Annotated in this window: 149 protein-coding genes and 5 tRNA genes (1 of these 154 only partly in view); 63 read left to right on the forward strand and 91 right to left on the reverse strand. The window is 67.8% G+C overall.

Features of this window, described 5'->3' with window-relative positions; all coding sequences use genetic code 11:
• The 15 genes from nuoL to tpiA all read right to left on the reverse strand — a co-directional run.
• A protein-coding gene (nuoL, locus tag AC04MD_RS16775) for an NADH-quinone oxidoreductase subunit L (protein WP_475498409.1) crosses the window boundary here: on the reverse strand, positions 1–1649 show its 5' portion. Its footprint begins 577 nt before the window's first position; only the first 1649 of its 2226 coding nucleotides appear in the window; it begins with the start codon at positions 1647–1649; its stop codon lies beyond the left edge, outside the window.
• 16 nt (positions 1650–1665) lie between these two features.
• Positions 1666–1971 carry an NADH-quinone oxidoreductase subunit NuoK gene (nuoK, locus tag AC04MD_RS16780; RefSeq protein WP_056881218.1) on the reverse strand — a complete coding sequence of 102 codons (306 nt, stop codon included), beginning with the start codon at positions 1969–1971 and terminating at the stop codon, positions 1666–1668.
• Positions 1968–2621: an NADH-quinone oxidoreductase subunit J gene (locus AC04MD_RS16785; protein ID WP_475498410.1), complete on the reverse strand. Its 654-nt coding sequence runs from the start codon at positions 2619–2621 to the stop codon at positions 1968–1970. Before AC04MD_RS16785 ends, nuoK begins: the two co-directional genes overlap by 4 nt.
• Before the next feature lie 10 nt (positions 2622–2631).
• Entirely contained in the window at positions 2632–3120 is a 489-nt protein-coding gene (gene nuoI, locus AC04MD_RS16790) for an NADH-quinone oxidoreductase subunit NuoI (RefSeq protein WP_162108528.1), read from the reverse strand.
• Between the two features lie 3 nt (positions 3121–3123).
• A complete protein-coding gene (gene nuoH, locus AC04MD_RS16795; RefSeq protein ID WP_475498411.1) occupies positions 3124–4215 on the reverse strand; it encodes an NADH-quinone oxidoreductase subunit NuoH in 1092 nt (363 codons plus the stop codon).
• Entirely contained in the window at positions 4212–6446 is a 2235-nt protein-coding gene (gene nuoG / locus AC04MD_RS16800) for an NADH-quinone oxidoreductase subunit NuoG (protein ID WP_475498412.1), read from the reverse strand. The genes nuoH and nuoG overlap by 4 nt, the downstream gene beginning before the upstream one ends.
• Positions 6443–7813, reverse strand: coding sequence for an NADH-quinone oxidoreductase subunit NuoF (gene nuoF / locus AC04MD_RS16805; protein WP_475498413.1), 1371 nt, complete (start codon positions 7811–7813; stop codon positions 6443–6445). Before nuoF ends, nuoG begins: the two co-directional genes overlap by 4 nt.
• Positions 7814–7817: 4 nt before the next feature.
• The gene (gene nuoE / locus AC04MD_RS16810; protein ID WP_475498414.1) at positions 7818–8345 is read right to left on the reverse strand and encodes an NADH-quinone oxidoreductase subunit NuoE; all 528 of its coding nucleotides are present in this window, start codon (positions 8343–8345) and stop codon (positions 7818–7820) included.
• The gene (locus AC04MD_RS16815; RefSeq protein ID WP_475498415.1) at positions 8342–9646 is read right to left on the reverse strand and encodes an NADH-quinone oxidoreductase subunit D; all 1305 of its coding nucleotides are present in this window, start codon (positions 9644–9646) and stop codon (positions 8342–8344) included. Before AC04MD_RS16815 ends, nuoE begins: the two co-directional genes overlap by 4 nt.
• Complete coding sequence (locus tag AC04MD_RS16820; protein ID WP_475498416.1) at positions 9643–10368, reverse strand: NADH-quinone oxidoreductase subunit C; 726 nt, start codon at positions 10366–10368, stop codon at positions 9643–9645. The genes AC04MD_RS16815 and AC04MD_RS16820 overlap by 4 nt, the downstream gene beginning before the upstream one ends.
• Before the next feature lie 42 nt (positions 10369–10410).
• On the reverse strand, positions 10411–10965 hold the full coding sequence (locus AC04MD_RS16825; RefSeq protein WP_055943825.1) for a NuoB/complex I 20 kDa subunit family protein: 555 nt from the start codon (positions 10963–10965) through the stop codon (positions 10411–10413).
• On the reverse strand, positions 10956–11312 hold the full coding sequence (locus AC04MD_RS16830; RefSeq protein WP_055943822.1) for an NADH-quinone oxidoreductase subunit A: 357 nt from the start codon (positions 11310–11312) through the stop codon (positions 10956–10958). Before AC04MD_RS16830 ends, AC04MD_RS16825 begins: the two co-directional genes overlap by 10 nt.
• Positions 11313–11614: 302 nt before the next feature.
• Positions 11615–11699, reverse strand: a tRNA-Leu gene (locus tag AC04MD_RS16835).
• Between the two features lie 47 nt (positions 11700–11746).
• Positions 11747–12184 (reverse strand): preprotein translocase subunit SecG, encoded by a 438-nt coding sequence (gene secG / locus AC04MD_RS16840; RefSeq protein WP_475498417.1) that lies wholly within the window; start codon positions 12182–12184, stop codon positions 11747–11749.
• A 57-nt stretch (positions 12185–12241) separates the two neighbouring features.
• Positions 12242–13000, reverse strand: a complete 759-nt coding sequence (gene tpiA / locus AC04MD_RS16845; RefSeq protein ID WP_475498418.1) for a triose-phosphate isomerase — start codon at positions 12998–13000, stop codon at positions 12242–12244.
• Between the two features lie 108 nt (positions 13001–13108).
• Between tpiA and AC04MD_RS16850 the strand changes: the two genes are divergently transcribed.
• Positions 13109–13921 carry an SDR family NAD(P)-dependent oxidoreductase gene (locus tag AC04MD_RS16850; protein ID WP_475498419.1) on the forward strand — a complete coding sequence of 271 codons (813 nt, stop codon included), beginning with the start codon at positions 13109–13111 and terminating at the stop codon, positions 13919–13921.
• A gap of 136 nt (positions 13922–14057) precedes the next feature.
• On the opposite strand, the gene AC04MD_RS16855 is transcribed toward AC04MD_RS16850, so the two are convergent.
• From AC04MD_RS16855 to trpB, 5 genes are all read right to left on the reverse strand, one after another.
• Positions 14058–14996: an isopenicillin N synthase family dioxygenase gene (locus AC04MD_RS16855; protein ID WP_475498420.1), complete on the reverse strand. Its 939-nt coding sequence runs from the start codon at positions 14994–14996 to the stop codon at positions 14058–14060.
• Positions 14997–15070: 74 nt separating this feature from the next.
• On the reverse strand, positions 15071–16420 hold the full coding sequence (gene glmM / locus AC04MD_RS16860) for a phosphoglucosamine mutase (RefSeq protein WP_475498421.1): 1350 nt from the start codon (positions 16418–16420) through the stop codon (positions 15071–15073).
• Positions 16417–17310, reverse strand: a complete 894-nt coding sequence (gene accD / locus AC04MD_RS16865) for an acetyl-CoA carboxylase, carboxyltransferase subunit beta (protein ID WP_475498422.1) — start codon at positions 17308–17310, stop codon at positions 16417–16419. Before accD ends, glmM begins: the two co-directional genes overlap by 4 nt.
• 87 nt (positions 17311–17397) lie before the next feature.
• Complete coding sequence (gene trpA, locus AC04MD_RS16870; protein WP_475498423.1) at positions 17398–18192, reverse strand: tryptophan synthase subunit alpha; 795 nt, start codon at positions 18190–18192, stop codon at positions 17398–17400.
• Positions 18193–18340: 148 nt separating this feature from the next.
• Entirely contained in the window at positions 18341–19552 is a 1212-nt protein-coding gene (gene trpB / locus AC04MD_RS16875; protein ID WP_475498424.1) for a tryptophan synthase subunit beta, read from the reverse strand.
• A gap of 98 nt (positions 19553–19650) precedes the next feature.
• Here trpB and AC04MD_RS16880 point away from each other — a divergent pair, with 98 nt between their 5' ends.
• Entirely contained in the window at positions 19651–20535 is an 885-nt protein-coding gene (locus tag AC04MD_RS16880; RefSeq protein WP_475498425.1) for a LysR family transcriptional regulator, read from the forward strand.
• Between the two features lie 2 nt (positions 20536–20537).
• On the opposite strand, the gene AC04MD_RS16885 is transcribed toward AC04MD_RS16880, so the two are convergent.
• The 7 genes from AC04MD_RS16885 to prmB all read right to left on the reverse strand — a co-directional run bounded on the left by AC04MD_RS16885 (position 20538) and on the right by prmB (position 28282).
• Positions 20538–21170, reverse strand: a complete 633-nt coding sequence (locus AC04MD_RS16885; protein ID WP_475498426.1) for a phosphoribosylanthranilate isomerase — start codon at positions 21168–21170, stop codon at positions 20538–20540.
• Between the two features lie 164 nt (positions 21171–21334).
• A complete protein-coding gene (gene truA, locus AC04MD_RS16890; RefSeq protein ID WP_475498427.1) occupies positions 21335–22156 on the reverse strand; it encodes a tRNA pseudouridine(38-40) synthase TruA in 822 nt (273 codons plus the stop codon).
• 18 nt (positions 22157–22174) lie between these two features.
• Complete coding sequence (locus AC04MD_RS16895) at positions 22175–23887, reverse strand: type IV pilus assembly protein FimV (RefSeq protein WP_475498551.1); 1713 nt, start codon at positions 23885–23887, stop codon at positions 22175–22177.
• A gap of 86 nt (positions 23888–23973) precedes the next feature.
• The gene (locus AC04MD_RS16900; protein ID WP_475498428.1) at positions 23974–24999 is read right to left on the reverse strand and encodes an aspartate-semialdehyde dehydrogenase; all 1026 of its coding nucleotides are present in this window, start codon (positions 24997–24999) and stop codon (positions 23974–23976) included.
• A gap of 77 nt (positions 25000–25076) precedes the next feature.
• Entirely contained in the window at positions 25077–26117 is a 1041-nt protein-coding gene (locus tag AC04MD_RS16905; protein ID WP_475498429.1) for a 2-hydroxyacid dehydrogenase, read from the reverse strand.
• Positions 26110–27213 (reverse strand): chorismate synthase, encoded by a 1104-nt coding sequence (aroC, locus tag AC04MD_RS16910; protein WP_475498430.1) that lies wholly within the window; start codon positions 27211–27213, stop codon positions 26110–26112. The genes AC04MD_RS16905 and aroC overlap by 8 nt, the downstream gene beginning before the upstream one ends.
• Positions 27214–27352: 139 nt before the next feature.
• Positions 27353–28282, reverse strand: a complete 930-nt coding sequence (prmB, locus tag AC04MD_RS16915) for a 50S ribosomal protein L3 N(5)-glutamine methyltransferase (RefSeq protein ID WP_475498431.1) — start codon at positions 28280–28282, stop codon at positions 27353–27355.
• Positions 28283–28420: 138 nt separating this feature from the next.
• On the opposite strand from prmB, the gene AC04MD_RS16920 reads away from it, so the two are divergent.
• From AC04MD_RS16920 to AC04MD_RS16930, 3 genes are all read left to right on the forward strand, one after another.
• Positions 28421–29074, forward strand: coding sequence for an SCO family protein (locus AC04MD_RS16920; RefSeq protein WP_475498432.1), 654 nt, complete (start codon positions 28421–28423; stop codon positions 29072–29074).
• Complete coding sequence (asd, locus tag AC04MD_RS16925) at positions 29071–29913, forward strand: archaetidylserine decarboxylase (protein WP_475498433.1); 843 nt, start codon at positions 29071–29073, stop codon at positions 29911–29913. Before AC04MD_RS16920 ends, asd begins: the two co-directional genes overlap by 4 nt.
• 257 nt (positions 29914–30170) lie before the next feature.
• On the forward strand, positions 30171–30710 hold the full coding sequence (locus tag AC04MD_RS16930) for an REP-associated tyrosine transposase (RefSeq protein ID WP_475498434.1): 540 nt from the start codon (positions 30171–30173) through the stop codon (positions 30708–30710).
• A gap of 229 nt (positions 30711–30939) precedes the next feature.
• Here AC04MD_RS16930 and AC04MD_RS16935 read toward each other — a convergent pair whose 3' ends face one another.
• A complete protein-coding gene (locus AC04MD_RS16935) occupies positions 30940–32520 on the reverse strand; it encodes a transglycosylase SLT domain-containing protein (RefSeq protein WP_475498435.1) in 1581 nt (526 codons plus the stop codon).
• Between the two features lie 135 nt (positions 32521–32655).
• Here AC04MD_RS16935 and AC04MD_RS16940 point away from each other — a divergent pair, with 135 nt between their 5' ends.
• Genes AC04MD_RS16940 through greB form a run of 3 tightly spaced genes read left to right on the forward strand, consistent with a single transcriptional unit; the run spans position 32656 to position 35074 of the window.
• Complete coding sequence (locus AC04MD_RS16940; protein ID WP_394696813.1) at positions 32656–34158, forward strand: helicase HerA-like domain-containing protein; 1503 nt, start codon at positions 32656–32658, stop codon at positions 34156–34158.
• Positions 34159–34166: 8 nt separating this feature from the next.
• Positions 34167–34571, forward strand: a complete 405-nt coding sequence (locus AC04MD_RS16945) for a hypothetical protein (protein ID WP_475498436.1) — start codon at positions 34167–34169, stop codon at positions 34569–34571.
• Complete coding sequence (greB, locus tag AC04MD_RS16950) at positions 34571–35074, forward strand: transcription elongation factor GreB (protein ID WP_475498437.1); 504 nt, start codon at positions 34571–34573, stop codon at positions 35072–35074. The genes AC04MD_RS16945 and greB overlap by 1 nt, the downstream gene beginning before the upstream one ends.
• Positions 35075–35077: 3 nt before the next feature.
• On the opposite strand, the gene AC04MD_RS16955 is transcribed toward greB, so the two are convergent.
• Together AC04MD_RS16955 and rimO are read right to left on the reverse strand one after the other, a co-directional pair.
• Positions 35078–35905, reverse strand: a complete 828-nt coding sequence (locus AC04MD_RS16955; protein WP_475498438.1) for a DUF3025 domain-containing protein — start codon at positions 35903–35905, stop codon at positions 35078–35080.
• Positions 35902–37263, reverse strand: coding sequence for a 30S ribosomal protein S12 methylthiotransferase RimO (gene rimO / locus AC04MD_RS16960; protein WP_475498439.1), 1362 nt, complete (start codon positions 37261–37263; stop codon positions 35902–35904). The genes AC04MD_RS16955 and rimO overlap by 4 nt, the downstream gene beginning before the upstream one ends.
• 268 nt (positions 37264–37531) lie before the next feature.
• Between rimO and AC04MD_RS16965 the strand changes: the two genes are divergently transcribed.
• The 8 genes from AC04MD_RS16965 to pcp are packed head-to-tail and all read left to right on the forward strand — an operon-like array spanning position 37532 to position 43331.
• A complete protein-coding gene (locus AC04MD_RS16965; protein WP_475498440.1) occupies positions 37532–38191 on the forward strand; it encodes a dienelactone hydrolase family protein in 660 nt (219 codons plus the stop codon).
• Positions 38188–38595, forward strand: coding sequence for an HIT family protein (locus AC04MD_RS16970; RefSeq protein ID WP_475498441.1), 408 nt, complete (start codon positions 38188–38190; stop codon positions 38593–38595). The genes AC04MD_RS16965 and AC04MD_RS16970 overlap by 4 nt, the downstream gene beginning before the upstream one ends.
• Complete coding sequence (pxpB, locus tag AC04MD_RS16975) at positions 38592–39290, forward strand: 5-oxoprolinase subunit PxpB (RefSeq protein WP_475498442.1); 699 nt, start codon at positions 38592–38594, stop codon at positions 39288–39290. Before AC04MD_RS16970 ends, pxpB begins: the two co-directional genes overlap by 4 nt.
• Complete coding sequence (locus tag AC04MD_RS16980) at positions 39287–40240, forward strand: 5-oxoprolinase subunit C family protein (protein ID WP_475498443.1); 954 nt, start codon at positions 39287–39289, stop codon at positions 40238–40240. Before pxpB ends, AC04MD_RS16980 begins: the two co-directional genes overlap by 4 nt.
• 15 nt (positions 40241–40255) lie before the next feature.
• On the forward strand, positions 40256–41008 hold the full coding sequence (locus AC04MD_RS16985; RefSeq protein ID WP_475498444.1) for a 5-oxoprolinase subunit PxpA: 753 nt from the start codon (positions 40256–40258) through the stop codon (positions 41006–41008).
• A complete protein-coding gene (locus tag AC04MD_RS16990; protein ID WP_475498445.1) occupies positions 41005–41706 on the forward strand; it encodes a DUF969 domain-containing protein in 702 nt (233 codons plus the stop codon). The genes AC04MD_RS16985 and AC04MD_RS16990 overlap by 4 nt, the downstream gene beginning before the upstream one ends.
• Entirely contained in the window at positions 41693–42658 is a 966-nt protein-coding gene (locus AC04MD_RS16995; RefSeq protein WP_475498446.1) for a DUF979 domain-containing protein, read from the forward strand. Before AC04MD_RS16990 ends, AC04MD_RS16995 begins: the two co-directional genes overlap by 14 nt.
• 19 nt (positions 42659–42677) lie before the next feature.
• On the forward strand, positions 42678–43331 hold the full coding sequence (pcp, locus tag AC04MD_RS17000; RefSeq protein ID WP_475498447.1) for a pyroglutamyl-peptidase I: 654 nt from the start codon (positions 42678–42680) through the stop codon (positions 43329–43331).
• Positions 43332–43355: 24 nt separating this feature from the next.
• On the opposite strand, the gene AC04MD_RS17005 is transcribed toward pcp, so the two are convergent.
• The 3 genes from AC04MD_RS17005 to apbC all read right to left on the reverse strand — a co-directional run bounded on the left by AC04MD_RS17005 (position 43356) and on the right by apbC (position 46834).
• Positions 43356–45101 carry a tetratricopeptide repeat-containing sulfotransferase family protein gene (locus AC04MD_RS17005; protein ID WP_475498448.1) on the reverse strand — a complete coding sequence of 582 codons (1746 nt, stop codon included), beginning with the start codon at positions 45099–45101 and terminating at the stop codon, positions 43356–43358.
• A gap of 51 nt (positions 45102–45152) precedes the next feature.
• A complete protein-coding gene (gene dcd / locus AC04MD_RS17010) occupies positions 45153–45725 on the reverse strand; it encodes a dCTP deaminase (RefSeq protein WP_187573005.1) in 573 nt (190 codons plus the stop codon).
• 95 nt (positions 45726–45820) lie between these two features.
• Positions 45821–46834, reverse strand: a complete 1014-nt coding sequence (apbC, locus tag AC04MD_RS17015) for an iron-sulfur cluster carrier protein ApbC (protein WP_475498449.1) — start codon at positions 46832–46834, stop codon at positions 45821–45823.
• A gap of 229 nt (positions 46835–47063) precedes the next feature.
• Between apbC and AC04MD_RS17020 the strand changes: the two genes are divergently transcribed.
• A complete protein-coding gene (locus AC04MD_RS17020; protein WP_475498450.1) occupies positions 47064–49910 on the forward strand; it encodes a TonB-dependent receptor plug domain-containing protein in 2847 nt (948 codons plus the stop codon).
• A 296-nt stretch (positions 49911–50206) separates the two neighbouring features.
• Positions 50207–53041, forward strand: coding sequence for a TonB-dependent receptor plug domain-containing protein (locus tag AC04MD_RS17025; RefSeq protein ID WP_475498451.1), 2835 nt, complete (start codon positions 50207–50209; stop codon positions 53039–53041).
• A 55-nt stretch (positions 53042–53096) separates the two neighbouring features.
• On the opposite strand, the gene AC04MD_RS17030 is transcribed toward AC04MD_RS17025, so the two are convergent.
• Positions 53097–54710, reverse strand: a complete 1614-nt coding sequence (locus AC04MD_RS17030; protein WP_475498452.1) for a tetratricopeptide repeat-containing sulfotransferase family protein — start codon at positions 54708–54710, stop codon at positions 53097–53099.
• Positions 54711–54991: 281 nt separating this feature from the next.
• Here AC04MD_RS17030 and AC04MD_RS17035 point away from each other — a divergent pair, with 281 nt between their 5' ends.
• From AC04MD_RS17035 to rnfB, 5 genes are all read left to right on the forward strand, one after another.
• A complete protein-coding gene (locus AC04MD_RS17035; protein ID WP_475498453.1) occupies positions 54992–56992 on the forward strand; it encodes an alpha/beta hydrolase family protein in 2001 nt (666 codons plus the stop codon).
• 58 nt (positions 56993–57050) lie between these two features.
• Positions 57051–57947: a hypothetical protein gene (locus AC04MD_RS17040; RefSeq protein WP_475498454.1), complete on the forward strand. Its 897-nt coding sequence runs from the start codon at positions 57051–57053 to the stop codon at positions 57945–57947.
• Between the two features lie 89 nt (positions 57948–58036).
• Positions 58037–58477, forward strand: coding sequence for a DUF2147 domain-containing protein (locus tag AC04MD_RS17045; protein ID WP_475498455.1), 441 nt, complete (start codon positions 58037–58039; stop codon positions 58475–58477).
• Positions 58478–58595: 118 nt separating this feature from the next.
• Positions 58596–60659 (forward strand): methionine--tRNA ligase, encoded by a 2064-nt coding sequence (gene metG / locus AC04MD_RS17050; RefSeq protein WP_475498456.1) that lies wholly within the window; start codon positions 58596–58598, stop codon positions 60657–60659.
• A complete protein-coding gene (gene rnfB, locus AC04MD_RS17055) occupies positions 60625–61089 on the forward strand; it encodes an Rnf electron transport complex subunit RnfB (protein WP_475498457.1) in 465 nt (154 codons plus the stop codon). Before metG ends, rnfB begins: the two co-directional genes overlap by 35 nt.
• A gap of 42 nt (positions 61090–61131) precedes the next feature.
• Here the strand turns inward: rnfB and AC04MD_RS17060 are convergent, their stop codons facing one another.
• From AC04MD_RS17060 to AC04MD_RS17085, 6 genes are all read right to left on the reverse strand, one after another.
• On the reverse strand, positions 61132–62070 hold the full coding sequence (locus AC04MD_RS17060) for a TraB/GumN family protein (RefSeq protein ID WP_475498458.1): 939 nt from the start codon (positions 62068–62070) through the stop codon (positions 61132–61134).
• Between the two features lie 13 nt (positions 62071–62083).
• Positions 62084–63019: a DUF1684 domain-containing protein gene (locus AC04MD_RS17065; RefSeq protein ID WP_475498459.1), complete on the reverse strand. Its 936-nt coding sequence runs from the start codon at positions 63017–63019 to the stop codon at positions 62084–62086.
• Position 63020: 1 nt separating this feature from the next.
• Entirely contained in the window at positions 63021–64823 is a 1803-nt protein-coding gene (mutL, locus tag AC04MD_RS17070; protein WP_475498460.1) for a DNA mismatch repair endonuclease MutL, read from the reverse strand.
• A 65-nt stretch (positions 64824–64888) separates the two neighbouring features.
• Positions 64889–66421, reverse strand: coding sequence for an N-acetylmuramoyl-L-alanine amidase (locus AC04MD_RS17075; protein WP_475498461.1), 1533 nt, complete (start codon positions 66419–66421; stop codon positions 64889–64891).
• An 87-nt stretch (positions 66422–66508) separates the two neighbouring features.
• Entirely contained in the window at positions 66509–66991 is a 483-nt protein-coding gene (gene tsaE / locus AC04MD_RS17080) for a tRNA (adenosine(37)-N6)-threonylcarbamoyltransferase complex ATPase subunit type 1 TsaE (protein ID WP_475498462.1), read from the reverse strand.
• A gap of 50 nt (positions 66992–67041) precedes the next feature.
• Entirely contained in the window at positions 67042–68514 is a 1473-nt protein-coding gene (locus tag AC04MD_RS17085; RefSeq protein ID WP_475498463.1) for an NAD(P)H-hydrate dehydratase, read from the reverse strand.
• 67 nt (positions 68515–68581) lie between these two features.
• On the opposite strand from AC04MD_RS17085, the gene queG reads away from it, so the two are divergent.
• Entirely contained in the window at positions 68582–69673 is a 1092-nt protein-coding gene (gene queG / locus AC04MD_RS17090) for a tRNA epoxyqueuosine(34) reductase QueG (RefSeq protein ID WP_475498464.1), read from the forward strand.
• 80 nt (positions 69674–69753) lie between these two features.
• Here queG and pgi read toward each other — a convergent pair whose 3' ends face one another.
• The 6 genes from pgi to pcnB form a co-directional block, all read right to left on the reverse strand.
• Positions 69754–71265: a glucose-6-phosphate isomerase gene (gene pgi / locus AC04MD_RS17095; protein WP_475498465.1), complete on the reverse strand. Its 1512-nt coding sequence runs from the start codon at positions 71263–71265 to the stop codon at positions 69754–69756.
• Between the two features lies 1 nt (position 71266).
• A complete protein-coding gene (gene panD, locus AC04MD_RS17100; protein ID WP_192311656.1) occupies positions 71267–71647 on the reverse strand; it encodes an aspartate 1-decarboxylase in 381 nt (126 codons plus the stop codon).
• A 79-nt stretch (positions 71648–71726) separates the two neighbouring features.
• On the reverse strand, positions 71727–72569 hold the full coding sequence (panC, locus tag AC04MD_RS17105) for a pantoate--beta-alanine ligase (protein ID WP_475498466.1): 843 nt from the start codon (positions 72567–72569) through the stop codon (positions 71727–71729).
• A gap of 35 nt (positions 72570–72604) precedes the next feature.
• The gene (gene panB / locus AC04MD_RS17110; protein ID WP_475498467.1) at positions 72605–73417 is read right to left on the reverse strand and encodes a 3-methyl-2-oxobutanoate hydroxymethyltransferase; all 813 of its coding nucleotides are present in this window, start codon (positions 73415–73417) and stop codon (positions 72605–72607) included.
• A 17-nt stretch (positions 73418–73434) separates the two neighbouring features.
• Complete coding sequence (folK, locus tag AC04MD_RS17115; RefSeq protein WP_475498552.1) at positions 73435–73923, reverse strand: 2-amino-4-hydroxy-6-hydroxymethyldihydropteridine diphosphokinase; 489 nt, start codon at positions 73921–73923, stop codon at positions 73435–73437.
• Positions 73923–75266, reverse strand: coding sequence for a polynucleotide adenylyltransferase PcnB (pcnB, locus tag AC04MD_RS17120; RefSeq protein ID WP_475498553.1), 1344 nt, complete (start codon positions 75264–75266; stop codon positions 73923–73925). Before pcnB ends, folK begins: the two co-directional genes overlap by 1 nt.
• Before the next feature lie 83 nt (positions 75267–75349).
• On the opposite strand from pcnB, the gene AC04MD_RS17125 reads away from it, so the two are divergent.
• The 3 genes from AC04MD_RS17125 to AC04MD_RS17135 all read left to right on the forward strand — a co-directional run bounded on the left by AC04MD_RS17125 (position 75350) and on the right by AC04MD_RS17135 (position 77616).
• Positions 75350–75424 (forward strand) — tRNA-Glu (locus tag AC04MD_RS17125).
• Positions 75425–75580: 156 nt separating this feature from the next.
• On the forward strand, positions 75581–76246 hold the full coding sequence (locus tag AC04MD_RS17130; RefSeq protein WP_475498468.1) for a response regulator transcription factor: 666 nt from the start codon (positions 75581–75583) through the stop codon (positions 76244–76246).
• A complete protein-coding gene (locus tag AC04MD_RS17135) occupies positions 76243–77616 on the forward strand; it encodes an ATP-binding protein (protein WP_475498469.1) in 1374 nt (457 codons plus the stop codon). Before AC04MD_RS17130 ends, AC04MD_RS17135 begins: the two co-directional genes overlap by 4 nt.
• A 14-nt stretch (positions 77617–77630) precedes the next feature.
• Here AC04MD_RS17135 and AC04MD_RS17140 read toward each other — a convergent pair whose 3' ends face one another.
• The 5 genes from AC04MD_RS17140 to AC04MD_RS17160 form a co-directional block, all read right to left on the reverse strand.
• Entirely contained in the window at positions 77631–78701 is a 1071-nt protein-coding gene (locus AC04MD_RS17140) for an MBL fold metallo-hydrolase (protein WP_475498554.1), read from the reverse strand.
• Between the two features lie 34 nt (positions 78702–78735).
• Positions 78736–78942, reverse strand: coding sequence for a hypothetical protein (locus tag AC04MD_RS17145; protein WP_475498470.1), 207 nt, complete (start codon positions 78940–78942; stop codon positions 78736–78738).
• 21 nt (positions 78943–78963) lie between these two features.
• On the reverse strand, positions 78964–79317 hold the full coding sequence (locus AC04MD_RS17150) for a hypothetical protein (RefSeq protein ID WP_475498471.1): 354 nt from the start codon (positions 79315–79317) through the stop codon (positions 78964–78966).
• Between the two features lie 36 nt (positions 79318–79353).
• Entirely contained in the window at positions 79354–80160 is an 807-nt protein-coding gene (locus tag AC04MD_RS17155; protein ID WP_475498472.1) for a MipA/OmpV family protein, read from the reverse strand.
• 102 nt (positions 80161–80262) lie between these two features.
• Positions 80263–80970 carry a pirin family protein gene (locus tag AC04MD_RS17160; protein ID WP_475498473.1) on the reverse strand — a complete coding sequence of 236 codons (708 nt, stop codon included), beginning with the start codon at positions 80968–80970 and terminating at the stop codon, positions 80263–80265.
• 294 nt (positions 80971–81264) lie between these two features.
• Between AC04MD_RS17160 and fdxA the strand changes: the two genes are divergently transcribed.
• The gene (gene fdxA / locus AC04MD_RS17165) at positions 81265–81588 is read left to right on the forward strand and encodes a ferredoxin FdxA (protein WP_056881145.1); all 324 of its coding nucleotides are present in this window, start codon (positions 81265–81267) and stop codon (positions 81586–81588) included.
• A gap of 79 nt (positions 81589–81667) precedes the next feature.
• Here fdxA and AC04MD_RS17170 read toward each other — a convergent pair whose 3' ends face one another.
• Together AC04MD_RS17170 and dapA are read right to left on the reverse strand one after the other, a co-directional pair.
• A complete protein-coding gene (locus tag AC04MD_RS17170) occupies positions 81668–82156 on the reverse strand; it encodes a hypothetical protein (protein WP_475498474.1) in 489 nt (162 codons plus the stop codon).
• A gap of 15 nt (positions 82157–82171) precedes the next feature.
• Entirely contained in the window at positions 82172–83080 is a 909-nt protein-coding gene (gene dapA / locus AC04MD_RS17175) for a 4-hydroxy-tetrahydrodipicolinate synthase (protein ID WP_475498475.1), read from the reverse strand.
• Between the two features lie 180 nt (positions 83081–83260).
• On the opposite strand from dapA, the gene AC04MD_RS17180 reads away from it, so the two are divergent.
• The 5 genes from AC04MD_RS17180 to AC04MD_RS17200 all read left to right on the forward strand — a co-directional run bounded on the left by AC04MD_RS17180 (position 83261) and on the right by AC04MD_RS17200 (position 87229).
• On the forward strand, positions 83261–83821 hold the full coding sequence (locus tag AC04MD_RS17180; RefSeq protein WP_055943639.1) for a glycine cleavage system transcriptional repressor: 561 nt from the start codon (positions 83261–83263) through the stop codon (positions 83819–83821).
• 2 nt (positions 83822–83823) lie between these two features.
• Positions 83824–84309, forward strand: a complete 486-nt coding sequence (locus AC04MD_RS17185; protein WP_475498476.1) for a peroxiredoxin — start codon at positions 83824–83826, stop codon at positions 84307–84309.
• Positions 84310–84424: 115 nt separating this feature from the next.
• A complete protein-coding gene (locus tag AC04MD_RS17190) occupies positions 84425–85822 on the forward strand; it encodes a PhoH family protein (protein WP_475498477.1) in 1398 nt (465 codons plus the stop codon).
• A gap of 29 nt (positions 85823–85851) precedes the next feature.
• A complete protein-coding gene (locus tag AC04MD_RS17195; protein ID WP_475498478.1) occupies positions 85852–86460 on the forward strand; it encodes a TonB family protein in 609 nt (202 codons plus the stop codon).
• A 61-nt stretch (positions 86461–86521) separates the two neighbouring features.
• Complete coding sequence (locus AC04MD_RS17200; RefSeq protein ID WP_475498479.1) at positions 86522–87229, forward strand: YoaK family protein; 708 nt, start codon at positions 86522–86524, stop codon at positions 87227–87229.
• An 18-nt stretch (positions 87230–87247) separates the two neighbouring features.
• Here AC04MD_RS17200 and AC04MD_RS17205 read toward each other — a convergent pair whose 3' ends face one another.
• Positions 87248–88303: an acyltransferase family protein gene (locus AC04MD_RS17205; RefSeq protein ID WP_475498480.1), complete on the reverse strand. Its 1056-nt coding sequence runs from the start codon at positions 88301–88303 to the stop codon at positions 87248–87250.
• A gap of 70 nt (positions 88304–88373) precedes the next feature.
• Here AC04MD_RS17205 and thiD point away from each other — a divergent pair, with 70 nt between their 5' ends.
• The gene (thiD, locus tag AC04MD_RS17210; protein ID WP_475498481.1) at positions 88374–89183 is read left to right on the forward strand and encodes a bifunctional hydroxymethylpyrimidine kinase/phosphomethylpyrimidine kinase; all 810 of its coding nucleotides are present in this window, start codon (positions 88374–88376) and stop codon (positions 89181–89183) included.
• 5 nt (positions 89184–89188) lie between these two features.
• Positions 89189–90031, forward strand: a complete 843-nt coding sequence (locus tag AC04MD_RS17215) for an alpha/beta hydrolase family protein (RefSeq protein WP_475498482.1) — start codon at positions 89189–89191, stop codon at positions 90029–90031.
• 4 nt (positions 90032–90035) lie between these two features.
• Here AC04MD_RS17215 and AC04MD_RS17220 read toward each other — a convergent pair whose 3' ends face one another.
• A complete protein-coding gene (locus tag AC04MD_RS17220) occupies positions 90036–91091 on the reverse strand; it encodes a diguanylate cyclase (RefSeq protein WP_475498483.1) in 1056 nt (351 codons plus the stop codon).
• Between the two features lie 110 nt (positions 91092–91201).
• Positions 91202–92218 (reverse strand): UDP-glucose 4-epimerase GalE, encoded by a 1017-nt coding sequence (galE, locus tag AC04MD_RS17225; protein WP_475498484.1) that lies wholly within the window; start codon positions 92216–92218, stop codon positions 91202–91204.
• A gap of 215 nt (positions 92219–92433) precedes the next feature.
• On the opposite strand from galE, the gene tviB reads away from it, so the two are divergent.
• The 8 genes from tviB to AC04MD_RS17265 all read left to right on the forward strand — a co-directional run bounded on the left by tviB (position 92434) and on the right by AC04MD_RS17265 (position 103315).
• Positions 92434–93723 (forward strand): Vi polysaccharide biosynthesis UDP-N-acetylglucosamine C-6 dehydrogenase TviB, encoded by a 1290-nt coding sequence (gene tviB / locus AC04MD_RS17230; RefSeq protein ID WP_475498485.1) that lies wholly within the window; start codon positions 92434–92436, stop codon positions 93721–93723.
• A gap of 25 nt (positions 93724–93748) precedes the next feature.
• Positions 93749–94756 carry an NAD-dependent epimerase gene (locus AC04MD_RS17235; RefSeq protein WP_475498486.1) on the forward strand — a complete coding sequence of 336 codons (1008 nt, stop codon included), beginning with the start codon at positions 93749–93751 and terminating at the stop codon, positions 94754–94756.
• Between the two features lie 95 nt (positions 94757–94851).
• Positions 94852–95472 (forward strand): XrtA/PEP-CTERM system exopolysaccharide export protein, encoded by a 621-nt coding sequence (locus AC04MD_RS17240; RefSeq protein ID WP_475498487.1) that lies wholly within the window; start codon positions 94852–94854, stop codon positions 95470–95472.
• Positions 95472–97061, forward strand: a complete 1590-nt coding sequence (locus AC04MD_RS17245) for an XrtA system polysaccharide chain length determinant (RefSeq protein ID WP_475498488.1) — start codon at positions 95472–95474, stop codon at positions 97059–97061. Before AC04MD_RS17240 ends, AC04MD_RS17245 begins: the two co-directional genes overlap by 1 nt.
• A gap of 10 nt (positions 97062–97071) precedes the next feature.
• Positions 97072–97839, forward strand: a complete 768-nt coding sequence (locus AC04MD_RS17250; protein WP_475498489.1) for a P-loop NTPase family protein — start codon at positions 97072–97074, stop codon at positions 97837–97839.
• Between the two features lie 19 nt (positions 97840–97858).
• The gene (locus AC04MD_RS17255; RefSeq protein ID WP_475498490.1) at positions 97859–99160 is read left to right on the forward strand and encodes a hypothetical protein; all 1302 of its coding nucleotides are present in this window, start codon (positions 97859–97861) and stop codon (positions 99158–99160) included.
• A 9-nt stretch (positions 99161–99169) separates the two neighbouring features.
• Positions 99170–101020, forward strand: a complete 1851-nt coding sequence (locus AC04MD_RS17260) for a heparinase II/III family protein (RefSeq protein WP_475498491.1) — start codon at positions 99170–99172, stop codon at positions 101018–101020.
• Between the two features lie 270 nt (positions 101021–101290).
• A complete protein-coding gene (locus tag AC04MD_RS17265) occupies positions 101291–103315 on the forward strand; it encodes a heparinase II/III family protein (RefSeq protein ID WP_475498492.1) in 2025 nt (674 codons plus the stop codon).
• Positions 103316–103325: 10 nt separating this feature from the next.
• Here AC04MD_RS17265 and AC04MD_RS17270 read toward each other — a convergent pair whose 3' ends face one another.
• From AC04MD_RS17270 to AC04MD_RS17310, 9 genes are all read right to left on the reverse strand, one after another.
• Entirely contained in the window at positions 103326–104249 is a 924-nt protein-coding gene (locus AC04MD_RS17270) for a glycosyltransferase family 2 protein (protein WP_475498493.1), read from the reverse strand.
• Positions 104250–104251: 2 nt separating this feature from the next.
• On the reverse strand, positions 104252–105046 hold the full coding sequence (locus AC04MD_RS17275; RefSeq protein WP_475498494.1) for a glycosyltransferase family 2 protein: 795 nt from the start codon (positions 105044–105046) through the stop codon (positions 104252–104254).
• The gene (locus tag AC04MD_RS17280; protein ID WP_475498495.1) at positions 105043–106242 is read right to left on the reverse strand and encodes a hypothetical protein; all 1200 of its coding nucleotides are present in this window, start codon (positions 106240–106242) and stop codon (positions 105043–105045) included. The genes AC04MD_RS17275 and AC04MD_RS17280 overlap by 4 nt, the downstream gene beginning before the upstream one ends.
• A 92-nt stretch (positions 106243–106334) precedes the next feature.
• Complete coding sequence (locus AC04MD_RS17285; protein ID WP_475498496.1) at positions 106335–106976, reverse strand: polysaccharide deacetylase family protein; 642 nt, start codon at positions 106974–106976, stop codon at positions 106335–106337.
• A 31-nt stretch (positions 106977–107007) separates the two neighbouring features.
• Positions 107008–108159: a GT4 family glycosyltransferase PelF gene (pelF, locus tag AC04MD_RS17290; protein ID WP_475498497.1), complete on the reverse strand. Its 1152-nt coding sequence runs from the start codon at positions 108157–108159 to the stop codon at positions 107008–107010.
• A complete protein-coding gene (locus tag AC04MD_RS17295; protein ID WP_475498498.1) occupies positions 108159–109517 on the reverse strand; it encodes a phenylacetate--CoA ligase family protein in 1359 nt (452 codons plus the stop codon). Before AC04MD_RS17295 ends, pelF begins: the two co-directional genes overlap by 1 nt.
• On the reverse strand, positions 109514–111067 hold the full coding sequence (locus tag AC04MD_RS17300) for an oligosaccharide flippase family protein (RefSeq protein ID WP_475498499.1): 1554 nt from the start codon (positions 111065–111067) through the stop codon (positions 109514–109516). The genes AC04MD_RS17295 and AC04MD_RS17300 overlap by 4 nt, the downstream gene beginning before the upstream one ends.
• A complete protein-coding gene (locus AC04MD_RS17305) occupies positions 111064–112359 on the reverse strand; it encodes an O-antigen ligase family protein (RefSeq protein WP_475498500.1) in 1296 nt (431 codons plus the stop codon). The genes AC04MD_RS17300 and AC04MD_RS17305 overlap by 4 nt, the downstream gene beginning before the upstream one ends.
• A gap of 21 nt (positions 112360–112380) precedes the next feature.
• The gene (locus AC04MD_RS17310; RefSeq protein WP_475498501.1) at positions 112381–113448 is read right to left on the reverse strand and encodes a polysaccharide deacetylase family protein; all 1068 of its coding nucleotides are present in this window, start codon (positions 113446–113448) and stop codon (positions 112381–112383) included.
• A gap of 186 nt (positions 113449–113634) precedes the next feature.
• On the opposite strand from AC04MD_RS17310, the gene AC04MD_RS17315 reads away from it, so the two are divergent.
• The 6 genes from AC04MD_RS17315 to AC04MD_RS17340 are packed head-to-tail and all read left to right on the forward strand — an operon-like array spanning position 113635 to position 120425.
• Positions 113635–114315 carry a hypothetical protein gene (locus AC04MD_RS17315; RefSeq protein WP_475498502.1) on the forward strand — a complete coding sequence of 227 codons (681 nt, stop codon included), beginning with the start codon at positions 113635–113637 and terminating at the stop codon, positions 114313–114315.
• A 25-nt stretch (positions 114316–114340) separates the two neighbouring features.
• Entirely contained in the window at positions 114341–114952 is a 612-nt protein-coding gene (locus tag AC04MD_RS17320; RefSeq protein WP_475498503.1) for a class I SAM-dependent methyltransferase, read from the forward strand.
• Entirely contained in the window at positions 114945–116120 is a 1176-nt protein-coding gene (locus AC04MD_RS17325) for a glycosyltransferase (RefSeq protein WP_475498504.1), read from the forward strand. The genes AC04MD_RS17320 and AC04MD_RS17325 overlap by 8 nt, the downstream gene beginning before the upstream one ends.
• A 27-nt stretch (positions 116121–116147) precedes the next feature.
• Complete coding sequence (locus AC04MD_RS17330) at positions 116148–118208, forward strand: NAD-dependent epimerase/dehydratase family protein (protein ID WP_475498505.1); 2061 nt, start codon at positions 116148–116150, stop codon at positions 118206–118208.
• Positions 118192–119331 carry a GNAT family N-acetyltransferase gene (locus AC04MD_RS17335; RefSeq protein WP_475498506.1) on the forward strand — a complete coding sequence of 380 codons (1140 nt, stop codon included), beginning with the start codon at positions 118192–118194 and terminating at the stop codon, positions 119329–119331. Before AC04MD_RS17330 ends, AC04MD_RS17335 begins: the two co-directional genes overlap by 17 nt.
• Positions 119328–120425, forward strand: a complete 1098-nt coding sequence (locus AC04MD_RS17340; RefSeq protein ID WP_475498507.1) for a GNAT family N-acetyltransferase — start codon at positions 119328–119330, stop codon at positions 120423–120425. Before AC04MD_RS17335 ends, AC04MD_RS17340 begins: the two co-directional genes overlap by 4 nt.
• Positions 120426–120440: 15 nt before the next feature.
• On the opposite strand, the gene AC04MD_RS17345 is transcribed toward AC04MD_RS17340, so the two are convergent.
• From AC04MD_RS17345 to AC04MD_RS17355, 3 genes are read right to left on the reverse strand one after another with little or no spacing between them, the layout of a single operon-like run.
• Complete coding sequence (locus tag AC04MD_RS17345) at positions 120441–121070, reverse strand: hypothetical protein (RefSeq protein WP_475498508.1); 630 nt, start codon at positions 121068–121070, stop codon at positions 120441–120443.
• Positions 121067–122554 (reverse strand): oligosaccharide flippase family protein, encoded by a 1488-nt coding sequence (locus AC04MD_RS17350; protein ID WP_475498509.1) that lies wholly within the window; start codon positions 122552–122554, stop codon positions 121067–121069. The genes AC04MD_RS17345 and AC04MD_RS17350 overlap by 4 nt, the downstream gene beginning before the upstream one ends.
• 46 nt (positions 122555–122600) lie before the next feature.
• Positions 122601–123632: an acyltransferase family protein gene (locus AC04MD_RS17355; protein ID WP_475498510.1), complete on the reverse strand. Its 1032-nt coding sequence runs from the start codon at positions 123630–123632 to the stop codon at positions 122601–122603.
• A 95-nt stretch (positions 123633–123727) separates the two neighbouring features.
• On the opposite strand from AC04MD_RS17355, the gene AC04MD_RS17360 reads away from it, so the two are divergent.
• From AC04MD_RS17360 to AC04MD_RS17370, 3 genes are read left to right on the forward strand one after another with little or no spacing between them, the layout of a single operon-like run.
• A complete protein-coding gene (locus AC04MD_RS17360; protein ID WP_475498511.1) occupies positions 123728–124915 on the forward strand; it encodes a glycosyltransferase in 1188 nt (395 codons plus the stop codon).
• 28 nt (positions 124916–124943) lie between these two features.
• Positions 124944–126926 (forward strand): asparagine synthase (glutamine-hydrolyzing), encoded by a 1983-nt coding sequence (gene asnB, locus AC04MD_RS17365; RefSeq protein WP_475498512.1) that lies wholly within the window; start codon positions 124944–124946, stop codon positions 126924–126926.
• Positions 126927–126960: 34 nt separating this feature from the next.
• A complete protein-coding gene (locus AC04MD_RS17370) occupies positions 126961–127899 on the forward strand; it encodes a methyltransferase domain-containing protein (protein WP_475498513.1) in 939 nt (312 codons plus the stop codon).
• Positions 127900–127908: 9 nt separating this feature from the next.
• On the opposite strand, the gene AC04MD_RS17375 is transcribed toward AC04MD_RS17370, so the two are convergent.
• Positions 127909–129108 carry a PQQ-dependent sugar dehydrogenase gene (locus AC04MD_RS17375; protein WP_475498514.1) on the reverse strand — a complete coding sequence of 400 codons (1200 nt, stop codon included), beginning with the start codon at positions 129106–129108 and terminating at the stop codon, positions 127909–127911.
• A 141-nt stretch (positions 129109–129249) separates the two neighbouring features.
• Here AC04MD_RS17375 and AC04MD_RS17380 point away from each other — a divergent pair, with 141 nt between their 5' ends.
• From AC04MD_RS17380 to AC04MD_RS17395, 4 genes are read left to right on the forward strand one after another with little or no spacing between them, the layout of a single operon-like run.
• Entirely contained in the window at positions 129250–129498 is a 249-nt protein-coding gene (locus AC04MD_RS17380; protein WP_475498515.1) for an acyl carrier protein, read from the forward strand.
• A 20-nt stretch (positions 129499–129518) separates the two neighbouring features.
• Positions 129519–131024 carry a class I adenylate-forming enzyme family protein gene (locus AC04MD_RS17385; protein WP_475498516.1) on the forward strand — a complete coding sequence of 502 codons (1506 nt, stop codon included), beginning with the start codon at positions 129519–129521 and terminating at the stop codon, positions 131022–131024.
• The gene (gene nadE, locus AC04MD_RS17390) at positions 131021–132001 is read left to right on the forward strand and encodes an NAD(+) synthase (protein WP_475498517.1); all 981 of its coding nucleotides are present in this window, start codon (positions 131021–131023) and stop codon (positions 131999–132001) included. Before AC04MD_RS17385 ends, nadE begins: the two co-directional genes overlap by 4 nt.
• Before the next feature lie 3 nt (positions 132002–132004).
• Positions 132005–133060 carry a GNAT family N-acetyltransferase gene (locus AC04MD_RS17395; RefSeq protein WP_475498518.1) on the forward strand — a complete coding sequence of 352 codons (1056 nt, stop codon included), beginning with the start codon at positions 132005–132007 and terminating at the stop codon, positions 133058–133060.
• 11 nt (positions 133061–133071) lie between these two features.
• On the opposite strand, the gene AC04MD_RS17400 is transcribed toward AC04MD_RS17395, so the two are convergent.
• Positions 133072–134091, reverse strand: coding sequence for a polysaccharide deacetylase family protein (locus AC04MD_RS17400; RefSeq protein WP_475498519.1), 1020 nt, complete (start codon positions 134089–134091; stop codon positions 133072–133074).
• Between the two features lie 22 nt (positions 134092–134113).
• On the opposite strand from AC04MD_RS17400, the gene AC04MD_RS17405 reads away from it, so the two are divergent.
• Positions 134114–135004 (forward strand): glycosyltransferase, encoded by an 891-nt coding sequence (locus AC04MD_RS17405; protein ID WP_475498520.1) that lies wholly within the window; start codon positions 134114–134116, stop codon positions 135002–135004.
• Between the two features lie 28 nt (positions 135005–135032).
• On the opposite strand, the gene AC04MD_RS17410 is transcribed toward AC04MD_RS17405, so the two are convergent.
• Complete coding sequence (locus AC04MD_RS17410; RefSeq protein WP_475498521.1) at positions 135033–136430, reverse strand: TIGR03013 family XrtA/PEP-CTERM system glycosyltransferase; 1398 nt, start codon at positions 136428–136430, stop codon at positions 135033–135035.
• Between the two features lie 225 nt (positions 136431–136655).
• Positions 136656–138227: a right-handed parallel beta-helix repeat-containing protein gene (locus tag AC04MD_RS17415; RefSeq protein ID WP_475498522.1), complete on the reverse strand. Its 1572-nt coding sequence runs from the start codon at positions 138225–138227 to the stop codon at positions 136656–136658.
• 262 nt (positions 138228–138489) lie between these two features.
• Between AC04MD_RS17415 and AC04MD_RS17420 the strand changes: the two genes are divergently transcribed.
• Positions 138490–138566: transfer RNA gene (locus tag AC04MD_RS17420), tRNA-Arg, on the forward strand.
• A gap of 129 nt (positions 138567–138695) precedes the next feature.
• Here the strand turns inward: AC04MD_RS17420 and AC04MD_RS17425 are convergent.
• The 9 genes from AC04MD_RS17425 to AC04MD_RS17465 form a co-directional block, all read right to left on the reverse strand.
• Positions 138696–138788, reverse strand: a tRNA-Ser gene (locus tag AC04MD_RS17425).
• Positions 138789–138862: 74 nt separating this feature from the next.
• Positions 138863–139072 carry a carbon storage regulator CsrA gene (gene csrA, locus AC04MD_RS17430; protein ID WP_475498523.1) on the reverse strand — a complete coding sequence of 70 codons (210 nt, stop codon included), beginning with the start codon at positions 139070–139072 and terminating at the stop codon, positions 138863–138865.
• A 151-nt stretch (positions 139073–139223) separates the two neighbouring features.
• Positions 139224–141875, reverse strand: a complete 2652-nt coding sequence (gene alaS / locus AC04MD_RS17435) for an alanine--tRNA ligase (protein WP_475498555.1) — start codon at positions 141873–141875, stop codon at positions 139224–139226.
• A 93-nt stretch (positions 141876–141968) separates the two neighbouring features.
• A complete protein-coding gene (gene recX, locus AC04MD_RS17440; RefSeq protein WP_475498524.1) occupies positions 141969–142484 on the reverse strand; it encodes a recombination regulator RecX in 516 nt (171 codons plus the stop codon).
• A 20-nt stretch (positions 142485–142504) separates the two neighbouring features.
• Positions 142505–143542 carry a recombinase RecA gene (gene recA, locus AC04MD_RS17445; protein WP_475498525.1) on the reverse strand — a complete coding sequence of 346 codons (1038 nt, stop codon included), beginning with the start codon at positions 143540–143542 and terminating at the stop codon, positions 142505–142507.
• Positions 143543–143720: 178 nt separating this feature from the next.
• On the reverse strand, positions 143721–144362 hold the full coding sequence (lexA, locus tag AC04MD_RS17450) for a transcriptional repressor LexA (RefSeq protein ID WP_475498526.1): 642 nt from the start codon (positions 144360–144362) through the stop codon (positions 143721–143723).
• 17 nt (positions 144363–144379) lie between these two features.
• On the reverse strand, positions 144380–145321 hold the full coding sequence (locus tag AC04MD_RS17455; RefSeq protein WP_475498527.1) for a hypothetical protein: 942 nt from the start codon (positions 145319–145321) through the stop codon (positions 144380–144382).
• Between the two features lie 92 nt (positions 145322–145413).
• Positions 145414–145905, reverse strand: a complete 492-nt coding sequence (locus tag AC04MD_RS17460; RefSeq protein ID WP_475498528.1) for a CinA family protein — start codon at positions 145903–145905, stop codon at positions 145414–145416.
• A 126-nt stretch (positions 145906–146031) separates the two neighbouring features.
• Entirely contained in the window at positions 146032–148689 is a 2658-nt protein-coding gene (locus AC04MD_RS17465) for a TonB-dependent receptor (RefSeq protein ID WP_475498529.1), read from the reverse strand.
• 393 nt (positions 148690–149082) lie between these two features.
• On the opposite strand from AC04MD_RS17465, the gene mutS reads away from it, so the two are divergent.
• From mutS to AC04MD_RS17480, 3 genes are all read left to right on the forward strand, one after another.
• On the forward strand, positions 149083–151626 hold the full coding sequence (gene mutS, locus AC04MD_RS17470; protein ID WP_475498556.1) for a DNA mismatch repair protein MutS: 2544 nt from the start codon (positions 149083–149085) through the stop codon (positions 151624–151626).
• A gap of 404 nt (positions 151627–152030) precedes the next feature.
• Complete coding sequence (gene katG / locus AC04MD_RS17475; protein WP_475498530.1) at positions 152031–154277, forward strand: catalase/peroxidase HPI; 2247 nt, start codon at positions 152031–152033, stop codon at positions 154275–154277.
• 152 nt (positions 154278–154429) lie between these two features.
• Entirely contained in the window at positions 154430–155044 is a 615-nt protein-coding gene (locus tag AC04MD_RS17480; RefSeq protein WP_475498531.1) for a DUF937 domain-containing protein, read from the forward strand.
• A gap of 69 nt (positions 155045–155113) precedes the next feature.
• On the opposite strand, the gene AC04MD_RS17485 is transcribed toward AC04MD_RS17480, so the two are convergent.
• The 8 genes from AC04MD_RS17485 to ffh form a co-directional block, all read right to left on the reverse strand.
• Positions 155114–155515 carry an RNA-binding S4 domain-containing protein gene (locus AC04MD_RS17485; RefSeq protein WP_475498532.1) on the reverse strand — a complete coding sequence of 134 codons (402 nt, stop codon included), beginning with the start codon at positions 155513–155515 and terminating at the stop codon, positions 155114–155116.
• 22 nt (positions 155516–155537) lie between these two features.
• On the reverse strand, positions 155538–155807 hold the full coding sequence (locus AC04MD_RS17490) for a hypothetical protein (RefSeq protein WP_475498533.1): 270 nt from the start codon (positions 155805–155807) through the stop codon (positions 155538–155540).
• Between the two features lie 104 nt (positions 155808–155911).
• Positions 155912–156313 (reverse strand): 50S ribosomal protein L19, encoded by a 402-nt coding sequence (gene rplS / locus AC04MD_RS17495; RefSeq protein WP_162339055.1) that lies wholly within the window; start codon positions 156311–156313, stop codon positions 155912–155914.
• Between the two features lie 148 nt (positions 156314–156461).
• Complete coding sequence (gene trmD / locus AC04MD_RS17500; protein ID WP_475498534.1) at positions 156462–157220, reverse strand: tRNA (guanosine(37)-N1)-methyltransferase TrmD; 759 nt, start codon at positions 157218–157220, stop codon at positions 156462–156464.
• 63 nt (positions 157221–157283) lie between these two features.
• On the reverse strand, positions 157284–157811 hold the full coding sequence (gene rimM / locus AC04MD_RS17505) for a ribosome maturation factor RimM (RefSeq protein WP_475498535.1): 528 nt from the start codon (positions 157809–157811) through the stop codon (positions 157284–157286).
• Positions 157812–157849: 38 nt separating this feature from the next.
• Positions 157850–158104 (reverse strand): 30S ribosomal protein S16, encoded by a 255-nt coding sequence (rpsP, locus tag AC04MD_RS17510; protein ID WP_062353216.1) that lies wholly within the window; start codon positions 158102–158104, stop codon positions 157850–157852.
• Between the two features lie 93 nt (positions 158105–158197).
• A complete protein-coding gene (locus AC04MD_RS17515) occupies positions 158198–158998 on the reverse strand; it encodes an aminotransferase class IV family protein (protein ID WP_475498536.1) in 801 nt (266 codons plus the stop codon).
• A 154-nt stretch (positions 158999–159152) separates the two neighbouring features.
• The gene (ffh, locus tag AC04MD_RS17520) at positions 159153–160523 is read right to left on the reverse strand and encodes a signal recognition particle protein (protein ID WP_475498537.1); all 1371 of its coding nucleotides are present in this window, start codon (positions 160521–160523) and stop codon (positions 159153–159155) included.
• A gap of 96 nt (positions 160524–160619) precedes the next feature.
• Here ffh and AC04MD_RS17525 point away from each other — a divergent pair, with 96 nt between their 5' ends.
• Positions 160620–161411: a cytochrome C assembly family protein gene (locus AC04MD_RS17525; protein ID WP_475498538.1), complete on the forward strand. Its 792-nt coding sequence runs from the start codon at positions 160620–160622 to the stop codon at positions 161409–161411.
• 126 nt (positions 161412–161537) lie between these two features.
• Here AC04MD_RS17525 and radA read toward each other — a convergent pair whose 3' ends face one another.
• Positions 161538–162926, reverse strand: coding sequence for a DNA repair protein RadA (radA, locus tag AC04MD_RS17530; RefSeq protein WP_475498539.1), 1389 nt, complete (start codon positions 162924–162926; stop codon positions 161538–161540).
• A 103-nt stretch (positions 162927–163029) separates the two neighbouring features.
• Positions 163030–163105: transfer RNA gene (locus AC04MD_RS17535), tRNA-Thr, on the reverse strand.
• A 196-nt stretch (positions 163106–163301) separates the two neighbouring features.
• On the opposite strand from AC04MD_RS17535, the gene AC04MD_RS17540 reads away from it, so the two are divergent.
• On the forward strand, positions 163302–163487 hold a 186-nt coding region (locus AC04MD_RS17540), incomplete at its 3' end, for a transposase (RefSeq protein ID WP_475498540.1).

Consider the following 163487-nt stretch of genomic DNA (forward strand, 5'->3'; position numbering starts at 1 on the left):
ACCGACGGGATCGCCAACAGCACCAGCGGCACCGTCACCACCCAGGGTGACTCGTGCGGTTCATGAGCGCCGTGGTGACCATGATCGTCATGCGCGGCGTCATGGTGTGCGTCGTGGCCATGCCCATGGTCGGCATGCGCATCACGGAAGCGCTCCTTCCCGTGGAAGGTCAGGTAGAGCAGGCGGAAGCTGTAGAAGCTGGTCACAAACACGCCGAGGAGCACGGCCCAGTAGCCGTAAGTCGCAATCCAGGCGCTCGGATCGTTGGACACGCCCTGCTGCACCGCCATCATGCCCATCTCGGCTGCACCATGCGCCGCTTCGCGCGCGACCTCCTGATGGTGGTGCGCCGCCTCGATAATGATGTCCTTCGAGAAGAAACCCGAGAAGAACGGCGTACCGACCAGCGCCAGCGTGCCGATCAGGCTGGTGATCCAGGTGATGGGCATGTACTTGCGCAGGCCACCCATCTTCCGCATGTCCTGCTCGTGGTGCATGCCGATGATGACCGAGCCCGCCGCCAGGAACAGCAGCGCCTTGAAGAACGCGTGCGTCATCAGGTGGAATACCGCCGCCGAGTACGCGGACACACCCAGCGCCACCGTCATGTAGCCCAGCTGCGACAGCGTGGAGTACGCGACCACGCGCTTGATGTCGTTCTGCACGATGCCGATCAGGCCGGTGAACAGCGCCGTCGTCGCACCGATGAACAGCACGAAGTCCAGTGCCGTCTGCGACAGCTCGAACAGCGGCGACATGCGCGCCACCATGAAGATGCCGGCGGTCACCATCGTCGCCGCATGGATCAGCGCCGAGATCGGGGTCGGGCCTTCCATCGAGTCCGGCAGCCACACGTGCAGCGGCACCTGCGCCGACTTGCCCATGGCGCCGATGAACAGGCAGATGCAGGTCAGCGTGGCCATCGACCAGATGACGGGCGCGTCCAGCAGCTGGAACGTATTGCCGAACACGGTTACTGCGCCCGACCAGACCGGGATCGCCTTGCCGGCCAGCAGCGAGGCGTTGGCGAACACCGTGGCGTAGTCCAGCGTGCCGAACATCAGCAGCACGCAGCCGATGCCCAGCAGGAAGCCGAAGTCTCCGACGCGGTTCACCAGGAACGCCTTCATGTTGGCAAAGATCGCCGTGGGGCGCTTGAACCAGAAGCCGATCAGCAGGTACGACACCAGGCCCACCGCTTCCCAGCCGAAGAACAGCTGCAGGAAATTGTTGCTCATCACCAGCATCAGCATGCTGAAGGTGAACAGCGAGATGTAGCTGAAGAAGCGCTGGTAGCCGGGGTCCTCGGCCATGTAGCCGATCGTGTAGAGGTGCACCAGCAGCGACACGAAGGTCACCACGACCATCATCATCGCGGTCAGCTTGTCGATCATGAAACCGACGTGGCCGGCGTAGTTGCCGACCTCGAAGAACGTATACAGATTCTCGTTGAACGGAGACGCGCCCAGCGACACCAGCTGGTACAGGACCCAGCACGACAGCGCGCAGCTGGTGGCCACGCCCAGGATCGTCGCGGTGTGGGCGCCCGCGCGGCCGACGATGCGTCCGAACAGGCCGGCGATGATGCTGCCCAGCAGCGGCGCCAGCACGATGGCCAGCAGCACGTTCTTGGAGAGGAGGACTTCCATACCGGTCATCGGTGCATCAGCCTTTGAGCGTATCGACTTCGGCCACGTTGATCGTGCGCCGGGTGCGGAACAGGGTGACCAGGATCGCCAGGCCGATGGCGGCCTCGGCCGCGGCCACGGTCAGGATGAAGAAGACGAAGATCTGGCCGGCCGCATCGCCCAGTTCGCGCGAGAACGCGACGAAGTTGATGTTCACCGACAGCAGCATCAGTTCGATCGACATCAGCAGCACGATGACGTTCTTCCGGTTGAGGAAGATGCCGGCCAGGCTGATGCAGAACAGCACGGCGCCGAGCGCCAGCAGGTGGCCTACGGAAATCATGCCTTGCCCTCCCCTTCCGCCGGCTCGCTGGCCGGCACGTCGCGCACCGGCTTCTCGGCCGGCATCGACACCATGCGGATACGGTCGCGCGCCTTGACCCGCGACTGCTCGCCCGGGTCCTGCGTCTTGATGCCGGTGCGCTTGCGCAGCGTCAGCATCACGGCGGCCACCACGGCCACGGTGAGGATGACGGCGGCGAACTCGAACGGCAGCAGGAACTCGGTGAACAGCGTGCGCGCCAGCCAGGCGGTGTTCGACACGTCGGCGGCGGCCGAGGCTGCGTTGTCCGGGAACGGCACCGCGCTGCGCGCCTTGATACCGATCAGCACCAGCATCTGCGCCAGCATGACCACCGCGACCAGCAGGCCGACCGGCAGGAACTTCACCCAGCCCTCGCGCAACGCATCGACATCGATGTCGAGCATCATCACCACGAACAGGAACAGCACCATCACCGCGCCGACGTAGACGAGGATCAGCGCCACGCCGAGGAACTCCGCGCCCACCAGCAGCCAGATGCAGGCCACCGAGAAGAACGTCAGGATGAGGCACAGCACGGCATGCACCGGGTTGCGCACGCTGATCACCGCGCCGGCGGCGATGACCGCGACGGCAGCGAACGCGTAGAAACTGGTCAGGACCCAATCCATTCTTCGGACCTCAGCGGAAGGCGGCGTCGGCGGCGCGGCGCTCGGCGATCTCGGCTTCCAGCCGGTCGCCGATCGCCAGCAGCTGCGGCTTGGTGACGATGTTCTGCCCGCGCTTGTCGAAGTGGTACTCCAGCACGTGCGTTTCCACGATCGAGTCCACCGGGCAGCTCTCTTCGCAGAAGCCGCAGTAGATGCACTTGAACAGGTCGATGTCGTAGCGCGTGGTGCGGCGGGTGCCGTCCTCGCGGGGGGCCGAGTCGATGGTGATCGCCAGCGCCGGGCACACGGCCTCGCACAGCTTGCAGGCGATGCAACGCTCTTCGCCATTCGGATAGCGGCGCAGCGCGTGCAGGCCGCGGAAGCGCGGCGACTGCGGGAACTTCTCCATCGGGTACATCAACGTGTACTTCGGCTTGAAGGTGTACTTCAGCGTCAGCCACAGGCCCTGGAGCAGCTCCAGCAGCATCAGGCTCTTGAAGTAGTGCACAACCTTGCTCATGTCTTACACACCCTTCTCGAACACGCCGAAGAACACCAGCAACGCCGTCACCGCGATCCAGAAGATCGTGAGCGGGATGAACACCTTCCAGCCCAGGCGCATGATCTGGTCGTAGCGGTAACGCGGGAAGCTGGCGCGGAACCAGATGTAGGCGCTGGCGAAGAACAGCACCTTCAGCAGCAGCCATGGCCAGCCGCCGGTCCAGATCCAGTTGATCCACGGCGACACGTCGGCGGTGATCCAGCCCTGCAGCGGGCTCAGCCAGCCGCCGAGGAAGAACAGCGACACCAGGAAGCTGACCAGGATCATGTTGGCGTATTCGGCCAGGAAGAACAGCGCGAACGCCGCACCCGAATACTCGACCATGTGGCCGGCGACGATTTCCGATTCGCCTTCCACCACGTCGAACGGCGAGCGGTTGGTCTCGGCGACGCCGGACACCCAGTACACGATGAACAGCGGGAACAGCGGCAGCCAGAACCACTCGAAGAAGCCCGAGTCGCCCGCCTGCGCCATCACGATGTCGGTCAGGTTGAGGCTGCCGGCGGCGATCAGCACGCCGACCAGCGCGAAGCCCATCGCGATCTCGTAGCTGACCACCTGCGCGGCGGAACGCATCGCGCCGAGGAAGGCGTACTTCGAGTTCGACGCCCAGCCGGCGATGATGATGCCGTACACGCCCAGCGAGGTCATCGCCAGCAGGTACAGCAGGCCGGCATTGGCGTTCGACAGCACCAGTTGATAGTCGAACGGCACCACCGCCCAGGCGGCGAACGCCGGCGCCAGCGTGATCAGCGGCGCCAGGATGTACATCGTCTTCTGCGCGCTGCTGGGCTGGATGATCTCCTTGAACAGCAGCTTGAAGACGTCGGCGAAGGCCTGGAAGATGCCCATGCCCACGTACATGGGCCCGTGGCGCACATGCATCCAGCCGATCAGCTTGCGCTCCCACACCACGTAGAACGCGACCGAGATGATCACCGGCATGGCGATGGCCAGGATCTTCAGCACGATCCACAGGATCATGCCGATGTCGCCCAATCCGAAGAACCACTCGCGCAGCGGGCCGACCGCGTTGATCAGCAATTCGTTCATGCGCTCACCACCGTGACACGTCCGGCGCCCAGCGGTGCCGTGGCTCCGTAGCCGCTCTCGATCCAGGCGACGCCTGCGGCGACGCGGGCATCCACCACCACCGGCAATGCGGCCGTGCCGATGCCGTTGCCGACCTTGGCCACCTGCCCTTCGGCCACGCCGGCGGCCTGCGCGTCGGCGGGATTCAGCACGATGCGGTCGCCCACGTTCAGCGGATGCGCCTGCAGCGCCTCCGCGCGGCGGACGGTACCGTCGGTGCGGTAGATCGCCGCGGTGACGGCCAGCTCCAGGCCTTCGGAGGTGGCGACCGGCGCGGCGGACTTCGTCACAGCGACCGTCCTGGCGTCGGCGATGGCCGCACGCGCACCGGCGATATCGGTGAACTCGAAACCGGCCAGCTGCAATTCGCCACCGAGGGCACGCAGCACCTTCCAGCCCTCGCGCGCCTCGCCCGGCAGCTTGCCGGCGGCCTGCGTGCGCTGATCCTTGCCATCCAGGTTGGTCAGCGTGGCGTCGATTTCCGGCAACAGGCCGATCGGCAGGATCACGTCGGCCACATCGCGCGTGGACTTGCAGGCGAAGTGGCTGAACGCCACCACCTTGGCCGAAGCCAGCGCGCGCGACGCGGCCGGCGTGTCGGCGAAGTCCAGGCCCGGCTCGATGCCGTAGATCACATAGGCGCTGCGCGGCTCGGCGAACATGCCGGCCACGTCGCGACCGGTCGGCAGCACGCCGCGGCGGGCCAGGCCAACCGCGTTCGCACCCTGCGGAATGCGGCACAGCGAGGCATCGGTCGCGCCTGCGAAATCCGCAGCAGCGGCGCGCAGCGCGGCGGCCTGCGGATGGTTCTCCACGATGCCACCGACGATCACGACGGCGCGATTCGCGGCCTTGGCGACGTCGCGCAGCGCAGCGTCGTTCAAGGCATCACCGAGCTTGGACGGCGCGACGATGTGCTTGCCCGCGATGCCGAAGGCAAAGTCGAAGTCGACCGGATTGACCACGTGCACCTTGGCGCCTTTGCGGACGGCCTTGCGGATGCGCTGGTGCAGCAGCGGCAGCTCGTGGCGCAGGTTGGTGCCGAACAGCACGATGACATCGGCCTGCTCGATCTCCGCCAGCGGCAGTGCGAAAGGCTCCGCGACGGCGCCGTCGGAGAAGTCGCGGCTGTTGATGCGGTGGTCCAGGTTGCCGGTACCGAGGCCGCCGGCCAGCTTCGCCAGCAGGCCGCCCTCCTCGTTCGACACCGCCGGGTGCACCAGCACGCCGAGGCTGTCGCCGCGGCTGGCGCGCAGGATCTCGGCGGCAGCGACCAGGCCTTCGGCCCAGGACACTTCGCGCCACTCACCGCCGACCTTCTGCAGCGGCTTCACCGCGCGGTCGTCGGCGTACAGGCCCTGGTGCGAATAGCGGTCGCGATCCGACAGCCAGCACTCGTTGACCGCCTCGTTCTCGCGCGGCACGGTGCGCAGCACCTGGCCACGGCGCGAGTGGTAGAACACGTTCGAGCCCATCGCGTCGTGGAAACCGACGGACTCGCGCGCGATCAGTTCCCACGGACGCGCGCGGAACTGGAACACCTTGTTGGTCAGCGCACCGACCGGGCACACGTCGATGACGTTGCCGGAGATCTCGGTGGTCAGCGGCTTGCCGTCGTAGGTGCCGATCTGCAGGTTCTCGCCGCGGTACATGCCGCCCAGCTCGTAGGTGCCGGCGACGTCCGCGGTGAAGCGCACGCAGCGCGTGCACTGGATGCAGCGGGTCATCTCGGTGGCGACCAGCGGACCGATGTCCTCGTCCGGCACCACGCGCTTGCGTTCCTGGAAACGGCTGACCGAACGGCCATAACCCAGCGACAGGTCCTGCAGCTCGCACTCGCCGCCCTGGTCGCAGATCGGGCAGTCCAGCGGATGGTTGATCAGCAGGAATTCCATCACGTTGCGCTGCGACTTCAATGCCTTGTCGCTGCGCGTGGCGATCTTCATGCCGTCCATCACCGGCGTGGCGCAGGCCGGCGCCGGCTTCGGCATCTTCTCGACTTCGACCAGGCACATGCGGCAGTTGGCCGCGATCGGCAGCTTCTCGTGGTAGCAGAAGCGCGGGATCGGGATGCCGGCCTTGTCGGCGGCCTGGATGATCATCGAACCCTTGGGCGCGGCCAACTCCTGCCCGTCGATGAAGACGGTGACGTGGTCCGGCGGAAGGTTGGGATTCACGGGCTGCGCACTCACGCGGCCACCTCCAGGTTGGAACGGACCACCGTGCCGTCGCGCTCGTCGTCGACGAGGAAGCGCTTGTTGACGATCGCGTATTCGAATTCGTGCCAGAAGTGGCGCAGCATGCCCTGCACCGGCCACGCGGCGGCTTCGCCGAACGCGCAGATGGTGTGGCCCTCGATCTGGCCGGCGGCGGCGCGCAGCGTCTGCAGGTCTTCGATCGTGGCCTTGTGCTCGGCGACGCGGGTCAGCATGCGGTACATCCAGCCCGTGCCTTCGCGGCATGGCGTGCACTGGCCGCAGCTTTCCTTGTAGTAGAAGCGCGCGATGCGCTGGCAGGCACGCACCATGCAGGTGGTGTCGTCCATGACGACGACGGCGCCCGAGCCCAGGCCGGAGCCGGCCTTCTGGATGCTGTCGTAGTCCATGGTCAGGCCCATCATCACCTCGCCCGGCAGCACCGGCATCGAGGAGCCGCCCGGGATCACGGCCTTGAGCGTGCGGCCTTCGCGCATGCCGCCGCACAGCGCGAGCAGGTCGGCGAACGACGTGCCCAGGCGGATCTCGTGGTTGCCCGGATTCGCGACGTGGCCGGAGACCGAGAAGATCTTGCAGCCGCCGTTGTTGGGCTTGCCGAGGTTCATGAACCACTCGGCGCCGTTGCGCACGATCGCCGGCACCGACGCGTAGGTTTCGGTGTTGTTGATCGTGGTCGGCTTGCCGTACAGGCCGAAGTTGGCCGGGAACGGCGGCTTGAAGCGCGGTTGGCCCTTCTTGCCCTCCAGCGACTCCATCAGCGCGGTTTCTTCGCCGCAGATGTAGGCGCCCGCGCCCAGCGCGTTGTACAGGTCGATGTCCACGCCGGAGCCGAGGATGTTCTTGCCCAGCCAGCCGTGCTTGTAGGCCTCGGCGGTGGCTTCTTCCAGGTGCTCGAACGGTTCGTGGTGGAACTCGCCGCGCAGGTAGTTGTAGCCCACGGTCGAACCGGTGGCGTAGCAGGCGATCGCCATGCCCTCGATCACCGCATGCGGGTTGTAGCGCAGGATGTCGCGGTCCTTGGCGGTGCCGGGCTCGGATTCGTCCGAGTTGCAGAGGATGTACTTCTGCATGTCGCCCTTGGGCATGAAGCTCCACTTCAGGCCGGTGGGGAAGCCCGCGCCGCCGCGGCCGCGCAGGCCGGACTGCTTGACCATCTCGACGACGTCGGCCGGCGGGATATTCTCTTCGATGATCCGGCGCAGCGCGGCGTAACCGCCGGTCTTCAGGTAGTTCTCATACGACCACGGCTTGTCGAAATGCAGCGTGGTGTAGACGGCCTGGTGCTCCTTGGGAGCGGGGCCGACCGGGCCGTAGCCCTCTGAGTAGTGTGAGTGGCCTGCCATGCGCTTACTCCAGCCCGTCCAGCAGCTCGTCGACCTTCGCCGGCGTCAGCTTCTCGTGGTAGTGGCCGTTGATGACCACGACCGGCGCGCCGCAGCAGGCGGCCACGCATTCTTCTTCGCGCTTCAGGTACACGCGGCCGTCGGCGGTGGATTCGCCCAGCTTGCAGCCGAGCTTCTTCTCGGCGTGCGCGACCAAGCCTTCGGCGCCGTTGAGCCAGCAGCTGATGTTGGTGCAGAAGGCGACGTTGTTGCGGCCGACCTTCTCGGTCTCGAACATCGAGTAGAAGCTGGCGACTTCGTACGCCCACACCGGCGGCAGGTCGAGGTACTTGGCGACGGCAGCGATCAGTTCGTCGGTCAGCCAACCCTCGTTCTGCTCCTGCGCGGCGTGCAGGCCCTGCAGCACCGCGGAACGCTTGCGGTCCGGCGGGAACTTGGTCAGCCAATGATCGATGTGCGCGCGCGTCCTGTCGCTCAACGCCACCAGCGGATCGACGTTCTGCGCCGCTTCGAAATTACCCGTGGCCCTCATCGGTCCACCTCACCAAATACCAAGTCATAAGTACCGATCATCGCGACGACGTCGGGGAGCATGTGGCCGCGCACGATCTCGTCCATCGAGGACAGGTGCGCGAAGCCCGGCGCGCGCAGCTTCACGCGGAACGGCTTGTTGGCGCCGTCGGACACCAGGTAGCAGCCGAACTCGCCCTTCGGCGCCTCGACCGCGGCGTAGGTCTCGCCGGCCGGCACGCAATAGCCTTCGCTGAAGAGCTTGAAGTGGTGGATCAGCGCTTCCATGTCGTCCTTCATCTCCTCGCGGGAGGGCGGCGCGACCTTGAAGTTCTGCACCATGACCGGGCCGGGGTTGGCCTTTAGCCAGGTCACGCACTGCTGGATGATGCGGTTGGACTGGCGCATCTCGGCGACGCGGACCAGGTAACGGTCGTAGCAGTCGCCGTTGACGCCGACGGGAATGTCGAAGTCGACCACGTCGTACTTCGCATACGGCTGCTTCTTGCGCAGGTCCCAGGCGATGCCCGAGCCGCGCAGCATGGCGCCGGTCATGCCCCAGGCGCGCGCCTGCTCCGGCGCGACCACGCCGATGCCGACGGTGCGCTGCTTCCAGATGCGGTTGTCGGTCAGCAGCGTCTCGTACTCGTCGACGCGCTTCGGGAATTCGTTGGTGAAGTCTTCCAGGAAATCCAGCAGCGAGCCTTCGCGCGCCTGGTTGAACTGCTTCAGCGCCTTCCCCTTGCGCCAGGGCGATTCCTTGTACTTCGGCATACGGTCCGGCAGGTCGCGGTAGACGCCACCCGGCCGGTAGTAGGCCGCGTGCATGCGCGCGCCGCTGACCGCTTCGTAGCAGTCCATCAGCTCTTCGCGCTCACGGAAGGCGTACAGCATCACCGCCATCGCGCCGAGGTCGAGCGCATTGGAGCCGATCCACATCAGGTGGTTCAGGATGCGGGTGATCTCGTCGTACATCGTGCGGATGTACTGCGCGCGCTCCGGCGCCTCGATGCCCATTAGGGTTTCGATGGCGCGCACGTAGGCGTGCTCGTTGCACATCATCGACACGTAGTCGAGGCGGTCCATGTAGCCGATCGACTGGTTGAACGGCTTGGACTCGGCCAGCTTCTCGGTACCCCGGTGCAGCAGGCCGACGTGCGGATCGGCGCGCACGATGGTCTCGCCGTCCATTTCCAGGATCAGGCGCAGCACGCCGTGCGCAGCCGGATGCTGGGGGCCGAAGTTCAGCGTGTAGTTGCGGATTTCCTGCCTGGCTTCGGCAGGATTGCTGGCGAACGCGGTGCCGGATTGCGGATTGCTCATGCCTTGCCCTCGCGCACGGCCTGCTCGCCGGCGGCGGTCTGGTAGCGGGCGTCGTCGCGGATCACGCGCGGCACGCCGACACGCGGCTCGACCGAGGTGACCGGCTCGTACACCACGCGCTTCTTCTCTTCGTCGTAGCGGACTTCGACGTTGCCGATCAGCGGGAAGTCCTTGCGGAACGGATGGCCGACGAAACCATAGTCGGTCAGGATGCGACGCAGGTCCGGATGGCCTTCGAAGATGATGCCGTACAGGTCGAACGCCTCGCGCTCGAACCAGTTCAGGCCCGGCCACACATCGCACAGCGACGCCACGACCGGCAGACCGTCGTCCGGCGCGAAGCAGCGCACGCGCACGCGGCGGTTGTACTGGTAAGACAGCAGGTGCAGGACCACGGCGAAGCGGTTCGGGCGGGCGGCGTCGCGCGGCCGCTGGTCCCAATTGAAGCGGCCGGGCCCGAAGCCCTCGACGCCGCGACTGAAGCCCTCGGACGACACGTCGGCGGTATCCCACTCGGCACTGCCATAGCCCAGGTAGTCCACGCCGCTGACGTCGACGGCCTGCTCGAAAGCGAACTCGTCGCGCAGCGCCAGGCAGACCGCATGCCACGAGGCGGACGGCACTTCCAGGGTGATTTCGCCGCGCGGCTCGGCCACGCTGACCGTGGCGTCCGCGAAGCGGGCGCGCAGCTGGTCGGTGAAGTTTGCAGCTTGCTCAGCCATGGGGCGTGGCGTGCTCTAGAAAGGATTCGGGGGAAAGGAGGATCAGCGCGCGATGGTCTGCGTGCGCCAGATCTTCTTCTGCAATTGCAGGATGCCGTACACCAGCGCCTCGGCCGTGGGCGGGCAACCCGGCACGTACACGTCCACCGGCACCACGCGGTCGCAACCGCGCACCACCGAGTACGAGTAGTGGTAGTAGCCGCCACCGTTGGCGCAGCTGCCCATCGAGATGACCCACTTCGGCTCGGGCATCTGGTCGTAGACCTTGCGCAGCGCCGGGGCCATCTTGTTGACCAGCGTGCCGGCCACGATCATCACGTCGGACTGGCGCGGCGACGGGCGGAACACCACGCCGTAGCGGTCCAGGTCGAGGCGCGAGGTGCCGGCGTGCATCATTTCGACGGCGCAGCAGGCCAGGCCGAACGTCATCGGCCACATCGAGCCGGTGCGCGCCCAGTTCATCAGCGCGTCGACGCTGGTGGTGACGTAGCCCTTTTCCAGCAGCGGGTTGTCGCCCTCGGGGCGCAGGATGTCGTCCACCCGCCCTTCCGGGATCGGGTTGTTCATCAGACGGTCGACGGTCTGGATCACTCCCATTCGAGCGCTCCCTTCTTCCAAACGTAAATGAAGCCGAGGAACAGCATGCCCACGAACAGGCCCATCGTGACCAGCGCACGCGGACCCAGTTCCTGGAACACCAGCGTCCACGGAACAATGAAGATGATTTCCAGATCGAACACGATGAACTGGATGGCGATCAGGTAGTAGCGCACGTCGAACTTCATGCGCGCGTCTTCGAAGGCCTCGAAGCCGCATTCGTACGGGGACAGCTTCTGGGCGTCGGGCCGACGCGGACCGAGGAAGCGACCCGCCACCATCAGCGCGATGCCGATGCCGGTGGCGACGATCAGGAACAACAGGGTGGGCAGGTAATTGGCCAGCACTCGCTTGTCTCTTCTTGTCCTATCCGCCGGCGCGCACGACGCGGCACGGCATGAATGGGGCTCGCATCGCCCGCGCCCGGCTACGCCGTGCACGACCCGTGGCGCGACCGCCGGGCCCATCTTCGACGGGAGCCCTTCCGCAACACGTACCGGGCGCCCGATGAATCGGCGGGATTGTAACGGTTTGTGAACTCGCTAGTAAACGATTACCGGCGCTTATCACCGCACTCGGCAAAAGAAAAAACCCGCCGGAAGGCGGGTTTTTTCGATGCGGGAGCGACGTTGCCGCCGACCCGCCGTGTTGGTGCCCAAGAGGGGACTCGAACCCCTACGACTTTCGCCGCTACCACCTCAAGGTAGTGCGTCTACCAATTCCGCCACCTGGGCTTTGAAACCTGCGCGGCGCACCGCGCGCGCCGCCATTGTATCCGCGATCAGCCGCCCTGCGGCGGCGTCACCGGCGGCGTTTCCGTGGCCGGCGGCGTTTCCTGCGGTGCAGCCGGCACGCTGTCGGCGGGCGCCTGCTGGATCGGCGTGCTCGGCACGGTCGACGGCTTGGGCAGTTCGCCCGCCGGCGCGGCCGGTGCCGCCGGCAGTTCGGACATCACGCCGAGGTTCTGCTGCGTGGTCGGACGCGCGCTATGTGTCGCGTACCAGGCCATGAACAGGCTGATGCCGAAGAACGCGATGGCCAGCCACTTGGTGCTCTTGGACAGGAAGTTGGACGCGCCGCGCGCACCGAACACCGTACCGGACGCACCGCCGCCGAAGCCGGAGCCCGCCTGGGCGCCGGAACCGCGCTGCATCAGCACCAGCGCGATGATGGCGATGGCCACCAGCACGTACACCACATTCAGGATCAACATCCACATCGGAATCAGTCTCAACCGGTTGAGTCGCCCGGCCCCGATGGACCGGTCGTGCCGGGGTCACCCCCGACCGGCCGCCGCCTGCGCGATGGCCAGAAAATCCCGGGCGACCAGGGAAGCACCGCCCACCAGCCCTCCATCGACATCGGGCTGCGAGAACAGTTCCGCGGCGTTGTCGGGCTTCACGCTGCCGCCATACAGGAGGGGCAGCGAGCCGGCGATTCTAGCATCGCGCGCGGCGACTTCGCCACGGATGAACGCGTGGACGGCCTGGGCCTGGGCCGGCGTGGCCGTCAGGCCGGTGCCGATGGCCCAAACCGGCTCGTAGGCGACCACGGCGCCATCGAAGGCCTGCGGGCCCGCCAGGTCGAACACGGCGTCCAGTTGCTTCTGGATGCGGAACTCGGTCTGCCCATCCTTGCGCTGCTGCTCGGTCTCGCCCACGCACAGCACCGGAATCAGCCCGGCGTTCTTCGCGGCCACGAACTTCCTGGCCACCAGTTCGCTGCTTTCGTTGTGGTACTGGCGGCGCTCGGAATGCCCGACCAGGCCGTAGCGCGCGCCCACGTCCACCAGCATCGCCGCGCAGACTTCACCGGTGTAGGCGCCTTTCTCATTGCTGCTGACATCCTGCGAGCCGAAGGCCACGCCGCGGTCGGCGTAGTCCTCGATCAGCTCGCCCAGGTAGGGCAGCGGCGGCAGGATCAGCAGGTCGACACCGTCCAACGGCAGGCCTGCGACCAGTTCGTCCATCAGTGCGGTCGCGAAACCGCGGGTGCCATGGAGCTTCCAGTTGCCGGCCACGAGCTTGCGACGCATAAGACCAATTCCTGTCCAGTTCGGGGCGCGCAGTCTAGCCGATGTCGGCCGGCGCACCTACCGGCCGCGCTATCGTGCCGGCATTCCATTACCCGCTCAGGATCCGCCATGCCCGACGCCTCCCCCGCTCCCTCCGACGGCTATGCCCTCGTCACCGGCGCGTCCAGCGGCATCGGCGAGCAGATCGCGCGGGAGTATGCGAAGCGCGGTGTTCCACTGGTACTGACGGCCCGCCGCGCGGACCGCCTGCAGGCATTGGCGACGGAACTGCAGGCCTTGGTCCCGGTGGAGATCGTGGCGGCGGACCTGGCCGATCCCGCCGCGCCTGCGGCGCTGGTCGCCGAACTGGAACGTCGTGGCGTGACGGTCCGCATCCTCGTCAACAACGCCGGCTATGGTCTGCCGGGCCGCTACCGCAGCAGCGATTGGGCCGACCATGCGGCCTTCCTGCAGGTGATGGTGACCAGCGTCTGCGACCTGACCTGGCGGCTGCTGCCATCGATCCGGGCATCGGGCCAGGGTCGCATCCTCAATGTCGCCTCGTTCGCGGCGCTGATGCCGGCGGCCGATGGGCAGACGCTGTACGCGCCCGCCAAGAGCTTCCTGCTGAAGTTCAGCGAAGCCCTGTCGCTGGAGAATGCGGATCGCGGCGTGCACGCCACCGCGCTGTGCCCGGGCTTCACCTATTCGGAATTCCACGACGTCACCGGCACCCGCGCACGGATGCGGGTGTCGCCGACGATGTGGCTGCAGGCCGCGGATGTGGCGCGCGCCGGCATCGACGGCAGCGAACGCGGCGAGGTACTGGTGGTGCCCGGCTGGCGCTACCGGCTCATGCACGCCATCGTGAAACTGCTGCCGCACCGCGTGGCGCTGGGGATGATGGCGCGCAACTCGCGCAAGGTGCGGCCGCTGGATTGAAGAAGGAAAGCATCGCGGGCATGGCCCGCTCCTACAAACAACCTGGATTCTGTAGGAGCGCCACTTGGGCGCGATGCTTCTCCCTTGATCCCGCCGTAAATCTCGTCGTGCCCGTGTCTACAGACAGAGGCAGCGGTTATTTCAGCTTGATCTCGCGCAGACGCTCTTCCAGGTAGCCCTGCGCGGTGATCGGTTCGGGGTAGCGCTTAGGATTATCCGCCGTGATCGTGGAGGGCAGCACGTCGATCAGGAAGTCCGGGTTCGGGTGCAGGAAGAACGGCACCGAATAGCGCGGCTGGCGTGCCTGTTCGCCCGGCGGGTTGGTCACCCGGTGCGTGGTCGACGGATACACGTGGTTGGTCAGGCGCTGCAGCATGTCGCCGATGTTGACCACGATGGTGTCGGCGTCCGAGGTGAATGGCACCCACTCGCCCTGCTTCGACCGCACTTCCAGGCCGGCGGCGCTGGCGCCCACCAGCAGCGTGATCAGGTTGATGTCCTCGTGCGCGCCGGCGCGCACGTTCGGGATGTCGTCGGCGGTGATCGGCGGGTAGTGGATCGGCCGCAGGATCGAGTTGCCGGAATCGGTCTTGTCGGCGAAATAGGTCTCCGGCAGGCCGATGTGCAGCGCCAGCGCCGACAGCACGCGCGAGCCCAACTGGTCCAGTGCCTCGTAAAGGCCGTAGCCATGCTCGCGAAAACCGGGCACCTCGTCCGGCCACAGGTTCGGCGGCATCACGTCGCGGTACTTGGAATCGTCCGGGATCTCGCGGCCGATATGCCAGAACTCCTTGAGGTCGAAATGCTTGGAGTCCTTCGCGGTTTCGACACCGAACGCGGTATAGCCGCGCGCGCCGCCACTGCCGGGCACGTGATAGCGCTTCTTGGCGTCGTCTGGCAGCGCGAAGAAACGCTTGAACACGTCGTAGGCGGCATCGATCTGCGCCTGCGGGATGCCGTGGTTGCGGATGCCGGCGAAGCCCCATTCGCGGTACGCCGCGCCCAATTCGGCGACGAACGCCTCGCGGTCGGTATCGAAACGGGTGATGTCCAGCGTGGGGATACGGGCACTCATGCAGTCTGCTCCAACATGGAAAAGGCGCGGCAGGCCATCAGACCAGCGCCGCGCCGGAGGTTCATTGATCCGGCTCAAGCCACGGCGGCGGCGCGCACGGCCTCGGCCAGTGTTTCCAGCGTGCTCCTGACCAGGGCGTCGTCGTCGGCTTCCACGGTGACACGTACCACCGGCTCGGTGCCGGAGGGACGCAGGAACGCGCGCCCACGGCCGGACACCGCGGCCTGCGCCTGCGCCAGGGCCGCCTGTACGCTGGCGGCCTCGGTCGGCCGGGCGCCATTGGACAGCTTCACGTTGATGGTCTTCTGCGGCAGCATCGACAGGCCGTCCAGCGCGTCGCGCAGCGTCACCTTGCGGCGTTTCAACGCTTCCAGCACCTGCAGCGCGGCAATGATCGCGTCGCCGGTGGTCGTGCGGTCCAGGCACAGCAGGTGGCCCGAGGCTTCGCCGCCGAGCACCGCATTGCCCTCGACCAGCGCCTGATGCACGTAGCGGTCGCCGACCTTGGTGCGGACGAACGGGATCTCGAGCTTGCCCAGCGCGCGCTCCAGGCCGTAGTTGGTCATCAGCGTGCCCACCACCGGGCCACGCAGCCGCCCGCTCGCCTGCCAGTCGCGGGCCAGCAGGTAGATCAACTGGTCGCCGTCCACCGGCGTGCCCTGCCCGTCCGCCATCAGCACGCGGTCGCCGTCGCCGTCGAAGGCGATGCCCAGGTGCGCGCCGGTCTCGCGGACTTTCGCGGCCAGGCTGTCGATGTGCATGGACCCCACACCGTCGTTGATGTTGATGCCGTTCGGCTCCACGCCGATGGTGATCACGTCCGCACCCAGTTCGCGGAACAGCAGCGGCGCGATGTGGTACGTCGCGCCATGCGCGCAGTCCAGCACCAGCTTCAATCCCTTCAGGTCGAAGCGGCGCGGCACGCTGGCCTTGCAGAATTCCATGTAGCGGCCGACCGCGTCGCGCGTGCGGATCGCCTTGCCGAGCTTCTCCGATTCCACGGTGACGAAATCGCCATCCAGCGCAGCCTCGATGGCCGCTTCGGTGGCGTCGTCTAGTTTTTCGCCTTCGGCGGAGAAGAACTTGATGCCGTTGTCGTAATGCGGGTTGTGCGACGCGCTGATCACGATGCCGGCATCGGCGCCGAGCGTGCGGGTCAGGAACGCGACGGCGGGCGTGGGCATCGGACCCATCAGCTGCACGTCGGCGCCGGCGGCGACCAGGCCCGCTTCCAGCGCGGCCTCGAACATGTAGCCGGAGATGCGCGTGTCCTTGCCGATCACCACCACCGGGCGGGCACCGCTGCCGTTCTCGCACAGCACGCGACCCAGCGCATTGCCGAGACGGAGCACGAAATCGGCGGAAATCGGGCTGGTGCCGACGCGGCCACGGATGCCATCGGTACCGAAATACGTGCGGCTCATGCGGTCACCAGTTCGCTGTCCTCGGGCTTGGACTGTCGCATCATCAACGCCAGCAGGTCGGCCAGCCGGTCACGCATCTCGCGGCGGTCGCAGATCTGGTCGACCGCGCCGTGCGCCAGCAGGAACTCCGAGCGCTGGAAACCTTCCGGCAGCGTCTCGCGCACGGTCTGTTCGATCACGCGCGGGCCAGCGAAGCCGATCAGCGCTTCCGGCTCGGCCAGGTTGATGTCGCCCAGCATGGCGAAGCTGGCCGACACGCCGCCGGTGGTCGGGTGCGTCATCACCGAGATGTACGGCAGGCCGGCTTCGCGCAGGCGACCCAGGGCCGCCGAAGTCTTGGCCATCTGCATCAGCGAGAACAGGCTTTCCTGCATGCGCGCGCCGCCGCTGGCGGAGAAGCATACGAAGGGGGAACCGATCTCCAGCGCCTTCTCCGCACCCAGCGAGAAGCGTTCGCCGACCACCGAGCCCATCGAGCCGCCCATGTAGGCGAAGTCGAAGGAACTGGCGACCAGGTCGCGGCCCTTCAGCGTGCCCTGCAGCGTGATCAGCGCGTCGCGCTCGCCGGTGCTCTTCTGCGCGGCCTTGATGCGGTCGGCGTACTTCTTCTGGTCCTTGAACTTCAGCACGTCGGTCGGGCCCAGCGCGGCGCCGATCTCGCGGGTACTGCCCGGGTCGAACAGCGCCGCCAGGCGCGCGCGGGCGCGGATCGGCATGTGGAAGCTGCACTTCGGGCAGACCTCCAGGTTTTCCTCCAGCTCCGGCCGGTACAGCACCGCGCCGCAGCGGTCGCATTTTTCCCACAGCCCCTCGGGGACGCTGCGTTTGCTCTTGCCCGCGTTGCCCTCGGTGCGGATGCCCGACGGCATCAGTTTGCTGAGCCAGCTCATGCGTGGTCTTGCTGCCTGCCCCGGGAGGGGCCTTATGGTTGAGCGCGGCAGTTTAGCTCAGTCGTCCGTGCACAGCCGTACGGTGGTTCATCCGTCCAGCGCCGCCCGCAGCGGCGCCAGGAAGGCCGCCGCCGTGGCTGGCGCATCGACGGCCTCGGCGAGCGCCGCCACCAGCGCGCTGCCCACCACGACGCCATCGGCGTCGGTCGCCATCGCGCGGGCGCTGTCGGCGTCCCGGATGCCGAAACCCGCCACGACGGGCGCCCGCGAGCCCGCCCGCAATTGCTTCAGCCGTTCGCCCGCCGCGTTGGTGTCCAGCCGGTCGGAGGCACCGGTCACGCCGGCGAAGCTGACGTAGTACAGGTAGCCCTGCGCGGTCTCGCACAGCATCCGCAGCCGCTCGGGCGACGTCGTCGGCGAGGCCAGCGCGATCAGGGCCAGCCCTTCCCGGCTGAAAACCGCGCGCGTCTCTTCGGCCTCTTCGGGCGGCAAATCGACCAGCAGCACGCCATCGACGCCGGCCGCGACCGCTTCACGGGCAAACCGCTCCGGGCCGTGGATCTCCACCGGGTTCAGGTAGCCCATCAGCACGATCGGCGTGCCGTCGTCCTGCTGGCGGAACACCTCGACTGCCTCCAGCAAATAGCGCAGGCCGGCACCGCGCGCCAGCGCGCGTTCCGAACTGCGCTGGATCACCGGACCGTCCGCCATCGGGTCGGAGAACGGCACGCCCAGTTCGATGACGTCCGCGCCGGCGGCGACCAGCGCGTGCATTACCGGTACGGTGGATTCCAGCGAGGGATCGCCGGCGGTGATGAACGGCACCAGCGCCTTGCGACCGGTGGATTTCAGTTCGGCAAATTTCTGTTCGAAACGGCTCATCGGAAACGTCCAGGAGATCTAGCTTCAGAGCCCTCTCCTTCAAGGGGAGGGTTGGGTGGGAATGGTGTGGTAGGAATGATCAGCACGCTCGGGAAAACACACACCATCCCCTCCCCGGCCCTCCCCTTGAAGGAGAGGGAGAAAGGCGTCAGAGCGAAATGCCCTCACGCGCCGCGATCGTATGCACATCCTTGTCGCCACGACCGGACAGGTTGCACAGCACCAGCTGATCCTTGGGCAGTTCGCGCGCCAGCTTGATGGCCTGGGCGACCGCGTGGCTGGATTCCAGCGCCGGCAGGATGCCCTCGGTGCGGGTCAGGCGATGGAAGGCGGCGAGCGCTTCGTCGTCGGTGACGCCGACATACTCCGCGCGCCCGCTGTCCTTCAGGAACGCATGCTCCGGCCCGACGCCCGGGTAATCCAGGCCGGCAGAGATGGAATGCGTTTCGATGATCTGCCCGTCGTCGTCGCAGATCACGTAGGTGCGGTTGCCGTGCAGCACGCCGATGCGGCCCGCCGACAGCGACGAGGCGTGGCGCCCGGTTTCGATGCCGTCGCCCGCCGCTTCCGCGCCGACGATGCGCACGCCGGGATCGTTGAGAAAGGCATGGAACAGGCCGATCGCATTGCTGCCGCCGCCGACACAGGCGGTGATCGCATCCGGCAGGCGGCCGTAGTCGGCCAGCATCTGCGCGCGCGCCTCGCGGCCGACCACGGCGTTGAAGTCGCGCACCATGCGCGGATACGGATCGGGACCGGCGACGGTGCCGATGATGTAGAACGTGTCGTGCACGTGGGTCACCCAGTCGCGCATCGCCTCGTTCAGCGCGTCCTTCAGCGTGGCCGAACCGCTGGTCACCGGCACCACTGTCGCGCCGAGCAGCTTCATGCGGTAGACGTTGATCTTCTGCCGCTCGATGTCGGTGGCGCCCATGTAGACCACGCATTCCAGCCCCAGCCGGGTGGCGACGGTGGCGCTGGCGACGCCGTGCTGGCCAGCGCCGGTCTCGGCGATGATCCGCTTCTTGCCCATCCGGCTGGCCAGCAGCGCCTGCCCGATGGTGTTGTTGATCTTGTGCGCGCCGGTGTGGTTCAGGTCTTCGCGCTTGAGCAGGATCTGCGCGCCGCCGACGTCGCGACTCAGGCGTTCGGCGTGGTAGATCGGGCTGGGCCGGCCGACGTAGTGCTTCAGGTCCTTGTCGAAGGCGGCGATGAAGGCCGGATCGACCCGCGCGGTGTCGTAGGCGGCCGACAGCTCCTGCAGCGGCCCGATCAGGGTCTCGGCGACGAAACGGCCGCCATGCCGGCCGAAGTGGCCGCGGGCGTCGGGATAGGCGTGGTAATCGGCGGGGGCAGCCATGGCAGGTCGTACGGGAGCGGATGAGCCGTCACTCTAGCGCACAGGTTCCGCCCATGAAATCGATGAAATATCACCAACCCGTGACTTAAACTCACACCATGTCGCGCCCTCTGCCCCCGCTCAATGCCCTCCGCGCCTTCGAGGCGGCCGCCCGGTTGGGCAGCGTCAGCAGGGCCGCCGCCGAACTGCATGTCACACACGGCGCCGTCAGTCGCCATATCCGCACGCTGGAAACCGCGCTGGGCCGACCGCTGTTCGTCCGCGACGGGCGTGGCCTGGCGCTGACCGCCGACGGCCAGCGCCTGCGCGACCTGGCGGGCGATGCCCTTTCGACACTGCAGACCGGCTGGGCCGCGCTGCAGCGCGACCGGCGTCCTGCCGCCTTGGTACTGGGGTGTCCCGGCAGCCTGCTGGCGCGCTGGGTGATCCCGCGGCTGGAACCGCTGGCCACCGATCTGCCCGATCTGAAGCTGCATCTCTCGGCCCAGGAGAGCGGCTTCGATACGGCGTTGAGTGGGCTGGATGCGGCCTTGCTGCTGGGCGAAGCGCCCTGGCCGGCCGGCTGGGACGTGCACCCGCTGGCCCCCGAACGGATCGGCCCCGTCGTCAGTCCGCGCCACGCCCGCTTCGCGGAATTGAAGGGCGCATCGGCCAGCGCGCTGAGCGACGAAGCCGTGCTGCATACCGCGTCACGCCCGCAAGCGTGGCCGCGCTGGTTCGACGCCAATGGGCTGGATGCCGCCACCCTTCGGCTCGGTGCCGGCTTCGACCACCTGACTTACCTGCTGGAAGCGGCCGTCGCCGGCCTGGGCGTCGCGATCGCGCCGCGCGAACTGGTCCAGGCGGATCTGGACAGCGGGCGGTTGGTCGCGCCATGGGGGTTCGTCGACACGGGCGGCACGTGGGCGCTCTGCGCGGTGCGTGGCAACGACGATCCGCGTATCGCGGCACTGGCCGGCTGGCTACGCGCCACGCTGGCCTGACGTCAGCCGCGGATGTCGGCCTCGCGCACGGCGTCGACGAAGCGGCGCATCCGGTCCGCATCCTTGACGCCGGGCGCACTCTCGATGCCGCTGGACACGTCAACGCCCCATGGCCGCGCCGTGCGCAGGGCCAGGGCGACGTTCTCCGGCGACAGCCCGCCCGCCAGCAGGAACGGCCTGTCGGTGGAGGTCGGCATGCGTCGCCAGTCGAAGCGCTGCCCGCTGCCCCCCTGCTCGCCCGCCGCATGGCCGTCGAACAGGAACCCGTGCGCACCGGGATAGTCCGAGAGGCTGGCGAAGACGCTCTCGTCCTGCCCGCCCATCGCGATCGCCTTCCAGTACGGGCGACCGAACGAGGTCGCGAAAGCATCGTCTTCGCCGCCATGGAACTGCAGCAGGTCCGGTTGCAGCGATTCGACGATGTGCTCGACATCGCTGCGCGTGTTGTCCATCACCAGCGCGACCACCGTGATCTCCTCCGGTACCAGGTCGCGCAGCATGCGCGCCTGGCCGAGCAGCAGCCGGCGCGGGCTGTGCGGCGCGAACACCAGGCCCACGTAGTCCACGCCCAGCTCCACCGCCAGGCGGACGTCCTCGGCGCGGGTCAGCCCGCAGAACTTGATGCGCGTATGCATGGCGGGAAGGACCTGTCGGGCGTCGCGGAAGCGTAGCCGGTTTCGGAAGATCGCGAGGGATCGGGCGATGCCCTCCACTTCTGGTGCTGTAGGAGCGGGCCATGCCCGCGATGCTTTTCCGCAGGGCTGGGGTGGATAAAAAGCATCGCGGGCATGGCCCGCTCCTACAGTGAGGGCGTGGCGGCTGGGATTGGCGTGTCCTGCAAGGTCACTTCGATCGGCAATGCCCACTCCGCCGGATACAGCGGACTGACGAAGACCAGGCCGTCGGGCGGCGCGGTCGGTCCGGCCACGGTGCGATCGCGGCCGGCCAGCAGTTCGCCGATCCAGCCCTCGGGCCGTTCGCCGCGTCCCACGACCAGCAGCGAGCCGACGATGTTGCGGACCATGTGGTGCAGGAAGGCGTTGGCCTGCACCTCGACGATCACGCGCTCGCCCTGCCGGGTCACCGTGATCGCATGCAGGTTGCGCATCGCGTGCGGCGCCTGGCAGTGGACGGTGCGGAAGGCGCTGAAGTCGTTCTCGCCCAGCAGCCCCTGTGCGGCGCGGTGCATGGCATCGGCATCCAGCGGGATCCGCTCCCAGCTCAGGTAGTGCCGCTCCAGTGCCGGGCGCGCCAGCCGGTTCACCAGCGTGTAGCGATAACGGCGCGCGCGCGCGGAGAAACGCGCATGGAAATCCTCGGCGACCGGTTGGCACCAGCGCACGCAGACCGCCGGCGGCAGGCGCGCGGTTGCGCCGAGCAGCCAGCTGCGCGGCGTACGCGCGACGTCGCTGTCGAAATGCACCACCTGGCACTGCGCGTGCACGCCGGCATCGGTGCGCCCGGCGCAGATCGTGTCCACCTGCGCATCGGCGACCGAGGACAGCGCGCCTTCCAGCGCCGCCTGCACGGTGGTGTCGTCCGGCATGCCGGACTTGGTCAGTCGTTGCCAGCCCTGGAATCCGCTGCCGTCGTACTCGACGCCCAGCGCGTAGCGCGTCACTGCATCGCTCCCTGCCTGTCAGCCGATATCGCGCAGCAGCTGCAGGGCTTCATCGCGTGCGATCGCATCGTTGCCGGCCGCGACTTCGTTCAACAGGTCGCGCGCGGTCGCCACGTCGCCGAGATCGAGGTAGGCCACCGCCAGTTCCAGGCGATCGCGACCGGCGGGGGCCTGCGGCGACGCGACCGGAGCGGCCGGTGTGGCGCTGCCGCCCGCATGCCAGGTGGGTCCCGGCGCCGGTGCGGGTGCGGCCTTCGGCGCGGGCTTGGGTGCTGCCACGGGCGGCACGACGACGGCCGGTTCCAGTACGGGACTCGGCGTGCGCACCGGCTCGGGTTCGGGCTCGGGCGTCGCCTGCGGCATCGCGGCGGCGAGCTCCGCGGCACGACTGTCCGCCGGCGCCTTGTCGAAAACCGGATTGCGCGGCACCGGTGCCGGCGACACGCGCTGGCGGCGCTGGGCGAACCCCCAGGCCAGCGCGCCCACGAACAGCAGGCCGAAGCCCGCCCACGCCCAGACCGGCACGCCACCATCGCTGCCATTGCTCTGCGCCAGCCGCTGCTGCGCGGCGGCCAGGTCGCTGTCCTTCATGGCCAGCAGCTTCTCCTGCTGCGCCTTCAGCTTCTCCAGGTCCGCGACCTGCGAGCGCAGTTCCTGCACCTCGGCTTCGCGCGCGGCCAGGTCTTCCTTCGACTGCTGCAACTGTTCGTTCGCCAACATCTCGCCCTCACCGCCGGCGCTGACGCCGGACTGCGTTCCAGAACCCGACGTGCTCGTGGCCGCGGGTGCGATTTCCAGCCGCGCGTCCGCCACTGCCGGCGCGCGCGACGGCGCGGCTGGCGTGGGGGTGGCCGCCGGCTCGACCACAGCCGCCGGCTGCGGAATCGGCGCGCGCGCGCTGCGCCACTCGGCGATCTGGCTGCGCACCAGCGCGGCGGCTTCGCTTTCGAGGATGGTCTGCGCTTCCGCCGCCTCCGGCACGCGCAACACCGCGCCCTGCTTCAGCAGATTGAGGTTGCCGTTGATGAAAGCCTCGGGATTGGCCCGCAGCAGCGCGACCATCGCCTGGTCCAGCGTATAGCCCTGTTCGCGCGCCAGCGGCGCGGCGATCTGCGACAGCGACTGGCCACGGCGCACCGGCGCCAGCGTGCCGTCGGGCGCGACGGGAGGCGTCGGTGCTGCCGCCACCACGGGTGCCGGTGCAGGCGTGGGGCGCGCTGGCGGCTCCGGTGCGGGTCGCGGTGTCGACGCAGGTTCGGGCAGCTGGGTGACCACGGGTTCGACCGGCCGCCTGATGGTGTCCGTCGGCGCGGCGGCCGGCGCATCGATCACCGGCTGCTCGGCAGCCGCCAGGGTGCCAGGCGCACTGACCAGCGCGGAATACTCGCGCACCAGCCGGCCCTGCCCCCAATCCACCTCGATCAGGAAATTCACGGCGGGAACGTCCACCGGCGTGCGGCTGGTGACGCGCACGACCGGGCGTCCGGCGTCGTCGAGCGCGACCGCGAAATCCAGCTCGTTCACCAGGCCCTGCGGTCGCGGCAGGCCGACGCGTTCGAACGTCACCGGCGACGCGAGGCGCGCGCGCAGCTGCTCAAGCTCGCCCGGCTCGCTGGAAATGACCGGAATCTCGGCCAGCAGCGGCTGGCCGGGTTGCGATTTGACCTTGATCTCCCCCAGGCCGAGCGCGAGGGCGGCGTTGCTCAGCAACGCCAGCCCCAGCCCGATCATGCCGGCCAGGTGGAGTCTTGCCGCCCGAGGTCTGTGCTTCGGTTTCACGGCCTTCCCCAAGTTTTCCCGGCCACGACTATAGCGGCTCAGCCGTTTTTCGCCACCAGCTCGGCCACCTGCACGGCATTCAGGGCCGCGCCCTTGCGGATGTTGTCGGACACGATCCACAGGTTCAGGCCACGCGGGTGCGAGAGGTCCTCGCGGATGCGGCCGACGTACACGGCGTCGGTACCGGAGGCATGGGTGACCGGCGTGGGGTAGCCGCCCGGCGCGCGGTCGTCCACCACCTCGATGCCCGGCGCGGCTTCCAGCAGCGTGCGCGCGTCGGCGGCGGTGATCTTCTCGCGCGTCTCGATGGCGACGGCTTCGGAATGGCCGTAGAACACCGGCACGCGCACCGCGGTGGGATTCACCTGGATGCGGTCGTCGCCGAGGATCTTGCGGGTCTCCCACACCAGCTTCATCTCTTCCTTGGTGAAGCCGTTGTCGAGGAACTCGTCGATGTGCGGGATCAGGTTGAAGGCAATCTGCACCGGAAAGCGCTGCGGATCCGGGTCCTGGAAGTTCAGCAGCGCGCCGGTCTGGCGGCCGAGTTCCTCCAATGCCGAGCGACCCGCACCCGAGACCGACTGGTAGGTCGCCACGTTGATGCGTTCGATGCCGACCTTGCGGTGGATCGGCGCCAGCGCCACCAGCATCTGCATGGTCGAGCAGTTCGGGTTGGCGATGATGCCGCGCGGGCGGTTCTGCACCTGCTCCGGGTTCACCTCGCTGACCACCAGCGGGATGTCGGCGTCGTAGCGGAAGGCCGAGGAGTTGTCGATGACCACGGCGCCCGCGGCCGCGAACTTCGGCGCGAACTCCTTGGAGATGCCGCCACCGGCGGAGAACAGCGCGATGTCGATGCCGGCCGGGTCGAACGTGGCCAGGTCCTGCACGGTGATCTTCTCACCGTTGAATTCGACGCTGCTGCCGGCGGAGCGTTCGGAGGCCAGCGCGACGAGCGTGCCGATCGGGAAATTGCGCTCGGCGAGGATGGACAGCATGGTTTCGCCGACGGCGCCGGTGGCGCCCACGACGGCGACATTGAAGGTACGGTTCTGGTTGCTCATGGAAGATGGTGTTCGCGAGAAAGGAGTGAAGACAGCAGACAGGAGAAGGCTGTGTTCGGGGAACCTGCGGCCGTGCCTCAGGCTCCCTGTCGTTTGGCGGTGGTGGTTTTGATGGTGCCAGCGATGGCCAGCGCGTCCGGATTGACCGGCGTCGGCGGATGGCCCGCATCCGGACCTTCGCCGAGCGCGGCGATCAGGTTGTCCACCGCCAGCGAGACCATCGCACGGCGCGTGGCCAGGCTGGCACTGGCGATATGCGGGGTCAGCACCACGTTGTGCAGCGCGAGCAGTTCGGGACGCACGGCGGGTTCGCCTTCGTACACGTCCAGGCCGGCCGCGGCCAGGCGGCCGTTCGCCAGCGCGTCGGCCAGCGCGACCTCGTCGACGATGCCGCCGCGGGCGATGTTCACCAGCGTGGCGGTGGGCTTCATCTTCGCCAGCGCCGCGGCATCGACCAGATGGTGCACCTGCGGCGAGTACGGCAGCACCAGCACCACGTGGTCGGCCTGCGCGAACACGTCGTCGAAGCTGGCGTGCTCCGCACCACACTCCTGCTCGACGGCCTCGGGCAGGCGGCTGCGGTTGTGGTACAGCACCCGCATGTCGAACCCGCGCGCGCGGCGGGCGATGCCCTGCCCGATCCGGCCCATGCCGACGATGCCCAGCGTGCTGCCGTGCAGGTCGGCGCCGAGCAGCGTGCCGAACGACCACTGTTGCCAGTGCCCGTCGCGCAGCCAGCGCTCGGCCTCGGTGATGCGGCGCGCGGTCGCCATCAGCAGCGCGAAGCCGAAGTCCGCCGTCGTCTCGGTCAGCACGTCCGGCGTATTGGTGGCGACGATGCCGGCCTGCGTCAGCGCGGCAACGTCAAGATTGTTGTAGCCCACGCCGACGTTGGCGATGGCGCGCAGCTGCGAGGCGGCGGCGATTTCCTGCGCGCCGATGCGCTCGTTCAGGGTCACCAGCGCACCCGCACTGTCGCGCAGCGCGTCGGCGATGGCCTGCGGCGTGTACTCGGTGACCTCGGTCGTCGACTGCACGTCGAAGTGCGCCGCCAGCCGTCCGACGATGTCGTCGAACAGTGGCTGCGACACCCAGACGCGCGGCCTCGGCTCAGCCATCGACTCGACCGGGAACCTGCGGCGGCACGTCGCCGACGTCGCCGCACTGCGCGCGATGGCGCAGCGCCTGGTCCATCAGCACCAGCGCCATCATCGCCTCGGCGATCGGCGTGGCGCGGATGCCGACGCAGGGATCGTGGCGGCCGGTGGTGATGACGTCCACGGTGTTGCCGTCGACGTCTACCGTCGCGCCCGGCAGGCGCAGGCTGGAGGTGGGCTTCAGCACGATGGACGCGGTGACCTGCTGCCCGGTGGAAATGCCGCCGAGGATGCCGCCGGCATGGTTGGATAGGAAGCCGTCCGGCGTCATCAGGTCGCGATGCTCGGTGCCCTTCTGGGTCACCGCCGCGAAGCCGTCGCCGATCTCCACGCCCTTCACCGCATTGATGCTCATCAGCGCGGCGGCGAGGTCGCCGTCGAGCTTGCCGTAGATCGGTTCGCCCCAGCCGGCGGGCACGCCGTCGGCGACGACATTGACGCGCGCGCCGATGGAATCGCCCGACTTGCGCAGCGCGTCCATGTAGGTTTCCAGCGCCGGCACCTGCGCCGCATGCGGCCAGAAGAACGGGTTGTCTTCCACCGCACCCCAGGCGAAGCCCTCAGGCGTGATCGGCCCCAGCTGCGACAGGTAGCCGCGCACGGTCACGCCATAGCGCTGCAACAGCCACTTCTTGGCGATCACGCCGGCCGCGACGCGCATCGTGGTCTCGCGCGCGGACGAGCGTCCGCCACCGCGCGGGTCGCGGATGCCGTACTTCTGCCAGTAGGTGTAATCGGCATGGCCGGGACGGAACTGCCGCGCGATGTCGGCGTAGTCCTTGCTGCGCTGGTCGGTATTGCGGATCAGCAGCGCGATCGGCGTGCCGGTGGTGCGGCCTTCGTACACGCCGCTGAGGATCTCGACCTCGTCGGCCTCGCGGCGCGCGGACGTGTGCCGCGACTTGCCGGTGGCACGGCGCTCCAGGTCGTGGCGGAACTCCTCGGGCGCGATCTCCAGGCCCGGCGGACAGCCGTCGATCACGCAGCCGATCGCCGGCCCGTGCGATTCGCCGAACGTGGTGACCGTGAGGAGTTTTCCGAAACTGTTGCTGCTCAAGCGCCGCTCCGCGGGTGGAACCACCGGTGCCGGGCGTTGAAGCATCGCATACCGGCCGCCCTATTGTGCAGTGCGCCAACGCCGGCCGCGACGGTTGCGTTCGCAACCGCTGCGGGTGCCGTGCGACGCGCGTGCGGCCTTATTTTCGGGCGGCGGCGAGTTCGGTGATGTGCGCGTTGTGGCGGATCAGCTCGGCGCACTCGACGGCGAAGATGCCCATCTGCCCGACCTTGAACTCGATCCAGGCGAATTCGACGTCCGGCAGCAGCTTGACCAGCGCGCGCTCGGACTCGCCGACCTCGCAGATCAGCAGGCCGTCCTGGCTCAGGTGCAACGGTGCGTCGCGCAGGATCTTCAGCACCAGGTCCAGGCCGTCGTCGCCGGCTCGCAGGCCGAGTTCGGGTTCGAAGGAGTATTCCTTCGGCAGCGCGTCGGTCTCGTCGTTGGTGACGTAGGGCGGATTGGTGACGATCAGGTCGTAGTGACGGCCGGTCAGGCCGGCGAACAGGTCCGACTTGATGAACTGCACGTTGTCGGCCAGCAGGCGCGCCTTGTTCTCGGCCGACAGCGCCAGTGCGTCGTCGCTGATGTCGACGCCGTCGACCTGCCAGTCCGGGTTGTAGTGGCCCATCGCGATGGCGATGCAGCCGGAGCCGGTGCACAGGTCCAGCGCGTGGTTGACCTCGCGGCCGCCCAGCCAGGGCTCGAAGCCGGCTTCGATCAGCTCGGCGATCGGCGAGCGCGGCACCAGGGCGCGCGCATCGCTCTTGAAGCTCAGGCCGGCGAACCAGGCCTCGCCGGTCAGGTAGGCGACCGGGATGCGCTCGTTGACGCGGCGCTCGAACAGCGCCAGCACCTGCGCCTTCTCCGCGCCGGTGACGCGTGCCTGGCCGTAGGCCGGACCCAGGTCCGGCGGCAGGTGCAGCGTGTGCAGCACCAGGTGCGACGATTCGTCCAGCGCGTTGTCGTAGCTGTGGCCGAAGGTCAGTCCGGCAGCGTTGAACCGGCTGGCGCCGTAGCGGATCAGGTCGATGATGGTGTGCAGTTCGGCGGCGACGTCGGCGGTCATGGCAAGGCTTGTGAAGACGCCGGAACGGCGAAGGCCGCCGATTATAGGGGCTGCCCCGGTATCATGGCCGCCTTCGTGCCGCGCCCATGCGGCCCCGGCCCACCGGCCGCGCCCCTCGTTCGTGGGAATCCCAAGCGCATGTTCAACAAGAAGATCGGCCTCATCCTCGTCCTGGCGCTGGCCGCCGGCCTGGGCCTGCTGGCCGCGCAGACGTTCTTCGGCCCGGTCACGCCCGCCACCGTGTGGCCGCCCACGCAGACCGTCACCCTGTTCCCGCAGGCGCGCCCGCTGCCGCCGTTCTCGCTGCGCCAGTCCGACGGCACCCAGCTCGCCGATGGCGAACTGAAAGGCCACTGGACGCTGGTCTTCCTCGGCTTCACCTTCTGCCCGGACGTCTGCCCGACCACGCTGGCCGAACTGGCGCAGGCCCAGGCGCAGTGGAAGGACCTGCCCGACTCCACCCGCCCGCGCGTGCTGTTCGTGTCGGTCGATCCCGAGCGCGACACGCCGACCCGCATCGGCGAGTACGCCCACGCTTTCCATCCCGACACGATGGCGGCCACAGCCGACGTGCCGACGCTGGAGAACTTCGCCAAGTCGCTGGGCTTCGTCTTCATGAAGGTGCCGGGCGACGGCTTCGATCAGAATCCGAACGACTACAGCATGGACCACTCCTCGGCGATCGGCGTGCTGGACCCGCAGGGCCGCCTGGCCGGCCTGATCCGCCCGCCCTTCCAGCCCAAGGCGATCGCCGCCGACATGCGCGCGCTGACCGAGGCGTCGACGAAATGAGCCTGCTGACCTCGCTGACCTACGTCCTGCCGCACCGTTTCCTGTCGTCGCTGGCGCGCCGGCTGGCGTATTCCACCTCGCCGGGCACCAGCCGCTGGCTGATCGATACGGTGACGAAGAAATTCAACGTCGACCTCGGCGAGGCCGCGAATCCCGATCCGCGTTCCTACCCCAGCTTCAATGCCTTCTTCACCCGCGCGCTGAAGCCGGGCGCGCGCGTCGCCGACGCGGATCCGCGCGCGCTGCTGATGCCGGCCGACGGCCATATCAGCCAGTGCGGCCCGATCGAGGACGGCCGCATCTTCCAGGCCAAGGGCCAGTCGTTCACCGCGGCCGAGCTGCTGGGCGATGCGGCGGCGGCGGAGCCGTTCCGCAACGGCCTGTTCGCCACCGTCTACCTGTCGCCGCGCGACTACCACCGCGTGCACATGCCGTGGACCGGTACGCTGCGCGAAACCGTGCACGTGCCCGGCCGTCTCTTCAGCGTGGGCACCGACGCCGTGGCGAACGTGCCGCGCCTGTTCGCCCGCAACGAGCGCCTGGTCTGCCACTTCGACACCGATTTCGGCCCGATGGTGTCGGTGATGGTCGGTGCGCTGCTCGTGTCCGGCGTGGAAACCGTGTGGAGCGGCGAAGAGATTCCCGCCTACGGCACCGCGATCACCCGCAAGGACTACCGCGGCAAGGGCATCACGCTGGAGCGATTCGCGGAGATGGCCCGCTTCAATTACGGATCGACGGTCATCGTGCTGCTGCCGCCGGGCGTGGCAGAGATGGCGCCGGAGTTGAAGGCGGAATCTCCGGTCCGGCTGGGACAGGCGCTCGCCCGGCTACGATAACGGGTAGCGTGCGCCATGCGCACGACCGCACGATGCATCACACGTGCACGAGCCCTCCAGGCATCCCATAGTCGTGCGCGCAGCGCACGCTACGTGGGGCGTTCCGTCACGATCGTAGCGTGCTCCGTGCGCACGACTGCACGATGCATCTCCGCCAATCGCTTTGTCCCACCCGCGATCCCGAGCGCATTGTTAATGGCACCGATGCTCGATGGACCGCATCATGACCACCTGTTCTCTCCGACAGGCAGCCAAGGATGGCGAGTTTCCGACGCGTATTCACGCCAGGCGCAACCTGGTTCTTCACGGTCGTCGCCGCACGACGGCGTCCCCTGCTGACAGACCCGCGCGTGATCTCGGCCTTCGGCACGGCGATGCGGGAGGTCAGGCAAGCACTGCCGTTCTCGATGCCGGCCTGGGTCCTGCTGCCGGACCACCTTCATGTGCTCTGGACGCTTCCGGAAGGCGATACCGACTATCCACGACGCTGGTCGATCATCAAGCGCAGGACATCCCAACTGGCCGGGCTTCCGCCGATGGCACGCACCTGCGCGATGGTCGCGCGTCGCGAAAGCGGGTTATGGCAGCGACGCTACTGGGAACATCTGATCCGCGACCCCGATGACCTGCGCCGGCATATGGACTACATCCACTTCAATCCGGTCAAGCATGGCCATGCGGACGCACCCGCGTCGTGGCCCTATTCGAGTATCGACCGGCACGTCCGCACGGGCACCTATCCTCCGGACTGGCGAGCCACCCAAGACATGGAAGCCCTCGATTCAGGCGAACCGTAGCGTGCGCTGTGCGCACGACCTCAAGCAGGCCGACATCGCGCGGTCGTGCGCATGGCGCACGCTACGGCCGACGGCTCCTCATTACCGGTCCCGCGCGACATCCCATGGACAGGCACGAACGGAACCGCCACGCCATCTGCCACATCGACACGCTGGACACCCGCGAACGTAGCGTGCGCCGCGCGCACGACCTCAAGCAGGCCGACATCAGTCGTGCGCATGGCGCACGCTACTTCCTGCAGCTCTCCAGCTTCAGTTCCTGGCCCGGCCGCACCGAGTACGCAGGCGCCTTCAGCTTGTTGGCCTGCGCCAACTTCTTCAGGTCGCACTGGAACCGCTGCGAGATGCGGCCCAGCGTGTCGCCCTTCGCCACCCGGTAATCACGTGCCTGCTTGGCTTTCGGTTCCGCGGGCTGGGGTTCGCCGGAGGCGACCGTGGTCGGCACGCCGGCGACCGGCGTCACGTCGCCCACGGCGACGCTGCCCGAGCGCGAAGCACGCCGGATGGCGGCGGCGGGATCGGCGCTCACCAGCGTGCGCGCCAGTTCCGCACGCGGTCCATTCACGCAGTGGCGCGTGTACAAGCCGGCGATGCGCGCATTGGCCTTGAGCGTGGTGCCGGCCGGGATCCAGGCTTCCGGCTGGTAGCGCGGATTGAGGTTGCGCAGCGTGCGCATGTAGCCCTCGCGCGTGCCGCCATTGCCCAGGCAGATGGTCAGCTCGTAGATCGACGCGTCGCGCGCCAGCTTGAGCGACGCCGGCTGCGCGTTGACCTTGGGGAACTCCAGCCCGTACTGGCGCGGGTGCAGGAACAACCAGGCCGCCGCGATCACCATCGGCACGTAGTCGCGCGTCTCGCCGGGGAACTGGCTGTAGACCACGTCGTCCCAGAAACCGAGGCCGCTGTTCTCGCGGTACACGCGTGCGGCGCGGCCTTCGCCGCCGTTGTAGGCGGCCAGTGCCAGCTCGATGTTGTTGTTGAGGCCGCGCATGCGCTCGTTCATGTACTCGGCGCTCGCCTGGCCCGAGGCGTACGGGTCGTAGCGCGTGTCGAAGCCGCTCGCATCGCGTCCCAGGCCGAAGCGGACGCCGGTGTGGAACATGAACTGCATCGGTCCCGCCGCGCCGGCGCGCGAAGTGGAATGCACGCGTCCGTTGGATTCCTTCGCCATGATGCCGAACAGCAAGGCTTCCGGCAGACCGCTGCGCTCCCAGGCCGGATACAGCTCGGATCGCATGTTCTGGTAGTTCTCGTAGCTGTCGATCAGCGCCGGGCGCATGTCGGTCAGCCAGCGACGGATGCCGGCCTGGATCGCCGGGTTGTACTCCACCATGCGGTCGAAGGCGTGCCGCTGGTCGTTCAGCAGCGCGGCAGTGCGCGCCGTCTCCGGGATCGCAGCGCTGCCGGGGACCGCATGATCGGTCCCGTCGTCAAGGGCATCGATGGTCTCGCCCTCGCCTTCGTCGTCTTCGCCCTGCGCATCGGCATTACCCTTCAGCAGGCGCTTGTACGTTGCCAGCAAGGTGGGCACCTGGCAGCCGCGCTGCTGCACGCAGGCGGCCAGCACGTCTTCCATGTCTTCCAGCGCCGCATCGCTTTCGGTCGCGCCACGCGGATCGCTGTTGGCGACCAGCACCAGGCCATCGCGGTAACGCTTCTCGGCGGCGGCCATGCGCTGTTCCAGCGCTTCTGCGGCCGCGCGATCGCGTGCGGACACGCGTTGGGCCAGCGACACCGGCGATACCAACAGCAGGGACAGGGCGACCACGACGGGCCAGTGGCGCAGACAGGCAGGAACCGCAAACGACATCAGGTATGCATCCAGAGTGTGAGCCGGGAGGGTAGCCCTGCCCGCGCGCCCCGGGCAAGGCCGGACGTCCCGGGTCTTTATCCCGGAGGCGGTTTCCAGCGGCTAGAATCCCGCCATCACCACGCGAGGTTGCACATGGATCCGATCCTGCTGGGCAAGGGCATCACGGACGATATCCCGGTCACGCTGCTGCCGAAGTTCGGCAACCGTCATGGCCTGGTGGCCGGCGCTACCGGCACCGGCAAGACGGTGACGCTGATGACCCTGGCCGAAGGCTTCTCGCGCATGGGCGTGCCCGTGTTCATGGCCGACGTGAAGGGTGACGTGGCCGGCCTGGCCGCAGCCGGCGACGGCAGCGAGCGCGTCATGCAGCGGGCGAAGGACATCGGCATCGCCGACTACGCGCCGATCGCCAGCCCGGTGGTGTTCTGGGACCTGTACGGCAAGCTCGGCCATCCGGTCCGCACCACTGTCAGCGAGATGGGCCCTACCCTGCTCTCGCGCATCCTGGAATTGAACGACACCCAGAGCGGCGTGCTGGACATCGTGTTCAAGCTCGCCGACGACCGCGGCCTGCTGCTGCTCGACCTGGAAGACCTGCGCGCGCTGCTGGGCCTGGTCGCCGCCGAGCGCAAGGACATTTCCACCAGCTACGGCCTGGTCAGCACGCAGTCGGTGGGCGCCATCCAGCGCGCGTTGCTGCGGCTGGAGCAGGAAGGCGGCGAGATGTTCTTCGGCGAACCGGCGCTGGAACTGACCGACCTGATGCGCACGAACACCGATGGCCGCGGCGTCATCGGCATCCTGGCGGCCGACCAGTTGATCCTGAAGCCACGCCTGTACTCCAGCTTCCTGCTGTGGCTGTTGTCGGAACTGTTCGAGACGCTGCCGGAAGTCGGCGACCTGGACAAGCCCAAGCTGGTGTTCGTGTTCGACGAGGCGCACCTGCTGTTCGACGACGCGCCACCCGCCCTGCAGCAGCGTATCGAACAGGTGGTGCGCCTGATCCGCTCCAAGGGCGTCGGTGTGTACTTCTGCTCGCAGTTCCCAGATGACGTGCCCGACAACATCCTCGGCCAGCTGGGCAACCGCGTGCAGCACGCGCTGCGCGCGTTCACTCCGCGCGACCAGAAGGCGGTGAAGACCGCCGCGCAGACCTTCGTACCGAACCCGAAACTGGACGTGGCGCAGGCCATTTCCACGCTGGGTACCGGCGAGGCGCTGGTGTCGACGCTGCAGGACAAGGGCATTCCCTCGCCGGTGCAGCAGACGCTGGTGTCGCCGCCGCGCTGCCGGATGGGCGCGATCAACGAGGCCGAGCGGCAGCAGGTGCGCAACAACAGCCCGGTGGGCGGCAAGTACGACACGGCGGTGAACCGCGAATCGGCGGCGGAGATGCTGGCCAAGCGCGCCGAGACGGCCGTGCAGGCTGCCAACGCGCCGGCCGCGAAGACGGAAAAGGATGATCCCGATGCCGGCGGCTTCGGCCAGGCGGTGAAGGACGCGGTGTTCGGTACCAAGCGCCGCCAGGGCATGATCGAGACGATGGCCAAGCAGACCACGCGCACGGTCGGCACCAAGCTGGGCAACCAGATCGTGCGCGGCATCCTGGGCAGCATCTTCGGCGGACGCCGTTGATCACACGGATGAAGTGGCTGTCCGCTCTCTCGGTCTGCTCGATGCCGCTTGCCGCCGCTGCCGCCAATCCGACGCCCGCGACCTTCGCTGGCCAGTTCTTCGGCACCGTAACGGACCGCGTCTGCGCATCCCAGGATGCGCTGCTGTCCCTGAGTGCTGACGGACACTATGCGCTGCAGCTGCATTGTCAGGACGACCTGCAGGCGACACCCGTGCGCCACGGACGCTGGTCCGTGACCTGGAATGGCACCTGCGTACAGCTCACGCCCGACGACGTACCGGCGCAACCGCTGGAGTTCGCGATCCACGACGACGACCTGCTGGTGCTGACCATCGGCAGCTGCATCGAGCCGGTCGAGGACCCTCGCGGCCGCACGCTGCGTCGCGCACTCGACGACACCGGAAACGACTGATGTCCCGTTGGCGCCCGCCCGGCGAGAAAAGCACCGCCCTGATCACCCGCGAAGGCCACGACCGTCTGAAGGCGGAACTGGACGACCTGTGGCGCGTACGCCGTCCCGAGGTGGTGAAGGCACTGGCCGCCGCCGCGGCCGAAGGCGACCGCTCAGAGAACGCGGAGTACACCTACCGCAAGAAGCAACTCGGCGAGATCGACCGCCGCGTGCGCTATCTGAGCAAGCGGCTGGAAGTGCTGCGCGTGGTCGATACCGCACCCAGCGATCCGGACGCGGTGTTCTTCGGCGCCACGGTCGAACTGGAGAATGTCGCCAGCGGCGAAACCTCGCGTTACCGCATCGTCGGCCCCGACGAGACCGACGCGGCGCGCGGCTGGATCAGCATCGACTCGCCCATGGCCCGCGCGTTGCTGAAGAAGCGCATCGACGATGAGTTCGCCGTGGAGCTGCCCGGCGGCCTCACGCAGTTCGTACTGGTGGATGTCGGCTACGCCGGCTGATCCTCACAGCGGCTGCGGGTAAACGCGACCCTCGCGCAGCGGCCGGAAGTAGTCCGCCTCCGCGTAAAACGCCTCACCCTGTTCCGCATGCCACCCGGGAATGCCGGACAGTGGCAACGGACGCAGTTCCGTCGGCGTGACGAGACTCGTCCCTGCCACGATCGACTCGACCGCGCGTGCGACGCTGTCGACCGGGTCGCCCAGCACCACCAGGCACTTGCCGACCAACCGTCGCCCCGGCACCAGCATCTGCTCCATCAGCGCATGCCCGACCACGGCCGCGACGCTGATGCCGCCATCGCGCCAGCGACCGGCGTTCGCATAGAACAGTGCCGTCCAGTCATGCCGGTCCCACAGGTCCAGCAGCGCCCTGTCGCGCACCTGCACGATGACGCCGCTTTCGTCGAACTGCGTCAGCGCCTGCTGCGCAGGACTGCGCTCACGCGTGCCCATCCGTTCGATCTGCCGGCACTGCTGTTTATTGAGGGCGTGCTTGAGGTCTGGGTGACGCATCCAGACCATCGCGTTGAACAGGTCGTGCCAGTTCTCGGTTCGCGTGGCGATGTGGCCCTGCGCAATACGCGCTTCGTAGTGCAGGCCGTCGGCGAGCAGGGTCGCAGCCTGCGGTACGAATCGGGGGCCGGACGCCTGCATCCGGGCATTCAGGGATTCGATCTCCGGCCACCGTTCGGCCGTCACCAGATCCAGATACTCGCCGTATCCATCAAACAGCGGATGCCGGAAACACACGGCACCCACCTGCCCGCGTAGTGGCGCGACGAAACGACGCCGGTCATTACCGGCGCTGAGCGCATCCGGCGACGCGGTCACAGCACCTTGATGTCGAGCGGCATGCCATCCCTTGCCACGATGGCATCGCCGATCAGGTCGTGCTCGTCGCTTTCGGTGATCTCCACGTCGACGAACTGGCCGACGCGCAGGCCCAGTTCACCGCCGTTCTGGATGTGCACCAGGCCGTCGATCTCCGGCGCATCCGCCTTGGAACGCGCTACGGCGATATCGTCCTCGATCAGGTCGACCAGGCACTGCTGCACCGTGCCGATCTTCGCTTCCAGCCGCGCGGCGGAAATCTCCGCCTGCTTCTCCATGAAGCGCGCCAGGCGTTCCTGCTTGACCGCTTCCGGCACGGAGTTGGGCAGCAGGTTGGCCTCGGCACCTTCGACCGGCGAATAGGCGAACGCGCCGACGCGGTCGAGCTGCGCTTCGTCGAGGAACTGCAGCAGTTCTTCGAACTCCTGGTCGGTCTCACCGGGGAAACCCACGATGAAGGTCGAGCGAAGGGTGATGTCGGGACAGATCGAACGCCAGCGCTTCACGCGCTCCAGTGTCTTGTCGACCGCACCCGGCCGCTTCATCAGCTTCAGGATCCGCGGGCTGGCGTGCTGGAACGGGATGTCGAGATACGGCAGCACCTTGTTCTCCGCCATCAGCGGCACGATGTCGTCGACATGCGGATACGGATAGACGTAGTGCAGGCGCACCCAGGCATCGAGTTCGCCCAGTCCTTCGCACAGCGCCTTCATACGGGTCTGGTAGGCCTTGCCGCGCCATTCGCGTTCGGCGTACTTCACGTCCACGCCGTAGGCCGACGTGTCCTGCGAGACCACCAGCAGTTCCTTCACGCCGCCGCGCACCAGCCGCTCGGCCTCGCGCAGCACGTCATCGACCGGACGCGAGACCAGGTCGCCGCGCATCGACGGAATGATGCAGAAGCTGCAGCGGTGGTTGCAGCCTTCGGAAATCTTCAGATAGGCGTAGTGGCGCGGGGTCAGCTTGATGCCGTAGTCCGGCACCAGGTCGACGAAGGGATCGTGCTTCGGCGGCAGCGCTTCGTGCAGCGCTTCCATCACGCTCTGGTAGTCCTGCGGGCCGCTGATCGCCAGCACGTCGGGGTACTGCTCGCGGATCTGTTCCGGGCGCTTGCCCAGGCAGCCGGTGACGATGACCTTGCCGTTCGCGTTCATCGCCTCGCCGATGGCGTCCAGCGATTCGGCCACGGCCGAATCGATGAAGCCGCAGGTGTTCACCACCACCACGTCGGCCGCATCGTAGGTCGGCACGATGTCGTACCCCTCCACGCGCAGCTGGGTGAGGATGCGCTCGGAATCGACCAGGGCCTTCGGGCAGCCGAGGCTGACGAAGCCGACTTTGGGGTTCTGCAGGGACATGGAGACGGTACGGCGGCGGCGTGTACGGGGCGCGGATTATAGCCGCCCGGCTCCATCGGGCCCGGCCGGACCGTTCAGCCTCCGATGCCCGGCTGCTCCTCCGCGGAGGGTGTCTGCTCCATGTAGACCGGCCGCGTGGGCAGCTTCGTCCGTGTTTCCACCGGCGCTCCATAGCCGCCGTCGCCATCGGATCCGGCGCTGCGGCGGCTCCGCAGCCCGGTGAGCCGGTTGCGCCTACACTTCATGCCATTCCGCCTGAGGATCCCGTATGGGCCAGTGGACCCACCTCGACACGCCGCACGGGCGAATCGCCGCCTGGCGCGCGGACCCGTCCCGGACGCCGCGCGGCGCGCTGGTCCTCGTGCAGGAGATCTTCGGCGTCAACGCGCATATCCGCAGCGTAGCGGAGAGCTTCGCACTCGAGGGCTATGCCGTCCTGGCGCCGTCCTACTTCGATGTGATCGAACCCGGCGTGGAACTGGGCTACGACGCCGAGGGCGTCGAACGCGGGCGCGCCTTGAGAGACGCCGTGGGCCTGGAGCGCGCCACCGACATCACCCGCGCGGCGGCCGATGCGCTGGCGGCGCATCGCCCGGTGGGTACGGTCGGCTACTGCTGGGGCGGCACCGTCGCCCTGCTCGCGGCACTGCGGCTGGGACTGCCCTCGGCGAGCTACTACGGCGCGCGCAACCTGCCGTTCCTGGATGAAGCGCCGCGGGCGCCGGTGATGTTCCATTTCGGCGAACAGGACGCATCGATCCCGCCGGACATGGTGCAGGCGCATCGCGACAGGCTCCCGCAGATGGACCTGTTCACCTATCCTGCCGGGCACGGCTTCAACTGCGACCTGCGCGCGGACTACGAACCTTCGAGCGCGCGGCTGGCGCGTGAACGTACGCTGGATTTCTTCACCCGGAACCTCGCATGACCGATTTCCTGCTCGACCCGCGCCTCGCCACCGACAGCGCCTTCATCGCCGATGGCCCGCTGTCGCAGGTGCGGCTGATGGACGACACGCGCTATCCCTGGCTGGTGCTGGTGCCTCGCGTGAACGCCGTCAGCGAATGGCTGGACCTGGATGGCGGGCAGCAACGCCTGCTGCTGGCCGAGATCAACCAGGCCGGCCAGCTGATCCGTGCGCAGCCCGGCGTGGAGAAGCTCAACATCGGCGCGCTCGGCAACATCGTGCGCCAGTTGCATGTCCATCTGGTCGGGCGCCACGGCGGCGACGCGGCGTGGCCGGGCCCGGTGTGGGGCAATGGCAGCGCGGTCCGGCATGCGCCGGACCAACTGGCGACCGAAATCGAACGCTGGCGCCAGCGCCTGGCATGAGCACACCGCGGTTCGAACCGCTCGCCGACGATGGCCTGCTGGTGCGCCTGGGCGAGCGCATCGATGTGGAGCTCAACGCCGAGGTGCACTGGTTGGCGGCACGGCTGCGCGACGGCTCGCCTCCCTGGCTGCGCGATCTGGTGCCGGCTTACGCCAGCCTCGCGGTGTTCTTCGATGTCGACCGCGTCGCCGGCGACGATCCCCACGCCGTGGTCGCCGACCTCGTAGCCGCCCTGCTTTCGGACCGATCATCGCGCTCCACTGACGACGGCAGCCTGCACGAGATTCCCGTGTGCTACGGCGGCGAGTACGGCGAGGACCTCGTCGATGCGGCGCAGGAGCTCGGCATGGACGCCGACGCACTGGTCGCGCGCCACAGCGCAACGGTCTACACGGTCGCGATGATCGGCTTCGCCCCCGGCTTCCCCTATCTGCTCGGACTGGATCCTGTGCTGGCGCTGCCACGCCTGGCCACGCCGCGCACACGGGTGCCGGCGGGTTCGGTCGCGGTCGGCGGCGCGCAGACGGGCATCTATCCACGTGAAAGCCCGGGGGGATGGCGATTGCTGGGGCGTACACCGCATGTGCTGTTCGATGCCGCGCGCGCGCAACCCGCGCTGCTGCAGCCCGGCGATCGCGTGCGCTTCGTGCCGATCGATGAGGCCACCTTCCGTCGCATGGCGGCCTCGCCGTGAGCGTCTGGCAGGTGCTGTCGCCAGGCGTGCAGACGACCGTACAGGATCAAGGTCGTCATGGCATGCGGCATCTGGGCGTGGCGCGCGCGGGCGCGATGGATCCGGCCGCGCTGGCGATGGCGAACCGGCTGGTCGGCAATGATGAGGGCGATGCCGGACTGGAGATCGCGCTGCAGGGACCGCGACTGCGACTGTCGCGCGCTTGCCGCATCGCGCTGACCGGTGCCGCGCTGACCGCATGGTGGAACGACGTTCCGTTGCCGATGGGTCGACCGCTGGACCTGCCCGCGGGAGAGCTGAAACTGGGTGCCGTGCGCGGCGGATTGCGTGCCTGGCTCTCCGTGGCCGGCGGCATCGACACCTCCCTGGTCCTGGGCAGCCGCAGCACGGATCTGCGCGGCGGCTTCGGCGGCGAGGATGGTCGTACGCTCAGCGCTGGCGACCGGCTGCCGATCGGCGATGGCGGCAGCATACGTTTACGCGCGCAAGCACCCGCGTTTCCCGCGTGGTGGATCGATGTGGACGATCCGTGGATGGCGGACCGCCATGTCCTGCGCTATGTGCCGTCCTCCGATCCCGTCGCATCCGCGTTGTCGGCGCAAGGCTGGCGGACGCATGCCGACAGCAACCGGCAGGGCCTGCGGCTGACCGGGGCCGTCCTCGTCGCGGGCGCTGGCCATGGCGTCTCCGAGCCGGTCGCCGTCGGCACGCTGCAACTGCCCCCCGACGGGCAGCCGATCCTGCTGCTGGCCGACGCGCAGACCGTCGGCGGCTATCCGCGACTGGGCCACGTGATCGCCTGCGACCTGGGACGGGCCGCACAACTGCGCCCCGGCGAACCGGTGCATTTCGAGCCGGTCACGCGCGAACAGGCGCGTTCGCTGGCCCGCGAACATGCGCATCGCCTTGCACGCTTGCGCATCGCCATTGCGCAGCGCCTGCAGGCCTGAGGTAGGCTCGCGGCCATGCGCACCATCGACTTCAATTGCGATCTGGGCGAAGACTGCGGCGACGACGCCGCGATCGTTCCCTCCATCAGTTCGGCCAGCATCGCCTGCGGCTTCCACGCCGGGTCGCCGGCGACCATGCAGCGCAGCGTCGCGCTGTGCCTCGCGCACGGCGTGGCCATCGGCGCGCACCCGTCGCATGCGGACCGCGAGAATTTCGGTCGCACCGCACATGCCATCACGCCCGATGAAGCCTATGCACTGACGCTGTACCAGGTCGCCGCACTGGATGGCTTTGTCCGTGCCGCCGGTGGCCGTCTCCACCACGTCAAACCGCATGGCGCCCTCTACAACCAGGCGGCGCGCGATCCCGCCCTCGCCGAGGCCATCGCGCGTGCCGTGCACAACCACGACGCGGGCCTGGTGCTGTACGGCCTGTCGGGCAGCGCATTGACCGCGGCCGGGGAGCGACTCGGCCTGCGGGTCGCCCACGAAGCCTTCGCCGAGCGTCGCTACGAAGGCGACGGTACGCTGACACCGCGTACGCACAGCGACGCCAGCATCGCGGACCTGGCCATCGCCGCCGCGCAGGTCGCGCGGATGCTGGAGGATGGCACGGTGGTCGCGCGCACGGGCGAAGCGGTGCCGCTGCGCGCGGACAGCATCTGCCTGCACGGCGACCGGCCCGGCGCCGCCGCGTTCGCACGCGGACTCCGGCAGACCATCGAATCCAACGGCTTCGCCATCCGCACCATGGAGCGACACGCATGAGTTACTGGCCCCTGCTGGGCATCGTGGTGGTGGTGGCGGGTTTCGTCCTGCGCTTCAACCCGGTCATCGTGGTGGTCACGGCGGGCTTGGTCAGCGGGCTGGCGGCAGGCAAGTCGATTCCCGACCTGCTCGCGCTGCTGGGCGAAAGTTTCGTATCCAACCGCGCCCTGCTGATGTTCGCGCTGACGTTGCCCACCATCGGCCTGCTGGAGCGCGCCGGCCTGCGCGAGCATGCGCTGCGCTGGATCGCGCGGCTGCGCGGGTTGACGCTGTCGCGCCTGCTATCGGGTTACCTGCTGGTGCGGCAGGGCCTGAGCATGGTGGGCCTGATCGACATCGCCGGGCATGCGCAGACCGTGCGTCCGCTGCTCGCACCCATGGCCGAATCCGCCGCGGGCAAGACGCGAAGCCCCTTGTCGCGCGAAGAAACGCAACGCGTGCATGCGATGTCGGCCGCGACCGACAACATCGGGCGCTTCTTCGGCGAGGACGTGTTCCTCGCCTTCGGCGCGGTGCTGCTGATCCAGGGCTTCTACGCGCAGCACGGCATCCAGCTGGAACCGCTGCAGATCGCGCTGTGGGCGTTGCCGACGGCCATCGCCGCCTTCGTCATCCACGCCGTGCGCATCGTGCTGTTCCAGCGCAGGCTGGATCGCGCGACGCCGGCGGCAGAGGAGCGGCCCGATGCTGTCGATTGAGCATTTCTACTGGGTACTGGCGGCCTTCCTCGCCTATGCCGGGTGGCGCAACCTGCGCCAGCGGCGCTATGCGCACGCCGCGTTCTGGAGCCTGATCGCCGCCCTGTTCGCGGGCGGCGACCTCGTGCTGCGCGCCAGCAAGGCCGGCGATGCCTTGCCGGCGCAGCTCGCCGGCGCCGCCGTCCTCGTGCTCGCCCTGCTCGCCACGCGCATGCGGCGCGAGCCATTGGATGAAGCGCCGGAGTCGGAGCGGCTGGCGTCCGCGCTGCGGCTCGGCCACCGGCTGTTCCTGCCGGCGCTGCTGATCCCCGCGTTGACGATCACCGTCGTGCTCGCCGGCCCGCACTTGGCCATCGGCGGCACGCCGCTGTTCGCGCCGACCGGCATGACGCTGGTCGGCCTGGCGCTGGCGTGCGTGATCGCGACCGGCGCGGCGATCGTGGTGACGCGGCAACCGCCGCTGCGGGCAGCCGATGAAGGTCGCCGCCTGCTCGACACAATGGGTTGGGCGGCGCTGCTGCCGCTGGTGCTGGCGACGCTGGGCGGCGTGTTCGCGGCCAGCGGCGTGGGCGAAGCGGTGGCGTCGCTGGTGTCGACGGTGATTCCTGCCGACAACCGCATGGCCTGCCTGCTGGCATTCGCACTAGGCATGGTGGTCTTCACCATCATCATGGGCAATGCATTTGCTGCGTTCCCGGTGATGATGGCCGGCATCGGCCTGCCGCTGCTGGTGCAACGCCACGGCGCCGATCCCGCCGTCCTCGGCGCCATCGGCATGCTGACCGGTTACTGCGGCACGCTGCTCACGCCGATGGCCGCGAACTTCAACATCGTCCCTGCCGTGCTGCTGGAACTGGACGACCAGTACGGCGTGATCCGCGCGCAGGCCGCGACCGGCCTGTGGCTGATGGGCACCAACGTGCTGCTGATGGCATGGCTCTGCTTCCGTTGACCCCGTTCAGAGAAATCCGATGACGACGACGCGTACCGTCCTGCTGACCGGCTTCCAGCCCTTCGGCGGCGAGCAGGTCAATCCCAGCTGGCAGGCGGTCTCCGCGCTGCAGGGTGCGCGCATCGCCGGACATCGCGTGGTGGCGCGCGAGCTGCCCGTGGCCTTCGGCACGTCGCTGAAGGCGCTGCGTGCGGCCCTGAAGGAGACGCAGCCTTCCCTCGTGATCTGCGTCGGCCAGGCCGGCGGCCGGGCGCAGCTGTCGCTGGAGCGGGTGGCGATCAACGTCGACGACGCGCGCATTCCCGACAACGCCGGTGCGCAGCCGGTCGACCTGCCCGTCGTCGACGGCGGTCCTGCCGCCTACTTTTCGACCCTGCCTATCAAGGCCATGCGTGAAGCACTGCGCGCCGCAGGCTTTCCCGCGGAGGTCTCGCAGACCGCCGGCACCTATGTCTGCAATCACGTGTTCTATGGCCTGATGCATGCGGTCCGGGCGCGCCGCGCCCTGCGTGCGGGCTTCATCCATATTCCCTACTCGCCCGCGCAGGCAGCCGTACACCCGGGTGCACCCAGCCTGGCGGTGGATACCGTGGCGGAGGCGCTGCGACTGGCGGTGCAGGTGGCAGTGAAGACACCCCACGATGCCCGCGTCGCGGCGGGCGCGGAGCACTGACCCGACGGGTTGTCGAACCCGGCCCTACACCGCCTGGTCGTCAGGATCGAACCACCTCGGGTATCGCTGCCACCGCCCTACCGAGCGGGAATGGATCGGTCGGCGGACCTGCCAACGGCTGAGCGTCTGCACCTGTCGTACGGTGTCGTGGAAATCCAGGCAGCCGGCATGCCAGGGCAGGCCCGCGAACGCCAGCAGTCGCCGGACCTGCGCCTCGGTATTGGCCACCAGCGACTCGTACCGCACTTCCAGGATCGGCAGCGGCGAGACGGCCTGCCAATGGCGCATCAGGCGCTCCTGGCCTTCCATGAAACAGCGGATATCGTCGAGGTCGGTCGCATGGAGCGACGACGGGGCGAAGCTCTCGCCGAATATCGACAGGGCGACGTCCCGCGGATCGCGCCGGCACCAGACGATGCGCGCATCGGCAAACAGCATCGACAACAGTCCCACATGCGGAACGTTGTAGGGCTGCTTGTCCACCAGCCTCGTCGCCGTGGATGGCGCACCTGCCGCAGCCTCGTCCAGGTAGCGCGCCGCCCTGTCGCGCAACCACGTTTCCTCCACGCCGGCGATGTCCTGCGGCCGCGTCGGGTCGAACCGGGACGCTAGCGCCTGCGCAATGGACGCGATGCCGGTGAGTTCGCCACAACCATGCGCCATCGGGTGCGAGGCCAGTATCTGTTCGACCAGCGTGGTCCCGCTGCGCGGCATCCCCAGCACGAACAGCGGCCTGGTGTCGTGCAATGCCTTGCCCGCACATGCCTGCAGCGCGTCGTGGTCGAATGCGGCCATCGTCTGCTCCAATTGGCGCGCGTAGGCGGCTCGGTCGAACGCACCGTCGATGCGTCGCCGCAGGGCATTCGCCCTCGTCCAGTGGTTGGCTGCAGCGTCGTACGCACCGCGCGCGTCGTCACGCTTGCCGAGCACGTAGTGCAGGTACGCCTGCTCCGGCTCGGGCAGGCTGTTATCGGCCAGCAGTGTTTCCGCTGCCCGCACCACCGGCTCGGGCGTACGCTCGCGCTGAAGCGCCAGCAGGCAGGCCAGCGGATCGCCCCAACCGGGACGCAGCGCATGGGCGCGCTCGTAGGCGGCCGTTGCCCGCGCTGCGTCGCCCAGGTCCTCGTGGATCCAGCCGAGTTCCAGCCACAGCGTCGGCTCGTCGGGAAAATCCGCCACGCCCGCGTCCGCAACCACCAGTGCCTGCGCGGCCGCGCCCGTACGGCGCAAGCACTGTGCGCGGCGCAGGCAGAGCATGCTGTCGGCAGATCGCACATCAGCCGCCACGCGCGCGTACAACGCCAGGGCCTCGGCATGCTGCTCCAGGGCGTAGTGCGTCTCCGCCAGGGCGCGCATCAGCATCGGCTGGTCGGGTGACAGCGCATGGGCCTGCATGAAAGCGGGAAGCGCCTCCGCGTCGCGCCGCGCCTCATAGAGGCTCATGCCCAGCAGATACCAGGGCTCTGCCGCGTCCGGTCGCAGGCGAGTGGCCTGCGTGAAGGCGAAGACCGCTTCGTCTTCGCACCGGTTCATGGCCAACAGCTGTCCCAACTCCATCTGAAGAGCGAAGGTATCGGGCGCCAGTCGGCCGGCCAAGCGCATGGCATCCAGTGCCTCGTCCTCGCGGCCGGCGTGTTGCGCCAGCAAGGCGCGCGCGCGATGCAGCGCGGCATCCTGCGGCGCCCTGTCCAGCAGGACGCCCAGTAAGGACCGCGCTTCGTCCGCGCGCCCGCCACGCAGGTGATCGTAGACGGCCGCCAGATCAGTCATCAGGCAGCCGCCTGAGGTGTTCGACAGACCTGCCGCCGGTCGCACAGCATCTCAGGTGCGCGGCAGCGTCACGCCGGTCTGGCCCTGGTACTTGCCGCCGCGGTCCTTGTAGCTGGTCTCGCAGACGTCGTCCGCATCGGACTGGAAGAACAGCATCTGCGCGACGCCCTCGTTGGCGTAGATGCGCGCCGGCAGCGGCGTGGTGTTGCTGAACTCCAGCGTCACATGGCCTTCCCACTCCGGCTCCAGCGGCGTCACGTTGACGATGATGCCGCAGCGCGCGTACGTGCTCTTGCCCAGGCAGACCACCAGCGTGTCGCGCGGGATGCGGAAGAACTCCACCGTGCGCGCCAGCGCGAAACTGTTCGGCGGGATGATGCATTCGTCCGCTTCGATGTCCACGAAGCTCTTCGGGTCGAAGTGCTTCGGGTCGACGATGGTGGAGTTGATGTTGGTGAACACCTTGAACTCGCGCGAGCAGCGCACGTCGTAGCCGTAGCTGGACGTGCCGTAGCTGACGATGCGCTGGCCGTTGGCCTGCTTGACCTGTCCCGGTTCGAACGGCTCGATCATGCCCTGCTGCTCGGCCATGCGGCGGATCCAACGGTCGCTCTTGATGCTCATGCAAATCCTGGTGTGGTGGGCGAAGGCCGCGCGGACGATGCGCGGCGGACGGGGAATTGTAGGGCGGGCCTCGGCCCGCCGTCTGCGCCGGCCGGCTAGACCAGCGAGGACACGATGGACAAGGGCGCACGCGGGCGCTGGGCCAGCGTCGCGGCCATGACCCGAGCGGTCTGACGGTAGGCCTGCGCCACTCGCGAGTCGGGCGCGGCGACCACAACCGGCCGGCCGGCATCGCCCTGCTCGCGGATCGCGATGTCCAGCGGCAGCGAGCCCAGCAGCGGCACGCCGTACTGCGCCGCCATCCGTTCGCCCCCGCCCTGGCCGAACAGGTGTTCGACATGGCCGCAGCTGGAACAGGTGTGGACCGCCATGTTCTCGACGATGCCCAGCACCGGCACCTCGACCTTCTCGAACATCTTCAACGCCTTCTTGGCGTCCAGCGTGGCGATGTCCTGCGGCGTGGTGACGATGACCGCGCCGGCGACCGGGATCTTCTGCGCCAGGGTCAGCTGGATGTCGCCCGTGCCCGGCGGCAGATCCACCAGCAGGTAGTCCAGGTCGCCCCAGACAGTGTCGGTGAACAGCTGCATCAACGCCGAGGTGGCCATCGGGCCGCGCCAGATCATCGGGGTATCTTGGTCGACCAGCAGGCCGATCGACATGGCTTCCACCCCGAACGCCCGCATCGGCTCGATGGACTTGTTGTCGAGACTCTCCGGACGCCCCGACAGGCCCAGCATGGCCGGCACGCTGGGTCCGTAGACGTCCGCGTCCAGCACGCCGACCCGGGCGCCTTCGGCCGCCAGCGCCAGCGCCAGGTTCACCGAAGTGGTCGACTTCCCCACCCCGCCCTTGCCGGAGCCGACCGCGATGACGTTGCGGACACGGGGGTGCGGCGACAGAGTCCCCTGGACGGCGTGGGAGGCGATGCGGGAGACGAGCGAGAGCGAGGCCAATCGCTCCCCGCGCGCTTCCAGGACATCGGCGACCAGCGATTCGGTGCCTTGCTTGAAGCTGCCCAGCGGAAAGCCGGCCTGTAAGGAAACCTCGACTCCCGACGGACCTCGCGAAGCGTTCCAAAGCAGCCCCTTGTTCAGCTTTTCGGGCAAGTCCGGCAATGTGATTTGAGACAGATATTCCAATTCCGAGTCCACTCAAGATAATTTTTGTGACCTACTTCACATTTCACGCGGTAACGGATGTAACATCTTTTTGTGCTATGGGCGCAGACGTTAATCCCATGTTAACGTCGAGTCACGAGGACGTTTACGTGCGGCCGGGGCTGATGGATCAGCCAATTGGGGGTCGCATCCATTGACAGTTTAGGGGATTCATCACATGTCAGTTCGCAATACGAATGCGCTCAAGCGCAGCCGCCTGAGCGCGGCTCTGATCGCCACCCTCGTTGTGCCGTTCTCCGGCGCTGCTTTGGCGCAGGACGGCAACCAAGAGGCTCAGACCACTGCACCTTCGTCGGGATCTACCGCAACGCTGGACAAGGTCACCGTGACCGGCTCGCGCATCAAGCGCACCGAAATCGAAGGCCCCTCGCCGGTGACCGTCATCACCTCGGCCCAGATCGAGCGTGAAGGCTTCAACACCGTCTACGACGCGTTGAATACCCTCACCCAGGCTGGCGGTGCGGCTCAGAACGAAATCTTCCAGGGCGGTTTCACGCCGAATGCCAGCGTTATCAACCTTCGTGGCCTCGGCCCCGGCCGCACCCTGCTGCTGATCAACGGCCGCCGCGCAGCCGACTATCCGCTGCCTTATAACGGACAGAGCAACTTCGCGAACTTCGGCAACATCCCCGCCGCGGCGGTGGACCGCATCGAATTGCTTGCCGGTGGCGCTTCCGCCATCTACGGCTCTGACGCGGTCGCAGGCGTGATCAACGTAATCCTGAAGACGAACTTCGAAGGCGACATCTTGAAGGTCCGTGGCAGCACGACCACTCGCGGCGGCGGCGACGTCGGCGATGTCCAGTGGATCGGCGGGAAGACCGGCGAGAACTGGAGCGTCACCTACGCAGCCGAGTACTACAACAGCGAGCCGCTGTACGCCTTCCAGCGTGAGTTCATGGATTCCTCGCTCGATAACCCGTTGCCGCCGGATTTCGTCGGCATCCAGCCGACCGGCACCATGCGTGTGCGTCGCCGCACCGGTTCGACGGCTGGCTCGTATTTCGCGCCGCCGGCAGGTGCGTGTGAGCAACTCGGTGACGAGTGGGTGCGCTGGAACTACCGCTCTGCCACTGCTACGGGTGTCATCACCAATCTCGGCCAAGCTTGCGGCTCGTTCAAGGACGTGGCCTACCAGACCATCCGGAACGGCAACAGCGATCTGTCCGGTTACATCTTCGGCACGTACGACTTCGAGAACGACATGCAAGCTTGGGGCAGCTTGCAGGCCTGGACCTCCAAGGCCAAGTACGGTGCCGGCACCCAGTTCTGGGGTGGCCGGACCGTCGGTGCTCTGTGGTTCGACGAGGGATTCAATGCGCTGGTCGATGCGCAGCGCGTCTTCACCCCGCAAGAAGCCGGCGGCGTGGAAAACCTGCTGGCCAAGAATGACGAGAAGTCCTATGACCTCGCTTTCGGCCTGCGCGGCACCATCGCCGATCGCTTTGACTGGGACGTGACTCTGTCGCGCGCAGAGTATCGGGTGAAGGTGGACCGTCCGCGTCTGCTGTCCACCGCCGTGAACGACTGGTTCCTCGGTCCGCAGCTCCGTACGCAGGTCGTCGGAGGCGTGACATACCCCGTCTATCGCCTCAACCAATCGCGCTACTACTCGGCGCTGACCCCGGAACAGTTCGCCGCGCTCAATACCGTGGTCAAGACCGACGCAGAATCTTTCGTTAACCAAGGTTCGTTCACCATCGCCGGTGACCTGTTCGAACTGCCAGCTGGACCGCTGGCTTTCGCAGCGGTGCTGGAAGCATCGCAGCAGGAGTACACGCTTACCGCCGATCCGCGCATCCTGCCCGACTACACCGGCACGGACCGTCCGTACAACCTGACCGGCACCGGCGGCGGCGGCGACCGCGATCGCTACGCGCTCGGCGTGGAGTTCTCGATCCCGATCTTCTCGATGCTCAAGGCGAGTGTCGCCGGCCGCTACGACAAGTACGACGACATCACTTCGGTCGATGATGCCAAGACCTGGAACGCCGGCCTCGAGTTCCGTCCGCTGGACAGCCTGCTGTTCCGTGCCTCGTACTCCACCAGCTTCCGTGCGCCGGACATGCACTATGTGTTCGCCGAGCGCAGTGGCTCGTTCAGCGCCGTGTTCGACACCCGGCGGTGCCTCGAAAGCGGCCGTACTGCGGCGCAGTGCCCGACCAGCGACACCACCATCAACTACACGTCGTTCGGTGTCCGCCAGGGCACGACCGACCTGACCGAAGAGACGGGCAAGTCCTGGACCGCCGGTGTGGTGTGGGACATCATGGACGGCCTGTCCGTCAGCGCGGACTACTACCACATCGAACTGGAAGATGCGGTCGCCGACATCACCACGGCGTACATCCTCGACGGTGAAGCCGGCTGCGTCACGGGTTTGACCCGGAATCGCCAGCCCTTCACGCTCGGCGCACCTGGCTCCGCGTTCTGCAACGACATGCTGTCGCGTGTCAGCCGCTTGAGCGCTCCGGGCACGCCGAACGATGGCCAGATCACCGAAATCCGCCGCGGCCCGATCAACCGCGCGTTCCTCGGAACCAAGGGCATCGACGCCACGCTGGACTATCGTCTGGACACCGATCGCCTCGGCGACTTCCGTCTGCAGTTGGGCTACTCGCACACGCTGGAACAGACCACCTCGCAGTTCAAGGGTGATCCGATCCTGGACTACCGCGACGACCTGACCAACTTCGACTTCCGCAGCCGCGTCCGTGCGACGGCGACCTGGCAGAAGAACGACTGGCAGGCCGCAGTGTTCGCCCTGCGTTACGGTAGCCTGCCGAACTGGCAGGAAACCGGCCGCATCGCTCCGTACATCGTCTACAACATGAGCGTGGGCAAGCAGGTCACCGAAAAGCTCGGCGTGAACTTCTACGTCAACAACGTCTTCGACAAGGTCCATCCGCGTGACGACGGGTACAACACTTACCCGTACTTCTGGCGTGCCTTCAGCCCGATCGGGCGCGAAGTGGCGCTTGAGCTGGAATACAAGTTCAACTGATAGTGAGCTGATAAGCGTTAAAAAAGCCCGGCCTCGCGCCGGGCTTTTTTTGCGTCGAATTTTGTTGCAATTGCAACAAAATTTCGGTCGGAAACTCGCCAAAGCGACTTGAATGAGCGGAAATTGTGATACTTGTCACTCTTTGTGCAGTAATCTGGGTAACGCATCCATCTGTTACGACCACCACTGTTAATCGCATGTTAGTTTTCGAGTGACAGGACGTTTATGTGCGGTAAGGGCAAAGGACACGTTCGCTGGGGACCGCATCACCTATCGACATTTTGGGGATTCACTACATGTCAGTTCGCAATCCGAGTGCGCTCAAGCGCAGCCGCCTGAGCGCGGCATTGATCACCGCCTTGGTGGTGCCATTCGCAGGAAGCGCTTTCGCGCAAGATGCCGACTCGACCACGGACGAGTCGCAGCAGCAGAGCACCGCTACGCTGGACAAGGTGACCGTCACCGGCTCACGCATCAAGCGCGCGGAAGTGGAAGGTCCTGCACCCGTCACCGTGATCACGGCCGCCGAGATCGAACGCGAAGGCTTCGCCACCGTCTACGACGCGCTGAACTCGCTTACCCAGAACACCGCATCAATCCAGAACGAACTGAACCAGAACGGGTTCACGCCCAACGCCAGCTTCCTGAATCTGCGAGGTTTAGGCCCGGGCTATCAGCTGATCCTGATCAACGGTCGCCGCGCGGCCGACTATCCCCTGCCCTACAACTCCCAATCCAATGCGGTGAACCTGGCCAACATCCCGGCCGCTGCATTGGAGCGCGTCGAAGTCCTGACCGGTGGTGCATCGGCGATCTACGGTTCCGACGCGGTGGCCGGCGTCGTCAATCTGATCATGAAGACGAACTACGAAGGCGACCAGTTCAGCCTCCGCGCGGGCACGACCACGCAAGGCGGTGGCGACTCGGGCCGCTTCCAGTGGATCGGCGGCAAGACCGGCGACAATTGGAGCGTCGTCTATGCATTCGAAGCCGTCGAACGTGAAGCCATCTTCGCCTCGCAGCGCAAGTTCATGGACTCGTACTTTGACGAACCGGGCGTGGATCCGGATGACGTCAATGCCGTCGAAGGCTTGCTTGTATTCGATATTGCCAACAGCAACCGTGTCTTTCCGGACGGAGGCGAGGCTACCTGCGCCCGGTTCAGCGAGTTCCAAGCGTACTACTTCGAAACTTCGTCGGTTTACACCGGACCGCGCTGCGGCTACTTCGGCTATCCCGCGACTCAGGCGATCCGGAACTCGGACAGCAACCAGTCCGGATATCTGTACGGTACTTTCGACTTCGACAACGGATTGCAGGGCTGGGCGCAGCTGAGCGCCTCCCGCTCAAAGGCCACTTTCGCGAGTGCCACCCAGTTCTGGTCCAGCTCTGATTTCTTCGACCCGAACCTGGAGTCGGACTTCACCGGTCCCGGCGGCGGTGCATTCGTCAATCTGCAGCGCATCTTCACGCCTGCCGAAGTCGGCGGCCCGGGTGCACAGAACGCGACATCCGACGAGCGTGCGTTCGACGTCGCGTTCGGCCTGCGCGGCACCATGCTCTCGGATCGCTTCGACTGGGATGCGACGGTGTCCCGGGCGGAATACAGAATCGAGACGCGGCGCCCGCGCTTTCTCGCCAACAGACTCACCGAGTATTTCCTGGGCGAACAGCAGGGCTTCGACCCATACTTCGATGCCTACCCGGTCTACGAGCTGAATCAGGCACGTTTCTTCAATCCGATCGATGCCGCGACATTCCAGTCGTTGAACACCACCCTGATTGGCAAGGCCGAATCCGACGTCACCCAAGCGAATTTCACCGTGTCGGGCGACCTCTTCGAGCTGCCGGCGGGTGCATTCGGCGCCGCAGCAGTCATCGAAGCGGCCCGTCAGAGCTATGAACTGACGCCCGATCCGCGCACGTTGCCTGGCTACACCGGCAACGAGCCCATCTATAACTATTCCGATACGGGCGGCGGTGGCGAGCGTGACCGCTACGCACTGGGCCTGGAGTTCAGCATCCCGATTCTCGACAGCCTGAAAGCGAGCGTGGCCGGCCGCTACGATAAGTACGACGACGTCACCAACGTGGACGACGCAGTCACCTGGCAGGTCGGCCTTGAGTGGCGTCCTGTCGAAAGCCTGCTCTTCCGCGGCAGCCACGGCACCAGTTTCCGCGCCCCCGACATGCACTATGTGTACGCGGGCGAGTCGGGCTTCTTCACCTCGATCGTCGATGAATACCGTTGCCGGCGTGATGGCTTGAATCCGCAGGGCACAGCCTGCTCGAGCGACGCCGATTACAACTATCAGGTGCAGGGCATCCGCCGCGGCAGCACTGACCTAGAGGAAGAAGAAGGCAAGTCCACGACGTTCGGCGTGGTCTGGGACATCACCGACCAGATGTCGATCAGCGCGGACTGGTACGACATCGAACTGACCGGCGGTGTGGACGACATCTTCACGTCCTACCTGTTCCGCGAAGAAGCGTCCTGCCTGCTGGTCACCGATCGCGCCGGCAACAGCGTCGATCAGAACTCTGCCGCCTGCCAGTTCTTCACCGGCCTGGTCACCCGTACCGACTCGCCCTTCCGCGACAACCAGGTCGACGAGTACAGGTCCTTCCCGGTCAACCAGTCGCTCAGCCGTACCAGCGGCATCGACGTGAACTTCAAGTACGGGCTTGATACGGATCGTCTGGGCGATTTCGATTTCGAACTTGCCTGGACCCACGTTCTAAAGAAGGAAATCGAGCTGTTCCCCGGCGACGGCATCATCGATGACCGCGACGACCTGGTGAACCAGCGCACCCTGAACTTCCGCAGCCGCTTCAACTGGAGCGCGAGTTGGCAGCTGGACGACTGGGCGGCCAACGTCAACGGCTACCGCCTGGGTTCCCTGCCCCTCGGCGATCCGGACAAGGGCCGCGGCGGCAGCTTCGTAATCTGGAATGCCGGCGTATCGAAGGAAATCACAGACAAGGCGACCGTGTCGTTCCAGGTCCAGAACCTGCTCGACAAGAAGCCATTGTTTGACGAGGATCTGGCGTATCCCTTCTTCTGGAGCACCTACTACTCCGGCGTCATCGGCCGCGAAGTGTTCGTGCAGTTCAGCTACAAGCTGCGCTGAGGCCTGTTCCATGCTGTGATGCAGGGGAGCCCGGGAAACCGGGCTCCTTTTTCTCTCAGGTTTGCCGTGCTGGCGCAGCCAAACCTTCGGAATGGAGCAATGCGATCAGAGGCTGCAGATCATCGGCATAGCGGCGCCACCGATCCTGGGCATCGCGATGCAGCGTGCCGCGGACCTGCGCTGCACTGGCAGTGGCCACGGGCGCGGCGTTGCGTTCGAACCGAAGGCATTGCGGCTGCCAGTCGAGTCCACAGAAGTCCAGCAGTCGCCGGGTCTGGTGCTCCTGGTCCGAAATGAGGTCTTCGTAGTCGATCCACAGGATGCGATCGCCCAGCAGGCGCTCGAAATACTGCATCAGCCGGTCGAACCTCACGAAGTATCGTCCCGTCTCGACCAAGTCGAAAGAGTAGCCGTGGTAGGGAGACGCTGGCGAGAAAAGTTGTCGGAAGTTGGAGAGACACGTATCCAGGGGATTCCGTCGCACCCCGATGATTCTTGCCCTGGGAAGGGCACTGGCGATCATTCCCAGATAGAGGAAATTGTGGGGGTGCTTGTCGACGAAGCGCGGGAAGCTTCCGGTCAATGGCCTGGTGCTATCGATGTAGCCCGCGCCGAGCGCTTCCCAATCGAGCGGCCTCGCAGCCAGTACGGTATCCGCGTCGATCAGGCGGGGCGTTTTTGTACGCCCCGCACGCTTGACCAGGGAGGGAAAATTGAGCACTTCGCCAATCGACTGCACCGAGGAATGGCTCGACAGGATGCGATCAACCAACGTGGTACCCGTGCGAGGCATGCCGACGACGAAGATGGGTTCCTCGCTTGGGTATCCGATCGCACTGCCTGCGCTGGCGAATTCGGTCGCAAGTGCATCGAAACACGCGTGATCGACTTGCGTACCGAAGCGTAGAAGTGCCTTGCCGGTTGTCTTGCCCGCGGTGAAATGGCGGAAGGCGCTCGCATAGTGACCGATGTCCTCATATTCCTTTCCCAGCGCCAGATGGAGGTACATCCTGCTCGCGGCATCGCGTGTCCCCTCAAGGCTTGCTGTCAGACGCTGGATGTTGTTCACCTTCGGTGTCCACTTCTTCAGCTGCGCCAGACCCAGGTGTGCCTGCGCATGAGCAGGCTGGCGAACCAGCACCTGGCGGTAGGCCGCCTCCGCAGCCTGAAGATCCCCATTGAACAACGAGGTAGTGGCATGGTTGAAGACGTTGCGCGTGTCCTCCGGGAGAAGTTCGAGCGCTCGGGCACTCAAGCGACTCGCAGACTCGTATGCATTGGCCCTAGCGAAGATCACGGAGAGTTGCTGACAGGTCGACGCGTTGCTCCATGCCAGGGGCACGGCCTCATGCGCCAGCGCCAGCGCCTGTTGGGGAGAGCGGGCCTGGGAAATGGCGCGCGCCGCCTGCAGCAGGAGGTCGACGTCACCTGGCTTGAGCTCCGCGGCCTTCTGGGAATGCGTCAGCGCCTCCTCAAGCGAGCCGGTTGCCAGCGCGGCGACCGAAAGCAGATGGTGAACACGCGGCAGCTCCGGATTCGCCACTACCAACGCCCTTAACACCGGCAGCGCACGTTGCCAGTCGCCCCTGTTTGACGCCTCAACCGCGATGAGGTACTGGCGAGCCGCCCAGGTTTTTGCTTCGCTGGCCGAGCCGTGGGTTTCAGACATGAAATAGGCGGCCCAAGTCACGTGTTTGCAGGACTGCATCTTACAGTCGCGCGCTCCGGTCGGTGGCGGCCAACCTGCCGTGGCAAGGCCCAGCACATGGGCCCTGTGCCCACGCTAGGCTGGTTCCGCCCACGGCCCCACGCCGCGCCAGGAGGTGTCAATGGCCGAAATTTTCCTGCTAAAGTCGGCATCCAGTCACGCTACAGCAGGCGTGCCGCGATGGCAGGAAGTCGCCGTCGCCGAGCTGTTTTCATCCGGGGCGATTTTTAATTGGGGGAGTAATGAAGAAATCCTTACTTGCGACATCGATGCTGGCGCTTGCGTGCGTGCTGGCGGTGCCTGGGCAGGCGGCGACACTCCAGTCGGTGCGTGACTTCGTCTCGCATCCCGCTTACGGCACAGTGAAGATCTCGCCCAATGGCGAGTACCTTGCCGTCACGGTCGACAAGGGCGAGCAGGATGTCCTCGCCGTCATGCGCACCAGCGACTTGAAGCTGGTCAAAGTCAATCAGTTGCCCGACAGCAAGAGCGTAGGCAGTTTCTACTGGGTCAGTCCCGATCGCCTGATGTTCAACGCGATCAAGAAGCTGGGGGGCTACGCACAGCCCTTCAATACCGGCGAGTGGTTCGCCGTGAACGCCGACGGCAGTCAGCCGCGCCCGCTGATCTTCTACGGAACGCGCGATGCGACCCAGCGCGGCAAGACCGTGGGTTCAGAGCGGTTCTCGCTGCTGGACACGCTGCGCGACGATGACCAGAACGTCATCATGCAGGCCACCAGCCCGCGATCTTCGGAGGGCGTGGGTACCGAGGTCTATCGCATGGACACGCTGAGCGGGCGCCGCATTTCCCTGGGCCGCGCGCCCAAGGAGAACTGCAGCATCGCGCTGGACGCCGGCAAGCAGCCGCGGTTTGCTGTCTGCTCGTCCAGCAAGGATGAAGAAGGCGAGTACGACGAGCGCACCGAACTGTATAGGCGCGATGATAAGGGTTGGACGCTGGTCAACGCCTCCAAGTCGGGCGGCAAACACCTTTCGGTGATCCGTACGACCGTGACCGGCACTGTTTATGCAGAACAGGACGATGGCAAATCCCCTGCGGCTGTTGGCACGCTTAGCACCGCGACCGGTGAGTTCACGCCCTTGTTCCAGGACAAGATTGCCGAGGTATCCGACTACATCTGGTCCACCGACGAATCCACGCTGGTCGGCGTCGTTACCGAGGCCGGTGCTCCCGCCGTCAAGCTGATTGACGAGAACAGCCCGGACGCCGAAATCTATGCATCGCTGGCAGGTGCGTTCGAAGGACAGATGGTCGACTTCGCGAGCCAGACGCAGGACGGCAAGAAGATCATTGTCAGCGTATACAGCGACAGCAATCCCGGCGAGCTCTACCTCTACGATCGCGACACCGGCAAGGCGCGGTTCTTGATGCAACGCAAGCCGGAACTCGACAAGAAGAAGATGGCCTCGGTGAAGCCCTTCAACTTCACCTCGCGCGACGGCAAGCTTGTACACGGCTACCTCACCCTGCCGCACGGGTCCAACGGCAAGAATCTGCCCCTGATCGTCAACCCACATGGCGGCCCGATCGGCCCGCGCGACAACTGGGGCTTCAACTGGGAAGCGCAACTGCTGGCCAGTCGTGGCTACGCCGTGCTGCAGGTCAACTACCGCGGCTCGGGTGGATACGGCAAGGCGTTCCAGGACGCTGGGCACCTGCAGTGGGGACAGGGCATCCAGAACGACATCATCGATGCCACGCAGTGGGCTATCGGCCAAGGTTATGCCGACAAGGACCGCATCTGCATCTACGGCGGCAGTTTCGGCGGCTATTCCTCGCTGATGGCCCCCATCCGCGCGCCCGGCCTGTTCCAGTGCACCTTCGGCTATGTCGGCGTGTATGACGTGGACATGATGTTCAAGAAAGGCGACATCCCCGAACGCGAATCCGGTCAGCGCTATCTTCGCCGCACGCATGGCAGCGACACGAAGTCATGGGCCGAGAATTCACCGGCGCGCCGCGCTGGCGAGGTGAAGATTCCGGTCTACCTCGCAGCGGGTGCACGCGACGTGCGCACTCCGCCGGAGCAGACCGAGTTGATGAACAAGGCGCTGATCGCGGCCGGCAATCCGCCGGAGGGCATGATCATCCAGTCGGGTGAAATGCATGGTTTCTACGATGTCGAGAATCGTGTGAAGCTCTACACCACCATGCTGGACTTCTTCTCCCGCCACATCGGTGGAACCGTGACGGTCGGCGCTCCCAGCAAGGGCAACTGACCCGCACATATGGCGTTGTCGACGGCCGGCCCATCGGGGTCGGCCGTTTTTCTTTCCATTGCCCCATCGTGACTTTCGATACGGGCATGCACGCCGGCGAATTCACAGAATGGTCGGCACTCACTCGGGGAAAAGGACATTCATGAAGCCGCTCAACACCATGATCATGCTGGCGTCCCTGTGCCTACCGGTCGCGACGCAGGGCGTGATGGCGCAGAACGTGGCCGCACCGGATCCGACCCAGGACAGGCTGATGCTGTCGGCAGGATTTCTGTCGGCGCACCCCGACCTGCGTTACCGCCTGCATGGCATGGAGGAATTCAAGCAAGGGCGGTACGAAGATGCGCTGAAGTTCTTCCAACGGGCTGCGTTCTATGCGGACAAGCCGTCGCAGGGCATGGTGGCCGAAATGCTCTGGAACGGCCAAGGCGCGCCCAAGGACTTGGCACTCGCCTACGCATGGATGGACCTTGCGGCAGAGAGGGGCTACGCGGGTTTTCTCGGCCTGCGCGAGCGCTACTGGAGCGCACTGAGTGACGCCGAGCGCCAGCGCGCGCTGGAAGAGGGCGCAGCGCTGTACGCCAAGTACGGCGACGAGGCGGCGCAGCCGCGCATCGCAACCGTCCTGCGCCGCGAACGGAAGAAGATCACCGGCAGCCGCACGGGCTTCACGGGCAACGTGCAGATCTATGTGCCCGGACCGAACGGGTTCGAGCAGATCGATGGCAGCAAGTTCTTCGACGAGAAATACTGGGATCCGAAGCAGTACCAGGCTTGGCATGACAACGTCTGGATGAAGCCCCGCATCGGCCGCGTGAGCGTGGGCGACGTGGAACAGCTCCCCGCCCCCCAACCCGCCTCCCGCATCCCCGGCGCGAATCCCGATGTGGATGCGAAAGAGCCGGAAACACCTGAACGGAGCGACAGCGAACTCGGCACGCGAAAGGACGGATGAGCCCTTCCATACCCCACCGGATGCGGTATAACAGCGTCATCCCGCCGGTCGTCGCCGGCGGGGCTGACCTACATCCCTGGGAGGGGAACATGCGCAAGATCCTGATGGCCGCGATGCTGGCCGCTCCGCTGATGGCCCTGTCGCTGGTGGCATCGGCCGCCGACCCGGTGGTCGGCCGCTGGAAGACCATCGACAGCGAAACCGGCAAGCCGAAGTCCTTCGTCGAGATCACCCAGGCCGCCAACGGCACGATCACCGGCCGCATCGTCGAGCTGATCAACCCGAGCAAGCCGAACCCGACCTGCGACAAGTGCAAGGACGACCGCAGGAACAAGCCGATCACCGGCATGGAAATCATCCGCGGTATGAAGGCCGAGGGCGGCGGCGAGTACGCCGGCGGCACGATCCTCAAGCCCGACGAGGGCAAGATCTACAAGTCCAAGATGGAACTGATCGAGGGCGGCAAGAAGCTGGAGGTCTCCGGCTGCATCGCCTTCATCTGCAAGTCGCAGACCTGGATCCGCCAGTAAGTCCTCGCGGAGCGTCCACGACACAGGCCCGGCAATGCCGGGCCTGTTGCGTTTGGGCCAAGGAAAGAGCGTCCACCCGGCCATGCGATAATCGCGGCCCCCCGTCGCGAAGCCCGTCATGAGCCGTACTGCCCTCGTCACCACCGCCCTGCCCTACGCCAACGGCCCGCTGCACCTGGGCCATCTGGTGGGGTACGTCCAAGGCGACATCTGGGTACGGGCACGGCGCATGCGCGGCGACACCACGTATTTCGTCTGCGCCGACGACACCCACGGCACGCCGATCATGCTGGCGGCCGAAAAGGCCGGCGTCACGCCGGAGGCCTTCATCGCCGGCATCCAGGCCAGCCACGAGCGCGACTTCGCCGCGTTCGGCGTGGCCTTCGACCACTACGACTCGACCAACTCCACTGCGAACCGCGAGCTGACCGAGCAGTTCTACCAGCGCCTGGACGCGGGCGGCCACATCAGCCGCCGCACGGTGGCGCAGTTCTACGACCCCGCCAAGGGCATGTTCCTGCCCGACCGCTACATCAAGGGCATCTGCCCGAACTGCGGCTCCGCCGACCAGTACGGCGACAACTGCGAAGTCTGTGGCGCGACGTATGCGCCGACGGACCTGAAGGAGCCGAAGTCGATCCTGTCCGGCAGCACGCCGGAGATCCGCGATTCGGAGCACTACTTCTTCGAGGTCGGCCGCTTCGATGCCTTCCTGCGCGAATGGCTGGCGGGCGACGTCGCGCTGCCCGGCGTGAAGGCCAAGCTGCGCGAATGGCTGGATGCGGACGGCGGCCTGCGTGCGTGGGACATCTCGCGCGATGCGCCTTACTTCGGCTTCGAGATCCCAGGTGCGCCCGGCAAGTATTTCTATGTGTGGCTGGATGCGCCAATCGGCTACCTGAGCAGCTTCCGCACCCTGTGTGCCGAGCGTGGCCTCGACTTCGCCTCTCATCTGGAAGCCGGAACCGACGTGGAGCTGCACCACTTCATCGGCAAGGACATCGTCAACTTCCACGGTCTGTTCTGGCCGGCGGTGCTGCACGGCACCGGTCATCGCGCGCCGACGCGCCTGCACGTCAACGGCTACCTGACCGTCAACGGCGCCAAAATGTCGAAGTCGCGCGGCACGTTCGTCATGGCGCGCACCTATCTCGACGTGGGCCTGGAACCGGAGGCGCTGCGCTACTACTACGCGGCCAAGTCGTCGGGCGGCGTCGACGATCTCGACCTGAACCTCGGCGACTTCATCGCACGCGTCAATGCGGACTTGGTCGGCAAGTTCGTCAACCTGGCCAGCCGCTGCGCGGGCTTCATCGACAAGCGCTTCGCGGGACGTCTCGCCGATATCCTGCCCGATCCGGCCATGTACCAGCGCTTCGTCGACGCGCTGGGCCCGATCGCCGACGCCTACGAGCGCAACGAGCCAGCTACCGCATTGCGCCTGACGATGGCACTGGCCGACGAAGCCAACAAGTACATCGACGAGACCAAGCCGTGGGTGATCGCCAAGCATGAAGGCGCCGATGCGGAACTGCAGGCGGTCTGCACGCAGGGACTGAACCTGTTCCGCGTCCTCGCCGCTGCGCTTAAGCCGGTGCTTCCTCGTACTTCGGCCGAAGCGGAAGCTTTCCTGAGCGCGCCTGTCGTCACCTGGGATGGCGTGGCCGCGCCGCTGCAGGGCCACACCATCCAGCCGTACTCCCCCCTCTTCACCCGTATCGACCCGAAACTGATCGACGCCATGACCGACGCCTCCAGGGACACCCTCGCCGCTCCGACGCCCGCTGCTGCACCCGAGAAGAAGATCGAAGCGAAGGCTGCTCCCGCAGCCGAAACGAAGGACGCCGGCGGCACCATCGGCATCGATGACTTCGCCAAACTCGACCTGCGCGTCGGCAAGGTGCTGGAGTGCGACTTCGTCGACGGCTCCGACAAGCTGCTGCGCTTCCTGCTGGACGCAGGCGACCTGGGCCAGCGGCAGATCTTCTCGGGCATCCGCGCCAGCTACGCCGAGCCGGAGAAGCTCATCGGCCGCAACGTGGTGTTCATCGCCAATCTGGCCCCGCGCAAGATGCGCTTCGGCCTGAGCGAGGGCATGATCCTGTCGGCCGGTTTCGACGGCGGTGCGCTGGCATTGCTGGACGCCGATGCCGGTGCCCTGCCCGGCATGCCGGTGCGCTGACGCTACCAGCCACGTCCCGGCGATGAACGCCGATCTCGTCGAACGCCTCGACCGCCTGTTGCCGCAGACCCAGTGCGGGCAGTGCGGTTTCGACGGCTGCCTGCCTTACGCGCAGGCGATGGCGCGTGGCGAGGCCGGCGTGGACCATTGCCCGCCGGGCGGCGATGAGGGCGCGCGGACCCTGGCCCGCGTGCTCGACGTGCCCGCCGTGCCCTACGACCGCGCGCGCGGCACCCATAAGCCTGCGATCGTGGCGATGGTCGTCGAAGCGGACTGCATCGGGTGCACGAAATGCATCCAGGCCTGCCCGGTGGACGCGATCATCGGCGGCGCCAAGCACATGCACGTGGTGATCGATCCGTTGTGCACGGGCTGCGAACTCTGCGTGCCCGCCTGCCCGGTGGATTGCATCGTGATGGAACCGGCCTGAGCGCCACGGACGCGCATCGCGCGTCCGTCGGGAGCGGCTGCCTCAGCGACCGCCCGCCTTCCTGCACGCCGAACACACGCGCTCGACGGTGTACCCGTGCGCGCGCAGTTTCTCGACCACGCCGTCCTCGCCCAACAGGTGCAGCGCGCCGACCACGACCAGCGCATCGTCGTCGCCCGGCTGGTCGAGGATCTGGCGGATCTTCGGTACCCACGCGTCGTTGCGATCCACGTTGATGCGCTGGTACAGGCGCGGATACTGCTTGCGCATGTCCGAGGCCATGCGACTCCACAGGCCCTCGGCATCGCCGCGGCGCCAGGCGTCGTGCAGGCGATCCGTCTCCGCGGCGCCCTTGTCGGCCTCTTCCAGCGCTTCGGCGATGAACTGGCGCTGCTCGGTCGCATCCATGCCATCGAGCACGCCGATCTGTTCCTGCGCGCGCTCGAGGCCGCTGGTCGGCTTGCCGGCAGCCAGGGCCTTGTCCATGAAGTGGTTGTCCAGGCCCAGCTTGGGATCCAGTCCCTGCCTGGTCATCTCGACGATGCTGATCGTCAGCCCGACGAACCACGGCTCGAAACTGTTGAAGGACGCCAGCGGCACACCGTTCTTGCCCGCCCACGCTTCCAGACGCGTCCACGTGGCAGCATCCAGGTCCTGCTGCAATGTCTTTCCGTCGGTGCGGATGGCGGCCTGCATCATCAGCTGCGGCAACGCGGTCGAGCGCATTTCCTCCGGTGACAGCTCGAACATCATGCGCTCCGCATCGGCGAAGGCGGCGTCGACATCAGCAGACAGCGGGTAGTCGCTCGGGCGGAGCAGGTGGAACGATCCCAGCAGGTAGACCGCGTTGTCCTTGTCGGACACTTTCCACAGCAGCGGCACTGGCGCGCCGGTCGCCTTGGGCGCATCCGCGGCCAGGACCGATGCGCTGCCCAGCAGCGCGGTGAGGACGAGGGCTTTCAGCGAACGGCGCAGCAACATCCGGTGTATTCCTTCAAAGCACTTTGATGGGTTTTGCGTAGGCCTTCTCACCCGCCTCGACCAGCAGGTCCAGGCGATTCTCCGCCGGCGGCAGCGGGCAGGTCGCATACGGCGTGAAGGCGCACGGCGGGTTGTAGGCGCGGTTGAAATCCAGCACCACCTTGCCCGCCTGCGGCGCGTCGGCGTCGAGGAAACGGCCGGCCGGGTAGCTGCCGTGGCCGCTGGTGCGATCCGCCAGCACGAAGAACAGCGGGCCGCCGGCCTGGCCCAATGCTTCGAGTTTGAACGTCTTGCCGTCGCGCTCGAACTCGACCACGCCGGGATTCGGCGACTCGGTCGCTACGCCGATCACGTCGATGATGGTCAGCGTCTTGCCGGGCGGATGCGGGATGAAACGGCCTTCGATGCGCCAGTCTTCCTGTGCGGGCCAGTAGTCGAGCCCGATGAACTGAGTGCGCGACTCGGCATCGGCGTGCTTCACGCGCAGCGCATGCCGGTCGCCACGTTCGATCACCGTCAGCAGGCCCTTGCCGTCGTCGAAACCGATCGTCGACGGATGCGGATCGCGGTCGCTTTCCAGTTCGACGCGCCCCTTCAGCGGTTCGCCGTTGAAGGTCAGCGAGGTGCCGCTCTCGGGCGTGAGGAAGACGCGCTTGTCCTGCTGCGTGATCATGCCCAGCTTGGCCGGACCCGCGGCCAGCGTGATGCCGCTGCCCGGCCCGCTGCCGATGAAGTGGGATTTCAGTTCGATCCAGTGCAGGCCGACCAGGCTGGTCCAGCCGTCGGGAGCCGTCAGCTCGTTCTTGCGCTGCTCGCGCCAGGAGGTGTTGTCGGCGAGGAAACGGACATCGGCCACCTTGCCGGTGGTCGCCGCCTTGTCCTCACCGCCGCATCCGGCCAGCAGCCCCACCAGCATGGCCATCCCCAGCCATCCCCTGTTCTTCCCCATGTCAGCGTCCTCGCAGGAACCAGCGATCGATCTCGTTCAAGGAAAAGCGCGCCCAGGTCGGGCGACCGTGGTTGCACTGCCCGGAGCGCTCGGTAACTTCCATCTCGCGCAGCAGGGCATTCATTTCGGGCAGCGTCAGACGCCGGTTGGCCCGCACGGCACCGTGGCAGGCCATCGTCGCCAGCAGTTCGTCGCGCGCCGCCGCCACGCGCCGGCTCTCGCCGTGCTCGCGCAGGTCGGCCAGCACGTCGCGCAGCAGCGCTTCCGGCTCGGCGTTCGACAACAGGGCAGGAATGCTGCGCACGTTCAACGACTGCGGGCCACTTCGGGTGATGTCGAAGCCGAGTGTCGCCAGCGTGGCGGCTTCGCGCTCGGCCACGTCGGCCTCGCGTTCGGCCACCGCCAGCGCCATCGGCACCAACAGCGGCTGCGAGCGCAGGCCGATGCCGTCGTGCGCGCCTTTCAGCTTCTCGTAGCCGATGCGTTCGTGGGCTGCATGCATGTCGACCACGATCAGGCCGTCGGCGTTCTCCGCCAGGATGTAGATGCCGTGCAACTGCGCAATGGCGAACCCGAGCGGCGGAATGCCATCGACATCGTTAGCCGGCATCGCCAGCACGGACGTCGTCGGCATCATGCCGGTCTGCACGGCATCCGTCGCCGGCGCGGCATACAGCGCGGCATACGCCGCCGGCGCTTCCGCCACGTTGAGCCCCAGCGGCGACTGCTGCGTGGGCATCCAGGCCGCCGGCACGGACAGCGCGGGCCGCGCTGCGAACGGAGACGGCGAGATGTCCTGCGGCACGATGCCGGCACGCGTTTCCGCCAGCGCTTCATGCAGCGTGCGGTAGACGAAATCGTGGATCAGCCGCGTGTCGCGGAACCGCACCTCGTGCTTGGCCGGATGGACGTTGACATCGACGCGGGTGGGATCGAGTTCGAGGAACAGCACGTACGCCGGCTGGCGACCGTGGAACAGCACGTCCTGATAGGCCATCTTCACCGCATGCGCGATGTTGCGGTCGCGCACCGAGCGGCCGTTGACATAGACGTACTGCTGGTCGGCGCTCGCGCGCGAATAGCTGGGCTGCGCGATCCAGCCATGCAGGCGCAGGCCCGCGGCGGCATGGTCCACGCGCAGCGCGCTGCGCGAGAAGTCATCGCCGAGCGTTTCGCTCAGGCGGGCGAGCGATTCCAGTTCGTCAGCCTTGTAGCGTCGCGACGGCCGACCGTTGTGCGAGACACGCAGTTCGATGTCGGGGCGCGCCAGCGCCAGCGAACGCAGCCACTCTTCGATATGGCCCATCTCGGTACGCTCGGCGCGCAGGAACTTGCGACGCGCCGGCACGTTGTAGAACAGCTCGCGTACTTCCACCGTGGTGCCGACGGCATGCGGCTTGGGCGCCACCTCGCCGACCCTGCCGCCCTCCACCTGCAGCGACGCGCCATGCTCGTCCTGCGCACGCCGCGAGGTAAGCGCGAAGCGGCTGACCGAGGCGATCGACGGCAGCGCTTCGCCGCGGAAACCGAGCGTGGCGACGGCTTCGAGGTCGTCGAGCGAGGCGATCTTGCTGGTGGCGTGGCGCGATACCGCCAGCGGCAGTTCTTCCGGCGCGATGCCGCCGCCGTCGTCGCGGATGCGGATCAGGCGGACACCGCCCTCTTCCAGGTCGATGTCGACGCGACGCGCGCCGGCGTCCAGGGCGTTTTCGACCAGTTCCTTGACCACGGAGGCCGGTCGTTCGACGACTTCGCCGGCGGCGATCTGGTTGATGAGGGTGTCGGGAAGCTGGCGGATCGGCACGTGCTGGCGGCGCAGGCGCGCCGTCTCGGGGAGTCAGCCGTGATGATAGCCGAGCGGGCGCGGACTCAGGGCGCGCCGGCGGCGCCGCCCGCCGCGACGGTGCGTGCATCGGCTTCGGCCTGCGCGCGCGCGGCGAACAGCGTGCCCGGCGGCGGCTGGCGGGTGAAGTACGACTGGATGCCGTCCAGCACCGCACCCGCCACCTTGCGCTGGTGCGCCGGGTCGAACAGGCGCTTTTCTTCGTCGGCGTTGGAGATGAAGCCCGTCTCTACCAGCATCGCCGGCATGTCGGAGTTGCGCAGCACTTCGAAGTTGGCGAACTCGATCTGCGGCTTGTGGGTCTTGCCCAGGCCCTTCAACGAGGTCAGCACGTGGCCGGCGGCGTCCTGCGAGGCCTTCATGTGACCGCTCTGGGCCAGGTCCAGCAACACGTTGGACAGCGTGTCCTTGGTCAGGCGCACACCGCCGACCAGGTCGGAGGCGTTTTCCTTGTCGGCCAGCCAGCGGGCGTGCTGCGACGAGGCACCGCGCAGCGACAGCACGTAGACCGACGAACCCCAGGCGCTGCGGTTCTCCGCCGCGTCGGCATGGATCGAGACGAACATGTCGGCCTTCGCCGTACGCGCCTTGCGCGCACGCTGCGGGCGTTCGACATACACGTCGGTGTCGCGGACCAGATAGGCCTTCATGCCCGGTGTGGCATTGATCTGGCGCGCCAGCTCCTTGGAGATCGCCAGCACCGCGTGCTTCTCGTAGCGGCCGCTGGGGCCGATGGCACCGGGGTCCTGCCCGCCGTGGCCGGGATCGATGGCGATGACCAGCGGCCGCGTGCCGGCGACGACCGCGGCCGGCGGCTTGGGGGCTTCGGCAGCGGATGCGGTCTCGGTCGTCGTAGCGGCCCCACCCGGCATCGGCGTGGGCTGGCCCGTGGCGATGGTATAGGCGGGGCGCTCGCCGCTGGCCGTCTGCGCCGGCACCGTGGTGGTGGTCGGCTGGCCATTGAGGATGGCCTGCGGGGACGGCGATGTCGGGCTGGACGGCGGCGGCACGGCGGCGGGCGCGCTGCCGGCCTGCACCACCTGCGCCGTCAGCAAGGCGGTGGCGCGTGCGGCATCCGCCTGCGGCGACGTCGAGGGCGTCGTGGTTGTAGCGGGTGCAGGCACTGATGTCGTGGCGGCGATGGTCGCGGCCGGCACGGCGGCCGCACCGTCGCCCGGCCACTCGATCACCAGACGCGAGTTGGCGCCTTCCTGTTCCATCCGCGGCTTGAGCGCGGTGACCGGCGAGGCGAGGTCGAAGACGATGCGCAGCGTGTTCGCATCCGGCTGGCCGGTCCGCACGGCGCGCACGATCCCCGATGGGGCGGGAAGGCGCAGGCCGGCCTTCGCCGACGAGGCCGGCAGGTCGACGACCAGCCGGTCGGGACCTTTCAGCGTGAGGGTCTTGTACTGGCCCGCGCCGGCGAGCTGGATCTCCGCCCGCGTGCCGGTACTGCCCTGGGCGACGGTGACGGCGGTGACTTCACCGGCCAGCAGCGCGCCCGGCGCCAGCGCCAGTGCGCCCGCAAGGGCGAGACGCAACGCGATGGTGGTGGGCATCCCCGGGCTCATGCCGCGGATTCAAGCACCATCCGCCCACGAATGCAAGGCGTTTTCCCTTAATAATCCGCAACCTGGCAGATGTTCCTAACCGAGCTGGAGAGATGGTGCCTGCAACTGGCGTTCGGCGGCCAACCGATCGAGCCACTGCTCGCCGACAGGGGTCGCGCCGGTGAGCCGGGCCGAGCGGCCGTCCCCCTCGACCGCCAACGCCACATGCAGGTCCGCGGCGGGCAGCGCGGCGGCACCGCGCTCGGGCCATTCCACCAGCCAGAGCACCGCGGTCCCTTCATCCAGCCCGAGGAACTCGAGTTCGCCCGCGTCGCCGATGCGGTACAGGTCCAGGTGCCACGCTTCGCCTCCCTCCACGGGATAGCGCTCGACCAGCGTGTAGGTAGGACTGCGGATGGCGCCCGCGACACCGAGCGTCCGCAGAAGCGCGCGCGCCAGGGTGGACTTGCCCGCCCCGAGATCGCCCTGCAGGTGCACGACGGCAGGAGCGGGACGCGTGCGTGCCAGCGCCTGGCCCAGCGCTTCGGTGGCGTCGTTGTCGGGAAGGAACACGTGCATGCGGCGATTCTAAGCGCTCGCGCAGCATGCGCCACGCAGAACCGCACCGCTCATGGATTCGACAAGCGCCGCAGATGCGCGAACAGGTCCGACGGCAGCAGGCCGCGCTGGCCGTCCCACGCCGCGGCATCGCCCGCCGATGCGTGCAGCAACGCGCCCGCGCTGGCGGCATCGAATGCGGAAAGGCCCTGCGCGCGCAGCGCGGCGATGACGCCGGTCAGCACATCGCCCATGCCGCCGACCGCCATGCCGGGGTTGCCGGCATCGATCACGCGCGCGGTTTCGCCGGGCGCCGCCACGACCGTGCCAGCGCCTTTCAGCACCACAACGCACGCATGACGCTGCGCGATCGCCTGCGCTGCGGCGAGACGATCGCGCTGCACATCGGCGCTGGCACAATCGAGCAGGCGCGCCGCTTCGCCCGGATGCGGCGTCAGGATCGCGTCGTCCAGCGGCAACGGCGAGGCGGCCAGCAGATTGAGCGCATCCGCATCGAGCACCAGCGGCTTTGCGCTGCGCACGGCGTGCAGGAAGAGGGCGTTCCCCCACTCGCCCTGCCCCAGCCCTGGACCGATGGCAATCACCCGCGCGCGCGCGATCAGCGGCGCCAGATCGTCCGTCGACTCCACCGCACGTACCATCGCTTCAGGCCTGCGGGCCAGCAGCGGCGCGACGTTGACCGGACGCGTGGCCACGCTCAGCAGGCCGGCGCCCGCACGCAACGCGGCTTCGGCGCACAGTGCGATCGCACCGCCACTGCCTTCGTCGCCACCGATACAGAGCACGTGGCCGGACTCGCCCTTGTGCGTGTTGCGGCGACGCGGCAGCAACCACCGCGCCAGCGCATCCTGCTCCAGCAACGATGCCGTCACCGGCACGTCCTCGAACGCAGCGTCGGGAACATCGAGTTCTTCGAGCACGAGGATGCCGGTATATTCCAGCGCATCGCCGGTATGCAGACCCGCATGCCGCGCGATGAATTGCAGCGTGCGCGTCGCCAGCACCGCGACACCTGGCGCGCAACCTTTGTCCGCATCGACGCCACTCGGCACGTCGAGCGCAAACACCGGCGCTGTCTGCGCATTGATGGCGTCGATCAGCGCCTGCACGTCCGTCTCCGGCGCCCGCGACAGACCGATGCCGAACAACGCATCAACCACAATGTCCGCCTTCGGCAGCGCGCTCTCGAACAGTGTGACCTTGCCGCCACCGGCGACGTACTCGGTGCAGGCGCGCTGCGCGACCGGGTTGGCCGGGACATGCACGGGCAGATGCACGATCTCGATCTGGCGTCCGGCACGATGCGCGTGCCGGGCCAGCACGTAACCGTCGCCGCCATTGCTGCCCGGCCCGCACACCACCACGATGCGCTGCGCCTCGGGCCAGTGCAGCAGCAGGTGCTGCCAGGCCGCGAGACCGGCGCGTTGCATCAGCCCATACGGATCGCCCCCCAGGGCCTGCGTGGCGCGTGCATCCAGCGCCCGCGCGGCATGGGTGGAATACAGGGGCCAGGTGCCGGACATGCGCGGATTCTAGGTCCCGTCCCGGTTGCGGGGAAGTGAATCCGGAGGGTCCTCCTATAATCCTCCCATGTCCGTCATCGGCCCCGCCGTGCTCCTGCCCGACCCCACCGCACTCGCCCGGCGCGTGCGGACGCTGGCGCGTGAATTCGGGTTCCAGCGCTGCGGCATCGCCGGCATCGAGCTGGGCGACGACGAACGGCATCTCCGCGACTGGCTGGCGGAGGGGCTGTACGGCTCCATGGCCTGGATGGCCCAGCACGGCGACAAGCGCTCCCGCCCGCAGGAACTGATCCCCGGGACGCTGCGGGTGATCTCGGTCGGACTGGATTACGGCCGCAACGACAGCGACGACGCGTGGGACACCCTGCGCGATGGCGAGCGTGCCTACGTGGCGCGTTACGCGCTCGGCCGCGATTACCACAAAGTGATGCGAAACCGGCTGCAGAAGCTGGCCGAGCGCCTGCAGCAGGAGGTCGGCGCGTTCGGCCATCGCGTCTTCGTGGATTCCGCACCCGTACTGGAGCGCGCACTGGCACGCAATGCCGGACTGGGCTGGATCGGCAAGCACACCTGCCTGATCGACAAGGATGGCGGCTCCTGGTTCTTCCTCGGCGAGATCTACGTCGACCTGCCGCTGCCGGTCGATGCGCCGGCCAGCGCGCACTGCGGCACCTGCACACGCTGCATCGAGGTCTGCCCCACGCAGGCGATCACCGCGCCCTACCGGCTCGATGCGCGCCGCTGCATCTCCTACTTGACCATCGAGCACGACGGCGCGATCCCGGAAGCGCTGCGGCCGGCGATCGGCAATCGCATCTTCGGCTGCGACGACTGCCAGCTCGTGTGCCCCTGGAACAAGTTCGCCAAGCGCACCGACGAGCCGGACTTCCGCGCGCGCAACGAGCTGGACGTGGCGACCCTGCCGCAGCTGTTCGCATGGAACGAAGACGAGTTCCTGCGCCGCACCGAAGGTTCGGCGATCCGCCGCAGCGGCCACGAGCGTTGGCTGCGCAATATCGCGGTGGCGCTGGGCAATGCGCCGACCACGCCCGAGGTGCTCACGGCACTGGCGAGCCGGCGCGAGGATCCGTCCCCGCTGGTCCGCGAGCATGTGGCGTGGGCGCTGCAACAACACCGCTCCTCTGTGGGAGCGACGTAAGTCGCGAAAGCGATCACGCCAGAAGCTCGCGACTTACGTCGCTCCCACAAGATCCGGCAACACTCGCAGCGCCAGCAGCGTCAGCCCCGCGCCCTCAGCTCCGCCAGCAGCGCCCGCGTCACCGGATCCTTCGCTTCGGATTCGCCCTTCAGCGCGGGCAGCAGTCCGTTGGCGAGTTGCTTGCCCAGCTCCACGCCGAACTGGTCGAACGCGTTGATGCCCCACAGCACCGACTGCGCGTAGACGCTGTGCTCGTACATGGCGATCAGGCCGCCGAGCGACTGCGGCGTCAGCGCATCCAGCAGGATCATCGTGCTGGGCCGCCCGCCCGCATAGCTGCGATGAGGATCGTCGCTGGCCTGCCCGTTGGCCAGGGCCTCGCTCTGCGCCAGCAGGTTGGACATCAGCGCCAGGTGGTTCTCGGCATGGGGATCGTCGTGGCGCACGGTGCCCACGAAATCCAGCGGCACGATCTGCGTGCCCTGGTGCAGCGCCTGGAAGAAGCTGTGCTGCACGTCGGTGCCGGCGCCGCCCCACCAGACCGGCACGGTGTCGACGTCGACCGGACTGCCATCCAGCGTCACCGACTTGCCCAGGCTCTCCATCACCAGTTGTTGCAGGTAGGCAGGCAGCAAGGCGAGGCGCTGGTCGTACGTCATCACGCCATGCGCGGCATGCCCGAGTACGTTGCGGTTCCATACCGCGGTCAATGCATGGCGGACGGCGATGTTGTCCGCCAGCGGCGTACCGACGGCGTGGCCATCGAACGCCGACGCACCGTCCAGCAGCTGTTCGAAGCGGTCGAAGCCGATCGCCAGGGCGATCGGCAGCCCGACGGCCGACCACAGCGAGTAACGGCCACCGACCCAGTCCCACATCGGCAGCACGCGCTCGGGCGCGATGTCGAAGGCGGCGGCGGCGCGCTCGGGATTGGCGCTGACCGCGTAGAGGCGCTCGCTGCCACCCAGCCAGTCGCGCAGGATGCCGCCGTTGAGCAGCGTTTCCTGCGTACCGAACGTCTTGGAGATCAGCACCGCCGCCGTGCGCGCGGGGTCGAGCGGGGCCAAAGTGCGCTGTGCGGCCGCACCGTCCACATTGGACAGGAAATGCACGCGGAAGCGACCCGGCAGCGGACCGCGCAGCGCATCGGCCACCAGCCGCGGGCCGAGGTCAGAACCGCCGATGCCGACGCTGACGATATCGGTGACGTCGCTGCTCTCCAGCTGCGCGATCAACGCGGCCATGCGCTGGCGGACGTCGAGTGCCGACGCATAGGCCTCGCGCGCGATGACCGCCTCCGAGTTCCGGCCACGCAATGCGGTATGCAGCGCCGCGCGCCCCTCGGTGACATTGACCTGGTCGCCGTCGAACAGGCGACGGAACGCACCGGCCAGATCCACCGCTTCGCCCTGCGCCAGCAGAGCCTGCCAGGCGGAGGCATCGTACGACTGGCGCGCGAAGTTGAAGTACAGCGGACCGGTGCGCAGCGTATGGGCGGCGACGCGATCGGGCTCGCGCGCCAGCAGGGTGTTCAACGGAACCGCGCGCAGGCGCGTGGCGTGGGACTGCAGCGCGTCGAAGCCCTGGCTCATGTCAGGCCGCCTGCTTGGGGATGCTGCGGTTGGTGTGAGTGATGCGGTTCTGCCCGTCCACATAGACGAGCGTGGGCTGGAACGCATCGGCTTCCTGTTCGCTCATCGAGGCGAACGCGGCGATGATGATCAGGTCGCCGACCTGCACGTGGCGCGCGGCGCCGCCGTTGAGCGAGACGACACCGCTGCCTTCGTCGGCGCGGATCGCATACGTCGAAAAGCGCGCACCGTTGGTCACGTCCCAGATGTGCACCTGCTCGAACTCGCGGATGCCGGTGGCATCCAGCAGCAGGCCGTCGATGGCGATGGAGCCTTCGTAGTTCAGCTCGGAATGGGTGACAGTCGCGCGGTGGATCTTGGTCTTGAGCAGGCTGAGGTGCATGTCGGCGGGGTCTGGAGCGGGGACGCGAAGTGTAGCCCCTCGTGCCCGCCGCAGCGTGCACGTCCCCGCGACGCTGCGGTCAGAATTCCAGGTTGTCGATCAGCCGCGTGCGGCCCAGTCGGGCGGCGATCAGCGCGACCTTGGCCGCCTGCTCGCCGTCGTCGGGCGTGGACAGGTCCGGCCGGCGCACAACGGTGTAGTCGACCTCGTAACCGGCCGCGCCCAGTGCTTCCGCCGCGCCGGCTTCGACCTGCGCCAGCGACTGCCCCGCCAGCACGCCGTCGCGCATGGCCAGCAGCACCTTGCGGATCTGCGCGGCGCGCGGCCGCTCGTCTGCGGACAGGTACTGGTTGCGCGAACTCATCGCCAGGCCATCGGGCTCGCGCACGATGCTGCCGGCGAGGATCTGGATGGGGAACGCCAGGTCGGTGACCAGTTGCCGGATCACCGCCAGTTGCTGGTAGTCCTTCTTGCCGAAGGCCGCCACGTCGGGCTGCACCTGGTTGAACAGGCGGCTGACGACGGTGCACACGCCGTCGAAGTGGCCGGGACGGTGCGCACCTTCCAATACGCTGCTCACGCCGGGGACATGGACGTTGGCCGCCAGCTCGACGCCGAACGGGTACATGGATTCCACCGTCGGCAGCCACAGGACATCGCAACCGGCGCCTTCGAGTCCGCTCATGTCCGCTTCCGGCGTGCGCGGGTAACGGGTGAAGTCCTCGTTGGGACCGAACTGGGTCGGATTGACGAACACGCTGGACACCACACGGTCCGCGTACTGCCGCGCCAGCATCACCAGCGAGTAGTGGCCGGCATGCAGGTTGCCCATCGTCGGCACGAAGCCGACACGCAATCCCTGCTGCCGCCATTCCCTGACGCGTGCGCGCAGCGCGTCAAGTTCGGTGATGGTCTCGATCATCGTGGCCCCTGTGGCGAATCGTGCGCGCAGCGCGGTCAGTAGGAATGGGCGTCGTCGGGGAACGCCCCGCTGCGCACCGCGTCGGCATAGGCGCGCACCGCGCCCGCCACGGAGCCGCCGTCGGCAAGGAAATCCTTGACGAACTTCGGTCGCCGATGGCCCGTGTCCAGGCCGAGGAAATCGTGCAGCACCAGCACTTGCCCGTCGCAGCCGGGGCCGGCGCCGATGCCGATGGTGGGGATGGCGAGGTCGGCGGTGATCGTGGCCGCCAGCGACGACGGCACGCATTCCAGTACCAGCAGTTGCGCACCGGCGTCGGCGACCGCACGGGCCTCTTCACGCAGGCGCGCAGCCGCCGCTTCGTCGCGGCCCTGCACGCGGTAGCCACCGAACTTCAGTACGGACTGTGGTGTCAGGCCCAGGTGGGCGCAGACCGGGATGTCGCGCTCGACCAGGAAGCGGATGACCTCGAGCTTGTGGCCCGCGCCTTCCAGCTTGATCATCTCCGCACCGGCCTGCAGCAGCGCGATGGCCGCATCGAGCGCACGCTCGGGCGTGGCGTCGGACTGGAACGGCAGGTCGGACACCAGCAACGCCCGGTTAAGCCCGCGGGACACGACGCGCGTGTGGTAGACGATGTCGTCGACCGTCACCGGCAGCGTGGAATCGTGCCCCTGCACCACCATGCCCAGCGAGTCGCCGATCAGCACCAAGTCGACGCCGTTGGCATCCAGCACGCGGGCGAAACTGTTGTCGTAGGCCGTCAGCATCACCAGCTTGCGGCCGTCGCGCTTGGCGTCGGCGAGGGCGGGAACGGTCCAGGGCTTGCTGTCGGCATGCGTGCTCATAGCGCCGCATTATCCACTCATAACGGACGGATGTTGGACATTTCCAGCACGGACACAGCATCCCGCGCATCGCCTCGTCCCGGAATGCGGGCGTCCGGCAGCACGTCCAGCAGCGGCACCAGCGCGAAGGCGCGCTCGTGCAGGTGCGGATGCGGCACCTGCAGGCCGGGCTCGTCGATCACGGCATCGCCGTAGAGCAGCAGGTCGAGGTCCAGCGTACGCGGTCCCCAGCGCTCGCCGTCCACGCGATGGCGTCCGAATCCGGCTTCGACCGCGAGCAACTGTTCGAGCAGCACGCGCGGCGACAACGACGTCTCCACCCGCACGACCGCATTGATGAAATCGGGCTGGTCTTCCCGGCCCCAGGCCGGCGTCCGGTAGAAGCGCGAGACCTCGCACACGGCGATGCCATCGCGATGGGTCAGCGCCTCGACCGCCTTGCGCAGCGTATCGGCGGCGTCGCCGAGATTGGCCCCCAGGCCGATGCAGGCCTGGATGACCGGCATCATTCGGGCGACGCACCGCCGGTACGGCGGCGGCGACGGCGGCGGCGCTTCGAGGGAGGCGCGTCTTCGTCGTCGATGGCGTCCGGCGAGACGACACCGAGCGTGGCGGCCAGTTCCTCGCCGGATTGCGTCTGCGCCTCGCGCCAGAACGCGACGTCCTCCGCATGCTCGGGCGACGCGGCCAGCCGCAGGACCAGGAAATCGAACGCCGCGCGGAAACGCGGGTGGGTCAGCAGGCGCGTCACGCGCTTGCGCTGCCTGTTGCCGAAGCGCGTCTGCAGCAGCCAGATCTCCTGCATCGGCAGCGAGAAGCGGCGCGGCAGCGCGACCGTGTTCAACTGGTGCAGGGTGACGCGGTCGGCGGCGCGGCGCTGCGCTTCCTCGGCATGCACGCCCTGCGCCTGCAAGCCCATCAGCGCGCGGCAATACGCCGGCCACAGCAGCAAGGCGAACAGGAAGGCCGGCGACACCGGCTCGTCGTTGGCGACGCGCTGGTCGGTGCCGGTCAGGCCCGCAAGGACCATGCGGCGCAGGGCGCCGCTGCGGTTGGACGAAAGCGCGGCCGCAGTCTCGGGGAACAGCACCTTGAGCAAGCCGAAGCGCTCCAGGCCTTCGAAACTGGCGACGCCGTGCCCGGACAGGAACAGCTTGAGGATCTCTTCGAACAGGCGCGCCGGCGCGGCTTCGGCCAGCAGCGGCGCCAGCGGCGCGATCGGCGCGGCGGTCTCTGCGTCGATCTCGAAGCCCAGCTTGGCGGCCAGGCGCACCGCGCGCAGCATGCGCACGGGGTCTTCGCGGTAGCGCTGCTCCGGATCGCCGATCAGCTTCAGGCGCCGCGCCATCGTGTCCTCGAAACCGCCGACGTAGTCGCGGACCGAGAAGTCGTCGATGGCGTAGTACAGCGCATTGGCGGTGAAGTCGCGACGCACCGCATCGTCTTCGATCGTGCCGTAGACGTTATCGCGGACCAGGCGACCGTTATCCATCTCGCGGTCGCCGCTGCCGTCGTCGACGTTGGCGCGGAAGGTCGCGACCTCGATGATCTCGCGACCGAACACCACGTGCGCCAGGCGGAAGCGGCGCCCGATCAGGCGGCAATTGCGGAACTGCTGTCGCACCTGTTCCGGGGTGGCGTCGGTGGCGACGTCGAAATCCTTGGGGTGGCCGCCGACCAGCAGGTCGCGCACCGCGCCACCGACCAGATAGGCCTGGAAACCGGCATCCCGCAGGCGGTAGAGCACGCGCAGCGCGTTCGGGCTGATGTCCTTGCGCGAGATGGTGTGCTGGTCGCGCGGGATGGTTCGCAGAGCGGTGGCGGGCGTAATAGCGGCAGTTCCATGCAGGAGGGTCGCGCAGCCGTCGGGATGGATTGCCCTCGGCCTGAGCGCCGCCTATACTAATCCGCTACGCCGGTTTCACCAAAAACGCTCCCTTCGTCTAGTGGTTAGGACGTGGCCCTCTCAAGGCTAAAACAGGGGTTCGAGTCCCCTAGGGAGCGCCATCCGGCCGAGGCTGCGGGTTGAGATCCGCAGCAGGTGCACCACCAGAACCCCGCTCCGGCGGGGTTTTGTGTTTGCGGACCCGGGCACGGACGCATTAAAGACGGTTTAATCGCGCCGACCTAGCATGGTCGCCCCTACCCGCCCGAGGGCCGCCCGTGTCGCGCCTGCTCCTGGTTGAAGACGACCGCATGCTCGGCGACGCGCTGGCCGCCGCGCTTGCGCAGGATGGCTGGTCCATCGACCGCGCCGAGGACGTCGCGTCCGCGCGCCTGGCGCTGGTCGACCACGGCTACACCGCCGTGTTGCTGGACCTCGGCCTGCCGCGCGGCTCCGGGCTGGACGTGCTGGCCGCCCTGCGCCAGCGCTACGACACCACCCCGGTGCTGATCATCACCGCGCGCGACCAGCTCAGCGACCGCGTCCGCGGCCTGGATGCCGGCGCCGACGACTACATCGTCAAGCCCTTCGAGGCCGGCGAGCTCAGTGCACGCCTGCGCGCGGTGGTCCGCCGCACCCAGGGCCGCGTGGCCCCGGTGCTCCGCCATGGCGACATCGTGCTGGATCCGGCCGACCGCTCGGTGCGCCTGGGCGATCGGCCCGTGCGCCTGGGCGTGCACGAGTACCGCACCCTGCTCGCGCTGATGGAACGTCCCGGCCGCGTGATCGCGCGCGACACGCTGGAATCGCTGGTCTACGGCGGCGACGGCGCGATCGAGAGCAACACCATCGCCGTCTATATCCACCAGTTGCGCAAGAAGCTCGGCGATGGCGTGATCGCCACCGTGCACGGCTTCGGTTACCGCCTGGGAGAGGGTGAATGAGCCATTCGCTGAAATCGAAGCTGCTGATCGCGGTGATGACGCCGCTGGCCCTCGGCTGGACCTGCTGGCTGGGCGGCCAGCACTTCCAGATGACGCGCCAGCAGCAGGGCCACGACGACCTGTTCCTGCAGGAAGTCAGCGAGCAGATCCTGCTGTCCATGCCCAGCACGCTCGACGTGCTGGACGAAGGCCCGCGCCTGCGCTTGCCCACGCGTCGCAGCATGACCGGGAAGAAGTTCGACACCTTGCGCTACCAGGTGTGGATACTGGGCCGCAGCACGCCCGTGGTGGCCTCGGACGGCGCACCGATGGAGCCGCTGCGCGCGGATTTCAAACCCGGATTCGTGGTCAGCGAGGTCGCCGGCGAACCGTGGCGCGTCTATGCCGTCACCGATGCCAGCGGCCGCATCCAGGTGCAGTCCGGCATGTCGCAATCGGCGATGAAGGCCGAACTCGCGCACTGGGTGAAGATCAGCCTGTGGAGCGGCATCGGCATCCTGCTGGTGCTGGGCACCACGGTAGGCCTGGCCATCCACTGGAGCCTGCGCCCGATGAACCGGCTGCGCCGCGAGATGGCGCAGCGCGAGCCGCACGACTTGGCGCCCCTGCCCGTGCGCAAGCTGCCGCGCGAGATCCGTCCGCTGGTGGATTCGTTCAACCTGCTGCTCGAACGCCTGTCCGAAGCGATGCGGGGCGAACGCCAGTTCCTGGCCGATGCCGCGCACGAACTGCGCACGCCGCTGGCCGCGCTGCTGACGCAGACCCAGGTGGCCATGCGTGCCGGCAGCCAGGCGGACGCGCAGGCCGCGCTGGCGCAGCTGGCGCACGGCATCCAGCGCACCTCGCGCCTGGCGCAGCAGTTGCTCGATTCGGCGCGCGTCGATGCCTCGCCGCTGCGCGAAGACCGTCCGGTGGTCGCGCTGCCGGACGTGGTGACGATGGTCGCGCGCGAGTTCGACTCGATGGCGACCCGCCGCCAGCAGACGCTCGCGCTGCATGCGGAACCGGCCAGCGTGCAGGGCGACCTCGACGATCTCGGCATCCTCGTCCGCAACCTGCTGGACAATGCCGTGCGCTACAGCGGCGACGGCGCACGCATCGAGATTGCCTGCGGGGCCGACGACGCTGGCACCACCGCGTGGCTGGTCGTGCGCGACAACGGCCCCGGCGTGCCGACCGACGAACGCGAGCGCATCTTCGAGCGCTTCTTCCGCGGCAGCCAGGGCAACGGCGAGCGCGGCAGCGGCATCGGCCTGTCGCTGGTCGATCGCATCGCCCGCGCGCACGATGCGCGCATCACCGTGGAAGAAGGTATCGGCGGCAGGGGATTCGGCTGCCGCGTCGAATTCCGCGCGGCATCCGATGCCTGAAACACAGCGTGGCGTTACTCGCCGCGCCACCAGGGCAGCGTGTCGCCGGGCCGCGCGATCGCCAGCGGTTGGCCGATCACCGGCGTGACGATGTCCACGTCCGCCTGCTGCGACAGCGTGTACAGCGTTTCCATCGGCTCGCTCCAGCCATGGAACGCCAGGTCGAAGGTGCTGTTGTGGATCGGCACCAGCGACCTGCCGCCCAGGTCGAGGTGCGCCTGCAGGGTCTGCGTGGGCAGCATGTGCACGTCCTGCCAGCGGCGGTCGTACGCGCCGCATTCCAGCAGGGTGAGGTCGAACGGTCCCAGGCGCTCGCCGATGGTGCGGAATCCGTCGAAATACCCGGTGTCACCGCTGAAGAACACCTTCAGGTCGTCGCTCTGGATCACCCACGACGCCCACAGCGTGGCATTGCGGTCGAACAGCGTGCGGCCGGAGAAGTGCTGCGACGGCGTCGCGGTGAAGCGCACGCCCTGCAGCTGTACGTCGTCCCACCAGTCCAACTGGCGCACCTTCTCGCGCGGCACGCCCCAGCGGACCAGGCGGTCACCGACGCCGAGCGGCGTCAGGAACACCTCCGTCTTCGCCGCCAGCGCGCGCACGGTGTCGCGATCCAGGTGGTCGTAGTGGTCGTGCGACAGCACCACCGCGGACAGCGGCGGCAGATCGTCGAGGTCAATGGGCGGCGCGTGGAAACGCTTCGGCCCGGCCCACTGCACCGGCGAGGCGCGCTCGGAGAACACCGGATCGGTCAGCCAGAAACGTCCGTCCAGCTTCAACAGCACCGTCGAATGACCCAGGCGATACAGCGTGCCGTCCGCGGCATCGTCCAATTCCCGGCGGGTCAGTGCCTGCATCGGAATCGACCGGGTCGGGACCGTACCGGCCGGCTTGCCACCCACCAGGAAATCCCACCAGAGCTTGCTGGTCTCGCGCCAGCCCATCGGCCGCGGCTTGCGCTCGTTCTGGAAGCCGTCCTCGCCGAACTGCGGCGACTCCGGATACGACAGCGTGGCGCAGCCGGACAGGCCGGCGTAGGCGAACGCGGAGGCCGACACGCATGCGGCGGCCGCGATGCGCTTCAACCGCTTCCTGCTTCGCGGCGCAGGGGTGGACAGATCAGTCATGCTGGTCGCTCCGCAACGTCGGGAACACGTACTGGATCATCGTCGCCGTCCCGGCCTGGCCGGGCAGCGCCATCTGTGTGCCGCCCTGCCCCACCGGCACCTGCCAGCGCAGGTCCACGCAGCCCAGCTCCGAGGCCGTGCGCCGTGCTTCGGCGAACAGGCGGGCGGCGATGTCCGAGGGCCGCGCACTGGCGGGCACGAACAGCGCCTCCAGGTTGAGTTAGTACGCGCGCTCGATCATCGAGAACCCCACCGTGGCGAAGGCGTAGCCGGACGACTCCCGGCGGCGCTCGGCGATCCAGGCCCATGCGCGCAGCGGCGGTTCGAACAGCGCTTCCATCAGCTCGAGTACGCCGGTGCCCGCCCGCGGGCCGGACGTGCCCGGCAGCTCCGCCACCTGCCGGTCGCACAGCTGCATCAGCGCGGCGGCATGCGCACGGGTGACGCGACGGATGTCGATGTCGTCGCCGGCGGATACGCGGGTCGCGGCGAGTTCATCGGGCGCTGGAAGATAGGCCACGGGCGCCGGGCGAAGCAGCGTTGCCATTTCTGCACGGGAAAGTCGGGCGTTCATGGGGAACTCCAAGGGAGGGAGGGAGGGAGCGGAAACTCAGAATCCGCGCGAGATGCCGACGAACAGGGACGTGCTGCGGTCCTTGCCCAGCTCGACCAGCGGACTGTCCTGCAAGGCGCCGGGCAACGCGCGGTACTCCACGTTGCCCATCAGGGCCCAGCGCTTGGCGAACGGCTGGATCAGCGTCAGGCTGGCGCGCGGCACCGTCACCGCGCCGGGACGGTAAGCCGCCACGCCGCGCGCGACCTCCTCATCGAGGATGCCGTAGTAGTAATCGGCCATGTCGGCCGACAGGCGCACCGCGCCGATCGAGGGCACCAGCGTCGTGCGTCCCAGCGTCAGCGGATAACTGTAGTCGAGCGCGACGGAGTACCCGTCGCTGGTGCCGGTCACGTCGACACGCGCGTCGAGGTCGAGTTTGCCACCGGCCGCCTTCCAGCTCGCCCCGACGCCGACATCGACGCTGTCGTCGCGGTCGGACAGCAGGCGACGGTCGACGCCGCGGCGCGCCAGTTGGGCGACGCCGAAATCGTCGGCGTCCAGGCCATCCAGCCGCCCGGCGATGAAGGTCCGCAGTTCGAACCGGTCGTCGGTGTAGGCGCGATAACCCAGTGCGGCACCGCGCAGATAAAAGCGGTCGCCGTCGTAGGCGATGTTGGGGTACAGGCGCGTGCGCGTGCCCTCGCCTGCGTACTCGCTGTCGCGGTGGACGACCGCCACGCCCGCGCTCCAGCGCGCCGGCAGCTGGTCCTGCGTCTTCGCATCGGTGCGTTCGACGACCTGGGCGGACACGGACAACGGCAACAGCAGCAACAGGGGCGTACAGGCTCGCAACACACTCATGGGGACCTCGGCGGTGGGGGGACCGGCATTCCGGCCCACCCATGCTCGCGCGCGCGCTTTAAGAACTCCTTAAGCGCCGGACGCGCCCCGCCGCCGGGCGATTCACTGCATGCGCGGCAGGTCGAACACCAGTACTTCCGCGCCGATGCCGCGCTCGATGCTGACCAGCGGTTCCGCGTCGTAGAGCAGCGCATCACCGGCCCTCAACGCCTGCCCGTTGACGGTGGCCTCGCCACGCGCCACGTGCACGTAGCCCAGTCGACCCTCGGCCAGGCGAAGCTCGGCCTTCTCGCTGCCGTCGAACAGGCCCGCGTACATGCGTGCGTCCTGATGGATGCTGACCGAACCGTCGGCGCCGTCCGGACTGACCACCAAACACAGGCGACCCTGCTTCTCGGTCGCCGGGAAGGCCTTCTCCTCGTACGACGGCGGCACGCCCTGGCGATCCGGGATGATCCAGATCTGCAGGAAGTGGGTGGTGCCGGTTTCGCTGTAGTTGAACTCGGAGTGCTGCACGCCGGTACCGGCGCTCATCAGCTGCACGTCGCCCGGCACGATGCTGGAGCTGTTGCCCATGGAATCCTTGTGTCCCAGCGCGCCTTCCAGCACGTAGCTGATGATCTCCATGTCGCGGTGGCCATGCTCGCCGAAGCCGCGGCCGGCGGCCACGCGATCCTCGTTGATCACGCGCAGCGGCCCCCAATGGACGTGCTGGTCGTCGAAGTAGCTGGCGAACGAGAAGCTATGCCAGGAATCCAGCCAGCCATGGTTGGCGTGGCCGCGGGCCTTGGCAGGACGGAGGGTGATCATGGCGGAGCTCCTGATGTGGTGAGGCGCGCATCATGATCCTGCGCATGGATGGAATAAATCAGCCAACAACCAACTGATTGTTCCATTTATGAAGAATTCGCAGCGAACCCCGGGGCGGCACCGCGCTTGCCGGAACAATGCGCATGCCCTGTCGCCACGTCCTGCCGCATTCGACTGACCACGCCGCCACCTCACGACGACCCGCCTTCGCAGGGAGCGGGCAAGAAAGATTCCCAACTCGAATCACGCAGTGATTTAAACTTGCGCGGTTCTTTCCGCTGCACATCGAGTCTCATGCCTTTCGTCGTCACCGAAAACTGCATCAAGTGCAAGTACACCGACTGCGTGGAAGTCTGCCCGGTGGACTGTTTCCACGAAGGCCCGAACTTCCTGGTGATCGATCCGGACGAATGCATCGACTGCACGCTGTGCGAGCCGGAATGCCCCATCAACGCCATCTATCCCGAGGACGACGTGCCCGCCGGGCAGGAAGGCTATGTGGCGCTCAACGCCGAACTGTCGCGTGCCTGGCCGGTGATCACCACCCGCAAGGATCCACTGCCGGATGCCAAGGAGTGGGAAGGCAAGCCGGACAAGCTGCCGCTGCTGGAGCGCTGAGCGCGCCGCCGGCCCAGAGCCGATGCATGAAAAAGGGCGCCTTGCGGCGCCCTTCTGCTGTCCGGAGCGGACGTGCGGATCAACCGCCAAGCCTGGCCTTCAGCGCGGCGAGCAGCTTGACCGCCGCCGGCGACGTCGCCGGCAGGCCACGCGGATCGACGGCCGACACGTAGGCACCGGCTTCCACCGCCGACACGCGCACCAGGAAGCTCGCGCCTTCGTAGCTCACGTCGTAGGTGCCCAGCAGTTGCGCACGGCTGGCGACGGTGACGCCTTCGACACCGGCCAACGCTTCGCCGACGCGCGTGAAGGCCTCATCGCGGGAGCCGGCCACGTTGAAACCGCCCGCCGCCGGCGCGGCCGACGGACCGACCTGCCCGGCCGCCGGCACCTGCATGGCGCCGCTGGTGCTGGGCAGGGTGAGGTCCGGCGGTACTTCCAGCGGACGCGCTTCCGGCGCCAGCGCGTAGTCGCCCTTCGCGCCCTTCTTGAACCACGAGCAGCCGGCGACGGACACGACCAGCAGCACGAGGGCAAGCGGACGCACGAGGGAAGACGAAAGACGCATGAGGTTCTCCTGGGTTCAGGCCGCGAGGCTGTCGCGGCTGGATTGTGCTTCCAGCGCCTGCACCACGGTGGCGAGGCGGTCGGCGATGTCGGTATGGGGGGAAGACAGCGTGAGCAACGGCAGGCGCAGGCCATGGCCGAAGCCCGCACGCTGCAGCAACGCCTTCACCGGAATGGGATTGGATTCCACGCCGAGGAAGCTATAGATCTCCTGCAGCTGCGCATCGAGCGCGGCCGCAGCGGCGGTGTCGCCCGAGCGGGCCAGGTCGCACAGCCGGCGGAACGTACGCGGCAAGGCATTGGAGCCGACCGAGACCAGGCCATCGGCGCCGGCCAGCATCGCGCGCGATGCGGTCGGGTCGTCGCCGCTGAGGATGGCGAAGCCGTCGCGGCGCAGCGCCAGCAGTGCGGACATGCGCTCGGGTTCCGAACGCGCCTCCTTGATGCCGACGATGTTCGGATGGTCGACCAGCGCCGCCACCGTCTCCGGCAGCAGGTCGCACCCGGTGCGGCCGGGCACGTTGTAGAGCACCACGGGCAACCTGCCCTGGTCGGCGACGGCGCGGTAGTGCGCCACCAGGCCGGCCTGGGTCGGTCGCACGTAGGGCGGCGTCACCACCAGCGCGACCTGCGCACCGCCGGCCGCGGCGCGGCGCGTGGTGGCGATGGTCTTCGCGGTATTCATCTGCCCCGTGCCGGCGAGCACCGGCACCCGGCCACGCACTTCTTCCACGGCGATGCGCAGCACGCTGTCGTATTCGTCGTCGGAGAGCGCAGCGGCCTCGCCGGTCGAGCCCGCCACCACCACGCCCTGCGTGCCACCGTCGATCTGCTGTTTGAGCAGTTCGCGCCAGGCGTGCAAGTCGAGTTCGCCCGACGCCAGGAACGGCGTGACCAGTGCGGTGATGCTGCCGGAAAGGTGCAAGGGAAGGCTCTCGGTGGGGATCCGGCGCACCGGCAGCGCCCGTAAGCGCAGTTATCCCGGTCCGCCTGCAATGTCGGCCGCATGTTACTTGCGGGCTCAAAGGGCGGGCAAGTATGCTGCCAGCGTCGCCGGGCCGCAGCCCGGCCGCCATTCAGCCAGACCGCAACGCCGGAAGCTCTCTTGACCGATTCCACGCCCCGGCCTTCGCCGACCGAAAACCACCTCCTGATCACCGCCTACACGACGCATCCGGAATCGCCGCTCCTGTCGGTGACACGCCGGATCGCCGACAGCGGCTGCAATCTGGTGGACGCGCGGCTGTCCACGGTGGGGCGCGATGTGTCGGTGACGGCGCTCGCGACCGGTTCGTGGGACGCCGTGGCGAAGCTGGAGACGATGCTGTCGCGGCTGGAGCGCGACGACGGCCTGAAGCTGGTGTTCTACCGCACCGGCCCGAAGGTGGTGCAGTCCAACCTGCTGCCGTACATCGTGGAAGTGGTCGCCGCCGACAAGCCGGGCATCCTGTTCCAACTGGCCGATTTCTTCGACCGCCAGGGCATCACCATCGAGAACCTGCAGAGCACGCGCTACCGCGCGATGCAGACCGGTGCGGAGATGTTCTCGGCGCAGGTCACGATCGGCGTGCCGGCCAACATGCATATCGCCGCGCTGCGCGACGATTTCCTCGAATTCTGCGACCATCTGAACCTGGACGCGATCATGGATCCGATGAAGTTCTGACGATGACGGCGAAAAGCGCGAAAGCCCTGCCCACGTCGACACTGAAACTGCCGCTGGCGCTGTCCGGCGGCGAGACCACTACCCTCGCCGACTACGCCGGCTCCTGGCTGGTCCTGTACTTCTACCCGAAGGACAGCACGCCCGGCTGCACTACCGAAGGCCTGGATTTCAACGCCCTGCTGCCGAAATTCAAGAAGCTGGGCGCGACCGTCCTTGGTGTCTCGCGCGACTCGGTGAAGTCGCACGACAACTTCTGCGCCAAGCAGGGCTTCAGGTTCCCGCTGGTGAGCGACGCCGACGAAGCGCTGTGCAAGGCCTTCGACGTGATCCACGAGAAGAACATGTACGGCCGCAAGGTGCTGGGCGTCGTCCGCAGCACGTTCCTGATCTCGCCCGACGGCCGCCTTGCGCAGGAATGGCGCGGCGTGAAGGTCGCCGGCCATGCCGATGCCGTGCTGGACGCCCTGAAGGCCCACCAGGCCCAGTGACGGAATCCTCTTCCACTCCACCCACCATCCCGCGCCGCGGCGGGCCATGGTGGTTCGCTGCTGTCCGCGGAAAAGTCGCCCGTGTTCACACATCTTCCTCGATGAGGTTGCCCGAATGACCCGTAGCAAGCGTATCTATGTGTTGGACACCAACGTGCTGATGCACGACCCCACCGCGCTGTTCAAGTTCGAGGAGCACGACGTCTACCTGCCGATGCAGGTGATCGAGGAACTCGACAACGGCAAGAAGGGCACCTCGGAAGCGAGCCGCAACGCGCGGCAGGTCAGCCGCTTCCTCAACGAACTGGTCGAAGCCTCCGGCCTGGACAACCTCGCCGCCGGCATCCCGCTGATCCAGCCCAACAGCCTGCAGTTGCGCGGCTCGCAGAGCGCCGGCCTGCTGCGCTTCCAGACCAGCCACTTCGAGGCCGGCAAGAGCTTCGGCGCGGTCATCCCGGACAACGCCATCCTCGGCGCGATCCTCGCGCTGAAGGAGCAGGAGCCGGAGATCCCGGTGGTGTTCGTCTCCAAGGACATCAACCTGCGCATCAAGGCGGCGATCGCGGGCATTGTGTCCGAGGACTACGAGAACGACCGCGCGCTCGACGATTTCAGCCTGCTGTACACCGGCGCTGATCCGCTGCCGGAGGATTTCTGGCAGCGGCACGGCAAGGACCTGCGCTCGTGGACCGACAAGGGGCGCACGTTCTACGAAGTCGTCATGGCCAAGGACGCCGGCTGGTATCCCAACCAGTTCCTGTACCTGCCAGGCGACGACGAATCCGAGTTCCGCGTCAGCAAGGTGGACGGCGACAAGGCGACGCTGCAGATCGTCGACGACTTCCGTCACAGCCAGCATGCGGTGTGGGGCATCAATGCGCGCAACCGCGAACAGAACTTCGCGCTCAACGCGCTGATGGACCCCGACGTCGACTTCGTCACCCTGCTCGGCACCGCCGGCACCGGCAAGACCCTGCTCGCGCTGGCGGCCGGCCTGGCGCAGACGATGGACCAGCAGCGCTACCGCGAAATCATCATGACCCGCGCCACGGTCAGCGTCGGCGAAGACATCGGTTTCCTGCCGGGTACGGAAGAGGAAAAGATGACGCCGTGGATGGGCGCGCTGACCGACAATCTTGAGGTGCTGACGCACAACCAGGAAGGCGGCGCCTGGGGTCGTGCGGCGACCAACGACCTGCTCGCCAGCCGCATCAAGATCCGTTCGATGAACTTCATGCGCGGCCGCACCTTCCTGTCGCGCTACCTGATCCTCGACGAAGCGCAGAACCTCACGCCGAAGCAGATGAAGACGCTGATCACCCGTGCCGGCCCCGGCACCAAGATCGTCTGCCTGGGCAACGTGGAGCAGATCGACACGCCTTACCTGACCGAAACGACGTCCGGCCTGACCTACGCGGTGGACCGCTTCAAGAACTGGGCGCACAGCGCGCACATCACGCTGCGGCGTGGCGAGCGTTCGCGCCTGGCGGACTACGCGTCGGAAGTGCTGTGATCGCACGCTCACACTGGAGCGCGGCGTGCGTGCTGGCCGCACTGGCCTGCGCAGGACAGGATGTCCTGGCGCAGGCGAGGCCATCCGCTACTGCGCCAACGGACGGGATATCGGTGCAGTCGGTGCGCGAGATTTCCCTGTTCCCGTACAGCGAGGGCTTTCCTGCTGAAGCGACGGCGCAACGGTTGTCAGGACAGGTGGTCGTCAGGGCGGACGTGCTTGCGGCCGGGACAGTAGCGAATGCCCGCATCGAGTCGTCTTCGGAGTCCCGGGTACTGGATGACGCCGCACTTTCCGCCGCCGCCAAGCTCGCTTTCAAGCCGCGTGCTCCCGCGGCGGCGCCGGTACCGGTGCGCATCCCGGTAGGCTTCTCGCTCGACAGTGTGCAGACGCTGTCGACGAAGTCCTGTGACGAGTTCAACCAGGACCTCGCCGCATTCCGGACACTCAAACCCGGCGCGAAGGCGGCCGACATGCGGGTGTTCGATCTTGTCACGGGCGTCTGGGTCACGACCAACGGCTCGATGTCGTTGGACACGCTCAAGCGACTGCCATCGGCGCCGGAAAAAGTGGCCGGCGCGTGCGCGAAACGCCCCGACGCGAAATTCCTGGATGCCTTCATGAAGGCGATGCGGTGAATGCCGGCCATGCCACGACGCGGGAGCCCATCGCGACTCACCGGTTGTCCGCGAGTTCCTGATGGGTCTCTCTCTTCCCCGCTGGGTCTGGATCGGCGCGGTGACGCTGGCCTGCGTGGCCGGTATGGTCAACGTCGTCGGTTACCTGGGCTTCGAACACCAGGCGGTCAGCCACCTGACCGGCACCACCAGCCTGCTGGGCGCAGCGATCGCACACGGCGACCTGCGCGCCGTGATGCACCTGTGGGGCGTGCTGATCGCCTTCTGCCTCGGCGCGATGTTGAGCGGCCTGATCATCCAGGACCAGACGCTGAAGCCCGGGCGCCGTTACGGCGTGGTGCTGGTGCTGGAAGCGGCGTTGCTGGTCGCGGCGATCCCGATGTTCGAGCAGAAGCAGATCTGGGGTGCCCTGCTGGCGGCCGTCGCCTGCGGCCTGCAGAACGCGATGGTCACGACCTACAGCGGTGCCGCCGTGCGCACCACCCACCTGAGCGGCATGTTCACCGACCTCGGCATCGGCCTGGGCCACCTGCTGCGCGGCATGCCGCTGCAGGTGCGCCGCCTGGCGCTCAGCGGCCTGATCATCAGCGGGTTCCTGGCCGGTGGCGTGCTGGGCGCCATGCTCTATCGACGGCTTGGCTATGACGCCCTGCTGGTACCGGCGCTGCTGACCGGCCTGACCGGCATCACCCACATCGCCTGGCTGCACCGCCGCTTCGCGTCGCGGGAGCCGACGCCTGCCGGCGACGAAAAACGACCGCCGCGATGATCCCGGCACCTGCCAGCGTCAGTGCCTGAAGCGCTCGCGCAGCTGCAGCAGCGGCCGCTCCACCCCGAAGTAACTGACGCTCGCCACCAGGAACGGCAGCGCGATCGCGAGTGGCAGCATGTCCCGCGCAAGCTGCACCTGCCTGCCCAGGAAGATCTGCTGCCACAGGTACAGGGAATAACTGATGGTGCCGACGAACACCGCCACCCGGCAGTTCAGCAGCCGATCGATGGCCGGATTGATGCGGAACACCACGCCGAGCACGCAGACGGCAATGCCGACATTGACCATCGTCGCGCCCACCGGCAGGTAGAACGACGGCCATTCGGAGAACGAGGCGGCCGCCAGCGCCATCAGCAGCGCCGCCGGATAGGCGTAGGGAGGAATCGCTTTCGACAGCCGTTCCGCGCCGACCCGCTGCACCAGCAGCGCGGCGAAGCAGCCGGTCGCCAGCGCATCGGCGACGTACTGGAATTCCTCATCGATACCGGCGTGCGACGCTGGCCACAGCGCCCAGGCCAAGACCCGGATGACCGGCGCCAGCGCGATGATCCCGACCGCCGCGAACAGCGCACGCCGGCCGGACCACAGGAACAGCAGCGGCCACAGCAGGTAGAACTGCTCCTCGACGGCGAGCGACCACAGGTGGCCCAGCGACCACCCGCGGTCGTGGTGGTAGTTCATGGTGTACGTCAGCGCATGCGCCACGTCGCCCGAACGCAGCGTGGCCCAGCCGATGGACGCGGCGACCACCGCGCAGGCGATGTAGAGATAGGCGGCGGGAAAGATGCGGATCGTCCTGCGCAGATAGAAGTCGCGCAGCGAAACGCGGCCGCGCCGCTCGCGCTCATCGACCAGCAGCGTGGTGATCAGGAAGCCGGACAGCACGAAGAAGATCGCCACGCCGAAGCCCGCGATGTCGAACACCAGCAGGTCCCTGATGGCGCCGGGAAACTGGGGGAACTTCGCCGCATGGCCCACCAGGACCATCAGCACCGCGATCGCGCGCACGCCATCCAGGCCGGAAAGCCGCTTCACCACCCATTCCCCTGTCGCCGCTTGCGGCGCTTCCATCGACACTCCAATGACGCAGGATCGGGGCCGATGGGGCCACTTGCCCGGGGCACGACGGCATAATGACCGCATGCCCTCCCTTTCCTCCGTCTCCGCCCTGACCATCGCCGGCTCCGATTCCGGCGGCGGCGCCGGCATCCAGGCCGACCTCAAGACCTTCGCCGCGCACCGCGTGCATGGCCTGTCGGCGATCGCCGCGCTGACCGCGCAGCACACCCGTGGCGTCACCGCGGTGAACGTACCGCCGATGGACTTCCTGCGCGCGCAGCTCGATGCCTGCTTCGAGGACTTCGACATCCGCGCGGTGAAGCTGGGCATGCTGGCCACCGCCGAGGTGATCGGCGTGGTGGCGGACGCCTTGCGGGCTCATCGGCCGGCGGCGGTGGTGGTCGATCCGGTGATGGTGGCCACCAGTGGCGCCAAGCTGCTGGAGGACAGCGCGCTGCACGCGGTGCGCACGCAGTTGCTGCCGCTGGCAGACGTGGTGACGCCCAACCTGCCCGAAGCCGAACTGCTGCTCGGGCGCGCCATCCCCGATGCCGAGGCGATGCGCGTGGCCGCGGCAGACCTGCTGGCGCTGGGCGCGCGCGCCGTGTTCCTCAAGGGCGGCCACCTGCCGGACGATGGCGACGTGGTCGACCTGTTCATCGACCAGGACGGCCTGGTCGAAACCGCGCACCCGCGCCTGGCGCTGGACGCGCACGGCACCGGGTGCACGCTGGCATCGGCCATCGCCGCGCGTCGTGCGCAGGGCATGGCGATGCAGCAGGCCTGCCTGGCCGCGTCGGATTACGTGCATGCCGCCCTGCGCGGGGGGTATCGGCCCGGCCGCAGCGACATCGTGGTGCTGGACCATTTCGGCGCGGCGCCCACCGCATGAGCGCCATGGACCAGGAGCTTCTGGCGGAAGAGCTTCCGCTGCGGTCGCAGGACGGCCACGCCTACACCCTGATCGCGCGCATACCGGCGACACCCACCAGCGCACTGCTGTGGGTGCCGGCGCTCGGCGTGGCGGCACGCCACTACCTGCCGTTCGCGGAGGCGCTCGCCGCATGTGGGATAGCGGTGTTCGTGCACGAATGGCGCGGCAACGGCAGCAGTTCGCTGCGCGCCAACCGGCGCAACGACTGGAGCTACCGCGACCTGCTGGGCAAGGACCTGCCGCTCAGCCATGCCGCGCTGCGTGATCGCTTGCCGGGTGTTCCGCATCGCATCGGCGGCCACAGCCTGGGGGGCCAGTTGGCGGCCTGCCATGCAGGCCAGGCACCGGACGCATTCGACTCCATCTGGCTTGTCGGCAGTGGCACGCCGTACTGGCGCACCTTCCCGGCACCGCGCGGTTACGCGCTGCCGTTCTTCTACCAGTTCGCGCCGTGGCTGGCGCGCGCCTGCGGCGCATTGCCGGGCCGGCGGTTGGGCTTCGGTGGCGATGAAGCACGTGGGCTGATCCGCGACTGGGCCCGCGTCGGACTCAGCGGACGATACCGCGCGGCCGGATGGCCGGTGGATCTGGAAGCCGGCATGCGTCACCTGCGGTCACCGCTGCATGGCGTGCTGTTCGACGACGACTGGCTGGCGCCGGAGCGTTCGCTGCGGGCGCTGATGGCCAAGATGCCGGACGCGCCTGCCCACGTCACCGTGCTGGATCACGCCCGCCTGGGGGCGCGCGCCGACCATTTCGCCTGGATGAAGCAGCCGCAGGCCGTGGTCGACGCCCTGCTCGCCTGACGCCTCAGCAACCCACCACGATGCAGTCGCGTCCCTGCGCCTTCGCGCGGTAGAGCGCGCTGTCGGCGCTGTTGATCCAGTCCGAGACCGAGGCGATGCCGGCATGGGATTCGGCCAGCCCGATGCTCACCGTGCAGCGCAGGCCACGCGCCGAGAACGCGCAGGCGGCAACCTGCCGGCGCAGGCGTTCCGCCGCGACGATGGCCTCCTCCCAGCGCGTGTCCGGCATCACCACGCCGAACTCGTCCCCGCCGTAGCGGCCGCTGGTGTCCACATCGCGCAGGCAGGCTTTCAGCAGGCGTGCGAATTCCTCCACCACCTCGTCGCCGACGACATGACCGTAGCCGTCGTTGATATCCTTGAAGCGGTCGATGTCGATCAGCACCAGCACGGCCGTGCGTCCCGCCCGCTGGTAGCGCTTGAGCTCGGTGGTCGCCGCGTGCAGCCACTGCTGGCGGTTCATCAGCCCGGTGGCAGCGTCGAAGCGCGCCATCTTTTCCAGCAGGTCCGTCTGCTGCCGCGCCTTGCGCGCCAGCGAATGGGTGGCGACCCCGATCGCCATCGGATAGATCGCCAGGAACGGCAGGCAGGCCAGCACCACCGGATAGCGGGTGTAGGGCTCGAACGCGAAACCCCACGCCGCGCTCGCCGCCCCGCACGTCAGGACCATCGCGCCCAGCGTGCGTGCGCCGAAGCGGCCGCCGCCGATGATGACCTTGTCCATCGTCAGCATCACCGCGAGCAGCACGCTGGGCAGCGCGTCGAAACGCATCGCCGCGATCCAGAAGCCGCCCATGGCGGCGTCGAAGGTGAGGTTCTGGAACTCCGCGCGCAACGGCTCGCTGCGCTGCGTCTTCACCCGCAGGTAGGCGAGGTGTGGCCACAGGAACCCGTTGGCGACCAGCAGGGCCCACAGCGCGGGCGATGCGGAATGCTCGTAAAACACGGCACCCACGCACAGGAACCCGAGCCCCAGCCCCAGCGCGCGCATGCGGTACATGCGCAGGCCGTAGCGTGAGCGGTTCTGTTCCGCCATGTCGCGCGCAGCGTCGGAGGGCAAGCGGATCCTGACGAGGTGGAATGCACCGATTTTCGGCCAATCTCTCCGCCGTCGCCAGCCTGCGACGCAACGCCGCGCCCGGGCTTATGCCAACCCTGTCACGTTCGCAATCACGTTGCGGGGTAGCCCTGCGGATTCTGTGCCTGCCAGCGCCAGGCATCGCGGCACATCGCGTCCACATCCAGCTCCGCGCGCCAGCCCAGGACGTCGTTGGCGAGCGACGGATCCGCATACACCTCGGCGACGTCGCCCGCGCGCCTGTCGACGATCCGGTAAGGGATATCCCGCGACGATGCGCCCGCGAACGCCTGCACAAGCTGCAGCACGCTGACGCCCTGCCCGGTGCCGAGGTTGACGGTCAGGCTGCGCCGCTCGCGCTGCAGGAAGTCCAGCGCGTCCGCATGGGCGCGCGCCAGGTCCATTACGTGGATGTAGTCGCGCACGCCGGTACCGTCCACGGTGGGCCAGTCGCCGCCGAACACGCTGAGGTGGTCGCGCCGCCCGACCGCCACCTGGCAGATGTACGGCATCAGGTTGCTCGGAATGCCGGTCGGGTCTTCTCCGATGAGCCCCGAGGCATGCGCGCCCACCGGATTGAAGTAGCGCAGGTTGGCAGCATGGAATCCGGGATCGCTGGCGCAGAGGTCGCCGATCAGCTCCTCCATCACCAGTTTGGTGCGGCCGTAGGGATTGGTGACCTGCAGGCGGGCGTCCTCGCGCACGGGCACGCTGCAGGGATCTCCGTAGACCGTCGCGGAGGAACTGAACACCAGCCGCCTGACCCCGGCCGACTGCATGCCATGCAGCAGGTTGAGCGTGCCGCTGATGTTGTTGTGGAAGTAGTCCAGCGGACGCTCGCAGGATTCGCCCACCGACTTCAGCGCCGCGAAATGCACCACCGCATCGAACGTCTGCCGCGCGAAGAACCCCGTCACCGCCTCGCGGTCGCGCAGGTCAAGCGGCTGGAACGGCACCGGGCGCCCGGTGATCTGCTGCAGGCGGGCGAGCACGCCGGGCGAACTGTTGCTGAAATTGTCCGCCACGACGACCTCGTGGCCACGCTCGACGAGCACCACGTAAGCATGCGCGCCGATGTAGCCGGCGCCGCCGCACAACAGGATCCGCATGTCGACTCCCCCGGTCGCTGGTCGCCCACCCGTCCGGTGGCCGGTCATGCCTCTGGTACGCAAGCGACGGCACAATCAGGCCATGCGCCTGCGCGCGATGTCCTCTGGACGCGGCTTTGCACGTTGATCGACTCGATACCGGCCGGGCAAGCCCATGCGTGCGCCCCGACCTATAGACTCTTCATCGCTTGCACCACACAGGGGATCCCACATTGATGAACGCTCCGTTGCCCAGCCTGGACCAGGTCAGGATCGCCGTGATCGGACTCGGGTACGTGGGGCTGCCGCTGGCCGTCGCCTTCGGCCGCAAGTTCCCCACGCTCGGTTTCGACATCAACACGAAGCGCGTGTCCGAACTGCGCGACCACCAGGACCACACGCTGGAAGTCAGCGCCGACGAACTGCGCGACACCCCGCTGCTCGACTTCAGCGATGACCCGGCGGCGCTGGCGGGCTGCAACGTGTTCATCGTCACGGTGCCCACCCCGATCGACGACTACAAGCGGCCCGACCTGCATCCGCTGGAATCGGCCAGCCGGACCGTCGGCCGCGCGATCGGCAAGGGCGCGGTCGCCATCTACGAATCGACCGTCTACCCGGGCGCCACCGAAGAGAACTGCGTGCCGATCATCGAGCGCGAATCGGGCCTGCGCTTCAACCAGGACTTCTACGCCGGCTACAGCCCCGAGCGCATCAATCCCGGCGACAAGCAGCACCGCCTGGAAACCATCATGAAGGTCACCTCCGGCTCCACCGCCGAGGTCGCCGATTTCGTCGATGCGTTGTACGGCAGCATCATCACCGCCGGCACGCACAAGGCCAGCAGCATCCGCGTCGCCGAGGCCGCGAAGGTCATCGAGAACACCCAGCGCGACGTCAACATCGCGCTGATCAACGAACTCGCGCTGATCTTCCACCGCCTGGGCATCGACACCCACGAGGTGCTGGAAGCCGCCGGCACCAAGTGGAACTTCCTGCCGTTCCGCCCCGGCCTGGTCGGCGGCCACTGCATCGGCGTCGATCCGTACTACTTGACCCACAAGGCGCAGCAGATCGGCTATCACCCCGACGTGATCCTGGCCGGTCGCCGCATCAACGACGGCATGGGCAGCCATGTGGCGCGGCGCGTGGCGAAACTGATGGCGCGGCGCAACCTGCCCACCGCCGGTGCGAAGGTGCTGGTGCTGGGCCTGGCGTTCAAGGAGAACTGCCCCGACGTGCGCAATACGCGCGTCGTCGACATCGTGGCCGAGCTGCGCAGCTACAACGCGCAGGTCGACGTTCACGACCCATGGGTGAACGCGGGCGAGGCACGTCATGAATACGGGCTGGAGCTGGTGGCAGAGCCACAGGACGGACAGTACGATGCGGTGATCCTGGCGGTCGCGCACCGGGAATTCACCGAACGCGGCGCCGACGGCATCCGCGCCCTCGGCAAGCCCGGCGCCGTGATCTTCGATGTCAAGCGGACCCTGCCCCGCCACGCGGTCGACGACTGCCTGTAACCGTTCCCCCTGCACGAGACTCCTGATGCGCGTTCTGGTCACCGGTGCCGCCGGCTTCATTGGTTCCCACCTCAGCCATCGCCTGCTCGATCGCGGCGACGAGGTTCTCGGGTACGACAACCTCAACGATTACTACGACCCGACCCTGAAGGACGCGCGCCTGGCGCAGCTGCTGCCCAAGGCCGGCTTCCGCTTCGTGCGCGGCGCGCTGGAAGACCGCGCCGCACTGGAAGCGGCGTTCGATGAGTTCAAGCCGCAGCGCGTGGTGAACCTGGCCGCGCAGGCCGGTGTGCGCTATTCGCTGGAGAACCCGCACGCCTACATCGACAGCAACATCGTCGGCTTCACCAACATCCTCGAGGCCTGCCGCCACCGCGGCGTCGAGCACCTGGTCTACGCCTCGTCGAGTTCGGTGTACGGGGCCAACCGCAAGCTGCCGTTCGCGGTGGAGGACAGCGTCGACCATCCGGTCAGCTTGTATGCCGCCACCAAGAAGGCCAACGAACTGATGGCGCATACCTACAGCCACCTGTTCGGGCTGCCGACCACCGGCCTGCGCTTCTTCACCGTCTACGGCCCGTGGGGCCGCCCGGACATGGCGCTGTTCCTGTTCACCCGCAACATCCTGGCGGGCAAGCCGATCGATGTGTTCAACCACGGCCACCACACGCGCGATTTCACCTTCATCGACGACATCGTCGAAGGCGTGATCCGCACGCTCGACACCGTGCCCGGGCCCGACCCGGCCTACGATCCGCTGCTGCCGAATCCCGGCTCGTCGAGCGCGCCGTACCGTGTCTACAACATCGGCAACCACCAGCCCGTTCAATTGCTGCGCTACATCGAAGTGCTGGAGGACTGCCTGGGCCGCAAGGCGGAGAAGCGCCTGTTGCCGATGCAGCCCGGCGACGTGCCGGACACCGAGGCCGACGTCGAAGCCCTGCGCCGCGACACCGGCTATTCGCCGGCAACACCGATCGAGACTGGCATCCGCCGCTTCGTCGACTGGTACCGCACGTTCTACCCCGACTGAGTCTGCGCCTGCGCGCCCGCGAGGCGCGCCGATTGGCCGGATTCCGCTGCCGCCACCGTTACTGATGGCATCAGCAACTCCAGGGGACCCGCCTCATGAAACGCCTGCTCGCCGGCCTTGCCGCCTCCGTGATGTGCCTGATGCTGGCGTCCTGCGCCACGTCGTCCGGCAGCCAGACGCCACCGCCCGCGACCACCACGCTGGCCACCGACGCGTACCACATCGGCGTCGACGACATCGTGCAGGTCTCCGTGTGGCGCAATCCCGAACTCGGCATCACCGTGCCGGTCCGCCCGGACGGCATGATTTCGGTGCCGCTGGTGGGCGACGTGCCGGCCGGTGGCCGCACGCCGGGCGAAGTGTCCAAGGACATCCAGGAGCGTTTGGCGACGTACGTGCGCGATCCGCAGGTCGCGGTGATCCTGACCGACCTGCGCAGCCATGAATATCTGTCCCGCGTGCGCGTGACCGGTGCGGTGCGCCAGCCGGTGTCGCTGCCCTACCGTCCGGGCATGACGGTGCTGGACGCCGTGCTGGCCGCCGGTGGCGTCACCGAATTCGCCGCCGCCGACCGCTCCGACCTGCATCGCAAGACGCCCGAGGAAACCCGCACCTACGCCGTGCGCCTGGACCGCATCCTCAACCGCGGCGACCTGAGCACCAACTACACCGTCTCCCCCGGCGACGTCATCACGGTTCCCGAGCGCACCTTCTGATGAGCCAGAGCAATCTTCCCGCGCGGCGCGGATACGCCGCGCCGGCAGCGCCCGCCAATGCACTGTCGCCCAACGAGCTCGCCCCGATCCTGATCCGCGAAGCACGCCGCCACCGCGTGGCCCTGGTCGGCGTCTTCGCCGCCGTCGCCCTGCTGACGCTGGTCGTCGGACTGCTGGTGCTGCCGAAGAACTACACCGCCGCCACCACGATCCTGGCGCAGGAAAGCGACATCATCCAGCCGCTGCTGGAAGGCCGTGCCGTCGCCACCGAGGTGGTGGACCGCGCCGGCATCGCCCGCCAGGTGATCTACAGCCGCAAGGTGCTGGAAGATGCGCTGAAGACCGGCGGCTGGCTGGACGACAAGCCCACGCCGATCGAGCAGGACCGGCTGATGGAGCAGATCAAGGGCCGCATCGCGATCACCAGCCCGCGTCCGAACCTGATCCAGATCACCTACCGCGACAACGACGCCAAGCGCACCTACGAAGTCACCGAGCGCCTCGGCGACATGTTCATCAAGGAGAGCCTGGCTGCGAAGGAGCGGGAAAGCCGCGAGGCCTACGAGTTCATCGACAAGCAGGTGCAGGACTACCACGCCAAGCTGCTGGAAGCCGAGGAGCGCCTGCGCGCCTACCGCTCCGCCAACACCGACGCGCAGCCCGGCAGCGCCACCGACGCCAACACCCGCATCAGCGCGCTGCGCACGACGGTCGAGCAGACCCGCATGGCGCTGCTGGAACAGCGCTCGCGCGAAGGCGCGATCGCATCACAGCTGTCCGGCGAATCGGCGGTCACCGCCGTGCAGACACGTGAAAGCCTCTACCGTGGCCAGTTGCTCGAGCTGCAGGGCCAGCTGGACCGCCTGCTGCTGAACTACACCGAGCAGCACCCCGACGTGGTGCGCGTGCGCCACCAGATGGCCGACCTGCAGCAGGCGATGACCAATGAGCAGAACCGCCGCGCCTCCGCACCGCAGGGCAGCAGCCCGTTCGACGAAGCGCAGATGAACCCGCTGTACCAGGAACTGCGCAGCCAGCAGGCGCAGACCCGCCGCGAAGTCGCCGCGACCTCATCGCGCATGTCGATCGCCGAGTCGATGCTCAATGACGAGCTCAACCGCAGCCGCCGCATCGCCGACTCGGAAAGCGCGCTGGCCGAACTGACCCGCGACTACGAGGTCAACCGCGACATCTACCAGGACCTGCTGCGCCGTCGCGAGAATGCGCGCGTGTCGATGCAGCTGGACCGCGAGGAGCGTGGCCTGACCCTGCGCGTGCAGGACCCGGCCACCATGCCGCTGCGCCCGACCGGCCTGCGCTTCATGCACTTCGCCATCGGCGGGCTGCTGATGGCCGTGGGCATCCCGCTGGGCCTGCTGTTCCTGCGCGCCCGGTTCGATCCACGCCTCCGCTCCGCGCAGCAGGTGCAGCGGATCACCGACCGGCCGCTGCTGACCGTGGTCCCGACCTACCATTCGCCGCGCGACCGCCGCCAGGAACTGAGCCGGAACGCGATGAGCGTCGGCATGCTGGTGCTGGTCGTACTCGCGTACGGCCTCGCGTTCGGCCTCAAGCGGCTCGCCGCCTGAGGCCGCCGCCATGACTCCACACGTCACCCTGGAAAAATCCGTGACCCCGGACAACGACCGACTGCACGGCGCGCCCTACCGCGCCGAACCCTCCCGCTCGCTGGCCCTGATGGACGAGCCCACGGCATTGACGCCGCGCGAGCTGGAGGAGCGCCGCGTCATCCACCGCAACGACTCGGTCCGCGAACAGGCCGATGCGTTCCGCGAACTCCGCACACGCCTGCTGGCGCTCGGCGGCGAGCGCAACTTCGTCACCCTGGTGGCGCCGGTCAGCCATGGTTGCGGCGGCAGCTTCGTGGCGCGCAACCTGGCCACGGCGTTCGCGTTCGACGATACCAAGAGCGCCCTGCTCATCGACTGCGATGCGCTGCACCCCACCCAACACACCGCGCTGCGCGTGGATGCCGGCCATGGCGGCCTGATGGACTACCTGGACGACGGCGACACCGACCTGGGCCGCGTCCTGTACCGCACCGGCGTGCCGCGCCTGCGCCTGATCCCGAGCGGTCGCCAGCGCGAGACCACCGGAGAGGCGTTCAGCTCGTTCCGCATGCGCGCGATGATGGACTCGCTGCGCAGCCGCTATACCGACCGCTACCTGATCCTCGACAGCCCGTCGGTGCTCGGCTCGCCGGACGCGCGCATCCTGTCCGAACTCGCCGACCTCGTCGTGCTGGTGGCGGGGTACGGCAAGGTCACGCCGGAAAAGCTCGAGAAGGCCATCGGCAGCTTCCCCGCCGACAAGGTCGCCGGCGTGGTGTTCAACGAAATCCCGTAAGGCGGCAAGGAGCATCGGCATGCGACTCACCCATCCGCGCATCTCGGCCCTCGCCGCCGCCATGCTCGCCACGTTCTCCGGGCACGCGCTCGCCGCGCGCGTCGACTACACGATCGATGCGGGCATCGAGAACAACAGCAACGTGACGATGGCGCCTTCCGATCCGATCGAACAGCGTTACCTGCGTGCCGGCGTCGGTTTCAGCATCACCGAGAACGTATCGGCGCTGCAGCTGAACCTGGACGGCCGCGCCGAGTACCGCGACTACGAAGACGACATCTTCGCCGACACGGTCGACGGCACGCTGTCGGGACGCATGAACTGGGTGGCGATCCCGGGACGCCTGTTCTTCCAGGTGGAGGACAACCTGACGGTGCAGCCGGTGGATTCGCTGGTGCCCGACGGCCCCGGCAACCGCCAGCAGGTCAACGTGTTCTCCGCCGGCCCCACCGTGCTGTTCAACTGGACCTCGTCGCTGCACGGACAGGCCGAGCTGCGCTACGTGAACAGCGATGCGGAAGTCACCGACGAGTTCAACTCGCAGCGCCTGGCCGCCGCCGTCCGCACCATCAAGGACCTGTCGCCGACCAGCCGCGTGTCGTTGAACGTGCAGGCGCAGCGCGTGGACTTCGACGACGACATCGTGGCGCGCGACTACAACCGCTACGACGTCTACGGCCGCTACGTCCGCGAGCTGGCCAACTTCGAGCTCGGCGCCGACCTGGGTTATTCGCGCATCGACTACCGGCAGGGCGAATCGCGCTCGGAACCGCTGTTGCGTGCGGATGCGGAATGGAACCTGTCGCCGCGCAGCCAGCTGACCGCCGCCGTCTCCAGCCAGTTCTCGGACACCGCGACCGACGCGCTGGCGGGCATCCAGTCCGAATCGACCATCCCGCAGAACGTGCTGACCGGCGATGCGGTGGTCAACGCGTCCCCTTACGAGGTCCGCAGCCTGGACCTGGGCTATCGCTACACCACGACCCGTTTCAATACGTCGATAGCGCCGTATGCGCAGAAGCGCGACTACGTCGACTCCGACACCTTCGACCAGAAGACGCGCGGCGCGCGCTTCGACCTGCACTGGCTGATGCGGCGCTCGCTGACGCTGGGCAGCTACGCCACCTGGGAGCGGCTCGACTACACGCAGTTGAACCGCGAAGAGAGGACCTCGCGCGTGGGCGTGAGCCTGGAGTACCAGTGGGCACCGCGCTGGTCCGCGCGCCTGTACGGTGAGCGCTACAAGCGCGAGAGCACCGAGGTCAACCAGGACGTCGCGCAGAACATCGTCTACCTGAGCATCGCCTACTCCAACCGCTGAGGTGCCGGCATGAGTGCCAAGGCTTCCCCGTTGAAGACGCACGGCATCCCCAGCGCGGTGTTGCTGACGCTGGCCCTGCTGGTCGCCGCGATCGGCCACTGCGGCGCGGCCGACGCACCGGAAACCACCTCGCCCGCACCGCCGCCCGCGACCGCTGCGCAGGCGCCCGCGACATTGCCGCCCACCGCCGCACCGGCGACGGGAGCCGACCAGCTGAAGATCGACCTCTCGTTCGTGGACAGGAAGTCGCCTGCCTACGGGCGGTTCCGTGGCTGGGTGGACACGGCCGTGTCGGGCAGTCCCGGCTACGCCTTCAGCGCGAGCGACGCTGCCCTGATGTTCCTGCTCAGCGGCGGCGACAAGTACTGCGCGCTGGCCATCCGCATGGTCGAGAAGGAAGTGGGCGACGCGGAACGCGCGATCGCCGCCGGCTCGCGTCCGGAGATCGCGGGGGATTCCTATCTCGAGGTCGGCCCGCGCATCGCCGACCTCGCCATGACGCTGCATGCCTGCCGCGCCAGCATCGACCCACAGCAGCAGCAACGGTGGTCCGCTTTCGCCGAGCAGGCGGTGTGGAACGTCTGGAACCCCGCGCGCGCGCAATGGGGTGGGCGTACCCATACCTGGACCGGCTGGTCGATCGACAACCCCGGCAACAACTACTATTTCAGCTTCATCGAGGCGACGATGTACTGGGCGCTGGTCAGCGGCAGCCCGACCTGGATGGAAGAACTGCGGTCGCGGCGCCTGCCGCCGCTCAAGGCCTACTACGCGGAACTGCCGGGGGGCGGCAGCCGCGAGGGCACCGGTTATGGCGCCGCGCAGATGCGCCTGTTCGGCCTCTACCGGCTGTGGAAGGACAGCACGGGCGAAGACCTGGCCGCCGGCAACACGCATGCCCGCGACAGCATCCCGTACTGGATCCACGCCACCGTGCCCACGCTGGACCGGTTCGCCCCGATCGGCGACCAGGCGCGCAGCTCGGTGCCGGAACTGTTCGACTACCACCGCCGGCTGGTGCTGGAAGCACGCCAGCTGACGGCGGATGCGGATGCGCGCGCGGCCGCGTCCTGGTGGCTGCACAACATCTCGGTCCCGCGGATGGGCCAGGGCTTCAACAGCCGCTACGACCTGCTGCCGGATGGCGACGATGGCGCACCGCCCTCGGCGCTGGTCTACCACGCCGAAGGAGCGGGCCATCTGTTCGCACGCAGTGGCTGGGACAAGGACGCGATGTGGCTGTCGTTCGTCGCCGGACCGTACAACGAAAGCCACGCGCACCAGGACCAGGGATCGTTCACCCTGTTCGCACGCGACTGGCTGGCCGTATCGGAGAACATCTGGAGCCACAGCGGCATCCAGCAGGGCACGCCCGTGCACAACGTGGTGCGCTTCGAACGCGCCAATGCCGACGCCCAGCAGTGCGCGGCGCCGCGGGGCGACGTGGTGGTGCACCAGTGCGAAAGTCCGCGTTCGCGCTCGAAGGTGACCATCACCCCGCGTCCCGAGGGCGGCGTCACGGCCGAGGCCGACCTGACCCCCGTGTACCGCGACAACCCCGCGCTGCAGTCGTGGCAGCGGCGCATCGACTTCGGCGGCCGCACGCTGCTTGTCCAAGACCGGTTCCGTCTCGGTGCGGGCACGCGCGCCATCTTCCAGGTCAATGTCCCCGAGCGCCCCGTCATCCAGGGCAACGAAGCCATCGCCGGCAGGCTGCGCATCCGCGTGCTCGAACCTGCCAACCCCACCCTGCGGATCCACACCTGGAGCGATGACGATGCGCAGGAATTCCGCCGCGGCTGGCGGGTGGATGTGGCCGGCGGCCAGGACGGCTACAAGGTCGAACTGAGCGAAAAATAGCCGTCGACACTCCCCTCGCCGCAGTGCCGATCCCTGCTCCCACGGAGCGGGCACCCCATCACAATCCCGGCAACTCCCCTGCCGCTGGCTGAACCGTCCGGTATTTCTGTGATCCAGGGCGTCCGTTTTGAAAGATGCCCCACGTTATGATCCGCCCCGCCGTTGCGCGGGTTCGCGTGTAGCGAGGGGGCGCTGCAGCGGGTAGCCACAGCCTTATGGGCGTGGTCATCAATCCAGTCCGTGCCCGGTTTTCTTGCCAGGAGAACCCCTTTGTCGCGCACGACCCCTTCCCCCCGCCGTACCCGCCGGTTGCCGATCGCCCTGTTCGTGGGCGCTGCCACCCTCACCACCCTGACGGCTGCCAGCGCAGCGGGCGGCCTGTTCGGCCTCCGCGCCCAGGCGCTCGCGTCCAGCAGCTGGACCCAGGTCGAAGACGATTTCGCCGAGCTGCGCCAGGACACGCGCGACAGCGTCCTGCGCTTCTGGACCCGCGTCTCGTCCAGCACGAAGATCGCGCGCCGCGCGCGCGACCGTGCCGGCCAGGCCGCCGCGACGACCACGCCCAACACCCCGATCGCCGACACGGGCAGCATCGCGCCGGTCGCACCCGTCGTCGACTCGACCCCGGTGCTGAGCAGCGGTGGCCGGGTCAGCTCCAACTCCTCTCGCCCGCGCCTGGTCAACCTGCCCATGCCGGTGCCTGCCGTGGACAAGAGCTCCGCCGCCTACACCCGCTTCAAGGGCTGGGTGGACAGCGCCGTCGCCGGCAACCGCGGCTACGGTTTCAGCGCCGCCGAGGCCGCGCTGATGTACCAGCTGTCGCCGGAGGCCAAGTACTGCACGCTGGCCGTGCAGATGGTCGAAGAGCAGGTCACCGCCGCGGAAGCCGCGATCGCCTCCGGCGGCCGCCCCGCCGTCGCCGGCGACTCCTACCTCGAAGTGGGCCCCTACATCGCCGACCTTGCGTCCACCATGACGGCCTGCGGCGGCAACATCACCGCGACCCAGCGCACCCGCTGGTCCAATTACGCCGAACAGGCGGTCTGGAACGTCTGGAACTACAACAACGCCAGCTGGGGCGGCCGCAGCCACCCGTGGTCGGGCTGGTCGGTGACCAACCCGGGCAACAACTACTACTACAGCTTCGTCGAAGCGACGATGTACTGGGCACTGGCCAGCGGCAACAGCACCTGGTTCAACTTCCTGCGCGACAACAAGCTGGCTGCCCTGCAGACCTATTTCGCCCGCCTCCCGGGCGGCGGCAGCAGCGAAGGCACCGGCTACGGCACGTCGCACATGCGGTTGTTCTCGCTGTACCGGATCTGGCGCGATGCCACCGGCTACGATCTGGCCAATGCCAACACGCATGCCTCGGACAGCATTCCGTACTGGATCCATGCCACCGTGCCGACGCTGGACCGGTTCGCGCCGATCGGCGACCAGGCCCGCAGCTCGGTGCCGGACATCTACGACTACCATCGCCGCCTCGTGCTTGAAGCCCGTTCGGTCGCCACCAACCCGGTGGTGCAGAACCAGGCGACCTGGTGGCTCAACAACATCTCGATCGCCCGCATGGGCTCGGGTTTCAACTACCGCTACGACCTGCTGCCGGCCGGCACCACGGCCAGCGTGCCGACCGACCTGATCTACCACGCCCGCGGCACCGGCCACCTGTTCGCCCGTACCAGCTGGACGCGCGACGCGATGTGGCTGGCGATCGTGGCCGGCCCGTACAACGAGAGCCATGCCCACCAGGACCAGGGTTCGTTCACGCTGTTCTCGGGTGACTGGCTGGCGGTCACCGCCAACATCTGGAGCCGCAGCGGCATCAACCAGGGCACCGACGTGCACAACCTGGTGCGCTTCGTCCGCAACGGCACGGTGGCGCGCCAGTGCGAGTCCACCACCAGGGCTTCGACGCTGACCGTCAATCCGGGCAGTGGCGGCGCCTTCACCGCCGACGCCAACCTGACGCCCGCGTTCTGCAACGCCGACGCGGTGACCAACTGGCAGCGCAACTTCAACTTCGCCAACCGCCGCCTGACCGTGCGCGACACGTTCTCGATCACCAGCGGCACCACCGCGACGTTCCAGGTGAACGTGCCGGTCGCGCCGACCCTGGTGAACAGCCGCGAAGCCACCGCCGGCCGCCTGCGCGTCCGCGTGCTGGAACCGGCGAACGCGACGATCAACAGCAACTTCAGCAGCGGCAAGTACGTCGAGGACGGCGCCCGCTACCGCATCGACGTGCAGGGCGGCACCACCGGCTACGTGGTGGAACTGAGCGAGATCTGATCCCGCGGGATCAGACAGACGGCTGGGGCCGCCGCCCGCGCACACGCAGGCGGCGGCGCATGTCCAGCAGCGACACCGGCAGGCAGCTGATCGACATCAGCCGGAGCCGTTCCAGCGTGGGACGCTCGAGCAGGGCCTGCATCACCAGCGCACGCGCAGGCTGCAACCGGCGGGCATGGATCAGGTGCCTCGCGAAATCGGTGCGGATCGACCGCACCTTCCACCGCACCAGCGACGCCGGCAGCGACAGCTGCGCGCCCAGGCCTTCGGCATTGCGGATCTCCGCGTCCGCGCAGCGCTCGATACGGCTGGTCAGGCTGCCCTCGACCGGTGTGTAGTGCCCCACCAGGCCGGGACAGGCGCGCACCCGCCATCCGGCATGCGCGATCCGCAGCCACAGGCTGTAGTCCTCCGCACCGATCAGTTCGCGGGCCTCGAAGAACCCGCCCATCGCATCGAATACCTCGCGGCGCACGACCGTCATCGACGTGCAGATCCGGTTGCGGCGCCACAACTGGGCGAAATCCATCTCCGCCGGCAAGGACGCACGGTCCTTGCGTGCGCCGCCGTGCAGCAGGCCCGTGCGCGGATCGTTGGCCAACGGCATCTGCGCCTGCATCTTGTGCGGCAGCCAGCTGTCGTCGGCATCGAGGAAGGCGACCCACGGCGTCGACGTCGCGCGCACGCCCGTGTTGCGTGCGCTGGCCGGGCCGGCGTTGTCCTGTCGCAGCAGCGTCACCGCGCCACCATAGCCGGCCACGATGCGCGCGAGCTCGGCGCCATCCGGCGAGCCGTCGTCGACCACCACGATCTGGCGGGGTGGCAGGGTCTGCGCGACGACGCTGTCGAGCGCATGGGACAGCGTGGCCGCCGCCCGGTAGGCGGGGATCACTACGGCGTAGTCCGGAACCGTCGCGGGGGAAGACGGCGCCATGGTCAGGCGGGCCTGGACACGGGACTTCGCTTGCGCAGCGCGTGCGCCACGTAGTGCAGCATGCACCACGCGGACCGGAGCCACGGCAGCCGCTCGACATCCCGGTAGATGCGCCACTGCCAGCCGGCCGCCCGCAGCTTGTTCGACGACACCGAACCGTCGCGCACCAGGTAGTAGGCCAACGGCACGGAATCCGTGACCCGCTCGGCGTGCCCGGCGCGGCGCACGCGGTCCAGCCAGAACACGTAGTCCTCGTGCCCCATCTTCTGGAATTCCGCCTCACCCAGCGAACGCTCGTAGATGCCGGTCAGGTTGCCGATGCGATTGCTGTGCAGCATGTCGGCATAGTCGACGCGCTGCGGCGGCACCACGGCGGTCAGCGGCGTGCCGTCTTCGGCGACGCGCTGGTAAGCGGTGTAGCAGACCCGGGCGCCCGTGCGCTGCATGTGGTCCAGCTGCAGCGCCAGCTTGTCGGGCGTCCACCAGTCGTCGCTGTCGAGGAAAGCGACGTGGCTGCCACGTGCCGCCTGCAGCCCGCGGTTGCGGGCGGCCGCGACACCGCCGTTGGCCTGGTGGATCGCGACCACGCGCGGATCGCGCGCGGCGTAGTCGTCCATGATCGCCGGTGACCCGTCCTTCGATCCGTCGTTGACCAGGATCAGCTCCACATTACGGTGGCTCTGTTCCAGTACCGACTCGATCGAACGCCGCATCGTGGCCTGGGCGTTGTAGACCGGCATCACCACGCTGACCAGTGGCGGCTCCCGCGGATCGGTCCCGGACGCGTCGACCGTCATGCCGCCGCCTGCGCCGCCTTGCCGCCCACCCACGACGCGCGCGGCGCGGGCAACACGTAGTCGCGGTAGTCACCGGGATTGCCCTGCAGCCCGGCTTCGGCGGCCTTGACGATGTTGTAGGACTCGCGGGCGCTGACGTAGTGCAGTACATAGCGCGTGCCGTCGTTGTAGGCCGACTCCAGGTAGTCGTGCATGGCGTCCACGGGCTTGCCGAGGAGCGTATCCATGTCGCCTTCCTGCGTGCCGTGCGTGTGGATCTTCACGAATACCCATTCCGGACGTCCCTGCACATGCACGCCGGCACGCACCCACGCGTCCACGCGCGCGGGGGTCGGCGGCTGCCCGCCGCGGACATCGGCGTTCTCGATGCGCGGCACGAGGCCCATGCGGCGGTCCTTCCAGTTCAGGCCCAGCGGCCCCTGGATCAGCATCAGGTCGCCGCTCGCCTGTCCGCCGACGCGTACCGGCACGCCGCGGTCGTGCGACTTGGGTGCATGCGGATCGTCGGTCGCGTAATAGATGCTGTTGATCGTGCTGGTCTGGGTGTCGCTGGGCGCGGACGGCAAGGTGAAGTCGGCATAGCAGCCGAGTTCGCGCAGCAGGACCAGTTCGTTGTCCAGGCCGCACCAGCGGCCGTCCGGACGCGAGTTGTCCAGGCACCAGTTGCCATGGATGAAGCCGAAGCGCAGCTCGCCGGTGGCGGGGTCGCGTGGCAGTGCGCCGTGCCGGTCGTGCAACACGCGGCAGAAGCGCGACATGCCTTCCTTGAAGTTGGCCTCGGTGTCGTTGTCGTGGTGCAGGTGCACTTCGATCTCGCCATAGCCGTCCGCGCACAGCGAGGACAGCTTGTCGAGGTATTCGGGCACGTACTCTTCTTCGGGATAGAAGAAGCTGTGCTGCGGCGGGCGGCCATCGGCATCGCGGTGCTTGCCGGCCAGCGCGCGGTAATCGCGGCACCAGCGGTCGACGCGTTCGCGCTGGGTGGCTTCGTCCGCACCGTGCCACATGGGCTCGAAGTGGTCGACGAAGCAGAACATCACGTGCACCGGCCGCTTCGCGGCCGGGACGCGCGGGCGGCGCAGGTAGTTGCCGATCCAGACTTCCATGTTGCGCGAGCGCAGCAGCGTCCACACCGCCAGCGTGGCCACCACGGCGATCAGTGCCGCGCCTGCCGCCAGCCAAATCAGACCGTTCAAGCATCCCCCGAAATCCGCGTGCGACCACGCTCCGTCACTCTTTCAACGTGACACGACGCGGAGACCGGCCATGCGGAAGGATGCGTGGAGGATCAGTTCGCCTGCGGCAGTGCGCGCAGTTCGAAGCCCTGCGCCTTCCAGGCCGGCAGCAGTTCGCGCAACAGCAGCAGCGAATGCTCGCTGTCGTCGTGCATCAGGATGATGTCGCCGTCGCGCGGCGGATGCCGCTGGATCGTCTCCAGCAACTCCGGCACGGGGCGACGGCTGTAATCGAGGCTGTCGTACGACCAGTAGTCGATGCGATGCCGCCGGCTGACCAGGCGGGCCAGCATCGGCAACGTCAGTACGCCACGCGGCGGACGGAACGCGTGGCGGCTGCGTCCGTCGATGCCCTGCAGCAGCTGCTCGGTGCGGGCGATCTCGTCCATCTGCTGGTTCAGGGTCAGCGACTCGAACAGCGGGTGCGAGTAGGAGTGGTTGCCCAGCGTGTGGCCTTCCGCCGAGATGCGGCGCGCCAGCGCGTCGTGCTTTTCCACTTCGCGCCCCACCAGGAAGAAGCTGGCCTTGGCATCGTGTTCCGCCAGCAGGTCCAGCAGCGCCGGGGTAAAGCCGGGATGCGGGCCATCGTCGAACGTCAGGTACAGGCTACGGCCGCCCTTCGCAGGACCGGACGTCGCGAGCCACCCGTTGGGCAGGAAACGCAGCAGTTTCAGGCGACGCGGACGCGGATTCATGGGCGACAGGGGTGCGGCAGGAAAGGAAGGTTCAAGACACGCGTCCCTGCATCGCCATCTCACCGGAGGGCGCGTCCCTGGCTTCGTCCTTGTAGAGGCCATGGTACCGCTCCGCCATGGTCCGGAACGAAGCCTCCGCCTGCGCCCAGCTACGGCCTGCGCGGCCCATCCCGGCGGCGCGCCCGTCTTCGCGCAGCAGCGCGATCAATGCCGTCGCCAGCGCGGCCGCATCCGCCGGAGGCACCAGCCGCCCGTTGACGCCGTCGCGGACGATCTCGCGGTTGCCGCCGACATCGGTCGCCACGATGGGCAGCCCTGCCGCACAGGCTTCCAGCAGTGCGATCGAATAGCCCTCGCTGGCCGACGACAGGGTGAACACCTCCATCCCCGTCAGCAGCCGCGGCACATCGTGCCGGTCACCGAGGAATTTCACCGCGTCCGCCAGTCCCGCCTGCGCCACCTGCGTTTCCAGGGCCTCGCGCAAGGGGCCGTCGCCGACGATGGCCAGCACCGCCTCCGGCACCTGCGTGCGCACCTTCGCGAACGCGCGCAGCAGCAGCGCGTGGTCCTTCACCGGCTGCAGCCGGCCGACCGTACCGATGATGCGGCTGCCGGCAGGCCAGCCGAGTTCGGCGACGAGCGCCTGCCGGGCGGCGGCATCGGCGGCGCGGAAGCGCTCCAGGCGGATGCCGTTGGGCACCGCCAGCAATCCGCGTCGCGGGCTGACGCCCTCTTCGGCGAACCGCTGGCGCGCCGCTTCGCAGACCGCGACCACATGGTCGGTGGCGCGCATGCTCTGCCGGTACAGCCACTCCTGACGCCCGCTGTGCGAGCGTCCGCCCATGCCGTGGCGGGTGTTGATGCGGCACCGCACCGGCAGCCCCAGCGACGCGACGACGGCGTAGTAGTGGGCCATGGCGTTGTGCGTGTGGATCACCGCGCCGGGCGACTGGCGCAGCAGCGCGCGCGCGCGGCGCAGCGCGCGCAGATCTAGCCCGGACTGCTTGCCGCAGGCATCGACGCGCACGCCGGCCGCCAGCAGTTCGCGTGCCAGCAGGCCGAGCTTGAACAGGCAGATCACCCGGCACTGGTGTCCCGCCTCGCGCTGGCTGGCGATCAGGTCGACCACCGTACGCTCCAGTCCGCCGCGGTCCAGGTTCTCGACGACGTGCACGATGTCCATCAGTGGTGGTTCCCCAGTTCCGAAACGGTGACCCGCTGCTTGCCGCTGGGGGTCAATGGAATCTCGTCCGTGAGACGGAAGTTCAGCGCGACGCTGTCGCCGACCACCTTCACCAGCTCCTTGCGCACCAGATCGATGACCGACGCATCGAACCCCTTGTCCGGCACCAGCAGGATGTCGAACGCGTCCAGTTGCTTCTGCACGACCTGGTAGCGGCGGATGCCGGTCGCATAGAGGAACGCGTACACGACGTACTCGCCCGGCACGAAGCGGCCATCCGGCGTGCGCAACGCATCCAGCTTGCGTCCGTCCACCCGCGCCACCCGCGGCAGTCCGCGTCCGCAGCCGCAGCGCCCGTGCCCCGCCGTGGCGAGGTCGCCGTTGACGTAGCGCACCAGCGGCATGCCGAAGTTGTGCAGGTCGGTGACCACCAGTTCGCGCGGACCATCCGCGGCCGCACCGGCGTCGCCGTCGTGGCCGAGTTCCACCATCAGGTGGTCGGCGTTGACGTGCAGCCCATCGCGATGCTCGCATTCGGCCGCGATCAGCATGAATTCGCGGCAGCCGTACGTGTTGTAGGCCGGCGCGCCGAACGCCTGCTCGATGCGCTGCTTCTGTCCTTCGTGCAAGGCTTCGGCCGCCCCCAGGATGCGCGCCGGCGCATGCACGCGACGGCCGCTGGCCACCAGCCAGTCCGCCATTTCGACGATCGGGGCCACGTAGGAGACGATGGTCTCCGGGCGGAAGCGGTCGATCGCGTCGGCGTACTCCGCCATCCTGGCGCGGTCCATCTCGAAGGCATTGAGCATGCGACGATTGAACGCACCGTGGAACAGGCGATCCTTGCGCTTCTGCGCACCGATCGGCGTTCCCCACAGGTACAGCGTGCGCTGGCCCAGGCGCGCGCCCGCCCAGCCGTAGCCGCGCCACATGATGGCGACGCGGCGCTCGTAGCTCTCGCGGGTGTAGCCGAACTTCAGGGGTTCGCCGGTCGATCCACCCGTGGTCTTGTACAGCAGCTCCGGCCGGTAGGCGTCGGCGATCAGGCGCTCGAAGTGCGCGCGGATGGTGGGCTTGTCCAGCACCGGCAGCCGCGCGAAATGCGCGCGGTCGCGGATGTCTTCCGGTCCGGCGATGCCGAGCGCCGACCACGTCTCGCGGTAGTACGGCACATGGTCCCAGCATTGGCGCAGCAGGCGCTGCAGCTTCTGCCATTGCAGTGCATCGATCTGCTCGGGGTCCAACCACTGCTGGCGCTCGTACTCGCGCAGGTAGGACAGGGTCTTGCGACCGCGCATACCGGACTCGTAGGCCGGGAACAACACGTGGCGGAACAGCGGCTCGTAGAGGCCGGTCACGAGATCCCCTCCCTGGCGCGACCATGCGCCCACGCCAGCAGTTGGGCTCCGGCGCGCGGACGGCTGGCAGCGAAACGCCGGTGCATGAGTTGCAGGTGTTCGATGTCGTCGCGGGTCCAGCAGCGGAGCAGCAGCGTGAACAACGCGTAAGACAGCACCAGCACCGCGCCGCCGAGCAGGACCGCCGCCCACGGGACCAGATGCCCGCGCAAGGGCCAGCTCAGGGCCGCCGCCAACGCACCCGCCAGCAGCACACGGCCCAGTGCGCCCCAGGCCAGCCGCGCGTGGCTGACCCGGATCGCGAGCGAGATGTACAGCGTGGCGTTGACCAGGGCCACGATCAGATAGCCGACCACCGCGCCCACCAGGGCGAAGTGGGCGATCAGCACGGCCGCCAGCGTCAGCTTCAGCGCGCCGCTGGTCAGCGCCAGCACCAGGATGCTGCGCTGGCGGTCCGCACTGACCAGCAGGCTGGAGGCGCCCTGCGCCATCGTCGTCAGGCAGGTCGCGAACAGGCAGGCGGAGAACAGTGGGCCCGCCGCCCAGTATTCGCGTCCGTACAGCAGGTGGATCACGTCGTCGCCGAACACCAGGCCGAACGCCATCAGCGGCGTCGCCAGCAGGGACAGGTAGTGGGTGGTACCGACGAAGCGCCGGGCCGCGACCTCCCTGCCCTGGCTGAGCGCGCTCGCCATCATCGGCAGCAGCAGCGCACCGAACACGCCCGGCACCAGCGCGGCCGCACCGACCGCCAGCTGGTAGGCCACCTTGAACTGGCCGGCGTCGTGGCTGTCGGCGTACAGGTTGAGGAACATCACCTCCACCTCGCTGGCCACCAGGAAGCTGACCGATACGGTCAGCGCCGTCCAGCGCATGTGGTGGCCGATGCGCGCACGCAGGACCGGCGGGAGCACCACTCCCGGCTCGCGCGGCGGCAGCAGCGGACGGATCTGCCGCAGCGACACCACGTAGAACACGATGCCCGACAGCGAGAACACCGCCAGCAGCCATTCCACCGGCGCGTTCAACTGCCACGCCGCGATCACCAGCAGCAGGTTGATCGGCGTGGACACGAGCGCCACGATGGCGGTCGCGCGGAAGTTCTCGAAGCCCTTCGCCACGCCGATGTTGAACATGTACGACGAACGCAGCACCACGCCGACGATCAGGAAGCCCAGCAGCAGCGTGTGGTTCATGCCCGGTGCGACTTGGTCGCCGGCGAAGATGAAGAGCGCGGCGCCCGCCAGCAGCACGAACAGCATGAACACCCGCTGCGCACGCCGCAGGTAGGTGAGCACGTAGGGAATCTGTTCCAGGTGTCCCGAGCCGCGCAGCTCGGCGATGAACTTGATCGCGGCACTGGCCGTGCCCGAATTGGTGGTCGCCACGCCCATCGCCACCAGCCAGATCACCAGACTGTAGGTACCGAAGCCGTCGGGCCCCAGGTGCCGGGCAATGATGATCGACGTGAGCATGCCGAGCACGTACTCGGTGTACATGCCCACCGAGGAGAAGAAGGTATTGCTGAGCGTGCGCGAGCGGTCGTTCATGCCAGGGCCAAAAGGACCTTCACGGTCAGGTACAACCCGATAACGCCAATTACGGCGTAGGCGGGCCAGCGGATGATGTCCTTCTCGAGCGAAAACGCCGGCAGGCTCGGATAGATCGTGCGCATGCGCGTGTAGTGCCCCACGACGAGCGCGACCAGCAGGTACAGGATCACGACGTAGCTGCGGCTGAGGAAGAACGCGGCCGTGAAGAAGCCGGTCAGCGAGATCAGCATGCACAGGCTCAACGCCTTGTCGGTCTTCCAGTCCCTGAGCGCGACGTCGTCGGGCACCTCCATCGGCACGTCGTCGATGATGTCGTCGCCACGGTTCACGATCGCCATCATCATGCGGAAGCAGTAGCCGACGATCGCCAGCCAGACCGTGAAGCCGACGATGCCGGTTTCGGCCAGCACCAGCACGAACGAGTTGTGCGCGGTCAGTTCGTGCAGGTCCGAATAGCCGCCGGCGCCGATGCCGAACACCGGGCTGCCGATGAACATCTGGATGCCTTCGTACCATGACTCCACGCGACCCATCGCGGACGCTTCGGACACATCCATTTCCTGCATGCGCGAAGGCAGCATCATCAGACCGCCGAGCGCGCCCGCACCCAGCAGGCCCGCCAGGAACATGCCGCGCGTGCGCCAGACGTACACGCCCAGCATGGCGACCAGGGCCAGCAGCGTGCCGCGCGAGTTGGTCAGGTAGCAGCCCCATACCAGCAGCACGATGGCCGTCCACCAGAACAGGCGTTTCAGGCCCAGCCATCCACCGCGGGCGCTGAGGTAGAACGCCATCGGCAGGCACATGACGAACAGCATGCCGAGGTCGTTCGGGTCATTGAAGATGCCGACGTACTGGATGCGCGTGCCCTGCGACAGCTCCACGCCGGTCCAGCCGATGCCGGTGCTGGCCTGGTCGATGCCGTGCACCGCCAGTACACAGGCGCACACCACGAACACGCCCATCGCCGTCTGCATGCGCGCGCGCGTGTCCACTGCATTGGCGAGCAGCACGTAGGCCAGCAGCACCGGGGCGAACACGAAGAACACGAACAGTGCGCCGCCGGCCCAGCCGTTCACCACCTTGGACACCATGGCGATGAACAGGAAGACCGGGATCAGCAGGTACTGCGGCTGGTTGAACGACTTGCGCTGCGAGAACACCCACAGGCCCGCGGCGAGCACCAGCGCGATCGATTGCAGCGGCGGGCCGGGCGATTCGGCCACTGCCGGGTAGTCCTGCGGCCGGATCAGCACCAGGACCAGGTACACCAGGATGAAGTAGAACATCGTCCCCTGTCGCTCCCTGCCTCAGCCCGTACGCATGCGCGAGGCATAGGTGAACAGTTCCGGCATCGCCATCATGGCCTGGAACCAGGGCATGTCCATGTGGCGCTCCACCGGCAGACGGGGCAAGGCGAACTGCGTGCGCGGGCTCAGTCGTCCCACCCCGGCCACGTAGCTGCAGCCCAGGCGGAAGCCGGCGGCGCGCACCGCTTCCACCGTGTCGTGGTTGAACGCATCGGGACCGCCCACCGGATAGGAAATGACCCGTGCCGGCACGCCCAGTTCGCGCTCGAGCGCGTGCTTGGAGTCGCGCACCTCGGCCACCATCGACGGCAGCGACAGCTTGGCCAGCATGCGGTGGTCGACGCCGTGCGATCCGATCTCCATGCCGCCGCGCTGCATCTCGCGCAGCTGGTCCCAGGTCATGGGACGGCAATCGGGATGGCCGACCGCGCGCGGGATGCCCCACGCCGCTTCCAGCCGGGCCACCAGCGCCGCCTGGTGCTCGTCGTCCAGCAGCTTCACGCGGTACAGCAGGTCGGCGGCCTGCTGGCGCCGGTCCGCCAGCGTCTCTTCCAGCACCCAGTCGATGCCCAGTTCGGGCACGTCCACCCGGGTACCGGCCGGCGCGGAGCACAGCATGTGCACCAGCCAGTCGTAGGCGTAAGGGCGTCCGGAGTCGATATGGCCGGTGGAGACGAAGAACATCGCCGACATGCCCAGGTCGCGCAGGATCGGGAAGGCGATGCGGTAGTTGTCGTCGTAGCCGTCGTCGAAGGTCACCAGCGTCGCCCCGTCGGGCAACGGCCGGCCCTGCTCGGCCAGCTCGAGTACCTCTTCGAAGCGCATCGGCACGAAATGGGACTTCAGGTGCTGCATCTGCTGGCGGAACACGTCCGCCGACGCGCTGATCAGTTCCCGGTCGAAGCTGAAGCCGTCCGGCTCCGACGCTTCCAGTACGCGGTGGTAGGCGAGCACGCGCAGCTCGCCATGCGCGCTCGGTCGCACGCGTTTCAGCAATGGCAGCGCACCCAGCCGGTGGCACCAGCGTGCCAACAGCTGTCGGCGCCCTACGCGCGCCGCGACGCTCATCGATGATCCCCTGGCCATCATCTTCCGCAGTTTGGCAACTCTTGCCTGTGCCCGTGAATACGCAAAAAGCAGTCGCACTCGGCCAGCCCCCGCCCTGGCCGGATCGCCCCCCGGATCGCGTATAGCAGGGAAAGCGGATACTACGCGCCACACAGGCGCCGGCGGCAACACAGGGGCGCGTCACAGATGTCGGACGACACCGACTTCGTCAGCATGTACGAAGAACTGGGGCTGGATGCGGAATGCGGTATGGACGCGTTCAAGCAGGCCTATCGCCGGCGCGTGGCCGCGCTGCATCCGGATACCCAGGGCGCCGCGTCGGACCTGCCGCGCCTGCAGCGGTTGAACCGCCTCTATGAAGCGACACTGGATTTCCACCGCGTGCATGGACGCCTGCCCGGCGCTTCGGCACCGCGCATCGCGCGCGCCGCGCCGCCACGACAGCCCGCGCCGGTCTGGGACGCGCCTGAAGACGCGGATGCCGTTGCCGCCCCGCGCAGCGGCCGCCGGCGCTACCTGCTGATCGCTGCGTTGCTGGCGGCGCTGCTCTACTGGCTCGGCGCCACCCGCACCTCGGTGCCGACGCTGGACCCGGCCGGTCCCGGTGGCGATGCCGCGACGGCCGCCTGGCAGCCTTCATCGCCCAGGCAGCTGGAGCTGGGCATGAGCAGCGAGCAGGCGCGACGGATCCTGGGCGATCCCAGCACCGAGCACGCAGCGCGCTGGCAGTACGGACCGTCCTGGGTCGATTTCGAGTGCGGCAAAGTGGCGGGCTGGTACAGCGCACCCGCGAAACCATTGCAGGTCGGCCGCGAGTCGGCGCACCAGGCCACGGAAAGTGGTCGCGGCGCGGCGGCCTGCGGCTGAGCGGACACGGAAAAGGGGCACGGACATGTGGAACGACACGGCCAAGCTGCTGAAGAAGGCACGGCGGCGCCTGTGGATGAAGTACGCGCTGCGCGGCGTCGGCGGCAACGACAACCACGAACGCCTGGAGCTCGCCTACCGCGTCGAGGATCCGTGGAACATGGATTCGGCGATGGAGCGCTCGCGTTTCGAGGCGACCAACCGGGTCATCGAACAGGCCTTCGGTCGCGTCGGCTCGGTCCTGGAGATCGGCTGCGGCGAGGGACACCAGACGGCGCACCTGGCGCGCCTGAGCGACGAGCAGTACGGCCTCGACGTGAGCCCCGCGGCGATCGAGCGCGCGCGCCTGCGGCTGCCGCAGGCCCACTTCGCCGCGGCCGACCTGTTCCAGCAACCCTGGGGCGACGAGCGGCACCGCTTCGACCTGGTCACCGCCTGCGAGGTGCTCTATTACCTGAGCGACCCCGCCGCCACCGTCGCTCGCATGCGCCATCTGGGGCGCAACGGCCTGGTGACGTTCTTCGCACCGGCCTGCGGTCGCGTCGGTCCCCATGTGGAGGCCATCCCCGGCGTGCAGAAGACCTGGATCCACCATGGCGGCACCGCCTGGCTGATCGCCTGGTGGCGCGATGAGTGATCCGTCCGGCGTCCTGCAGGGGCGAGGCGTGGTCTATTTCGGCAACGACTGGAACGCGGAGAACCGCACCAGCAGCCACCACGTCGCCACGCGGCTGGCGAAGCACGTGCCTGTGCTCTACGTAGACTCGCCCGGCATGCGCGCGCCGACCACCTCGGGACGCGACCTCAAGCGCGCATGGCGCAAACTCGCCGCCGCGCTCAAGCCGCCGGTGCGGGTGCGCGAAGGCCTGTGGCACTGCACCGTGCCGCAACTGCCGTTCCGCCGCATTCCCGGCGTCGACGCGTTCAACCGGGTATTCAGCCGCTGGGCCGTGCGCCGTGCGCTGCGCAAGGCCGGCATCGCCCGCTACCTGTCGTGGTTCGTCGTGCCCCACCCCGGCTTCCTCGCGCATCGCCTGGGCGAGGACTTCTGCGTGTACTACTGCATCGACGACTACGCCGCCCATCCCGGCGTGGATGCGGAACTGATCGGCCGGCGCGACGAAGCGCTCAGCCGCGAGGCCGACCAGCTGTTCGTCGCCCCGCCGGCGCTGCTGCCGCTCAAGCAGGCGATGAACGCCACCACCACGTACGCGCCCCATGGCGTGGACCTGGACCTGTTCCTGACCGCGCGCGCGCCGGAGACTCCAATCGCCGACGGCGCTCGCGGACTGCCCGCGCCGGTGATCGGTTACATCGGCTCGCTGCACGAGTGGATCGATATCGAACTGATCGCCTGGCTGGCGCAACAGCGACCGCAGTGGAACTTCCTGCTGGTCGGCCATGCCGCTGCCGACGTGTCGGCGCTGCGGGCGCTGCCCAACGTGCGGCTGGCCGGGCCGCAGCCCTACCCGACCCTGCCGCAATGGGCCAAGGCCTTCGACGCCGCCATCATCCCGTACCGGATGAACCGCCAGGTCACCAACGCCAATCCGCTGAAGCTGCGCGAATACCTGGCCACCGGCAAGCCGGTGGTGAGCACCTACAACCCCGAAATCGCCAAGTTCTCGCAATGGGTGCGCATCGCGGAGGACCGCGAGGGCTTCCTCGCCGCCCTCGAGCAGGCGCTGGCCGACGACAGCGAACAGGCCGCCGACGCGCGCGTCGCCGCGGTCGCCGCGCAGACCTGGGACCGCCGCGTCGAGGACGTGCTGGCCACGGTCACGCGCGCGCTGGGCACCCGATGACTACCATTCCATGACGATCCCCACTCCATGACCGTACCCGCTTCCACCCGGCTCCGCGTCGCCATCGTCGGCGCCGGCTACGTCGCCACGCACCATCTCGCCGCGCTGTCGCAACTCGATTTCGTCGACGTGGTCGGCATCTGCGACCCGCAGCTCGCCGCCGCGCAGGCGCTGGCCGACCGTTTCAGGATCGCGCGCGTGGCCAGCCAGCTGGACGAACTCGCCGACCTGCAGCCGCAGGCCGTCTACGTGCTGACGCCGCCGGCCTTCCACGCCGCCATCGCGCTGCGCGCGATGGAGATGGGCTGCCACGTGCTGGTGGAAAAGCCGATGGCCGACACCGTCGAAGACTGCGAGGCGATGATCGCGGCGGCCCGGTCGCGCAAGCTGCAACTCGGCGTCAACCATTCCGACCTGTTCGATCCGGTGCTGATGCAGGCCGTGCAGGCCGTGCGCGACGGCCGCATCGGCGATGTCGTCTCGGTGGAGATCGTGCGCAACTCCGAGTATCCGCCGTATGCCGGCGGCCCACTGCCGGGCTCGGTCACCCAGGGCTCGTATCCGTTCCGCGACCTCGGCGTGCATGGCCTGTACACGATCGAAGCCTTCCTCGGCCCGGTGCAGGACCTGCGGGTGGACTGCCAGGCGCGCGGCACCGACCCCAACCTGCATTTCGACGAGTGGCAGGCGCATGCCGTGGCACGCGACGGCGTCGGCCGCCTGCTGCTGTCGTGGAATGCGCGCCCGATGGAGAACCGCGTGTTCGTGCGCGGCACGCGCGGCACGATCGAGGTCGACCGCTTCCTGCAGACCTGCCGCATCCACGGTGTGCTGCCGGGGCCGAAGTTCATCGGCATCATGCTCAATTCGTTCTTCAGCGCGATCAAGGACGTATTCCGGATCCCGTGGAACGTGGTGCGCTTCGCCACCGGCATGCTCAAGCCCTCGCCCGGCATCCGCCGCGGCGCGGTGGAGTTCGCCCGTGCCGCGCGCGACAACGCCGCGCCGCCGTTCACCGGCGAGGATGCGCTGCGCATCGCGCAACTGCTGGAACCGGTCTGCGCGGCGCCCGACGCCGCCCGGCTGGCGTTGCTGGAATCGCGTTACACCGAGCTGCCGCCGGCCGACGTGCTGGTCACCGGCGCGGCCGGCTTCCTTGGCAAACGGGTGGTGGCGCGGTTGCGCGAACAGGGCAAGACCGTGCGCGTGCTGGTGCGCCGCCCCGTCGCCGCCTACACGCAGGACGCCGGCGTGCAGACCGTCGTCGGCGACCTCGGCGATCCGCGCATCGTGCGCCATGCGGTCGCCGGCGTGCCGCTGGTCTACCACGTCGGCGCCGCCATGCGCGGAGGTCCGCGCGATTTCGAGGCGGGCACCGTCTGGGGCACGCGCAACATCATCGACGCCTGCCTCGCCGCTGCCATCACGCGACTGGTCTACGTCAGTTCGATGAGCGTGTTCGACCATGCCGGCCGCGACACCAATGCGGTGATGACCGAGGCCTCGCCGCTGGAACCGCATCCCGAATGGCGCGGCGCCTATACGCAGACCAAGCTGTCGGCTGAACGTATGGTGCTGGACGCGGTCGCGCAGCGCGGACTGCCGGCGATCATCGTGCGCCCGGGGCAGATCTTCGGTCCCGGTGCGGAGAAAGTCACGCCGAACGGCGTCATCGCCCTCGCCGGACGCTGGGTCGCCGTCGGCGACGGCGCGCAGGCGCTGCCACTGGTGTACGTGGACGACGTGGTGGACGCGCTGGTCTGCGCCGCCGAGGCACCGACGCCGACGCAGCCGCTGTTCAATGTGGTGGACACCTCGCACATCACCCAGGCCGACTACCTGGTTCGCTGCAAGCGCAAGCTCGGCGACGAGGTGAAGGTCGTGCGCGTGCCGCGCTGGGTGTTCATGCTGCTCGGCTTCGGTGTCGAGCAGTTAGGCAAGGTCCTGCGCCGCGACGTGCCACTGACGCGCTACCGCGTGCGCTCGCTGCGTCCGCTGGCGAACTTCGACACCACGGCCGCGCGCACCGAGCTCGGCTGGACGCCGCGCGCCGGCGTCGAGAGGGGACTGGATGCGACGTTCGGCTGAGGATGTCGCCGATCCGGTCCTGGAGGTCAGGGTCGAGCCACTGCCGTCGCTCGCCGAGGTCGAACGGCAGTGGCGCGAGCTGGAGGCACGCAGCACCGCCAGCTTCTTCCTCAGCTGGATGTGGATCGGCACCTGGCTGCGCACCCTGTGCCCGCTGCCGCGCGCACGCCTGCTGTCGGTGCGCGCCGGCGGCGAACTCGTCGCGCTCGGCATCGTGGTCGAGCAGCGCCGCCTGTTCGCACTGGGGCTCAAGCATGTGCGCCTGCACCAGGTCGGCGAGCGCGTGGCCGACAGCATCACCGTCGAATTCAACGGCCTGCTGACGCTGGCCGGCCTCGAGCACGATGCCCTGGCCGCCTGCGTGGCGCATTTCGAGGCGCGCGAGCGCGCGTGGCTGACGCTTTACCTGCCCGGCATCGACATGGATGCGATCCCGCTGGAGCGCCTGCGTTCGCCACGCCTGCGCCTGAGCCTGTCCAGCCGGCCGACGCCGTACGTCGATCTCGCCAGCCTGCGCAGCGGCGACCAGGACTATGTCAGCACCGTACCGGGCGGCAGCACCCGTGCGCGCCTGCGCCGCACCGCGCGCAAGCTGGCGGACCAGCATGGCGCGCTGGCCTGCAGCATCGCGCGGACCCGCGAGGAGAAGCTCGCGTTCTTCGACGACCTGGTACGCCTGCACCAGGCCCACTGGAACGAGGACACCGGCGAACACGGCGCGTTCGGCGATGGGCGCATCCTCGCGTTCCATCGCGAACTGATCGCGTGTTCCGGCGACCGCGATGGCGTGCACCTGATGCGGCTGCAGGCGGGCGACCATACGGTCGGCTACACCTACCACCTGGTCTGGCGCGGCACGGCCTGCTTCTACCAGGCGGGCATCGACTACCGTCGCGTCGGCCAGTCGGGCAGCCCGGGATTGCTGCTGCTCGCCACGGCGATCAACGAGTTCCTCGGCAACGGCCTGGACCGCTATGAGTTGATGGCCGGCAACGTGGAATACAAGCGATCGCTGGCGATGGCCGAAGGACGCATGGCCTGGTTGTCGGTGGATCGCGTCGGCTGGCGTGCGCGCATCGTCGACCTCTATCGCCGCCGTCGTGGCCAGGAGGTCCTGCCGTGAGCACGGTGCGCACACGCCTGCGCGCCCTCGACGACCTGACGGATGCCGATCTTTCGGCCTGGGACGGCCTGGCGCACGCCTCGGAAACGTCCGTGCCCTTCCTGCTGCCCGGCTACGTGCAGGCCGCCGCACGCTGGCTGACGCCGGACGAGCCGCCCGTCGTGCTGACGGTGGAACGCGGTGGCGAGTGGCTGGCGATGACCTGCCTGCAGCGCCGCGCGCCCAACCTGTTCGTGCCGGCGCCGCACTGGCGGGCGTACCGCCATCTGCACGCGTTCCAGTCCGGCGTGCTGCATCGCGAAGGCGAGGCCGGCACCGTCGCCGGCGCCATCGCGCAGTCGATGCGCAGCGGCAGCTGGCGGGAACGTGCGATCGCCTGGCACAACGTCGCTGCCGACGGCGCACTGTGGGCCGCGTTGCGCGACAGCGAGGGCATTTCCTGGTCGCAGACCGGACTCTCGCGACGCCCGGTGTTGCGCCGTCTGCCAGGCGATCCGTCCGCCGCCGCACGCGTACGCGCGCCGGTGGCGAAGGACCTGCGACGCCGCCTGCGTCGCCTGCAGGAACGCGGCGAGACCAGCCTGCGCATCCTGGAAGGCGCGGACGCGGACGCCGACGCCGCGCAGCGCCATCTCGCGCTGGAGCATGCAGGCTGGAAAGGCGAACAAGGCAGCTCGATGCTGGCCTCGGACGCGCAGCGTGCGTTCTTCCTCGACGCGGTCGCGCGCCTGTCGGCACGCGGCCAGATGGTGTTCGTCGAAACCCTGTGCGATGGCCACGTGGTGGCGTCCAACAGCAATCTGCTGTGCGGCAAGGGGCTGAGCGGCTTCAAGACGGGCTGGGATCCGGACTACGCGACGGTCAGTCCCGGCAAACTCAACGAGTGGCACCTGCTGCAGGCCCTCGATGCGCGCTGGCCCGGCCTCGCTCTGTTCGACAGCCAGGCGCACGAAGATTCCTACATGGGCGACCTGCTGCCGGACCGGCAGCCGATGGTCTCCGGGATCCTGCATGCGGGTGCGCTGCATCGCGGCCTGCTGGCCGCCGCGCGCCCCTTGCGTCCGCTCGCCTACCGCCGGGGGCACGACGACTGACGCCGTCGCGGAGCATCACGCGATCTGCGCGCGATGCCAGGCGATCTCGTCCGCGGACATCCGCAGGCGCGGTTGCAGCGGCCTGAGCGCGGACGGCGCGGGCAAGCCGTCCGGCGGCAGGCTGCGCCAGAAAAAACCTTCGCCGATCCGCAGGCTGCGCACCAGTGCGAAGCGCTGGAAGCCCATTGCATGGTGCGCACGCAGCGACGGCCGGTTGGACACGCTGACGTCGGAAAAATACTCCATCGGCGTGGACTCCACCGTCATCCCCTGACCCATCATCGCGACCAGCAGGCGGCGTCCGCGACGCTTCGGCGCGACGAAGGCATCGCGCAGCCACACCTGCGATTCCGTCAGTGGCAGCTGCCAGGCCAGTTCGTCCATGTAGCGCGGCACGCCGTGCAGCGCCCAGAACCATGCGACCAGTTCCTGGCCCTCGCGGATCCCGAAGCAGCGCATGCCGTGCCGGTAGCGCGTGAGCATGCGGTCGGGCTTGCCGGACATGCCGTTGGCCCGGTAGGCCGCGATCAGGTAGTCCAGGTCCGCCTCGCGCAGTTCAAGGAACTCCTGGTCTTCCGACAACGACATCGTGCACTGCTTCGCCGCAGGACGCCTAAGCAAGGCGATCGCATCGAACTGAATCATGGCGTGCTCTCCCCTTGTCGCACCCGATCTCCGACCTGCCGCCGACGCGACATTCCGATTCCCGCCAGCGCATCCCCGACCAGGCTGCGTCCGACGCCCCACAGCGCACCACCATACACAACCACGCCGACCAGCACCTCACCCGGCAGCAACCAGCCGATCGCCAGCCGTTCCTGCATGAGCCATCGCCACGCCAGCACGCCCAGCACCATCAGCACGCAGGCGGACGCGATGCGCAGCCATGGCCCGGCCAGTCCTTGCAGGCGCAGGCCGTCCGCGCGGCAGGCGCGCACGGTGAGGATCCACTGCACCAGCGCCGCGATACCGATGGCCAGCGACGCCATCACCACGCCACCCTTCGACAGCAGCCACAACGACAACACCAGCGTGGCCATCGTCGCCACCTCGATCCACATCAGCCATTGATTGCGCGCATGCGCGGCCAGGAAGGACGACAGGATGAAGCTCCCCGGCCCCGGCAGTGACGCGATCGCCAGCACGCTGAGCAGCGGCGCCACCTGCGACCAGGTCGGCGGCAGCATCGCGGCCACCAGCGTCGGCGCACATACCGCCAGTCCGGCCGACATCGGGAACAGCAGCATCGCCGCGAACGTCAGCGCGCGCACCATCAGGCGCGGCCGGTCTTCCGCCGCGGCGCGCGTCACCGCGGGCACCATCACCGTGCCGATATGCCCGCCCACGTAGACGGCCGGCAACTGCGCCAGGTTGAACGCCAGCCCGTAGCTGCCTGCGTCGTGCGCGCCGACCAAGCGCAGCATCAGCGGCTTGTCCCAGTAGCGCGCGCCTTCGCTGAGCACGATCTCGCCGGTGACCGGCGCGCCGAAGCGCAGGATGTCGCGCACGCGCGCCGCGCCGACGCGCACGGGCTTCAGCCACAGGCGCCAGTCGACGGCGGTGATGGTCGCGCCCGCGATCACGCACGACTGCGCGATGAAGCCCAGGATCATCGCCTGCCCGCCCAGGTCCGTGGTGCTGACGAGGGTCACCGCCACGATGGCGTAGGCCACGTCGCCGAGCGCGGTCCCCAGCGCGATGCGTCCGAAGCGCAGGTCGCGCGCCAGCAGCTTGTCGGGCATCGCGCCGAGCCGGCGGATGCCGATCCCCAGCAATGCGCCTGGCAGGTATTCGGCGACGCTCGGCGCCTGCACCCACGCGGCCAGCGTGGGCGTGGCCCACCACAGCACGGCGATCATCACCAGTCCCGCGGACAGGTAGACCATGCTCGCCGCGAAGACCGCCTCGCGGCCTTCGCCTCCGCGCACGACGACGTACTGGCCGCAGCCCCAGGCGGCGATCCAGTTGCCGGTCAGCGCGATGACCGTGGCCACGGTGACTTCGGCGACGATGTCCGGGGTCAGGTGCCGTGCGATCAGCAGGGTGCCGATCAGGCCTACGGCCCGGCCGAGAAGGCCGGCGACGATGCTGAGGGCGGCCCCCGAGAGTATCTTGCGATGATCGTTCAAACGGGCGTCCCTTGCCGGTGCGCGTCTCCAGTACGTGGATGATCGCTCACGTCGGCTCCAGGCGCATCGCGTGCCGGCGCCAGCCGCTGCGTATCCAGCGCATCGCGGGCTGCTCGACCCCGTGGCGGATGCCGACCGCGAGCAACAGCGATATCGACGCCGCCACCGCACAGGCCAGCAGCGGCGGCACGCCGCGGTGCTCCAACTGGTGGATCACCACGAAGCCGATCGCCTGGTGGACCAGGTACAGCGCATAGGAAATGCCGCCTAGGAACGCGAGCGCGCGCGTCTTGAGGAAGCCCAGCTTGCCGCGGACGAACAGGCCGAAGACCGCGCAGCAGGCCAGCGCCACCGGCAGGAACACCGGACGCTCGCCGACCGCGATGGCCGCCAGTGCCAGCACCACCATGGCCAGGTTGAGGCGCCACTCTTCCGGATAACGATGCATGCGGTAGAACAGGATGCCCAGCGCGAAGAACGGGATGAAGCGCAGGATCATCAGTTCGCGCACCCAGTAGGAGAAATGCCAATGATGCTTCTCGCACAGCCCCTCGACCGTCGCGAGCAGCAGCCAGCCGCCGATGACCCAATGGATGCGCTTGAGCTGTCCCATGGCGAACCAGAACAGCATCTGCGCATAGAAGAACAGTTCGATCTGCAGCGTCCAGTAGGAGCCGTCGAGATGCTCGGCGCCGAGGATTTCCTGCACCATCGTGACGTTGAGCAGCCATTGCTCGGCCGGCAAGCGCTGCACCGGCAGCCCGGCGACGAGGATGACGAGGCTGGTCAGCAGTAGGGCCGCCCAGTAACCGGGAAACAGACGGGAGAATCGCGACACCATGAAGTCCGCCGCGGTCCGCGTGCGCTCCAGCGTCATGAAGATCACGAAGCCGCTGATCAGGAAGAACAGGTACACGCCGTAACGGCCCAGTCCCAGGTCCGCCGGCGCGCCGCCCACATGGCCGATCTGCTCCTGATAACGCGTTGTGAAGTGGTAACCCAGCACGGCGACGGCGGCGATGCCGCGCAGGGCGTCCAGTTCCACCATCCGCGAGGGCGTAGACGTTTCGTGACCCACCCTGTTCCCCTGCATCTGCACGACTCGGTTCCTACAACGTCAACCCCGCCGTGCTGCGGACAGCAGGGCACCCTCCGGACACCCACGCCTCCCGCATGCGCATCCTGATCGTCACCTCCCAGTTTCCGATCGCCGGGGAACCCAACCGCGGGCGTCCCGTCTACCAGACCGTCCGCGAGCTCTCGCGGCTGGCCGAGGTCAAGGTGATCAGCCCGGTCGCCACCTACCCGCGCTGGGCGCAGCCGCGCAGCTACCTGTACCGCGCCGCCGAAGACGCGCAGGTCGCGCCGGGCTGCGATGTCGCCTACGTGCGCTACCCCGCGCTGCCCGCGGTCAGCCGCCCGTTCAACGGCTACCTGTGCGCACGCGCGCTCGCCGCGCCGCTGCGCGCGTTCGCGCCCGACGTGGTGCTGGCCTACTGGCTGTATCCGGACGGGCACGGCGCGATGCGCGCGGCACGCGCGGCCGGCATCCCCTTCCTCGCCGGCGCGCGCGGCTCCGACCTGCGCGTGCGCGACGCAGTCAGCCGGCGGCTGACCCAGCCGGTGGTCCGCGCTGCGCGTCGCCTGCTGGTGGTCAGCGAGGACCTCGGTCGTGTCGCCGTGGACGGCTATGGCGCGGATCCGCAACGCATCCGTGCGATCCCCAACGGCTGCGATGCCAGCCTGTTCCATCCCGGCGATCGTCACGTGGCCCGCGAAACCCTGGGACTGCAGCAGGACGCCGAGATCGTGCTGTACGTCGGCCGGCTGGTGCCCGAGAAAGGCCTGCGTGAACTGCTGCACGCGACCCGCCGGCTGGCGAAGGAACGGCCGCAGGCCCGTGTGGTGATGGTCGGCGATGGACCGATGCAGGCCGAGCTCGCGGCGGCGATGGCGGCCGAACCCGGACTGCCGCTGCAGCTCGCCGGCGCACAGGCGCCGGCCGAGGTGGCGCGCTGGATGGTCGCCGCCGACCTGGTGACGTTGCCGAGCTACTCGGAAGGCCATCCCAACGTGCTCGTCGAAGCGCTCGCCTGCGGCAGGCCCGTGGTGGCCACGCCGGTGGGCGGCATTCCCGAGGTCGTGGACGCCGCCAGCGGCCTGCTGGTGCAGGCGCGCGATGCGGATGCGCTTGCGGAAGGCCTGGTCGCGGCACTGTCCCGCTCCTGGGATGAGGCGGCGCTGGCGACGCGCTTCTCGCGCGACTGGCAGCAGGTCGCCCGCGAAACACGCGCCGCCTGCGAAGAAGCCGTCGCCGAAACCCACGCCGGCCGGGCGCTGTGCGCGACCAGCACGGCCTGACACCACACGGACAGGGGACGCCTTACACATGTGCGGAATCGCCGGATTGATGGGGCCCGACGTCACCTCGACCGCGGCGCAGGCGCAGCTGGAGCAGATGATCCGGCCGCTGGCGCATCGCGGCCCGGACGGGTTCGGCTTCCATGCTGCGCCCTGCATCGGCCTGGCGCACGCGCGCCTGTCGATCATCGATCTGTCTACCGGCGACCAGCCCATCCACAACCCGCGCCGAACGGTGTGGACCGTCTTCAACGGCGAGATCTTCAACTTCGTCGAACTGCGGGCGACGCTGGAAGCCCAGGGGCACCAGTTCTACACACAGTCGGACACCGAAGTGATCGTGCACCTGTACGACCGCTATGGCGAGGACTTCGTCCAGCACCTCAACGGGCAGTTCGCCATCGCGCTGTGGGACAGCGAGCGCCAGCGCCTGGTGCTGGCGCGCGACCGCGCCGGCATCCGCCCGCTGTACTACACGCGCCAGCGCGGCCGCCTGTGGTTCGCCTCGGAAGTGAAGTCGCTGCTGGCCGTGCTGCCCGAATGCGCGCACCTGGAAACGCAGTCGCTGCTGCAGACGCTGACCTTCTGGGCACCGGTGGATCCGGAAACGCTGTACCAGGGCGTGCAGAGCCTGCCGCCCGGCCACGTGCTGGCGATCGAACGCGATGGCCGCCAGCACCTGCGCCGCTACTGGGACTGGAGCTTCCCGGATGCGCAGGACACGTCGCCGTCGCGCTATCCGCAGACGGTGGAACAGGCGACGGCGGAACTGCGCGAACTGCTGGTCGACGCCGTGCGCCTGCAGTTGCGCGCCGACGTGCCGGTGGGCGCCTACCTCAGCGGCGGCCTCGACTCGTCCGGCATCGTCGCCCTGATCCGCGGCTTCACCGACACGCCGGTGCGCACGTTCTCGGTGGCCTTCGACGACGGTGAGTTCGACGAAAGCGAGTACCAGCAGGCGATGGTGCGGCACCTCGGCACCGAGCACACCACGCTCACCTGCACGCGCCGCGACATCGGCGAGGCGTTCCCGCGCCTGATCCGCCATACGGAGACCCCGGTGCTGCGCACCGCGCCGGTCCCGCTGATGCTGCTGGCCGGCAGCGTGCGCCGGCACGGCTACAAGGTGGTGCTGACCGGTGAGGGCGCCGACGAGGTATTCGGCGGCTACGACCTGTTCAAGGAAGCCAAGATCCGCCGCTTCTGGGCCCGCCAGCCCGATTCGAAGCTGCGCCCGCGCCTGCTGGAAAAACTCTACGGCTACCTGCAGAACTCGCCGGTCAGCACTCCGGCGTTCGCGCAGTCGTTCTTCGGCCAGGGCATGGAGCACCTGCACCGTCCGATCTTCGCGCACGTGCCGCGCTGGACGACGTCGCAGCGCGCCCTCGCCTTCCTGTCGCCGGAACTGCGCGCCAGCGCCGCCGGCTGGGATCCGCTGGACGCGTACGAGCGCACGCTGCCACCCGACATGGCGCGCTGGAACGACCTGGCGAAGGACCAGTACGTGGAAGCGAAGTCGCTGCTGGCCGGCTACCTGCTGTCGTCGCAGGGCGACCGCGTGGCGATGGCGAACTCGATCGAGGGCCGTTTCCCCTACCTGGACCATCGCGTCATCGAGTTCGCCAACCGCCTGCCGCCCAGCTTCAAGATCCGCGGCATGACCGAGAAGTACCTGCTGCGCCGGGCGCTGGCCGACCTGCTGCCCGCCGACATCGCACAACGGACCAAGCAGCCCTACCGCGCGCCGGACAGCCAGAGCTTCTTCTTCGACGGCAAACCGCTGGATTACGTGGCGGACCTACTGTCGCCGGAGGCCATCCGCGAGGCGGGCTATTTCGATCCCGCCCCGGTATCGCGGCTGGTGGAAAAATGCAGGCAGGGCCGCGCGACCGGCTTCGCCGACAACCAGGCTTTCATGGGCGTGCTCTCCACGATGCTGGTGCACCGCCAGACCACGGAAGCGCGGCTGTCGGCCACGGATGCGGTACAACCTTCCGGCGCGATCGCCTAAGGCGCGCAGGCGGACCATTCGAGGGAATCAAGGCATGGATTGGCGGGTCAAGGGCATCATCCAGAAGGTTCTCGGCACGCTGCCGGGCGGGCATACGCTGCATTTCCACCTGCAGCGCCGCTTCGGCGGACTGCGCGATTTCGACGGCGAGCTCGCCAGCAAGGTGGACGACTGGGAAATCATGGTCGGCCACCTGCGCGATGCCGGCATCGCGTTGCCCGGCATCCGCTGCTTCGAGATCGGCACCGGCTGGTACCCGACCTTCCCGTTCGCCTGCTACCTGGCGGGCGCGGCGCGCGTGACCACATACGACCTCAATCCGCATTTGCGCAGGGACCTGACGATGCGCTGCGCGGAGGTACTCGGCACCTTCCTCGACCGCATCGCCACCGGCGCCGGCATACCGCTGGGCGAGGTCGAACAGCGGCACCGCCGCCTGCTCGACGCCCTGCGCGCGAACGCGGACCTGGAGGCCGCCAGCGATGGCGTGATCCGCTACCACGCGCCCGCCGACGCCACCCGCAGCGGACTGCCGGACGGCGACGTCGACGTGGTGTTCTCCAACAGCGTGCTGGAACACGTGCCGCCGGACGTGATCGACGCGATGTACGCCGAGTCCATGCGCGTGCTGTCGCCGCGTGGCGTGATGTTCCACTCGGTCAACTGCGGCGACCACTACGCCTACGTCGACCGCAACGTCCACCAGCTGAACTACCTGCGCTATTCCGATGCCGAGTGGCTGCGCTGGAACAACGCCTTCCTCTACCAGAACCGCCTGCGCGCGCACTGGTTCGTCGACGGTGCCCGCCGGCACGGCTTCGACATCGATCTCGACACCCGCACCACGCGACCGGAGCGGATGAAGCAACTCGCCGCCATGCCCGTGCATCCGCAGTTCGCGCACGTTCCCGCCGAACAGCTGTGCATCACCAGCGTGGACTTCATCGCACGCAAGCCGGCCACCGCCGGCTGACGCGCGACGCTACGGGGCAGCCGCCGGCGGCGTCGCCGGCGCGATCTTCAGCAGCTTGCCGTCGGGCGCGGGCGCGTCGACGAGCACGTACAGCGCGCCGTCCGGTCCCTGGCGTACGTCGCGGATCCGCTGGTTGCGATCGCCCAGCAAGCGCTCTTCGTGGACGACGCGATCGCCGTCCAGCTCCAGCCGGATCAGCGCCTTGGACGCCAGCGCGCCGAGGAACAGATTGCCCTTCCAGCCGGGCAACGCATCACCGGTGTAGAACGCCATGCCGCTGAGGCCGGGCGATACTTTCCAGACGTGGTGCGGCGGCTCCATGCCAGGCGCCGCCGAGCCCGTCGAGCCGGGCACCGGCCGGCCGCTGTAGTCGACGCCATGGGTGATGACCGGCCAGCCGTAGTTGAGGCCGGCCTTCGGCAGGTTGAGCTCGTCGCCGCCCATGGGGCCGTGCTCGGTCGCCCACAGCTGCCGCGTCACCGGGTGCAGCGCGGCGCCCTGCACGTTGCGGTGGCCGTATGACCAGATCTCCCCGCGCGCGCCTGCCTTCGACACGAAGGGATTGTCGGCGGGCACGCTGCCGTCCGGGCGGATGCGCACGATCTTGCCGGACAGCTTGTCGAGTTCCTGCGCGGTCGCCGCGCCGACGCGATTGTCGCCGTGGGTGACGAACAGGTTGCCCGCATCGTCGAACACCAGCCGCGCGCCGACGTGGGTGCCGTGGGAGAGCTTGGGTTCCTGCCGGTACACCACCGTCGCGTCGACCAGCGCATCGCCGCTCAACTTGCCGCGCACCACCGCCGTGCCCGCCTTGTTGCCGCGGAAATTCGGCTCGGCGAAGGCGAGGTAGACCCACCCATCCTGCGCATAGCCGGGCGACAGCGCGACATCGAGCAGTCCGGCCTGGCCGTCGACGAAGATGTCCGGCAACCCGCTGATCGGCGCCGATACGCTGCCGTCGGCGGCGATCCGGCGCAGGCGGCCCGGGCGCTCGGTGACCAGCATGCCGCCGCCGGGCAGGAAGGCCAGCGACCAGGGATGGTCCAGCCCGGCGACCTGCTCGGATACGTTGAAGTCCTGCTTCTCCGACGTCTGCGCGCTCTGCACCGGATCCTGCACGGAGCGCGGGGGCGCCGCCGGCGCGGCAACGGGATCGGCCTGGCGGCACGCCGCCAACGCAAGCACCAACAGCCACAGGGAAGCGCGCATCGTGGACGCCTGTCGTTCCGGGAAGTGCGCGCGATGGTAGCACCGCCGGATTGGCCGCCCATGCCCCCCGCCGCATGGCCGGTGAAGCGCGGAACCGTCGTTCATATAGGCAGCAACGGAACAGGAAATGCCGGGGAACCCATGCCGCAGAAGCAACAGATCAAGACCTTCATCCTGCAGAACTTCCTCTTCTCGGATGATCCGTCCGCCGTGGGCGATCAGGATTCGCTGATCCAGGGCGGCATCATCGATTCCACGGGAATCCACGAACTGGTGTTCTTCCTGGAGGACGAGTTCAAGCTGCAGATCGCGGCGGAGGAAATGACGCCCGCCAATTTCGATTCCATCCAGACCGTCGACGCGTTCGTCTCGCGCAAGCTGGCCGGTTGACCGTCCGCGCGTCCCAGGCCATGGAGCGTCTCGCCACCCGCGTCGCCCGCATCGCTCGCACTACGCCGCAGCGGATCGCACTCATCGATGGCGAACGCAACATCGACTACGCCACGTTCTGGCAACAGGCCTCCGGCTTCGCACACCATCTGCACCACGCAGGCGTGCGGCCCGGCGATCGCGTCGCGCTTGTGTTGCCCAACCGGATCGAAGCCGCGGTCGCGCTGTACGGCATCTGGCTTGCCGGCGGTGTCGCCGCGCCGCTGAACGCGCAGGCGCGCTCCCGCGATTTCCTGCCCTGGCTGCGCCACGCCGGCGCGCGCCTCGTTGTGCATGAAGCCGGCCACCGCGACATGGAGCAGACGCTGGCGCAGTGGAACGACGGCACTGCGCCCTCGGCGATCGTGCTCGATGGCGTCGCCGGCCTGCCGATGGCCGACGGCAGCTCAGACTGGCCGGAGATCGAGGCCGACGACACCCTTGCGCAGTTGCTCTATACCTCCGGCACGACGGGCGAGCCCAAGGGCGTGATGCTGAGCCACGCCAACCTGTCCGCGAACACGTCCGCGGTCATCGCCTATCTCGAACTCACGCAGGAGGACGTGATCGTCAGCGTGCTGCCGTTCTATTACGCCTACGGCGCGTCGGTCCTGCACACGCACCTGGCGTGCGGCGCCCGCATCGTGCTCGGCCCGGGCATGGTGTTTCCCATCCAGGTGCTCGATGCGCTGCAGCAGCATCGCGCGACCGGGTTTTCCGGCGTGCCGTCGACCTACGTCCTGCTCATGGACATGCTGGAACGCGGTGGCCACGAGCTGTCTTCGCTGCGCTACCTGACCCAGGCGGGCGGCGCCATGCCGCCGGCCGTCGCGGATCGCGTGCATGGCCTGCTGCCGGACGCACGCCTGTTCCTGATGTACGGCCAGACCGAGGCGACGTCGCGCATCAGCTGGCTGCCCCCGGAACGGCGGGCCGACAAGCGCGGCTCGGTCGGCATTCCTGTGCAGGAGACCCGCTGGGCCATCTTCCGGGAGGACGGCCGTCCCGCGCCGACCGGTGAGGAAGGCGAGGTCTGCGTGCAGGGACCCGGCATCATGCTGGGCTACTGGAACAACGCGGAGGCCACCGCGGCGATCCTGCGCGACGGCTGGCTGCGCACCGGCGACCTTGGCCACGTGGACGAGGAAGGCTATCTCTTCCTGCAGGGCCGCCGCAGCGACATGATCAAGACCGGCGCGCACCGCGTGCATCCCACCGACGTGGAAGAAGTCATCGCTGAGCTGCCCGGTATCCGCGAAGTCGCGGTGGTCGGCATCGACGACGCGACACTCGGCCAGGTCATCAAAGCCTACGTGGTGGCGGACGGACTGCCGCCACGCGCCGAAGACCGCATCAAGGCGCATTGCCGCGCGCGCCTGGCCGCCTACAAGATCCCCCGGCACATCACCTTCGTCGACACCCTGCCGCGCACTGCGTCCGGCAAGGTCCGACGCGTCCAACTGACGGAGCAGACCGCAACCTCATGAGCCAGCTCGACCACCACGTCCTCGATATCGACTACACCGCCGAAGCCGACAAGATCGCGGCGCGCCTGCGCGAGATCACCGCGCGCCAGCTGCACAAGCGCGGCCTGGTCGTCGCCATCTCGGGCGGCATCGACAGCTCCGTCAGCGCCGCGCTCGCGGTGCGTGCGCTCGGACCGGAACGCGTGTTCACGCTGATCCTGCCGGAGCAGGATTCATCGGACGACAGCGCCGTGCGTGCGCACATCCTGGCCGAGCATCTCGGCGTGCGTACCGAAACCGTCGACATCGCCCCCGCGCTGGCCGCGATCGGCTGCTACCGCGCGCGCGATGAAGCCGTGCGCAACACGTTGCCCGAGTACGGCGACGGCTGGAAGTTCAAGATCGTCATCGATGGCGGCACCGAAGGCCGCATCAACCGGTTCCGCCTGGTGGCGCAATCGCCGGACGGCGTGCTGCACGAGCGCGACCTGGCGCTGGCCGACTACCTGACCATCGTCGCGGCGACCAACTTCAAGCAGCGCATCCGCAAGACGCTGGAATACTTCCACGCCGACCGCCTCAACTACGGCGTGGTCGGCACGCCGAACCGGGTGGAGTACGACCAGGGCTTCTTCGTCAAGAACGGCGACGGCTCGGCCGACGTCAAGCCGATCGCGCACCTCTACAAGTCGCAGGTCTACGGCATGGCGCGCCATCTGGGTCTGCCGGAGCGCGTCTGCGCGGCGATCCCGACCACCGACACCTACAGCCTGAGCCAGGGCCAGGACGAGTTCTACTTCGCCCTTCCCTACCAGCAGATGGACCTCGCGTTGTGGGCGCTCAACCACGGGCGCCCCGCCCAGGATCTCGCGACCGCCTTGGGCATCACGGCCGCGCAGGCCCAGGCCGTCTACGACGACATCCGCAACAAGCGCCGCACGACCCAGTACCTGCATATGCCCCCGGTCCTGGCGGGCGACGTGCCGGAGCTGGACTGATCGATGAACGCCGTTCCCGCCACGCCGCAATACCTCGTTGAGGCTGGCCTGCCCTCGCGCGACCGCGAGGCGGTGCTGGGGCTGTGGCGCGGCAACCTGGGCCAGGACGCGCGGATGACCACGAAGTTCGAGTGGTTCTATCTGCGCTGCCCGTACGGCGAGCCCCTGCTGCAGTTGCTGCACGATGTCGCCGGAGGCAGCCACGCGGGAACCGCCTCGGCCGGCAGGCGCCGGCTCACCTGGCAGGGCCGCGACCTGCGTGCGGGCGTGCTGGTGGACCTGGCCGTGCTGCCGCAGCACCGCTCGCTGGGTCCTGCCTTGATGCTGCAGCAGGGCCTGATCGGTGCAGCCGCCGAAGCCCTCGACGTGCTGTACGGATTCCCGAATCCGAAAGCCGCGCCGGTCTTCAAGCGGATCGGCTACACGCAGCCTGCGCACCTGGTGCGCTACGCGCGCGTGCTGCGCCATACCTCGTACCTGCGCAGCCGGCTGCCCGGCTGGCTAGCGCCCGTCGCCGGCGTGGTCGCCGATCTGGCCGTCGCCGGACGCGATGCCTGGACACGCCTGCGCGGGCCCGCGCTCAGATCCGCCTGGGCCGATCGCGCCGACGACCGCATCGATGCGGTCTGGGCCGGCTCGCCCAAGGGCGACGACGTGATGGCGGTGCGCGACGTCGGCCAGCTTCGCTGGCGCTTCGACGAATCGCCGCTGGCGACGACCCGCTATCTGCTGGTCAAGCGGGCGCGTGATCGCGCGCTGCAGGCCTGGTTCGCCGTGCAACGCACCGACGGCACCCTGCATGTGCGCGATTTCTGGTCGGTCGACGGCGTGGACGGCATGGCGGCGGTGCACGTGGCCGAGCTGCTGCACGCGGCACGCGCGGCGGGATGCGTGTCGGTCTCCGTCGAGATGTGCGCATCGGACGCGCAACGGCGCGGCTGGTCCTCGCTGCATTTCGCCGAACGCGGCCGGCGGCCGGTGTTCCTGCGCTGGAGTTCGCCGGATGAAGCCGCCGCCAGCGCCCCGCTCTTCCTGACGTCAGCGGACGAAGACGAATAGCGACGCCCGGTTTACGCGAGGCGCCGGCTCGGCTTACGGAACAGATACAGCGCCAGCCAATCGTCGCGGAAACGCCCCTGGCGATCGACGACGGCATCGGTCTCGAAACCGGTGCGGCCCAGCAACCAGCTGACATCCTTGTCCGTGGGATTCAGCACCGGCACGCTGGTGAACATCAGCTCGTAACCGGCTTCGCGCGCGCGGTGCGCGATCGCGTCGTCGAACGATCCGTGCGGAAACGACATCGAGACCGCGCCCGGCCCGGCTTCGCCCAGTTGCTGCGCCAGCGATGCGCGCGCGCCAACAAGTTCGGCATCGATATCGGGGGCCAGCCTCATCGGTGTATGCGTCTTGCCGTGCAGGCCGAGCGCAACGCCCCCCGCTTCCAACCTGCGCAGCTCGTCGACCGTGACCATATGGCGAAGACCGTCGTCGAGCTTCGCCATGAACGGCGCCAGCACGCGCTCGCGGGCCGTCGCATCCAGCGCTTCCATTCGCGCGATGACGGCGCGCAATCCGTTGATCGACTCGTCGAACGTGGACGCGGCAGGATCATCGACGGAAAGCGCTGTTGCGAGATCGGCCACGCGTACCGCACCGCGCCGCCACGCCGCGATCAGGCGCTCCTGGAAGAACGGCTGGCGCGTTCCCACCGCATCGGCCACCACGAACAGCAGGGCCGGCAGGCCCGCGCGCTGCAGCGCAGGCAATGCGTAGTCCGCGTTGTCGGCCCAGCCGTCGTCGAACGTGATCAGCAACGCGCGCGGCGGCAGTGCCTTGCCGGTCCTGCGCAACGCCAGCACCTGATCGAGCGACACCACGTTATAGTGCTTGCGGAAGAATGCCAGAGACTGCTCCAGCCATGACGTGGCCAGCGTGTAGTCGGGGTCGCAGGTCTTCCAGCGCGGGTCTTCCGGGCTCAGGGTACGATGGAACATCACCACCGTCAGGCTGTTCGCATTGCGCAGCCGATGATAGAGACCGAGCAGTCCGCTCGCGTACAACAGCTTTTTGGAGACATCCTTAAGCATGGCGCCCGATATCGAAGTTTCAGTGATCATACCGACTTACAACCGTCGGGACCTGTTGCCGCGGGCCATCGACTCGGTGCTCGCGCAGACGCATCCGGTCGACGAGATCGTCGTGATCGACGACGGTTCCACCGACGGCACCGGCGACATGCTCCAGCAGCGCTACGGCGACCGCGTCCGCCATGTGTGGCAGGCGAACGCCGGCGTCTCCGCAGCCCGCAACCATGGCATGCGGCTCGCGCGTGGCCGCTATCTCGCCCTGCTCGACAGCGATGACACGTGGCTGCCCGCGAAGACCGCACTGCAGCTGGCCTTCTTCGAAGCGCACCCCGACTTCGGCATGGTCCTCTGCGACGTTGAACGCGTCGATGGCGAGTACCGGCATATCGACGTGTTCCGCCGCCGCGACGTCATCCGCGAAGACGGCTGGGCGCTGCGCTGGCTGATCCACAATCCCGCGCTCGTGCCCGCCTCGGCCATGCTGCGCCGGCAGGTGGTGGAGCAGATAGGCGGGTTCGACGAAGCGCTGCGCACCGCCGAAGACCTCGAGTTCCACCTGCGCGTCGCCAGGCACTGGAAGATCGGCGTGGTGGAGCAGCCGCTCGTGCGCGCGATGCGCGGCCACGAAGGACTCTCGGCAGCGGACAGCACCTATACGGACTACGTGCGCGTCGTCGAGAAGGCGGTGGCCGACGCGCGCGGCACGCTGGACGACGGGGAACTGGATGCCGCGCTCGCCGGCACCTACCTGCGCAATGCGCGCGGCATGCTCATCCGCCGCGAGTGGAAGGCAGGCGCGACGCTCGCGATGCGCGCGTGGCGTCTCTCGCGTGATCCTGCGCAGCGCCGCGAAATCGCCGGGCTGCTGGTGTTCGGCACCAAGCGTTTCCTGCGCGGCCTGGTCCCGGGCTGACCACGCCACCTTCCGCACGCAGGCCCGCTCAGCGCGCGCCACGGCCGAACAGCACCACTTCCACGGTCTGCAGCAGGATCATCAGGTCGAACACCAGACCGTGGTTCTTGACGTAGAAGAGATCGAACTTGAGCTTCTCTTCCGCGTCGCGCACCGAGGCGCCATACGGGTAGCGCAACTGCGCCCAGCCCGTGAGCCCCGGCTTGACGCTGTGGCGGACCCCGTAATAGCGCACCTCGTCGTTGAGCATGTCGACGAACTGCGGGCGCTCCGGGCGCGGCCCCACGAAACTCATGTCGCCGCGCAACACCGCGATCAGCTGCGGCAACTCGTCCAGGCGCGTCTTGCGGATGAAACGGCCGACCCGCGTGCTGCGGTCGTCGTCCTTGCTCGCCCAGACCGCGACACCGCCCTTCTCCGCATCCGTGCGCATGCTGCGGAACTTGGTCAGGGTGAAGTGGCGTCCGCGCTCGCCGACGCGCGTCTGGCTGTAGAAGACCGGCCCGCCGGATTCCAGCCAGACCGCAACCCCGACCACGATCATCAGCGGCCAACTGACCAGCAGCAGCGCGCCGGCCGCGAGCAGGTCGAAGAAGCGTTTGCTCAGGCGACGCGGCGTGGAATAGTCGAACCCACCGGAGAACACCAGCCAGGACGGATCCACCGTGTGGAGCTGGACCATGCCGGCTTCGCGTTCGAAGAAGCTGGACAGGTCGACCACCGAAATGCCCTGCTGCACGCAATGCAGCATCTGTTCCATCGGCAGGCCACCGCGGCGCTCGTCGGGCGCGATCACCAGTTCATCGATCATGAGCCGCTCGGTCGTCTCGTGCAGACCTTCTTCGCCGACCTGCACCAACAGATCCTCCCTTACCAGTACCGGCTGGCCCGGCACGGGAACGAATCCCACCACGGTGAACGTGCGGCGATCGGAGCGGCGACGCATGCAGGAATTGATGAGGTCCGCGTTGCGGCCTGCGCCGAGGATCAGCACGCGCTGCTTCAGCACGTCGGAATGGAACACCTGCACCCAGGCCACGCGTACCAGCACGATCCCCGCCAGCCCGATGCCCAGCGAAATCGCCAGCACACCGCGCCCCAGATAGGTTTGCGGCACCATGTAGTAGAAGACCACCAGGGCGATGCCGCCGAAGGCGAAGGAGAGGGCGAGGCGCAGGACGAAGTCCATGCGCGTGTGGCGGACATGGGTCTGGTACAGGCCGAACGCCGTCATCGCACCGGTGATGGACAACGCTACCAGTGCCGCGCGCCACGGTGTCTGCTCCAGGAACTGGACCTGGTACTCCAGGTCGTTGTGGAAACGGATCCACGCCGCCGCCATCACGGCGACGAACAGCACGACCACTTCCGCCAGCCACAGGAACCGGATGACCCGGTCCTTGCGGCTCTTGTGCGTTGCCTTCATCAACGTCCCCCCTTGCTGGCCCGGCCCGGACACCGTCCGGCAGGTCGCTCTGCGCATAGTCCCGGCGCTTGGCGATGCCCCCTCCCGGGACGACCGCCGCGCTACGGCACCCTCGAATTTCCGACACATCCTGTTCAACGCGACTTCCCGTCGGTGCCGGACACACGGGCACGAAAAAGGCCGCCCCTGAGGACGGCCTGATGCGGATCGACGCGACGCGGGGCGTCAGCGCCTGACGAAGCCCCGACGATAGCGGGCGGCCGGCGCCTGCCGCCAGCGCGGACGTTCGCGGACTGCGGGCCGTACGGCCGAGACAGGCGCGACCACCGCCGGCTGCGAAGCGGTCACCGGTGCAGCGGTACCGGCAGGGCGCGACGGGATCAGCGGCTGCGAGCCATTCACCCGGATCGGGTCCGACACCGTGTCGATGTCGAACTGCTCGAACGCACCGATGTCGATACGGTTCTCCAGCAGCAGCCGGGTATGCGCATCGCCGGGCGCCAGCTTGGCCCGCAACGGCGGATCGAAGGCGGGCAGCACCTGCGGCGTCGGGAATGGGAACGCTGTCGGCGTCGCCGGCGTGTTGTTGCCGGCGTTCAACAGCGGACTACCCGTCCGCGGGCGGAAGTTGCGCTGCGCCAGGTCGGTGAACATCGGATCGGTGCCTCGCACCGTGCCGGTCCACTCGGACGGCACCATCGCCGCAGCGCTCTGCACCCAGTTGTTGGAACCGGCGACCAAACGGCCACCGGACCAGGGCTCACGGCTTTGCGGACCACAATACGGCACGTCCACGTTGCTCGCCGGGTTCTCGCGGACGATGCTGGGCGCGCTGCCTGCCGCAGGCTGGTAGACCACGTTGTTATGCATTTCCAGCGAACCCTGGCCCAGCTGGACCAGCACGGCATTCGCAGTACCGGAGCGGTCCAGCAGGATGGTGTTGTTCACCAGTCGCGTGCGGCCTTGGTTGCGGCCATTGAGGTCGCCACCGATGCGCAGGGCATTGCCGGATCGGCTGGTCGATCGATGGATGATGACGTTACCCACCAGTTCGGCGTCCTCGCGACGCAGGTCGGCGGTCCAGCCCGCCTTCTGCGTTTCGCAGTCCGGGCCGATCAGCTCCACCTCATGCAGGTCCGAGCCCTCGATCCAGTTGTAGTGGATCTCGGCCCGCTGGTGACGTACGCGGACAAGCACGCCGCCGGTGGCACTGTGCACGTAGTTGTAGCGCATGCGGAAGACGGTGTCGGGATAGGCGACCTCGTCCGACTGCATGTAGATGGCATGCCGACGATCACCCTGGCCCGAGCGGGCGATCTCGCTGTATTCCAGCGTAAAGGATCCGGAATTCTGGTCTGCCCCGAGGATGCCGTGCGACGGGCAGTCGTGCACGTAGGCATCGCGGACGGTGACGTTGTGCGCTTCGCTGAAGACGCATGTGCTGGTACCGCCCGTCACTTCAAAGCCTTCGAACACGACGTGGTTCGACTGCTGGAACTTGATCGTGTGCGTGCCACCCGACAGGATGGGGCGGGTCACGCCGGCGACCCGGCGCCAGCGGATCGTGACCGGACTCGCCTGGGTGCCGCTGTCGTCATCGCCCACGACGATGTTGCCGGCGTAGCTTGCGTTGCCGTCCACTTCGACGATATCGCCTGGGGCCAGGTTGACGCTGTTGAAGAACGTGGTGAGCTGCGTGTATTGGCGCCCCGGCCCGACATTGTAGGTGGCCGCCGCCGCACTCAAAGGCACGGCCATCAGCAGCCCAAGCCCCAGCAAGGGTTTTGAGAAATGCATCAAATCGACTCCCGCGAAGTCTCGCGTTCTGGTTTCCCCCTGCTTGGCCATTTTCCCGGCCAGGGCGTGAACAGCCTGCTAATCCACGCCGCGAATGGCCAGTGCAGATGAGACGCCTGGCCCACTTCCGACATCCGACACGTCATCCAATGACGCAAGTGATGGCATGTTTCGGCCGCATGGTGTCGTCCATGGATAAATCTTTCCACCAAGTTATTGACGGGTGAACGTCCTTCGTGCAGAATTCCGCTTCTAACGAAACGCGCCCGTAGCTCAGCTGGATAGAGTACCTGGCTACGAACCAGGCGGTCGGGAGTTCGAATCTCTCCGGGCGCGCCATCTTGAAGCAGGCTGACTTTGGTCAGCCTGTTTTTTTTCGTCTGCGCGTCGAGCACGGAGAGCGATGACGCACCACTTTGTGCGCGCGCAAAAAAGAAGCCCCGCATCGCGGGGCTTCTTTTTTCAAACTGGCGGAGTGAGAGGGATTCGAACCCTCGATAAGGCTTTTGACCCTATACTCCCTTAGCAGGGGAGCCCCTTCAGCCGCTCGGGCATCACTCCGGTTTGTCTTGCGCTGCAGCCATGCTGCAGCGGCCGCATAGGATAGCGGCTCGCCGCGCAGGCGGCAAACAAAATCATTCGGAAGCGACGTTCTCTGAGGAGGCAGGCGATGAAATCTCTTCGCCACGCTGGATGCGCTGGTAGATCTCTTCGCGATGCACGGCCACGTCCTTGGGCGCGGTAATGCCGATGCGCACTTGGTTGCCTTTCACGCCAAGCACGGTCACCGTGACCGAGTCGCCGATCATCAGGGTTTCGCCGACACGGCGGGTCAAGATCAACATGTTTCTTCTCCGTAATCCGGCAAAGGATAGTGCCGGGGGCGCGCTGGCTTCGTGAAAACGGGCCGGCGGCTTCCTGGTACATTCATGAACCTAAAGCATGTTAGCGGCCGGAGGTACACGGCCGCAAGCACCGATTGGTCCAATACGGGGGTCAGCCGAGCCGCTGCTGGACCCATTCCGGAACGCCCCGAAGGGCGGTCGCAAGGGCGGGCCCGTCCTCACCACCACCCTGGGCGAGGTCCGGGCGGCCACCGCCCTTGCCGCCGATCTGACCCGCGATATGTGAGAGGAGTTCCCCCGCCTTGACCCGACCGGTTGCGGCGCCGTTCACGCCCGCCACCAGGGCAGCCTTGCCGTCGGCCGTACCGGCCAGAACGATCACGGTGTCGCCAAGCTGCTGTTTCAGGCGATCCACCGCATCGCGCAGCGCCTTGGCATCGAAGCCCTCCAGCCGCGACGCGAGCACCCGGATGCCGCCGACGTCGACGGCTGCGCTGCCCAGGTCCGACGTGGCGCTCGAGGCCGCCTTCGCCTTCAGCGACTCCAGTTCGCGCTCGAGCTTCTTCTGCCGGTCCGCCAGTGCACGGATCTTCTCGACCACCTCGCCGGCATTGCCACCCAGCAGGCCAGCCGCCTCGGACAAACGGCGTTCCTGGTCGGCGACGTAATCGAGAGCACCCTGCCCCGTCACCGCCTCGATGCGCCGGACGCCTGCGGACACGCCGCTTTCGCCGACCAGCTTGAACAGGCCGATGTCACCGGTCCGGCCGACATGGGTGCCGCCACAGAGCTCCGTGGAGTAGTCGCCCATTCTGAGCACGCGCACGTGCTCGCCGTACTTCTCGCCGAACAGGGCCATGGCGCCGAAATCCAGCGCCTCCTGCATGCCCATGTGATGCACTTCCGCCGCACTGTTCGCGCGGATCTGTGCATTGACGCGACGCTCGATCTCGGCCAGTTCGGCCGACGTCATCGGCTGGAAGTGGGAGAAATCGAAACGCAGGCGATCCGGCGCCACCAGCGAGCCCTTCTGCTGGACGTGCGTACCCAGGACTTCGCGCAGCGCCGCATGCAGCAGGTGGGTAGCGGAATGATTGAGGATGGTGCTCGCACGACGCGCAGCATCCACCGATGCGACCACATGATCGCCCAGCTTCAGCGCACCCTTGGCGACGCGGCCGGCATGGCCGTGGAACTGGCCCGCGAACTTCAATGTGTCCGCGACATCGAACTCCACGCCCTGTTCGGCGAGCACGCCCATATCACCCACCTGGCCGCCCGACTCCGCATAAAACGGCGTGCGATCCAGAATAACCACGGCCTCGTCGCCCGCTTCGACCGACTGCACCGGACGACCGTCCTTCAACAGCGCAACGACCTGCAGGCCACCGGCATCCAGCTGGTCGTAGCCAAGGAAGACGGTCGGCGACAGCTGGGCCACCAGATCGGCAGGCAGGCCCGTCGTGGAGGCGAACTTGCCAGCAGCCCGGGCCGTCTCGCGCTGCTGCTCCATCGCCGCGTCGAAGCCGGTCATATCGACCGTCAATCCACGCTCGCGAGCGATGTCAGCGGTGAGGTCGACCGGGAAACCGTAGGTGTCGTACAGCCGGAAGGCGTCGGCGCCAGGAATCACGCCATCGGTCACACGCGCTGCGACGTCGTCGAAAATGCGCATGCCGGAGTCCAGCGTCTCGGCGAAGCGCTCCTCTTCGGCCTTGAGCGCCCGCTCGACCAGCTCGCGGGCCGCCGGCAGCTCGGGATACGCTTCGCCCATCAGCTCCGACAGCGTCCCGACCATCTTGTGGAAGAACGGCTGGCGGACACCCAACATCCAGCCATGACGCAGCGCGCGGCGGATGATCCGGCGCAGTACATAGCCCCTGCCCTCGTTGGACGGCAACACGCCATCGACGATGAGGAAGCTGCAGGCACGGATGTGATCGGCGATCACGCGCAGCGACTTGTTCTCCAGGTCCGGCGTACTGGTCAGCTCGGCCGCCTTCCGGATCAGACCCTGGAACAGGTCGATCTCGTAATTGGTATGGACGTGTTGCAGGACCGCCGCAAGACGCTCCAGGCCCATGCCGGTATCGACGCACGGCGCCGGCAGCGGCACCAATGTGCCGTCGGGCTGGCGGTCGAACTGCATGAAGACGTTGTTCCAGATCTCGATGTACCGGTCGCCATCCTCGTCGGGCGAGCCCGGAGGACCGCCGGCGATGTGGTCGCCGTGGTCGTAGAAGATCTCGGTGCACGGCCCGCAGGGGCCGGTATCGGCCATCTGCCAGAAATTGTCAGAAGCGTAGGGTGCGCCCTTGTTGTCGCCGATCCGCACGATGCGCTCGGCCGGCAGGCCGATCATGTCGTGCCAGAGATCGTAGGCCTCGTCATCCGTGTGGTAAACGGTGACCAGCAGGCGCTCCTTCGGGAGCTTCCAGACTTCGGTCAGCAGTTCCCAGGCCCAGCCGATGGCTTCCTTCTTGAAGTAATCGCCGAAGGACCAGTTGCCCAGCATTTCGAAGAACGTGTGGTGGCGCGCGGTGTAACCGACTGAATCCAGGTCGTTGTGCTTGCCGCCCGCACGCAGGCAACGCTGTACGTCGGCTGCGCGGACATAGCTGCGCTTCTCGGCCCCCAGGAACACGTCCTTGAACTGCACCATGCCGGAGTTGGTGAACAGCAGTGTGGGGTCGTTGCCGGGCACCAGCGAGGCGGACGGCACGATGGTATGGCCCTTGCCGGCAAAGAAATCGAGGAAATCCTGGCGGATCTGACGGGTGCTGAGGGTCTTGGAAGTGGTCATCTGGCAGGCATTGGCTGGAAGGCGCTTCATGGCGTCGCGTCATCCACCGATATGCGGATGCGGCCGGGGGAAGCAACCCAATGCGCTAGATTATCAGGCCACCCCGCCCCAGTCCTCCGGATCCAGTTGACTGGCGGCACGGACGGCCACCCCATCGAAGCCGCGCCGGATGAGGAAATCCGCAATCTTCCGAGCCTGTGCCGGCTCGATCCGGCGGGCTGGACCGAAACGCCGACGGACGAGGTCGCACGCCGTTTCGGTCCAGTCGCCATCGAAGGTGGCCATGGCCGCCGCTACCGCCTCGCGGTCCAGCCCGTGGGTGGACAGCTCGGCTTTGATGCGCAGCGGACCGTAACCCCCCGAAGCCCGGCTGCGGACGAGCGCCTCTGCAAAGCGCGTGTCGCTCTGCCAGCCTTCCTCCGCAAGCCGGTCCACGGCCGATCGCACATCGGCCGCATCCACACCGCGGGACGCCAGTTTCCGGGTGAGTTCGCGACGGGAGTGCTCCCGCCGGGTCAGCAGACCCAGCGCGCGCTGCACCGGGGTCTGTTCAACCGGCTTGCGCCGGCGTCCCCTGCTCGCTCCCGCCTGACCGTCCTGTTCGGACACCGTGCGTCACCGAAGCCTTGTCAGTCGTCGCTGTCGTCGTCGGCACTCTCGTCGCGCTGCGCTTCGGCGGGCTGGAATTTCTCACGCAGCTCCGCCTCCAGCTTCGCGGCGATGGCCGGGTTCTCGCGCAGGAACGTGCGCGAATTGTCCTTGCCCTGGCCGATACGCTCGCTGCCGTAGCTGTACCAGGCGCCTGCCTTGTCCACGAGCTTGGCATCCACGCCCATGTCGATCAGTTCACCCTCGCGGCTGATGCCCTCGCCGTACAGGATCTCGGTGACTACCTGTTTGAACGGAGGGGCCAGCTTGTTCTTGACGACCTTGATCTTGGTCTGGTTGCCGATGATCTCGTCGCCTTTTTTGATGGCACCGATGCGGCGGATATCCAGACGCACGGAAGCGTAGAACTTCAACGCATTGCCGCCGGTGGTGGTTTCCGGGCTCTGGCCGGGCATCATCACGCCGATCTTCATGCGCAGCTGGTTGATGAAGACCACCAGCGTGTTGGAGCGCTTGATGTTGCCGGTCAGCTTGCGCAGCGCCTGGCTCATCAGGCGAGCCTGCAGGCCGGGCAGCTGGTCGCCCATCTCGCCCTCGATCTCGGCCTTCGGCGTCAGTGCCGCCACCGAGTCGATCACCACGATGTCGATCGAGCCCGAGCGGACCAGCATGTCGGCGATTTCCAGCGCCTGTTCGCCGGTGTCCGGCTGAGACAGCAGCAGATCGTCCACGTTCACGCCCAGCTTCGCGGCGTAGATCGGATCCAGCGCGTGCTCTGCGTCGATGAACGCAGCGGTGCCGCCCTGCTTCTGGCACTCGGCGATGGCCTGCAGCGTCAGCGTGGTCTTGCCGGAGGACTCCGGACCGTAGATCTCGACCACGCGGCCCTTGGGCAAGCCGCCGATGCCCAGCGCGATGTCGAGCATCAGCGAGCCGGTGGGAATGACCTCGACGGGCTCGATGACCCGGTCACCCATGCGCATCACCGAGCCCTTGCCGAACTGGCGCTCGATCTGGGTCAGTGCGGCGGAAAGGGCGCGCTTCTTGTTCTCGTCCATCGTCGTGGTCCTAGTCAATGTGGTCAGGTGCGATCAGTGTGGGGAGCGTCCATCGCACAGGCTGCGACTGGACGGGGAGGAGTGAAATTAAGCGCCGACGCGGCTCGCGGGGATCGGCTTCCGCCGCACCGGGCCATCGGAAAACACCGCCCGGCGGCGTGGGGCGCGCTGGCACGCATCACCGGTTCGGCCTCACCAGACCGCAGTACAGGCCTTCGATGGCGAAGTCCTGGTCGGGCTGGACCTCGATGGGGGCGTAGTCGGGATTGCGCGGCAGCAGGCGGATGCGGTCCTTGCCGATCTTCAACAGCTTCACCGTGATCGCATCGTCGACCCGGGCGACAACGATCTGTCCCGATCGCGCGTCGCGCGTGCGGTGCACACCGATCAGGTCGCCGTCGAAGATGCCTTCGTCGCGCATCGAGTCGCCCTTGACCTTCAGCAGGTAGTCCGGCGCGGGCGCGAAGAATGCGCGGTCCAGCAGCACATAGTCGTGGTGGTCGGCATCCGCGCCGATCGGTGCACCGGCCGCCACCTGACCCAGCACCGGCACGCGCAGACCGTCGTCATTGGCGGGCGGGAACGCCAGGTCCGGCTGGGCGGAGGGCGGTGCTTTCAGCAGGCGGATGCCACGGGCCCGGCCCGGGACACGCTCGATCGCTCCGGCCTGCTCCAATGCTTCCAGGTGGTACTGCGCCGCGCGGACGCCCTTGAAGCCGAACGCCTTGGCGATCTCGGCCTGCGACGGCGGCATGCCTTCGGCTTCGAGCCGCTCGGCGATCAGGGCAAGGATGGCGTGCTGGGTATCGGTCAGGTCCATGATTAGTAGTAATACTACTAATCATCCCGTTCCGCAATAGCGTGCCGCCCGATCCCGTGGCTTCGTGCCCAGCGACCTTCTGCGAGTGCGAGATACCAGGCAAGGGGAATGACCGCGACCAGCGAGATGACCAGACCTTCCCGGACCAGCCAGACGGCTGCGGTGGACCACCATGGCTGCACGTCGCCAGCTAGATCCAACTCCGGCGCCACATAGATGGTGTGTACGGTAGCCCCCAGCAACGGCATGCCGAGGAACACGGTCACCAGGCCGGTCAGCCACGCGAAAGCCACCAGCTCCAGGACCACGTCACCTCGCGGAAGTCGACGCAGGTCCGCGACGGCGGGAGCGAGCCGCCCAGCGTTGAACCAGGCCAGCAACACCAGCAACAAGCCCGTCGCAGCGAGCACGTCATCCAGCACCATCAGTATCAATCCGGGCACCACGGGCTCCAGCCAAGCCTCCGCCAACCCGGACAACATGCCGAACAGGGCACACGCGCCACTCACCAGGACGGCGCGCCATCCGGGCCAATGCAGACCGAGTATCGGGGCGGGTCGCCGCCTGTCCAGCAGCGCTGGACGCCACGCCACGAACGGCAGCAGCAGGCCGGCAATGGCGGTCACGATGAACAGCGTCCACCCTGGCCACCCGTTGTCGTCGGGGCGTGTCACGAGCAGGATCACGCCGATCCCCAGCATCCACGACAGGCTCGACACGACGAAGGCGCGGGACCGCAGTGGCCACGCCAATGCCTCCATCACGCGCCCCCGGCGATCCAGCCAGGCGCCCACGCGCAAGACCAGCCAGGCCAGCACCGCGCAAGTCAGGAACCACCCCGCCAATACCATCGGCAATACCCAGGCCAACGGCCATCCACGCAGGCCACCGGCTTCGGCAAACAGCTCCAGATCCATCACGGCAAACAACCCCGCCCGGCCCGCCAACAGCCACGCCATCGCGACGGTGCTCCAGACCGCCAAGCCGAGCGCGATGACACCCCACCGCGGCGTCTGCCCGGGGAAAGCCGCTCCTGCGGGCAGGATCGTACTCAGACTGCTTCGAGTCCGTGCAAGGCGGCGGCGACGGTCTGCCGGCGCACGGCCTCACGATCGCCTTCGAACAGGAAGACCTCCGCCCGTGCATAGCCGCCGCGGCGCTTCCAGCCGATCCACACCGTGCCCACCGGCTTGTCGGGGCCACCACCGCCGGGACCGGCGATGCCGGTGACCGCCACGGCGACGCTGGCGCCGGAGTTCACCAGGGCGCCGGACACCATTTCGATCACCGTCTCGCGGCTGACGGCGCCATGCGTTTCCAGCGTCTGCGGGCGCACACCCAACAGCGCCTGCTTGGCTTCGTAGCTGTAGGCGGCCATGCCGCAATCGAACCAGTCCGACGAACCGGCGATGTCGGTGACGCACTTCGCGATCCACCCCCCGGTGCAGCTCTCCGCGGTGACCAGGTGGTCGCGCCGCTCGCGCAGTCGTTCACCCACGCGCTCGGCTAGGACGCGCAGCGCTTCATCGTTCGGTGCGGACATCATCGGTTCCAACAGGGGGACGCGGGTGTTGTAGCCCATTTGGCCCACGCTGTCGCCCCGGCAGCGGCCGGAAAGAAAACGGCCCGCCAGGGGGGCGGGCCGTTCGCTACATAGAGCGAAGGGGGATCAGTAGCGGACGCGCAGGGTCATGCCGTACATGCGCGGCGCGCCGAGGAACGCGTTGAAGGTGTTGAGCGGGTTGTTCGGATCCGGGAACAGGCCCTGCAGCGGACCGTCGAAGCCAACCTGCACGTAATCCTCGTCGGTCAGGTTGGTGCCCCACAGTTCCAGCATCCAGCGGCCATCGCTGCGGCCGAAGCCGAGCCGGGCGTTGAACACGGTGTAGGCGCTCTGGTGCTTCTCGACGTCGAGGTCCGAGCCGGTGTTGTAGTCGCCCATGTACTTGCCGCCGATGTTGAAGCGGCCGATATGGTCGGCACCGAAATCCCACTCGTAGGTGGCGGACAGCGAGCCCGACCATTCCGGCGCGAACGGCATCGTCGCGCCCGGCAGCTTGTACAGCGCGCCCGAGGTGCTGAGCGGGGTGCGCTCGACGAAGTCGCCACCGGGGATGTCGTCGCCGAATTCGGTCTTGGCGTACATCAGGCCGCCCTGCAGCATCAGGCCCTGCACCGCGCGCGGCTGCCACAGGATCTCGGCGTCCAGGCCCGACGAGGTCACCTCGGGAATCGAGCGCACCACGAAGCTGGTGCCCAGGAAGCTGTTGAGCTGGAAGTCCTCGTACTCCTGGTGGAACAGGGTGGCGTTCAACAGCAGCGTGCCGTCCGCCCAAGTGGTCTTGGTGCCCAGCTCGAAGCTGTCGACGAACTCACCGCCGAAGGAGGTGTCGTTGACCGGGCGGATGCCCTGCCCGCTGCTCGACAGGCCGTCGGCCGACTGCACGCGGTCCAGGTTGAAGCCACCGCCCTTGTAGCCGCGGGCGTAGGACGCGTAGGTCATGACGTTCTCGTTCCAGCGGTAGGCCGCCTTCACCGTGCCCGACCACTCCTTGTCCTCCATTTCCTGGAACGTGTTGCGGCCGTTATGCAGCGCGTTCGCCCACGGCAGGCACATGTAGCCGGCGATGGTAGGGCCGACGGAGGCCAGGATGGCGTTCTGGTTGGCCGCCGGCAGCGAGGCGAACACCGAACTGCGCGACGCCAGCGCGGCGCGCAGCAGCGCGAAGCGGTTCGGATTGGCGGCGTTCTGGTCGGTCAGCGTGCCGGTACAGGCGAGGCTCCCGTTGGGGTTGCTGTACGACGAGGTCAGGTCCTTCTTCTCACGGGTGTAGCGCAGGCCCAGCGTCAGGTCCAGCGCATCCGTGGCGTGCCAGGTGTTGTTGGTGAACAGCGCCAGGCTCTTGGCATCCTGCTTGTAACGGTCCAGCGACCCCAGGCCGACGAAGCCGGTACCGAACGGACGCCCGCCCACCTGCGCGAGGAACGCGGCCGGCGAGATGTTGTTCGGATTGTTCAGCGGCACGCCCGCCGCGCCGAGGCTCTGGCCGACCAGCTGGTACACCAGCGTGGACACGTATGGCTCGTAGTGCGGACCGATGCGGTAGGTCTCGTTGCGGGTCAGTTCCTCGTCCGAGTAGAACGCGCCCACCATCCAGTCGATGCGCTCGCTGGAGCCGGTCAGGCGGAATTCCTGGCTGAAGGTGTCGAAGCCGGTGAACGACTCGTCCTTGTCGGCGTTGCGGTAGAGCAGGTCGGCCGTGCTGAAGTCGTAGTCCAGGCCGTTGATGGCCTCCCACTGCCGCGAGGCCGTGATCGAGGTCAGCGTGGCGCCGCCGAACCACGGCGTGTCCCAGTTGATCTCGGCGGACAGGCCCCTGTCCATGATGTCCTGCGTGGTGGGACGGTTGCTGTAGGCCACGCGGTCGAACGGATCGTCGCCCGGCGCCGCCACGGCGCGGCCACCGGCCAGCGCGTTGAGGATCGCGGCGGTGCCGCCCACCGTGGTCTGCACGGCCGTGCAGCAGTTCTCGTCGCGGCTGGTGAAGTCGCCCGACAGCAGGATTTCCAGGTTCTCGGTCGGCTCCAGCAGCAGCTTGGCGCGAAGCGTGTGGAAGTTCTGGTCGTAGTCGTCGGTTTCCTCGCGCGGACCGTTGCCGGTGCGCACGTCCATCCAGCCGTCGCGCTTGCGCTTGGCGGCGAAGATGCTGAAGGCCGAGTTGTCGGACAACGCGTCGTTGTAGCTGCCGGACACGCCGATCGCGCCATAGTTGCCGACGGTGACCTCGCCCTCGGCGCTCTGCGTGTAGCTGGGGCGGCGCGTGACCACATTGATCACGCCAGCGGAGGTGTTCTTGCCGAACACGGTGCCCTGCGGGCCCTTCAGCACTTCGATGCGCTCGAGCTGGCCGAGGTCGCCGAAGCCGACGCTGTTGCGCGGGCGGTACACGCCATCGATCACCACGCCCACCGACGATTCCAGGCCGACGTTGTCGCCCACGGTACCGATGCCGCGGATACGCGCGGTGGTGATGGCTTCGTTCTGCGTGCTGGTCACGGTCAGGCCCGGCACCAGGACCTGCAGGTCCTTGATGTCGCGGACGCCGGTGTCCTGCAGCAGTTCCTCGGAGATCACGGCGACCGTGATCGGCACGTCCTGCAGCACTTCCTCGCGCTTCTGCGCGGTGACCGTCATGGTCCCCAGCGTGGTGGGCTCGTCCTCGCCGGCCGGCGCGCCCGCCTGCTGCGCATAGGCATGCGAGCTGGCGCAGAGCGCGGTGAAGACGGCGAGCGATAGCGCTTTATGCCTGGGCAATGCGTTGACCATGTTCTCCCCTCCCAAGGGTCATGTACTGGCAGTTGGTGCCTGTGTGGTTCCCGGTGTGACGTGCGGCAGTGCCGCCGATGACGAACGCAACTCCCCTTGCGTCAACGCGAAACTAACATCCGCTTCACAACGCGGCATTCTGCACTGCGTCGATACGCAGGCCACCACTTTGGCACGGATAAGCCACTGATTTTCCGAACGATCGTGCGGAACTCCGGTTACGCCAGCGATGCAGGCATCCACCACCGTGCACGGCGTACGACATCAGCGGCACCTTGCGATCACGCGCCCGCGTTCCACGGACCTCCTTCCCCGCCGCTACAATCAACGCCCTTTTGCACTCCCCTCCCCGCTGGCCTCGTGAGCAAAGACAAGTCGGAACACACGCCCCTGATGAAGCAGTTCTTCGCCGCCAAGGCGGAGTATCCGGATCTGCTGGTGTTCTTCCGGATGGGGGATTTCTACGAACTGTTCTACGACGACGCGCGCAAGGCCGCCCGGCTGCTCGACATCACCCTGACCCAGCGCGGCAGTTCCGGCGGTGCGCCCATCCCGATGGCAGGCGTGCCGGTGCATGCCTGCGAAGGCTATCTGGCGCGGCTGGTCGCACTGGGCGAATCGGTGGCGATCTGCGAGCAGATCGGCGACCCGGCGCTGGCCAAGGGCCTCGTGGAGCGCAAGGTGGTCCGCGTGGTCACGCCGGGCACAGTGACCGACGAAGCCCTGCTCAACGAGCGTCGCGACACGCTGCTGATGACCATCTGCCGCGGGCGCTCGGGCTACGGCCTGGCCTGGGCCGACCTTGCGGGCGGGCGCTTCATGGTCAACGAAGTCGACGGCGACGATGCGCTGGAAGCCGAACTCGCCCGACTGGAGCCGGCCGAACTGCTGGTCCCCGACGAAGAGGGCCTGCCCGCCTTCCTGCAACAGCGCACCGGCATCCGTCGACGCGCGCCGTGGCTGTTCGATCCGGACAGCGGCCGGCGGCAGTTGTTGAACTTCTTCGGTCTGCATGACCTGACCGGCTTCGGCATCGACGACAAGGCCTTGGCCACTGGCGCGGCCGGTGCGCTGCTCGGCTACGTCGAAGAAACCCAGAAGCAGCGCCTGCCTCACCTGACCGCGATCGCGGTGGAGTCGGCCGGCGATGCGATCGCGATGAATGCCGCCACGCGCCGGCACCTTGAACTGGACACCCGCGTTGACGGCGACAACAAGCACACGCTGCTTGGCGTGATGGACAGCACCGTCACCCCGATGGGTGGCCGCCTGCTGCGCCGCTGGCTGCATCGTCCCTTGCGCGATCGCGCGGTACTGGGTGAGCGCCACCATGCCGTGGCCACGCTGATCGGCCACGGCACCGAACGCGACCTGCGCAGCGGCTTCCGCGCGCTGGGCGACTTGGAACGCATCCTCACCCGCGTGGCGCTGCGCTCGGCGCGTCCGCGCGACCTGTCCACGCTGCGCGACGGGCTGGCGCTGCTGCCCGACGTCCGCGGTCACCTGCAGCCGCTCGACTCACCACGCCTGCAGGTGCTGGCGGCGGAGCTGGGCGAGCACGACGACACCGCCGCGCTGCTGCTGGCCGCCGTCGCACCGCAACCGCCGCTCAAGCTCACCGATGGTGGCGTGCTGGCCGACGGCTACGACGCCGAACTCGACGAACTGCGCCGGCTCAGCACGAACGCCGACCAGTTCCTGGTCGACCTGGAAGCGCGCGAGCGCGCCAGCAGTGGCATCGCCACGCTCAAGGTCGGCTACAACCGCGTGCACGGCTATTACATCGAGATCAGCAAGGGCCAGGCCGACAAGGCGCCGGTCCATTACACCCGCCGGCAGACCCTGACCGGCGCCGAACGCTACATCACCGAAGAACTGAAGCAGTTCGAAGACAAGGTGCTGTCGGCGCGCGAGCGCTCGCTGTCGCGCGAGAAGCTGCTCTACGACGCGCTGCTGGATACGCTCAACGCGCGCCTGGAGCCGCTGAAGCGCTGCGCCGCCGGCCTGAGCGAACTCGACGTGCTGGCCTCCTTCGCCGAACGCGCGCAGGAACTGGACTGGGCACAGCCCGAACTCGGCGACGCGCCCGGCCTGCTCATCGAACGCGGCCGCCATCCGGTGGTCGAGGCGGTGCGCAAGGACCCGTTCGAGCCCAACGACCTGCGCATGGACGAAGCGCGCCGCATGCTGGTGATCACCGGCCCGAACATGGGCGGTAAGTCGACCTACATGCGGCAGAACGCGCTGATCGTGCTGCTCGCGCATATCGGCAGCTTCGTGCCCGCATCGCGCGCGGTCATCGGGCCGATCGACCGCATCCTGACCCGCATCGGCGCCGGCGACGATCTCGCGCGCGGGCAGTCCACCTTCATGGTGGAAATGGCCGAGACCAGCTACATCCTGCATCACGCCACCGCGCAGTCGCTGGTGCTGATGGACGAGATCGGCCGTGGCACGTCGACCTACGACGGGCTGGCATTGGCCGATGCGGTGGCGCGCCACCTGGCCGCCAGCAACTGCTGCTACACCTTGTTCGCCACGCACTACTTCGAACTGACCGCGCTGGCCAACGAGTCCGGCAGCGGCATCGCCAACGTGCACCTGGACGCGGTGGAACACGGCGACTCATTGGTCTTCATGCACGCAGTGAAGGACGGCGCAGCGGACCGCAGCTTCGGCCTGCAGGTCGCGGCGCTGGCCGGCCTGCCGAAGACCACGCTGCAGCAGGCGCGCCGACGGCTGGCGGAACTGGAGCAGCGTGGCCGCGAGACGCATGCCTCCGACATGGCCCCGCAGGCGCTGGACGCCCCGCAGCAGTTCGGCCTGTTCGCCGCTGCACCGTCGGCCGCCCAGGAAGCGCTCGCCGCGATCGATCCGGACGAGCTGACGCCGAAGCAGGCACTGGAAGCACTCTACCGGCTCAAGGCACTGCTCTGATCCAGCCCGCTTGGGCGCGGAACACAGAAGGATCACCCCTGCCGCGGCCAACGCCGCGGTGTCTGCCTGCGCACGCATCTACAACATCGGCGTAACGCACGCAGGGTATCGTGGCAGCCGCGACGACGTAGACAGCGATGACGCGACGCACCATTGAAAGACGCTATCGAAGTCTTCGCCACAAACGATTTTCATTGATCGTTCGCACTGCCTAGTCTGGTCGCCATCCGCCAACGCCCTCGAAGGACGTCAGCCATGCGAGTGCCCACGTTGCCGCCTAGCCGGCATCTCCCCCCCTCTCCCATCCCAGTGCGCGACTGACCTGTCGCGTGCGACATCGCCCTGCAGTCCATCCGCTCCACCCACATTCCCACCCACACCCGACGGCCAAAGGAAGGAAACCCATGACCACCGAATCGAAGTGCCCGTTCCACCAGTCCGCTGGCGGCGGCACCGGCAACCGCGACTGGTGGCCCAACCAGCTGCGGGTGGACCTGCTGAACCAGCATTCGTCGCGCTCCAATCCGCTGGCGGGCGACTTCGACTACGCCGAGGCCTTCAACAAGCTGGATTACCACGCATTGAAGAAGGATCTGCGCGACCTGATGACCGACTCGCAGGACTGGTGGCCGGCCGACTTCGGTCATTACGGCGGCCTCTTCATCCGCATGGCCTGGCACAGCGCAGGCACTTACCGCATCCAGGACGGACGCGGCGGCGGTGGGCGCGGACAGCAGCGTTTCGCGCCGCTCAACAGCTGGCCGGACAACGTCAGCCTGGACAAGGCGCGGCGCCTGCTGTGGCCGATCAAGCAGAAGTACGGCCAAGGCATTTCCTGGGCCGACCTGATGATCCTCACCGGCAACGTGGCCCTGGAGACGATGGGCTTCCGCACCTTCGGCTTCGGCGGCGGACGCGAGGACGTGTGGGAGCCCGACCAGGACGTGTACTGGGGTCGCGAGACCACGTGGCTGGGCGGTGACATCCGCTATGCGCACGGCTCGGAGGGCGTCGAGAAGCCGGGCGACAGGGGCGTGCTGGTAGCCGATGACGATGCCGACGGCGACGTGCATTCGCGCCGCCTCGAGAATCCGCTCGCTGCCGTGCAGATGGGACTGATCTACGTGAACCCGGAGGGTCCGGACGGCAATCCCGATCCGCTGCTCGCGGCGAAAGACATCCGCGACACGTTCGCGCGCATGGCGATGGACGACGAGGAAACCGTCGCCCTGATCGCCGGCGGCCACACCTTCGGCAAGACCCACGGTGCCGGCCCGGCCGACAACGTCGGCGCCGAACCGGAAGCCGACGAACTGGAAGCGCAGGGCTTCGGCTGGCACAACACGTTCGGCAGCGGCCGCGGCGGCGACACCATCACCTCGGGTATCGAAGTGACCTGGACGCAGACCCCGACGCTGTGGAGCAACAAGTTCTTCGAGAACCTGTTCGGCTTCGAATGGGAACTGGAGAAGTCGCCGGCCGGTGCGCACCAGTGGGTGGCCAAGGACGCGCCGGAAGACGTGCCGTTCGCACACGACACGACGAAGAAGCAGCGCCCCAAGATGCTGACCACCGACCTGTCGCTGCGCTTCGATCCGATCTACGGCCCGATCTCGAAGCGCTTCCTGGAGAATCCGCAGGCGTTCGCCGAAGCCTTCGCACGCGCCTGGTTCAAGCTGACCCATCGCGACATGGGTCCGCGCGTGCGCTACCTGGGCCCGGAAGTGCCGAAGGAAGAACTGGTCTGGCAGGACCCGCTGCCGAAGGCGGACTACGCGGCGATCGACGCCGGTGATGTCGACGCGCTGAAGCAGAAGATCGCCGCCTCCGGCCTGTCGGTGGCGGAGCTGGTGTCCACCGCATGGGCGTCGGCCTCCACCTTCCGCGGCGGCGACAAGCGCGGCGGCGCCAACGGTGCCCGCATCCGCCTTGCGCCGCAGAAGGACTGGGCGGTCAACCAGCCCGAACAGCTGGCGAAGGTGCTGAAGGCACTGGAGCGCATCCAGATGGAGTTCAACCTGGATGCCGCCGGCGGCAAGAAGGTGTCGCTGGCCGACCTGATCGTGCTGGCCGGCGGCGTCGGCGTGGAACAGGCGGCGAAGGCCGGCGGCCATGCCGTCACCGTGCCGTTCCGCGTGGGCCGCACCGATGCGCGCGCCGATCAGACCGATGTCGAATCGTTCGCCGTACTGGAACCGCTCGCCGACGGCTTCCGCAACTACCTCAAGGGCCGCTCTGCGGTCCCGGCGGAACACCTGCTGGTGGATCGCGCGCAGTTGCTGACACTCACCGCGCCAGAGATGACAGTGCTGGTCGGTGGCCTGCGCGTGCTGGGCGCGAATGCGGATGGCAGCGCGCATGGCGTGTTGACCGGAAAACCCGGCACGCTGAGCAACGACTTCTTCGTCAATCTGCTCGACATGGGCACGGAGTGGAAGGCCACCGGCGCCAACGGCTACGAAGGACGCGACCGCAAGAGCGGCGCAGTGAAGTGGACCGGCACGCGGGTTGACCTGGTGTTCGGCTCCAACTCGGTGCTGCGCGCCCTGGCCGAGGTCTATGCCAGCAGCGACGGCCAGGCGAAGTTCGTCGACGACTTCGTGGCCGCCTGGACCAAGGTGATGGAACTGGACCGCTTCGACCTGCACTGATCGTTGCGTAGCCTCGGCGCCGCATGTCCCGACGGATATGCGGCGCCCTCGTTTCCGTCGGTCGGCGGGCGCTATTGTGAGTCGGAGAACACGCGGATTGGCGCTAGCATGGAGCGCCGCTTCCCCATCGCGTCCAGGAGGACGAACGCACCATGAGCAACGCTTCCCTCGCAGAAGATCTCTTTGCCCAGTTGCAGGGCGCGCCGTTGCAGCAGGTGTCCCAGCAGTTGGGAATCGGGCAGATGCAGGCCTCCAGCGCCGTCGGCGCGGCCCTGCCGCTGCTGCTGGGCGCGCTGGGCCGCAACGCCGCGCAGCCGCAAGGCGCGGAAGCCCTGTTCGGGGCCCTGCAACGCAACCACAACGGCCTGGATCTTGGCAGCGTGCTGGGCGCCGTGCTCGGTGGCGCGTCGTCGCCGCAGGCCAATGGCGCGGGCATCCTCGGCCATGTCTTCGGCGGCCAGCAGAACCGCGCCGAACTCGGCCTGGGCCAGGCCACCGGCCTGGGTGGCGAACGCGCCGGCCAGTTGCTGAAGATCCTGGCCCCGATCGTGCTCGCCTTCCTCGCCCAGCGCATGGGCCAGGGCGGCGCCCAGAACAACCCGCTCGGACTGGCCGAAGTGCTCGGCCAGGAGCAACGCCAGGTACAGCAACAAGGCGGCCTGGGCGGCGGACTGCTCGGCGCCGTGCTGGACCAGGATGGCGATGGCCAGTTGGGCCTGGGCGACATCCTCAAGATCGGCAGCGGCATGCTCGGCGGCGGACGCTGATCCTTACGCGACCATCGCCGCGATAAATAAGAAGGGCGCCGATGGCGCCCTTCTTCGTTTGCACCACGTTTACAGCGCGTCGATATCGCCCAGCGCGCGGATCAACCGGCGCGCGCGCTTGTCCGGCCGCGACTGTGGCGCCTGGTAGCCCGCGCGCTCCGCCTGCCGCGCGGCCAGCGCGGCCGCCCGCCGCGCCCGCGAGGACTCCAACTCGGCGTACAGGGCCTGGGCCACCGTCGCGGACCCGCGCTTGTCGCTGAGCGCACGAACTTCGATCTCGAACACATCGTCGCCCCGCGTCACCACCAGCATGTCGCCCACCCGCACCGCGCGCGAGGATTTTGCACGCTGCCCGGCCGCATCGACCTTGCCGGTCTCGATCGCCTGCTTGGCCAGGCTGCGGGTCCTGAAGAATCGGGCCGCCCACAGCCACAGGTCGAGGCGGACGGAAGCATCGGTGGATTCGGTCATCGAAGTACGGGATAAGGCCGCCTCAAGGCAGGCGCGAAGGAACGACGGGAAACGGCAGGTCGGTCTTGTGTTCGTAGGCGCGCTGGCAGGCCTTGGACATATGGAAGTCGCGTGCCGCCCGCCGCTGCGAGGACGAGGCATCCTTCGGCAGTGGTTGCGAGGCGGCGGCTCGTGCCTCGTCGGCGCACCATGCGAACGGCGCAGCCACGTGAGGATCGTTCCCCGCCATCGGATCGCTGGCGCAGCCAGCGATCAGCAGGATGCCCCAAGGAAGGATTCGGTTCGTATGCATGGCGCTCTCCGTGGCCGTTGGCGCCAGTCTGCACCGGAATCCGCCCGACGGAAACGCAAACGGCCACCCGAAGGTGGCCGTTCCTGCGACGCGCCTGTGCCGGATTACTCGGCGGCGGCAGCGGCGGCAGCCTGGCGGGCGGCCTTGGCGGCGGCGTTCGCGGCCAGGTCTTCCTTGATGCGGGCAGCCTTGCCTTCCAGGTCGCGCAGGTAGTACAGCTTGCCGGCGCGGACCTTGCCGCGGCGCTTCACTTCGACCGAGTCGATGGAGGCGCTGTGGGTCTGGAAGACGCGCTCGACGCCGTAGCCGTGCGAGATCTTGCGGACGGTGAAGGCCGAGTTCAGGCCGGCGTTCTTCTTGGCGATGACGACGCCTTCGTACGCCTGCACGCGCTCGCGGTTGCCTTCCTTGACCTTCACGTTGACGACCACGGTGTCACCGGGGCCGAACGCGGGCAGCTCGCGCGTGATCTGGGAGGCTTCGAATTCCTGGAGGAGCTTGCTCATGTTGGCACCAATGCTTGTAGGCGTGATCGTGTCTTGCGACAGCGGAAAACTGATGCAGTCGCCGGATTGCGCTGCACGATATTCTTATGGGATCCCGGGCGAGAACCGCCAAGGGTCGCACATTCTACCGGATTCCCGATCTGGCTGGCTACCCTTCCCCGTCCGTGCCCGCCAGGCTGGCGCGGAAGGCCGCCAGCAGGGCCTTGTCGGCCTTGGAGAGCGTGGCCTCGTCCAGCAGGTCGGGCCGCCGCAGCCACGTCCGGCCCAGGGCCTGCTGTCGCCGCCAGCGCGCGATGGCGGCATGGTCGCCCGAGCGCAGCACCGCCGGCACCTCGCCCAGCGGATGGCTGGAGGGATGGGTGAAATGCGGGCAATCCAACAGGCCGTCGCCTTCGAAACTGTCCTGCACGGCCGAATCGGCGTCATTCAACGCGCCGTCCTGCAGCCGGCCAACCGCATCGATGACCACCGCCGCGGCCAGTTCGCCGCCGGACAGCACGTAGTCGCCGATGGAGATTTCCTCATCGACCTCGGCCTCGAGGAAACGCTCGTCTACGCCTTCGTAGCGGCCGCACAGCAGGATCATGCGCGGCAGCGCGGCGAGTTCACGCGCCTTCTTCTGTGTCAGCGGCGCGCCCTGCGGGCTCAGGTAGATCAGCGGTGCCGGCGTGGCATCCGCGGTGCGCACGGCTGCGAGGCAGGCCTGCAGTGGCTCGATCATCATCACCATGCCGGGGCCGCCACCGAACGGGCGGTCATCGACCCGCCGGTAGCCGCCGCTGGCGTAGTCGCGCGGATTCCAGCCATGCAACGAAAGCAGCCCGCGTTCCTGCGCACGCCCTACCACGCCCACGGCCGCGGCCTGGGCGATGAAGTCGGGGAACAGGGTCATCACGTCGATACGCATGGCGATCGGCTGCCGCTCGTTAGGGATGCAGGGTAACCGCCACGGCGGTCACCTGTGGGACGACTAGAACTCGGGATCCCAGTCCACGGTCACGACGCCGGCCTCGAAATCCACCGAGCGCACGTAGTCGGGCTCGACGAACGGGATCAGCCGCTCGCGATCGCCACGCGTGACCAGGACGTCATTGGCACCGGTGGAGAACAGGTGCGAGACGGTACCAAAGTCGGTGCCGTCAACATGGATGACGCGCAGGCCTTCTAGGTCGACCCAGTAGAACTCGCCGGCGCTCGGCGGCGGCAGCGCGGAGCGCGGGACGAAGATCTCCTGCCCGTGCATCGCCTCCACCTGGTCGCGGTCCTCCACGCCCGGCAGCGTCGCCACCAGATGCTTGCCGGAGGCCTTGCCGCGCGCGCCGCTCAACTCGCGTTCGGCGCCGCTGGGGTCGCGCAAGGTCCACGGCTGGTAGCGGAAGATGGCGTCGCGCGGCTCGGTCCAGGATTCGATCTTGATCTGGCCGCGCACACCAAAAGCGCCCAGAAGCCTTCCCAGCAGAATCATTTTCTGCGGGGTCGGTGGGCGCTCGGTGTTCATGCGTACGGTGGGCCGCGCAGTACGCGCGGCCGGAGCCATCAGGCCGCGGGAGCGGCCTTGACTTCCTTGTAAAGGTTGCGGACCTTTTCGGTCAGCTGGGCACCGTTGCCGACCCAGTGGTCGACACGGGCGATGTTGAGTTCAACGCGCTTCTCGGCACCAGCGGCGACCGGGTTGTAGAAACCCACGCGCTCGATGTTGCGGCCGTCACGCGCGCTGCGCGAGTCGGTGACGATGATGTGGTAGAAGGGGCGCTTCTTCGCGCCGCCGCGGGTGAGACGGATCTTGACCATGGTGTTTTCCAGTGTTGCCCAGTCGCCAGAATGGCGAGGTAAGCCGGCTATTCTAAGCCATTGAATCGGTCAGGAAAACCCCGCCGGACCCGGTCAGGCCAGCGGCTCCCACGGCACGGCGTCCAGCGCACCCTTCAGCCCCGCCATGAGGGCCGTATCAGCCCCCCATGCGACAGCGTCGACGCCCACGACCGGCTGCAAGCCGCTGGCATTGCAGGCGAAGGCGGCCCGGAAGGCGCCCAGGTCGGAAAGGCCGATCGGCGCGATGTGTTGCGGGATGCCCACCTGCTCCAGCCCGGCCTGGAGCAAGCGCTCGGCGGTTCCCCGCAGGGCGGGCCCTTCCGGCCAGACGACGGACTGGCCGTCCCACAGGCCCAGGTTCCAGATCGACCCCTCGACCACCTGCCCGGCTGGATCGACGAACAGCGCATCGTCATACCCGTCCGCCAGCGCCTGCCGGCGGTAGTGGAACAAGGGGAACGTGCCCACGTGCTTGTACTGCGGTAGCGGGCGGACGAACGGATACGACTTCACCCGCAGCGCCGGCTTGTCCGCCGAGGCAGCCGGCGACAGCGTCACCAGTACGTCGGGCGCGATGCTGCGTGCGGGATCGCGGTAGTCGAACCGGGTGGAGAACACGGTGATGCGGACCGACGCATCGCGCACGCCGGCACGCTCCATCGCCTGCGCCGCCAGCTCGAGTGCGTCTTCACCGTCCAGCGCAGTACCGAACAGCGCGAGCGTCGCCTCCTCCAGTCGCTGCCGGTGCAGCGCACGCCCCTGCACGGCGCCATCGCGCACCTGCATCGAGGTGAAGTGGCCGTAGTTGGCCAGCGCGAGCGCGCGAAGATCGTCGGCGGTGGCGGGCTTGCCGTTGAGAAAGGAAGAGGACATGCGGGCGACTCCTGATGCCACTGTAGGAGCGACGTGAGTCGCGACCGGGAGAACGGAATCGCCGTGGAGGCTCGGAGCGGGCGACGCTGAACCGAGGACTGTCGGTGCGCGGTCGCGACTCACGTCGCTCCTACAACCGCAACAGCGCGAAACCTCAACGGAACGGCATGCCGCCGCGGCCGCCCATCATGCTCTTCATGTTGCGCATCATGCCCTTCATGCCGCCGCCGGCCAGCTTGCCCATCATCTTTTCCATCTGCTGGTACTGCTTCATCAGCTTGTTGACGTCGGCCGGCGTCAGGCCCGCGCCCTTGGCGATGCGGGCGCGGCGCGAGCCGTTGAGCAGGGCCGGATTGCGGCGCTCCTTCTTCGTCATCGAATTGATGATGGCGATCATGCGCGGCACTTCCTTGCCCTGCTGCACCTGCTGCTTCACGTGCTCGGGGATCTGGCCCATGCCCGGCAGCTTGTCCATCAAGCCGCCGATGCCGCCCATGTTCTGCATCTGCTCCAGCTGGTCGCGCATGTCGTTGAGGTCGAACTTCTTGCCCTTGATGACCTTGGCGGCGAGCTTCTCGGCCTTCTCGCGGTCGACGTTCTGCTCGACCTGCTCGACCAGCGACAGCACGTCGCCCATGTCGAGGATGCGGTTGGCCACGCGCTCGGGGTGGAACACGTCCAGGCCGTCGGGCTTCTCGCCCACGCCGATGAACTTGATCGGTTTGCCGGTGATGTAGCGCACCGACAGCGCCGCGCCACCGCGCGCATCGCCGTCGGTCTTGGTCAGCACCACGCCGGTCAGCGGCAGCGCCTCGCTGAAGGCCTTGGCGGTGTTGGCCGCGTCCTGGCCGGTCATCGCGTCGACGACGAACAGCGTCTCCACCGGCTTGACCGCCGCGTGCAGCGCCTTGATCTCGGCCATCATGGCCTCGTCGATCGCCAGGCGGCCGGCGGTGTCGACCAGCAGCACGTCGACGAAGGACTTCTTCGCATCGTCGATGGCGGCGCGCACGATGACTTCCGGCTTCTGCCCGGCGTCGGACGGGAAGAACAGCACGTCCACCTGCTGCGCCAGCGTCTTCAGCTGCTCGATCGCGGCCGGACGGTAGACGTCGGCGCTGACCACCATGACCTTCTTCTTGCGCTTCTCGCGCAGGTGCTTGGCCAGCTTGCCGACGGTGGTGGTCTTGCCCGCGCCCTGCAGGCCGGCCATCAGGATGACCGCCGGCGCCGGCACGTTGAGGTTGAGGTCGCTGGCCTGCGAGCCCATCACCGCGGTCAACTCGTCGCGGACCACCTTGATCAGCGCCTGGCCGGGCGTCAGCGACTTCAGCACTTCCTGGCCGACGGCGCGCACCTTGATGCGCTCGATCAGCGCCTGCACCACCGGCAAGGCCACGTCGGCCTCGAGGAGGGCGATGCGGACCTCGCGGGTGGCCTCGCGGATGTTCTCCTCGCTCAGGCGGCCACGGCCGCGCAGGCGCTCGATGGTGCCGGAGAGTCGCTGGGTCAGGGATTCGAACATGGGGGCAGGCAGGACCAGAAAAACGGACGGGAAGTATAAGCGGTCGTGCCGTGGCCGCCCCTGCTCAGGAGCCGCCCGCCGTGCGACACTCCTGCGATGACAGTCATTCTCATCGCCGTCGCGTTCTATCTGCTGGCCGCGGGCCTGCTGGTCCGCTCCGTGGCCCGCGACACCGGCAATGCCCCGCGTCCGTGGGTCTGGCCGGCGCTGGGCGCCGTCGTCCTGCATGGCGCCTACCACCTGCTGGTCGCCTGGCGGACGCCGGGCGGGCCGGACATGCATTTCTTCGCCGCCCTGTCGCTGGTGTCGCTGGGCATGGCGGCAATGACGCTGCTGGTCGCGATCCAGGGCCGCATGGCCGCGCTGGGGGTGTTCGCCTTTCCGCTGGCCGCCGTGCTGCTGGCGACGTACCACGCCTACGGCCACCAGGCCACGAACGGGCTGGACTGGCGCCTGCAGTTGCACGCCTGGCTGGCGCTGTTGGCCTACGCCGCGCTGGCGATCGCCGCGCTGCTGGCGGTGATGCTGTGGGCACAGGAGCGCGCCCTGCGCCGGCGCGAATTCCACCCCTGGCTGCGCGCGCTGCCGCCGCTGACCGAACTGGAAGACCTGCTGTTCCGCACGATCACGGTCGGCTTCATCCTGCTGACCGCCACGCTGCTGACCGGCGTGCTGTTCGTCGAGAACTTCCTGGTCCAGAAGCTCACCCACAAGACCGTGCTGAGCGTGCTGTCGTGGCTGACGTTCGGTGCCCTGCTGGTCGGTCGCTGGCGCTACGGCTGGCGCGGCGCCAAGGCCGTGCACTGGACGCTGACCGCGATGGTGCTGCTGTTGCTGGCGTTCTTCGGCAGCAAGTTCGTCTACGAGATGGTGCTGAGGCGCGCGTAAGCGTCTCGCGTTACCTGTAGGAGCGACGTCAGTCGCGACCGTGAGGTCGAATCACCAGGAGGTCCTGTCGCGTGCGCCGGCCGTGCGGTCGCGACTCACGTCGCTCCTACAAAAGCCGCATTAACCCTACTCCGCCGCCGCTTCCAGCGCCTGCGACAGCCGCTCCACCGCCACGACCTCAAGCCCCTTGAACGCGCCCGACTTCGGCGCGTTGCCCTTGGGCACGATGGCGCGCTTGAAGCCGTGCGTGGCGGCCTCGCGCAGGCGCTCTTCGCCGTTCGGCACCGGGCGGATCTCGCCCGACAGGCCCACTTCGCCGAAGGCCACGGTCTTCTCGGCCAGCGGGCGGTCGCGCAGCGAGGACAGCACGGCCAGCAGCACCGGCAGGTCGGCGGCGGTTTCCTGTACGCGGATACCGCCGACCACGTTGACGAACACATCCTGGTCGCCCACCACCACGCCCCCGTGCCGGTGCAGCACGGCCAGCAGCATGGCCAGGCGGTTCTGTTCCAAGCCCACGGCGACGCGGCGCGGGTTCGACAGCGGCGAGCTGTCCACCAGCGCCTGCACTTCCACCAGCAGCGGGCGGGTGCCTTCGCGGGTGACCATCACGCAGCTGCCGGGCTGCTGGGCGCTGCCGGACAGGAAGATCGCCGAGGGGTTGGGCACTTCCTTCAGGCCCTTCTCGCCCATCGCGAACACGCCCAGCTCGTTCACCGCGCCGAAGCGGTTCTTGAAGGCGCGCAGCACGCGGAAGCGGCTGCCGCTCTCGCCTTCGAAATACAGCACGGCGTCGACCATGTGCTCGAGCACGCGCGGGCCGGCGATGCCGCCCTCCTTGGTGACGTGGCCGACCAGGAACACGGCGGTGCCGGTCTCCTTGGCGTAGCGCACCAGGCGGGCGGCGCTCTCGCGCACCTGGCTGACGGAGCCGGGCGCGGCGGTCAGCGATTCGGTCCACAGGGTCTGCACGGAGTCGGCGACGATCAGCTTGGGCCGCGCCAGGGAGGCGTGCTGCAGGATGGTCTCGATGCCGGTCTCGGCCAGCGCCTGCAGGTTGTCCAGCGGCAGGTCCAGGCGCACGGCGCGGCCGGCGACCTGGGCCAGCGATTCTTCGCCGGTGACGTACAGGGCCGGCAGGCTGGCCGACATGCGGGCCAGGGCCTGCAGCAGCAGGGTGGACTTGCCGATGCCGGGGTCGCCGCCGACCAGCACCACGGCGCCTTCGACCAGGCCGCCACCCAGCACGCGGTCGAATTCGCCGATGCCGGTGGTCACGCGGGCTTCTTCGCTGTGGCGGACGTCCTTGAGGGCGGTGATCTTGGGGGCTTCGGCCTTGCCGGCCCAGCCGGAGCGGCGGGCGGCGGGGGGAGCGCCGGCGGCGGTCTCCAGGACGATCTCGCTGAGGGCGTTCCAGGCGCCGCAGTCGGCGCACTGGCCCTGCCATTTGCTGTGCTCGGCCCCGCATTCGGTGCAGACGTAGGCGGTGCGGGACTTGGCGGAGGTCTTGGCCACGGGGAACCTGTCGGGACGGCGAGCGGCTACTGTATCGGCCCGCCGTCTCCGCGGGCGAGACCCGGAAAAACAAAGCCCCGCCGAAGCGGGGCTTTGTCACGACTGGTGCCGGAAATAGGAATCGAACCTACGACCTACGCATTACGAATGCGCCGCTCTACCAACTGAGCTATTCCGGCGGAGCCGCGAATTTTAGGGGTTGGGGTGGGGGCGGGTCAATGCGGGGGTGTTGGGATGGGGTGGTAAGCCGCTGGGAAGCCGGGGTGCCGAGGGCTCCAGTGCTCCCTTGGACCGCCGGCTTCTCCGTATGTTTGAATCGCCCCGGGTTCAGTAGACATCTCCAAGCCGTACATTACGGCAATCATGGAGGTGTGTATGAGCGGCAAGCGGTATTCGGATGAGTTCAAGGCCGAGGCGGCGAAGCAGGTGATCGATCAGGGGCGTTCGGTGCGAGAGGTCTCGACCCGGCTGGGAGTGAGCATCGACTCGCTGTACGCGTGGGTCAGAGAGCAGCGCAAGGCACCGGCTACGCGGCAGGCGGATGCCTCGTTGGTGGCGGAG

The organism is Pseudoxanthomonas sp. LjRoot206, from assembly GCF_056175725.1.

Coding starts and splice junctions, on each gene's coding strand:
- nuoK (WP_056881218.1), bottom strand. CDS start 1,971: ATGATTTCCGTAGGCCACCTGCTGGCGCTCGGCGCCGTGCTGTTCTGC.
- AC04MD_RS16785 (WP_475498410.1), bottom strand. CDS start 2,621: ATGGATTGGGTCCTGACCAGTTTCTACGCGTTCGCTGCCGTCGCGGTC.
- nuoI (WP_162108528.1), bottom strand. CDS start 3,120: ATGAGCAAGGTTGTGCACTACTTCAAGAGCCTGATGCTGCTGGAGCTG.
- nuoH (WP_475498411.1), bottom strand. CDS start 4,215: ATGAACGAATTGCTGATCAACGCGGTCGGCCCGCTGCGCGAGTGGTTC.
- nuoF (WP_475498413.1), bottom strand. CDS start 7,813: ATGGCAGGCCACTCACACTACTCAGAGGGCTACGGCCCGGTCGGCCCC.
- nuoE (WP_475498414.1), bottom strand. CDS start 8,345: ATGAGGGCCACGGGTAATTTCGAAGCGGCGCAGAACGTCGATCCGCTG.
- AC04MD_RS16815 (WP_475498415.1), bottom strand. CDS start 9,646: ATGAGCAATCCGCAATCCGGCACCGCGTTCGCCAGCAATCCTGCCGAA.
- AC04MD_RS16820 (WP_475498416.1), bottom strand. CDS start 10,368: ATGGCTGAGCAAGCTGCAAACTTCACCGACCAGCTGCGCGCCCGCTTC.
- AC04MD_RS16825 (WP_055943825.1), bottom strand. CDS start 10,965: ATGGGAGTGATCCAGACCGTCGACCGTCTGATGAACAACCCGATCCCG.
- secG (WP_475498417.1), bottom strand. CDS start 12,184: ATGTGGATGTTGATCCTGAATGTGGTGTACGTGCTGGTGGCCATCGCC.
- tpiA (WP_475498418.1), bottom strand. CDS start 13,000: ATGCGTCGCAAGCTCGTGGCCGGCAACTGGAAGCTCCATGGCACCCGC.
- AC04MD_RS16850 (WP_475498419.1), top strand. CDS start 13,109: ATGCCCGACGCCTCCCCCGCTCCCTCCGACGGCTATGCCCTCGTCACC.
- AC04MD_RS16855 (WP_475498420.1), bottom strand. CDS start 14,996: ATGAGTGCCCGTATCCCCACGCTGGACATCACCCGTTTCGATACCGAC.
- glmM (WP_475498421.1), bottom strand. CDS start 16,420: ATGAGCCGCACGTATTTCGGTACCGATGGCATCCGTGGCCGCGTCGGC.
- accD (WP_475498422.1), bottom strand. CDS start 17,310: ATGAGCTGGCTCAGCAAACTGATGCCGTCGGGCATCCGCACCGAGGGC.
- trpA (WP_475498423.1), bottom strand. CDS start 18,192: ATGAGCCGTTTCGAACAGAAATTTGCCGAACTGAAATCCACCGGTCGC.
- trpB (WP_475498424.1), bottom strand. CDS start 19,552: ATGGCTGCCCCCGCCGATTACCACGCCTATCCCGACGCCCGCGGCCAC.
- AC04MD_RS16880 (WP_475498425.1), top strand. CDS start 19,651: ATGTCGCGCCCTCTGCCCCCGCTCAATGCCCTCCGCGCCTTCGAGGCG.
- AC04MD_RS16885 (WP_475498426.1), bottom strand. CDS start 21,170: ATGCATACGCGCATCAAGTTCTGCGGGCTGACCCGCGCCGAGGACGTC.
- AC04MD_RS16895 (WP_475498551.1), bottom strand. CDS start 23,887: ATGATCGGGCTGGGGCTGGCGTTGCTGAGCAACGCCGCCCTCGCGCTC.
- AC04MD_RS16900 (WP_475498428.1), bottom strand. CDS start 24,999: ATGAGCAACCAGAACCGTACCTTCAATGTCGCCGTCGTGGGCGCCACC.
- AC04MD_RS16905 (WP_475498429.1), bottom strand. CDS start 26,117: ATGGCTGAGCCGAGGCCGCGCGTCTGGGTGTCGCAGCCACTGTTCGAC.
- prmB (WP_475498431.1), bottom strand. CDS start 28,282: ATGACCGCCGACGTCGCCGCCGAACTGCACACCATCATCGACCTGATC.
- AC04MD_RS16920 (WP_475498432.1), top strand. CDS start 28,421: ATGTTCAACAAGAAGATCGGCCTCATCCTCGTCCTGGCGCTGGCCGCC.
- asd (WP_475498433.1), top strand. CDS start 29,071: ATGAGCCTGCTGACCTCGCTGACCTACGTCCTGCCGCACCGTTTCCTG.
- AC04MD_RS16930 (WP_475498434.1), top strand. CDS start 30,171: ATGGCGAGTTTCCGACGCGTATTCACGCCAGGCGCAACCTGGTTCTTC.
- AC04MD_RS16935 (WP_475498435.1), bottom strand. CDS start 32,520: ATGTCGTTTGCGGTTCCTGCCTGTCTGCGCCACTGGCCCGTCGTGGTC.
- AC04MD_RS16940 (WP_394696813.1), top strand. CDS start 32,656: ATGGATCCGATCCTGCTGGGCAAGGGCATCACGGACGATATCCCGGTC.
- AC04MD_RS16945 (WP_475498436.1), top strand. CDS start 34,167: ATGAAGTGGCTGTCCGCTCTCTCGGTCTGCTCGATGCCGCTTGCCGCC.
- greB (WP_475498437.1), top strand. CDS start 34,571: ATGTCCCGTTGGCGCCCGCCCGGCGAGAAAAGCACCGCCCTGATCACC.
- rimO (WP_475498439.1), bottom strand. CDS start 37,263: ATGTCCCTGCAGAACCCCAAAGTCGGCTTCGTCAGCCTCGGCTGCCCG.
- AC04MD_RS16965 (WP_475498440.1), top strand. CDS start 37,532: ATGGGCCAGTGGACCCACCTCGACACGCCGCACGGGCGAATCGCCGCC.
- AC04MD_RS16970 (WP_475498441.1), top strand. CDS start 38,188: ATGACCGATTTCCTGCTCGACCCGCGCCTCGCCACCGACAGCGCCTTC.
- pxpB (WP_475498442.1), top strand. CDS start 38,592: ATGAGCACACCGCGGTTCGAACCGCTCGCCGACGATGGCCTGCTGGTG.
- AC04MD_RS16985 (WP_475498444.1), top strand. CDS start 40,256: ATGCGCACCATCGACTTCAATTGCGATCTGGGCGAAGACTGCGGCGAC.
- AC04MD_RS16990 (WP_475498445.1), top strand. CDS start 41,005: ATGAGTTACTGGCCCCTGCTGGGCATCGTGGTGGTGGTGGCGGGTTTC.
- AC04MD_RS16995 (WP_475498446.1), top strand. CDS start 41,693: ATGCTGTCGATTGAGCATTTCTACTGGGTACTGGCGGCCTTCCTCGCC.
- pcp (WP_475498447.1), top strand. CDS start 42,678: ATGACGACGACGCGTACCGTCCTGCTGACCGGCTTCCAGCCCTTCGGC.
- AC04MD_RS17005 (WP_475498448.1), bottom strand. CDS start 45,101: ATGACTGATCTGGCGGCCGTCTACGATCACCTGCGTGGCGGGCGCGCG.
- dcd (WP_187573005.1), bottom strand. CDS start 45,725: ATGAGCATCAAGAGCGACCGTTGGATCCGCCGCATGGCCGAGCAGCAG.
- AC04MD_RS17020 (WP_475498450.1), top strand. CDS start 47,064: ATGTCAGTTCGCAATACGAATGCGCTCAAGCGCAGCCGCCTGAGCGCG.
- AC04MD_RS17025 (WP_475498451.1), top strand. CDS start 50,207: ATGTCAGTTCGCAATCCGAGTGCGCTCAAGCGCAGCCGCCTGAGCGCG.
- AC04MD_RS17030 (WP_475498452.1), bottom strand. CDS start 54,710: ATGTCTGAAACCCACGGCTCGGCCAGCGAAGCAAAAACCTGGGCGGCT.
- AC04MD_RS17035 (WP_475498453.1), top strand. CDS start 54,992: ATGAAGAAATCCTTACTTGCGACATCGATGCTGGCGCTTGCGTGCGTG.
- AC04MD_RS17045 (WP_475498455.1), top strand. CDS start 58,037: ATGCGCAAGATCCTGATGGCCGCGATGCTGGCCGCTCCGCTGATGGCC.
- metG (WP_475498456.1), top strand. CDS start 58,596: ATGAGCCGTACTGCCCTCGTCACCACCGCCCTGCCCTACGCCAACGGC.
- rnfB (WP_475498457.1), top strand. CDS start 60,625: ATGCCGGTGCCCTGCCCGGCATGCCGGTGCGCTGACGCTACCAGCCAC.
- AC04MD_RS17060 (WP_475498458.1), bottom strand. CDS start 62,070: ATGTTGCTGCGCCGTTCGCTGAAAGCCCTCGTCCTCACCGCGCTGCTG.
- AC04MD_RS17065 (WP_475498459.1), bottom strand. CDS start 63,019: ATGGGGAAGAACAGGGGATGGCTGGGGATGGCCATGCTGGTGGGGCTG.
- AC04MD_RS17075 (WP_475498461.1), bottom strand. CDS start 66,421: ATGCCCACCACCATCGCGTTGCGTCTCGCCCTTGCGGGCGCACTGGCG.
- tsaE (WP_475498462.1), bottom strand. CDS start 66,991: ATGCACGTGTTCCTTCCCGACAACGACGCCACCGAAGCGCTGGGCCAG.
- AC04MD_RS17085 (WP_475498463.1), bottom strand. CDS start 68,514: ATGTCCGGCACCTGGCCCCTGTATTCCACCCATGCCGCGCGGGCGCTG.
- queG (WP_475498464.1), top strand. CDS start 68,582: ATGTCCGTCATCGGCCCCGCCGTGCTCCTGCCCGACCCCACCGCACTC.
- pgi (WP_475498465.1), bottom strand. CDS start 71,265: ATGAGCCAGGGCTTCGACGCGCTGCAGTCCCACGCCACGCGCCTGCGC.
- panD (WP_192311656.1), bottom strand. CDS start 71,647: ATGCACCTCAGCCTGCTCAAGACCAAGATCCACCGCGCGACTGTCACC.
- panC (WP_475498466.1), bottom strand. CDS start 72,569: ATGATCGAGACCATCACCGAACTTGACGCGCTGCGCGCACGCGTCAGG.
- panB (WP_475498467.1), bottom strand. CDS start 73,417: ATGAGCACGCATGCCGACAGCAAGCCCTGGACCGTTCCCGCCCTCGCC.
- folK (WP_475498552.1), bottom strand. CDS start 73,923: ATGCCGGTCATCCAGGCCTGCATCGGCCTGGGGGCCAATCTCGGCGAC.
- AC04MD_RS17135 (WP_475498469.1), top strand. CDS start 76,243: ATGAGCCATTCGCTGAAATCGAAGCTGCTGATCGCGGTGATGACGCCG.
- AC04MD_RS17150 (WP_475498471.1), bottom strand. CDS start 79,317: ATGAACGCCCGACTTTCCCGTGCAGAAATGGCAACGCTGCTTCGCCCG.
- AC04MD_RS17155 (WP_475498472.1), bottom strand. CDS start 80,160: ATGAGTGTGTTGCGAGCCTGTACGCCCCTGTTGCTGCTGTTGCCGTTG.
- AC04MD_RS17160 (WP_475498473.1), bottom strand. CDS start 80,970: ATGATCACCCTCCGTCCTGCCAAGGCCCGCGGCCACGCCAACCATGGC.
- fdxA (WP_056881145.1), top strand. CDS start 81,265: ATGCCTTTCGTCGTCACCGAAAACTGCATCAAGTGCAAGTACACCGAC.
- AC04MD_RS17170 (WP_475498474.1), bottom strand. CDS start 82,156: ATGCGTCTTTCGTCTTCCCTCGTGCGTCCGCTTGCCCTCGTGCTGCTG.
- AC04MD_RS17185 (WP_475498476.1), top strand. CDS start 83,824: ATGACGGCGAAAAGCGCGAAAGCCCTGCCCACGTCGACACTGAAACTG.
- AC04MD_RS17190 (WP_475498477.1), top strand. CDS start 84,425: ATGACCCGTAGCAAGCGTATCTATGTGTTGGACACCAACGTGCTGATG.
- AC04MD_RS17200 (WP_475498479.1), top strand. CDS start 86,522: ATGGGTCTCTCTCTTCCCCGCTGGGTCTGGATCGGCGCGGTGACGCTG.
- AC04MD_RS17205 (WP_475498480.1), bottom strand. CDS start 88,303: ATGGAAGCGCCGCAAGCGGCGACAGGGGAATGGGTGGTGAAGCGGCTT.
- thiD (WP_475498481.1), top strand. CDS start 88,374: ATGCCCTCCCTTTCCTCCGTCTCCGCCCTGACCATCGCCGGCTCCGAT.
- AC04MD_RS17215 (WP_475498482.1), top strand. CDS start 89,189: ATGGACCAGGAGCTTCTGGCGGAAGAGCTTCCGCTGCGGTCGCAGGAC.
- galE (WP_475498484.1), bottom strand. CDS start 92,218: ATGCGGATCCTGTTGTGCGGCGGCGCCGGCTACATCGGCGCGCATGCT.
- tviB (WP_475498485.1), top strand. CDS start 92,434: ATGAACGCTCCGTTGCCCAGCCTGGACCAGGTCAGGATCGCCGTGATC.
- AC04MD_RS17235 (WP_475498486.1), top strand. CDS start 93,749: ATGCGCGTTCTGGTCACCGGTGCCGCCGGCTTCATTGGTTCCCACCTC.
- AC04MD_RS17240 (WP_475498487.1), top strand. CDS start 94,852: ATGAAACGCCTGCTCGCCGGCCTTGCCGCCTCCGTGATGTGCCTGATG.
- AC04MD_RS17245 (WP_475498488.1), top strand. CDS start 95,472: ATGAGCCAGAGCAATCTTCCCGCGCGGCGCGGATACGCCGCGCCGGCA.
- AC04MD_RS17250 (WP_475498489.1), top strand. CDS start 97,072: ATGACTCCACACGTCACCCTGGAAAAATCCGTGACCCCGGACAACGAC.
- AC04MD_RS17255 (WP_475498490.1), top strand. CDS start 97,859: ATGCGACTCACCCATCCGCGCATCTCGGCCCTCGCCGCCGCCATGCTC.
- AC04MD_RS17260 (WP_475498491.1), top strand. CDS start 99,170: ATGAGTGCCAAGGCTTCCCCGTTGAAGACGCACGGCATCCCCAGCGCG.
- AC04MD_RS17270 (WP_475498493.1), bottom strand. CDS start 104,249: ATGGCGCCGTCTTCCCCCGCGACGGTTCCGGACTACGCCGTAGTGATC.
- AC04MD_RS17275 (WP_475498494.1), bottom strand. CDS start 105,046: ATGACGGTCGACGCGTCCGGGACCGATCCGCGGGAGCCGCCACTGGTC.
- AC04MD_RS17285 (WP_475498496.1), bottom strand. CDS start 106,976: ATGAATCCGCGTCCGCGTCGCCTGAAACTGCTGCGTTTCCTGCCCAAC.
- pelF (WP_475498497.1), bottom strand. CDS start 108,159: ATGGACATCGTGCACGTCGTCGAGAACCTGGACCGCGGCGGACTGGAG.
- AC04MD_RS17300 (WP_475498499.1), bottom strand. CDS start 111,067: ATGAACGACCGCTCGCGCACGCTCAGCAATACCTTCTTCTCCTCGGTG.
- AC04MD_RS17305 (WP_475498500.1), bottom strand. CDS start 112,359: ATGTTCTACTTCATCCTGGTGTACCTGGTCCTGGTGCTGATCCGGCCG.
- AC04MD_RS17310 (WP_475498501.1), bottom strand. CDS start 113,448: ATGAGCGTCGCGGCGCGCGTAGGGCGCCGACAGCTGTTGGCACGCTGG.
- AC04MD_RS17315 (WP_475498502.1), top strand. CDS start 113,635: ATGTCGGACGACACCGACTTCGTCAGCATGTACGAAGAACTGGGGCTG.
- AC04MD_RS17320 (WP_475498503.1), top strand. CDS start 114,341: ATGTGGAACGACACGGCCAAGCTGCTGAAGAAGGCACGGCGGCGCCTG.
- AC04MD_RS17325 (WP_475498504.1), top strand. CDS start 114,945: ATGAGTGATCCGTCCGGCGTCCTGCAGGGGCGAGGCGTGGTCTATTTC.
- AC04MD_RS17330 (WP_475498505.1), top strand. CDS start 116,148: ATGACCGTACCCGCTTCCACCCGGCTCCGCGTCGCCATCGTCGGCGCC.
- AC04MD_RS17335 (WP_475498506.1), top strand. CDS start 118,192: ATGCGACGTTCGGCTGAGGATGTCGCCGATCCGGTCCTGGAGGTCAGG.
- AC04MD_RS17345 (WP_475498508.1), bottom strand. CDS start 121,070: ATGATTCAGTTCGATGCGATCGCCTTGCTTAGGCGTCCTGCGGCGAAG.
- AC04MD_RS17360 (WP_475498511.1), top strand. CDS start 123,728: ATGCGCATCCTGATCGTCACCTCCCAGTTTCCGATCGCCGGGGAACCC.
- asnB (WP_475498512.1), top strand. CDS start 124,944: ATGTGCGGAATCGCCGGATTGATGGGGCCCGACGTCACCTCGACCGCG.
- AC04MD_RS17370 (WP_475498513.1), top strand. CDS start 126,961: ATGGATTGGCGGGTCAAGGGCATCATCCAGAAGGTTCTCGGCACGCTG.
- AC04MD_RS17375 (WP_475498514.1), bottom strand. CDS start 129,108: ATGCGCGCTTCCCTGTGGCTGTTGGTGCTTGCGTTGGCGGCGTGCCGC.
- AC04MD_RS17380 (WP_475498515.1), top strand. CDS start 129,250: ATGCCGCAGAAGCAACAGATCAAGACCTTCATCCTGCAGAACTTCCTC.
- AC04MD_RS17385 (WP_475498516.1), top strand. CDS start 129,519: ATGGAGCGTCTCGCCACCCGCGTCGCCCGCATCGCTCGCACTACGCCG.
- nadE (WP_475498517.1), top strand. CDS start 131,021: ATGAGCCAGCTCGACCACCACGTCCTCGATATCGACTACACCGCCGAA.
- AC04MD_RS17395 (WP_475498518.1), top strand. CDS start 132,005: ATGAACGCCGTTCCCGCCACGCCGCAATACCTCGTTGAGGCTGGCCTG.
- AC04MD_RS17400 (WP_475498519.1), bottom strand. CDS start 134,091: ATGCTTAAGGATGTCTCCAAAAAGCTGTTGTACGCGAGCGGACTGCTC.
- AC04MD_RS17410 (WP_475498521.1), bottom strand. CDS start 136,430: ATGAAGGCAACGCACAAGAGCCGCAAGGACCGGGTCATCCGGTTCCTG.
- AC04MD_RS17415 (WP_475498522.1), bottom strand. CDS start 138,227: ATGCATTTCTCAAAACCCTTGCTGGGGCTTGGGCTGCTGATGGCCGTG.
- csrA (WP_475498523.1), bottom strand. CDS start 139,072: ATGTTGATCTTGACCCGCCGTGTCGGCGAAACCCTGATGATCGGCGAC.
- alaS (WP_475498555.1), bottom strand. CDS start 141,875: ATGACCACTTCCAAGACCCTCAGCACCCGTCAGATCCGCCAGGATTTC.
- recA (WP_475498525.1), bottom strand. CDS start 143,542: ATGGACGAGAACAAGAAGCGCGCCCTTTCCGCCGCACTGACCCAGATC.
- lexA (WP_475498526.1), bottom strand. CDS start 144,362: ATGGACCTGACCGATACCCAGCACGCCATCCTTGCCCTGATCGCCGAG.
- AC04MD_RS17455 (WP_475498527.1), bottom strand. CDS start 145,321: ATGGCGTGGCTGTTGGCGGGCCGGGCGGGGTTGTTTGCCGTGATGGAT.
- AC04MD_RS17460 (WP_475498528.1), bottom strand. CDS start 145,905: ATGTCCGCACCGAACGATGAAGCGCTGCGCGTCCTAGCCGAGCGCGTG.
- AC04MD_RS17465 (WP_475498529.1), bottom strand. CDS start 148,689: ATGGTCAACGCATTGCCCAGGCATAAAGCGCTATCGCTCGCCGTCTTC.
- mutS (WP_475498556.1), top strand. CDS start 149,083: ATGAAGCAGTTCTTCGCCGCCAAGGCGGAGTATCCGGATCTGCTGGTG.
- katG (WP_475498530.1), top strand. CDS start 152,031: ATGACCACCGAATCGAAGTGCCCGTTCCACCAGTCCGCTGGCGGCGGC.
- AC04MD_RS17480 (WP_475498531.1), top strand. CDS start 154,430: ATGAGCAACGCTTCCCTCGCAGAAGATCTCTTTGCCCAGTTGCAGGGC.
- AC04MD_RS17485 (WP_475498532.1), bottom strand. CDS start 155,515: ATGACCGAATCCACCGATGCTTCCGTCCGCCTCGACCTGTGGCTGTGG.
- AC04MD_RS17490 (WP_475498533.1), bottom strand. CDS start 155,807: ATGCATACGAACCGAATCCTTCCTTGGGGCATCCTGCTGATCGCTGGC.
- rplS (WP_162339055.1), bottom strand. CDS start 156,313: ATGAGCAAGCTCCTCCAGGAATTCGAAGCCTCCCAGATCACGCGCGAG.
- trmD (WP_475498534.1), bottom strand. CDS start 157,220: ATGCGTATCGACGTGATGACCCTGTTCCCCGACTTCATCGCCCAGGCC.
- rimM (WP_475498535.1), bottom strand. CDS start 157,811: ATGAACACCGAGCGCCCACCGACCCCGCAGAAAATGATTCTGCTGGGA.
- rpsP (WP_062353216.1), bottom strand. CDS start 158,104: ATGGTCAAGATCCGTCTCACCCGCGGCGGCGCGAAGAAGCGCCCCTTC.
- AC04MD_RS17515 (WP_475498536.1), bottom strand. CDS start 158,998: ATGTCCTCTTCCTTTCTCAACGGCAAGCCCGCCACCGCCGACGATCTT.
- ffh (WP_475498537.1), bottom strand. CDS start 160,523: ATGTTCGAATCCCTGACCCAGCGACTCTCCGGCACCATCGAGCGCCTG.
- AC04MD_RS17525 (WP_475498538.1), top strand. CDS start 160,620: ATGACAGTCATTCTCATCGCCGTCGCGTTCTATCTGCTGGCCGCGGGC.